Consider the following 221,472-nt stretch of genomic DNA (forward strand, 5'->3'; position numbering starts at 1 on the left):
AAAATTAATGAATGAGGCTTTTGACTTGGCATTAATAGAACAAAATATTAAAAATGGTGTTATTGCTGATGCTATTTCTAGTGTTGTACAAAATAAATTTGTTAATTTAGAATGTGAATTAATTCAGGCTATTTATGATTATTGTTTAGCAGATGGTCAATATGAAGTAATTCCATTTCGTAGTTATACAGCTGAAAATGCTGATGATGCAAATAAAGCATTCTTTACATTAAATGAAACATTGATTGAATTAACAAATCAAATTAGTAATTTATATTTTGGTTTGCCAACCGATAAAATGTTTATGGTTTTAGGTCGTAGAGCCTATTTAGGATTAACACCTGCGTATTTAAAAGTAATTGGTTCACAAGCTCAATTAAAAGCAATGGTTAATGGTGAATTATATGAAAATACTGCAATGGGTATTCCTGTATCTAAAAGTTTTCATTTAGAAAAAACATATACAAAAGGACAAGTTAACCGTGATAAAGGTTATAATTTTACTAATGTAAATGGTTTAATTATTAATAAACAAGTATGAGCTTATCCAATTAATATGGATACTATTCAACAAGTTTTAGATAATGATACTGCTAACCCTAAATGAATTGGTAAAGTACAATATGCAACACCAACAATTTTATATCCAAAAACATGTAAAATTATTTTAGAAAAAGCGCCAACCCAAGATGAAATTAATACTGCCAAAAGTAATCTAAATAAAACTTTTAGAGTGCCCGTTGATTATGTAATTCCATCATCAAATAAAATTGATATTAGTGGGATTAATAAATTAGATAAACCAACTATTCACGTTACAGACCCAACACAAACAACAGCAGAACAATTAAAACCACAATTTAAAGCTGTCGTTTTAAAAGCAGTTAAAGCCATAGATAGTTCTTTAACTGAGAATGATTATGATTACTTTATTGAAAGTAAAGGTGAAGATTGACCAATTAATATTACAAATGATAAAACTGTTGAAGTTCAAATTCAAGGTAAAAATAACGCTAGTGGTCAAACAAATCCGATTGATGTAGTAATTAAAAATTCTTAATAAACAATGAATTTACTAATATTACGAGTTTTAACTTTATTAGTAACTAATTTAGAAAATAAACCTTTAATAAGTAAATTTGTAAATTTAATTAATAGAGTTAATAAAGTTCAAAATAAAATATTAAAGCCAATTAATTATATTACTGATAAATATAATAAAATTACAAGTAAAGTTGAAGATATTTATCAGTGATTAAATCCATTTACTTATTTAGATTTAATTAAAAAAGGTCATAAAAAAGAAATTCAACAAATATTAAGTCAATTAGAAAAAGATAATAATATTAAAAATAGAAAACAATTTAAAAATGAAAATTATCTAAATACTAATTGACAACCTTTAAATAGTAGTTGACTTGATAGTGGAATGTTTAATATAACTAATAAATTAACTTTAACAGGTAATTTAACTATTTTAATATATACAAAAACAGCAAAACATCCGAAATTTTATGGACCTTATGTTTATCCTAGTGTTCCAGTTGAAATATGAAAATTATTAAGTAATGCTGTATCTAATGCAGGAACTTTATTTTGGCGTTATTGATTAAGAAAATGATTACCTAGTCATTTAAAAAATTATATTAAAAAACGATTACCACAAGCATTAAAAGAAAAATACCCCAAAGGAACTACTAAATTAACATTACCAACAGTTCAAAAATTAAATCAAATTAAAAAGTTTATTAATAATTTAAAAATTGGACATTTTAATTTTAATTTTGCTGGTGAAATTAATAATAAAAAATGATATAGTGAACGCCGAAGTGATGTTAAAAATATTAAGAATTTATATAAAACACCAGTTAAAAATAAATTTTATCAGGTTAATAAATCTATTAAAGCAATTAATAAAACCAAAAGAAAGGTTAATAGTTATAAACCAAATAATTTAAAAAATAAATATCGTAATCAATTAAGGGGTGTTTTATATGGAAAATAATTTAAGTAATTTGTTATTTATAACAGTTGAAGATGTTAAAGCAAGTAAACTTTGACAACCTATTAATGATCGTAAACAATCTGCTTATAATGATAATTTAATTTATAATGCTATTTTAAAAACTAGTTTATGAATGGATAGATTATCAGGTGGAACAATTTCAGATAAAATTAATAAAAAAGATTTGTTTCCTTGAGTAAAAAAAGATAATACTGGTTTAATTGAATATGATAAATGATTAAGTTATATTCAATCTGCTTGTTTATTAGCAGTTATAAATTGATATTTACCAAAAGGAGTTAATGATTTAACTGGTAGTGCTTCATTTTCACAAGGTGGAGTTGCTTATTCACAAACTAATGACCCAGAAGCAAATGAAAATATTACTCGTGATGTTAAAAATGCTTTAAAATTAGCAGGTGAAATTATTGATATTATATCTAGTAAAACAGTATCTAGACCTTATAATTATAGTTTAGATAATTATGCTCATCCATGAGAAGAAGAATATAAGCATATTAGTAAAAAAACTTTTTATCCAACATTATTATTTTGATTAAAAGAACGATTACAAACTGATAATTCAATAAATATTACTTATCCTACTATTAATGATTTTTCTAAAATTGATTATAATGAGTGTATTAAATTAATAGTTCCCTTTGATAATAATACGATTTATTATGAAAATAATGTCTGAAAAGCAAAACAAAGTAGTGGTACTGATATAAAAATTGATAATAAAACTATCATTAAAAATGATAATGATGAGATTGAAGTTTCAGATTTAAAACAAGATAAATTAATAAGTGGTACAAATATTAAAACTATTAATGGTAATTCATTATTGGGGAATGGTGATATATCTATTAATACTGGTAATGATTGAGAATTAATTAATTATCCAGAAGCAAACGAAAAATTAACATTTAAAATTCCAGATTATGATTTAATAAAATATTACTATAAAATATCAATTTCAATAACAGATTATGCATCTGCTAATAAATTTGTAACATATTATTTTGAAACAATATCACAAAAATCAATATTTTCATTTTTAGCAGATAATTCTTATAAAAGAATAACAATTAAGCAAGATGGCTCAATTTCAAATGATACAAATAATATTGTTATTAAAGATTTAACAATTAAAAGAAAATTAATTTAGAAAGGATTTTTAATTAATGAAACAAAATAAAACAACTTGATTAAAGGGTGCCTTACCTTGAAATTGATTTAAAAAAGACCCTATTCCAACTTATAATTGAAATCATAAAGATATTAGAGAATGAGAAAGAAAATATAAAATTCGTAGTTGAGTAGTTAGTTTTTATACATTGATATTTTTAGCATTAAATTGTTGATTAGAATATGGCATGATTAATGCAATAAAAGATAATATTAATTGATATAATTATGGACAATATTGAGGTAATGGAATTGCTATTTTACTAACACCTTTATTTACATATGGAATTCAAGGTATATTTGTTGCTAGTAGTAAACCAAAAGTAGATATGAAAATTGATATTCCACGATTAAAAATATCTAAAATGGGATTAGTATTTACAATTTTACCTTTAATTACTTTAATAATTTCTTTAATTATTATTTGAATTGATAAATCAAAATGAAAAAAAGACCATTTAAGACATTGTTTGAACTGCCGTATTAATCCGCGTGTTATTCAACCAAGAATATCAAAACAATGAAATAATTTGGATGGTATAACAGAAGAAATATTTAAAAATATGCAAGATGAATATACTAAAAAACAAGAAGAAAATAACAAAGAATTAAATTTAAAATAAACTATATATAGGGGCGGTTGATATTTTTGGGTGGTTATATAGTTTAATTTATAAATTATTTTGTTCTGAAAGAATGGATGGCCACTGTTTGAGTAAGGATAAGAAAGGAAATAAAGAAATGGAAATTAGTAATGAAATAGTAATTGCTTTACTTGTATTAGCGGGTGCTGGTGGAATGGGTAGTCTTGGTATTCTTGGATTATCTGCTAAAAAAATTAAAAAATATAAAGCAGAAATTAGAGAATTAAGAACTGCTGTTATTGCTCACGAAAAACATTTACGAGGACCTGATTATGCAACAGAATTAGCATTAAAAACAGGTCAAATTAAAAATGTTAAAAAACAAGTTAAAGTAAATGACAAAAAACAAGCACAAAAAGATGCTATTAAAAAACTAACAAATAGTATTTAAAAAAAATAACCTTAATTGGTTATTTTTTATTTTCTAATATTAAGTCTAAATTTTTAACTTTACAAATAACTAAATTATTTTTTCCATAATTATTTTTATAATATTCTCAGTATTCAGTTGAATTAATATCTACATCTTGTTTATCAATCCCAATTATATATTCACCACGAGGGTTTTTACAAGGGCGATTACCTTGTTCAGATCGATAACATAAAATATAATTATTCATATTCTTTATTTCCTTTATAATGTGTTATATAAAAGTTAATAAGATATTCAATTCGTTGCGAATAAGTAAAGTTATTAAATTCATTTCAAACTTTTTCTTCATTTTTATTTAAGTAAATATTAACATTACGAATTTGACAAGAATAATACTTTCCTGTTTTTTGATTATATGAATGTTTCATAATATTAACTTTCATAATTAGCAATAATAATTGCATCTCGTAAATGATTACTTATTTTTTCATTATTATAAAATCAACCTTTACCATATTGATAAGTTAAATTAGTATCTTTATCAAATTTTCATATACAACTATCATTATATTTACTTAAATTTTCCATATTTTTAACAACTGATTTAGTATTTTTTGGTGATACTCAATTAATAAAATATTTATAAACAGATAATGCTCCTAATAATCTTAATAAATCATCTCTATCTTTACTAGCATTAGCAGATGTATATAAACAATCTTCAATATTAATTTTTTCTTCATAATCAAACAATTTATCATTAATAAATTCATATTGTTCTTTTCAATTTTTATTTGTAAATTCTAATTTTTCAATTAATTTATTATCTTCATAAATAACAATAGCAGTAGTACCTGTTCCTGATGGGTCAATACCTATTTTTATCAAGTGGCTCATTCCTCATCGTTGTTATTATTAATTGTTGGCACTACATTTGATATATCTTCTTCTTTAACTAAATTATTATCTGTCACTTCTTCACTTGATATATTTTCATTACTAATTTGACCCTTATTTATGCTTATATTGCTATCATTATCAATATAAATCTTTTCATCATTAGTTGTAATAACTGCCTGATCTGATTTATAAGCTTGTTGTAATTCAACAGACATAATACCTCATTTTCTTAATAAAGATGTTAATACTGTTTTTAATGCCATTTCATCAAAACTAGCAATATAAAATGATTTATTTTTAGCATAAGTTTTAGAATATTTCATAAAATGATTTTCCATTTGTTCTTTGGTCATATATAAAGTTTTTCCAAAACCATTAACCATTTTAAAGTATGCTACATAACCAATAATTGGTAATTTTTCTCTTTCATCTTCATTTTGAATTCAATTAAAACTAGTTCCTTTTAAACGATCATAATTTACTAATTCATTTTCTCTAACATCTGATACTGACATATCTAAATATTGACCACTTCTTTGTGCTAATTGAATATAACCTTTATAACCTATTTGAAATTGAGCTTGATTAATTCATTCTTGGATTTCGCGACCGTTAATAATTCTTGTTATTTTAGTATTATATGGAACTACATAAGCATAACCAAATTGTTTTTCCATTGGTAAATTTAATAAAACTCCTTGATAACAAGCAGTCATAATTGTTTTTGGATCTGCTTTTTGTAATAATTCATTACTATTTGATATTGCAACTATATTACTTTTAAATCTTGCAATTTCATTTTCATTAGAAAATTTACTTTTTATTCATTCTGTTGCTTTATCTGTTCTTAAAAATTCAACAATATTTGCCATATTATTTTTCTCCTTTATTTATTTTAAAATTAATACCTTTAACCCCAATTAAATTAATATCTTTATTACTATCTCACTGATCTTTAATTTCATTTTTAACAATTTGTTCATCAACAACTAAATAATTTTTAATAAGATTAATAAGTTCTAATTTATCAGCATTTTGTAAAAAATCATCATTAATACCAATAACCTCAATATCTTTAATTAATAATTTTTCTTTCCGAAAATTACTAGTAATAATTTTTAATTCTTGCTCTTTTTTTGCTACACTTTTAATTTCTAAAAATTGTTCTTTTTTATGAGTTTCAATAATTTCATTTTGTTTTTGAAATTGAATATTAATAACATTATTTTTTAAAGAATCATGATTATTCTTAATATTATTTTCTAAATTCAAAATATCTTTTCTAATAAAATTTAATTCATCTTTAAAAGATTTTATTAATTCTAATGGTTCTCTAAAAATATAATCAATTTTTGAAACTACTAATTTTAAATCTTTTAGTGATTGTGATTTATATTCTCCATTTATTAATCAAGCTTGTTGTCGATATATAAATTCTGCTAATTCTTGTCCATTTTCATCAATTCATTTTTTAATTGTTAATGCTTTTAAACTTAATTCTTTAAAATTATTTCCTTTTAAATAAAATGGATACGTAATATTTTTAACTTCATTATTTAATTTTAAATCTGCCATAATTAAATTTCCTCTAATTCCATTTCATTAATTAAATTATCAATATATTCATAAGCACTTTCTTCTGAATGACATTCTTCTAATGCCATATTAAATAAATCTTCTTCAGTATAAACATAACCATTTTCATCTTTTCACATACTAATTTACCTCGTTCTTTGCTATTAATATTTCTATTAATTTTCTTCCTTTTTGTTCTTTAATATCAAAATAAGTTATTTCTTGATTTAATAAATGTGCTTCTTCATTTTTAATTAAATTAATATCATCATTAATATTTTCTTTTTGCCCTGTTTTATTATCAAATATATTAATACAAAAATCATTGTACATATATATTGATATTAGATTTTTGATTGTCATATTTACCTCCTATTTTTAACTCGCTGGCACTCACTCCAAAGTGAAAGTGCCAAAGCGAGAGTTAGTTATATAATTAAGTATTTATCTATTTATTTACTACGCCATCCGCTTCACTGCGGGTGAGCGGTGGCGGTATGTTTTATTGTTTAATGTTTAATAATCGACAGTTGTTTTTATAAGATAATGCCAGAGAATTCTCTCTCTTCATCCGCACCATTTCAGGTCAAAGCGTTCAGTTTTTAAAATAAATTCACTTGCACATTGAAGAGCCTAATGCTGACTTTGTGGTTTTTAAAACCTCTGTCATCCTCTAATGGGATAATATCTATCGCAAATTTATTTATAAAGTGGCCATCTCAATATTTATTGTCGTTTGATGTTGACCCCGCACTTATCACGACTATCGCTTGTTAAAGCGTCTATTATTTACGGACTGATTACCGCTGGGCTAGACCGCCTATGTGGAAAAAAACACTTAGTTATTTAAAATAACTGTTCCACCCTGCATTAAGTTGTTTTATAAAATCAAAGTTTAAAAGAACCAGTTTTATCATCAAAGATAATTTTTGAATTTTCTAGTTTTTGATAAAACTGTTTTTGTGTTTTATCTTTTATTTTATTTAATAAATATTTATGTTTTTCACAAGTTCATAAAACTTTATTTGATAAAAATTCTTCGGTAATGAATGATACTGCTTTATAACAATCATTAACATCACATATTTTTTGTTGTTTAATTATCATTACCTCCTTTTAGGGATTTTTTATTTCAAATAAAAAAACAACCCTAACAAGAGTTGTTTTTTGGAGCTTCATCGTACATTATACGTCACGTATTATGTAAATCTAAGCTCCAAATTTATCTCTTGTTATTTTAATAATAACACTTTTTAAAAGAAGTGCAACTATTTTTTTAAAAAAATAAATTATTTTTAAATTTACCCTATTTTTGGCATATTTAAACACACTGAAAAATAATTTATTAAATTACTTCAAATAAACTTATCTAAAATTCTCTAAAAATACTTCTTTTGAAGTTCTTCAATTAAGAACGGGCCTTAATTTTTCATTTATAATATCGACTACTAAATCTATTTCTTGTTGCGTAACAAGATTAAAATCTGTCCCCCTACCATATCGTTTTCTAAATTCACGGTTTAGTCTTTCAATTAATGGTTTTTGATTAGGCGAAGCAGGGTCACAAAAATAAACATTAGAACCAGTAATCTTTTCCATTTCTTCAAACTTACTAAATTCTTTTCCTCTATCGGTTATTATTCCTTTAATTTTTCCAACTAAACCATTAATTCTAACTATATGTTTAAGTTTTTCTAAAACTTCATTAGCAGTATGTTCTTCTAATTTCATAGCAAAGTATTTTTTACTTGATTTCTCTGTCAAAACTAAACAACTAGATTGATGTTCTTTTCCAACTACGGTATCCATTTCAAATCAACCAACATCTGTTTCTTTATTTTCAATATCTCATATTGATTTAAATCTTTCATCTAATTTCCCACGATTATCAGGTCTTTTCTTTGTTCTATTTCTTCTACCACCATTTAATAAATTTTTCTTTAACAAACCCAAAAGACCTAAAAAAATTCATTTATAAAATGTTTTAAGACAGGCAGGAAATTTGATACCAAATTTTATTAAAAATCGCTGAATAATTTCTGCTGGTGAATCACCCAAAATATTAAATCGTAAATTTAAAAATTCTTGTTGTTCTTCTGTAAATGTAGGTATTTTTTTAATACACTTTTGTCGTTTTTTATAATAATCATCATGTGCCTCACGGGCATTATAATCTTCTATATTTGTAAATCTATTAATTTCTCTTTTAACAGTATTAATATCTCTTCCTGTTTGTCTTGATATTTCAGATAAATTAAGTGTGCCATTTTTCTTTTTGCAACTATCAGATAAAAATAAATCCTTAAAAAATCTTCGTTCATCATATTTTACATGTGTATAATCTTTCATTACTCTATATTTCCTCCAATTCTTTTATAAAAATAGTTATACATTAAATTTATAAAAAAGATAAATTTTCACATTTTTTTAAATTAAAATTATTGACAAATATATTATTAATTATATAATTATATTGTAACAAGCTCCAATTTATCTCTATATGCTTGTATACTAAAATAAAAAGTAAAGTAATTTACTTTTTTTTATTTTGATGTAAAATATAAATAATAAAAAGAACCGCGATGGTTCTTTCATAGTTTTTATTTACTCTTTTATTTAATCATATTCATTAAATAATAGCAATTTTAATATGCAAAAAGGAGTAAAAAATGAAAGAATTTAATCCAAATAAAGCAAGTTTGGCAACTTTTTATCGTAAAATAGAGCAATTTTGAGAAAATAAATCACCCAATAAACCATATACTTTGAATGATTTAACCAATGAATTCAATCTTTCTAACAGATGAAAGCACGAAACTTACAAGAGCGAAAAGATAGTTCCTTTACTTGAAAAACAAGTTGATAGAATTGAAAGTGAAATAATTAACTTTATGATGAAATCACCTGATGGTGCTAAATTATATTGACAACGAGCATTTAATTATAAATATTCACTGCAAGAAAAACAGTTAGAACAAGAATTAAACTTAAATAATCAACAACCAATAATTGTTAATTTACAAACGGATATTAGAGATATTAAAAAAGAAAGTGATAATAATGCTTAATCATTTTACTTATTTGTTAGAAACTCCTTATTGATTATTACAAAATAGTAGTATTGGTAATAAATATCCCTTTGCTAAAAAATATGAGTTAGTTAATGAAATTAATCAAATTGGAACACGATATAGTGGTAAGACTATTTCAAATATTAAAATGTTTGGTGAATTATTAAAAATTAGTTTATTAATTAAAGAACCAATTTGTATCATTGCTAGTATGTATTGAAGTAAGGATTTAAAAGATAGTGTATTTCAAAATATCTGAAATATGTTAGATGAAAATCATATTCCTTATACTATTAACTTATCAAATTTTACTTTTACTTTATCAAATGGTAGCAAAATATATTGTAAAGGTTTACATTCACCAAGCCGGAAAGAAAAATTAAAAGCTTTTGCTGATTTGAATAAATATAAATTAGTAATTGATTGAAGAGAAGAATGTGACCAATTTCAACAAAAAGATTTAAGTGATTTAGAATTTGCTATTCGTGGGTATCAAAATAAAATAACAATTAATACATGTAACCCTGAAAGTTTAAAAAGATATATTGTTGGTTATTGTAATGAATTAATGCCTTTTAATGAAGAAATAATGCGTAGTAAATATGAACAAATTAACTATATTGAAAAATGAAATATGAAGATTATTATTCATTATTCTAGTTGAAGACTTAATTATGAATTACCACAAGATAAGGTTAATGAACAATTAAGATTAGAACAATTAGATATTGAAAGAGCAAGAGTATGAAGTTGAGGATTGCCTGGTAATACTAGTGGGTCAATCTTTGCAAGATATCTTGATATTATGCAAGCAACAGATATTATTCAACCAACTAAGTTATTAGGTGGTGTTGACTTAGCAAACTCTACTAGTCCAAAAGGACATACAACAGCAGCGAGTTTTTGAATATATAATTCATTTGATAAAAAAGCCTATAAAGTTGCTGAATATACACACTCAAATGCTACTCAACAATTTAAGGGACCATTAGAACAAGTAAAAGATATATTAGATTTTTACAACAATCAATTAAATCAATATTTTAATTTAATCCAGCAAGGTATATCAATTAATGTTGATGATAGTGCTTATGCAACATTAGAAAGTTTAAATAGAGAAAAATATAATTATTCTTTTGGTCAATATATGCATTTTAAACCAGCACAAAAGCAGAAGTTTAAAATAAAACATCGTATTGAAGCATTTACCATGTTAATAAATACTAATCAATTAAAATGATTATGAGAAAAATGTCCTGTAAGTAAAACCCAATATGAATTAATTCAATGAGAAGATAAACCTGATGTAAGAGAAGAACGAATGTTAGACTTATATGATGATACATTTGATAGTGATTTTTATGCTTTACACTTTGAATTAATACCAATGGTTAAACATAATAGTTCAGCAGATTATAAATTATGACAACAAAGGGAGTGAATAACTTAATGAAAAAAGATATTTATGTAATACATGATGAACGTGTAATAAATGCAAAAAGACCATATATGTCTGTTTGTGGACAAGTTAAAAAAAGACTTTGTCAAGAATTAAAAAAAGATAATATCGCAATATGTAAATTAAATTTATATAACGAATATATTAAGAAATATCAAAAAGTTAAAGTATGTGTACAAGTTTTAGCAAATGAACCTAGTTTATTAACAGTAAATATTATTAATTATGCACTTATTTTAAAATTAAAGGAGCAAAATAACAATGAATAATACTTTTCCTAGTTTACCAAACTTAAATGATATTAATAGTGTTTTAAAATTTTATAATTATGATTGAACTATTAATTTAGCCAATATTATTGCTCGTCATCAAATGCGATTAATAAATGGTAAAGATATTTTATTTAAATCTCATCGTAAAGACATTTTAGAAAAATTAAACTGATGATATGAAACTTATAAAATAAAAGAAAAATTAGATAAAAATGAATTAACAGCAAGTTTAATGGGTAAAACTATCTTTGGTTTATTAGAGACTAATGACGGCAATATTGATTTATGAATTAACCCTTTTAACTTTACATCACGAGTAAGTAAAATAAATGAAATTGAACAAGGTGCTGATATTTGATTAAATTATCATCAATCAGACAGTGGTTTTATTTTAAATTTAATTTGTACCAAAGATAAAATAGTTATTAAAGGTTGACCTAAAAATAATGAAGTAGTTGTTGGACAAAGTAAAACACAATTTAATCGTGGAATATCAATTTTCATATCTACTTTTGGTTTACTACTAGCAACAAATATACCTTGAATTCCATATGTAAAATGAACCTAATCCATTATTCTATCAACATCAACTACATTAAACACACGACCTACAATGGCAAATTGTTATAAATTACAATTTGATTTAGAAGATAGTTTTAATATTAAATCAAAAGAAAGATGAGCAAATCGTACTCATTGATATGGAATATTAGATGATGATTTAATGACTGCTTATAACAAAGGTAATAAAAAAGTATTACAAGATGCTTTTGATGATATTTTTATTCAATCAGGTCAATCAGCAGTTGATGGTCAATTATCCCAATCTTTACAAGTAGTACAAGGTACACCAACCTTAGAAACATATACCGAAGACCAAAAAGCTATTATTGAACAAGTATACTTAGCATGTCATTTTTCTAGTCCTTTTGGTGATAAATCAGATAATGACCAAAATAAAACACAGTCATTATTAACTAAAACAAAAGACTTAGAAAAACAAGCATATTTACAAGCATATCGTAAGCAATATTATACAAAAGTGTTTGATACCGTTTTAAAATATTACGGTTTATGAGATGGTACTGGTGAAAGACCTTATGGTTTTGATTTTGTTAGTGCTAGTTTAGTAGATCAAATGCGACAAAATGAATTAATTACTGCTAGATTAGATAATGGCACAATGGAACCAATAAGAGCAATTACTGAATATGAAAATATTGATGAATTAGAAGCAGCAAAATATTTAGAAAAAATAGAAGCATGACAAGATAAAATGCAAGCCAAAGAAATAGAACATAATAATAAATTAATGGAATATGATGAAACTGGTAATAATCAAAATGCCTTACAAGGTAGAACAGAAATTAAGGAGAATTAAAAAATGAGTAGAATTAACCCAGGGGTTATCGAAGAATTACGAAGACAAGCCCATGATACTTTAATAGATATTAGAGAAAACATAAAAGACAATCGCCATTGAATGGTATTTCCTTTTAATGTTTATAGTTCATATATTCCTGATACTGAAACAGGTTGAAAACCTAATAATGCTAAACCAAGTGATTATGGTAGTTATTCACGCATATTTGATAATATGGAAAGTACTATTGCACAATGACAAGATAGTTTAAAAATAGTGCAAAAATATAAAGGTGAAGAAATTAATATATTAACGATTGATGATTTTAATAAACAACCAATTAATTCAACTATATGAGTAAATAATGAAACACCTTTTGCGATAAAATTAAAAGATGAAAATAATAATGTTTATTGAAAATTAATTGATGGTGAAAACATTTATGATATTAATAGAATGCTAGAATACTTAAAGCAATATAAATTAAGTTATTTTATGAATAATGATAATAAAGCAGATAACTTTTATACAAAAGAAGTTAAAGTTGGTAAATATTGAGATGCTTATATGATTGATGATAGAAGTTCAATTCAATTTGGTGAAGCCAAATTTGAACAAGTATTTACACAACAATCAACTGAAAGAAAATATACTTTATTAATTTTAGATGAAGATGCAGATAAATTAAATATTAATGATTATTATAATTTTTATACTGTATTTAATGACCGTGGTTTAAATATTGGTGGTGGTGATATTAATTCTGCACCCCAAGATAGACAATGATTATATCCATCAAATGTTATTAATTATTATTCACCTTATGATGGTAGTTTTTTATGACAAGAAATTACCTTTTCAAGTATTAATGACAAAATTAGTAATAGTGGTTTGGCAGTACGACAATTTATTCAAACATCAGCACCAGGTGAAGGTTATTGTTTTCCTAAAATAACTTATGATGAAAAACTAAATAAAGGTATTGTTGAATTAGATGAAGTTTTATTAAAAGACCCAGGTGTTAGAGCAATGGCAGTTAAATTTTATGGTAATCCTATCTTTTTTGATATGCCTGTTATTGGTCGACCAATTATTAAAGGTGAATTTAATAAAAAAGTTATGAATTCAAGAGATTTATTAATGTATAACATGTATCCTGCCCCACCTGATAAAATAAATACTTATGCATCACCCGAAGTAAGTTGATATAACATTCAAGGGATACAACCAACTATTATTACTGGATATAAAGATTGAAAAGAACATATTCAATCAATGTCTGATTTTTGAATTGAAAAAAATAATGAGGGTATGGTAATAACAGATAAAGCAAGTTCAACAGCAACCAATCCGACTGTTGGAACAACTATTAAGGAAGAAAATTCAAATTCTAAACCTTATTGGTCTAAAAGTTGAATGATTACTCCACCAAATCAAGTAAAAGTAAATAGTGGAACTGTTAATAATATTATTAGTACCCAAGCGTCATCATATTTTAGAAGAAAAGATGAATTTGGTAATACTATTGGAAGTGTTCAAATTGAATATAATAAAATGGGTTCGTGTAATGTTTGAGACATTTTAAATATGAATAATTTTATTAATCGCCAAATTACCGTATTACCTTTAAACTATACGCAAAAATTAGTCTTTAATCCTTTTACTATACCTGCTATTGGAAAGTTTTTAAACTTTGTTTCTTTTGGTATTCCTTGGGACTGAATTGGAAATTTAACAATTACCCAAGATGATAAATGACCTAATTTTCCATGACTTAATGGTTTTATGAGTGCTAATGTTTATAGTTTTTATAACGATGCCTTTTGAGGTGATAAGTCTGCTGGTAAAGGTTATTTACCATTTGAAATATTTAGAGAACAAGGAAATGATAAAATTGGTGCTATCTTTGGAGCAAATGCCACTAGTTTAGGTTTTACTACTTTATTAACTGATAAAATACAAGGCAATGTTTTAGAAAAAGATGGCAAACCAACTGAACGAATAACTTATTCAACTTATAATTTAAAACAATTAAACCCCAAAACTAATCGTATATATTTAATTAATGAAGAAACCAAAGCAGTTGATGCACAAACATCAGTTAGTGATAGTGAAAAAGATAATGATTGTGAATTCTTACAAACACCTGATGGTACAAATTGTAGTTATATAATTGATATGTTTTCAATACAAGCATTATATAAAGGTAATTTTGAAATTATCTTTTATGCTGATAATCCATATACAAATAATGAAGAAGATTATTTACGATTATCAGTATGAAGTTTTAGAGGTAAAACAAAAAGTGTCTTAAATAATTATTTACGAGATATGACAACTAATTATAAAACTAGTTTTCTATTACCACATGATTATGAAATACCAACATTTAATTACCCACAATATGTCTTGCCACCAGTGCCATATAACTATCAACCTTATACCAAAGATATTTTGCCTTCCGATGTAGTATTACCATTATTAACTAAAATTATAGCACCAGCACAATGTAGAAAAGTTAACACCACATTATACCCTGATGTTAATTTATTCTCTAATGAATTTAATTCTGCTTATTATGAAATAGAAATTGATTTAAAACAAATTGACCCAACAATTCAAAGTATTAGTAAATTTCAAGATGCTTATAAAACTGTTGAAATAAGTAATTTAGGTAATTTACAAGTTGAATGTGGACCACCAAATATAGAAAATTTTATTCCTAATAGAAATGTTAATATTACTTTTGGCGGCGTTTCTGGATGTACTAATAAAAATTCATTGTCTAGTATAAAATTACTAAAAAGTGGTCGTTCACAAACTGATAAAGTTAATTTTGATAATACAATAACTTTATATACTGATAATATCAGAGTAAATGATGTTCAAACATTTTTTACTGCATATACTAATGGATTACCAAGTTATGATGATTATTTTAGCAAATATGTATCAAAAAATGAATTAACTATTAGAGTTTCTTTTACACTTAAATCAACAAAATTATTTAATAGTGATAAAGATGAAATTAAAAAAACAGAATTACAGGCATATTATACAAATGATATGAAATTAAAAATTAGATTTATAAAATTAATTCATGCAGAATTAATTTTAGGGGCAGATAGTTATTTAAGTTTTGGTAATGATAAAGTTATTGTATTAGATGTTGATAATCCTAATGTTTTAGGTATTAGAAATAAAAGTGATAATCCAGTTAAAATTACAATAAAACCAAGATAAAAATAAAAAGAGATTTAATATCTCTTTTTAGTTCTTACTTAACTTTTATATTGCCATCTTTATCAACTTCTAAATTTTCTAAATTAGGAGGTTCTTGTGTATCTAAATTTCAACGATAAACTGATTTAAAATATGAACCATCATCAGCATATAAAGTATTATTTGTATTAATAATTCCTTCTTTAATTAATAAAGTATAATAACGAAATCTTGGCGGTTTAAAAATAAGACTATATTTAGCATAATTATCTATTTTTTTTTCATTATCTATATCATTTAAAAATTTAGCGATTCTTCATTCCTTATTTTTATCACCACGTCATACTACATAATATCATTTATTATCAACATTATTAAATGGTTTTTCTTGTGGTGCTGTTCATTCTAAATTGTCTTTAATTTCTTGGTTATTTGTTTTAATTTTGTTTTCTTTTTTTAATTGTGCTAATTCTTCGGGTGTATATTCATGTTGTGGTGTATTACAAGCAACTAAACTGGTTGTACTGGTTCCTATTAAAGTGATTGTTCCTAAAAGACTTAATATTTTTTTCATTTATTTTAAATCTTAACTATTTTTCAACATCTAAAAAAACAGTTGCTTCGCCAGTATAAATTGTTGAGTCACTTGAAAATACTGTAATCCTTTTTTCATTATTATTGTATAAATCATCAATAATATTTTTAATTCCTATCTTAGTTATATCTAATTGAGGATTTTTATCTTTTAAAAAATCTTTAATTTGTTGTTCGGTTAGTAATCCTTTTTCATTATTAATTTTAACTGTTCCTAAAATAGGATTTGAAATAATTTTAGATAATTCATTTATTTTATTTAAATTGTTATTTTCTAAATCTATAATTTTTATTCTATAAACATGAATAGTGTTATTTAAATCTTTTCAATTAAACCTAACAAAATTATCAGTACTACTAAAATCAATAACTGATGCTGGTTTAAAGCTTAGTAATTTAATCGATATAGCATTATTATTATTATTTTTATTATTTACAAAGTAAATATTTTTATCATTTATATAATATTTATTATTTCTATTATCAAAACCTAAAAATCTAATATAACTTTCATTTTCATTAACTCCATATATTTTTTCAATAATTGATTTACGTTTACCATTTTCTATAATTTGATAGAAAACACTAACACCACTATCAGTTTCTGTATTATGTTCTTCTTTTTGATAAGGACTAGCGGCAATTGTTGTTGGTACAGCAGTTCCACTAATAGTTAATACACTTAATAAACTAAGTAATTTTTTCATACTTGTTTTTCTCCTTTTATTAATCTTGAAACTTTTTATCAAGATCTAACTGCATTATATATATATATATATATGTATACAAGCAAAATTATGAATTATGTAATAATTTTATTCTTAAAAATAATGCTTATTACGCGTTTTAATGACTAAATTAGTAATCAAATATATTAAGTTTAGTTATAATATATAAAAAGTATTGTATTAGTAAAATATTAGTATATAATTAAATTATAGGTTTAATCTTTTTCCATAAAAAAGAGTTTATGCTGACTTGTTAATCGGACAAGAATAAAAAAAGAGAGGTTTATAAAATGGCACTTACAAAAGAACAATTAATCGAACAAGGTTTAAGTGAAGAGATTGCTGAAAATATCTTAAATCAGTTTAATAATGAAGCAAAGCAAATTAGAGAAAGTGTGCAAAAACGCGAAGATGTTATATCAAAAGAAGACTTTATTAAATTATCTAATGAATTAGATGAATTAAAAGCTTTTAAAGATGTTCCATCTACTAAAATTGAAGATATTAAAACTAATTTAGATAAAGTTAGTGGTAATTCTTTAAGTGAAAAAATGCAAACTTTAAAAGAATTAAAACCTGATTTGTTTGTACAAGAACAACCATCAGTTTCACCTGGTAATTTAATTAAAGAAATGATTGAAAAATCAACTGAAAATAAAAATAATGAAATTGAAACCATTAAAGAAAAAGGAGCATATACTCCTGATGAAATTAAAAAGTTAACTGATTATACACTTAAAAACCTTAGATAATAAGGGAGTGAAATATTATGGCAACAATCAATTTGCCACAAGTACCTTTTACATTACAAGGTAATACAACAGGTCAAAAAGCCTATGTTGATATGGTTAATGCTTTATTGCGTGGACCTTTATATAATGAATATGCAAGTATTATGCAGTATGCTACTGCAACCGCAGAACAAGTTGCTTGATTACCTAATGCAGGACAAGCATTATATAATTTAACACATCGTGTGGTATGACAAGATGATTATTCATTACCAAATGGTGGGACAACGCAAACAATGGGATTAACAAGAATTCCAGTTCCGATTGATAAAAGATTTAATTTAAAATTAATGAATGAGGCTTTTGACTTGGCATTAATAGAACAAAATATTAAAAATGGTGTTATTGCTGATGCTATTTCTAGTGTTGTACAAAATAAATTTGTTAATTTAGAATGTGAATTAATTCAGGCTATTTATGATTATTGTTTAGCAGATGGTCAATATGAAGTAATTCCATTTCGTAGTTATACAGCTGAAAATGCTGATGATGCAAATAAAGCATTCTTTACATTAAATGAAACATTGATTGAATTAACAAATCAAATTAGTAATTTATATTTTGGTTTGCCAACCGATAAAATGTTTATGGTTTTAGGTCGTAGAGCCTATTTAGGATTAACACCTGCGTATTTAAAAGTAATTGGTTCACAAGCTCAATTAAAAGCAATGGTTAATGGTGAATTATATGAAAATACTGCAATGGGTATTCCTGTATCTAAAAGTTTTCATTTAGAAAAAACATATACAAAAGGACAAGTTAACCGTGATAAAGGTTATAATTTTACTAATGTAAATGGTTTAATTATTAATAAACAAGTATGAGCTTATCCAATTAATATGGATACTATTCAACAAGTTTTAGATAATGATACTGCTAACCCTAAATGAATTGGTAAAGTACAATATGCAACACCAACAATTTTATATCCAAAAACATGTAAAATTATTTTAGAAAAAGCGCCAACCCAAGATGAAATTAATACTGCCAAAAGTAATCTAAATAAAACTTTTAGAGTGCCCGTTGATTATGTAATTCCATCATCAAATAAAATTGATATTAGTGGGATTAATAAATTAGATAAACCAACTATTCACGTTACAGACCCAACACAAACAACAGCAGAACAATTAAAACCACAATTTAAAGCTGTCGTTTTAAAAGCAGTTAAAGCCATAGATAGTTCTTTAACTGAGAATGATTATGATTACTTTATTGAAAGTAAAGGTGAAGATTGACCAATTAATATTACAAATGATAAAACTGTTGAAGTTCAAATTCAAGGTAAAAATAACGCTAGTGGTCAAACAAATCCGATTGATGTAGTAATTAAAAATTCTTAATAAACAATGAATTTACTAATATTACGAGTTTTAACTTTATTAGTAACTAATTTAGAAAATAAACCTTTAATAAGTAAATTTGTAAATTTAATTAATAGAGTTAATAAAGTTCAAAATAAAATATTAAAGCCAATTAATTATATTACTGATAAATATAATAAAATTACAAGTAAAGTTGAAGATATTTATCAGTGATTAAATCCATTTACTTATTTAGATTTAATTAAAAAAGGTCATAAAAAAGAAATTCAACAAATATTAAGTCAATTAGAAAAAGATAATAATATTAAAAATAGAAAACAATTTAAAAATGAAAATTATCTAAATACTAATTGACAACCTTTAAATAGTAGTTGACTTGATAGTGGAATGTTTAATATAACTAATAAATTAACTTTAACAGGTAATTTAACTATTTTAATATATACAAAAACAGCAAAACATCCGAAATTTTATGGACCTTATGTTTATCCTAGTGTTCCAGTTGAAATATGAAAATTATTAAGTAATGCTGTATCTAATGCAGGAACTTTATTTTGGCGTTATTGATTAAGAAAATGATTACCTAGTCATTTAAAAAATTATATTAAAAAACGATTACCACAAGCATTAAAAGAAAAATACCCCAAAGGAACTACTAAATTAACATTACCAACAGTTCAAAAATTAAATCAAATTAAAAAGTTTATTAATAATTTAAAAATTGGACATTTTAATTTTAATTTTGCTGGTGAAATTAATAATAAAAAATGATATAGTGAACGCCGAAGTGATGTTAAAAATATTAAGAATTTATATAAAACACCAGTTAAAAATAAATTTTATCAGGTTAATAAATCTATTAAAGCAATTAATAAAACCAAAAGAAAGGTTAATAGTTATAAACCAAATAATTTAAAAAATAAATATCGTAATCAATTAAGGGGTGTTTTATATGGAAAATAATTTAAGTAATTTGTTATTTATAACAGTTGAAGATGTTAAAGCAAGTAAACTTTGACAACCTATTAATGATCGTAAACAATCTGCTTATAATGATAATTTAATTTATAATGCTATTTTAAAAACTAGTTTATGAATGGATAGATTATCAGGTGGAACAATTTCAGATAAAATTAATAAAAAAGATTTGTTTCCTTGAGTAAAAAAAGATAATACTGGTTTAATTGAATATGATAAATGATTAAGTTATATTCAATCTGCTTGTTTATTAGCAGTTATAAATTGATATTTACCAAAAGGAGTTAATGATTTAACTGGTAGTGCTTCATTTTCACAAGGTGGAGTTGCTTATTCACAAACTAATGACCCAGAAGCAAATGAAAATATTACTCGTGATGTTAAAAATGCTTTAAAATTAGCAGGTGAAATTATTGATATTATATCTAGTAAAACAGTATCTAGACCTTATAATTATAGTTTAGATAATTATGCTCATCCATGAGAAGAAGAATATAAGCATATTAGTAAAAAAACTTTTTATCCAACATTATTATTTTGATTAAAAGAACGATTACAAACTGATAATTCAATAAATATTACTTATCCTACTATTAATGATTTTTCTAAAATTGATTATAATGAGTGTATTAAATTAATAGTTCCCTTTGATAATAATACGATTTATTATGAAAATAATGTCTGAAAAGCAAAACAAAGTAGTGGTACTGATATAAAAATTGATAATAAAACTATCATTAAAAATGATAATGATGAGATTGAAGTTTCAGATTTAAAACAAGATAAATTAATAAGTGGTACAAATATTAAAACTATTAATGGTAATTCATTATTGGGGAATGGTGATATATCTATTAATACTGGTAATGATTGAGAATTAATTAATTATCCAGAAGCAAACGAAAAATTAACATTTAAAATTCCAGATTATGATTTAATAAAATATTACTATAAAATATCAATTTCAATAACAGATTATGCATCTGCTAATAAATTTGTAACATATTATTTTGAAACAATATCACAAAAATCAATATTTTCATTTTTAGCAGATAATTCTTATAAAAGAATAACAATTAAGCAAGATGGCTCAATTTCAAATGATACAAATAATATTGTTATTAAAGATTTAACAATTAAAAGAAAATTAATTTAGAAAGGATTTTTAATTAATGAAACAAAATAAAACAACTTGATTAAAGGGTGCCTTACCTTGAAATTGATTTAAAAAAGACCCTATTCCAACTTATAATTGAAATCATAAAGATATTAGAGAATGAGAAAGAAAATATAAAATTCGTAGTTGAGTAGTTAGTTTTTATACATTGATATTTTTAGCATTAAATTGTTGATTAGAATATGGCATGATTAATGCAATAAAAGATAATATTAATTGATATAATTATGGACAATATTGAGGTAATGGAATTGCTATTTTACTAACACCTTTATTTACATTTCTCAGAAAGGTACTATACCTAATTTATTTTTAAATTCTTGTACTAAAACAGGTTTAACATCATCTTTAATTTGTGTTTTACTTTGTCCAACAACTACTTCATTATTTTTAGGTCAACCTTTAATAACTATTTTATCTTTGGTACAAATTAAATTTAAAATAAAACCACTGTCTGATTGATGATAATTTAATCAAATATCAGCACCTTGTTCAATTTCATTTATTTTACTTACTCGTGATGTAAAGTTAAAAGGGTTAATTCATAAATCAATATTGCCGTCATTAGTCTCTAATAAACCAAAGATAGTTTTACCCATTAAACTTGCTGTTAATTCATTTTTATCTAATTTTTCTTTTATTTTATAAGTTTCATATCATCAGTTTAATTTTTCTAAAATGTCTTTACGATGAGATTTAAATAAAATATCTTTACCATTTATTAATCGCATTTGATGACGAGCAATAATATTGGCTAAATTAATAGTTCAATCATAATTATAAAATTTTAAAACACTATTAATATCATTTAAGTTTGGTAAACTAGGAAAAGTATTATTCATTGTTATTTTGCTCCTTTAATTTTAAAATAAGTGCATAATTAATAATATTTACTGTTAATAAACTAGGTTCATTTGCTAAAACTTGTACACATACTTTAACTTTTTGATATTTCTTAATATATTCGTTATATAAATTTAATTTACATATTGCGATATTATCTTTTTTTAATTCTTGACAAAGTCTTTTTTTAACTTGTCCACAAACAGACATATATGGTCTTTTTGCATTAATTACTCTTTCATCGTGTATTACATAAATATCTTTTTTCATTAAGTTATTCACTCCCTTTGTTGTCATAATTTATAATCTGCTGAACTATTATGTTTAACCATATTAACTAATTCAAAGTGTAAAGCATAAAAATCACTATCAAATGTATCATCATATAAATCTAACATTCTCTCTTCTCTAGCATCTGGTTTATCTTCTCATTGAATTAATTCATATTGTGTTTTACTTACAGGACATTTTTCTCATAATCATTTTAATTGATTAGTATTAATTAACATTGTAAATGCTTCTACACGATGCTTTATTTTAAATTTCTGCTTTTGCGCTGGTTTAAAATGCATGTATTGACAAAGTATAATTATATTTCTCTCGGTTTAAACTTTCTAATGTTGCATAAGCACTATCATCAACATTAATTGATATACCTTGTTGTATTAAATTAAAATATTGATTTAATTGATTATTATAAAACTCCAATATATCTTTTACTTGTTCTAATGGTCCTTTAAATTGTTGAGTAGCATTTGAGTGTGTGTATTCAGCAACTTTATAGGCTTTTTTATCAAATGAATTATATATTCAAAAACTCGCTGCTGTTGTATGCCCTTTGGGGACTAGTAGAGTTTGCTAAGTCAACACCACCTAATAACTTTAGTTGGTTGAATAATATCTGTTGCTTGCATAATATCAAGATATCTTGCAAAGATTGACCCACTAGTATTACCAGGCAATCCTCAACTTCATACTCTTGCTCTTTCAATATCTAATTGTTCTAATCTTAATTGTTCATTAACCTTATCTTGTGGTAATTCATAATTAAGTCTTCAACTAGAATAATGAATAATAATCTTCATATTTCATTTTTCAATATAGTTAATTTGTTCATATTTACTACGCATTATTTCTTCATTAAAAGGCATTAATTCATTACAATAACCAACAATATATCTTTTTAAACTTTCAGGGTTACATGTATTAATTGTTATTTTATTTTGATACCCACGAATAGCAAATTCTAAATCACTTAAATCTTTTTGTTGAAATTGGTCACATTCTTCTCTTCAATCAATTACTAATTTATATTTATTCAAATCAGCAAAAGCTTTTAATTTTTCTTTCCGGCTTGGTGAATGTAAACCTTTACAATATATTTTGCTACCATTTGATAAAGTAAAAGTAAAATTTGATAAGTTAATAGTATAAGGAATATGATTTTCATCTAACATATTTCTTTAATTTTGTCGAAAACTCTTGATGAAATAAAAAAAATCATCAATATGACAATTTGAAAACTAATTTTGTGTAAGATTATGATTTTGCTTTAAATTTTTTAAACGTTAAAATATAATACCGTTGATTGTTGGTTTGGTGTTAAACCTTTGTGTTGGTATTTTCATTTTCAGAGCTTTAAATAATTTTGAATATTAGTGAAACCCAAACCATGATAATGAATTAAGGCTTCTTTAAGACTGGATTGTAATTTACTAATCTTATTTAACTTTTGATAACTAGTATCAGGGTTTGTACTAGTTTTGGTGGAATATAGAGTAGAATTTGTTTGTTTTGCTACTAATAAATATAGTGGTTGCATATCAGAAATAATTATTGATTTTTCTTTAATTAGTTGCTTATTCATATTTTCAATAATCCATTGTTTTTGTAATCTTTTGGTATTGGTGGATTGAACAAAAATATTATTATTGCTATCAACTGCCATTTGAATACAGCATTTGGTATCAGTTGAAAATGGATCGAGATGAGTTTTTCGTTTATCAAATTTATCTTTAAAATTGCCTTTATGAATTTCTTTAATAAATGTTTCATCCATTTGGATTTGACCATTTAATTTTTTAAATTTTAACTGTGTATTTTCTAATTGTTTTGATTGCATTAATTTTTGTCGATTATATCAAGCGGTTTTTGGGGTTGTTTTAATAAAACGAGAAATTATTTTACTAGATTGTCCTAACAATGAAATTTGAATTAATAAATTTCACTGTTCATAATTTAAATGACTTCAATAAGTAAAATGATGACGAAATGCATCAAAACTAGCACGACATTTTTTACATAAATATTTTTGTTTTCCTTCGGAATTATGACCATTTTTAACACAATGAAAAGATTTGCAATTAGGACATATAATGCCTTTATCTCTAAATTTTTGATCAATTTCATTTAAACGTTTTTGTTTTTTAATTAAGTCTGCTTGTTGTTTTATTTTTTCATAAAATTCTAAAAATTGATCATCTGTTAAGCTATTTATTAATTCTGTAATTATTTTTTTCATCATTTATTTACCTCCATATATTAAAAATATACCTAATTTTAGGTATATTTTATAAATATCAAGAGTTTTCGACAAAATTAAAGACATATTTCAGATATTTTGAAATACACTATCTTTTAAATCCTTACTTCAATACATACTAGCAATGATACAAATTGGTTCTTTAATTAATAAACTAATTTTTAATAATTCACCAAACATTTTAATATTTGAAATAGTCTTACCACTATATCGTGTTCCAATTTGATTAATTTCATTAACTAACTCATATTTTTTAGCAAAGGGATATTTATTACCAATACTACTATTTTGTAATAATCAATAAGGAGTTTCTAACAAATAAGTAAAATGATTAAGCATTATTATCACTTTCTTTTTTAATATCTCTAATATCCGTTTGTAAATTAACAATTATTGGTTGTTGATTATTTAAGTTTAATTCTTGTTCTAACTGTTTTTCTTGCAGTGAATATTTATAATTAAATGCTCGTTGTCAATATAATTTAGCACCATCAGGTGATTTCATCATAAAGTTAATTATTTCACTTTCAATTCTATCAACTTGTTTTTCAAGTAAAGGAACTATCTTTTCGCTCTTGTAAGTTTCGTGCTTTCATCTGTTAGAAAGATTGAATTCATTGGTTAAATCATTCAAAGTATATGGTTTATTGGGTGATTTATTTTCTCAAAATTGCTCTATTTTACGATAAAAAGTTGCCAAACTTGCTTTATTTGGATTAAATTCTTTCATTTTTTACTCCTTTTTGCATATTAAAATTGCTATTATTTAAACAATATGATTAAATAAAAGAGTAAACAATACTATAAAAATGTAACAAAAGAACCAACTCGGCTCTTTTTTTATTATCTATATTTTACATCAAAATAAAAAAAGCAAATTACTTTACTTTTTATTTTAGTATACAAGCATATAGAGATAAATTGGAGCTTGTTACAATACAATTATATAATTAATAATATATTTGTCAATAATTTTAATTTAAAAAAATGTGAAAATTTATCTTTTTTATAAATTTAATGTATAACTATTTTTATAAAAGAATTGGAGGAAATATAGAGTAATGAAAGATTATACACATGTAAAATATGATGAACGAAGATTTTTTAAGGATTTATTTTTATCTGATAGTTGCAAAAAGAAAAATGGCACACTTAATTTATCTGAAATATCAAGACAAACAGGAAGAGATATTAATACTGTTAAAAGAGAAATTAATAGATTTACAAATATAGAAGATTATAATGCCCGTGAGGCACATGATGATTATTATAAAAAACGACAAAAGTGTATTAAAAAAATACCTACATTTACAGAAGAACAACAAGAATTTTTAAATTTACGATTTAATATTTTGGGTGATTCACCAGCAGAAATTATTCAGCGATTTTTAATAAAATTTGGTATCAAATTTCCTGCCTGTCTTAAAACATTTTATAAATGAATTTTTTTAGGTCTTTTGGGTTTGTTAAAGAAAAATTTATTAAATGGTGGTAGAAGAAATAGAACAAAGAAAAGACCTGATAATCGTGGGAAATTAGATGAAAGATTTAAATCAATATGAGATATTGAAAATAAAGAAACAGATGTTGGTTGATTTGAAATGGATACCGTAGTTGGAAAAGAACATCAATCTAGTTGTTTAGTTTTGACAGAGAAATCAAGTAAAAAATACTTTGCTATGAAATTAGAAGAACATACTGCTAATGAAGTTTTAGAAAAACTTAAATATATAGTTAGAATTAATGGTTTAGTTGGAAAAATTAAAGGAATAATAACCGATAGAGGAAAAGAATTTAGTAAGTTTGAAGAAATGGAAAAGATTACTGGTTCTAATGTTTATTTTTGTGACCCTGCTTCGCCTAATCAAAAACCATTAATTGAAAGACTAAACCGTGAATTTAGAAAACGATATGGTAGGGGGACAGATTTTAATCTTGTTACGCAACAAGAAATAGATTTAGTAGTCGATATTATAAATGAAAAATTAAGGCCCGTTCTTAATTGAAGAACTTCAAAAGAAGTATTTTTAGAGAATTTTAGATAAGTTTATTTGAAGTAATTTAATAAATTATTTTTCAGTGTGTTTAAATATGCCAAAAATAGGGTAAATTTAAAAATAATTTATTTTTTTAAAAAAATAGTTGCACTTCTTTTAAAAAGTGTTATTATTAAAATAACAAGAGATAAATTTGGAGCTTAGATTTACATAATACGTGACGTATAATGTACGATGAAGCTCCAAAAAACAACTCTTGTTAGGGTTGTTTTTTTATTTGAAATAAAAAATCCCTAAAAGGAGGTAATGATAATTAAACAACAAAAAATATGTGATGTTAATGATTGTTATAAAGCAGTATCATTCATTACCGAAGAATTTTTATCAAATAAAGTTTTATGAACTTGTGAAAAACATAAATATTTATTAAATAAAATAAAAGATAAAACACAAAAACAGTTTTATCAAAAACTAGAAAATTCAAAAATTATCTTTGATGATAAAACTGGTTCTTTTAAACTTTGATTTTATAAAACAACTTAATGCAGGGTGGAACAGTTATTTTAAATAACTAAGTGTTTTTTTCCACATAGGCGGTCTAGCCCAGCGGTAATCAGTCCGTAAATAATAGACGCTTTAACAAGCGATAGTCGTGATAAGTGCGGGGTCAACATCAAACGACAATAAATATTGAGATGGCCACTTTATAAATAAATTTGCGATAGATATTATCCCATTAGAGGATGACAGAGGTTTTAAAAACCACAAAGTCAGCATTAGGCTCTTCAATGTGCAAGTGAATTTATTTTAAAAACTGAACGCTTTGACCTGAAATGGTGCGGATGAAGAGAGAGAATTCTCTGGCATTATCTTATAAAAACAACTGTCGATTATTAAACATTAAACAATAAAACATACCGCCACCGCTCACCCGCAGTGAAGCGGATGGCGTAGTAAATAAATAGATAAATACTTAATTATATAACTAACTCTCGCTTTGGCACTTTCACTTTGGAGTGAGTGCCAGCGAGTTAAAAATAGGAGGTAAATATGACAATCAAAAATCTAATATCAATATATATGTACAATGATTTTTGTATTAATATATTTGATAATAAAACAGGGCAAAAAGAAAATATTAATGATGATATTAATTTAATTAAAAATGAAGAAGCACATTTATTAAATCAAGAAATAACTTATTTTGATATTAAAGAACAAAAAGGAAGAAAATTAATAGAAATATTAATAGCAAAGAACGAGGTAAATTAGTATGTGAAAAGATGAAAATGGTTATGTTTATACTGAAGAAGATTTATTTAATATGGCATTAGAAGAATGTCATTCAGAAGAAAGTGCTTATGAATATATTGATAATTTAATTAATGAAATGGAATTAGAGGAAATTTAATTATGGCAGATTTAAAATTAAATAATGAAGTTAAAAATATTACGTATCCATTTTATTTAAAAGGAAATAATTTTAAAGAATTAAGTTTAAAAGCATTAACAATTAAAAAATGAATTGATGAAAATGGACAAGAATTAGCAGAATTTATATATCGACAACAAGCTTGATTAATAAATGGAGAATATAAATCACAATCACTAAAAGATTTAAAATTAGTAGTTTCAAAAATTGATTATATTTTTAGAGAACCATTAGAATTAATAAAATCTTTTAAAGATGAATTAAATTTTATTAGAAAAGATATTTTGAATTTAGAAAATAATATTAAGAATAATCATGATTCTTTAAAAAATAATGTTATTAATATTCAATTTCAAAAACAAAATGAAATTATTGAAACTCATAAAAAAGAACAATTTTTAGAAATTAAAAGTGTAGCAAAAAAAGAGCAAGAATTAAAAATTATTACTAGTAATTTTCGGAAAGAAAAATTATTAATTAAAGATATTGAGGTTATTGGTATTAATGATGATTTTTTACAAAATGCTGATAAATTAGAACTTATTAATCTTATTAAAAATTATTTAGTTGTTGATGAACAAATTGTTAAAAATGAAATTAAAGATCAGTGAGATAGTAATAAAGATATTAATTTAATTGGGGTTAAAGGTATTAATTTTAAAATAAATAAAGGAGAAAAATAATATGGCAAATATTGTTGAATTTTTAAGAACAGATAAAGCAACAGAATGAATAAAAAGTAAATTTTCTAATGAAAATGAAATTGCAAGATTTAAAAGTAATATAGTTGCAATATCAAATAGTAATGAATTATTACAAAAAGCAGATCCAAAAACAATTATGACTGCTTGTTATCAAGGAGTTTTATTAAATTTACCAATGGAAAAACAATTTGGTTATGCTTATGTAGTTCCATATAATACTAAAATAACAAGAATTATTAACGGTCGCGAAATCCAAGAATGAATTAATCAAGCTCAATTTCAAATAGGTTATAAAGGTTATATTCAATTAGCACAAAGAAGTGGTCAATATTTAGATATGTCAGTATCAGATGTTAGAGAAAATGAATTAGTAAATTATGATCGTTTAAAAGGAACTAGTTTTAATTGAATTCAAAATGAAGATGAAAGAGAAAAATTACCAATTATTGGTTATGTAGCATACTTTAAAATGGTTAATGGTTTTGGAAAAACTTTATATATGACCAAAGAACAAATGGAAAATCATTTTATGAAATATTCTAAAACTTATGCTAAAAATAAATCATTTTATATTGCTAGTTTTGATGAAATGGCATTAAAAACAGTATTAACATCTTTATTAAGAAAATGAGGTATTATGTCTGTTGAATTACAACAAGCTTATAAATCAGATCAGGCAGTTATTACAACTAATGATGAAAAGATTTATATTGATAATGATAGCAATATAAGCATAAATAAGGGTCAAATTAGTAATGAAAATATATCAAGTGAAGAAGTGACAGATAATAATTTAGTTAAAGAAGAAGATATATCAAATGTAGTGCCAACAATTAATAATAACAACGATGAGGAATGAGCCACTTGATAAAAATAGGTATTGACCCATCAGGAACAGGTACTACTGCTATTGTTATTTATGAAGATAATAAATTAATTGAAAAATTAGAATTTACAAATAAAAATTGAAAAGAACAATATGAATTTATTAATGATAAATTGTTTGATTATGAAGAAAAAATTAATATTGAAGATTGTTTATATACATCTGCTAATGCTAGTAAAGATAGAGATGATTTATTAAGATTATTAGGAGCATTATCTGTTTATAAATATTTTATTAATTGAGTATCACCAAAAAATACTAAATCAGTTGTTAAAAATATGGAAAATTTAAGTAAATATAATGATAGTTGTATATGAAAATTTGATAAAGATACTAATTTAACTTATCAATATGGTAAAGGTTGATTTTATAATAATGAAAAAATAAGTAATCATTTACGAGATGCAATTATTATTGCTAATTATGAAAGTTAATATTATGAAACATTCATATAATCAAAAAACAGGAAAGTATTATTCTTGTCAAATTCGTAATGTTAATATTTACTTAAATAAAAATGAAGAAAAAGTTTGAAATGAATTTAATAACTTTACTTATTCGCAACGAATTGAATATCTTATTAACTTTTATATAACACATTATAAAGGAAATAAAGAATATGAATAATTATATTTTATGTTATCGATCTGAACAAGGTAATCGCCCTTGTAAAAACCCTCGTGGTGAATATATAATTGGGATTGATAAACAAGATGTAGATATTAATTCAACTGAATACTGAGAATATTATAAAAATAATTATGGAAAAAATAATTTAGTTATTTGTAAAGTTAAAAATTTAGACTTAATATTAGAAAATAAAAAATAACCAATTAAGGTTATTTTTTTTAAATACTATTTGTTAGTTTTTTAATAGCATCTTTTTGTGCTTGTTTTTTGTCATTTACTTTAACTTGTTTTTTAACATTTTTAATTTGACCTGTTTTTAATGCTAATTCTGTTGCATAATCAGGTCCTCGTAAATGTTTTTCGTGAGCAATAACAGCAGTTCTTAATTCTCTAATTTCTGCTTTATATTTTTTAATTTTTTTAGCAGATAATCCAAGAATACCAAGACTACCCATTCCACCAGCACCCGCTAATACAAGTAAAGCAATTACTATTTCATTACTAATTTCCATTTCTTTATTTCCTTTCTTATCCTTACTCAAACAGTGGCCATCCATTCTTTCAGAACAAAATAATTTATAAATTAAACTATATAACCACCCAAAAATATCAACCGCCCCTATATATAGTTTATTTTAAATTTAATTCTTTGTTATTTTCTTCTTGTTTTTTAGTATATTCATCTTGCATATTTTTAAATATTTCTTCTGTTATACCATCCAAATTATTTCATTGTTTTGATATTCTTGGTTGAATAACACGCGGATTAATACGGCAGTTCAAACAATGTCTTAAATGGTCTTTTTTTCATTTTGATTTATCAATTCAAATAATAATTAAAGAAATTATTAAAGTAATTAAAGGTAAAATTGTAAATACTAATCCCATTTTAGATATTTTTAATCGTGGAATATCAATTTTCATATCTACTTTTGGTTTACTACTAGCAACAAATATACCTTGAATTCCATATGTAAATAAAGGTGTTAGTAAAATAGCAATTCCATTACCTCAATATTGTCCATAATTATATCAATTAATATTATCTTTTATTGCATTAATCATGCCATATTCTAATCAACAATTTAATGCTAAAAATATCAATGTATAAAAACTAACTACTCAACTACGAATTTTATATTTTCTTTCTCATTCTCTAATATCTTTATGATTTCAATTATAAGTTGGAATAGGGTCTTTTTTAAATCAATTTCAAGGTAAGGCACCCTTTAATCAAGTTGTTTTATTTTGTTTCATTAATTAAAAATCCTTTCTAAATTAATTTTCTTTTAATTGTTAAATCTTTAATAACAATATTATTTGTATCATTTGAAATTGAGCCATCTTGCTTAATTGTTATTCTTTTATAAGAATTATCTGCTAAAAATGAAAATATTGATTTTTGCTTTAATTTTGTCGAAAACTCTTGATATTTATAAAATATACCTAAAATTAGGTATATTTTTAATATATGGAGGTAAATAAATGATGAAAAAAATAATTACAGAATTAATAAATAGCTTAACAGATGATCAATTTTTAGAATTTTATGAAAAAATAAAACAACAAGCAGACTTAATTAAAAAACAAAAACGTTTAAATGAAATTGATCAAAAATTTAGAGATAAAGGCATTATATGTCCTAATTGCAAATCTTTTCATTGTGTTAAAAATGGTCATAATTCCGAAGGAAAACAAAAATATTTATGTAAAAAATGTCGTGCTAGTTTTGATGCATTTCGTCATCATTTTACTTATTGAAGTCATTTAAATTATGAACAGTGAAATTTATTAATTCAAATTTCATTGTTAGGACAATCTAGTAAAATAATTTCTCGTTTTATTAAAACAACCCCAAAAACCGCTTGATATAATCGACAAAAATTAATGCAATCAAAACAATTAGAAAATACACAGTTAAAATTTAAAAAATTAAATGGTCAAATCCAAATGGATGAAACATTTATTAAAGAAATTCATAAAGGCAATTTTAAAGATAAATTTGATAAACGAAAAACTCATCTCGATCCATTTTCAACTGATACCAAATGCTGTATTCAAATGGCAGTTGATAGCAATAATAATATTTTTGTTCAATCCACCAATACCAAAAGATTACAAAAACAATGGATTATTGAAAATATGAATAAGCAACTAATTAAAGAAAAATCAATAATTATTTCTGATATGCAACCACTATATTTATTAGTAGCAAAACAAACAAATTCTACTCTATATTCCACCAAAACTAGTACAAACCCTGATACTAGTTATCAAAAGTTAAATAAGATTAGTAAATTACAATCCAGTCTTAAAGAAGCCTTAATTCATTATCATGGTTTGGGTTTCACTAATATTCAAAATTATTTAAAGCTCTGAAAATGAAAATACCAACACAAAGGTTTAACACCAAACCAACAATCAACGGTATTATATTTTAACGTTTAAAAAATTTAAAGCAAAATCATAATCTTACACAAAATTAGTTTTCAAATTGTCATATTGATGATTTTTTTTATTTCATCAAGAGTTTTCGACAAAATTAAAGGATTTTTGTGATATTGTTTCAAAATAATATGTTACAAATTTATTAGCAGATGCATAATCTGTTATTGAAATTGATATTTTATAGTAATATTTTATTAAATCATAATCTGGAATTTTAAATGTTAATTTTTCGTTTGCTTCTGGATAATTAATTAATTCTCAATCATTACCAGTATTAATAGATATATCACCATTCCCCAATAATGAATTACCATTAATAGTTTTAATATTTTCACCCGATATTAATTTATCTTGTTTTAAATCTGAAACTTCAATCCCATCATTATCATTTTTGATGATAGTTTTATTATCAATTTTTATATCAGTACCACTACTTTGTTTTGCTTTTCAGACATTATTTTCATAATAAATCGTATTATTATCAAAGGGAACTATTAATTTAATACACTCATTATAATCAATTTTAGAAAAATCATTAATAGTAGGATAAGTAATATTTATTGAATTATCAGTTTGTAATCGTTCTTTTAATCAAAATAATAATGTTGGATAAAAAGTTTTTTTACTAATATGCTTATATTCTTCTTCTCATGGATGAGCATAATTATCTAAACTATAATTATAAGGTCTAGATACTGTTTTACTAGATATAATATCAATAATTTCACCTGCTAATTTTAAAGCATTTTTAACATCACGAGTAATATTTTCATTTGCTTCTGGGTCATTAGTTTGTGAATAAGCAACTCCACCTTGTGAAAATGAAGCACTACCAGTTAAATCATTAACTCCTTTTGGTAAATATCAATTTATAACTGCTAATAAACAAGCAGATTGAATATAACTTAATCATTTATCATATTCAATTAAACCAGTATTATCTTTTTTTACTCAAGGAAACAAATCTTTTTTATTAATTTTATCTGAAATTGTTCCACCTGATAATCTATCCATTCATAAACTAGTTTTTAAAATAGCATTATAAATTAAATTATCATTATAAGCAGATTGTTTACGATCATTAATAGGTTGTCAAAGTTTACTTGCTTTAACATCTTCAACTGTTATAAATAACAAATTACTTAAATTATTTTCCATATAAAACACCCCTTAATTGATTACGATATTTATTTTTTAAATTATTTGGTTTATAACTATTAACCTTTCTTTTGGTTTTATTAATTGCTTTAATAGATTTATTAACCTGATAAAATTTATTTTTAACTGGTGTTTTATATAAATTCTTAATATTTTTAACATCACTTCGGCGTTCTCGATATCATTTTTTATTATTAATTTCACCAGCAAAATTAAAATTAAAATGTCCAATCTTTAAATTATTAATAAACTTTTTAATTTGTTGTAATTTTTGAACTGTTGGTAATGTTAATTTAGTAGTTCCTTTGGGATATTTTTCTTTTAATGCTTGTGGTAATCGTTTTTTAATATAATTTCTTAAATGACTAGGTAATCATTTTCTTAATCAATAACGCCAAAATAAAGTCCCTGCATTAGAAACAGCATTACTTAATAATTTTCATATTTCAACTGGAACACTAGGATAAACATATGGACCATAAAATTTTGGATGTTTTGCTGTTTTTGTATATATTAAAATAGTTAAATTACCTGTTAAAGTTAATTTATTAGTTATATTAAACATTCCACTATCAAGTCAACTACTATTTAAAGGTTGTCAATTAGTATTTAGATAATTTTCATTTTTAAATTGTTTTCTATTTTTAATATTATTATCTTTTTCTAATTGACTTAATATTTGTTGAATTTCTTTTTTATGACCTTTTTTAATTAAATCTAAATAAGTAAATGGATTTAATCACTGATAAATATCTTCAACTTTACTTGTAATTTTATTATATTTATCAGTAATATAATTAATTGGCTTTAATATTTTATTTTGAACTTTATTAACTCTATTAATTAAATTTACAAATTTACTTATTAAAGGTTTATTTTCTAAATTAGTTACTAATAAAGTTAAAACTCGTAATATTAGTAAATTCATTGTTTATTAAGAATTTTTAATTACTACATCAATCGGATTTGTTTGACCACTAGCGTTATTTTTACCTTGAATTTGAACTTCAACAGTTTTATCATTTGTAATATTAATTGGTCAATCTTCACCTTTACTTTCAATAAAGTAATCAAAATCATTTTCTGTTAAAAAATTATTTACCGCTTTTACTGATTTTAAAACAACATCTTTAAATTGTGGTTTTAATTGTTCTGCTGTTGTTTGAGTTGGATCGTCAACATGAATAGTTGGTTTATCTAATTTATTAATTTTACTAATATCAATTTTACTTGATGATGGAATTACATAATCAACTGGCACTCTAAATGTTTTATTTAGATTACTTTTAGCAGTATTAATTTCATCTTGTGTTGGTTGTTTTTCTAAAATAATTTTACATGTTTTTGGATATAAAATAGTTGGTGTTGCATATTGTACTTTACCAATTCATTTAGGGTTAGCAGTATCATTATCTAAAACTTGTTGAATACTATCCATATTAATTGGATATGCTCATACTTGTTTATTAATAATTAAACCATTTACATTAGTAAAATTATAACCTTTATCTCGATTAACTTGTCCTTTTGTATATGTTTTTTCTAAATGAAAACTTTTTGATACAGGAATACCCATTGCTGTATTTTCATATAATTCACCATTAACCATTGCTTTTAATTGGGCTTGTGAACCAATTACTTTTAAATAAGCAGGTGTTAATCCTAAATAGGCTCTTCGTCCTAAAACCATAAACATTTTATCGGTTGGCAAACCAAAGTATAAATTACTAATTTGATTTGTTAATTCAATCAAAGTTTCATTTAATGTAAAGAATGCTTTATTGGCATCATCTGCATTTTCAGCTGTATAACTACGAAATGGAATTACTTCATATTGACCATCTGCTAAACAATAATCATAAATAGCCTGAATTAATTCACATTCTAAATTAACAAATTTATTTTGTACAACACTAGAAATAGCATCAGCAATAACACCATTTTTAATATTTTGTTCTATTAATGCTAAATCAAAAGCCTCATTCATTAATTTTAAATTAAATCTTTTATCAATAGGAACTGGAATTCTTGTTAATCCCATTGTTTGAGTTGTCCCACCATTTGGCAATGAATAATCATCTTGTCATACCACACGATGAGTTAAATTATATAATGCTTGACCAGCATTAGGTAATCAAGCAACTTGTTCTGCTGTTGCAGTAGCATACTGCATAATACTTGCATATTCGTTATATAAAGGTCCACGCAATAAAGCATTAACCATATCAACATATGCTTTTTGGTCTGTTGTATTACCTTGTAATGTAAAAGGTACTTGTGGCAAGTTAATTGTTGCCATAATATTTCACTCCCTTATTATCTAAGGTTTTTAAGTGTATAATCAGTTAATTTTTTAATTTCATCAGGAGTATATGCTCCTTTTTCTTTAATAATTTCAATTTCATCATTTTTATTTTCAGTAGATTTTTCAATCATATCTTTAATAAAATTAGTTGGTGAAACTGATAGTTGTTCTTCAACAAACAAATCAGGTTTTAATTCTTTTAAAGTTTGCATTTTTTCAGATAAAGAATTACCACTAACTTTATCTAAATTAGTTTTAATATCTTCAATTTTAGTAGATGGAACATCTTTAAATGCTTTTAATTCATCTAATTCATTAGATAATTTAATAAAGTCTTCTTTTGAGATAACATCTTCGCGTTTTTGCACACTTTCTCTAATTTGCTTTGCTTCATTATTAAACTGATTTAAGATATTTTCTGCAATCTCTTCACTTAAACCTTGTTCGATTAATTGTTCTTTTGTAAGTGCCATTTTATAAACCTCTCTTTTTTTATTCTTGTCCGATTAACAAGTCAGCATAAACTCTTTTTTACGGAAAAAGATTAAACCTGTAAATTAATTATATATCAATAGTTTATAAATACAATATATTTTGTATATATAAATACTAAACTTAATATCTTTGTTTGCTAATTTAGACCTTAAAACGCGTAATAAGAGGTATTTAACAAGATAAAATTTTAAATAATTAGTTAATTTTGATTGCATATATATATATATATATATATACTGAAAGTAGATCTTGATAAAAAGTTTCAAGATTAAGAAAAGGAGAAATACAAGTAATGAAAAAATTACTAAGTTTATTAAGTGTATTAACAATTAGTGGAACTGCTGTACCAACAACAATTGCCGCTAGTCCTTATCAAAATCATGAACAAAAAAGTAATGACGTATTTGAAAAATGATATAAATTTTTAGAGCATGATGAATTAAAATTAAAATTATCATCAGATACTGCTTTTAAAATTATTTATCAATTTGAACCAGATAGCAAAGCAGATTTTTTAAGTCAAACTATGGTATTAATATCTAATTTACCAAAATCAGATCATAGCGGAGCTGGCGGTTCTATAAATAAAGAAGATATAAAAATAATGGCAAATTTCATTTGAGAACATTTTTCTCAATTTCATGAAATTTGAAAAAATTTAAAACAAGAACAATCAATTATTATTAAAACAAATACTATTGGATATTGAGATAGTGAAAGTCCAAATAATAGTATTTATCTTAATTAAAGAAAGAAGGTTATAAATATGAAAAAATTAATAAGTATTTTAGGAGCAGTTACAATCACAAGTAGTGCTATACCAACTGTAATTGCTGCTGCACCATATCAATCAGAAGAAAAAGTATTAAAACGTAATAAAAGATGAGGCGAAGTTCAATGAATTCAAATTGCACAACAATGACGTAATGCTGAACTAGCATATCAAAGAGCGGGTGAAGATTTTCAAAGAAATCAAAATCATACAGCCTTTAGTCAAGCTCAACAACGTTTCTTACAAGCTCAACAATCATTTAATAATTCAAAAAATGAATGACAACAGGGTTTAACACAATGAGTAAATCAACTGGCACAAGAACGTAATCAACAATGATGAAATAATATTAAATCAGAACAAGCAACTCAATCTGAAATACAGTGAGTTACTAATAAAACAATGGCCTTAGCATTAAAATTAGGTACAAGTAATGTAAATAAAAATAAAATAGGTGAAATTATTCGAAAAAAAAATAATTGTAATTCTGAAGTATCAAAAGCAGCTATAAATGGTGCTGTTGGTGGAGCAGTTGGAGGTGCGATTACATCATCTCCTTCAGCCGTAACTGTTGGAGCTTCTTCAGCAGTTGCAGGGGCTCTTGCAGGAAGTGTTATTCCAGGTATTGGTACTATAGCTGGTGCTATTTTTGGAGGTATAGTTGGATTTTTTGGAACTATTTTTGGTGGAGCTGCTTCTGGAGCAGCAGTAGGTGCAATTAGTGGAGCTGCCGGCGCTGCAGCTGCTGAATGTTCATAAAAATAAAAAATTAGATTTATAAAAATAAATAGAAATAAATTATTTATTTCTATTTTTAATTAAATTAACAAATTTTTCAAAAAATAGGAGAAATAAATATGAAAAAAATATTAAGTATAATAGGTACAATATCATTAATTGGAACAAGTACAACAAGTTTAGTTGCTTGTAATAAACCACAAGAATATACAAAAGAGCAATTAGAACAATTAAAAAAAGAAAACCAAATAAATACAACAAATGAAACTATTAAAAACAATTTAGAATGAATAGCACCACAAGAAAAACCATTTAATGAGGTTGATAATAAATGATATTATGTCGTATGGCGTGGTGACAAAAATGATAAATGAAAAATTGTTAAATTTAAGCATTCTGATTACTTACATAATACTAAATATATTGAAAATAATATAAGTTTAAAAATAGGAAAAAGGGGGGTAAGTGAAAGTATATCAATTTTTCCATATGATTTAGTTGTTTTTAAACCAGCTTTTTATTACTATTGATTAGAAGATAATGGCACTTATTTTAAATCAGTTTATCGTTGAAGTGGTGAAGAACATAAATTACCTAATTTAAATATTGATGAAGATGGTAATGTAAAAGTTAAAGAATAATATAAAAAGAGATTTTTAAAAATCTCTTTTTTATTTTTATCTTGGTTTAAATGTAATTTTAACAGCACTATTACTATTATTTCTAATACCCAATACATTTGGATTATTAATATCTAATGTAATATCTTTATCATTACCAAAATATTTTGGTTTTCTATAAGCATCCATATAATAAAACTGTAAAAGTGGCAATATTACTTTTGTAAATCTAATTTTTAATTTCATATTATTTGTATAATACGCCTGTAAATATGTTTCCCTGATTTTATTATTAACTCCATATTTAGGTAAAAATGTTGTTTGTAATAAAAATTTTACACTATTAATAGTTGATGTTTCATATATGGTGGAATACCCTTTAAAAGGTAACCCATTAGTATAAGCAGTAGTATATATTGTTTTGGTATCATTTATTTTTATATTATCAGTATATAAACTTATTGTATTATCAAAATTAATTTTATCAGTTTGTGATAAACCAATGTTTTTTAAAGTTATATTTTTTAATGAAAATAAATTATTGCTACAATCATCAGTTCCGCCAAATATATTAATATTTCTATTAGGAATAAAATTTTCTATATTTGATAATCCACATTCAACTTGTAAATTACTTAGATTACTTATTTCAATAGTTTTATAAGCATCTTGGAATTTACTTATACTTTGAATTGTTGGGTCAATTTGTTTTAAATCAATTTCAGTTTCATAATAACCTGTATATTCTTCTGTATCATCAAATATATTAACCATAAACATAGTTGCTATTTGAGTATCAGTTATTTTACATTGTGGTTGCGCAGTAATTTTTGTTAATAATGGTAGTACTACATCGGAAGGCATAATATCTTTTGTATAAGTTTTATAGTTGTATGGAACTGGGGGTAATACATACTCAGGATAATTAAATGTCGGTATTTCATAGTCATGTGGTAATAAGAAACTAGTTTTATAATTAGTTGTCATATCACGTAAATAATTATTTAACACACTTTTTGTTTTACCACGAAAACTTCATACTGATAAGCGTAAATAATCTTCTTCATTATTAGTATATGGGTTATCAGCATAAAAGATAATTTCAAAATTACCTTTATATAATGCTTGAATTGAAAACATATCAATTATATAACTACAATTTGTACCATCTGGTGTTTGTAAGAATTCGCAATCAGTATCTTTTTCACTATCACTAACTGGTGTTTGAGCATCTACTGCTCTTACTAATTCATTAATTAAATATATACGATTAGTTTTGGGGTTTAATTGTTTTAAATTATAAGTTGAATAAGTTATTCGTTCAGTTGCTTTACCATCCTTAGTTAAAACAGTACCTTTGCATTTATCAGTTAATAAAGTTGTAAAACCTAAACTAGTAGCATTAGCACCAAAAATAGCACCAACTTTATCATTACCTTGTTGTCTAAATATTTCAAAGGGTAAGTAACCTTTACCTTTTGAGTTTTCAGACCAAAAAGCATCATTATAAAAACTATAAACATTAGAACTCATAAAACCATTAAGAAATTGAAAATTAGGTCAAGTTTTTTCATCTTGGTTAATTACTCATCCTCATGGAATACCAAAGGAAATAAAGTTTAAGAATTTACCAACTCCGCCTGGGATAGTAAAAGGATTAAAAACTAACTTTTGCGTATAGTTTAAAGGTAATACGGTAATTTGGCGATTAATAAAATTATTCATATTTAAAATATCTCAAACATTACATTTACCCATTTTATTATATTCAATTTGAACTTGTCCGACAGTATTACCAAATTCATCTTTTCTTCTAAAATATGATGATGCTTGGGTACTAATTATATTATTAACATTTTCATTATTTACTTTTATTTTGTTTGGTGGAGTAATCATTCAATTTTTAGACCAATAAAATTTAGAGTCATTATCTTCTTTATGAATAGTTGTCCCAACCGTAGGATTAGTTGCTGTTGAACTAGCTTTATCAGTTATTACAATACCCCCACTATTTTTTTGATTTCAAAAGTCGTATCTACTTTCCATATCTTTTTTTCAATCTTCATAACCCGTTATAATTGTTGGTTGAATACCTTGAATGTTATATCAACTTACTTCTGGAGCAGCATAAGTATTTACTTTGTCAGGTGGGGCAGGATACATGTTATACATTAATAAATCACGGGAATTCATAACTTTTTGATTAAATTGACCTTTAATAATTGGCCGACCAATAACTGGCATATCAAAAAAGATAGGATTACCATAAAATTTAACTGCCATTGCTCTAACCCCTGGGTCTTTTAATAAAACTTCATCTAATTCAATAGTGTATGTATTTGTTTTTTCATTATAAGTTATTTTAGGAAAACAATAACCCTCGCCCGGGGCGCTGGTCTGAATAAATTGTCTTACTGATAAACCACTATTACTAATTTTGTCATTAATACTTGAAAAGGTAATTTCTTGTCATAAAAAACTACCATCATAAGGTGAATAATAATTAATAACATTTGATGGATATAATCATTGTCTATCTTGTGGTGCAGAATTAATATCACCACCACCAATATTTAAACCACGATCATTAAATACAGTATAAAAATTATAATAATCATTAATATTTAATTTATTTACATCTTCATCTAAAATTAATAAAGTATATTGTCTTTCAGTTGATTGTTGAGTAAATACTTGTTCAAATTTAGCCTCACCAAATTGAATTGAACTTCTATCATCAATCATATAAGCATCTCAATATTTACCAACCTTAACTTCTTTTGTATAAAAATTATCGGCTTTATTATCATTATTAATAAAATAACTTAATTTATATTGATTTAAGTATGCCAGCATTCTATTAATATCATAAATATTTTCACCATCAATTAATTTTCAATAAATATTATTATTTTCATCTTTTAATTTTATAGCAAAAGGTGTTTCATTATTTGCTCATATTGTTGAATTAACTGGTTGTTTATTAAAATCATCAACTGTTAAAATATTAATTTCTTCACCTTTATATTTTTGGACTATTTTTAAACTATCTTGTCATTGCGCAATAGTACTTTCCATATTATCAAATATTCGTGAATAACTACCATAATCACTGGGTTTAGCATTATTTGGTTTTCATCCCGTTTCTGTATCAGGAATATATGAACTATAAACATTAAACGGAAAGACCATTCAATGACGATTATCTTTTATGTTTTCTCTGATATCTATTAAAGTATCATGGGCTTGTCTTCGTAATTCTTCGATAACCCCTGAGTTAATTCTACTCATTTTTTAATTCTCCTTAATTTCTGTTCTACCTTGTACGGCATTTTGATTATTACCAGTTTCATCATATTCTAGTAATTTATTATTATGTTCTATTTCTTTGACTTGCATTTTATCTTGTCATGCTTCTACTTTTTCAAAATATTTGGTTGCTTCTAATTCATCAATATTATCATATTCAGTAATTGCTCTTATTGGTTCCATTGTGCCATTATCTAATCTAGCAGTAATTAGTTCATTTTGTCGCATTTGGTCAACTAAACTAGCACTAACAAAATCAAAACCATATTCTCGTTCACCAACACCATCTCATAAACCATAATATTTTAAAACAGTATCAAACATTTTAGTATAGTATTGCTTACGATATGCTTGTAAATATGCTTGTTTTTCTAAGTCTTTTGTTTTAGTTAATAATGACTGTGTTTTATTTTGGTCATTATCTGATTTATCACCAAAAGGACTAGAAAAATGACATGCTAAGTATACTTGTTCAATAATTGCTTTTTGGTCTTCAGTATATGTTTCTAATGTTGGTGTACCTTGTACTACTTGTAAAGATTGAGATAATTGACCATCTACGGCTGATTGACCTGATTGAATAAAAATATCATCAAAAGCATCTTGTAATACTTTTTTATTACCTTTGTTATAAGCAGTCATTAAATCATCATCTAATATTCCATATCAATGAGTACGATTTGCTCATCTTTCTTTTGATTTAATATTAAAACTATCTTCTAAATCAAATTGTAATTTATAACAATTTGCCATTGTAGGTAATGGGTTTAATGTAGTTGATGTTGATAAAAATAACGGATTAGGTTCATTAATCATTTCTCAAAAAGGAACTACGCCTAATTTATTTTTAAATTCTTGTACTAAAACAGGTTTAACATCATCTTTAATTTGTGTTTTACTTTGTCCAACAACTACTTCATTATTTTTAGGTCAACCTTTAATAACTATTTTATCTTTGGTACAAATTAAATTTAAAATAAAACCACTATCTGATTGATGATAATTTAATCAAATATCAGCACCTTGTTCAATTTCGTTTATTTTACTTACACGAGATGTAAAGTTAAAAGGATTAATTCATAAATCAATATTGCCATCTGATGTTTCTAATAAACCAAAAATAGTTTTGCCCATTAAACTTGCTGTTAATTCATTTTTATCTAATTTTTCTTTTATTTTATAAGTTTCATATCATCAATTTAATTTTTCTAAAATGTCTTTACGATGAGACTTAAATAAAATATCTTTACCATTAACTAATCGCATTTGATGACGAGCAATAATATTGGCTAAATTAATAGTTCAATCATAATTATAAAATTTTAAAACACTATTAATATCATTTAAGTTTGGTAAACTAGGAAAAGTATTATTCATTGTTATTTTGCTCCTTTAATTTTAAAATAAGTGCATAATTAATAATATTTACTGTTAATAAACTAGGTTCATTTGCTAAAACTTGTACACATACTTTAACTTTTTGATATTTCTTAATATATTCGTTATATAAATTTAATTTACATATTGCGATATTATCTTTTTTTAATTCTTGACAAAGTCTTTTTTTAACTTGTCCACAAACAGACATATATGGTCTTTTTGCATTAATTACTCTTTCATCGTGTATTACATAAATATCTTTTTTCATTAAGTTATTCACTCCCTTTGTTGTCATAATTTATAATCTGCTGAACTATTATGTTTAACCATATTAACTAATTCAAAGTGTAAAGCATAAAAATCACTATCAAATGTATCATCATATAAATCTAACATTCTCTCTTCTCTAGCATCTGGTTTATCTTCTCATTGAATTAATTCATATTGTGTTTTACTTACAGGACATTTTTCTCATAATCATTTTAATTGATTAGTATTAATTAACATTGTAAATGCTTCTACACGATGCTTTATTTTAAATTTCTGCTTTTGCGCTGGTTTAAAATGCATGTATTGACCAAAAGTATAATTGTATTTCTCTCGGTTTAAACTTTCTAATGTTGCATAAGCACTATCATCAACATTAATTGATATACCTTGTTGTATTAAATTAAAATATTGATTTAATTGATTATTATAAAACTCCAATATATCTTTTACTTGTTCTAATGGTCCTTTAAATTGTTGAGTAGCATTTGAGTGTGTGTATTCAGCAACTTTATAGGCTTTTTTATCAAATGAATTATATATTCAAAAACTCGCTGCTGTTGTATGTCCCTTAGGACTAGTAGAGTTTGCTAAGTCAACACCACCTAATAACTTAGTTGGTTGAATAATATCTGTTGCTTGCATAATATCAAGATATCTTGCAAAGATTGACCCACTAGTATTACCAGGCAATCCTCAACTTCATACTCTTGCTCTTTCAATATCTAATTGTTCTAATCTTAATTGTTCATTAACCTTATCTTGTGGTAATTCATAATTAAGTCTTCAACTAGAATAATGAATAATAATCTTCATATTTCATTTTTCAATATAGTTAATTTGTTCATATTTACTACGCATTATTTCTTCATTAAAAGGCATTAATTCATTACAATAACCAACAATATATCTTTTTAAACTTTCAGGGTTACATGTATTAATTGTTATTTTATTTTGATACCCACGAATAGCAAATTCTAAATCACTTAAATCTTTTTGTTGAAATTGGTCACATTCTTCTCTTCAATCAATTACTAATTTATATTTATTCAAATCAGCAAAAGCTTTTAATTTTTCTTTCCGGCTTGGTGAATGTAAACCTTTACAATATATTTTGCTACCATTTGATAAAGTAAAAGTAAAATTTGATAAGTTAATAGTATAAGGAATATGATTTTCATCTAACATATTTCTTTAATTTTGTCGAAAACTCTTGATGAAATAAAAAAAATCATCAATATGACAATTTGAAAACTAATTTTGTGTAAGATTATGATTTTGCTTTAAATTTTTTAAACGTTAAAATATAATACCGTTGATTGTTGGTTTGGTGTTAAACCTTTGTGTTGGTATTTTCATTTTCAGAGCTTTAAATAATTTTGAATATTAGTGAAACCCAAACCATGATAATGAATTAAGGCTTCTTTAAGACTGGATTGTAATTTACTAATCTTATTTAACTTTTGATAACTAGTATCAGGGTTTGTACTAGTTTTGGTGGAATATAGAGTAGAATTTGTTTGTTTTGCTACTAATAAATATAGTGGTTGCATATCAGAAATAATTATTGATTTTTCTTTAATTAGTTGCTTATTCATATTTTCAATAATCCATTGTTTTTGTAATCTTTTGGTATTGGTGGATTGAACAAAAATATTATTATTGCTATCAACTGCCATTTGAATACAGCATTTGGTATCAGTTGAAAATGGATCGAGATGAGTTTTTCGTTTATCAAATTTATCTTTAAAATTGCCTTTATGAATTTCTTTAATAAATGTTTCATCCATTTGGATTTGACCATTTAATTTTTTAAATTTTAACTGTGTATTTTCTAATTGTTTTGATTGCATTAATTTTTGTCGATTATATCAAGCGGTTTTTGGGGTTGTTTTAATAAAACGAGAAATTATTTTACTAGATTGTCCTAACAATGAAATTTGAATTAATAAATTTCACTGTTCATAATTTAAATGACTTCAATAAGTAAAATGATGACGAAATGCATCAAAACTAGCACGACATTTTTTACATAAATATTTTTGTTTTCCTTCGGAATTATGACCATTTTTAACACAATGAAAAGATTTGCAATTAGGACATATAATGCCTTTATCTCTAAATTTTTGATCAATTTCATTTAAACGTTTTTGTTTTTTAATTAAGTCTGCTTGTTGTTTTATTTTTTCATAAAATTCTAAAAATTGATCATCTGTTAAGCTATTTATTAATTCTGTAATTATTTTTTTCATCATTTATTTACCTCCATATATTAAAAATATACCTAATTTTAGGTATATTTTATAAATATCAAGAGTTTTCGACAAAATTAAAGACATATTTCAGATATTTTGAAATACACTATCTTTTAAATCCTTACTTCAATACATACTAGCAATGATACAAATTGGTTCTTTAATTAATAAACTAATTTTTAATAATTCACCAAACATTTTAATATTTGAAATAGTCTTACCACTATATCGTGTTCCAATTTGATTAATTTCATTAACTAACTCATATTTTTTAGCAAAGGGATATTTATTACCAATACTACTATTTTGTAATAATCAATAAGGAGTTTCTAACAAATAAGTAAAATGATTAAGCATTATTATCACTTTCTTTTTTAATATCTCTAATATCCGTTTGTAAATTAACAATTATTGGTTGTTGATTATTTAAGTTTAATTCTTGTTCTAACTGTTTTTCTTGCAGTGAATATTTATAATTAAATGCTCGTTGTCAATATAATTTAGCACCATCAGGTGATTTCATCATAAAGTTAATTATTTCACTTTCAATTCTATCAACTTGTTTTTCAAGTAAAGGAACTATCTTTTCGCTCTTGTAAGTTTCGTGCTTTCATCTGTTAGAAAGATTGAATTCATTGGTTAAATCATTCAAAGTATATGGTTTATTGGGTGATTTATTTTCTCAAAATTGCTCTATTTTACGATAAAAAGTTGCCAAACTTGCTTTATTTGGATTAAATTCTTTCATTTTTTACTCCTTTTTGCATATTAAAATTGCTATTATTTAAACAATATGATTAAATAAAAGAGTAAACAATACTATAAAAATGTAACAAAAGAACCAACTCGGCTCTTTTTTTATTATCTATATTTTACATCAAAATAAAAAAAGCAAATTACTTTACTTTTTATTTTAGTATACAAGCATATAGAGATAAATTGGAGCTTGTTACAATACAATTATATAATTAATAATATATTTGTCAATAATTTTAATTTAAAAAAATGTGAAAATTTATCTTTTTTATAAATTTAATGTATAACTATTTTTATAAAAGAATTGGAGGAAATATAGAGTAATGAAAGATTATACACATGTAAAATATGATGAACGAAGATTTTTTAAGGATTTATTTTTATCTGATAGTTGCAAAAAGAAAAATGGCACACTTAATTTATCTGAAATATCAAGACAAACAGGAAGAGATATTAATACTGTTAAAAGAGAAATTAATAGATTTACAAATATAGAAGATTATAATGCCCGTGAGGCACATGATGATTATTATAAAAAACGACAAAAGTGTATTAAAAAAATACCTACATTTACAGAAGAACAACAAGAATTTTTAAATTTACGATTTAATATTTTGGGTGATTCACCAGCAGAAATTATTCAGCGATTTTTAATAAAATTTGGTATCAAATTTCCTGCCTGTCTTAAAACATTTTATAAATGAATTTTTTTAGGTCTTTTGGGTTTGTTAAAGAAAAATTTATTAAATGGTGGTAGAAGAAATAGAACAAAGAAAAGACCTGATAATCGTGGGAAATTAGATGAAAGATTTAAATCAATATGAGATATTGAAAATAAAGAAACAGATGTTGGTTGATTTGAAATGGATACCGTAGTTGGAAAAGAACATCAATCTAGTTGTTTAGTTTTGACAGAGAAATCAAGTAAAAAATACTTTGCTATGAAATTAGAAGAACATACTGCTAATGAAGTTTTAGAAAAACTTAAATATATAGTTAGAATTAATGGTTTAGTTGGAAAAATTAAAGGAATAATAACCGATAGAGGAAAAGAATTTAGTAAGTTTGAAGAAATGGAAAAGATTACTGGTTCTAATGTTTATTTTTGTGACCCTGCTTCGCCTAATCAAAAACCATTAATTGAAAGACTAAACCGTGAATTTAGAAAACGATATGGTAGGGGGACAGATTTTAATCTTGTTACGCAACAAGAAATAGATTTAGTAGTCGATATTATAAATGAAAAATTAAGGCCCGTTCTTAATTGAAGAACTTCAAAAGAAGTATTTTTAGAGAATTTTAGATAAGTTTATTTGAAGTAATTTAATAAATTATTTTTCAGTGTGTTTAAATATGCCAAAAATAGGGTAAATTTAAAAATAATTTATTTTTTTAAAAAAATAGTTGCACTTCTTTTAAAAAGTGTTATTATTAAAATAACAAGAGATAAATTTGGAGCTTAGATTTACATAATACGTGACCAAAGAACAAATGGAAAATCATTTTATGAAATATTCTAAAACTTATGCTAAAAATAAATCATTTTATATTGCTAGTTTTGATGAAATGGCATTAAAAACAGTATTAACATCTTTATTAAGAAAATGAGGTATTATGTCAGTTGAATTACAACAAGCATATAAATCAGATCAGGCAGTTATTACAACTAATGATGAAAAGATTTATATTGATAATGATAGCAATATAAGCATAAATAAGGGTCAAATTAGTAATGAAAATATATCAAGTGAAGAAGTGACAGATAATAATTTAGTTAAAGAAGAAGATATATCAAATGTAGTGCCAACAATTAATAATAACAACGATGAGGAATGAGCCACTTGATAAAAATAGGTATTGACCCATCAGGAACTGGTACTACTGCTATTGTTATATATGAAAATAATAAATTAATTAAACAAAATGAATTTACTAGTAAATATTGAAAAGAACATTATAAATTTATTGATGAATTTATAGATGAATATTTATATTCAGATTATTATGTAAAAAATAAAGGTGAACTTTTTCCAAAAGGATTAAATATTGAAGATTGTTTATATACATCTGCTAATGCTAGTAAAGATAGAGATGATTTATTAAGATTACTGGGTGCGATTGAAAATACTTGAGTTAGTTATAATTGGGTATCACCTAAACATACTAAATCAGTTGTTAAAAATATGGAAAATTTAAGTAAATATAATGATAGTTGTATATGAAAATTTGATAAAGATACTAATTTAACTTATCAATATGGTAAAGGTTGAAAATATAATAATGATAAAATAAGTAATCATTTACGAGATGCCATTATTATTGCTAATTATGAAAGTTAATATTATGAAACATTCATATAATCAAAAAACTGGAAAATATTATTCTTGCAAAATTAGGAATGTTAATATTTACTTAAATAAAAACGAAGAAAAAGTTTGAAATGAATTAAATTTTAATACTTATTCTCAAAAAATAGAATACCTTATTAACTTTTATATAACACATTATAAAGGAAATAAAGAATATGAATAATTATATTTTATGTTATCGATCTGAACAAGGTAATCGCCCTTGTAAAAACCCTCGTGGTGAATATATAATTGGGATTGATAAACAAGATGTAGATATTAATTCAACTGAATACTGAGAATATTATAAAAATAATTATGGAAAAAATAATTTAGTTATTTGTAAAGTTAAAAATTTAGACTTAATATTAGAAAATAAAAAATAACCAATTAAGGTTATTTTTTTTAAATACTATTTGTTAGTTTTTTAATAGCATCTTTTTGTGCTTGTTTTTTGTCATTTACTTTAACTTGTTTTTTAACATTTTTAATTTGACCTGTTTTTAATGCTAATTCTGTTGCATAATCAGGTCCTCGTAAATGTTTTTCGTGAGCAATAACAGCAGTTCTTAATTCTCTAATTTCTGCTTTATATTTTTTAATTTTTTTAGCAGATAATCCAAGAATACCAAGACTACCCATTCCACCAGCACCCGCTAATACAAGTAAAGCAATTACTATTTCATTACTAATTTCCATTTCTTTATTTCCTTTCTTATCCTTACTCAAACAGTGGCCATCCATTCTTTCAGAACAAAATAATTTATAAATTAAACTATATAACCACCCAAAAATATCAACCGCCCCTATATATAGTTTATTTTAAATTTAATTCTTTGTTATTTTCTTCTTGTTTTTTAGTATATTCATCTTGCATATTTTTAAATATTTCTTCTGTTATACCATCCAAATTATTTCATTGTTTTGATATTCTTGGTTGAATAACACGCGGATTAATACGGCAGTTCAAACAATGTCTTAAATGGTCTTTTTTTCATTTTGATTTATCAATTCAAATAATAATTAAAGAAATTATTAAAGTAATTAAAGGTAAAATTGTAAATACTAATCCCATTTTAGATATTTTTAATCGTGGAATATCAATTTTCATATCTACTTTTGGTTTACTACTAGCAACAAATATACCTTGAATTCCATATGTAAATAAAGGTGTTAGTAAAATAGCAATTCCATTACCTCAATATTGTCCATAATTATATCAATTAATATTATCTTTTATTGCATTAATCATGCCATATTCTAATCAACAATTTAATGCTAAAAATATCAATGTATAAAAACTAACTACTCAACTACGAATTTTATATTTTCTTTCTCATTCTCTAATATCTTTATGATTTCAATTATAAGTTGGAATAGGGTCTTTTTTAAATCAATTTCAAGGTAAGGCACCCTTTAATCAAGTTGTTTTATTTTGTTTCATTAATTAAAAATCCTTTCTAAATTAATTTTCTTTTAATTGTTAAATCTTTAATAACAATATTATTTGTATCATTTGAAATTGAGCCATCTTGCTTAATTGTTATTCTTTTATAAGAATTATCTGCTAAAAATGAAAATATTGATTTTTGTGATATTGTTTCAAAATAATATGTTACAAATTTATTAGCAGATGCATAATCTGTTATTGAAATTGATATTTTATAGTAATATTTTATTAAATCATAATCTGGAATTTTAAATGTTAATTTTTCGTTTGCTTCTGGATAATTAATTAATTCTCAATCATTACCAGTATTAATAGATATATCACCATTCCCCAATAATGAATTACCATTAATAGTTTTAATATTTGTACCACTTATTAATTTATCTTGTTTTAAATCTGAAACTTCAATCTCATCATTATCATTTTTAATGATAGTTTTATTATCAATTTTTATATCAGTACCACTACTTTGTTTTGCTTTTCAGACATTATTTTCATAATAAATCGTATTATTATCAAAGGGAACTATTAATTTAATACACTCATTATAATCAATTTTAGAAAAATCATTAATAGTAGGATAAGTAATATTTATTGAATTATCAGTTTGTAATCGTTCTTTTAATCAAAATAATAATGTTGGATAAAAAGTTTTTTTACTAATATGCTTATATTCTTCTTCTCATGGATGAGCATAATTATCTAAACTATAATTATAAGGTCTAGATACTGTTTTACTAGATATAATATCAATAATTTCACCTGCTAATTTTAAAGCATTTTTAACATCACGAGTAATATTTTCATTTGCTTCTGGGTCATTAGTTTGTGAATAAGCAACTCCACCTTGTGAAAATGAAGCACTACCAGTTAAATCATTAACTCCTTTTGGTAAATATCAATTTATAACTGCTAATAAACAAGCAGATTGAATATAACTTAATCATTTATCATATTCAATTAAACCAGTATTATCTTTTTTTACTCAAGGAAACAAATCTTTTTTATTAATTTTATCTGAAATTGTTCCACCTGATAATCTATCCATTCATAAACTAGTTTTTAAAATAGCATTATAAATTAAATTATCATTATAAGCAGATTGTTTACGATCATTAATAGGTTGTCAAAGTTTACTTGCTTTAACATCTTCAACTGTTATAAATAACAAATTACTTAAATTATTTTCCATATAAAACACCCCTTAATTGATTACGATATTTATTTTTTAAATTATTTGGTTTATAACTATTAACCTTTCTTTTGGTTTTATTAATTGCTTTAATAGATTTATTAACCTGATAAAATTTATTTTTAACTGGTGTTTTATATAAATTCTTAATATTTTTAACATCACTTCGGCGTTCTCGATATCATTTTTTATTATTAATTTCACCAGCAAAATTAAAATTAAAATGTCCAATCTTTAAATTATTAATAAACTTTTTAATTTGTTGTAATTTTTGAACTGTTGGTAATGTTAATTTAGTAGTTCCTTTGGGATATTTTTCTTTTAATGCTTGTGGTAATCGTTTTTTAATATAATTTCTTAAATGACTAGGTAACCATTTTCTTAATCAATAACGCCAAAATAAAGTCCCTGCATTAGAAACAGCATTACTTAATAATTTTCAAACTTCAACTGAAACACTAGGATAAACATAAGGTCCATAAAACTTAGGGTGTTTTGCTATTTTTGTATATATTAAAATAGTTAAATTACCTGTTAAAGTTAACTTATTTGTAATATTAAATATACCACTATCAAGTCAACTACTATTTAAAGGTTGTCAATTAGTATTTAGATAATTTTCATTTTTAAATTGTTCTCTATTTTGAATATTATTATCTTTTTCTAATTGACTTAATATTTGTTGTATTTCTTTTTTATGACCTTTTTTAATTAAATCTACATAAGTAAATGGATTTAATCACTGATAAATATCTTCAACTTTATTTGTAATTTTATTATATTTATCAGTAATATAATTAATTGGCTTTAATACTTTATTTTGAACTTGATTAACTCTATTAATTAAATTTACAAATTTACTTATTAAAGGTTTATTTTCTAAATTAGATACTAATAAAGTTAAAACTCGTAAAATTAGTAAGTTCATTGTTTATTAAGAATTTTTAATTACTATATCAATTGGATTTGTTTGACCAGTAGCATTGTTTTTACCCTCAATTTGAACTTCAACAGTTTTATCATTTGTAATATCAATTGGTCAATCTTCACCCTTACTTTCAATAAAGTAATCAAAATCACTTTCAGTTAAAGAACTATCTACGGCTTTAACCGCTTTTAAAATAACAGATTTAAATTGAGGTTTTAACTGTTCTGGTGTTGCTTTTGTTGGGTCTGCAACATGAATGGTTGGTTTATCTAATTTATTAATTCCACTAATATCAATTTTATTTGATGATGGAATTACATAATCAACAGGAACTCTAAATGTTTTATTTAGATTACTTTTAGCAGTATTAATTTCATCTTCTGTTGGTTGTTTTTCTAAAATAATTTTACATGTTTTTGGATATAAAATTGTTGGTGTTGCATATTGTACTTTACCAATTCACTTAGGATTAGCAGTATCGTTATCTAAAACTTGTTGAATAGTATCCATATTAATTGGATATGCTCATACTTGTTTATTAATAATTAAACCATTTACATTAGTAAAATTATAACCTTTATCACGGTTAACTTGTCCTTTTGTATATGTTTTTTCTAAATGAAAACTTTTTGATACTGGAATTCCCATTGCAGTATTTTCATATAATTCACCATTCACCATTGCTTTTAATTGAGCTTGTGAACCAATTACTTTTAAATACGCTGGTGTTAATCCTAAATAGGCTCTACGACCTAAAACCATAAACATTTTATCGGTTGGCAAACCAAAATATAAATTACTAATTTGATTTGTTAATTCAATCAATGTTTCATTTAATGTAAAGAATGCTTTATTTGCATCATCAGCATTTTCAGCTGTATAACTACGAAATGGAATTACTTCATATTGACCATCTGCTAAGCAATAATCATAAATAGCCTGAATTAATTCACATTCTAAATTAACAAATTTATTCTGTACAACACTAGAAATAGCATCAGCAATAACACCATTTTTAATATTTTGTTCTATTAATGCCAAGTCAAAAGCCTCATTCATTAATTTTAAATTAAATCTCTTATCAATCGGAACTGGAATTCTTGTTAATCCCATTGTTTGCGTTGTCCCACCATTTGGTAATGAATAATCATCTTGTCATACCACACGATGTGTTAAATTATATAATGCTTGTCCTGCATTAGGTAATCAAGCAACTTGTTCTGCGGTTGTAGTAGCATACTGCATAATACTTGCATATTCATTATATAAAGGTCCACGCAATAAAGCATTAACCATATCAACATAGGCTTTTTGACCTGTTGTATTACCTTCTAATGTAAAAGGTACTTGTGGCAAATTAATTGTTGCCATAATTTCACTCCCTTATTATCTAAGGTTTTTAAGTGTATAATCAGTTAACTTTTTAATTTCATCAGGAGTATATGCTCCTTTTTCTTTAATGGTTTCAATTTCATCATTTTTATTTTCAACCGATTTTTCAATCATATCTTTAATAAAATTAGTTGGTGAAACTGATAGTTGTTCTTCAACAAACAAATCAGGTTTTAATTCTTTTAAAGTTTGCATTTTTTCGCTTAAAGAATTACCACTAACTTTATCTAAATTAGTTTTAATATCTTCAATTTTAGTAGATGGAACATCTTTAAAAGCTTTTAATTCATCTAATTCATTAGATAATTTAATAAAGTCTTCTTTTGATATAACATCTTCGCGTTTTTGCACACTTTCTCTAATTTGCTTTGCTTCATTATTAAACTGATTTAAGATATTTTCAGCAATCTCTTCACTTAAACCTTGTTCGATTAATTGTTCTTTTGTAAGTGCCATTTTATAAACCTCTCTTTTTTTATTCTTGTCCGATTAACAAGTCAGCATAAACTCTTTTTTATGGAAAAAGATTAAACCTATAATTTAATTATATACTAATATTTTACTAATACAATACTTTTTATATATTATAACTAAACTTAATATATTTGATTACTAATTTAGTCATTAAAACGCGTAATAAGCATTATTTTTAAGAATAAAATTATTACATAATTCATAATTTTGCTTGTATACATATATATATATATATATAATGCAGTTAGATCTTGATAAAAAGTTTCAAGATAAGAAAAGGAGAAATACAAGTATGAAAAAATTACTTAGTTTATTAAGTGTATTAACTATTAGCGGAACTGCTGTCCCAACAACAATTGCCGCTAGTAATTATAATCAAAGATATCAAGCAGTAATTAAAACTAATGGTGCTGATTTGCCAACAGAACAACAAATTAAAGATAAATTAAAAGAACTAAATCCTAGCATAGATATAAATAAAATTAATATTACAAATATTAAAGAGTCAAGCGCAACATTAAATTCGAGTGATAAAACTTTTAATTATGGTGAACCACTACAAGTTTTATATTCAATTGATAAATCTGTTTTATCAGATAATTTAAATTCAGAAACTGATAACGGTGTTAATGTTTTCTATTCTATAGAAAAAAATGGTAAATATAAATCAATAATTGAAAAAATATATGGAATTAAAGAAAAATATATTAGATTTTTAGGCATTGATAGTAAAGACAATAAATATTTTGTAAATAATGAAAATGTTTACTTTGTAAAAAATAATACTAATAATGCTATATTAATTAATTGACTAAATTTTAGTCAATCAGCAATTATTGAATTTAGTAGTACTGATATTTTTGTTAGGTTTGGTTGAAAAGATTTAAATAACATTATTAACGTTCATAGAATAAAAATTATAGATTTAGAAAATAACAATTTAAATAAAATAAATGAATTATCTAAAATTATTTCAAATCCTATTTTAGGAACAGTTAAAATTAATAATGAAAAAGGATTACTAACCGAACAACAAATTAAAGATTTTTTAAAAGATAAAAATCCTCAATTAGATATAACTAAGATAGGAATTAAAAATATTATTGATGATTTATACAATAATAATGAAAAAAGGATTACAGTATTTTCAAGTGACTCAACAATTTATACTGGCGAAGCAACTGTTTTTTTAGATGTTGAAAAATAGTTAAGATTTAAAATAAATGAAAAAAATATTAAGTCTTTTAGGAACAATCACTTTAATAGGAACCAGTACAACCAGTTTAGTTGCTTGTAATACACCACAACATGAATATACACCCGAAGAATTAGCACAATTAAAAAAAGAAAACAAAATTAAAACAAATAACCAAGAAATTAAAGACAATTTAGAATGAACAGCACCACAAGAAAAACCATTTAATACTGTTGATAATAAATGATATTATGTAGTATGACGTGGTAATAAAAATAATGATTGAAGAATTATTAAATTTCAAAATATTAATAATTTAGAAGAAGGAAAAAAATACAATATTGATAAATTAAATGATGATACATTAGATATGTACTACATAAAAGGTGAAACAAATCAATTATTAACTGTCTATGATAGTAAAAGAAAATTAATAATACCTTGGAATAATAAATTTGAAAATGGTGCTTTCCCGCCATTAAAAAACTGAATTAAATCAGTTTATCGTTGAAATTTAACTACACAAAAACCTGATTTAATTATTGATAATGATGGTAATGTAAAAGTTAATGGAGAATAAAAAAGAGATTAAATCTCTTTTTTTCTTTTACCTTACCTTGGTTTAATTGTAATTTGAATAGGACTAGTAGTATTATTTCTAATACCCAATACATTTTGATTATTAATATCTATTGTTATATCTTTATCATTACCCATTTTTTGAATATTTGGATAAGGCGGTTTATAACTTTCACGATTAAAAAGTAAATACGGTTTTATTACTTTTGAAAATCTAATTTTTAATTTCACATCATTAGTATAGTATGCTTGTAAATAAGTTTCTGTAAGTTTGATATTATTGTCATCACTAAATGATGATGTTTTAATAGCAAAATACATTTGTTCATCGTAATATTCGGAATTTTGACTATAATGATAAAAATTTCATATTGAAGTAATACTATCAGTTTTTTTATTGGTATATCCAATAGAAAATGTTTGAATATCATTTAGTTTGATATTATCAGTATATAAAGTTATTGTATTTTCAAAGTTAATTTTATTAGATTGTGATTGACCCTCGTTTTTAAAAACAAAATTATTTAATTGTCCTAAAACATAATCACAGCCTGTTGTTCCATTTAAAATATTTGTACTTCTATCAAAAATAAAATTTTCTATATTTGGTAGTCCACATTCAACTTGTAAATTACCTAAATTACTTATTTCAATAGTTTTATAAGCATCTTGAAATTTACTGATACTTTGAATTGTTGGGTCAATTTGTTTTAAATCAATTTCAGTTTCATAATAACCTTGATTAAATTCATCAGAAAATAAATTAAAATAATTAATTGTTCCAATTTTATACATATTGTTAGTACATTGTGCTGGTGCTGTAATTTTAGTTTTTAATGGTATCACTACATCAGAAGGCATAATATCTTTTGTATATTCTGGATAATTATATGGTATTGGTGGTAATACATATTGTGGGTAATTAAATGTTGGTATTTCATAATCATGAGGTAATAAGAAACTAGTTTTATAATTAGTTGTCATATCGCGTAAATAATTATTTAATACACTTTTTGTTTTACCACGAAAACTCCATACTGATAATCGTAAATAATCTTCTTCATTATTTGTATATGGGTTATCAGCATAAAAGATAATTTCAAAATTACCTTTATATAATGCTTGTATTGAAAACATATCAATAATATAACTACAATTTGTTCCATCAGGTGTTTGTAATAATTCGCAATCATTATCTTTTTCACTATCACTAACTGGTGTTTGTGCATCTACTGCTCTTACTAATTCATTAATTAAATATATACGATTAGTTTTGGGGTTTAATTGTTTTAAATTATAAGTTGAATAAGTTATTCGTTCAGTTGGTTTGCCATCTTTTTCTAAAACATTGCCTTGTATTTTATCAGTTAATAAAGTAGTAAAACCTAAACTAGTGGCATTTGCTCCAAAGATAGCACCAACTTTATCATTACCTTGTTCTCTAAATATTTCAAATGGTAAATAACCTTTACCTTTTGAGTTATCAGATCAAAATGCATCATTATAGAAACTATAAACACTAGAACTCATAAAGCCATTTAATCATTGGAAATTGGGTCAAGTTTTTTCATCTTGGTTAATTACTCAACCTCAGGGAATACCAAATGAAATAAAGTTTAAAAACTTACCAACTCCACCCGGGATAGTAAAAGGGTTAAAAACTAATTTTTGCGTATAGTTTAAAGGTAGTACTGTTATTTGGCGATTAATAAAATTATTCATATTTAAAATATCTCAAACATTACATTTACCCATTTTATTATATTCAATTTGAACACTTCCAACAGTATTACCAAATTCATCTTTTCTTCTAAAATATGATGATGCTTGGGTACTAATTATATTATTAACATCTTCATTATTTACTTTTATTTTATCTGGTGGAGTAATCATTCAATTTTTAGACCAATAAAATTTAGAGTTATTATCTTCTTTATGAATAGTTGTGCCAACCGTAGGATTAGTTGCTGTTGAACCTGCTTTATCAGTTATAACAATACCTTCACTATTTTTTTGTTTTCAAAAGTCGTATCTACTTTCCATATCTTTTTTTCAATCTTCATAACCAGTTATCATTGTTGGTTGAATACCTTGAATGTTATATCAACTTACTTCGGGTGATGCATAAGTATTTATTTTATCAGGTGGGGCAGGATACATGTTATACATTAATAAATCTCGTGAATTCATAACTTTTTTATTAAATTCACCTTTAATAATTGGTCGACCAATAACAGGCATATCAAAAAAGATAGGGTTACCATAAAATTTAACTGCCATTGCTCTAACCCCTGGGTCTTTTAATAAAATATCATCTAATTCAACAATACCTTTATTTAACTTTTCATCATAAGTTATTTTAGGAAAACAATAACCTTCACCCGGAGCACTAGTTTGAATAAATTGTCGCACTGATAAACCACTATTACTAATTTTGTCATTAATACTTGAAAAAGTAATTTCTTGTCATAAGAAATCGCCATCTTCTACTGAATAATAATTAATAACATTTGAGGGATATAATCATTGTCTATCTTGGGGAGCAGAATTAATATCACCACCACCAATATTTAAACCACGGTCATTGAATACAGTATAAAAATTATAATAATCATTAATATTTAATTTAGTAATATCTTCATCTAAAATTAATAAAGTATATTGTCTTTCAGTTGATTGTTGAGTAAATACTTGCTCAAATTTGGCATCACCAAATTTAATAGAACTTACATCATCAACCATATAAGCATCTCAATATTTACCAACTTTGACTTCTTTTGTATAAAAATTATCGGCTTTATTATCATTAATAAAATAACTTAATTTATATTGATTTAAATATTCTATCATTCTATTAACATCATGAATATTTTCACCATCAATTAATTTTCAATAAACATTATTATTTTCATCTTTTAATTTTATAGCGAAAGGTGTTTCATTATTTGCTCATATTGTTGAGTTAACTGGTTGATTTTTAAAGTCATCAATAGTTAAGATATTAATTTCTTCACCTTTATATTTTTGAACTATTTTTAAACTATCTTGTCATTGAGCAATCGTACTTTCCATATTATCAAATATGCGTGAATAACTCCCATAATCACTTGGTTTAGCATTATTAGGCTTTCAACCTGTTTCTGTATCAGGTATATATGAACTATAAACATTAAAAGGAAATACTATTCAATGTCTATGTTCTTTTATACTTTCTCTTATATCTATTGCAGTAGCACCGGCTCCCGTTCTTAATCATTGCATGGCTGCTGGACTAATTTTTTGCATTTGTTAATTCTCCTTAATTTCTGTTCTACCTTGTAAGGCATTTTGATTATTACCAGTTTCATCATATTCTAGTAATTTATTATTATGTTCTATTTCTTTGACTTGCATTTTATCTTGTCATGCCTCTACTTTTTCAAAATATTTAGTTGCTTCTAATTCATCAATATTATCATATTCAGTAATTGCTCTTATTGGTTCCATTGTGCCATTATCTAATCTAGCAGTAATTAATTCATTTTGGCGCATTTGGTCAACTAAACTTGCACTAATAAAATCAAAGCCATAAGGTCGTTCACCGACACCATCTCATAAACCATAATATTTTAAAACTGTATCAAATATCTTAGTATAATATTGCTTACGATATGCTTGTAAATATGCTTGTTTTTCTAAATCTTTTGTTTTAGTTAATAATGACTGTGTTTTATTTTGGTCATTATCTGATTTATCACCAAAAGGACTAGAAAAATGACAGGCTAAATATACTTGTTCAATAATTGATTTTTGGTCTTCAGTATATGTTTCTAAGGTTGGTGTACCTTGTACTACTTGTAAAGATTGTGATAATTGGCCATCTACTGCTGATTGACCTGATTGAATAAAAATATCATCAAAAGCATCTTGTAATACTTTTTTATTACCTTTGTTATAAGCAGTCATTAAATCATCATCTAATATTCCATATCAATGAGTACGATTTGCTCATCTTTCTTTTGATTTAATATTAAAACTATCTTCTAAATCAAATTGTAATTTATAACAATTTGCCATAGTAGGCCATGGGTTTAATGTAGTTGATGTAGATAAAAATAAGGGGTTAGGTTCATTAATCATTTCTCAAAAAGGAACTATGCCTAATTTATTTTTAAATTCTTGTACTAAAACAGGTTTAACATCATCTTTAATTTGTGTTTTACTTTGTCCAACAACTACTTCATTATTTTTAGGTCAACCTTTTATAACTATTTTATCTTTGGTACAAATTAAATTTAAAATAAAACCACTATCTGATTGATGATAATTTAATCAAATATCAGCACCTTGTTCAATTTCGTTTATTTTACTTACACGAGATGTAAAGTTAAAAGGATTAATTCATAAATCAATATTGCCATCTGATGTTTCTAATAAACCAAAAATAGTTTTGCCCATTAAACTTGCTGTTAATTCATTTTTATCTAATTTTTCTTTTATTTTATAAGTTTCATATCATCAATTTAATTTTTCTAAAATGTCTTTACGATGAGACTTAAATAAAATATCTTTACCATTAACTAATCGCATTTGATGATGAGCAATAATATTGGCTAAATTAATAGTTCAATCATAATTATAAAATTTTAAAACACTATTAATATCATTTAAGTTTGGTAAACTATGGAAAGTATTATTCATTGTTATTTTGCTCCTTTAATTTTAAAATAAGTGCATAATTAATAATATTTACTGTTAATAAATTTGGTTCATTTGCTAAAACTTGTACACATACTTTAACTTTTTGATATTTATTAATATATTCGTTATATAAATTTAAATTACATATTGCGATATTATCTTTATTTAATTCTTGACAAAGTCTTTTTTTAACTTGTCCACAAACAGACATATATGGTCTTTTTGCATTTATTACACGTTCATCATGTATTACATAAATATCTTTTTTCATTAAGTTATTCACTCCCTTTGTTGTCATAATTTATAATCTGCTGAACTATTATGTTTAACCATTGGTACTAATTCAAAGTGTAAAGCATAAAAATCACTATCAAATGTATCATCATATAAATCTAACATTCGTTCTTCTCTAGCATCAGGTTTATCTTCTCATTGAATTAATTCATATTGGGTTTTACTTACAGGACATTTTTCTCATAATCATTTTAATTGATTAGTATTTATTAACATAGTAAATGCTTCAATACGGTGTCGTATTTTAAATTTCTGCTTTTGTGCTGGTTTAAAATGCATGTATTGACCAAAAGTATAATTGTATTTCTCTCGGTTTAAACTTTCTAATGTTGCATAAGCACTATCATCAACATTAATTGATATACCTTGCTGAATTAAATTAAAATATTGATTTAATTGATTGTTGTAAAACTCTAAAATATCTTTAACTTGTTCTAATGGTCCTTTAAATTGCTGTATAGCATTTGAATGAGTATATTCTGCTACTTTATAGGCTTTTTTATCAAATGAATTATATATTCAAAAACTCGCTGCTGTTGTATGTCCCTTAGGACTAGTAGAGTTTGCTAAGTCAACACCACCTAATAACTTAGTTGGTTGAATAATATCTGTTGCTTGCATAATATCAAGATATCTTGCAAAGATTGAACCACTAGTATTACCTGGTAAACCTCAACTCCAAACTCTTGCTCTTTCAATATCTAACTTCTCTAATCTTAATTGTTCATTAACTTTATCTTGTGGTAATTCATAATTAAGTCTTCAACTAGAATAATGAATAATAATCTTCATATTTCATTTTTCAATATATTTTATTTGTTCATATTTACTACGCATTATTTCTTCATCAAAAGACATTAATTCATTACAATAACCAACAATATATCGTTTTAAACTCTCAGGATTACATGTATTAATTGTTATTTTATTTTGATAACCACGAATAGCAAACTCTAAATCACTTAAATCTTTTTGTTGAAATTGGTCACATTCTTCTCTTCAATCAATAACTAATTTATATTTATTCAAATCAGCAAAAGCTTTTAATTTTTCTTTACGACTTGGTGAATGTAAACCTTTACAATATATTTTGCTACCATTTGATAAAGTAAAAGTAAAATTTGATAAATTAATAGTATAAGGAATATGATTTTCATCTAACATATTTCATATATTTTGAAATACACTATCTTTTAAATCTTTACTTCAATACATACTAGCAATGATACAAATTGGTTCTTTAATTAATAAACTAATTTTTAATAATTCACCAAACATTTTAATATTTGAAATAGTCTTACCACTATATCGTGTTCCAATTTGATTAATTTCATTAACCAACTCATATTTTTTAGCAAATGGATATTTATTACCAATACTACTATTTTGCAATAACCAATAAGGAGTTTCTAACAAATAAGTAAAATGATTAAGCATTATTATCACTTTCTTTTTTAATATCTCTAATATCAGTTTGTAAATTAACAATTATTGGTTGTTGATTATTTAAGTTTAATTCTTGTTCTAACTGTTTTTCTTGCAGTGAATATTTATAATTAAATGCTCGTTGTCAATATAATTTAGCACCATCAGGTGATTTCATCATAAATTTAATTATTTCACTTTCAATTCTATCAACTTGTTTTTCAAGTAAAGGAACTATCTTTTCGCTCGCATAAGTATCATATCTTCACTTGCGAGAAAGATTGAATTCATTGGTTAAATCATTCAAAGTATATGGTTTATTAGGTGATTTATTTTCTCAAAATTGCTCTATTTTACGATAAAAAGTCGCCAAACTTGCTGTTTTTGGATTAAATTCTTTCATTTTTTACTCCTTTTTGCATATTAAAATTGCTATTATTTAATGAATATGATTAAATAAAAGAGTAATAAAACCTATAAAACTGTATCAATATATCAAAGAACTTAATATAATATTTGTTCTTTTTTTATTATTTATATTTTACATCAAAATAAAAAAAAAAGTAAATTACTTTACTTTTTATTTTAGTATACAAGCATATAGAGATAAATTGGAGCTTGTTACAATATAATTATATAATTAATAATATATTTGTCAATAATTTCTTTAATTTTGTCGAAAACTCTTGATGAAATAAAAAAAATCATCAATATGACAATTTGAAAACTAATTTTGTGTAAGATTATGATTTTGCTTTAAATTTTTTAAACGTTAAAATATAATACCGTTGATTGTTGGTTTGGTGTTAAACCTTTGTGTTGGTATTTTCATTTTCAGAGCTTTAAATAATTTTGAATATTAGTGAAACCCAAACCATGATAATGAATTAAGGCTTCTTTAAGACTGGATTGTAATTTACTAATCTTATTTAACTTTTGATAACTAGTATCAGGGTTTGTACTAGTTTTGGTGGAATATAGAGTAGAATTTGTTTGTTTTGCTACTAATAAATATAGTGGTTGCATATCAGAAATAATTATTGATTTTTCTTTAATTAGTTGCTTATTCATATTTTCAATAATCCATTGTTTTTGTAATCTTTTGGTATTGGTGGATTGAACAAAAATATTATTATTGCTATCAACCGCCATTTGAATACAGCATTTGGTATCAGTTGAAAATGGATCGAGATGAGTTTTTCGTTTATCAAATTTATCTTTAAAATTGCCTTTATGAATTTCTTTAATAAATGTTTCATCCATTTGGATTTGACCATTTAATTTTTTAAATTTTAACTGTGTATTTTCTAATTGTTTTGATTGCATTAATTTTTGTCGATTATATCAAGCGGTTTTTGGGGTTGTTTTAATAAAACGAGAAATTATTTTACTAGATTGTCCTAACAATGAAATTTGAATTAATAAATTTCACTGTTCATAATTTAAATGACTTCAATAAGTAAAATGATGACGAAATGCATCAAAACTAGCACGACATTTTTTACATAAATATTTTTGTTTTCCTTCGGAATTATGACCATTTTTAACACAATGAAAAGATTTGCAATTAGGACATATAATGCCTTTATCTCTAAATTTTTGATCAATTTCATTTAAACGTTTTTGTTTTTTAATTAAGTCTGCTTGTTGTTTTATTTTTTCATAAAATTCTAAAAATTGATCATCTGTTAAGCTATTTATTAATTCTGTAATTATTTTTTTCATCATTTATTTACCTCTATATATTAAAAATATACCTAATTTTAGGTATATTTTATAAATATCAAGAGTTTTCGACAAAATTAAAGAATAATTTTAATTTAAAAAAATGTGAAAATTTATCTTTTTTATAAATTTAATGTATAACTATTTTTATAAAAGAATTGGAGGAAATATAGAGTAATGAAAGATTATACACATGTAAAATATGATGAACGAAGATTTTTTAAGGATTTATTTTTATCTGATAGTTGCAAAAAGAAAAATGGCACACTTAATTTATCTGAAATATCAAGACAAACAGGAAGAGATATTAATACTGTTAAAAGAGAAATTAATAGATTTACAAATATAGAAGATTATAATGCCCGTGAGGCACATGATGATTATTATAAAAAACGACAAAAGTGTATTAAAAAAATACCTACATTTACAGAAGAACAACAATAATTTTTAAATTTACGATTTAATATTTTGGGTGATTCACCAGCAGAAATTATTCAGCGATTTTTAATAAAATTCGGTATCAAATTTCCTGCCTGTCTTAAAACATTTTATAAATGAATTTTTTTAGGTCTTTTGGGTTTGTTAAAGAAAAATTTATTAAATGGTGGTAGAATAAATAGAAAAAAGAAAAGACCTGATAATCGTGGGAAATTAGATGAAAGATTTAAATCAATATGAGATATTGAAAATAAAGAAACAGATGTTGGTTGATTTGAAATGGATACCATAGTTGGAAAAGAGCATCAATCTAGTAATTTGGTTTTAGTTGAACAAAATAGTAAAAGTTATTTTGTTATGAAATTAAAAAATCATACTGCTAATGAAGTTGTGGAAAAGTTTAAAGATATTGTTATAAGTAATAATTTATTTGGGAAAATTAAAGGAATAATAACTGATAGAGGAAAAGAATTTAGTAAATGAAGAGAATTAGAAATATTTGCTGAAACACAAGTTTATTTTTGTGACCCCGGTAAACCACAACAAAAACCATTAATTGAATATATGAATTCTGAACTTAGACAATGATTTCCTAAGGGAACTGATTTTAATAATGTTAGTCAACAAAAAATAAATTGAGTAGTTAATGTTATAAATGATAAATTAAGGCCTGTTCTTAATTGAAAAACAGCAAAAGAGGTATTTTCAGATAATTTTAAATAGGTTTATTTGAAGTAATTTAATAAATTATTTTTTAGTGTGCTTAATTTTCCTTAAAATAAAATAAAAACTATAAATATTTTGATTTTTAAAAATTTATAATTGATTTTTTATGATTTTTATTGTATTATTTGACTAATAAGATTTGTTGCACTTCATTTTACATAATTCCCAAGATGAAAAAAAGAAAAGGAGTATCAATATGTTGAAAAAAATTGGAATTCTAACATCTGGAGGCGATTCGCAAGGTATGAATGCTGCAATTGCGGGAGTAATTAAAACAGCACACGCAAAAGGCTTAGAAACTTATATTATTCGAGATGGTTATTTAGGCTTGGTCAATAATTGAATTGAACTTGTCGATAATAATTTTGCGGATAGTATTATGCGATTAGGTGGTACTGTTATTGGGAGCGCACGGTTACCAGAGTTTAAAGAACCAGCAGTACGGGAAAAAGCTGTTGCTAATTTAAAACAACAAGGAATTGAAGCATTAGTTGTTATTGGTGGGGATGGTAGTTATCAAGGTGCACAACGTTTAACAGAAATGGGTATTAATTGTGTTGCTTTACCAGGTACGATTGATAATGACATTACTTCGTCAGATTACACGATTGGGTTTGATACAGCAATTAATATTGTTGTTGAAGCAATTGATCGTTTACGTGACACAATGCAATCACATAATCGTTGTGCAATTGTTGAAGTAATGGGTCATGCTTGTGGTGATATTGCCTTATATGCTGGAATTGCTGGGGGTGCTGATTTAATCTCAATTAATGAAGCAGCTTTAAAAGCTGATGAAATTGCTAATCGTGTTGCGGCACTACACAAAGCTCAAAAACGTAGTGTTGTTGTTGTTGTTAGTGAGATGATTTATCCTGACGTTCATGAATTAGCAAAATTAGTGGAACAGAAAAGTGGTTATGTAACACGTGCCACAGTCTTAGGACATACTCAACGGGGGGGAATTCCAACCGCAATGGAACGTTATCGTGCTTTTCAAATGGCTCAATTTGCTGTTGAACAAATTATTGCTGGACGTGGTGGTTTAGCAATTGGAAATCAAGGTGATCAAATTGTGGCACGACCAATTATGGAAGCATTAAGTATCCCGCGTTATTCACGCAAAAAAATCTGAGCACAATTTGATGAATTAAATCAGAATATTTATCAAAAATCATAATTTTGCGATAAAATAAGGTGGTAAGATATTTTTTAGAAGGAGATTGTCAAAAGAATGGATAACTTTAATATTAATGAGAAAATAAAACGAACAAAGATTATTACAACAATAGGACCAAGTACGCATTCAGCGGGGGCGATTGAAGAATTGTTCAAAGTGGGGATGAATACGATTCGGTTAAACTTTTCACATGGAGATCATGAAGAACAAGGGGCACGAATTGTTTGAGCAAAAGAAGTTAGTGCAAAAATTGGAAAACCAATTTCAGTTTTATTAGATACGAAAGGACCAGAAATTCGTGTTGGAATAGTGAAAGATGGAAAACAAGAAATTCTTGCTGGAGCAACTGTCACGATTTATTCATTACCAAATGAATATCAAACCCGTGAGGGAACGGGAACTGAAATGACAGTTTCTTATGATATGTCCCAAGATTTAAAAGTTGGGGATGTGGTGTTAGTTGATGATGGGAAATTACAATTAAATGTTATTGCAATTAAACTAGGCTTAATTGAAACAAAAGCATTTAATCATCACATTGTTAAAACAAATAAAAGAATTAATTTACCAGGGGTTGATTTTACCCTACCGTTTTTAGCCGAAAAAGATATTAATGATATTAAATTTGGAGTGGAACAAGGAATTGATTATATTGCTGCTTCATTTGTTAATACAGCAGCAAATATCAAAGAAATTCGAAAACTATTAAAAGAATGTAGTGTGGAGCACATTCAAATTATTGCGAAGATTGAATCACAAATTGGAATTAATAATATTGATGAAATTATTGCTGCTGCAGACGGAATTATGGTGGCACGGGGAGACTTAGGATTAGAGATTCCTTATTATGATGTTCCATATTGAGAAAAAATCATTATTCGTAAATGTCGTGAAGCAGGAAAAATTGTAATTGTAGCAACACAAATGTTAGAAACAATGACAGAAAACCCTTCGCCAACAAGAGCGGAAGTAACTGATGTTTACTTTGCAACAGAATTAGGGTCTGATGCAACGATGTTATCAGGAGAATCAGCAAATGGTGACTATCCCTTTATTACTGTTGGCACAATGGCTTTAATTAATAAACGTGCTGAACATGAGTTTTATTCAAAATTATACTATGATAAACAATTAGAAGATGCGACCCGTTCAACATCTGGACCACGAGCTGAAATTGCTAAAAAATTAGCAAATAAAGCTAAAGATGGTAAATATGAATATGCAGTGGTTGTTTCAAATACGGGCGAACTATTGAAAACAATTTCAAAATTCCGTCCCAATGTTATAATTTTAGGAGTTACTCCAATTCCAGCGTTATATACCGCTTTTGGAGTATGACATTCAATTTTTATGAACAAAGTTGATAATTATGATGAGTTTAAAACTAATGATCAAGCAATTTGCGAAGTTGCAAAAAAATGAGGAGCAAAAGTTGGTTCAACAATCTTATTTGCTCGTAATGAAGAAATTAAAGAAATTACAATTAAATAAATTAAACAAGTTGACCATAGTTTAACGACACTTCTTTTTCCAGCAAGTTAAGGATGATGGAAGCTTAACAAAAGAATAGTTAAATTACTAGCAACAATAATGTTTACGTTTAAGCACTTTTCGTTATTAAGTGTGAAAGATAAATTAGGTTTAAACCTAATTTAATTAGGATGGTACCGTGAAAAACTCGCTCCTAGTGTTATTAAGGAATAATATTGGGAGCGAGTTTTTCTTTTAGAAAGGAAGATACAAAATGATTAAAATTACTTTACCTGATGGTCAGGTGCGTGAATTAGCAGAACCACAAACAATTCAAGCAATTGCAACTAGTATTGCACCAAGTTTGGGGAAAGCAGCCTTAGGAGGAGTCTTTGCTAACAAAGTTTGTCATTTAGATTATTTGATAACAACCGATGGCACATTAGAAATTATTACGGATAAATCACCGTTAGCATTATCAATGATTAATTATACCGCAGGGTTAATAACTGCAAAAGCAATTACTAATTTATATCCAACGGTTCGTATTGCACAAATTGCTTACCAAGATGATACTTTTTTCGTTGATATTGATGTTGAACCACATCTAAAAGAAACTGATATTAGTGCTATTGAAGCAGAAATAACAAAATTAATTAATAATAATATTACAATTAATTCTGTTTGTGGGTCAGGAGCAGATGCAAAAAAATGATATCAAAATAATGAATACTTCTTAGCAACAATGAGTGACCAAGCGGTTGCTGAACAATGTGCTTACTTTGTGGCTGAACAATTATATTTATCAAATAATTATCCCGTTGTTCCGCCTAAAAATATTAAAGTTTTTAAATTATGAGCCTTAGCTGGAGCATATTGAAAAGATGATGCTAAAAATAAAATGTTGCAACGAATTACTGGTGGTGCTCATTTTTCTCGTGAACTATTTGAACAATTAATGCTTACTTATCAAGAACGAAAAGAGCGTGATCATCGTAAAATTGGCAAAGACCTTGAAATTTTTACTTTTGATCAGTTAGTTGGACCAGGGTTACCAATTTGATTACCAAATGGTATGGTTTTAAAAAAAGTGTTACAAGAATATATTCGGGAAAAAGAATGAGAATATGATTTTATTGAAGTTGATACTCCTGTTATTGGGACAAGTGAAATGTATAAGATTTCTGGGCACTGAGATCATTATCAGGAAAATATGTTTGCGCCAATGTCACAAGATAATGAAATTAGTGTTTTACGACCAATGGCTTGTCCCCATCATATTGCTGTTTATAATTATAAACAACGTAGTTATCGTGATTTGCCCCTTCGAATTGCCGAACATGCCATTTTACACCGTTATGAAACATCGGGGAGTTTAACAGGACTAGAACGGGTGCGAATGATGCAATTAACTGATTCACATATTTTTCTTCGTCATGACCAGTTAAAAGAAGAATTTAAACGTTGTTTTAAGTTAATTAGTGAAGTTTTAACAACTTTAAATATTAGTGTTGATTATTATTCGTTATCATTACGAGACCCAGCTAATAAGGAAAAATATTATGATGATGATCAAATGTGAAATCATGCTGAGCAAATGTTACAAGAAGCTTTAGATGATTTAAAAACCCCATATGTTCGAATGGTTGGTGAAGCGGCTTTTTATGGTCCAAAATTAGATGTTCAAATTAAAACAGCTTTAAACCATGAAATTACTGTTTCAACATTGCAATTTGATTTTTTACTACCCCAAAAATTTAAGTTAAGTTATATTGACTCAAATGGGGAAAAAGCAATGCCAGTAATGTTACATCGTGGTTTAATTGGTACTTATGAACGTTTCATTGCAATTTTATTAGAACAATCAAAAGGGGTCTTGCCATTTTGACTAGCACCAAAACAAATTGTTTTAATGCCTGTTAATAATCAACATCATTTAGCATACGCTGAAGAACTACACCAACAATTTAAAAAACTAAAATTACGAACAAGTATTGATGATCGCGATGAACGGTTAAGTTATAAAATTCGTGAAGCACAAGTAGCAAAAATCCCATATCAAATTGTTATTGGTGATCAAGAACGTGATCAAAAATTAATTACATATCGGATTTATGGTCAAGAAGAACAAACAACTGTTAGTTTTGATAAATTTATTGTTTTGATTAATGACCAACTTATTAATAAAAAGTAAGAAAAAAATTTTTTTGGAACGGATTGAACTTTCCGTTTTTTTTGTTATAACAAAAACTGTGATAAACTAAAAGTAGAAAAGCTTGGAATTAGCAACTATTTACTCTTTATAATCATTTAAAATAATAAAATTTAGAGAAAGGAAACCAAAATAATGGATGCAAAACCAATTATTATGTTGGCTTGTTCCGCCGGGATGAGTACATCAATTTTGGTCCAACGAATGGAAGAAGCAGCGAAAAAGCTAGATTGTGAGATAACTGTTTTAGCAATTCCAACCATTGAGGCAATTCATCGTTGGCAAGAATCTAGCATTTTATTATTAGGACCACAAGTTCGTTATGAATTAGATCGTTTTAACAAAACAATTAAATATTAAATTCCGGTTTTTGTAATTGATCAAATGGATTATGGGATGGGTGATGGTGACAAAGTCTTATCTTTTGCGTTACAAAAATTAAATTTATAATTTGAGAAAGGAGATGATTTAATTATGGGAGAATCAGTGAGGACAAAACCAAATAAATTGTATTGAAGTAAAATGCATAATGGTTTTGATGGTGATAACATTGTTTTTTTGCCTAATGCTGTGAATGCCCTTGAAGCGTTAAAATCTGTTAATGGGGTAATTTGAAATGCTTCCTTAATGGTGATGACGTTATATATTGTTTTTCTAATTGGTTATTTATTAGGAAAACGTCGTGGTCAAGACCCAGCAATTATGGATGGAATTGTTTATTTTGCCACTTTTATTGTCGCGGGAGCAGGGATTGGTGGTTGAGAATTTGCGCATAAATTTATGGGAGCAGAAGGGTTGTTTTCTGGCATTATTATTGCCTTTTTAAGTGCGGAATTATTTATTTTTCTACAACGCAATAATCGGTTAGCAATTAGGATGCCAAAAAATGTTCCCCCCGCCGTTGGTCATGTTTTTGCAAAATTATTACCAATGATTATTACAACTTTTTTATTTGGGATCGTATCACAGTTATTAATTTGAGCACCAATTGAATATACGGTGATTGATCAATTTAATGCACAATTTACTAAACAATCTGATTTTGCAGGAATTTTTCGAAATACGGAAGGGGAAATGTTTCAACTATTAAATGGAACTTTAGAACCTTTAACTGATGCTCAAATTGCATTAGTGAAAAAGATTGAATATTTAACAATGACTGCTGATTCAATGTGAGGACAATTTGGACCATTGAATGACATTGCAACAAATTCAGAATATAGTGCTTTTAATTTAAATTTTAAAGCATTAACATTAGTTACTTTAATTTATAAATTTTTTACATATCCTTTTATGAACGCTGCGTCTAATCCCGATGTGGGACTAGGATTTGCCTTATTATATATTTTATTTGTATCATTCTTTTGGTTCTTTGGTTTACATGGGACAAACATTATGAATGGAATTTTTGCCCCAGTTTGGTTATATGCAACAGTACAAAATTCAATTGCTTTTAAAGCTAGTCAAAGTTTACCATTTATTTTTTCACAAGGATTTTTTGATGGCTTTATCTTTTTAGGGGGATGAGGAATGTCCTTAGGGTTATTACTTATTACTCTAATTATGGGGCGTGATAAACAAGCACGAACTATCTCAAAAAGTTCAATTGCGCCAGGAATCTTTAACATTAATGAACTAGTAACCTTTGCGTATCCCTTAATCTTAAACCCAGTAATGGCTATTCCAGCAATTATTGGGCCATGTTTAATTGTGATTTGAACATGATTTTGAATTTCAACAGGGGTCGTGCCAGGCGCAGCATTATTAATTCCGTGAGTGGCGCCGGTAGGAGTTGGTGCTTTCATTACAACGGGAAGTTGGAAGGGAATTATTTTAGCCCTCTCAAATTTAATTTTAATGGCTGTCCTTTACATTCCGTTTATTTTAATTGCAAATAAAATTGCCAAAAATAATGATACTGCTGTTTCTCTTAATTATTTAGGTCGAATTCAATTCTTGTTTACGGGTCGTAATTATGCTGAACCACAAGCAAAAGCATTGCGTTTGCAACAACGTGCGGAATTAAAACAGAGTCCGAATCTCCAAGATCGTCGTGTTTTAAAAGAACGTTATCATAAGGAATGAAAAACTTTACATAATGAATTAGTAGTAAAATATCGTCAAGCACGAAAAGATAAAAAAAATGCAAAACAATTAGCAAAAAAGAATCGTAAAATAAAGAAAACATAACTGGAGGTGTCAAGTAACGGATGGGAATTTGAAAAACAGCCGCTAATACGAATAGTTTAGATCGAAAATATTATAATAATTTTGACGAAGTTCACCGTCTTTGTGAGGGACATTATACTTTTGATGTCTTTGAAGCAATTGACCCACTATTTAAAAAAATTGTTACATTATCATTATTAACGATGCGCGAAAAACTACCGTTAGATAACTTAAAGCAAGATCTTATGTTACACGATAAAAGTACTGGCCAAAGTTATTAATGTAACGAATATGTCCGTAACAAAATCTATAGTTTACAAACAAAAGTTGACCAAGATACTTATTGAACAATTTTTCGGTTTGAAAAAATCAAACCAAACCGCACGCGAGTTACATATTTACAACGAATTCAAAAAGAACAAACAATTGGTGGGGCGGTCCGATTTCTAGGAAAGCGAACTTTTTTAAAAAATATTCGGCAAAAAGGGGCTCAAATTAAACTTTATTTATCACAACAAAAATAAGGTTATTTTAAAGCAGATAATTGCATGGGCTTAATTTTTATGATAAGGTTAAAATAATATAAAAAGGAACAATGGTGAAATGATGCAAGTTAATCTTTTTGAAATTGATTATTTACAATTATGTTTTTCTGATTTAGGTTCAGAATATTGTTATGATGCTAATAACGAAGATATTATTTTATATAAAGATGAAGTTCAAGTTGATAAATTACGAATTAATTATCAGCAAGTGAAGTTAGATAAAGAATGAGAGTCTTTTAAACTAAAAATTATTGATACAGCAGCAGCTAGTAAGGTTTATCAAGCATGTCAAAATTTGAATTTTAAGATAGCAAATAAAATTAAAGTTTTTTGTAAGCTAAAACCACAAGGTAAAATGATTAGCCGTTGTGTTGCAAGTATTAGTCAAGTTTCAGCATCTGATCGAGTTTCTTTTGATGGAATTATGTAAAATGAAGTGCAACAAATCTTATTAGTCAAATAATACAATAAAAATCATAAAAAATCAATTATAAATTTTTAAAAATCAAAATATTTATAGTTTTTATTTTATTTTAAGGAAAATTAAGCACACTAAAAAATAATTTATTAAATTACTTCAAATAAACCTATTTAAAATTATCTGAAAATACCTCTTTTGCTGTTTTTCAATTAAGAACAGGCCTTAATTTATCATTTATAACATTAACTACTCAATTTATTTTTTGTTGACTAACATTATTAAAATCAGTTCCCTCAGGAAATCATTGTCTAAGTTCATAATTCATATATTCAATTAATGGTTTTTGTTGTGGTTTACCAGGGTCACAAAAATAAACTTGTGTTTCAGCAAATATTTCTAATTCTCTTCATTTACTAAATTCTTTTCCTCTATCAGTTATTATTCCTTTAATTTTCCCAAATAAATTATTACTTATAACAATATCTTTAAACTTTTCCACAACTTCATTAGCAGTATGATTTTTTAATTTCATAACAAAATAACTTTTACTATTTTGTTCAACTAAAACCAAATTACTAGATTGATGCTCTTTTCCAACTATGGTATCCATTTCAAATCAACCAACATCAGTCTCTTTATTCTCAATATCTCATATTGATTTAAAATTAATTAATTTACCACGATTATCAAATTTTCCTTTTGTTTTATATTTTTTACCACGATGACGTAAATTCTGTTTTAAAAAACCATAAAAACCCAAACGAATTCATTTATACAATGTTTTAACACAAACAGGAAATTTAATACCAAACTTTAGAAAATAACGATGAATAAGTTGTGATGGAGAATCACGATAAACATTAAATCTTATATTAATAAAATTTAATTGTTCTTCTGTAAACTTATATCTTTTATTATTCTTTTTTCTTTTCTCATAATACATTTTATCTGACTTATAAGCACTATATTCATCAATAGTTTTAAAACGCTTAATTTCTCGCAAAATAGTACTACGATTTCTGTTCAAACATTTAGCAATTTGTGAAATATTTATTTCACCATTCTTTTTTAAAAATAATTTTGATAATAATAATTTTTCCAATTTAACCCTATCAATAAAACTTAAATGACTATACATAACATTTATATACCTTTCATTAATTTATAAATTTAATATTAAAATTATTTAATACATTATTGATATATGATAAAATCAATTATAGCATTCAAGTAATTTTAATAAAGGAGAAGTAAAATATGAAAAAGTTACTAAGTATTTTAGGAATAATCGGATTAACAGCAACAAGTACAACAACATTAATTAGTTGTGAAAAACCAAATAATAATGAAAACGGGGGGGTAATAAACCTACACCAGAACCACAACAACTACCAGAAAATAGCAAATGAACTAATATTCCTAGAACACAGGCACCTAATAAAGAATTTTTAACTGCTACTAATAAATGATATTTTTATATAAATAAATATGAAAATAATTATATAACGACAAAATTTTATTTTGATAATAATTTTATTAATAATCAAAACACTTGATGACAACACTTAAAAAATGATTCATATTTTATTTGAAACTATAATTTAGTATATCGTTGAAATAAAAACAATGAACCACAAATACCAGAAATTAATAAAGACACAGGACTAATAATTGATTGAAAAGAATAAAAGGACTAACAAGTCCTTTTTTAAATTAATCGAACAAACTTCATAAAGATAATTAATAGGAATATATTTGTTATTGTATTATATAATGCTGGACTAAATTTTCATACCTCAAATGTTTGACTAAAAAAACTATATATTGTTTGAAATATTTTACCAACACCGCTTGCTAATTCGTTTACTTGTTTAACAACGGGAATATTATTTACAATTCAAATTGCAGCATTTTTTATATGACACGCTAAATTATATCAACTACAACTTTCATATTGGGCTTGTCATCATTGTCCATCAGGAAACAACCCGCCATTATTTATTTCTTGTCAGTTATAAATTCCAAAATTAAAATCATAATAACGGTACATATCATTTTCTTTTTGGGCTTGTAATTCAAAAACATTATAACCGATTTTTTGTTCTTCAATTTTTTTGTATTTTAAACCGTATTTATCTTTTAAAGCACCTTCAAAAATATAACCTTCATTTTGATTAATATTATAATTATTTGCAACTGAAAAATCATAATTAAATACATTACCATAATTAGTATTATAAAAACGATTTTTAAATGCTGAATACAATTTAATGTCTAATTGATTGTATTTATCAGAAAAATAAAAATAACGAGGATAAATTTTAAAACCATTATTTGCTAATAAACCATATTTTTTATTATATCCTTGTACATAAGTATCATTTTCTAAATCAAAAATGGTACGTAAATAATCTTTATAAAAATTTTGGGAAACCGTAAACATACTATTTAATAGTTTTTCAAATTGATTTTTATTAGTATTAGTTTCATCAATTAAAACATCTCTAAAATTAATCAATTTTAAACCAAAAAAATTAATTAAAACAGTATCATACTGTAAATTATCAATATAACCACTTTCAATAAAATTACTACGATTTTGAAAAACAGGTACCAAAGCATGGGTAAAAAAGGCTTTTAAAAATTTATTAATATCAATTTGACCTTTCATCTGTTCAAAAACCATTTTACCAATATTAGGAGAATTACCTTGATAATAATTATAAGTTTCAGCACTAAAATTAAAAGTATCTTCTTTTTCTTTTATGAAAGAAAATAAAAAACCTAAATCATCAGTATACCAATAACTATTTGCATTATTACCATCCCAATATTGTTTAAAATGTGTTAATTCTAAACTACCAGCAATAATATTTTTATTTTCATCAATTGTTAAAATCATCCGATAAATTGATTTTCTAGTTAAAATAACATCAGGTTTTCAATCTAATTTTTCCATATTATTAATAATTTCAAAATCAAAAATTATTCTTTCACTACCCAAATTTGGGTCATCATAGTTTGGATTACCACCTTGCTGAATTCGGATATTTTCTTGTACAATAACATCAATATATTTAAGCAAAAAAGAACGAACATTTTGATAATATTCAGTATATCATTTTAATTTGCCATCATTATCAACAACGGGTAATTCTGGTTCACCGTTTCCATCTCAACGATATACTAAATTATAGTTTCAAATAAAATCTGAATCATTTTTTAAGTGTTGTCATAACAAATTTTGATTTTTAATAAAATTATTATCAAAATAAAATTTTGTAAGCAAATATTGACCATTTCTTTTTTCTCCATAAAAATATCATTTATTAGTAGCAGTTAAAAATTCTTTATTAGGTGCCTGTGTTCTAGGAATTTGTATTCAAAACTCATTAATCATTTTAACTAATTGTAAATTATCAATACCTCTTTCTAATTTATTAATAACTTCCACAGTATTAAAATACTTAGCAAAAGAATAAGAAAAATTAGTTAATTCTTTTAAAAATTGTTTTTTATCAACATCATAGAATTTATCAATATTATATTGTTTAGCATAAGTATCTCAATTTTTATATAAATCCATAAACTCATCACTAGGCTTATCAAATGAAATTCCCGTTGAATAACTATTCTTTAAAAAGTCTAAATATCATTTATCATTATAAGTTAATGTTTGTGATGTTTTTAGAGTTGGATTAATAAAGTAATTTGTTTCAGACCAGTTTTCAAAAAAACTACTGCGTAAAAACATTGTATTAATAAAATCAGTTTCATTCATTCCCGTTGTTTGTTAATTAACAGTATAATTCTGCTGATTTAAGGGTTTAAATGCTGTTAAAGTAATAAATGGAATAATTAAACCTAAAATACCTAAAATAGATATGGCAAATAAAGATAATGATTTTTTCATATTTATAATTCAACCCCTAACTATACAATGTTTTTGAAACAATAAACCCAACAATATATAAACTTGATATTGTTAACATTAATGGATGACTAAACAAAATTGCCATTTTACCAAACAAAGAAAGTAAAAAAGTATCTGAGTTATATAAATCCATAATGATATTTTTTGCTGATGTTAATTGATTTATAATCACCGTAATAAAACTAGTACCAAAAATAGCAATTGCAGCAACTAATAAAACTAATCTAATCATTAATCTGTTTCCTTTCACCGACCATTTTTATTAGCCTTATGTGCTTTTTTAACACCACGTACTGTTGAAGCATACAATTTTGATGTACTGTTTTTAACAGTTGAACCTAATTCGTTATATTGCGTTCTTGTTCCGTGAATTGCATAAATAGACAACTTAACAACCATAAAAAAGATAATAAAATAAGCAATAGTTGTATTTGTCATTGGTAATTTAGTATTTCAAATTACATCAAAAATAAACAAAAATACATCAAAAATAAAACTAAAAATCTTATCTCAATTATTACTTTCTGATAATAAATTAATCATCTTTATCACTTCCTTTTTCTTTTTTAGGTTTTAAATTTTTTTTCAAAATATCAATATCAAACAATGCTAAACGCTCTTTAACACTTAATTTAGTAATTTCTGACCAATAATATTCTTTATAATTAACTATTTCATCATTTTTTAAATCACGAACAAACTTTAATCATTTACTATCATATTTCTGTGCAAATTCTAATGGAATAATTATTTTAAAAAACCGAATTCCTAACCCAACATCCGACTTATGTTTTGCTCGTTTACCTTCGGCTGTTCGTTCTACTGATTTTGTTTTTCAAATTTCATAATCTGTAATATCTTGAAAAATACCAATTCGCATAATAAAGAAACGATTAAAAAAATTAAATCCTTTTTTAGCAATAGGTTTTTTAAATGAAATTGGAATAATAATACCACTTGCTAATTGTCGAATATTATTTAAAATCATACCCTCACGCTGAGCAGTAAATAAAGCACGATTACCAAAATGTCTTGCTAATACAATTCACGGAATTTTACCACTATGAACTTTTTTCTCATCGTGGGGACTAGTTCCATCAATATATAAATAACTTTCATCAAATAAAATAACACTATCATCTGGGGGAACTGGTTTTGTTCTATCTGTAAAATCTAAATTTTTAAATGTTAAAACTTTAACTTTATCATCTTCTAACGGATAATTACTATAAATCTTATCTGTTAATAGTTTCATAGTTTGTGATAAATAAGTTAAAAGTAAAGTTTTTCCCGTCCCTAACTTACCAATAATTACTGATAACGGATTATCTCAAACAAAATTTACTAACCGAAAAGCACTCAACTGATAAAATATGTTTTTTCAAACTCATCAGACAAAATAAACACATTGCAAAGCAAACAATAATCAAAATACTAAACCGGTATAATTTAATGAAATTATTCAAAGTAATAAATAAATTAAACTAAACAAAATCATTGAACCACTAATATAACAATAATTTTTTACGAAAAATATAAATTTTTTCATTACTTAAAATACCCAACTATTTTAAAAACCATTCACAATAAAAACCACGTTAAAAATAAAATCACAATTCAAATACCAATCATAAGAGTTAAATATTCATTTTGAGTTAAATTTCAAGTTGTAATAATTTCAACATTCGTTTTATCTATAAACAAAAATACATAAATAAAAAACTCTTTTAATTTTTCTCAATCATTTTGCATATTTAAAAACTCCACATTTTCTGAATAAGTTTAAAAAACATCCCCAAAAATAAAACGATAAATAATACAAATGATATGACATATAAAAATTCAGGAGCATTTGAACCAATAATATAACTAACAAATTGAACTCAATAATCATATAAACCCATTAATTTAAGTCCTTCAAATCATTAATTAATTTATCTACTTTTTCATCACTTCAATTTGTTAAATTATTGTTAGTTGTTTTTACTTTTTGAGGTTCACCAGGAAATATTGCTTTTTTCATTTGTGTAAAATAATTTTATTTGTATTGATTATACAAATTGATTAGTTCTGCCCCAGTTAAATATTTTCACACATGACGTTTTAAATTTTCATCATATTTTACAATACGATAAGAATTATCATAAATCAAACCGATTGCTACTTGTTCTGAGTGTTTTTCACTCGGATAAATAAATTTATTACTCAACCAAAAACCAATATGACGATTATGATTAGGTAAATTTATAAAAATTGCTTTTTCTGTTTCAAAAACTATCAACTCTTTACGAATAAAATAATTTTCTATATTTTGATTTTTCTTAACAAAATTACTCAATTTTATCAACTCCTAACTAAATATTTATTTAATAAACAATGTTATTAACAATGTTAAATATATAAAATAATAAAAATTGACACACTGAAAAATACTATTTAATTTTTAATAATAGTCTTTAATTTTGTCGAAAACTCTTGATATTTATAAAATATACCTAAAATTAGGTATATTTTTAATATATAGAGGTAAATAAATGATGAAAAAAATAATTACAGAATTAATAAATAGCTTAACAGATGATCAATTTTTAGAATTTTATGAAAAAATAAAACAACAAGCAGACTTAATTAAAAAACAAAAACGTTTAAATGAAATTGATCAAAAATTTAGAGATAAAGGCATTATATGTCCTAATTGCAAATCTTTTCATTGTGTTAAAAATGGTCATAATTCCGAAGGAAAACAAAAATATTTATGTAAAAAATGTCGTGCTAGTTTTGATGCATTTCGTCATCATTTTACTTATTGAAGTCATTTAAATTATGAACAGTGAAATTTATTAATTCAAATTTCATTGTTAGGACAATCTAGTAAAATAATTTCTCGTTTTATTAAAACAACCCCAAAAACCGCTTGATATAATCGACAAAAATTAATGCAATCAAAACAATTAGAAAATACACAGTTAAAATTTAAAAAATTAAATGGTCAAATCCAAATGGATGAAACATTTATTAAAGAAATTCATAAAGGCAATTTTAAAGATAAATTTGATAAACGAAAAACTCATCTCGATCCATTTTCAACTGATACCAAATGCTGTATTCAAATGGCAGTTGATAGCAATAATAATATTTTTGTTCAATCCACCAATACCAAAAGATTACAAAAACAATGGATTATTGAAAATATGAATAAGCAACTAATTAAAGAAAAATCAATAATTATTTCTGATATGCAACCACTATATTTATTAGTAGCAAAACAAACAAATTCTACTCTATATTCCACCAAAACTAGTACAAACCCTGATACTAGTTATCAAAAGTTAAATAAGATTAGTAAATTACAATCCAGTCTTAAAGAAGCCTTAATTCATTATCATGGTTTGGGTTTCACTAATATTCAAAATTATTTAAAGCTCTGAAAATGAAAATACCAACACAAAGGTTTAACACCAAACCAACAATCAACGGTATTATATTTTAACGTTTAAAAAATTTAAAGCAAAATCATAATCTTACACAAAATTAGTTTTCAAATTGTCATATTGATGATTTTTTTTATTTCATCAAGAGTTTTCGACAAAATTAAAGATAATAGTCTTTAATTTTGTCGAAAACTCTTGATATTTATAAAATATACCTAAAATTAGGTATATTTTTAATATATGGAGGTAAATAAATGATGAAAAAAATAATTACAGAATTAATAAATAGCTTAACAGATGATCAATTTTTAGAATTTTATGAAAAAATAAAACAACAAGCAGACTTAATTAAAAAACAAAAACGTTTAAATGAAATTGATCAAAAATTTAGAGATAAAGGCATTATATGTCCTAATTGCAAATCTTTTCATTGTGTTAAAAATGGTCATAATTCCGAAGGAAAACAAAAATATTTATGTAAAAAATGTCGTGCTAGTTTTGATGCATTTCGTCATCATTTTACTTATTGAAGTCATTTAAATTATGAACAGTGAAATTTATTAATTCAAATTTCATTGTTAGGACAATCTAGTAAAATAATTTCTCGTTTTATTAAAACAACCCCAAAAACCGCTTGATATAATCGACAAAAATTAATGCAATCAAAACAATTAGAAAATACACAGTTAAAATTTAAAAAATTAAATGGTCAAATCCAAATGGATGAAACATTTATTAAAGAAATTCATAAAGGCAATTTTAAAGATAAATTTGATAAACGAAAAACTCATCTCGATCCATTTTCAACTGATACCAAATGCTGTATTCAAATGGCAGTTGATAGCAATAATAATATTTTTGTTCAATCCACCAATACCAAAAGATTACAAAAACAATGGATTATTGAAAATATGAATAAGCAACTAATTAAAGAAAAATCAATAATTATTTCTGATATGCAACCACTATATTTATTAGTAGCAAAACAAACAAATTCTACTCTATATTCCACCAAAACTAGTACAAACCCTGATACTAGTTATCAAAAGTTAAATAAGATTAGTAAATTACAATCCAGTCTTAAAGAAGCCTTAATTCATTATCATGGTTTGGGTTTCACTAATATTCAAAATTATTTAAAGCTCTGAAAATGAAAATACCAACACAAAGGTTTAACACCAAACCAACAATCAACGGTATTATATTTTAACGTTTAAAAAATTTAAAGCAAAATCATAATCTTACACAAAATTAGTTTTCAAATTGTCATATTGATGATTTTTTTTATTTCATCAAGAGTTTTCGACAAAATTAAAGATAATAGTCTTTAATTTTGTCGAAAACTCTTGATATTTATAAAATATACCTAAAATTAGGTATATTTTTAATATATGGAGGTAAATAAATGATGAAAAAAATAATTACAGAATTAATAAATAGCTTAACAGATGATCAATTTTTAGAATTTTATGAAAAAATAAAACAACAAGCAGACTTAATTAAAAAACAAAAACGTTTAAATGAAATTGATCAAAAATTTAGAGATAAAGGCATTATATGTCCTAATTGCAAATCTTTTCATTGTGTTAAAAATGGTCATAATTCCGAAGGAAAACAAAAATATTTATGTAAAAAATGTCGTGCTAGTTTTGATGCATTTCGTCATCATTTTACTTATTGAAGTCATTTAAATTATGAACAGTGAAATTTATTAATTCAAATTTCATTGTTAGGACAATCTAGTAAAATAATTTCTCGTTTTATTAAAACAACCCCAAAAACCGCTTGATATAATCGACAAAAATTAATGCAATCAAAACAATTAGAAAATACACAGTTAAAATTTAAAAAATTAAATGGTCAAATCCAAATGGATGAAACATTTATTAAAGAAATTCATAAAGGCAATTTTAAAGATAAATTTGATAAACGAAAAACTCATCTCGATCCATTTTCAACTGATACCAAATGCTGTATTCAAATGGCAGTTGATAGCAATAATAATATTTTTGTTCAATCCACCAATACCAAAAGATTACAAAAACAATGGATTATTGAAAATATGAATAAGCAACTAATTAAAGAAAAATCAATAATTATTTCTGATATGCAACCACTATATTTATTAGTAGCAAAACAAACAAATTCTACTCTATATTCCACCAAAACTAGTACAAACCCTGATACTAGTTATCAAAAGTTAAATAAGATTAGTAAATTACAATCCAGTCTTAAAGAAGCCTTAATTCATTATCATGGTTTGGGTTTCACTAATATTCAAAATTATTTAAAGCTCTGAAAATGAAAATACCAACACAAAGGTTTAACACCAAACCAACAATCAACGGTATTATATTTTAACGTTTAAAAAATTTAAAGCAAAATCATAATCTTACACAAAATTAGTTTTCAAATTGTCATATTGATGATTTTTTTTATTTCATCAAGAGTTTTCGACAAAATTAAAGTCCTTATCTAATTTTTCTTGTTCTTTTTTCTTATTTGCTTTAATTTGGCGAATTTTTTGATAAATTGATAAACCAATTCATGCAAAAATACCTAATATAATAACAACACTAAAAATTGTCGTTAATCAAACTGGCATAACTTATTCCTCCTAAAAATCTAATTTTCGCGGCACGCTTCGCGTGTTCGCTACGCTCAAAATAAACTATATTGAATAAATTACCGCTAATAAATTACGCGGATAATTTATTCATCTTCTTTTTCATTATTAATTACAATATTATTTACCGTATTAATAACATTATCTTTTCCATACTTAGTTACTAAGGACCGTAAAATAAAATAATGTTTTCTTTCCATTAAAAAATCAACTCCTTTCTGAGTTGATTTGTTGCACTTCACTTACACGATGCCATAACGGCATGCTATTTCCAACTACAACAGTTGTAATGGCAAAAAAACTTAATATTTTTTTCATAAGATAAAACCTTCCCTTTGTACATTATAAAAATAAATACTTTTTTATTTTAATGAAAAAAAAAACAAGTAAAACTTGTCTTTTATTGAAATAAAATTCTTGTTAATTAAATTCCTAAATCGGGATAACTTGGTATTTTTGGTTGTTTTTCTTCTGGGTCATTTACCACAACTGCTTCTGTTGTTAACAATAATGCACTAACACTACCAGCGTGTTGTAAGGCATATCTTGTTACTTTAACGGGATCAACAATTCCAGCTGTAATCATGTCTTCTCAGACATTTGTTGCAGCATTATAACCAACATTATTAGGTTGGTCTTTTAATTTATTAATAATGATTGAACCATCAACCCCTGCATTATCAGCAATTTGACGAACTGGTTCTTCAATTGCTCGTAAGACAATATTTAATCCTAATTTTTCCTCTTCATTTAATTTCAAATTAGTTAATTTATGTCCAACTTGAACTAAAGCAGTTCCCCCACCAGCAACAATTCCTTCTTCAACTGCGGCTTTTGTTGAATTTAATGCATCTTCAATTCGAAGTTTTTTCTCTTTCATTTCCGTTTCGGTTGGTGCCCCAACTTTAATAATTCCAACCCCGCCTGCTAATTTTGCTAAACGTTTTTGTAACTTTTCTTGTTCAAATGATGAAGTTGCACTTTTAATTTGACCACGAATAAACTCTTTTCGTGCTTCTAAATCAGCTTTTTTGCAACCGCCTTCAATAATTGTTGTTGTATCTTTTGAAACAATTACTTTTTTTGCTGTTCCCAAATCATCTAAAGTTAATGTTTTAAAATCCATTCCCAATTCACCATTAACAAATTTTGCCTTAGTTAAAATAGCAATGTCTTCTAATAAGTTTTTACGATTATCACCAAATTCTGGTGCTTTAACAACAGCAATATTAAATGCTCCACGCATTTTATTTAGTAATAATGTTGGTAGAACATCACCATCAACATCATCGGCAATAATTAATAATGGTCGTCCTTCTTCAACAATTTTTTCTAAAATTGGTAAAATTTCTTTCATGTTACTAATTTTTTTATCAGTAATTAAAATATAAGGATTTTCAAATTCTGTTAACATTTTTTCACTATCAGTTACCATATATTGTGATAAATAACCTTTATCAAACTGTAATCCTTCGGTGATACTTAATTCAGTATCAATTGTTTTTGACTCCTCAATTGTAATAACACCATCATTACCAACTTTTTCCATAATTTCAGCAATTAAATTACCAATTTCTGGATCTTTTGAACTAACACTAGCAACTTGAGCAATTTCTGCTTTAGTCTTAATTTGTTTTGCTGATTGTTGTAATAATTCCACAATTGCTTTAACTGTTTTTTCAATTCCATTTCGAATTGCTACCGCATTAGCTCCAGCAGTAATATTTTTTAATCCTTCTTTAACAATTGCTTGTGTTAAAACAATTGCTGTTGTTGTCCCATCACCAGCTACATCATTTGTTTTATTTGCTACTTCAGCAACTAATTTTGCTCCCATATTTTCAAAATGATTACTTAATTCAATCTCTTTTGAAATAGTAACACCATCATTTGTAATTAATGGTGAACCATATTCTTTTTCTAATAAAACATATTTTCCTTTTGGTCCTAATGTTACTTTAACAGCATCAGTTAATTTATTAATTCCGTTAATTAACATCATTCTTGCATCTTCTGAAAATTTAATTGATTTTGCCATAATTTGATTCCCCCTTTAAAGTCTATTATTTAATAATAGCTAAAACATCTTCGACAGAAATTAAAACTAATTTTCTATTATCATATTCAACTTCGGTTCCAGCATATTCACGATAAAGAACTTTATTATTAATTTTTCCTTCAAATGCTTGTTCTTTTTCAACTTCGGTACTAATTGCAATTATTTTTCCGATATGACTTTTGCTTTTCTCATCTTCTTGTAAATAAATTCCATTAATAAAAGTTTCCTCTTTTTCTTCTTTTGCTAAGACAATATTTTTGCCTAATGGTTTTATCATCAAAAATCCCTCCTTATTTATAATTTTAGCAAATGGCATATGTAACTGCCAATAATATATTTAACAAATTTTATTAATAAATGCAAGTGTTTTTGTCTTAGAAACAGAAAAAAACAAACTGTAGTTTGTTTTTTTATTTTAAATAATTATTTAAATTTGTAGAATAAACGATGAAATAGGACAAAAAAATCGACCCTTATTGGGTTGATTTTTTTTATTTAAAAATTAACTCTAAAAATTAAATATATTGGTTCTACAATTATTTAATTTTACAATTACATATTTTTAGTGGAAGGTTCCCAAACTCGGCATTTTGTCAGTAAAGAAACCAATAGAACTGTTAACTTGTTTTTTTTCATTAAAATAAAAAAGTATTTATTTTTATAATGTACAAAGGGAAGGTTTTATCTTATGAAAAAAATATTAAGTTTTTTTGCCATTACAACTGTTGTAGTTGGAAATAGCATGCCGTTATTAGCTTGTCGCCATAAAAATGACAGTAATAATGACAACAATGATATTCCTGAAAAACTTCGTAGTATGATTAATACAACAGGGTTGCTAACAAAAATTTCCTTATTAGCACGTTATGAAAATTTAAATTTTAACCCAAGTGAACTTGTGCGAAGTTTATATGCTCCAGCAGCATATTGAAAATCAATTCCAAGTATTTATACTTACAATAATCAAAAAATTAATTTATCAAAATTAATTCAAGATTTTAACAACAATTAAAATAAAATGATTGCCCACACAAAAAATGCTGATCCGAAGTCAACGCGTGAACAATTATTACCACAAGGCATCGTGTAAGTGAAGTGCAACAAATCAACTCAGAAAGGAGTTGATTTTTTAATGGAAAGAAAACATTATTTTATTTTACGGTCCTTAGTAACTAAGTATGGAAAAGATAATGTTATTAATACGGTAAATAATATTGTAATTAATAATGAAAAAGAAGATGAATAAATTATCCGCGTAATTTATTAGCGGTAATTTATTCAATATAGTTTATTTTGAGCGTAGCGAACACGCGAAGCGTGCCGCGAAAATTAGATTTTTAGGAGGAATAAGTTATGCCAGTTTGATTAACGACAATTTTTAGTGTTGTTATTATATTAGGTATTTTTGCATGAATTGGTTTATCAATTTATCAAAAAATTCGCCAAATTCTAGGAAAGAAAAAAGATAAAAAAGAAATTGAAAATAAGGAGGATAAGAAATAATGTTAGGTATGTATTTAACAACAGCAATTAATTTTTTAGCAGTTGGTGATAAACCTACTATTTCAGATGGAATGGGTTCTATTTGAAGTGGTTTAGGGCAAGCAATGATGGAAGTTAAAGAAGCAATTTATGCTGTATTACCACAATTAATGACCTTTTTAGGTGATGCGTGAATTATTTTAATTCCATTTGGTATTTTTGTTATCATTAAGATTTTAAACTTTTTCCGTGTTATGGTTAAAGGATTTTAATATTTATTATTACTGATCATATATCTTAGCTATGGCACACTAGCTTTTATGTGAGTTGATTAAATAATTTTGTTGTTTATTTTTGTATTACACACTGTCTATAAGTTATTATTGAAATTATTAGTAATGAAATAATTGTTTTAAAGTAGGATTTAATAAAAATAAGAATATTTTTATTAAGGGTCATATTAATAGTAGTTTTGGAATATAAATTTTTATAATATTCTTTATAAATATATCTACTTTCTTTTTAAAATTTGTAGGCAGTGTGTAGTGCAAAAATATCAATTTAATTATAAATGATTAATTTTATATTTTAATAACTATTATCTTTAATTTTGTCGAAAACTCTTGATATTTATAAAATATACCTAAAATTAGGTATATTTTTAATATATAGAGGTAAATAAATGATGAAAAAAATAATTACAGAATTAATAAATAGCTTAACAGATGATCAATTTTTAGAATTTTATGAAAAAATAAAACAACAAGCAGACTTAATTAAAAAACAAAAACGTTTAAATGAAATTGATCAAAAATTTAGAGATAAAGGCATTATATGTCCTAATTGCAAATCTTTTCATTGTGTTAAAAATGGTCATAATTCCGAAGGAAAACAAAAATATTTATGTAAAAAATGTCGTGCTAGTTTTGATGCATTTCGTCATCATTTTACTTATTGAAGTCATTTAAATTATGAACAGTGAAATTTATTAATTCAAATTTCATTGTTAGGACAATCTAGTAAAATAATTTCTCGTTTTATTAAAACAACCCCAAAAACCGCTTGATATAATCGACAAAAATTAATGCAATCAAAACAATTAGAAAATACACAGTTAAAATTTAAAAAATTAAATGGTCAAATCCAAATGGATGAAACATTTATTAAAGAAATTCATAAAGGCAATTTTAAAGATAAATTTGATAAACGAAAAACTCATCTCGATCCATTTTCAACTGATACCAAATGCTGTATTCAAATGGCAGTTGATAGCAATAATAATATTTTTGTTCAATCCACCAATACCAAAAGATTACAAAAACAATGGATTATTGAAAATATGAATAAGCAACTAATTAAAGAAAAATCAATAATTATTTCTGATATGCAACCACTATATTTATTAGTAGCAAAACAAACAAATTCTACTCTATATTCCACCAAAACTAGTACAAACCCTGATACTAGTTATCAAAAGTTAAATAAGATTAGTAAATTACAATCCAGTCTTAAAGAAGCCTTAATTCATTATCATGGTTTGGGTTTCACTAATATTCAAAATTATTTAAAGCTCTGAAAATGAAAATACCAACACAAAGGTTTAACACCAAACCAACAATCAACGGTATTATATTTTAACGTTTAAAAAATTTAAAGCAAAATCATAATCTTACACAAAATTAGTTTTCAAATTGTCATATTGATGATTTTTTTTATTTCATCAAGAGTTTTCGACAAAATTAAAGATTTTAATATTAAATTTATAAATTAATGAAAGGTATATAAATGTTATGTATAGTCATTTAAGTTTTATTGATGAGGTTAAATTGGAAAAATTATTATTATCAAAATTATTTTTAAAAAAGAATGGTGAAATAAATATTGCACAGATTGCTAAATGTTTGAACAGAAATAGTAGTACTATTTTGCGAGAAATTAAGCGTTTTAAAACTATTGATGAATATAGTGCTTATAAGTCAGATAAAATGTATTATGAGAAAAGAAAAAAGAATAATAAAAGATATAAGTTTACAGAAGAACAATTAAATTTTATTAATATAAGATTTAATGTTTATCGTGATTCTCCATCACAACTTATTCATCGTTATTTTCTAAAGTTTGGTATCAAATTTCCTGCCTGTCTTAAAACATTTTATAAATGAATTCGTTTGGGTTTTTATGGTTTTTTAAAACAGAATTTACGTCATCGTGGTAAAAAATTTAAAACAAAAAAGAGAAAAGATGATCGTGGTAAATTAATTAATTTTAAATCAATATGAGATATTGAGAATAAAGAGACTGATGTTGGTTGATTTGAAATGGATACCGTAGTTGGAAAAGAGCATCAATCTAGTAATTTCGTTTTAGTTGAACAAAATAGTAAAAGTTATTTTGTTATGAAATTAAAAAATCATACTGCTAATGAAGTTGTGGAAAAGTTTAAAGATATTGTTATAAGTAATAATTTATTTGGGAAAATTAAAGGAATAATAACTGATGGAGGAAAAGAATTTAGTAAATGAAGAGAATTAGAAATATTTGCTGAAACACAAGTTTATTTTTGTGACCCTGGTAAACCACAACAAAAACCATTAATTGAATATATGAATTCTGAACTTAGACAATGATTTCCTAAGGGAACTGATTTTAATAATGTTAGTCAACAAAAAATAAATTGAGTAGTTAATGTTATAAATGATAAATTAAGGCCTGTTCTTAATTGAAAAACAGCAAAAGAGGTATTTTCAGATAATTTTAAATAGGTTTATTTGAAGTAATTTAATAAATTATTTTTTAGTATGCTTAATTTTCCTTAAAATAAAATAAAAATTATAAATATTTTGATTTTTAAAAATTTATAATTGATTTTTTATGATTTTTATTGTATTATTTGACTAATAAGATTTGTTGCACTTCATTTTACATAATCCCCAACCTTAAAAAACATTTATTTCCTAGGAAAAATCACCCCAAATGCAACTACCATTCAAAGTTTTAATACTATTATTAACAAATATGTTATTGGTATGACAATTATTAATCCTGGTGAAAATGATCCGTTATATCCAAATTATCAACAATTATCATCGTGGTTTATTTAAAAAGATAATCAATATCAAACCAAATCCTGAATTATGATAAAATAATACCAGAAAGGAAAGATAACGATGTCAAATAAAGTATTAGTAATTTATGGAACTGTTAGTCCTAATGATAAATCATATTCAAAAGCGTTAGCAGCTCGTTTTATTAAACATTATCAAGCATTAAATGCAAATGATGAAACTATTCATTTAGATTTAAATAATACCGCAATGGCTTTAAAAACATTAACGCGTGATAACTTTGATAGTTATTTTAATGCCGAAGATGCCGATGTTTATATTAACCAATTAAAAGAAGTACAAAAGGTTATTGTTGTTTGTCCAATGAATAACTTTAATGTTTCTGGGTTAATGAAAAATTATTTAGATCATGTCTTAGTTGCTAACAAAACATTTTCATATAAATATTCAAAAAAAGGGAATTCGATTGGATTACTACCACATTTAAAAGTTCAAATCTTAACAACCCAGGGAGCACCTTTTGGATGATATCCATGAGGAAACCATACTGAATATTTAAAAGGAACTTGAGAATTCGTGGGAGCAACAGTTAATAAACCAATTTTAGTAGCGGGAACAAAAGTACCTCCAACAAGTTCATTAGCACCAGATGAATTAATTGATCAATATGATGAAGAAATTCAAAAAGTTGTTAAAACATTTTAAATAAAATAACATAATAAAAAACTCAATTTTAAATTGAGTTTTTTATTTTATCGCAAATTAATTAAATATTTTATCTCAAAGGCTACGTTTTTAATTTTTAATTTTATCTAAATCAGCCTTCACTTTATTAAGTTCTTTTGTTTTATTTTGTAAATCATATTCCAACTTATTTTTTTCTTCAATCGTTTTATTTAATTCGTTTTGCGTTGCTTCTTTTTCTTGTGTCATCTTTGTTAACGCTGTTGTCAGCGCTGTTACTTTTTTCTCTAACTCGGCTGTCTTTTGATTTGCTTGATCTAATTTAGCTTTTAAATCATTTATTATTGTATTTAAATCATTTAATGCTTTCTCATGATTCTTTATTAACTCTTCATTTTTACCTTGTAACTGTTTTAGTTCTTCTTTGAATTTATCAACTTCCGCCGTTTTATCCGTTAGATTTTTTTCTAAATTGGTTTTTTCTTGTTCTAAATTAGATAATTGTGCTTTAACAGCTGTTAATTCTTTAAGACAATCACCACAATCTAACTAGTAGTAATGCAAATAATAAATATGGAGTTAATTGTTATTTTAATAAAAACTAATTATTGTGCTCATACTGATGTGATATTATTTGGAACAATCCCAATTAAATTAATTACAACACCATTCCCGTTATCATATGATGGAATATTTCAAATATATCATTGGGCAATTATAATTGCAGCAACAATGCCAGCAACAGCAGCAATTTCGGGGATGGCACCTAATAAGGAAGCAATAACACCACCAACTGAACCTAAATCATTTTGAATGGTTGTTGTTAAACTATGATTTAAATACAAATGTGAATAAACGAAGTAATAATCTCATTCATCAATACCATCTTTTAAATTTTTAATAATTCCTGATGTATTATTTAATTTATTATTTTGATAGAATGTTTGATTTTGCAATACTTGTTTTTTAAGTTGACCAATATTTTTTTCAATGTTATTATATTTACTATGAATATTTGATGAATTTGACAATACTAAATATATCATCTCCCGGTAAAAATATTTATACATATTTCCTTTAATTTTGTCGAAAACTCTTGATGAAATAAAAAAAATCATCAATATGACAATTTGAAAACTAATTTTGTGTAAGATTATGATTTTGCTTTAAATTTTTTAAACGTTAAAATATAATACCGTTGATTGTTGGTTTGGTGTTAAACCTTTGTGTTGGTATTTTCATTTTCAGAGCTTTAAATAATTTTGAATATTAGTGAAACCCAAACCATGATAATGAATTAAGGCTTCTTTAAGACTGGATTGTAATTTACTAATCTTATTTAACTTTTGATAACTAGTATCAGGGTTTGTACTAGTTTTGGTGGAATATAGAGTAGAATTTGTTTGTTTTGCTACTAATAAATATAGTGGTTGCATATCAGAAATAATTATTGATTTTTCTTTAATTAGTTGCTTATTCATATTTTCAATAATCCATTGTTTTTGTAATCTTTTGGTATTGGTGGATTGAACAAAAATATTATTATTGCTATCAACTGCCATTTGAATACAGCATTTGGTATCAGTTGAAAATGGATCGAGATGAGTTTTTCGTTTATCAAATTTATCTTTAAAATTGCCTTTATGAATTTCTTTAATAAATGTTTCATCCATTTGGATTTGACCATTTAATTTTTTAAATTTTAACTGTGTATTTTCTAATTGTTTTGATTGCATTAATTTTTGTCGATTATATCAAGCGGTTTTTGGGGTTGTTTTAATAAAACGAGAAATTATTTTACTAGATTGTCCTAACAATGAAATTTGAATTAATAAATTTCACTGTTCATAATTTAAATGACTTCAATAAGTAAAATGATGACGAAATGCATCAAAACTAGCACGACATTTTTTACATAAATATTTTTGTTTTCCTTCGGAATTATGACCATTTTTAACACAATGAAAAGATTTGCAATTAGGACATATAATGCCTTTATCTCTAAATTTTTGATCAATTTCATTTAAACGTTTTTGTTTTTTAATTAAGTCTGCTTGTTGTTTTATTTTTTCATAAAATTCTAAAAATTGATCATCTGTTAAGCTATTTATTAATTCTGTAATTATTTTTTTCATCATTTATTTACCTCTATATATTAAAAATATACCTAATTTTAGGTATATTTTATAAATATCAAGAGTTTTCGACAAAATTAAAGCATATTTCCACAAATATTATTTACAGTTTCATTATATTCTTTTCTATTATGGTAACAATGTCTTTAATTATAATTTTCTAAATATCAACTTTGTTTTAAACTTTTAAAAAAATAACGTAAATAATTTGCAAAAAAGAAGAGGGGTAAGAACAAAGAGTTCTTTGTTCTTACTTTGAAATTTGGTATAATTATGTTAACTAAAAGGTGATAAAATGCAAAATAACAAATTTAATTATTACAATTGAGCAAACAATAAGTGAGCAAAGAAATGACGAATGTCGAATGAGGTTAAACAACGATTATTTACCCTGAAGGGAAAAATTCATTTTGTCCCATTGTGAAAACCAGCAGAAATAACAGTTGATCTTGATAATCATCAGTTAATTGTTCCAAAAAATTTAGCATTTTTAATGCAAAAATATCAATTACCACAAACATCGTATTATCTTTTTAAATATCATAATATTAATAATCTAATGTTAGAATGTAATTATATTATTAGTAATTATTCAACTATTATTGAAGCTAAAATTGATCAAAAGGTTATTTCCTTACAATGATCATTATCATATGGTGCTTATTTCTTTAAGAAAATTACCAATTATATTTTAGATCAAGATACCATTTTAGAAACATATCGTGCAACAAAAACCCGAAAACAACGATTGCTATTTCGTCATAAAAACCAACATGCTTTTAACAAAACAAAATGAAAGGAAGAATAAACTTTAATGAAAATGCGCTTAGACCAATTATTAGTTAATCATAATTTAGCACCTTCACGTGAAAAGGCAAAAGCAATGATTTTAGCTAATAATGTTTTAGTTAATAATGTTCCAGCTTTAAAAGCTGGTGAATTAGTCGATGTTGATAGTCTTATTACCTTACGAGGAGAACCATTAAAGTATGTTTCTCGTGCTGGTGAAAAATTAGCAAAGGGATTAGAAGCCTTTCAAATCAACGTTGATAATCTGATTTGTCTTGATATTGGTTCATCAACTGGTGGTTTTACTGATTGTTTATTACAAAATAATGCAAAAAAAGTTTATGCTGTTGATGTTGGTACTAATCAATTAGCATGAAAATTACGAAATAATCCCCAAGTAGTCTCGTTGGAAAAAACTAACTTTCGTTATGTTACAAAACAATTATTTGAACCCGATCAAATTGAATTTGCTTGTTGTGATGTTTCTTTTATTTCGTTAGATAAAATTATTCCACCGTTAAAAGATATTTTATTATTAGATCATTATGCCTTTTTCTTAATTAAACCCCAATTTGAAAGTACAAGAGAAACAGTTCATAAGGGAAAAATAAATAGTAAGGAAGCTCATCAAAGGGTCATTGAAAAAGTAATTAATTTAGCTCTCACAAACGGTTTTAGTATTATTAACCTAGATTATTCACCAATCTTAGGTAATAAGAAAAAAAATATTGAATTTATTTGTTTATTACAACGAACAACAACTCCGGTTAATCATTTGTCTGATTGCAAAATTATGGAAATTGTTGAAAATGCTTGAAATTCTTTACTATCTTAATTAACTTTTAGGATATAATATTATCGGAACAAGAATGGAGGGTCAGAATTTATGGCTAAAGGAACAATGAGTGGCGATGTCGCAACATTAATTGCATCAAATTATCTTAAAGTTGGTGATACATTAACATTCAAAGCAGACACTGTTAAATGAAAGGACTTTGAATTAACAAATCTTAAGAAAGAATATAAAGTTATTTCCTCAATTCCCAGCATTGATACTAGTGTTTGTTTATTACAAACAAAACAATTTAATGAAACAATTCTTAATAAATATCCCGCTGTCCAATTAATAACAATTTCCCGTGATTTACCATTTGCCTTACAACGGGCATGTGAATCATTTGTTAATCCCGAACATATTTTATTATCAGATACAAACTATCGTGAGTTTGGTCACAAAACAAAGTTATACTTTGAATTTAATAATTTACTAGCCCGTAGTGTGATAGTACTTGATCAAAATAACCAAGTTATTTATCTCCAAATAGTATCACCAGTTAGTTCTGAACCAAATTATCAAGACACTTATCATTTCTTAGATACTTTGGTAAAATAATAGGTACCCCTTAAAAATGGGTAACTATTATTTTAAATTAAAACTTTCCAAATTATTTCATTAAGAAAATAATTATCATTATTATTAAAAAAATAACATTGTTAATTTTTTCTAAAAAATATATACTATTTGTTGTATTAACCCTAATTATAATTTTTATCATCCATCATAATATGGAAAATTTATCCATTAACAGATATTTTTTTGATAAGAGAGGTGTTTATTACAAGTATTTTATGAAAGGAGAACACAAAAACCATGGCTTTCGAAAATAACAATACAAACGAAACTAAAAATAGATTAGCGATGCCAGACAGTGTCTTCATTGGTTGTGAACAACATGCTAATGACTGCCCAAAATGTGCGGCAATGCAAGAATCACAAAAGTCAATTTTAACATGTCAAATGTGTGAACAACCGGTTTTTTTCTGTCGCTCAAAACCTTGTGAGTATAAATTGCATTGTACCAATCCAGAATGTATTAAATCAAAACATAACTTTGTTTTTATTGGTAAAAACAGTACTAAAACAAAAAGGTATCAAGATCAACAGTTTCAAAAATAAAGTTTTAAAAATAAATAATTAATGACTAAATAATATCAAAACCATAACCTTCTTTTTTAGTAAAGAGGGTTTTTATTATGACAAAATAGATTAATTCTAAACAAAATAATAAAAATATTGGAAAAATTTTAAAAAATAAAGAAAAAAGTCTTGCAAAAAAAAAAAAAAAAATATTATTAAAACAGATAGTTAAAATAGAAAGCACAACAAGACGGATATTAAATTATTGTTATAGCATTATATTTTATTAAGTAATACTAACAACCTTGAAAAATTAGATAACCATACTAAAACCTTAATTTGAGGGGGAGTAATTGCAGTTAGTATTATTTTTATTGTTGTTTTTTTTATCAATTCATTTTTTTACTGACAAAATAAGAATAATCAACGCCACACACAACGATTAGGGGTAACGCGTGAGCGTGGTGTTTTATTTGAAATTAGACGAAATATTTTCTTAATTCTAACTTCATTATTTGCAATTTCCTTAGATGTTGGTATTTTCACTATTATTAAGATAAATGTGTAATTTTTAACTATTAACAAAACTAATAAAACACAAAATTACTTTTTAACAGAAAGAGAGGAAACGTAATGCAATATTTGCAAAAATTAGGAAAAGCGCTTCAATTTCCAATTGTTGTGTTGCCCGTTGCCGCATTGTTACTAAGGTTAGTGGGGGTAATGAACGATGTATCAATCAACCCTGACCTATCCCAAACCGGACCATTATCAGCAATTTGATACATTGGCTCGATTTTTCAGGCAGTTGGAAACGCAGCAATTAGTAACTTAGCGCCATTATTTGCAATTGGATTATGATTTGGAATGGCCAAAGACTTTCGTGGGGAAGCCTGCTTTGGTGGCATTTTTTGGATGAGCTGTAATTGAAGGATTAATGGGAATTGTTCCCCAATGATATTACAATAACGCATTATTAGGACACACCCCAATTGGTAATTTCCAAGATAATCAATTTTGAGCAATACCACATTCACAAATTTTATATGTCTTTGATTTTAGCGTCGGAGACACAATCAAAGGTTATGGTGCCAAATATAACATTAGTATGGGGGTCTTTGGTGGAATTTTAGCAGGATGTCTTGTTGCTTTAATTTACAATAAATATTCAAATGTAAAATTACCAGCAGCATTAGGATTTTTCTCAGGACGTCGTTTTGTCCCAATGGTGACTGCTGCTTACTTCTCTTGGTTGGAACATTTGCTTTAGCAGCAATTTGACCTTGATTTCAATTAGGATTACAGTATCTAGGTTATGGTTTAGGAGCAATCCCACCATTAGGAGCATTCTTCTATGGGATTTTTAACCGGTTATTGTTACCATTTGGTTTACACCAAGTATTGAACACTTATTTATGGTTCCAACAACCAATTATTGGTCATTTAATGAACTACCAAGGAACGAACTTATGACAAGTTGTTAATGGGGTTTTACAATGAGCTGATTATTCAATTAGTAAAGATGGTGTTTTAACAATTAACGGTTGAACTTCAACTGGTGTTATTACAACAATGAACGGAGATATTACTGCCTTTTTAGGTAAATTATATGCTGATGCTAAATTTGGTTTAGCCGGGGGGAGTGGGATGTTCCAAGCAGGATTCTTCCCAATGATGATGTTTGGATTACCAGCTGCCTGTGCCGCAATGATTTTATCAATTAAAGATAAAACTCGTCGTGCTGAATATGCTGGGATTCTAGGATCAGCTGCTGGAGTATCATTCTTAACAGGAATTACAGAACCAATTGAATTCTCATTTGTTTTCTTAGCACCAATATTATTAGGATTACATGCTTTACTAACTGGGGTCTTTGCCGCATTAACAGTTGGATTTGGAATTAGGGTTGGATTTGGCTTTTCAGCTGGATTCATCGATTGAGCTGTTTCAATGAAAACATCATGAGATATGGCCGCAATTTCATCAAACTTACAATCAGGAGTTTATAAAGTATTAGGAAATCCATTAATGATTATTCCAATCGGAGTCCTTGAAGGAGCGGCATACTTCTTTAGTTTTAAATACATTATTAAAAAAATGAATTTATCTACACCTGGTCGTGAAGACGAAGCCGCTATGATTGCAAAATCATTAGGAAAAAGTGTTGAAAAACACGCGAAGAAAAAAGCATTGCAAGAACAACAAACAGCAAACGTTACAGTTGTAACAACAAGTGGCAATGTTAATGTTCTTTTGCAAACCAATGGTGCTAATAAACGAATTGACATTCAAAAAGATCCAGACGGACCATTAAAATTAGCACAAGTTATTTATGATGCAATTGGCCATGACAATTTAGTTAAAGTTGACAACTGTATGACCAGATTACGATTAACCGTTGAAGACGACACTAAAATTAATCAACAACCAATTAAAGAGGCTGGGGTCGCCGGAATGGTTTTAGTTTCAAAAACAAAAGGAATCCAAATCATTATTGGCTTAAATGTTGAAGCGGTTGCAACAAAACTATCAGAAATTTCTGGTAAATAACTTTAATTTAATATTTCTTAAGAAAAATGTTTATCTTTGATAAACATTTTTTAGTTCCAAGCAAAAAACAAAGGATTATCATCCCTTAATTTTAGTTTTTTAAGATATGTAAATTGTAAATGCCAAATCATAAAAAGTTAACTATTAATTTAGTTAACTTTTTTAAGTTAATTATAGGAGGTTGAAATTATGCAAACAAAGCAATATTTAATTTTGCGGTCATTAGTGAAAAAGTATGGTAAAGATATTGTTATTAATACTGTCAATAAGATTGTAAAAGATATTGAAATTAAAAAGTAAAAGAATAAATTATTCCGCGTAATTTATTAGCGGATAATTTATTCAATAATGTTTTTTAAGTGGAGCAAAGCGACAACGAGCGGAGCGAGTTTGCAAATTTCAATTTTTTAATTTATTGAAAGGAGATATATTATGCCAGTTTGATTAACGACAATATTTAGTGTTGTTATTATATTAGGTATTTTTGCGTGAATTGGTTTATCAATTTATCAGAAAATTCGCCAAATTCGAGGTAAGAAAAAAGATAAAAAAGAAATTGAAAACAAGGAGGATAAAAAATAATGTTAGGGATGTATTTAACAACAGCAATTAATTTTTTAGCAGCAGATACGCCACCTACTATTTCAGATGGAATGGGTTCTATTTGAAGTGGATTAGGGCAAGCGATGATGAAAGTTAAAGAAGCAATTTATGCTGTATTACCACAATTAATGACTTTTTTAGGTGATGCGTGAATTATTTTAATTCCATTTGGTATTTTTGTTATTGTTAAAATATTAAACTTTTTCCGTGTTATGGTCAAAGGATTTTAGTAATAAGAAACTAAGGCACACTAGTTTATTTATTTTTTATTAATTTATTTTGTATAACTATTATTTTAAAACTTAATAGTATTTTTCAGTGTGCCAATTTTTATTATTTTTATATTTAACAATGTTTATTAAACAATAGATAAACAATATTTTAACATTATTTATAACATTGTTAATTAAAAAAAATGTTTATTAAGGAGTTGATAAAATTGAGTAATTTTGTTAAGAAAAATCAAAATATAGAGAATTATTTTATTCGTAAAGAATTCATAGTTTTTCAGACTGATAAAGCTTCATTTATAAATTTACCTAATCATAATCGCCATATTGGTTTTTGATTAAGTAATAAATTTATTTATCCGAGTGAAAAACATTCAGAACAAGTAGCAATTGGTTTGATTTATGATAATTCTTATCCTATTGTAAAATATGATGAAAATTTAAAACGTCATATTTGAAAGTATTTAACTGGAACAGAATTAATTAATTTGTATAATCAATATAAACAAAATTATTTTAATCGTATGCACAAAGCATTATTTTCAAATGAACCTAAAAAAGTAAAAGTAAATAATAACAATAATAATTTAACAAATTGAAGTGTTGAAAAAGAGCAAGAATTAATTAATGATTTAGAAAGTTTAAATTAAATGAGTTTATATGACTATTGAGTTCAATTTGTTAGTTATATTTTTGGTTCAAATGCCCCTGAATTTTTATATGTTATATCGTTTGTATTATTTATCGTTTTATTTTTTGGGATGTTTTTTAAACTTATTCAAAAAATGTGGAGTTTTTAAAAATGCAAAATGATTGAGAAAAATTAAAAGAGTTTTTTATTCATGTCTTTTTGTTTATAAATAAAACAAATGTTGAAAGTATTACAACTTGGACTTTGACACAGAATGAATATTTAACTTTGATGGTTGGTGTTTGAATTGTTATTTTATTTTTAACTTGGTTTTTGTTATGAATGATTTTTAAAATAGTTGGGTATTTTAAATAATGAAAAAGTTTGTATTTTTCTTAAAAAATTATTGTTATATTAGTAGTTCAATGATTTTGTTTAGTTTAATTGATTTGTTATTTTGAATAATTTCATTAAATTATACTGGTTTAGTATTTTGATTATTATTTGCTTTGCAATGTGTTTATTTTGTATGATGAGTTTGAAAAAACATATTTTATCAGTTAAATGCTTTTCGGTTAGTAAGTTTTGTTTGAGATAATCCGTTATCAGTTATTATTGGTAAATTAGGAACCGGAAAAACTTTACTTTTAACTTATTTATCACAAACTATGAAATTATTAACAGATAAAATTTATAGTAATTATCCGTTAGAAGATGAGAAAGTTAAAGTTTTAACATTTAAAAATTTAGATTTTACAGATAGAACAAAACCAGTTCCCCCTGATGATAGTGTTATTTTATTTGATGAAAGTTATTTATATATTGATGGAACTAGTCCTCACGATGAGAAAAAAGTCCATAGTGGTAAAATTCCGTGAATTGTTTTAGCAAGACATTTTGGTAATCGTGCTTTGTTTACAGCACAGCGTGAGGGTATGATTTGAAATAATATCCGACAATTAGCAAGTGGTATTATTATTCCAATTTCACTTAAAAAACCGATTGCTAAAAAAGGATTTAATTTTTTTAATCGTTTCTTTATTATGCGAATTGGTATTTTTCAAGATATTACGGATTATGAAATTTGAAAAACAAAATCAGTAGAACGAACAGCAGAAGGTAAACGAGTAAAACATAAGTCAGATGTTGGTTTAGGAATTCGGTTTTTTAAAATAATTATTCCGTTAGAATTTGCACAGAAATATGATAGTCAATGATTAAAGTTTGTTCGTGATTTAAAAAATGATGAAATAATTAATAACAAAGAATACTATTGGTCAGAAATTACTAAATTGAGTGTTAAAGAGCGGTTAGAATTGTTTGATATTGATATTTTGAAAAAGAATTTAAAACCTAAAAAAGAAAAAGGAAGTGATAAAAATGATTAATTTGTTGTCAGAAAGTAGTAATTGAGATAAGATTTTTATTTTTATTTTTGATGTTTTTTTGTTTATTTTTGATGTAATTTGAAATACTAAATTACCAATGACAAATACAACAATTGCTTATTTTATTATTTTTTTTATGGTTGTTAAGTTATCAATTTATGCAATTCACGGCACAAGAACACAATATAACGAATTAGGTTCAATAGTACAAACGGGGGTATCAAATATTTATTCTGCGACTGCTCGTGGAGTTTCAGATACTAAACAAGGTATGCAAAAACATATTACAGAGCGTAAACAGTTTAAAATTAATCGTAATAAACAACAATTATCAAGTTTAGCAAAACAAGCAAAAACAAGAGAACAAGGATATCGGAGAGTGCATAAATAATGATTAGACTAGTTTTATTGGTTGCGGCAATTGCTATATTTGGTACTGGTTTTATTACAGTTATTATTAATCAATTAACATCAGCAAAAAATATTATTATGGATTTATATAACTCAGATACTTTTTTACTTTCTTTATTTGGTAAGATGGCAATTTTGTTTAGTCATCCGTTAATGTTAACAATATCAAGTTTATATATTGTTGGGTTTATTGTTTCAAAAACATTATATAGTTAGGAGTTATTTATGAAAAAATTATTTTCTTTATTTTCAATAGGACTTTTAGGGCTTTTAGGTTTAATTATTCCTTTTATTACTTTAACAGCATTTAAACCGTTAAATCAACAAAATTATACTGTTAATCAACAAACAACAGGAATGAATGAAACTGATTTTATTAATACAATGTTTTTACGCAGTAGTTTTTTTGAAAATTGGTCTGAAACCAATTATTTTATTAATCCAACTTTAAAAACATCGCAATCATTAACTTATAATGATAAATGATATTTAGATTTTTTAAAGGATAGTTATTCAACGGGGATTTCATTTGATAAACCCAGTAATGAATTTATGGATTTATACAAAAATTGAGATAGTTATGTTAAACAATATAACATTGATAAATTTTATGATGTTGATAAAAAACAATTTCTAAAAGAATTAACAAATTTTTCTTATTCTTTTGCTAAGTATTTTAATACTGTTGAAATAATTAATAAATTAGAAAAAAGTATTGACAATTTGCAACAAGTTAATTTAAAATTTCAGAATTGAAAATGATATTCAGGAGATGAATTGAACCATGGACCAACTAATAAATGATATATATTAATATCTAAATCAACTAATTCAACTGATGCAGTATATGCAATAGATTTAATTCATTTTACAACAAGTACAAGTATTAAAACAACATATCCATTTTTAAAGTCAATATACAGATGAGAAAATACAAGTATTCCAACTGATAAACAAGTTCCTGAAATAGATAATCAAGGTAATCTTCTTTTTTATACTGATAATGATTATCAAAAGGTTCGTTCTTTTTTATTAAAGTATATTGATGTAATTGTTCAAGAAAATATTAGAATACAGCAAGGTGGTAATCCTGATTATGATGATTCAAATTTAGGCAGTCAAAGAATAATCTTTGATTTTGAAATTATTAATAATATGGAAAAATTGGACTGAAAACCTAGTATTATTTTAACTAGAAAATCAATTTATCGAATGATTTTAACGATTGATGAACATAAAAATATTGTTGCTGGTAGTTTATAATTAACACATCTTAAACAATATTGGGATGGTAATAATGCAAATAGTTATCGATATACTGATGATTTAGGTTTTTTGTTTACTTTTATGAAAGAAAAAGATAGTATCTTTAATTTTAGTGTTGAAACATATAATTATAATCAAGATAATACTCCTAATACTGGTAAAGATATTTTTGAACAGATGAAAGGCCAAATTGATATTAATAAGTTTTTAAAAGCATTTTTTGCTCATGCTTTAGTTCCAGTATTCCAAAATCGTAGTAATTTTATTGAAAGTGGTTATATTGATAATTTAGAATATAATACTGTTTTAATTAATTTTTTTGGTTTGAAATTAGTTAATTTTAGAGATGTTTTAATTGATGAAAATAATACGAATAAAAATCAATTTGAAAAATTGTTAAATAGTATGTTTACAGTTTCGCAAAACTTTTATAAAGATTATTTACGAACAATTTTTGACTTAGAAAACAATACTTATGTGCAAGGTTATAATAAAAAATATGGTTTATTAGCAAATAATGGTTTTAAGATTTATCCTCGTTATTTTTATTTTTCTGATAAATATAAGCAACTAGATATTAAATTGTATTCAGCATTTAAAAAACGATTTTATAACATTAACTATGGTAATGTATTTAATTATGATTTTTCTGTTGCAAATGATTATAATATTAATCAAAATGAAGGTTATATTTTTGAAGGTGCTTTAAAAGATAAATATGGTTTAAAATATAAAAAGATTGAAGAACAAAAAATTGGTTATAATGTTTTTGAATTACAAGCACAAAAAGAAAATGATATGTATCGTTATTATGATTTTAATTTTGGTATTTATAACTGACAAGAAATAAATAATGGTGGATTATTTCCTGATGGGCAATGATGACAAGCACAATATGAAAGTTGTAGTTGATATAATTTAGCGTGTCATATTAGAAATGCGGCAATTTGAATTGTAAATAATATTCCTGGTGTTAAGCAAGTGAATGAATTAGCAAGCGGAGTTGGTAAAATATTTCAAACAATATATAGTTTTTTTAATCAAACATTCGAAGTATGAAAATTTAGTCCAGCATTATATAACACAATAACAAATATATTCCTATTAATTATTTTTATGAAATTTGTTCGATTAATATAAAAAAGGACTTATAGGTCCTTTTATTCTTTTCAATCAGTAATTTTACCTGTTTTATTATCAATTATTGGTAGAGCTGGTTTATTTAGTTCTTCTCATCTGTATATTGACTTTAAAAGTGGATATGTTGTTTTAATACTTGTACTTGTTGTAAAATGAATTAAATCTATTGCATATACTGCATCAGTTGAATTAGTTGATTTAGATATTAATATATATCATTTATTAGTTGGTCCATGGTTCAATTCATCTCCTGAATATCATTTTCAATTACTTCCAATTGGTGGTTCTTGTGGTTGTTGTGGTTCAGGTGTAGGTTTCGGTTTATTACCCCCTCCGTTTTCATTGTTATTTGGTTTTTCACAACTAATTAATGTTGTTGTACTTGTTGCTGTTAATCCGATTGCTCCTAAAATGCTAAGTCATTTTTTCACTTTAATTTTGTCGAAAACTCTTGATATTTATAAAATATACCTAAAATTAGGTATATTTTTAATATATAGAGGTAAATAAATGATGAAAAAAATAATTACAGAATTAATAAATAGCTTAACAGATGATCAATTTTTAGAATTTTATGAAAAAATAAAACAACAAGCAGACTTAATTAAAAAACAAAAACGTTTAAATGAAATTGATCAAAAATTTAGAGATAAAGGCATTATATGTCCTAATTGCAAATCTTTTCATTGTGTTAAAAATGGTCATAATTCCGAAGGAAAACAAAAATATTTATGTAAAAAATGTCGTGCTAGTTTTGATGCATTTCGTCATCATTTTACTTATTGAAGTCATTTAAATTATGAACAGTGAAATTTATTAATTCAAATTTCATTGTTAGGACAATCTAGTAAAATAATTTCTCGTTTTATTAAAACAACCCCAAAAACCGCTTGATATAATCGACAAAAATTAATGCAATCAAAACAATTAGAAAATACACAGTTAAAATTTAAAAAATTAAATGGTCAAATCCAAATGGATGAAACATTTATTAAAGAAATTCATAAAGGCAATTTTAAAGATAAATTTGATAAACGAAAAACTCATCTCGATCCATTTTCAACTGATACCAAATGCTGTATTCAAATGGCAGTTGATAGCAATAATAATATTTTTGTTCAATCCACCAATACCAAAAGATTACAAAAACAATGGATTATTGAAAATATGAATAAGCAACTAATTAAAGAAAAATCAATAATTATTTCTGATATGCAACCACTATATTTATTAGTAGCAAAACAAACAAATTCTACTCTATATTCCACCAAAACTAGTACAAACCCCGATACTAGTTATCAAAAGTTAAATAAGATTAGTAAATTACAATCCAGTCTTAAAGAAGCCTTAATTCATTATCATGGTTTGGGTTTCACTAATATTCAAAATTATTTAAAGCTCTGAAAATGAAAATACCAACACAAAGGTTTAACACCAAACCAACAATCAACGGTATTATATTTTAACGTTTAAAAAATTTAAAGCAAAATCATAATCTTACACAAAATTAGTTTTCAAATTGTCATATTGATGATTTTTTTTATTTCATCAAGAGTTTTCGACAAAATTAAAGTTTTTTCATATATTTAACTCCTTACTTAAAATGCTATAATTATTTTAAGTAAATTATAACATATTTTAATATTTTAGGAGGTAAAGTGTGAAAAAATATGAAAGATTAGATATTAATGAAAGAGTAAATTTGGAAAAATTAAAAAACAATGAATTATTTAAAAAGAAAAATGGAACAATTAATATTCGAAAAATTGCTAAGCAAATGAATAGAGATTATAGAACTATTTGGCAAGAATTAAATATGTTTGATAATATTGGTGATTATAATGCTGCAAAAGCACAAAAAATACATGATAAAAACAAAAAACAATGTCGTAAATATTCAATGTTAAATTCACAAGAATTAAGTCATTTTTCTAATGAATATAATAATTTTGGTCGTTCGCCACAAAATATTATTATGTCGTATGAATTACAATATAATGTAAAATTTAGTGTATGTTTTAAAACAATGTATAAATATATTAGATTAGGTTATTTTAATTTATCAAAAAATAATTTGTATTTTAAAAATAAAAAGCGAAAAACTAAAAATGGTGAAAAAAATGATAATCGTGGTGTATTGCTTAATATTAGAGATTATAAGCAATTTTTAAATGATTATGGAGATGATTTAAGTTTTAGTGGAATTTGAGAAATGGATACCCTTGATTGTGGTAATTTTCATTTGTTAGTTTTAGTAAATCGGAAATCTAAAATAGTTTTTTATGATATTTTATTTACTAAAAAAGCAAGTATTGTGTTAATGGTTTTAATGAAAATGATTAGACAAATTGGTATTAATAAATTTAGTTGTATTTTAACAGATAGAGGAAAAGAATTTTATAAATGAAAACTAATAGAAAAATATTTAAAAATAAGAGTTTATTTTTGTGACCCTGGAAAACCAAAACAAAAAGCATTAGTTGAAAGGATAAATAGAGATATAAGGCGTTGGTTTTTACGAAATGAGCCTATAATTAATATTCGCAGTAGATTAAAATCTGTTTTAGATATATTAAATACTACAATAAGACCTTGTTTAGGGGATTTTACATCAAAACAATATTTTAAAAAAATATTTGTTCATTAATTAGTTAATGTATATAATAAAAATAATAAAATCTATTAATTATTTTTGTGTTTAACAAATTTTTTTCAGCATTTTAATAATATAATTAGATTTTAGTAAAGGAGAAAAAATATATGTATGATAAAAATAACAAAATTATTGTAAAAATAACAAATATTACTCCCTATGGTGCTTTTTGTCGAGCAGAAAAGGCTGATGGTTTAATCCATATTAGTGAAGTTTCAGATTATTTTGTTAAAGATATTAAATATTTTTTTGATATTGGTGATGAAATTGAAGTTGAGGTGCTTGATTTTAATATAGTTAAAAAACATCTTAAATTAAGTTATAAAAATTGTCACCCTGAATTATTAAAAAATGATGATAAAGAAATTCAGGAAATAAAAACAGCATTCCAAAACTTAAATAAAAGACAAAATAAAACAGACAATATTGAAAATATTAGTAAAACAAACGAAAATAAATAAATTAATAAAAATATAAAAAAGTAAAAAATAGTTTTATTACTACTTTTTACTTTTTTACTTTAATTTTGTCGAAAACTCTTGATGAAATAAAAAAAATCATCAATATGACAATTTGAAAACTAATTTTGTGTAAGATTATGATTTTGCTTTAAATTTTTTAAACGTTAAAATATAATACCGTTGATTGTTGGTTTGGTGTTAAACCTTTGTGTTGGTATTTTCATTTTCAGAGCTTTAAATAATTTTGAACATTAGTGAAACCCAAACCATGATAATGAATTAAGGCTTCTTTAAGACTGGATTGTAATTTACTAATCTTATTTAACTTTTGATAACTAGTATCAGGGTTTGTACTAGTTTTGGTGGAATATAGAGTAGAATTTGTTTGTTTTGCTACTAATAAATATAGTGGTTGCATATCAGAAATAATTATTGATTTTTCTTTAATTAGTTGCTTATTCATATTTTCAATAATCCATTGTTTTTGTAATCTTTTGGTATTGGTGGATTGAACAAAAATATTATTATTGCTATCAACTGCCATTTGAATACAGCATTTGGTATCAGTTGAAAATGGATCGAGATGAGTTTTTCGTTTATCAAATTTATCTTTAAAATTGCCTTTATGAATTTCTTTAATAAATGTTTCATCCATTTGGATTTGACCATTTAATTTTTTAAATTTTAACTGTGTATTTTCTAATTGTTTTGATTGCATTAATTTTTGTCGATTATATCAAGCGGTTTTTGGGGTTGTTTTAATAAAACGAGAAATTATTTTACTAGATTGTCCTAACAATGAAATTTGAATTAATAAATTTCACTGTTCATAATTTAAATGACTTCAATAAGTAAAATGATGACGAAATGCATCAAAACTAGCACGACATTTTTTACATAAATATTTTTGTTTTCCTTCGGAATTATGACCATTTTTAACACAATGAAAAGATTTGCAATTAGGACATATAATGCCTTTATCTCTAAATTTTTGATCAATTTCATTTAAACGTTTTTGTTTTTTAATTAAGTCTGCTTGTTGTTTTATTTTTTCATAAAATTCTAAAAATTGATCATCTGTTAAGCTATTTATTAATTCTGTAATTATTTTTTTCATCATTTATTTACCTCTATATATTAAAAATATACCTAATTTTAGGTATATTTTATAAATATCAAGAGTTTTCGACAAAATTAAAGATTGGTTTTAATATTTTATTTTGAACTTGATTAACTCTATTAATTAAATTTACAAATTTACTTATTAAAGGTTTATTTTCTAAATTAGATACTAATAAAGTTAAAACGCGTAATATTAGTAAATTCATTGTTTATTAAGAATTTTTAATTACAACATCAATGGGGTTTGTTTGACCAGTAGCATTGTTTTTACCTTCAATTTGAACTTCAACAGTTTTGTCATTTTTAATATTAATTTGTCAATCTTCACCCTTAGCTTCAATAAAGTAATCATAATCATTTTCTGTTAAAAAATTATTTACCGCTTTTACTGATTTTAAAACAACATCTTTAAATTGTGGTTTTAATTGTTCTGCTGTTGTTTGAGTTGGATCGTCAACATGAATAGTTGGTTTATCTAATTTATTAATCCCACTAATATCAATTTTATTTGATGATGGAATTACATAATCAACAGGAACTCTAAATGTTTTATTAAGATTACTTTTAGCAGTATTAATTTCATCTTGGGTTGGCGCTTTTTCTAAAATAATTTTACATGTTTTTGGATATAAAATTGTTGGTGTTGCATATTGTACTTTACCAATTCATTTAGGGTTAGCAGTATCATTATCTAAAACTTGTTGAATAGTATCCATATTAATTGGATAAGCTCATACTTGTTTATTAATAATTAAACCATTTACATTAGTAAAATTATAACCTTTATCACGGTTAACTTGTCCTTTTGTATATGTTTTTTCTAAATGAAAACTTTTAGATACAGGAATACCCATTGCGGTATTTTCATATAATTCACCATTAACCATTGCTTTTAATTGGGCTTGTGAACCAATTACTTTTAAATACGCAGGTGTTAATCCTAAATAGGCTCTACGACCTAAAACCATAAACATTTTATCAGTTGGCAATCCAAAATATAAATTACTAATTTGATTTGTTAATTCAATCAAAGTTTCATTTAATGTAAAGAATGCCTTATTTGCATCATCAGCATTTTCTGCTGTATAACTACGAAATGGAATTACTTCATATTGACCATCTGCTAAACAATAATCATAAATAGCCTGAATTAATTCACATTCTAAATTAACAAATTTATTTTGTACAACACTAGAAATAGCATCAGCAATAACACCATTTTTAATATTTTGTTCTATTAATGCTAAGTCAAAAGCCTCATTCATTAATTTTAAATTAAATCTCTTATCAATCGGAACTGGAATTCTTGTTAATCCCATTGTTTGAGTTGCCCCACCATTTGGTAATGAATAATCATCTTGTCATACCACACGATGAGTTAAATTATATAGTGCTTGTCCTGCATTAGGTAATCAAGCAACTTGTTCTGCGGTTGCAGTAGCATACTGCATAATACTTGCATATTCATTATATAAAGGTCCACGCAATAAAGCATTAACCATATCAACATAGGCTTTTTGACCTGTTGTGTTACCTTGTAATGTAAAAGGTACTTGTGGCAAATTAATTGTTGCCATAATTTCACTCCCTTATTATCTAAGGTTTTTAAGTGTATAATCAGTTAATTTTTTAATTTCTTCAGGAGTATATGCTCCTTTTTCTTTAATAGTTTCAATTTCATCATTTTTATTTTCAACCGATTTTTCAATCATTTCTTTAATTAAATTAGTTGGTGAAACTGATGGTTGTTCTTCAACAAACAAATCAGGTTTTAATTCTTTTAAAGTTTGCATTTTTTCAATTAAAGAATTACCACTAACTTTATCTAAATTAGTTTTAATATCTTCAATTTTAGTAGGTGGAATATCTTTAAAAGCTTTTAATTCATCTAATTCATTAGCAACTTTTAAATACTCTTCTTTTGAAATAGTATCTTTTCGTTTTTGTATTCCCTCAATAATTTGTTTTGTTTCATTATGAAATTCATTTAAAATATTATCAGCTATTTCTTCACTTAAACCTTGTTCGATTAATTGTTCTTTTGTAAGTGCCATTTTATAAACTCCTCTTTTTTTATTCTTGTTCGAATAACAAGTCAGCATAAGTCTTTTTAAGGCGGAAAGCATAAACCGTAAATTACTTTTTTGTTAAAAGGATAAACCGTTATAAGTATTTTACACTATTATTTTATTAATACAATACTTTTTATAAATAAAAAAAATCACTAAACTTAACTTATTTTATTGCTAATTTATCCCTTAAAACGCGTAATAAGAGATATTTTCTAAGATAAAATTTTTAAAATAATTCCTAATTTTGCTTGCTTATATATATATATATATATATAATTCGGGTAAATCTTGATAAAAAGTTTCAAGATTAAGAAAAGGAGAAATACAAGTAATGAAAAAATTACTAAGTTTATTAAGTGTATTAACAATTAGCGGAACAGCTGTCCCAACAACAATTGCCGCTAGTCCTTATCAAGATCAAGAAAAATTATTAAAACGTAATAAAAGATGGGGCGAAGTTCAATGAATTCAAATTGCACAACAATGACGCAATGCTGAACTAGAATATCAAAGAGCTGGGGAAGAATTTCAAAGAACACAAAATCATACAGCCTTTAGTAAAGCTCAACAACATTTTTTACAAGCTCAACAATCATTTAATAATTCAAAAAATGAATGACAACAAGGATTAAAACAGTGAGCAAATGAAATTACACAAGAACGCAATCAACAATGATGAAATAATATTAAATCAGAACAAGCAACTCAATCGGAAATACAGTGAGTTACTAATAAAACGGTGGCTTTAGCATTAAAATTAGGTACAAATAATGTAAATAAAAATAAAATAGTTGAAATTTATTCGAAAAAAAAATAACTGTAATTCTGAAGTATCAAAAGCAGCTATAAATGGTGCTGTTGGTGGAGCAGTTGGAGGTGCGATTACATCATCTCCTTCAGACGTAACTGCTGAAGAAGCTTCAGCAGTTGCAAGGGCTCTTGCAGGAAGTGTTATTCCAGGTATTGGTACTATAGTTGGAGAGGTATAGTTGGATTTTTTGGGACTATTTTTGGTGGAGCTGCTTCTGGGGCAGCAGTAGGTGCAATTAGTGGTGCTGCCGGTGCTGCAGCAGTAGAATGTTAAAATTAAAAAGTAATTAAATGGAAATAAAACTTATTTCCATTTTTAATTAAATTACCAAAAAATAGAAAGGTACATAAAAATGAAAAAAATATTAAGTATTTTAGGAACAATAACTTTAATTGGAACAAGCACAACAAGTTTAGTTGCTTGTAATACACCACAAGAATATACAACCAAAGAATTAGCAAAATTAAAAGAAAAGAATAAAATAAATACTGCTAATCAAGAAATCAGAGACAACTTAGAATGAATAGCAAAACAGGAAAAACCATTTAGTGAGGTAGTAGATAATAAATGGTACTACATAATATATAAAGATAATTCTAATAATATAAAATTATCAAAAAGATTAAATAATAATCGATATACTAATATTGCTTTACCCTGGTCTCCATTATGAATAAAAGTTTATCGTTGAAATTTAGATACACAAGAACCTGATTTAATTATTGATGATAAAGGTAATTTAAAAGTTAAAGGTGAATAAAAAAAGAGATTTAATATCTCTTTTTTTATCTTGGTGTAATTGTAATTTTAACTGGGTTATCACTATTATTTATCATACCTAATAAACCCAAAGAATTTAAGTCTATTGTTATATTTTTGTCATTACCAAAATAAGGTCAATATCCAGCACCACCTAAAAATCTTAATTCTGGTTTTAATTTTTTTGAAAATCTAATTTTTAATTTTAAATCATTAGTATAATATCCTTGTAAATATGTTTCTTTAACTTTATCACCATCAGTGCTATATAACTTAGAAATTTGCAATAGAAATTGAAAAACCCCACTATTTTTTTCAGTCCAATAAACACTGTGATAATTATTAGTTCCTAAATCATCAGCGATACCTGTGTTAAAAATTTGAGGTTCATTAGTAATATTTTTTGTATATAAAGTTATTATATTATCAAAATTAATAATAGTATTTTGAGATAATCCCTCTTTTTTTAAAACAGCATTTGATAATAGTCCTAGACTATTATTGCAATTATTTTCACCTGCAGACAAATTAACATCTCTATCATAAATAAATCGCTTTATATCAGGTTTAAAACATCTAACTTGTAAATTATTAAGATTACTTATTTCTATTGTTTTATAAGAACTAATAAATTTATCAATACTTTGAATTGTTGGATCAATTTGTCTTAAATCAATTTCAGTTTCATAATAAGCATCATATAAATTATCTAAAAATAAATTACCACTATTAATACAATGTGGATTTACAATAATTTTTGTTTTTAATGCTTGTCCTGTTTTAGCATCTCAAATATCTTTTGTATAAGGTTGATAGTTATATGGTACTGGTGGGAGAACATATTCAGGGTAATTAAACGTTGGTATTTCATAGTTATGTGGTAATAAGAAACTAGTTTTATAATTAGTTGTCATATCGCGTAAATAATTATTTAAAGTACTTTTTGTTTTACCTCTGAAACTCCATACTGATAAGCGTAAATAATCTTCTTCATTATTAGTATATGGGTTATCAGCATAAAAGATAATTTCAAAATTACCTTTATATAATGCTTGGATTGAAAACATATCAATTATATAACTACAATTTGTTCCATCAGGTGTTTGTAAGAATTCGCAATCACTATCTTTTTCACTATCACTAACTGGTGTTTGAGCATCTACTGCTCTTACTAATTCATTAATTAAATATATGCGATTAGTTTTAGGATTTAATTGTTTTAAATTATAAGTTGAATAAGTTATTCGTTCTGTTGGTTTACCATCTTTTTTTAAAACATTACCTTGTATTTTATCAGTTAATAAAGTTGTAAACCCTAAACTAGTAGCATTTGCTCCAAAAATAGCACCGACTTTATCATTCCCTTGTTCTCTAAATATTTCAAATGGTAAATAACCTTTGCCTTTTGATTTTTCAGACCAAAAGGCATCATTATAGAAACTATAAATATTAGCACTCATAAAGCCATTAAGTCATTGAAAATTAGGTCAAGTTTTTTCATCTTGGTTAATTACTCATCCTCAGGGAATACCAAATGAAATAAAATTTAAGAATTTACCAACTCCGCCTGGGATAGTAAAAGGATTAAATACTAACTTTTGTGTATAGTTTAAAGGTAATACGGTAATTTGACGATTAATAAAATTATTCATATTTAAAATATCTCAAACATTACATATACCCATTTTATTATATTAAATTTGAACTTGTCCAACTGTATTACCAAATTCATCTTTTCTTCTAAAATATGATGATGATTGGGTACTAATTATATTATTAACATCTTCATTATTTACTTTTATTTTATCTGGTGGAGTAATCATTCAATTTTTAGACCAATAAAATTTAGAGTCATTATCTTCTTTATGAATAGTTGTCCCAACCGTAGGATTAGTTGCTGTTGAACTTGCTTTATCAGTTATAACAATACCTTCACTATTTTTTTGATTTCAAAAGTCGTATCTACTTTCCATATCTTTTTTTCAATCTTCATAACCATTTATCATTGTTGGTTGAATACCTTGAATGTTATATCAACTTACTTCGGGTGATGCATAAGTATTTATTTTATCAGGTGGTGCAGGAAACATGTTATACATTAATAAATCACGGGAATTCATTACTTTTTTATTAAATTCACCTTTAATAATTGGTCTACCAATAACAGGCATATCAAAAAATATTGGATTACCATAAAATTTAACTGCCATTGCTCTAACCCCCGGGTCTTTTAATAAAATCTCATCTAATTCAACAATACCTTTATTTAGTTTTTCATCATAAGTTATTTTAGGAAAACAATAACCCTCACCCGGGGCACTTGTTTGTATAAATTGTCGTACTGATAAACCACTATTACTAATTTTGTCATTAATACTTGAAAATGTAATTTCTTGTCATAAAAAACTACCATCATAAGGTGAATAATAATTAATAACATTAGATGGATATAATCATTGTCTATCTTGTGGAGAAGAATTAATATCACCACCACCAATATTTAATCCACGGTCATTAAATACAGTATAAAAATTATAATAATCATTAATATTTAAGTTTTCAGCATCTTCATCTAAAATTAATAAAGTATATTGTCTTTCTGTTGATTGTTGGGTAAATACTTGTTCAAATTTAGCTTCACCAAATTGAATAGAACTTCTATCATCAATCATATAAGCATCTCAATATTTACCAACTTTAACTTCTTTGGTATAAAAATTATCGGCTTTATTATCATTATTAATAAAATAACTTAATTTATATTGATTTGAGTATTCTAACATTTTATTAATATCATAAATATTTTCACCATCAATTAATTTTCAATAAATATTATTATTTTCATCTTTTAATTTTATCGCAAAAGGTGTTTCATTATTTACTCATATAGTTGAGTTAATTGGTTGTTTATTAAAATCATCAATCGTTAAAATATTAATTTCTTCACCTTTATATTTTTGGACTATTTTTAAACTATCTTGTCATTGAGCTATAGTACTTTCCATATTATCAAATATTCTTGAATAACTACCATAATCACTAGGTTTAGCATTATTAGGTTTTCAACCTGTTTCAGTATCAGGTATATATGAGCTATAAACATTAAAAGGAAATACCATTCAATGTCTATTATCTCGGATGTCTTCTCTTATATCCATTAAAGTATCGTGGGCTTGTCTTCTTAATTCTTAGATAACCCCTAAGTTAATTCTACTCATTTTTTAATTCCCCTTAATTTCTGTTCTACCTTGTACTGCATTTTGATTATTACCAGTTTCATCATATTCCATTAATTTATTATTATGTTCTATTTCTTTGGCTTGAATTTTATCTTGTCATGCTTCTACTTTTTCAAAATATTTAGTTGCTTCTAATTCATCAATATTATCATATTCAGTAATTGCTCTTATTGGTTCCAATGTGCCATTATCTAATCTAGCAGTAATTAATTCATTTTGTCGCATTTGGTCAACTAAACTAGCACTAATAAAATCAAAACCATATTCTCGTTCACCAACACCATCTCATAAACCATAATATTTTAAAACAGTATCAAACATTTTAGTATAGTATTGCTTACGATATGCTTGTAAATATGCTTGTTTTTCTAAGTCTTTTGTTTTAGTTAATAATGACTGTGTTTTATTTTGGTCATTATCTGATTTATCACCAAAAGGACTAGAAAAATGACATGCTAAGTATACTTGTTCAATAATAGCTTTTTGGTCTTCGGTATATGTTTCTAAGGTTGGTGTACCTTGTACTACTTGTAAAGATTGGGATAATTGACCATCAACTGCTGATTGACCTGATTGAATAAAAATATCATCAAAAGCATCTTGTAATACTTTTTTATTACCCTTGTTATAAGCAGTCATTAAATCATCATCTAATATTCCATATCAATGCGTACGATTTGCTCATCTTTCTTTTGATTTAATATTAAAACTATCTTCTAAATCAAATTGTAATTTATAACAATTTGCCATTGTAGGTCATGTGTTTAATGTAGTTGATGTTGATAAGAATAATGGATTAGGTTCATTTATCATTTCTCAGAAAGGTACTATACCTAATTTATTTTTAAATTCTTGTACTAAAACAGGTTTAACATTATCTTTAATTTCTGTTTTACTTTGCCCAACAACTACCTCATTATTTTTGGGTCAACCTTTAATAATTATTTTATCTTTGGTACAAATTAAATTTAAAATAAAACCACTATCTGATTGATGATAATTTAATCAAATATCAGCACCTTGTTCAATTTCATTTATTTTACTTACACGAGATGTAAAGTTAAAAGGGTTAATTCATAAATCAATATTTCCATCTGATGTTTCTAATAAACCAAAAATAGTTTTGCCCATTAAACTTGCTGTTAATTCATTTTTATCTAATTTTTCTTTTATTTTATAAGTTTCATATCATCAATTTAATTTTTCTAAAATATCTTTACGATGCGACTTAAATAAAATATCTTTACCATTTATTAATCGCATTTGATGGCGAGCAATAATATTGGCTAAATTAATAGTTCAATCATAATTATAAAATTTTAAAACACTATTAATATCATTTAAGTTTGGTAAACTAGGAAAAGTATTATTCATTGTTATTTTGCTCCTTTAATTTTAAAATAAGTGCATAATTAATAATATTTACTGTTAATAAACTAGGTTCATTTGCTAAAACTTGTACACATACTTTAACTTTTTGATATTTCTTAATATATTCGTTATATAAATTTAATTTACATATTGCGATATTATCTTTTTTTAATTCTTAACAAAGTCTTTTTTTAACTTGTCCACAAACAGACATATATGGTCTTTTTGCATTAATTACACGCTCATCATGTATTACATAAATATCTTTTTTCATTAAGTTATTCACTCCCTTTGTTGTCATAATTTATAATCTGCTGAACTATTATGTTTAACCATATTAACTAATTCAAAGTGTAAAGCATAAAAATCACTATCAAATGTATCATCATATAAATCTAACATTCTCTCTTCTCTGGCATCTGGTTTATCTTCTCATTGAATTAATTCATATTGGGTTTTACTTACAGGACATTTTTCTCATAATCATTTTAATTGATTAGTATTTATTAACATTGTAAATGCTTCAATACGATGTCTTATTTTAAATTTCTGCTTTTGTGCTGGTTTAAAATTCATGTATTGACCAAAAGTATAATTATATTTCTCTCGGTTTAAACTTTCTAATGTTGCATAAGCACTATCATCAACATTAATTGATATTCCTTGTTGTATTAAATTAAAGTATTGGTTTAATTGATTGTTGTAAAACTCTAAAATATCTTTAACCTGTTCTAATGGTCCTTTAAATTGTTGCGTAGCATTTGAGTGTGCATATTCTGCTACTTTATAGGCTTTTTTATCAAATGAATTATATATTCAAAAACTCGCTGCTGTTGTATGCCCTTTGGGGCTAGTAGAGTTTGCTAAGTCAACACCACCTAATAATTTAGTTGGTTGAATAATATCTGTTGCTTGCATAATATCAATATATCTTGCAAAAATTGAACCACTAGTATTACCAGGCAATCCTCAACTCCATACTCTTGCTCTTTCAATATCTAATTGTTCTAATCTTAATTGTTCATTAACTTTATTTTGTGGTAATTCATAATTAAGTCTTCAACTAGAATAATGAATAATAATTTTCATATTTCATTTTTCGATATAATTAATTTGTTCATATTTACTACGCATTATTTCTTCATTAAAAGGCATTAATTCATTACAATAACCAACAATATATCTTTTTAAGCTTTCGGGGTTACATGTATTAATTGTTATTTTATTTTGATAACCACGAATAGCAAATTCTAAATCACTTAAATCTTTTTGTTGAAATTGATCACATTCTTCTATTCAATCAATAACTAATTTATATTTATTTAAATCAGCAAAAGCTTTTAATTTTTCTTTTCGACTTGGTGAATGTAAACCTTTACAATATATTTTGCTACCATTTGATAAAGTAAAAGTAAAATTTGATAAATTAATAGTATAAGGAATATTATTTTCATCTAACATATTTCATATATTTTGAAATACACTATCTTTTAAATCTTTACTCCAATACATACTAGCAATGATACAAATTGGTTCTTTAATCAATAAACTAATTTTTAATAATTCACCAAAAATTTTAATATTTGAAATAGTCTTACCACTATATCGTGTTCCAATTTGATTAATTTCATTAACTAACTCATATTTCTTAGCAAAGGGATATTTATTACCAATACTACTATTTTGTAATAATCAATAAGGAGTTTCTAACAAATAAGTAAAATGATTAAGCATTATTATCACTTTCTTTTTTAATATCTCTAATATCAGTTTGTAAATTAACAATTATTGGTTGCTGATTATTTAAGTTTAATTCTTTTTCAAGTTCTTTTTCTTGCAGTGAATATTTATAATTAAATGCACGCTGTCAATATAATTTAGCACCATCAGGTGTTTTCATCATAAAATTAATTATTTCACTTTCAATTCTATCAACTTGTTTTTCAAGTAAAGGAACTATCTTTTCGCTCTTGTAATTTTCGTGCTTTCATCTGTTAGAAAGATTGAATTCATTGGTTAAATCATTCAAAGTATATGGTTTATTGGGTGATTTATTTTCTCAAAATTGCTCTATTTTACGATAAAAAGTTGCCAAACTTGCTTTATTTGGATTAAATTCTTTCATTTTTTACTCCTTTTTGCATACTAAAATTGCTATTATTTAATGAATATGATTAAATAAAAGAGTAAATAAAAACTATGAAAGAACCATCGCGGTTCTTTTTATTATTTATATTTTACATCAAAATAAAAAAAAGTAAATTACTTCTTTAATTTTGTCGAAAACTCTTGATGAAATAAAAAAAATCATCAATATGACAATTTGAAAACTAATTTTGTGTAAGATTATGATTTTGCTTTAAATTTTTTAAACGTTAAAATATAATACCGTTGATTGTTGGTTTGGTGTTAAACCTTTGTGTTGGTATTTTCATTTTCAGAGCTTTAAATAATTTTGAATATTAGTGAAACCCAAACCATGATAATGAATTAAGGCTTCTTTAAGACTGGATTGTAATTTACTAATCTTATTTAACTTTTGATAACTAGTATCAGGGTTTGTACTAGTTTTGGTGGAATATAGAGTAGAATTTGTTTGTTTTGCTACTAATAAATATAGTGGTTGCATATCAGAAATAATTATTGATTTTTCTTTAATTAGTTGCTTATTCATATTTTCAATAATCCATTGTTTTTGTAATCTTTTGGTATTGGTGGATTGAACAAAAATATTATTATTGCTATCAACTGCCATTTGAATACAGCATTTGGTATCAGTTGAAAATGGATCGAGATGAGTTTTTCGTTTATCAAATTTATCTTTAAAATTGCCTTTATGAATTTCTTTAATAAATGTTTCATCCATTTGGATTTGACCATTTAATTTTTTAAATTTTAACTGTGTATTTTCTAATTGTTTTGATTGCATTAATTTTTGTCGATTATATCAAGCGGTTTTTGGGGTTGTTTTAATAAAACGAGAAATTATTTTACTAGATTGTCCTAACAATGAAATTTGAATTAATAAATTTCACTGTTCATAATTTAAATGACTTCAATAAGTAAAATGATGACGAAATGCATCAAAACTAGCACGACATTTTTTACATAAATATTTTTGTTTTCCTTCGGAATTATGACCATTTTTAACACAATGAAAAGATTTGCAATTAGGACATATAATGCCTTTATCTCTAAATTTTTGATCAATTTCATTTAAACGTTTTTGTTTTTTAATTAAGTCTGCTTGTTGTTTTATTTTTTCATAAAATTCTAAAAATTGATCATCTGTTAAGCTATTTATTAATTCTGTAATTATTTTTTTCATCATTTATTTACCTCTATATATTAAAAATATACCTAATTTTAGGTATATTTTATAAATATCAAGAGTTTTCGACAAAATTAAAGAATTACTTTACTTTTTATTTTAGTATACAAGCATATAGAGATAAATTGGAGCTTGTTACAATATAATTATATAATTAATAATATATTTGTCAATAATTTTAATTTAAAAAAATGTGAAAATTTATCTTTTTTATAAATTTAATGTATAACTATTTTTATAAAAGAATTGGAGGAAATATAGAGTAATGAAAGATTATACACATGTAAAATATGATGAACGAAGATTTTTTAAGGATTTATTTTTATCTGATAGTTGCAAAAAGAAAAATGGCACACTTAATTTATCTGAAATATCAAGACAAACAGGAAGAGATATTAATACTGTTAAAAGAGAAATTAATAGATTTACAAATATAGAAGATTATAATGCCCGTGAGGCACATGATTATTATTATAAAAAACGACAAAAGTGTATTAAAAAAATACCTACATTTACAGAAGAACAACAAGAATTTTTAAATTTACGATTTAATATTTTGGGTGATTCACCAGCAGAAATTATTCAGCGATTTTTAATAAAATTTGGTATCAAATTTCCTGCCTGTCTTAAAACATTTTATAAATGAATTTTTTTAGGTCTTTTGGGTTTGTTAAAGAAAAATTTATTAAATGGTGGTAGAAGAAATAGAACAAAGAAAAGACCTGATAATCGTGGGAAATTAGATGAAAGATTTAAATCAATATGAGATATTGAAAATAAAGAAACAGATGTTGGTTGATTTGAAATGGATACCGTAGTTGGAAAAGAACATCAATCTAGTTGTTTAGTTTTTACAGAGAAATCAAGTAAAAAATACTTTGCTATGAAATTAGAAGAACATACTGCTAATGAAGTTTTAGAAAAACTTAAACATATAGTTAGAATTAATGGTTTAGTTGGAAAAATTAAAGGAATAATAACCGATAGAGGAAAAGAATTTAGTAAGTTTGAAGAAATGGAAAAGATTACTGGTTCTAATGTTTATTTTTGTGACCCTGCTTCGCCTAATCAAAAACCATTAATTGAAAGACTAAACCGTGAATTTAGAAAACGATATGGTAGGGGGACAGATTTTAATCTTGTTACGCAACAAGAAATAGATTTAGTAGTCGATATTATAAATGAAAAATTAAGGCCCGTTCTTAATTGAAGAACTTCAAAAGAAGTATTTTTAGAGAATTTTAGATAAGTTTATTTGAAGTAATTTAATAAATTATTTTTCAGTGTGTTTAAATATGCCAAAAATAGGGTAAATTTAAAAATAATTTATTTTTTTAAAAAAATAGTTGCACTTCTTTTAAAAAGTGTTATTATTAAAATAACAAGAGATAAATTTGGAGCTTAGATTTACATAATACGTTATATGGAACTACATAAGCATAACCAAATTTTTTTTCCATTGGTAAACCTAATAATGTTCCTTGATAACACGCAGTCATAATTGTTTTTGGGTCTGCTTTTTGTAATAATTCATTATTATTTGATATTGCAACTATATTACTTTTAAATCTTCTAATTTCATTTTCATCTGAAAAATTACTTTTTATTCAATCAGTTGCTACATCTGTTCTTAAAAAATCAACAATATTTGCCATATTATTTTTCTCCTTTATTTATTTTAAAATTAATACCTTTAATACCAATTAATTTAGTATCTGTATTTGTATCTCATTGTGCTTTAATTGTGTTTTTAAATAACTTCTCATCAACAATTAAATATTTAATTAATTGCTTTAATTCATATTGATTAGCATTTTCTAAAAAATCATTATCAATTCCAATTACTTCAATATCTTTAACTAATAATTTTTCTTTAATTATATTAATACCAACTTTTTTTAATTGTTTTGGATCAAGTGATTTATCAATTTGTTCAATTTTTTCCATTACACGAACTTGTTCATCTTGAATTTGATCCATATCAAGACCCATATCTTCACTTAAATTATTAGCTTCTTCAATTAATGCTTGTTTTTTTAATTCTTCTTCTTTAAATAATTATTTTTGTTTTTGGATTCGTGCTTGTGTCATATTATTTTTAATTTCAATTTTATGATTTTGTAAATAATTTTCAAATGTAATAATATTAGTACGAATTCGATTTAATTCATCTTTAAAATTTTTAATTAATTGTAGTGGTTCGCGAAATAATATATCAACTTTATCCATCGCTGATGGCATATCTTTTAAATGGATATTTTCATAATTAGTAGCATTTCAAAGATTACGATGTCGCATAATAAAATCTGCAAATTCCTGCCCGTTTTCATCAATTCAATTTTTAATAGGTAACGCTAGCATTGATAAATTTTCAAAATCTGATCCTTTTATTGAAAATTGATATATTACATTTTTAACAGTATTCTTAACAGTATCACTCATTATTCTTCCGCCTCTTTACTTTCTAATTTGTCATAATCGGAATTATTTTTTAAAACATAAGTATATTCATTAATATCTATTCATTCCATACAAGATGGACAATAATTATCATCATATAAAGTTTTACACTCATCGCATTGATATCAACTATCAAAATTTTCTTTATATAATTGTTGTTGATTATATTCTCTACTTTTGCTTGAATAAGTAATTTCTCTATTTGCTGTTAATAGCAAATCAATTTTACGGTCTTTTTCAATAAGTTCACTTTCATATTTATTTATTAAATCTTCTAATGTTCTTAATGATAAAGCACTATTACATAATTTAATTTCTTGTTTTATTTTTATAATTAATTTCTTAACTGTTTCTTCCATTGTTTTTCTCCTTTAATGTTTATATTTATTAACTATATTTTGATAATGTTTTTCACAAGCATATGTTCTTAATATTCTATTATCAAAACCTTTTTTATCAATTGTATATGATACTTTTTCTTTACAATTTGAATGTGGGCATTTCATAATTATTTTTTCTCCTTACTAGTTAATTTCTCATATTTTGAATTATCTTTTAATTTAATTATTTTATCTCAACAATAATCAGCAACATTAAAATCTTCTTTAAATAATTGTTTTGTTTTTAAATTATTAATTTCTTTATCTTTTTCATCAATTTTATCTCTTAAAAAATCAGATGTCATTTGTTCATTTGTAATTGCACTACTAATTTCATTTTCATAAAATATTTTAAATTCTTCAATTAATTCTAAAATTTGATAGGGTGGAACTGGAAATGATGTTTCCGAATAATATATTGTTATTTCATCTATTAATTCTTTAAATGTTTTCATTATCTTCTTCCTTTCTTGATAATTTATCTTCAATATGTAACGCTGCTGTTTTAGCATATTGTGAAACAAAACTATATTTTTTAGTTAGTAATTCAATTTCTTTATCTTTTTCAGCAAGTTCATTTTCATATGCTTGTAAGATATCAATTGTTTCTTCCAATTCTGTATCTGTAATTTCAAAATCTAAATATGTATACTCATTTTCATTAAGAAAATTTAATTTTTCTTCAAATCATTTAATTAATTCTTTAACTGTTTTTGTCATTTTCATTCTCCTTTACTAAATTTAAAAATATATATTTTAATACACTTGGTACTATTGAATTACCTAATTGTTTTTGAATTTGACTTTTGCTATTAACACTTAACATTTTTTCTAAATCATTTAATGTATAACCCATTAATAAAGTCATTTCATCTGTTGTTAAATAACGATATTTATCATTTAATATAACTTTGGTTCTATCTGCTTTTGTAGTTAAAGTAGGATATAATTTTTCATCAGCATTTGGACAATAATCTCAACTATTACGTGTACCATTTAATCGAATAAAACCATTATGGAAAGTTGTTCCTTTTGGAATTTCTTTATTACCTGGAATAGTTCAATTTACAATATCTTTAAATTGATATTCTAATAGTTTTTGAGTTGGTCAAGGGAATTTTCATATTCAATTTTCATTTAATTTACTTATAATAAATATTCTTTTGCGTTTTTGTGGTATTCCATAATCTTTTGCATTTAATATTTTATAATCTGTTTCATATCCAAGATTATTAAGATATTCACAATATTTTTGAATATTCTTAAAGTTTTTTTCACTTAATACATTATCAACATTTTCGTTAATAATTCATTTAGGTTTATAAAATTTAATGATTTTTAATGTATCTCATAATAAACTCGACCTAGTAACACTATCTTTATCCATTCCTTTTAAAAAACCTGCTTTTGATATATCTTGACAAGGTCAACCACCAATAATAATGTCAATTTTTTCCTTTGTAAGATTTGCTACATCAATTTTAGTAATATCATTTAAGTTTGGTGTTTTGTAATCATTATAGATTGCTCGATATGATTGTTCTGCATAATTATCAATTTCACTAAATCATATAGTTTTATGTGGAATATTTGCAAGTTCTAATGCTCTACGAGTAGTGCCAATATCTGCAAATAATTCTATTATTTTAAACATAAATTACTCAATTTTATCAACTTTTTCATTATCTTCATTTCCAATATAATTATTTTTAGGTTTGTCAAAATATAAATGAGTTAAATTATCTATTTCTTCGGGTGTTAATTTTTTATTTTCAACTTCAATTTCATAACGATCCATAATTGTTAAACCATAATCTTTATAACAATCTGGGTAATTATCAAACATTTCATTTAATAAATCTTTTAAATTCATCATTATTATTCAACTCCTTGTCATTTAATATTTTCATTTTCTAAATCAATAATAGTTGTTCTAAAAGAAGAGTTTTCTTCCGCTGTAATTTTTGCTTCTTCTAATGTATAAAAAAATAAAGTATTTGTTGTATATTTAGTATTAATTACTAATAAGTATCTTTTATTCATAATTTATCACCTCGTAATCTGCTTATTCATCTTCTAAATAATCACTAATTAAACCTTTAACTTCATTAATTTGATATCATTTCAAATTCAAGTAAAAATTTGTTGGCAACAAAACATTGCCCACCCATCGCTCTTCATTACCAAATTTAAGATATAAATTTAATTCTAAATTTTCATTATCACTATCAATTTGTGCATAAATAATATCTTTATTACTAATTTTTAATGCTTTATTATTAATTCATTTTTCATTTAAGTAATCACCAATACAATATGACATTTTTAATTCCTCCTAATTCTGTTTACCTAATGCTCAATGTTCATCAGTCATATCTTCAAATGAGACTGCATAACTTTTAAGCATTAATTGATTTAATTTATTAATAGTTTTTTTATTTAACTTTTTCATATAAACCTCCTATAATTTTGGTAATTTTTGGTAAATTAACTAAAATTTTCTACAATTTGTAGGTGTTTGTAGTTGTAAGTACCTCCTCATCAAGTCCCCTCTAGTAGATTAATTAAGAAATACTTGCCCAGTTCTTAAAAGTTAATCAACCCCTACGCACACGATTTTATTTTTATTCTTGTTAATTAAAAGTTATGAATACAGCATTATCTGTTTATCTTAATCAAAATCATTAATTACAAAATCGCAAAAAACAAGTTAACAGTTCTAGTGGTTTCTTTACTGACAAAATGTCATGTTGGGGAACCTTCCACTAAAAATATATAATTGTAAATTAAATAATTGTAGAACCAATATATTTAATTTTTAAAGTTAATTTTTAAATAAAAAAATCAACTCTTTAATAAGAGTTGATTTTTCCTACTTCATCCTTTATTCTAAATTTTATAAAAAATAAGAAAAAGGCAGGGAGAAAACAGAATGAAAAAATGACTATTATTTTTAACAAGCAGTTTATTAGCACCTACAACTACCAGTTGTTTTATCAAAGAAAATATTGTTACAAAAAAATAAGATTGCAATTAACATCCAACCAATTGAAAAATACAATAAAAATTTAGCAAGTGAAGGTGAGGAAATTAAATGATTAATTTCAACAAAATGAATGGATTTAACTGCCCATACTGGCATAAAATCATTAGCTGTCTTTAAATATCTTTACAAAGCTGTTGAATTACCTAATTTATCTGCCGGAATTGGAATGTTTACGCATGCAAAAGGTAAACATAGTTTACAATATATGACCAATAATTGATAAGAAAATTGATTATCAAATTATTTTAATATTATTGAAGAAAGAGAAACAATTGGTTCAGCTACATTATATGCTTGAATTGGGGGAAAAGTTGAAACAATGACAAACAAAAAATTAAAACATTTAATGATGCGAATTCATTTTTATGGTTCTGGAAATTATGCTGCCACTGGTAGTAGACCATGGGGGAGAATATTTTCTGGTGATATCTTAAACATTATATGATGATAAAAAAATAAAAGTTGAAGTTAACTTCAACTTTTATTTTCGGTTTTTTTGATAATTATAAACTGATGTTAAAACACAACTTTGTGGTGCGTATCTGGTTAATGCTTTAACCATCTTATTCACACTTCCTGTGATAATGTAATTTTTTCGTTTTGTTTTTAAACCACGCATTAAACTTTTTCGAGCATATGTTGCTGTTTTCATTACTTTTACTGTTGAATGATATTTTGCCTCTTTTTGATTACTGCTTCGATTTCAAAAATCTGTTTTCAACGGACCTGGACACAAGGTAATTACCCGAACAGGGGATTTTGTTTTCTTTAACTCAGTATTAATTGCAACCCCCAAACTTCAGACATAAGCTTTTGAAGCATAATAACTGGCAAAAACAGGAGCAGGAGTAAAGGCTGCTAAACTACCAATATTTAACACACGACCCTTATTTTGATCAATAAAACGCTGCACAAATAATTTTGTTAAAATATGTAACGCCTTGATGTTTAAATCAACCATATTCATTTCTTGTTCTAGACTTGATTCATTAAAATAACCTCATACCCCATAACCAGCATTATTAATTAACAACGTAACATTTTCTGCTTTTACATCAGCAAACAACTGATAAGGATTATCTAAATTACTTAAATCATAATTTATCATTTTGATTCCTTGGTCGGGGTACTTTTCATACAAAATAGCAAGAGATGTTGTATCACGAGCAACAGCAATAACATTATAACCAAGTTTTAATAACTCTTCACAATAACAATATCCCAAACCTTTACTAGCTCCTGTTACAACCGCTCATTCTGAATTATTTATTATTTTTTTAGCCATTTTGATTTTGGTCACTTTCTAATTTTGGTTTTTTAATCACGGTCATATCAAATAATGCTTTTCGATTTAAGTAAATGTAATTTCCAGCTGCTAATAATGATAAAACTGTTGCTAAATACATTGGAATCATAATAATTTGATTTACTCACCCAAATTCATCTCATTGTCCCGTTTTTAAACTTTGCCCACCAAACATACGAAAACCAATAAAGAATAAGATTATCATTCCAAACATTTCAACTGCTGCTCGAACACGCCCTAATTGATTAGCTGCCATTATTACTTTTTGTGACGCTAAAATTTGACGAACAACATCAATTACAAAGTCACGAGCAATTAAAACCACTGTCATTCAAACAGGAATAATATTTGCACAAGCAAAAACAATTAAAACAGTATTTGTTAATAATTTATCGGCAATTGAATCAAAAAACTTTCCAAAAGTAGTAACTTGATTATAACGACGAGCAATATAACCATCTAATAAATCAGTTAAACTAGCAACAATAAATAATATTCCAGCAATTAAATAACTAATTGGTAACGAATAGGTCACATTAGGTCCATTAATTGTTAACCATTGGTCTCAACCATGATATAGTGATGTTCCTGGAAACGGAACAATTACCATGAGCACAATAATAATTGGTATTAAAAAAATTCGAATTAATGTAATACGATTAGCTCAATTCATTTTAAGTCCTCTTTTCTAACGATATTCTTTCTCTGACAATTTAATATTACTTACATATTATATTATATAAATGTATAATATTAAAGAAAGTTTTTGAGGTAAACAATGAAAATTACACAAAAATTAATTCAATTATTACAACAAAAACAATTAACAATCGCAGCATATGAATCAATAACGGGTGGTCTTTTTAGTCATCTTTTAACAAATATTCCTAATTCTAGTCAAGTTTTCATATGAAGTATTGTTACTTATACCAATGATGTTAAAGTTAACATTGGTCATGTCTCAGCAGCGATTATCACTCAATATGGGGTTGTCTCAAAACAAACCGCAGAAGCAATGGCAATTGCTTGTCAAAACCAATTTAACAGCGATCTTGCTGTTAGTTTTACTGGTAATGCTGGTCCTGGTAAATTAGAAAAATTACCAATTGGAACCATCTTTGCCACAACTGTCTATCAAAATCAACCAACGACAGTTGAATTATCATTAAATCCAACTTGACCACGAGAAAAAATAAAACTTATTGCCGCTGAAACAATTATTAACCATCTTTTACAAATTATTTTAAAATAAAAAAGGAATCATTAATTAAAATAGATAAAACTAAGTAGGAAGGAGCGTTACAAATGGAAGAAGATAATAAAACAAATTCTGATAATGCCAAGACTATTGATCAAGATGAAATCTTACAAAATGTAATGAAAGAAATTGAAAAAGCATATGGTAAAGGTGCCATTATGAAATTGGGAGATAAAAGTAACTTAACCATTGAAGCAATTTCAACAGGTAGTTTATTACTTGATGAAGCAATTGGTGTTGGTGGATATCCAAAAGGACGAATTATTGAGATTTTTGGACCAGAATCATCTGGAAAAACAACATTATCATTACATGCCATTGCTGAAACACAAAAAAAGGGGGGAAGAGGGGCTTTTATTGATGCCGAACATGCTTTAGATCCAAATTATGCAAAAAATTAGGTGTTAACATTGATGAATTAATTATTGCCCAACCTGATTCTGGTGAACAAGCATTAGATATTCTAGAAACCCTTGTTAAATCAAATGCAATTGATTTATTTGTGATTGATTCAGTTGCAGCATTAGTTCCAAAAGTAGAATTAGATGGGGAAATGAGTGATGTTACCATTGGGGCACAAGCTCGTCTAATGAGTAAAGCGTTACGAAAATTAAATGGTGTAATTAATAAAACAAATTCCAGTGTTATTTTTATTAATCAAATTCGTGAAAAGATTGGCGTTTTCTTTGGAAGTCCCGAAACAACAGCCGGTGGTCGTGCCTTACGATTTTATGTTTCCGTTCGCTTAGATGTTCGCCGAACAGAAACGTTAACTACCGCTGGGATCGCCACTGCGAATAAAGTTAAAATTAAAGTTGTAAAAAATAAAGTTTCACAACCCTTTAAAACAGCAATCGTTGATATTAACTATAATGAAGGAATTGATAAATATTATGAATTAATTGATTTAGCAGTGAAATATGATATTTTAGAAAAAACAGGAGTATGATATGCTTATCAAAATAATAAATTAGGACAAGGCCGCGAACAAGTAAAAGAATATCTTAAAATGAATCCACCTGTTTTTGATGAAATTTATCACCAAATTATAAATAATTTTACAATTAAAACTGAACAAAATTAGATAATAACATATTTTTCAAATAAACAATTGTATTTCTAACTTTAATTTTGTCGAAAACTCTTGATGAAATAAAAAAAATCATCAATATGACAATTTGAAAACTAATTTTGTGTAAGATTATGATTTTGCTTTAAATTTTTTAAACGTTAAAATATAATACCGTTGATTGTTGGTTTGGTGTTAAACCTTTGTGTTGGTATTTTCATTTTCAGAGCTTTAAATAATTTTGAATATTAGTGAAACCCAAACCATGATAATGAATTAAGGCTTCTTTAAGACTGGATTGTAATTTACTAATCTTATTTAACTTTTGATAACTAGTATCAGGGTTTGTACTAGTTTTGGTGGAATATAGAGTAGAATTTGTTTGTTTTGCTACTAATAAATATAGTGGTTGCATATCAGAAATAATTATTGATTTTTCTTTAATTAGTTGCTTATTCATATTTTCAATAATCCATTGTTTTTGTAATCTTTTGGTATTGGTGGATTGAACAAAAATATTATTATTGCTATCAACTGCCATTTGAATACAGCATTTGGTATCAGTTGAAAATGGATCGAGATGAGTTTTTCGTTTATCAAATTTATCTTTAAAATTGCCTTTATGAATTTCTTTAATAAATGTTTCATCCATTTGGATTTGACCATTTAATTTTTTAAATTTTAACTGTGTATTTTCTAATTGTTTTGATTGCATTAATTTTTGTCGATTATATCAAGCGGTTTTTGGGGTTGTTTTAATAAAACGAGAAATTATTTTACTAGATTGTCCTAACAATGAAATTTGAATTAATAAATTTCACTGTTCATAATTTAAATGACTTCAATAAGTAAAATGATGACGAAATGCATCAAAACTAGCACGACATTTTTTACATAAATATTTTTGTTTTCCTTCGGAATTATGACCATTTTTAACACAATGAAAAGATTTGCAATTAGGACATATAATGCCTTTATCTCTAAATTTTTGATCAATTTCATTTAAACGTTTTTGTTTTTTAATTAAGTCTGCTTGTTGTTTTATTTTTTCATAAAATTCTAAAAATTGATCATCTGTTAAGCTATTTATTAATTCTGTAATTATTTTTTTCATCATTTATTTACCTCCATATATTAAAAATATACCTAATTTTAGGTATATTTTATAAATATCAAGAGTTTTCGACAAAATTAAAGATTTCTAATAAAAATATTAATAAATTAAGCAGATAAAATTCTGCTGATAGGAGGGCACAAGTAATGAAGAAATTACTAGCTATTTTAGGCCCAGCTATAATTGCTGCATCTGCTGCAAGTGTAGTTAATATTAATCCTTATCAGAACAATGAAGAACTATCTAATAAAATAATAAATGCTGAACAATAAGGAACCCAAAATTTTGCTATGGTATTTGAGACAGGAAAATATAATGATGGTACCGGAAAACCTTTAACACAAACACATGATGAAACAAAAGTTTTAACAGATTTTGTTAACGAAATGCGAAACTTTGTACATAAAAATAATGTTGTATCTTTTGATAAAGTAAATATTGAATCACAATTTTATCAAACAGGTTTTCCTGGTAAAAGAACTGGCGGTGTTGGTAGTGCCCCTTCTCTTATTAAGAAGTTGGCCTTTGCTAAAAACATTGAATTTTTAAGCCAAAAAGTCACAATTGAAAAAATTGATAATTATGGAAATTATAGTTGAGAAGTATTAGTATCAGCTGAAATTGATGGTGAAAAATATTCAAATATAGACTTTAACACATATGAAGTGAAACAATATTTTAATGCTTATCAAATTTTAGGTGGTTTTGAAAATAAAATAATAGTTGACTATAAATCTGATGCAAAAGATATTAATTATTATGATCGAGAATTTAAATCAAATATTACTTTAGAAAACCTAGGATTTTATTGATACGCACATCAAATCTTGGATTCATTCAATAAAACAAACCATAATAAACTTGTTTTAGATTACATTAATAAAGAAACTATTAGCACTATTCCACAAGTTAAAGCAATTGGAGTTCATCAAGCAGAACGTGATGGCGAAGATCATTTTTTCAAACCTGCTAGCGAAGTTAATAGCGGTCATTCTCCAAATGATAAAATATTAGACGAATATTTTTATGTTTTAATAACATCAGATTATTCTCAAGGGATTTATAAATTATTAGTTAAAAATCTGACTTTATAAAGTAATAAGTTAATTTCTACATATTATTTTTATGTGTTGTTTTTAATTTAGTTGAGTTACATAAATTTATTAAAATGATCAGTTAAATAATTTGGTCATAAATTAAAATTAAAAAAACAAACTATTTTAAATAGTTTGTTTTTTTAATTTTAATAATTTTCAACAATCGTAAAACGTTGGTGTAAATATTGTGGTTTAATAATTTCACTTGCTAATGCTTTCGCCCCACTAATATAACTTGCAAAACTATCACCACTAGCATTATATAAAGCATCATCACTAGTTTTAGTTTGATATAACCCTCGTGGTGGAATATCTTCAAAATCCAAGGCTGGTGATAAATATGACTATGTGACACTACTATTTTGCAATAATTTTAATACTTCATAATGACCATAAACAGCAGGTTTTCAAGCTGCTAATTCAGCAGGAAAATCATTCACAGGAATATCAATTAACCTTGTATGCTCATTTGTTCACAATGAACCAGCGCCACCACTTCAAACAATTCGTTGCTGATTTTCACTTGCAATTGTAATCATATTTTTTGCAATTAGAACTAATTCTTCAACACGATGTGCCCCAACAGTTGAAACTAAAACATCTTGGCCATGGGCTTGGGCTTTAAGATTATCAAAATCACTCGCATTTCCGGTGAATTCCGTAATGATAACGTTGTTATTATTAATAAGCTCATTAATAAGTTTTTGACCCAGTTTTCCCTGAGCACCAACTAATAAAATTTTCATAAACTCCTCCCTTAGAAGATATCTTAACATATTTTATTATTATAAAAGGACAAAAGTAACACAAGTAAAACTGGCAAATATTAGAAGCTACTTGTAATAACTTTGTTAAGTTATATGATATTATTATAAATAAAATAATTAACAATTAGGAAGGAAACAACAATGAATCCGAAATTTAAACCTTTATTTGAACCATTTACCTTTCCAAACGGAGTAACCATTAATAACCGCATTGTAATGAGTCCAATGACCACTTTTTCTGGTTTTGAAAACGGCAAATATACCCTTGATGAATTAAATTATTATCAAGCCCGTGCGAAAGATTTAGGAATGGTCATTGCTGGGTGTAGTTATGTTAATCGTAATGGTAAAGCTTTTATTGGTCAACCAGCAATTGATGATGATAAATATATTCCAAATTTAGCAAAATTAGCTAATATTATCCATCAAGAAAATAGTATTGCTATTATGCAAATTCACCACGGTGGGCGCCAATGTCCAGCCGCAACGCTTCTTGAGCAACAACCATTATCTGCTAGTGCGATTAAATCGTTACGACCAACAGCAATTGAACCACGAGCAATGACGAATGAAGAAATTAATACAATTATTGCGGATTTTGGAGCAGCTACGTTACGAGCAATTAAAGCTGGATTTGATGGGGTTGAGATCCATGGTGCTAATACTTATTTGATCCAGCAATTTTTTTCACCCCATTCAAACCAACGAACTGATCAATGAGGTGCTGACTTAACAAAACGAATGGCATTTCCACTAGCAATTGTTGCAAAAGTTAGTGATATTATTAAAACTCATGCAACAAAGCCATTTATTTTAGGTTATCGAATTTCACCAGAAGAAATTGAAGAACCAGGCATCACGTTAGAAGATACTTATCAATTAATGGATCAGTTAATTAAATTCCCTTTAGACTACATTCACATTTCATTATCATATTTATGACGAAAAATTATGCGTAATAAAGAAAATCCTACTCCAACAATCACTAGCATTTTACAGGGTTATCAAGGTAAAATTCCTTTGATTGGAGTTGGAGGTGTTTGTACCCCAGAAGATGCTTTAAAAGGGCTAGAAAGCGGGTTATCATTAGTTGCAATTGGCCGTCAATTAATTATTGAACCCCAATGGCTAACAAAAGTAGCAACAAGTGCCGAACAAACGATTAATACTGTGCTTGACTTAGCAAGCATTAAGGAATTGACCATTCCCCAACCTTTAATTGACCTTTTTGTTGAAGATGGTCAAAATTGAAAAATTAATATGATTAATATACCAAAATAATTCATAAAAAATTAAGAATTATCATTTTTTAAAAAAGTTCTTTAATTTTGTCGAAAACTCTTGATGAAATAAAAAAAATCATCAATATGACAATTTGAAAACTAATTTTGTGTAAGATTATGATTTTGCTTTAAATTTTTTAAACGTTAAAATATAATACCGTTGATTGTTGGTTTGGTGTTAAACCTTTGTGTTGGTATTTTCATTTTCAGAGCTTTAAATAATTTTGAATATTAGTGAAACCCAAACCATGATAATGAATTAAGGCTTCTTTAAGACTGGATTGTAATTTACTAATCTTATTTAACTTTTGATAACTAGTATCAGGGTTTGTACTAGTTTTGGTGGAATATAGAGTAGAATTTGTTTGTTTTGCTACTAATAAATATAGTGGTTGCATATCAGAAATAATTATTGATTTTTCTTTAATTAGTTGCTTATTCATATTTTCAATAATCCATTGTTTTTGTAATCTTTTGGTATTGGTGGATTGAACAAAAATATTATTATTGCTATCAACTGCCATTTGAATACAGCATTTGGTATCAGTTGAAAATGGATCGAGATGAGTTTTTCGTTTATCAAATTTATCTTTAAAATTGCCTTTATGAATTTCTTTAATAAATGTTTCATCCATTTGGATTTGACCATTTAATTTTTTAAATTTTAACTGTGTATTTTCTAATTGTTTTGATTGCATTAATTTTTGTCGATTATATCAAGCGGTTTTTGGGGTTGTTTTAATAAAACGAGAAATTATTTTACTAGATTGTCCTAACAATGAAATTTGAATTAATAAATTTCACTGTTCATAATTTAAATGACTTCAATAAGTAAAATGATGACGAAATGCATCAAAACTAGCACGACATTTTTTACATAAATATTTTTGTTTTCCTTCGGAATTATGACCATTTTTAACACAATGAAAAGATTTGCAATTAGGACATATAATGCCTTTATCTCTAAATTTTTGATCAATTTCATTTAAACGTTTTTGTTTTTTAATTAAGTCTGCTTGTTGTTTTATTTTTTCATAAAATTCTAAAAATTGATCATCTGTTAAGCTATTTATTAATTCTGTAATTATTTTTTTCATCATTTATTTACCTCTATATATTAAAAATATACCTAATTTTAGGTATATTTTATAAATATCAAGAGTTTTCGACAAAATTAAAGAAAAAGTTTAATCTTTTTTATTATTTTTTACATAAAATTATTCTTTAATTTTGTCGAAAACTCTTGATGAAATAAAAAAAATCATCAATATGACAATTTGAAAACTAATTTTGTGTAAGATTATGATTTTGCTTTAAATTTTTTAAACGTTAAAATATAATACCGTTGATTGTTGGTTTGGTGTTAAACCTTTGTGTTGGTATTTTCATTTTCAGAGCTTTAAATAATTTTGAATATTAGTGAAACCCAAACCATGATAATGAATTAAGGCTTCTTTAAGACTGGATTGTAATTTACTAATCTTATTTAACTTTTGATAACTAGTATCAGGGTTTGTACTAGTTTTGGTGGAATATAGAGTAGAATTTGTTTGTTTTGCTACTAATAAATATAGTGGTTGCATATCAGAAATAATTATTGATTTTTCTTTAATTAGTTGCTTATTCATATTTTCAATAATCCATTGTTTTTGTAATCTTTTGGTATTGGTGGATTGAACAAAAATATTATTATTGCTATCAACTGCCATTTGAATACAGCATTTGGTATCAGTTGAAAATGGATCGAGATGAGTTTTTCGTTTATCAAATTTATCTTTAAAATTGCCTTTATGAATTTCTTTAATAAATGTTTCATCCATTTGGATTTGACCATTTAATTTTTTAAATTTTAACTGTGTATTTTCTAATTGTTTTGATTGCATTAATTTTTGTCGATTATATCAAGCGGTTTTTGGGGTTGTTTTAATAAAACGAGAAATTATTTTACTAGATTGTCCTAACAATGAAATTTGAATTAATAAATTTCACTGTTCATAATTTAAATGACTTCAATAAGTAAAATGATGACGAAATGCATCAAAACTAGCACGACATTTTTTACATAAATATTTTTGTTTTCCTTCGGAATTATGACCATTTTTAACACAATGAAAAGATTTGCAATTAGGACATATAATGCCTTTATCTCTAAATTTTTGATCAATTTCATTTAAACGTTTTTGTTTTTTAATTAAGTCTGCTTGTTGTTTTATTTTTTCATAAAATTCTAAAAATTGATCATCTGTTAAGCTATTTATTAATTCTGTAATTATTTTTTTCATCATTTATTTACCTCTATATATTAAAAATATACCTAATTTTAGGTATATTTTATAAATATCAAGAGTTTTCGACAAAATTAAAGAAATTATTTGTTAAATTAAAAAATACTTGCAAAAATTTTGCAAATAAAATATAATATTTACGTAGTTAAACAAGTTACATAAAGACTAATTAGTTATTAATATAGTCCAATCTTAATAATTAATTATTTTTTTAATTATATGTTTCCCTTGTAAAAGACTACAAAACTATGCGGTAATTTCAATTAATACACTTTATAATTGTATAATCATTTAACGGTCCAAAATGTTGCTTTTATTCGTAAAAGTAGTTTGTTTATAAAATTATCAAAATAATAAAATATAATTGAAATTATTGCAGAAAAATCTATATGTTGCCTTTGAGCGCTTTACTTTAGTTAAAGCGCTTTTTTATAGTAAAATTAAAGAGATAAGTTTATAATTATTTTAAAGAACATTAACTAAGAAGGGGATTCATAAATGCAAGATGGATTAGAAAAACAATTAGAGCATAATTTAAAAGGGTCAGAACAAGCAATGTTTGATGCATTACTAAAAAGTTATTATTTGGATGATGATCAATTAGATTACTTGCATAAATATTACCGCCCAATTTTTACTTTTGCTAATGATGAAGATTGTATTTGTTTAAGTAAACAAAAATATGAAACTTGTTGTAAACCAAAAGTATTAAATTCACAAAAGAAATGGGAAGAATATATTTCAATTTTACAAGCAGTAGGGGACCCAACATTAAAAGAAGCGTATCTTCAACAAGAAACAACCCATTATCAACGTGTTTTGCAAGAATGTGCAAACCAAACTTGTATTTTACAAGACTGCAACAATAAAGTCGCTGAACACCACCTTTATCCACTTAATACAAGTAAAAATTGCTATTTTTTAGATCGTTATCATTCAAAACACTTTTTTAAAAACATTAAAACACCGTTTTTAGACATAACAGGCGAAGGCCAAGTGCCTTATGCATTTAATGTTTTTTGTCAAAACCATCTTAATGAATATCTAGTACAAGAAAAAGAGCTTTCACCTCAATTAGCAGCTCTCTTAATAAATATTAATGATAACTTAATTGATCACCAAGAAGTATATCAAACTTATTTAGCCTTTTATCACCATTTAAGTGTTGCGGAACAAGTTATTTTAACTCTTAAATTACGACGAATTATGAAATTACATTTAATTTATGAGTTAGAATTATATCGTTTAATTAATGATCTTGATAATAAAAATCGTAATTATGTAGTTAAAAAAATCATCTTACCAAAAGAAATTCATACTCTTACTTGAAATGATATTTTATTAGTACAACTAACCCCAATTACCTTCCAAGCGATTAACTCACCTAATAATCCATTTTTACCAAATAAAATCTTATATAGTCGGTTAGTTAACCATGACAAAAATGGCGGGGTTCATTTTATTTATCATAAAAATAATCGCATTTTTAATACTTATTTTACTGAATGAGAAGAAAAAATTAAAAATGAAAAACAATGACAAAATTTTATCTCTAGTCTTATTATTAATCAAGGAACCCATTTTTTAATTGATAAAAAATACTATGATAAATTAAACCAAAAAACAAAAGAATTAATTAATATTTATTATTATAATCGGTTTGAACAACCACGAAATTCAGCGGAAGAATTAATGTTACAAACCTTTATTAATAATTTTAATAATGGAATTAATATTTTAAAATAGAAGGTGGATGACAATGACAACATTAGGATGAATTATAATTAGTATTTTTCTTGTTTTATTAATTATTTTTATTAGTTTTTTTATATGGTTTTATCGTAAAAAACAACATTTGTTCTATGAAATTTATAAACAGTTAGAAGTAGATAATCAAGAATACATTAACAATAACCTTGCAATGTTACAATTACAAGAAATTGACGTTAAATTTAAATTACAACCTGGTGAAAAAGGATTTAGTAATACCCCAGTTACAATTTATCTTCATCGGCAATCACCAAAAGTTTCTTATCAACCACAATCAAAATATCAAATTCCTTTTGATAATGGAATCACTGTTGGTTATGGTTATGGCAAAAAAATCAAGCTAATTGAACAAGTTCCCTTTCAAACAGGTCATCTTTTCCTTACTAACCAACGAATATTAATTATTAATAATGAAATTATAACAATATGAGATTTAAACAAGATTGATAATATCGAATTAAGCATTTTTCGCATCAATAATACTTTATTACAAGGGTTTTATCTATATATCGAACAAAAACGTTTTATGATTATTGTAAAGGGTTTTGAAATCCCATATTCAATATATAAGATGTGAAAAAATAATGAATAGTTATTGAATTGGAATCATTTTATTTGGAAGTATTTTAGGATTGGCAATTATTATTGTTTTAATTCTAGCATTATTTCAACAACAAAAAATCAAACAATTTAAGCAAAAAAACCAAGTATTACAAAATGATATTGATAATAATCTTTCATTTTTAAATAATTCATTAACTGAAATTACAATTAGCTATGAATTACCTAAAAATGAAAGATGTTATTATCATGCAAAAGTTACGAGCTATGAAATTATAAAGAAAAAAGAACTTAATCAAAACGCATATTATTTAAGACCAGCAGTTGACCTGCAATATCATATTGAAAATCTTCCAGGCTATCTGAATCTTACTTCCGCCACCGGAAGTGAAACAATTAGTGGTGATATTTATATTACTAACTATCGATTAGTAATTACGGCAAAACAACAAAAGTTAATAATTTGATTAAAAGATATTAATTTTGCTTTACCTAGTGTTTTTAATCTTAATGGCTTATATCAAATTGGTTTTTTTATTAGTACAAATGAAAAAATTTATCGTTTTATTACAAATGATGTTAAAATATCAATGACAATTTTTAAAGTATGACAACAGAAGGGGATATAACAAATGACAATACATATTATTTTAATTTTTAGTTTAATTCTAATTCTTGCATTATACACCTTTCATATTTTATTTTTTTTTACATTATCAAAAACAAAAGGAAAACAACCAGTTTAACAAAGAATACCGCTGAAAACAAATGTTAATTTTTATTTTTGTGACAATTTATTTTGTTTTAACACCAATTAATGTGTTTATTATTATTAATTATATTTTGTTAATGACCTTAACAAACATTCCTAATATTTTAGTTTATTTATATGTTATTATTGCAATTTGTAATTACGTTTTAATTCTTAGCTATTTAATTATTCAAACGTTAGTTAATAATAGTTTGTGAATTAAAGTTAATGATCACACAATCTTCTTTTTAGATGAAGCAATTGCCTTAACACAAATTATTGGGATTGATATTAATGGTTTTTTTAATAAAGTGCTTTATACGCTTGATGGTGAAACGGAAAAAAAGGTAATTATTGGTAAAAAAACATTTCAATTTCTTGAACAAATTAATATTACAAATTAAAAGAGATTACCTGTCGGGAAAACAAGTAATCTCTTTTTTTCTTTTTGGAAAACAAGAATAATTATATTGGCGAAAATAAGGGTTTATATTTTAAATTATTTTATGGTAACTTATATAAAAAGAAAAGATAAGAGATAACCTAAAGGGGAGAGATGGTATTGTAATAATAAACCCTTAAAAATATAATTATTCTGTTTACTTTAGAGATTTAGGAAAAATATTTTTCCTTACTCATAGTATACTATTAATCTAAAAATAATACAATATTTTTCTTTAATTTTGTCGAAAACTCTTGATGAAATAAAAAAAATCATCAATATGACAATTTGAAAACTAATTTTGTGTAAGATTATGATTTTGCTTTAAATTTTTTAAACGTTAAAATATAATACCGTTGATTGTTGGTTTGGTGTTAAACCTTTGTGTTGGTATTTTCATTTTCAGAGCTTTAAATAATTTTGAATATTAGTGAAACCCAAACCATGATAATGAATTAAGGCTTCTTTAAGACTGGATTGTAATTTACTAATCTTATTTAACTTTTGATAACTAGTATCAGGGTTTGTACTAGTTTTGGTGGAATATAGAGTAGAATTTGTTTGTTTTGCTACTAATAAATATAGTGGTTGCATATCAGAAATAATTATTGATTTTTCTTTAATTAGTTGCTTATTCATATTTTCAATAATCCATTGTTTTTGTAATCTTTTGGTATTGGTGGATTGAACAAAAATATTATTATTGCTATCAACTGCCATTTGAATACAGCATTTGGTATCAGTTGAAAATGGATCGAGATGAGTTTTTCGTTTATCAAATTTATCTTTAAAATTGCCTTTATGAATTTCTTTAATAAATGTTTCATCCATTTGGATTTGACCATTTAATTTTTTAAATTTTAACTGTGTATTTTCTAATTGTTTTGATTGCATTAATTTTTGTCGATTATATCAAGCGGTTTTTGGGGTTGTTTTAATAAAACGAGAAATTATTTTACTAGATTGTCCTAACAATGAAATTTGAATTAATAAATTTCACTGTTCATAATTTAAATGACTTCAATAAGTAAAATGATGACGAAATGCATCAAAACTAGCACGACATTTTTTACATAAATATTTTTGTTTTCCTTCGGAATTATGACCATTTTTAACACAATGAAAAGATTTGCAATTAGGACATATAATGCCTTTATCTCTAAATTTTTGATCAATTTCATTTAAACGTTTTTGTTTTTTAATTAAGTCTGCTTGTTGTTTTATTTTTTCATAAAATTCTAAAAATTGATCATCTGTTAAGCTATTTATTAATTCTGTAATTATTTTTTTCATCATTTATTTACCTCTATATATTAAAAATATACCTAATTTTAGGTATATTTTATAAATATCAAGAGTTTTCGACAAAATTAAAGATATTTTTTTATTTTTTAATAAAATAAAATATTTTTCCAAAATAAATTTTTATTATTTTTTGGTGTAAAAAGTAAATTTAAGTCAAAAGGGGGGTATTTTACCAAAATTATTTTTATTCCATTAAAAAATAACCTTTAATTTTGTCGAAAACTCTTGATGAAATAAAAAAAATCATCAATATGACAATTTGAAAACTAATTTTGTGTAAGATTATGATTTTGCTTTAAATTTTTTAAACGTTAAAATATAATACCGTTGATTGTTGGTTTGGTGTTAAACCTTTGTGTTGGTATTTTCATTTTCAGAGCTTTAAATAATTTTGAATATTAGTGAAACCCAAACCATGATAATGAATTAAGGCTTCTTTAAGACTGGATTGTAATTTACTAATCTTATTTAACTTTTGATAACTAGTATCAGGGTTTGTACTAGTTTTGGTGGAATATAGAGTATAATTTGTTTGTTTTGCTACTAATAAATATAGTGGTTGCATATCAGAAATAATTATTGATTTTTCTTTAATTAGTTGCTTATTCATATTTTCAATAATCCATTGTTTTTGTAATCTTTTGGTATTGGTGGATTGAACAAAAATATTATTATTGCTATCAACTGCCATTTGAATACAGCATTTGGTATCAGTTGAAAATGGATCGAGATGAGTTTTTCGTTTATCAAATTTATCTTTAAAATTGCCTTTATGAATTTCTTTAATAAATGTTTCATCCATTTGGATTTGACCATTTAATTTTTTAAATTTTAACTGTGTATTTTCTAATTGTTTTGATTGCATTAATTTTTGTCGATTATATCAAGCGGTTTTTGGGGTTGTTTTAATAAAACGAGAAATTATTTTACTAGATTGTCCTAACAATGAAATTTGAATTAATAAATTTCACTGTTCATAATTTAAATGACTTCAATAAGTAAAATGATGACGAAATGCATCAAAACTAGCACGACATTTTTTACATAAATATTTTTGTTTTCCTTCGGAATTATGACCATTTTTAACACAATGAAAAGATTTGCAATTAGGACATATAATGCCTTTATCTCTAAATTTTTGATCAATTTCATTTAAACGTTTTTGTTTTTTAATTAAGTCTGCTTGTTGTTTTATTTTTTCATAAAATTCTAAAAATTGATCATCTGTTAAGCTATTTATTAATTCTGTAATTATTTTTTTCATCATTTATTTACCTCTATATATTAAAAATATACCTAATTTTAGGTATATTTTATAAATATCAAGAGTTTTCGACAAAATTAAAGAAAATAACTACCATTTGTATCTGTAACAATTTTTCAACCACCAACAGAATTTACAACAAATTTATTATTTATTTCATTAAAATTATTAAATAATACTTTAATTAAAATATCAATATCATTTTCGTTAATACTTCCACCCCAACCACTATGATCTTCTCTATAAAAATCAATAATTTCTTTTTTAACCATATGTGAAAATTTTTGATAATTATTATAATATTGATAATAAATTTGACTTATTTTCTTTCATTTAGATAAATTAATTCCTATTTTTAATTGATCGTGGAAAACTTTATAATATTTCTCAATTTCATTATATTGACTATGTGGTTTATTTCTAATTAATTGTGAACTAGAATCATTTAATCATCAAATTAATGAGGTAGTACCAACAATGATTAATCCTATTAAAACTGATAATCCTAATGTTTCGGGAGCTAATGTTGCACTAACTGTTGTTTCAGCGCCAATGATTTCTTCTTCTCCAGCAGTGGTTAGCATTGCTGTTTCACCTGATGACAATAACGGTGCTAGTTCCGCTGCTTGGGCGGTTTCTGCTGTTGTTTCAAGCGGTGGCGAAACTAAATTATATCTAAAATAATTAGCAATTGTTTTTAAACCATTGATTGGTGATAACCCTGTTGTTTTGGAAACAGCAGCCAACCCAGCAGTAGAAATTAAACTTGAAGTAATAATTTCCTTTGCTCCAAGTTCATAGTTAGCATTTACAGGTGGCATTACATTAGCCGTTATTTTTGCTTTATCAGGAATGATGCCAGCCCTAATTGCTGCTGTACCAATCCGTTGTAATGTTTCTTTAAAACTTCTTTTTTCATTTTCAGATAAGGGTTCAAAATTTATTTTATTTAATTTTTTCTGTTTTTCTACATTAATATTTATTTCTGGAATTTGTATATGATTTATCATTAAGGTATGATTAATTCTAAAATAAACTTGAATCACTGATGTATAAATAGAATTTTCAGAGGGGGCAATTATTCAAATAAAAGTTCCACTATCATCAATTCTTATGAAATGAGCAACTACTTGTGTTATATCTAGGTTGGGGTTTTCTTCTGCAATTCGTTGCAAAATAGTTTCTCGTTTCTCATTCGGCAATACTCCTAAATTAGTATTTTTAATAACCGTACATAAAGGAATTAACAAAACATTAGCTAAATCTTGCTGTGATAAAAAATCACATAAATTAGATCTAATAGAAAAACGGACATTTTGTTCTCCAAAATACATTTGACTATTTTCTCTAACGCTAATTGTTCATAATTGCGTACCATCTTCATTAAATCTAGTAAAATTAATTTGAATTTGTGTTGTATCTAGGTTAGGGTTTTGTTCTGAAATTCGTTCTAAAATAGTTGCTTGATCATTATTTGATAATATTCCTAAATTAACACTAGCAATTACATTTGAAATATTAATTCGAGAAGGGCCTGGATTTGAATGTCAATATAATGGTAGTGGGGTTATTTGTCTTTTTATTCGATTTGGTTTTTCTAATTTATTTTTTTCAAAATGGATTTTACTATTTTTTAAATTTTTAACTTGTTCGTTTTTATCAGAATTTATTATAATAACGGTTGATACTGAATTTCCGATAATTATCATTGTTCCTAAAATGGTGAATATCTTTTTCATTGTTTTACCATATTTCTCCTTTACTTTTATTTAATTTTTAATAATTTCATTTTTTTATTTTTACAAAAACAAAAAATGAAAATAATATTATATTTTCATTAATACAGGTTATTAATCTTTGATATAATTAATATTTTTTAAAATTTATTAACATATCATAAAAATAACCTAAATCTAGTTTGATTTAGTTAATACATTTTACCATAAGATTGATATTTTAAAACTAATTTTTAACTTTAATTTTGTCGAAAACTCTTGATGAAATAAAAAAAATCATCAATATGACAATTTGAAAACTAATTTTGTGTAAGATTATGATTTTGCTTTAAATTTTTTAAACGTTAAAATATAATACCGTTGATTGTTGGTTTGGTGTTAAACCTTTGTGTTGGTATTTTCATTTTCAGAGCTTTAAATAATTTTGAATATTAGTGAAACCCAAACCATGATAATGAATTAAGGCTTCTTTAAGACTGGATTGTAATTTACTAATCTTATTTAACTTTTGATAACTAGTATCAGGGTTTGTACTAGTTTTGGTGGAATATAGAGTAGAATTTGTTTGTTTTGCTACTAATAAATATAGTGGTTGCATATCAGAAATAATTATTGATTTTTCTTTAATTAGTTGCTTATTCATATTTTCAATAATCCATTGTTTTTGTAATCTTTTGGTATTGGTGGATTGAACAAAAATATTATTATTGCTATCAACTGCCATTTGAATACAGCATTTGGTATCAGTTGAAAATGGATCGAGATGAGTTTTTCGTTTATCAAATTTATCTTTAAAATTGCCTTTATGAATTTCTTTAATAAATGTTTCATCCATTTGGATTTGACCATTTAATTTTTTAAATTTTAACTGTGTATTTTCTAATTGTTTTGATTGCATTAATTTTTGTCGATTATATCAAGCGGTTTTTGGGGTTGTTTTAATAAAACGAGAAATTATTTTACTAGATTGTCCTAACAATGAAATTTGAATTAATAAATTTCACTGTTCATAATTTAAATGACTTCAATAAGTAAAATGATGACGAAATGCATCAAAACTAGCACGACATTTTTTACATAAATATTTTTGTTTTCCTTCGGAATTATGACCATTTTTAACACAATGAAAAGATTTGCAATTAGGACATATAATGCCTTTATCTCTAAATTTTTGATCAATTTCATTTAAACGTTTTTGTTTTTTAATTAAGTCTGCTTGTTGTTTTATTTTTTCATAAAATTCTAAAAATTGATCATCTGTTAAGCTATTTATTAATTCTGTAATTATTTTTTTCATCATTTATTTACCTCTATATATTAAAAATATACCTAATTTTAGGTATATTTTATAAATATCAAGAGTTTTCGACAAAATTAAAGAAAATAACTACCATTTGTATCTGTAACAATTTTTCAACCACCAACAGAATTTACAACAAATTTATTATTTATTTCATTAAAATTATTAAATAATACTTTAATTAAAATATCAATATCATTTTCGTTAATACTTCCACCCCAACCACTATGATCTTCTCTATAAAAATCAATAATTTCTTTTTTAACCATATGTGAAAATTTTTGATAATTATTATAATATTGATAATAAATTTGACTTATTTTCTTTCATTTAGATAAATTAATTCCTATTTTTAATTGATCGTGGAAAACTTTATAATATTTCTCAATTTCATTATATTGACTATGTGGTTTATTTCTAATTAATTGTGAACTAGAATCATTTAATCATCAAATTAATGAGGTAGTACCAACAATGATTAATCCTATTAAAACTGATAATCCTAATGTTTCGGGAGCTAATGTTGCACTAACTGTTGTTTCAGCGCCAATGATTTCTTCTTCTCCAGCAGTGGTTAGCATTGCTGTTTCACCTGATGACAATAACGGTGCTAGTTCCGCTGCTTGGGCGGTTTCTGCTGTTGTTTCAAGCGGTGGCGAAACTAAATTATATCTAAAATAATTAGCAATTGTTTTTAAACCATTGATTGGTGATAACCCTGTTGTTTTGGAAACAGCAGCCAACCCAGCAGTAGAAATTAAACTTGAAGTAATAATTTCCTTTGCTCCAAGTTCATAGTTAGCATTTACAGGTGGCATTACATTAGCCGTTATTTTTGCTTTATCAGGAATGATGCCAGCCCTAATTGCTGCTGTACCAATCCGTTGTAATGTTTCTTTAAAACTTCTTTTTTCATTTTCAGATAAGGGTTCAAAATTTATTTTATTTAATTTTTTCTGTTTTTCTACATTAATATTTATTTCTGGAATTTGTATATGATTTATCATTAAGGTATGATTAATTCTAAAATAAACTTGAATCACTGATGTATAAATAGAATTTTCAGAGGGGGCAATTATTCAAATAAAAGTTCCACTATCATCAATTCTTATGAAATGAGCAACTACTTGTGTTATATCTAGGTTGGGGTTTTCTTCTGCAATTCGTTGCAAAATAGTTTCTCGTTTCTCATTCGGCAATACTCCTAAATTAGTATTTTTAATAACCGTACATAAAGGAATTAACAAAACATTAGCTAAATCTTGCTGTGATAAAAAATCACATAAATTAGATCTAATAGAAAAACGGACATTTTGTTCTCCAAAATACATTTGACTATTTTCTCTAACGCTAATTGTTCATAATTGCGTACCATCTTCATTAAATCTAGTAAAATTAATTTGAATTTGTGTTGTATCTAGGTTAGGGTTTTGTTCTGAAATTCGTTCTAAAATAGTTGCTTGATCATTATTTGATAATATTCCTAAATTAACACTAGCAATTACATTTGAAATATTAATTCGAGAAGGGCCTGGATTTGAATGTCAATATAATGGTAGTGGGGTTATTTGTCTTTTTATTCGATTTGGTTTTTCTAATTTATTTTTTTCAAAATGGATTTTACTATTTTTTAAATTTTTAACTTGTTCGTTTTTATCAGAATTTATTATAATAACGGTTGATACTGAATTTCCGATAATTATCATTGTTCCTAAAATGGTGAATATCTTTTTCATTGTTTTACCATATTTCTCCTTTACTTTTATTTAATTTTTAATAATTTCATTTTTTTATTTTTACAAAAACAAAAAATGAAAATAATATTATATTTTCATTAATACAGGTTATTAATCTTTGATATAATTAATATTTTTTAAAATTTATTAACATATCATAAAAATAACCTAAATCTAGTTTGATTTAGTTAATACATTTTACCATAAGATTGATATTTTAAAACTAATTTTTAACTTTAATTTTGTCGAAAACTCTTGATGAAATAAAAAAAATCATCAATATGACAATTTGAAAACTAATTTTGTGTAAGATTATGATTTTGCTTTAAATTTTTTAAACGTTAAAATATAATACCGTTGATTGTTGGTTTGGTGTTAAACCTTTGTGTTGGTATTTTCATTTTCAGAGCTTTAAATAATTTTGAATATTAGTGAAACCCAAACCATGATAATGAATTAAGGCTTCTTTAAGACTGGATTGTAATTTACTAATCTTATTTAACTTTTGATAACTAGTATCAGGGTTTGTACTAGTTTTGGTGGAATATAGAGTAGAATTTGTTTGTTTTGCTACTAATAAATATAGTGGTTGCATATCAGAAATAATTATTGATTTTTCTTTAATTAGTTGCTTATTCATATTTTCAATAATCCATTGTTTTTGTAATCTTTTGGTATTGGTGGATTGAACAAAAATATTATTATTGCTATCAACTGCCATTTGAATACAGCATTTGGTATCAGTTGAAAATGGATCGAGATGAGTTTTTCGTTTATCAAATTTATCTTTAAAATTGCCTTTATGAATTTCTTTAATAAATGTTTCATCCATTTGGATTTGACCATTTAATTTTTTAAATTTTAACTGTGTATTTTCTAATTGTTTTGATTGCATTAATTTTTGTCGATTATATCAAGCGGTTTTTGGGGTTGTTTTAATAAAACGAGAAATTATTTTACTAGATTGTCCTAACAATGAAATTTGAATTAATAAATTTCACTGTTCATAATTTAAATGACTTCAATAAGTAAAATGATGACGAAATGCATCAAAACTAGCACGACATTTTTTACATAAATATTTTTGTTTTCCTTCGGAATTATGACCATTTTTAACACAATGAAAAGATTTGCAATTAGGACATATAATGCCTTTATCTCTAAATTTTTGATCAATTTCATTTAAACGTTTTTGTTTTTTAATTAAGTCTGCTTGTTGTTTTATTTTTTCATAAAATTCTAAAAATTGATCATCTGTTAAGCTATTTATTAATTCTGTAATTATTTTTTTCATCATTTATTTACCTCTATATATTAAAAATATACCTAATTTTAGGTATATTTTATAAATATCAAGAGTTTTCGACAAAATTAAAGATTTTTAATTTCTTATTTTATATAACATATTATTTTTTTTCAAAACTAGTGCGATCAAATCATTTTCCTAATCCTAATCCTTGGTCTGTCAAATAAAACGTACCTGCTGGTGCCATTTCTTGACCTGGTGGTTGTAAAACTAAAATTTTAATCATCCCAGTTCCCGTTTGAACATAAATGCCTTCTTCATCACTATTAATAACTTCTCCCGGAAAAAAGATTTTCATAACCATCACAAATGTTTCATCTGGAAATAGTACTCGAGCCTTGCTAATATATCACTTTTTGTCATCTAAAAGGGTATATGCTTTTGGTGTTGTGTTAATAAATGTTACGACTTCTTGATCAGGTTTAGTTCAATCGATTTTGTTATTTTTCATTTTAAAAGTTCTCCTATTTTTAAGTTATTATACACGTTTACGCAATATTAACAAAATCCTTTTTCCTATTTTAAATGGTACTGTTTTAAGTTATAATAATGATAACAATAAAGAGAGTAGGGGAGTTTACAATGGGAGTACCAACATTTTGTCCAATTCACATGAAAATTCATGAATGTCCAGAAAACAGTAATAAAGCTATTTCAAGTGCAAATGAAACAAAAATTAAAGCAAAGATGGCTCGAATGCTAAATCCAACAACTACCACTGAGTCAGAAAAAACACAACAGGCGGAAAAAGGCACAATTCAATATATTTTAGAAAATGCGAAAAAAAATAATAGTACTATTAAAAATAAATTGGGCATTGAAAGTGAAGAGGGGAGAAGTGTTGGTATTGATGAAAACGACATTAAAGCTAAAATGGCACGTTTACGTGCTTCTGTTAATGGGACACAAAGTACAACAAATTCTGAATCCACTTCCCCCACTCCCAATCAACAAGGATCTGGTTTACAAGAAATAATTGACCATGCTTATCGTGTTAATCGTGGAATTGAACGGATTAAAAGTCCAGAAGAAGAAAAATTAACAGCAGCAACAATAACCAATAATAGTAGGACAAAAACAGCTAAAAATGGTTCTAAGAAAACTATTTCTACTACCAAAAAACCGAAACCAAAAACTACTAATGCTAATTCCACCAATAAAACAAATAATAAAACTGTTGTCTTAACAACTGATGAAATTGAAGATTTAATTGAAAAAGCAGTTATTAAGGCAATGGCAAAAGAAAAAGATAATAAAAAGAAAAGGGGTTCTTAACAGATTAAATTACTGTACTCCCCTTTTCTTTTTATTATTTATTTTATAACTTTTATTTTTCTGATTTCATTATTTCTGTTAAGATTTGTTCTGTTTCTCAGTTTCATCATTTTGAAGCTAACATAGTTGTAATCTTATTAGCACTAAAGCGATATTTAATTACCTTGGCTGGATTACCACCAACAATAGCATCATAAGGGGGGATATCTTTTGTTACAACGCTACCAGCCCCAATTACAGCACCAGTGCCAATGTTAATCTCTATTTATTCGTTCTACTAATGCTTTTTGTTTTGGTTTACCAGGGTCACAAAAATAAACTCTTATTTTAAAATGTTTTTTTATTGTTTTTCATCTATAAAATTCTTTTCCTCTATCTGTCAAAATACAACTAAATTTGCTAACACCAATTTGTTTAATCATTTTCATTAAAACCATTAACACGATACTTGCTTTTTTAGTAAATAAAATATCATAAAAAACTATTTTAGATTTCCTATTTACTAAAACTAATAAATGAAAATTACCACAATCAAGGGTATCCATTTCTCAAATTCCACTAAAACTTAAATCATCTCCATAATCATTTAAAAATTCCTTTAATCTCTAATATTAAGCAATACACCACGATTATCATTTTTTTCACCATTTTTAGTTTTTCGCTTTTTATTTTTAAAATACAAATTATTTTTTGATAAATTAAAATAACCTAATCTAATATATTTATACATTGTTTTAAAACATACACCAAATTTTATATTATATTGTAATTCATACGACATAATAATATTTTGTGGTGAACGACCAAAATTATTATATTCATTAGAAAAATAACTTAATTCTTGTGAATTTAACATTGAATATTTACGACATTGTTTTTTCTTTTTATCATGTATTTTTTGTGCTTTTACAGCATTATAATCATTAATATTATCAAACATATTTAATTCTTCTCAAATAACAGAATAAGACCTATTCATTTGTTTAGCAATTTTTCGAATATTAATTGTTCCATTTTTCTTTTTAAATAATTCATTATCTTTTAATTTTTCTAAATTTACTCTTTCATTAATATCTAATCTTTCATATTTTTCTTTAATTTTGTCGAAAACTCTTGATATTTATAAAATATACCTAAAATTAGGTATATTTTTAATATATAGAGGTAAATAAATGATGAAAAAAATAATTACAGAATTAATAAATAGCTTAACAGATGATCAATTTTTAGAATTTTATGAAAAAATAAAACAACAAGCAGACTTAATTAAAAAACAAAAACGTTTAAATGAAATTGATCAAAAATTTAGAGATAAAGGCATTATATGTCCTAATTGCAAATCTTTTCATTGTGTTAAAAATGGTCATAATTCCGAAGGAAAACAAAAATATTTATGTAAAAAATGTCGTGCTAGTTTTGATGCATTTCGTCATCATTTTACTTATTGAAGTCATTTAAATTATGAACAGTGAAATTTATTAATTCAAATTTCATTGTTAGGACAATCTAGTAAAATAATTTCTCGTTTTATTAAAACAACCCCAAAAACCGCTTGATATAATCGACAAAAATTAATGCAATCAAAACAATTAGAAAATACACAGTTAAAATTTAAAAAATTAAATGGTCAAATCCAAATGGATGAAACATTTATTAAAGAAATTCATAAAGGCAATTTTAAAGATAAATTTGATAAACGAAAAACTCATCTCGATCCATTTTCAACTGATACCAAATGCTGTATTCAAATGGCAGTTGATAGCAATAATAATATTTTTGTTCAATCCACCAATACCAAAAGATTACAAAAACAATGGATTATTGAAAATATGAATAAGCAACTAATTAAAGAAAAATCAATAATTATTTCTGATATGCAACCACTATATTTATTAGTAGCAAAACAAACAAATTATACTCTATATTCCACCAAAACTAGTACAAACCCTGATACTAGTTATCAAAAGTTAAATAAGATTAGTAAATTACAATCCAGTCTTAAAGAAGCCTTAATTCATTATCATGGTTTGGGTTTCACTAATATTCAAAATTATTTAAAGCTCTGAAAATGAAAATACCAACACAAAGGTTTAACACCAAACCAACAATCAACGGTATTATATTTTAACGTTTAAAAAATTTAAAGCAAAATCATAATCTTACACAAAATTAGTTTTCAAATTGTCATATTGATGATTTTTTTTATTTCATCAAGAGTTTTCGACAAAATTAAAGACTATTATTAAAAATTAAATAGTATTTTTCAGTGTGTCAATTTTTATTATTTTATATATTTAACATTGTTAATAATATTGTTTATTAAACATTAAATAAACAATATATAGCATTATGTATAACATTGTTAATAATCAGTGTTTTTATCAATAAGTAAACAATATATAAACATTAAATATAACATTGTTTATTAAATAAATATTTAGTTAGGAGTTGATAAAATTGAGTAATTTTGTTAAGAAAAATCAAAATATAGAAAATTATTTTATTCGTAAAGAGTTGATAGTTTTTGAAACAGAAAAAGCAAGTTTTATAAATTTACCTAATCATAATCGTCATATTGGTTTTTGGTTGAGTAATAAATTTATTTATCCGAGTGAAAAACACTCAGAACAAGTAGCAATCGGTTTGATTTATGATAATTCTTATCCTATTGTAAAATATGATGAAAATTTAAAACAACATGATTGAAAATATTTAACTTGAGCAGAACTAATCAATTTGTATAATCAATACAAATAAAATTATTTTACACAAATGAAAAAAGCAATATTTCCTGGTGAACCTCAAAAAGTAAAAACAACTAACAATAATTTAACAAATTGAAGTGATGAAAAAGTAGATAAATTAATTAATGACTTGAAGGACTTAAATTAATGAGTTTATATGATTATTGAGTTCAATTTGTTAGTTATATTATTGGTTCAAATGCTCCTGAATTTTTATATGTCATATCATTTGTATTATTTATCGTTTTATTTTTGGGGATGTTTTTTAAACTTATTCAGAAAATGTGGAGTTTTTAAATATGCAAAATGATTGAGAAAAATTAAAAGAGTTTTTTATTTATGTATTTTTGTTTATAGATAAAACGAATGTTGAAATTATTACAACTTGAAATTTAACTCAAAATGAATATTTAACTCTTATGATTGGTATTTGAATTGTGATTTTATTTTTAACGTGGTTTTTATTGTGAATGGTTTTTAAAATAGTTGGGTATTTTAAGTAATGAAAAAATTTATATTTTTATTAAAAAATTATTGTTATATTAGTGGTTCAATGATTTTGTTTAGTTTAATTGATTTATTACTTTGAATAATTTCATTAAATTATACTGGTTTAGTATTCTGATTATTGTTTGCTTTGCAATGTGTTTATTTTGTCTGATGAGTTTGAAAAAACATATTTTATCAGTTGAGTGCTTTTCGTTTAGTTAATTTTGTTTGAGATAATCCGTTATCAGTAATTATTGGTAAGTTAGGGACGGGAAAAACTTTACTTTTAACTTATTTATCACAAACTATGAAACTATTAACAGATAAGATTTATAGTAATTATCCGTTAGAAGATGATAAAGTTAAAGTTTTAACATTTAAAAATTTAGATTTTACAGATAGAACAAAACCAGTTCCCCCAGATGATGGTGTTATTTTATTTGATGAAAGTTATTTATATATTGATGTAACTAGTCCCCACGATTAGAAAAAAGTTCATAGTGGTAAAATTCCGTGAATTGTATTAGCAAGACATTTTGGTAATCGTGCTTTATTTACAGCTCAGCGTGAGGGTATGATTTGAAATAATATTCGAAAATTAGCGAGCGGTATTATTATTCCAATTTCATTGAAAAAACCTATTGCTAAAAAGGGATTTAATTTTTTTAATCGTTTCTTTATTATGCGAATTGGTATTTTTCAAGATATTACAGATTATGAAATTTGAAAAACAAAATCAGTAGAACGAACAGCCGAAGGTAAACGAGCAAAACATAAGTCGGATGTTGGGTTAGGAATTCGGTTTTTTAAAATAATTATTCCATTAGAATTTGCACAGAAATATGATAGTCAATGATTAAAGTTTGTTCGTGATTTAAAAAATGATGAAATAGTTAATTATAAAGAATATTATTGGTCAGAAATTACTAAATTAAGTGTTAAAGAACGTTTAGCATTGTTTGATATTGATATTTTGAAAAAGAATTTAAAACCTAAAAAAGAAAAAGGAAGTGGTAAAGATGATTAATTTATTATCAGAAAGCAGTAATTGAGATAAGATTTTTAGTTTTATTTTTGATGTATTTTTGTTTATTTTTGATGTAATTTGAAATACTAAATTACCGATGACAAATACAACAATTGCTTATTTTATTATCTTTTTTATGGTTGTTAAGTTGTCTATTTATGCAATTCACGGAACAAGAACGCAATATAACGAATTAGGTTCAACTGTTAAAAACAGTACATCAAAATTGTATGCTTCAACAGTACGTGGTGTTAAAAAAGCACATAAGGCTAATAAAAATGGTCGGTGAAAGGAAACAGATTAATGATTAGATTAGTTTTATTAGTTGCTGCAATTGCTATTTTTGGTACTAGTTTTATTACGGTGATTATAAATCAATTAACATCAGCAAAAAATATCATTATGGATTTATATAACTCAGATACTTTTTTACTTTCTTTGTTTGGTAAAATGGCAATTTTGTTTAGTCATCCATTAATGTTAACAATATCAAGTTTATATATTGTTGGGTTTATTGTTTCAAAAACATTGTATAGTTAGGGGTTGAATTATAAATATGAAAAAATCATTATCTTTATTTGCCATATCTATTTTAGGTATTTTAGGTTTAATTATTCCATTTATTACTTTAACAGCATTTAAACCCTTAAATCAGCAGAATTATACTGTTAATTAACAAACAATGGGAATGAATGAAACTGATTTTATTAATACAATGTTTTTACGCAGTAGTTTTTTTGAAAACTGGTCTGAAACAAATTACTTTATTAATCCAACTCTAAAAACATCACAAACATTAACTTATAATGATAAATGATATTTAGACTTTTTAAAGGATAGTTATTCAACGGGAATTTCATTTGATAAGCCTAGTGATGAGTTTATGGATTTATATAAAAATTGAGATACTTATGCTAAACAATATAATATTGATAAATTTTATGATGTTGATAAAAAACAATTTTTAAAAGAATTAACTAATTTTTCTTATTCTTTTGCTAAGTATTTTAATACTGTGGAAGTTATTAATAAATTAGAAAGAGGTATTGATAATTTACAATTAGTTAAAATGATTAATGAGTTTTGAATACAAATTCCTAGAACACAGGCACCTAATAAAGAATTTTTAACTGCTACTAATAAATGATATTTTTATGGAGAAAAAAGAAATGGTCAATATTTGCTTACAAAATTTTATTTTGATAATAATTTTATTAAAAATCAAAACACTTGATGACAACACTTAAAAAATGATTCAGATTTTATTTGAAACTATAATTTAGTATATCGTTGAGATGGAAACGGTGAACCAGAATTACCCGTTGTTGATAATGATGGCAAATTAAAATGATATACTGAATATCTTTAATTTTGTCGAAAACTCTTGATATTTATAAAATATACCTAAAATTAGGTATATTTTTAATATATGGAGGTAAATAAATGATGAAAAAAATAATTACAGAATTAATAAATAGCTTAACAGATGATCAATTTTTAGAATTTTATGAAAAAATAAAACAACAAGCAGACTTAATTAAAAAACAAAAACGTTTAAATGAAATTGATCAAAAATTTAGAGATAAAGGCATTATATGTCCTAATTGCAAATCTTTTCATTGTGTTAAAAATGGTCATAATTCCGAAGGAAAACAAAAATATTTATGTAAAAAATGTCGTGCTAGTTTTGATGCATTTCGTCATCATTTTACTTATTGAAGTCATTTAAATTATGAACAGTGAAATTTATTAATTCAAATTTCATTGTTAGGACAATCTAGTAAAATAATTTCTCGTTTTATTAAAACAACCCCAAAAACCGCTTGATATAATCGACAAAAATTAATGCAATCAAAACAATTAGAAAATACACAGTTAAAATTTAAAAAATTAAATGGTCAAATCCAAATGGATGAAACATTTATTAAAGAAATTCATAAAGGCAATTTTAAAGATAAATTTGATAAACGAAAAACTCATCTCGATCCATTTTCAACTGATACCAAATGCTGTATTCAAATGGCAGTTGATAGCAATAATAATATTTTTGTTCAATCCACCAATACCAAAAGATTACAAAAACAATGGATTATTGAAAATATGAATAAGCAACTAATTAAAGAAAAATCAATAATTATTTCTGATATGCAACCACTATATTTATTAGTAGCAAAACAAACAAATTCTACTCTATATTCCACCAAAACTAGTACAAACCCTGATACTAGTTATCAAAAGTTAAATAAGATTAGTAAATTACAATCCAGTCTTAAAGAAGCCTTAATTCATTATCATGGTTTGGGTTTCACTAATATTCAAAATTATTTAAAGCTCTGAAAATGAAAATACCAACACAAAGGTTTAACACCAAACCAACAATCAACGGTATTATATTTTAACGTTTAAAAAATTTAAAGCAAAATCATAATCTTACACAAAATTAGTTTTCAAATTGTCATATTGATGATTTTTTTTATTTCATCAAGAGTTTTCGACAAAATTAAAGATAAATATTATAACTTAAAAGTATAAGAATTATAAATTAATTCTTATACTTTTAATATTGCAAAATCTGGATTTGGAATAAGTTTATAGGTCCCCAAACTTTTATGCTAACTTTGCTTTTAATTAATTTACTTTTTTTAAAAAATAGGTATAATTTTAATTGAAAGAAATTATTGATAAAAATAATTGCTCAGAGAAATAGTGGTCGGTGGAAACTATTACCCTTAAAAATTTAATAGATTTTGACAAAATAAAGCGCATTAACTAAAAGATAATGAAATAGGATGGCACCGCGATTTTTCGTTCCTAAGAAATCTTTTAGTTTTTTATTTAGAGAGGAAAGAAAGTTATGAATATTCAAAAACCACGGGGAACCGAAGACATCTATTATAAAAAAGCTAGTGAATTAAGTGCATTAGAATTAATTTTACGAGATATTGTGATGCAGTATAATTATCATGAAATTAGAACACCAATCTTTGAAGCAAAGGATTTATTTGTTCGTGCTGTTGGCAATGAAACTGATATTGTGACTAAAGAAATGTTTGAATTATTAGATAAAAAAGAACGTGAATTTGTGTTGCGCCCAGAAGCAACCGCGCCTGTGATTCGTAGTATTTTAGAAGATAAATTATATGGGAAATATGAATTACCATTAAAATTGTTTTATCTTGGGAGTATGTTTCGTTATGAACGACCACAACATGGGCGATTACGACAATTTAATCAGTTTGGTGTTGAAGTTGTTGGGGTAAAAAATTACTTATTAGATGTTGAAGTAATCTTACTTGGTTATAATCTTTTAAAAGCGCTTGGTTTATCAAATCTTACTTTAAAATTAAATTACTTAGCAGTTGGGGCAGAACGGACAAAATACATTGCAGTTTTAAAAACGTTTTTAAAAACACAAGATTTATGTGCTGATTGTGCTATTCGGGTGGAAAAAAATCCATTGCGAGTATTAGATTGTAAAATTGATAATAAAAAATTTGATCAAGCTCCCAAAATTTATGATTATTTAACAGAAAGTGATCAAACCGAATTTAATAATTTACAAAATATTTTAACAAAATTAGCAATTCCATTTGTATTAGATCATAAATTAGTCCGAGGGTTAGATTATTATACGTCACTTGTCTTTGAAGTTGTTGTTGATAAACAAGAACGAGAATTAACGTTATTAGGCGGGGGCCGATATGACCAATTAGTAAATAGTTTTGAACCTAGTTTAGATTATCCAGCAGTTGGTTTTGCGCTAGGATTAGAACGATTATTATTAACGTTAGCAGAAAATGAAATTAAGTTAGCAGATGAACCTTATTTAGATGTTTATTTAATTTGTTTATCTGATCATACCCGTTATTTTGCATCACCATTGTTATTACTATTACGCGGAAGTGGTTTTCGTGCTGATTGTGATTATTTATCACGTAGTGTTAAAGCACAGTTTAAATCATTAGAACGGTTAAAAGCAAAGAATGCAATTATTATTGGTGATGAAGAATTGAAAAAGAATGTTGTTAAAATTAAAAACCAAACAACTGGTAAAGAGCAAGAAGTTAAGTTTGAAAAAATTATTACATTTTTAAGTAAGGAGAATAAATAATGAAGAGAACACACACCTGTGGGGAATTAACATTAAAGAATGTTAAAACAAAAGTTGTTTTAGAAGGATGAGTGGCGAAAAATCGCCGTATGGGAGGCATTATTTTTTTAGATTTACGTGATCGGGAAGGTATTACTCAAATTGTGGTTGAACCGAAACATCCTCAGTATGAGATGATAAACAGTATTCGTAATGAATTTGTTATTCGTGTTGAAGGAGTTGTTGTTGAACGAAAAAATAAGAACTCAAAGTTAAAAACAGGTGAAATTGAAATTAGTGTAACAACAGTAACAATTTTATCAAAAGCACAAACGACCCCTTTAATTATTAATGATGTTACTGATGCTTTAGAAGATGTCCGAATGAAATATCGTTACTTAGATTTACGCCGCCCAGTAATGCAACAAAAAATTATGTTACGAAATCATTTAATAAATATAATTAGCCAGTTTTTACAAGAACAAAAATTTATTGATATTGAAACACCAATTTTAAATAAATCAACCCCAGAAGGAGCGCGTGATTTTTTAGTGCCATCACGACAAAGTTTACATAATTTTTATGCCTTACCACAATCACCACAGTTATTTAAACAATTGTTAATGTTAGCTGGCTTTGATAAGTACTTTCAAATTGCAAAATGCTTTCGTGATGAAGACTTACGAAGTGATCGCCAACCAGAATTTACCCAATTAGATTTGGAAATGAGTTTTGTTGAACGAGAAGATATTTTTGTGTTGGTTGAAGCACTATTTAAAGTTGTGATGGATGAAGTAATGAACGTTAAAATTAAAACGCCATTTATGCAAATGAATTATGATGATGCAATTGAAAAATATGGAACAGATAAACCAGATATGCGTTATGATTTACAATTGTTTGATGCAACAACTATTTTTGCTCAAACAACTTTTAGTATTTTTGCTAACGCCTTACAAAATAATCTTAGTTTAAAAGGGATTTTTATTCCACATTTAGTAACAAAAAAACAAGTAGAGGAATTAACTCGCATTGTGCAACAGAATAAAGCAAAAGGATTAGCATGAGTTAAACAAGAAAATAATGTATGAGAAGGGTCAATTGCAAAATTTATTAGTGATGCTGAAAAAACAGCATTATTAAAAATTAGTAATAATCAAACGGGAACGTTCTTTTTTGTTAGTGATGAAAAAAGTGTTACTTGCCAAGCATTAGGAGCGGTTCGGGTTGAATTGGCAAAGATGTTTGCTTTAATTCCACCGAATGAATATCATTTCTTATGAATTGTTAATTGGCCATTGTATGAATGATCGGATGAAACAAATCGTTATGAAGCAGCTCATCACCCTTTTACAGCACCAACAACAGAATATTTAAATAATTTTGAACAAAATTTAGCAACTGCCCGTGCTAATGCTTATGATTTAGTCTTAAATGGTTATGAAATTGGTGGGGGAAGTATTCGAATTCATCAAAGTGAGATTCAACAAAAAATGTTTCAATCATTACAATTAAGTGCTAAAGAAATTGAAAGTAAATTTGGATGATTCTTAAATGCTTTTAATTATGGCGTACCACCACATGGGGGGATTGCCTTTGGTCTTGATCGATTAGCAATGATTTTAACAAATAGTGATTCAATTCGTGATGTAATTGCTTTTCCGAAGAATGCTTCGGGAAGTGATCCAATGACAGAAGCACCAAATTCAGTTGATTCAAAACAATTAGATGAATTAGGAATTAAGTTAAAATAGAAAGATTTAAGATAAAGAAGGAATTAAAATGTCAACGTATGAGGAAATGTTGTTAATAACAAATAACAGCATATATCAGTTTGCACCAAATGTGATAGCTAAACTTGGTAATTTAACAAAGAATAGTTATCGTAAAAAAATTAAGTTTAAAGAAGAACTTTATTTTTTTGAGTATTTTGACCAAAAGATTATTTTTTATAAAATGAATGACTTAACAATAACAAAAATTAAGCAAATTTCATTGCCACAAGCATTAATAATAAAGTGTGTTAATTTTTCACAATCAACAACAGAAGAACTTTTGGTATATTATTTGTATCAAAAAAAAGACCAAGCAGGAATTTATTTAGCTTATTATAATTTATCGACAAATCAACAAACCGTTATTTTTGATGAGAAATTACAACTTAATGAAATTTTTGCTAGTTGCTCATTATTTGAAAGTGAATATTTAGTGGTTACTTTTCCAGAAGATAATACTAAAAAATTAATTCGGTTCCATAATTACCAATGAGATATTATTGCTTCGTTTCGAGATGATGAAACTAAAAATGTGCTAATGATGGTTATTAATAACTATTTATATATTGCAATCGATTTGGTTTTATATCGGATGACAAACTCTTTAAAACCAACATTAGTTGTTGAAACGCTTTTTGAAAAGCAGAGCATTATCGGTTTAACGGCTAGTCCGACATGGGATAATAACCATTATTTTTATTTACTTTTAAATGATGGTAGTTTATATCGTAATAATATTTTAACTAATGATTTAACATTAATAACAAAGCTTACTGTTAATAATAATGTTGTTTTAACTGTTCAGTTAATTACCTTTTGGAAGAGCAATCTTCTTATTGCTGGCCAACAAACACAAGGTGATTTAAAAACTGATATTTTATTTTTTATTACACAAAATAAAAATATTACTATTCAAAAATTAGAAACCAACCTTAATATTACCGAAATATGAGGATAATGTTCTATTTTTTTGTCTTTTGAGATGAAATATGAAGATAATATTTAACTAATATCTTAAAATATGTTAAAATATTATAGGAATTATAGGGTAATTAATAGAATATAAAAGGAGGAGTTTCAAATGCCGTGATGAGCAGGACTTATTATAGGAATTGGTTGTTTAGTTATTGGTGGGGTATTAGGATTTTTAATTACAAAAAAAATTGTACAAAAACAATTACGTGATAATCCTCCAATTACTGAAAAACAAATTCGGGCAATGTATATGCAAATGGGAAGAAAACCTTCTGAAGCAGACATTAAAAAAGTAATGAATTCAATGAAACGAGCTAAATAATTTTGTTGAAGAACTTTATTAATTTTTTGCAAATGTAATCTTAAACATCAATTAATAAAACAAATCTTTGTAATAAGAGATTATAAATTTTATTAATTGATGTTTTTTAATTTTGCAAAAGTTATTGTAAAAATTATTTTCATAATAAAAGATATATAATAGTTGTAATAGTTGATGGTTAGGGATTAAACAAAACAAAAGGAGAGAAAGGAATAGTTATGAAAAAAAATTTAAGTTTAGTAGGTGTATTAATAATTAGTGGGACAAGTATGCCAACGTTTATTACCGTTAGCAAATATGAAAAACAAAATAATGGTACTAATACAAAAAATTATACTATTTAATGGTAATGATGAACGTATTAAAACTGATGAAGAGGATAATTTTAGTTATTTTGAGCTTTTGTTAAAACCAGAAACTTTTGAAAATTTAGCACGCACTTATTATTCAAATAAGAACGATAAACTGTTATTTAGTAACGCTTTTCTAGAATTTGCTAAAAAAATATAACCGGAATATACGGGAATTCGCCCGACTATGCTCTTGGGGAAGCTATATGAGATCATTGAAATGAAATTATTGAGGTATATAAGAACAGTTCTAAAGACAAAAGAATAAAAATTAATTATAGATTATATACTTCTGTGATTTCTATGAATATTGATCATTTTAATGTTTCCATTGCCCCTAATGACACAATATTATATCCAAATTCATATGTTAAAAAATTAAATGATGATTTTAAAAGTGATTTAATAAAGTGAGAAAAAGTTGATCTAGGAATCATTGGATATTGAAATTATAAAAAAAGAAGAACTTTTGAGTCTTAGTGAAGGTTTTTATTAAAATTAAAAATAAAAGATAATTCTAAAATTTATTCAATAGGAAATATAAAAAATGATTTTATTTTTAATACTAAAGTTAATTTGAAAAAAATCAATGATATTCTTGTTAATGATCCAAAAGTACAATTATGATTATATAATTTAAAAGATTGAAAAAAGAGAATAAAACGTGAAATTATAGAAGATGTTCCTAAACTTTCTGAGGCTCAAAAGAATATATGAAGAGATAACGTTGCAGAACAAATGAAAAGCTATATTAGAGATTGAGGTTATATTTTAAATCTAATAGAAATTGATTTAAAAATAGAAAAATTAAATAATTCAATAAATAATTTAAAGTAGTACTACAACAAAAGTTGCTAGTCAAATAACTAAATATATTCCTCATTTTGGGGAAATTTTAAGTGAAGTATTTGGAGTAATGTCTGTTTTGTGTCAAGTTTAAAAAGATTTAGTTTACTTAGGTTTATCGTTTACAATTTGTTATACAGAGTAATAAGTATAGTTTGATATTAAATAAAATAAATGTTTAGTATAAATGCATTTTTTAAAAATACTGATTAGAACTCAGTCTTTTTAAATGATAAAAATAGTTTTAATTACGGGGTATTTTTTTCAAGTTAAAATTGTAGTATAATATATAAGTAAAAACATATGGGGGTTTTAATAATGGGGGATATGAAAAAAGTCATTGATTATTGAGATGATTATGATCCAAATGAATTTGATCCAGCAAAACGTCTAACTTCAATTGTTAAAACAAATGCTGATGAAATTCGTTTGGAACGAAACATTGTTAACAATGTTGAGACCACGGATGACTATGAAACATTTTCATATTATAATAATAAATTTAATGTTAATCAAAACCAGGATGATGAGGTTTTTAATGAAAGTGGTAGTTATGATGAATTAGCAACCGATGAGGAACTTGAAAGTTTATCAAATCGATCAGAAAAAATAGTTGAAATTGATCAATCAGAAGAACTAAATGATTTAGATGAATTAAATTTAAATAATGAAAACCGTTTTGTCCCTCTTGACGAAAACGATACCCTTGAACCAGTTTTAAATGTTAACCAAATTTATGATCGTTGACAAAAATCAAAAACTAATTTGGTTACACGAAAATTAGATGTTCTTCGTAATCGAGTACAAAAGCCGCGTGTTGAAGGCCGTCGAAAATATAGTTTTCTTGTTCCTGAGACATTAGAAGAATTACTTAATAAACCAGCAAAAGTTGTGTTGGATGCAACACCTCGTGCTGGTGGGGATGAAATTTATTCGGAAAAAAAATACTTTAATAATGCTGATTTATTGTTAAAAGTGCAAGGAGAAGATGCTGTTAAACCAAAAGGTAATGATTTAGGAACTAATCCAAATCATGAAAATTTAACTTTTACAGAAGAAAATATCACAACTATTCTTGATGAAAATGCAATAAATCATAATCCTGCGTTGAGTGATATCTTAAAGAATGCAAAGAAAAACATTGCAATTAGTAAAGAAGAAGCAATTTTTATTGATGAAAATGATGTTTTAGACCCTGACCATTTAAGTTATGAACAACGATTACGATTATTAAAATTAGCAGCTGATCCAAATAATGATGAACGAAAAAAACGGTTACAAATGAAGCTAAACAACGGTAGTTTAAGTTCATTATCAGAAATTGTTAAAAAGCGACTACAAAGAATTAATGCAGGTGAAATTGAATTAACCGAAGAAAAAAACCAAAAGTAAAGCTGATGGGCAAAATAACCCTTGATCGCCTAGACAAATCAGTTTTTATTTTATGAAAAAAACTAATTTTTATTAATAGACTCTATTAATGTTGTTATTTTCAAGTTATAATAGGATAAATGAGTACAAGCAAAGGATGATTGAAATGATGTTAGGAAATAGTGAAATTGCCTTTATTTTAATTGGATTTTTTGTTGCAATTAATATTATTGTGATAATTTTTTTAATTGTTTCTTATCGAAATATTTTAGTACCAATTCCAAATTTAAATAATACTCCTAGTCAAACAATGACATCTTTAGAAGTAATTGATCGTTATTTAACCAAAAAGAAAATTAGTGGGTTAAAAGTAGTACGAAAACCACATCAAGTGTTAATTACTAATTCTTATAAAAAGAAAACGTTTTATATTAATGATTTACAATTATTTAATCAGTCTTATTTTTTATCAGGGATGGGGTTAGATTATGTTTTAGGACGTACTTTTTTTGCTACACAGTTACACTTAAAAAATCGTCATATACGAACAATGAATTTTTTATTATATGTGGCACCGCCATTATTATTGTTTTTATTTTTAATATTATCAATTCTTATTATTATTTTTTATGTTTTAATAAAAGTGGATCCAAGTTTACTAGATTTTAATTTTTTTTATTTCATTGAACATTATGGCATTTTAAATTCAATCTTAATTTTTATTATTGCAGTTTATTTAATTTTATTAGGTTTTAATGGCCATTTTAAACAAAACTTAGAAAATTTGTATGAAACAGAAATGCGTCCATTTGTTAAGAAAGAATTTCCCGAATTATATGATGATTGAATTATTGCTCGTAGTTATGCTCGTGGAATTCAATTTACCTATTTATTTGGTTATAATTTTATTTTTAAACGGATTTATAAATATACTGGTCCATTTGGTTTATAAGAAGAGGGTAGGGGAGTTTTGTTATGAAAGTTATTTTTCATATTGATATGAATAGTTTTTTTTGCTAGTTGTCACCAAGCATTAGATCCCCAGCGGGAATTAAAACCATTAGTGGTATCTTCACCCTCACGAAGAGCGATTGTGACAACAGCAAATTATGCGGCACGAAAATTAGATTAGGAATTAATAGTCCAATGCCCCTTTATAAGGCAAAAGAAATTTATCCTAATTTAGAAGTTGTTAATCATGATTTTGGGTTATATGTTGAATTTGCCCAAAAATTATTTGATTTTATTAGTTCGCATTATACTAATCAAATTGAAGTTGCTTCAATTGATGAATGTTATATTGATGTAACAGATATTTATTTAAAGTATGGTTCAGCAATGCAATTAGCAGTTGACATGCAACAAAATGTTTTTCAACAGTTAAGGTTATCAAATAGTATTGGTATCTCATATAATAAATCTTTAGCAAAAATTGCTAGTGATTTAAAAAAACCAATGGGAATTACGTTAATTCGTCCAGAAGATGTTCCAAATCTTGTTCATCCGTTACCGGTTAATATAAACTATTTGGAATTGGTCAACAAACAACAAAACGGTTAAATGCGCTTGGAATTATGACAATTAAAGATTTAGCAGAGTTTCCTGATTTTGCCTTATTAGAGACAATCTTGGGTAAACCGGCAAGTAGGTTTGTAGAACGAGCAAAGGGTGGGGGAAGTGATGAATTATTATTGGAGCATAATCAGTTAAAACAAATTGGCAATGAAACAACGGTAGAATATTATTTGGTTAACTTTGAAGAAATTAAAAATAAAATTTATTTATTAGCAAAGCATGTAAGTCAACGTGCACAAAAAAGAACAATGGTTGGTATGTTGTTTATGTTACTTTAAAAAATAGTAATCGAAAACGTTTTACCAAGCAGCAAAGAATCCAAAACTATACTAATCTGCTAGATGAGATTTATTCAACCGCTATTTAGATTGTTTGACCAATTTTGAACAGGTGAACCAATTCGATTAATTGGGGTTGGGTTACGAGGAATTATTAGTAAATATGATATTAAAGAGCAAATTTCTCTTGATGCATTACCTAACTTGCAAGTTGAAAGTTCAACAGTTAAGTTAATTAAAGAAATTAATAAAAAATATCGCAAAGATATTTTATTAACTGGTCAAAAATTAGAGGAATTAAAGTATGTTTTACAGGCACAAACAAAATATATTCAAGCAGATCAACGAATTTTAGATGAAACACAAAGGTAAGGAACAAGGATAATTAGTAAGAAAGCTATGATAATTCCACCAACCAGTAAGAAAAACCCTAAAATTAGTGGTTTCTATTTAATTAAAAATTATATTACTAATCCAAATATTGAAATTGGTGATTATACTTATTATCATTGTGATCAAGAACAAGAAGCAATTGAATTTCAAAATAAAAACATTTTATATCATTTTCCATATTTAAATGATCAAATTATTATTGGGAAGTTTTGTTCAATTGCTAAAAATGTTAAATTTCTAATGAATGGTGCTAATCATAATTACCAGAATTTTTTAAGTTATCCATTAGCATTTTTAACTGATGATCAAAATTTAATTACAACGCTTCGGGAAAATACCCCACAAAAAGGAAATACAGTTATTGGTTATGATGTTTGAATTGGCTATAATGCCATTATTTTACCTGGTATTAAAGGCGATAATTTGGGCCAAATGAACCTTTGATTAATATTCGTAGTAGATTAAAAAATGTTTTATATATATTAAATACAACAATACGACCTTGTTTAGGGAATTTTACATCAAGACAACATTTTAAAAAAATATTTGTTCATTAATTAGTTAATGTATATAATAAAAATAATAAAATCTATTAATTATTTTTGTGTTTAACAAATTATTTTCAGCACTTTAATAATATAATTAGAGGTTTAGTAAAGGAGAAAAAAATATTATGTATGATAAAAATAACAAAATTATTGTAAAAATAACAAATATTACTCCCTATGGTGCTTTTTGTAGAGCAGGAAAGGCTGATGGTTTAATCCATATTAGTGAAGTTTCAGATTATTTTGTTAAAGATATTAAAGATTTTTTTGATATTGGTGATGAAATTGAAGTTGAGGTGCTTGATTTTAATACAGTTAGAAAACATCTTAAATTAAGTTATAAAAATTGTCACCCTGAATTATTAAAAAATGATGATAAAGAAATTCAGGAAATAAAAACAGCATTCCAAAACTTAAATAAAAAACAAGATAAAACAGACAGTTTACAATAATATAAAAGTTAATATATGTTTCAATAACTAACTTTTTTTGTTATTAATTTCTTCTCTATTAATAATTAAATAAGAATACTTCATGTCTTTTGTGAGATAAGGTGGTTCTTCATAAAATTTCATTTCAAACTTAATTAACATTGTCCCTTCTTTTAAGGGTTCTCTTCCATTAAATTCAACAAAAAAGATTTTTCCTTCTTGTAAATCGTCTTTAGTTGCAGTAGTTACTTTATCTGCTGTTAAAATTCTGCCAATGACTAAATTAGAATCAATGGCTCATTCAGGACTAATTGAACTTTTTAAAATATTAGCAATTCATTCTTCATTATTTAAATAATAATTTCATTTTTGTTTAATTAATTTTACATCTAATTTTTGATTTATGTCCTGTTTACTATAATAATGAAAGGTCATATTAAAATTACTTGTTTGATTAAGTGCTATTTCTATTTCAGAAACATCAAGTTGAATTTTTTGCAGTTTTTCAAGTTTAAATCCAACAGGAACGGTTCCTGTTAAACGACCAATACCATTAATTTTGGCAAAAAAAGTTCCTCCTGTATGGAAATCTTCTTTAGTTGCAATAGTTACTTTATCCGCTGTTAAAATTTTACTCATTTCAAAATCAGTAACATCATATCTTATTTCTCGACCAATCACATCGCTGATTATTCGTTTATAAGCATAATAGAAATTTTCTACATTAATTTAGTTACTAATGTATTACATAGTATTTTCATAATAATAAATACTCCTATTATTAACAGCAATGTATTGTCAGAAACCTTCATCAATTTCATCTTAAGCTAAAGAAATACCATTAAAATTTTTTACTGCCTTTTCTTCCTCATTTTTATTTTCTTCGTTATTTTTATCCTTCTTATCAATAACATTATCTTTACAAGCGGTAACACCGCTTGTCCCTACACCAGTTAAAGTTACTACACTTAAAATATTTAATAGTTTTTTCATATATGTTATTTTCCTTTCTAAATAATTTATATAGTACGTGTGAAATATTTTTCAATATAATGTATTTAAAACAAAAATTATAAAAAATCAATAATTAGATTGTTCTATAATCTATGTTTTTAATTCTAACAAAAAGAAAAATATATATAAAAAGAATTCAATAAATATGTTTTATCAAATAATTTGCAAATTATTTGATAAAACATACAAAAAATTATTTTTTTTAGAACAATATTTTAATTTAACCTTGAAAAACTTAATTTAGTTTAATCATCATTTAATTGTCTCAGCATCTTTAATTCTTTTTCCCATTATATTGTATTTTATCTTGCTTGCATTTACAATCTAGAAAAACAAAAAACAGGTTTAAGTTATAATAAACTTAAACCTGTTTTAATTATTAAGCATCTTCTTTATAATATTTATTTCATGAAGCAATATCATCACTATCTTCTTTTTTAGTTCCTTCTAATGCTGCTTCACTTTCGCGATCAAGATTTTTTTCTTCAACAGTTTCTTTAGTGCGGTCAACAATGAAATCATTTTCTGGTGCAGTTCGATTTTGTAATGATGAAATCTGCATTCTCATTCGTGACATTGTTAGATTATTATATTTAAATTCAATAATTCATTGAATTGGCAATGTTAATGGATCAATTTTTTCCGAATTACGAATCAACATTAATAACATATTAATGAACTTTCCAAAACCTTCTTCACCAACTCAATGATCCATTTCTAATGGATCATGTACTAATTGGTTTTTAACTAAATTATAATTTGAAGCATGTACTTCAGTAATTCTTTCAGCTCACTCTGATTCCGAAATTAAATAAAAGTTAGTTAATAAACTACAATTAAATAAATGTTGTTGATTTTTAAATAATGAAAAATTAAATTTATCAACAATAATGGCACTAATACTAATTGTTAGACCTGACAAATCAATTACATCATTCATTCAACGAAAAATTGCTTGAACATAACGAAGAATAAATTTTAATTTTCCCGATGAATAAAGAACTGTTTTTCAACTTTCATAATCAAATTGATATTCTGCATCATGACGGACCTTGCGAATGTTTTCATCAGGTTCTAAGTCCAAGAACTCTTCAGCTGATAAAATTATCATATCTTTTTTCATATGACTACTCCCCTATAAAGATAACCTATCTATTTAATTTAACTTACTAATGAATTATACCATAAACTTAGGAATAAAACCATCTGTTAACCGATAAAGTTTTAGATGGTTGGAATAAAGTAAGTGTTTGTTCAATAGACATAAATTTAATGCTTTTATACCAAAAAGCATTAACAAGACTTTGTCTTTTTAAGTTACTCTAATTAAACTATGAATATTTATAATCTGCAACAGCAAAAATGCAAATTATCAAAATTTGCTTTAAATTATTATCTAATTAGTTTTTTGAAGTAAGGATTTTTCGTATCAATTTTGTAATTCCTCTATCTTTTGATTTTAAGATTGGAACTGAACCTTGTTTTGGTTCATAATCATAATTTTCATTTGTGGGATGCAATCACATATTTTGACGATAATATTCTGTTGCTTCTTTAACTTCATCAATATGTTCTTTAATAATGAGTTGAATTGGATCCCATTGATTAACCTTTGCCATTCGCATCGATAACATATTACGAAAGACAATCTCACTATATGCTTTTGCCCCGTAGGATTTTAATGCTTTAACATTATGGGAAATTTGTGATTCAGTTTGACACCCAATATAATACTCATTCTTATAATTTCTAATACCATTAGTATTTGTAGTCACATATTGAATTAATTTTTTAACTTTGTCTTTTTTGTCTTTTAAAAATGGATATACTTCTTGCATTTCTTTTGTTAAAAATGGTTTTAAATAATCTAAGATATAATCAATTTCTCCTTTTCGAATAAAAGCAGATAAATCTTGATAAATTGCTTTTTTCTGTTTTTCTTCTATTGTTAGCACTTTTTTTGATTCATTACTTAATCGACGAAAATTAAAGCAACGACGAACTTTAGTCATTAAATGAAACTCATCTAAGATATAGTCTGATTTAAAATATTCTGCTATTTTTTTAATCCATTCAGCGCCACCACCCATTACTATTAATTGTTTATCTGTTAGGTCATAATTATTGTTAATAAATTCCTTTAATAATTGACGATATTCTTTCATTTTAAGATTTACATTTTTTGACATCACTGTTAATAATCGCTTATTTTGTAAAAAATGTCGTTTCTTACTAGATTTTTGTCAATCAATTCCAGTATGTAAATATGCCAAACGAACCATATTCTTATCAATCTTTTTATATTTTTTAAAAATTTTAGTAAAAGTATCATCTAATCCCAAATAAATGTATTTATTGTCGGACTTTATTTTATTATGAAGGACAGTATGTTTAAAGTTTTCATTAATTTCCGCCAAATCAACGCTCCGAAAAATATTTGAAACAGTCATCGGAGTAATTTTTGAATCTTTATATTTATCAATGATGTCTTGGTAACGTTTCCCAGAATCCAATTCCTTAAGAACTTTTATATACAAGTCAAAATGAATTCGCTGATATGGTTTTCGCCCCATTTCAGCGTCTAACAAAAAAACGAATCGATTACTACCATGTTTACCATCCTCGTTCAATTTATTTGGATCATAATGTTTAAATAATGTTCGTTGATAAGTAACGTGTCCTCATTCTGTAATTGTTGTTATTTTTCTTTTGCCATAAAGTTTATACTTGTTATATCCACCCGAATATTTATCCCGCAGTTTTTGATCTCATTCTTCATAGTAACATTTTATTTCATTGCACATTCGCTTACTAAAAGCATCTTTAATTTTAGCTAGATCGTCAATTTGCTTAGTTACCATATTAAAACTGCTATTTTCTGACAGTAAAAAATCATTAAAATTAATATCACTCATTTTGTATGCCTCATTCTGATTTTGATTAGTTTTTAATAATTGATACGATTCTTTACATATATTATACCATGAGAAAAGAAAAACTGGATTTCAGGTTCCAGTTCTAATCATAGATATGTAAGACTTCACTTCTTGTCATTAATGTAAATCATTTACTAACATAAAAATCTTTTCACTTTTTAGTTAGTTTTACTTCATCTAACCGAAGTTCTTTTTCAATATTAGACTTTAATTTGCCTTCATTATTAAAATAAAATGTAACATAATGTTTATCATTATCTACTATTTTAAATTCAATACTTGTAATAATTCCATTATCTTCATAAATCGTAAACGGAATAATTGCTGCATTTAATTCAGCCAACAGTTGGCATAAGATATCTTGATCAGGTGTTAACTTAAAATCTGATAAGTAATATTCACCAGATTTGACTTCTTTATCATTCTTATAAAAATTAACTGAATCATTAAAAAATTGTTGTATTCTAATTCATTCATCATAACAGAGCCGAAGCCGGAACCAGAACTACCACCAGAAAATAGTAGTTGAAAAATAGTTAATAATAAATATATTCCGAGAGATAACGGATGATATATTGTGATTTATCAACAATTTGATATATTACGAATAGATAAAATTGATAGTACAAAACAATGGGGTACTGAGGGAGCAATGGGAAAATCATTAGATATTCTTTATCATTGAACAAAAACAAATGAACCTGAAACACCAGAAATAAATTCTAAAACAGGTAAGTTTAAATGATATGATGAATATTAAGAAAATGTTCGTACTTTTTTGCTTAAATATATTGATGTTATTGTACAAGAAAATATCCGAATTCAGCAAGGTGGAAATCCAAACTATGATGATCCGAATTTGGGCAGTGAAAGAATAATTTTTGATTTTGAAATTATCAATAATTTAGATAAGTCTGATACTGGTACAATTTTAACTAAAAAATCAATTTATCGAATGATTTTAACAATTGATGAAAAGAAAAATATTATTGCTGGTAGTTTATAATTAACACATTTTAAACAATATTGGGATGGTAATAATGCAAATAGTTATCGGTATACTGATGATTTAGGTTTTTTGTTTACTTTTATGAAAGAAAAAGAAGATACTTTTAATTTTAGTGCTGAAACATATAATTATAATCAAGGTAATACTCCCAATACTGGTAAAATTGTTTTTGAACAGATGAAAGGTCAAATTGATATTAATAAATTTTTAAAAGCTTTTTTTGCGCATGCTTTGGTACCTGTATTTTAAAATCGCAGTAATTTTATTGAAAGTGGATATATTGATAATTTACAATACAACACTGTTTTAATTAATTTTTTTGGTTTAAAATTGATTAATTTTAGAGATGTTTTAATTGATGAAACTAATACTAATAAAAATCAATTTGAAAAACTATTAAATAGTATGTTCACGGTTTCGCAAAACTTTTATAAAGATTATTTACGCACCATTTTTGATTTAGAAAATAATACTTATGTGCAAGGATATAATAAAAAATATGGTTTATTAGCAAATAATGGTTTTAAAATTTACCCACGATATTTTTATTTTTCTGATAAATACAAGCAATTAGATATTAAATTGTATTCAGCATTTAAAAATCGGTTTTATAATACAAATTATGGTAATGTATTTAATTATGATTTTTCAGTTGCAAATAATTATAATATTAATCAAAATGAAGGTTATATTTTTGAAGGTGTTTTAAAAGATAAATATGGTTTAAAATATAAAAAAATTGAAGAACAAAAAATTGGTTATAATGTTTTTGAATTACAAGCCCAAAAAGAAAATGATATGTACCGTTATTATGATTTTAATTTTGGGATTTACAACTGACAAGAAATAAACAACGGTGGATTATTCCCTGATGGGCAATGATGACAAGCCCAATATGAAAGTTGTAGTTGATATAATTTAGCGTGTCATATAAAAAATGCCGCAATTTGAGTTGTAAATAATATTCCCGGTGTTAAACAAGTAAATGAATTAGCAAGCGGTGTTGGTAAAATATTTCAAACAATATATAGTTTTTTTAATCGAACATTTGAGGTATGAAAATTTAGTCCAGCATTATATAGTACAATAACAAATATATTTTTATTAATTATCTTTATGAAATTTGTTCGATTAATATAAAAAGGACTTATTAGTCCTTTTGTTCTTTTCAATCAGTAATTTTAACTGTTTTAGAATCTATTTCTGGTGTTTCAGGTTCATTTGTTTTTGTTCAATTATAAAGAATATCTAATGATTTTCCCATTGCTCCCTCAGTACCCCATTGTTTTGTACTATCAATTTTATCTATTTGTCATATATCAAATTGTTGATAAATCACAATATATCATCCGTTATCTCTCGGAATATATTTATTATTAATTTTTTCTCAATCTTGAAACTTTAAATTAACTTGTTGCAAATTATCAACACTTTTTTCTAATTTGTTTATAATTTCAACTGTATTAAAATACTTTGCAAAAGAATAAGAAAAATTAGTTAATTCTTTTAAAAATTGTTTTTTATCAACATCATAGAACTTATAAATATTATATTGTTTAGCATAAATATCTCAATTTTTATATAAATCCATAAACTCATCACTAGGCTTATCAAATGAAATTCCGGTAGAATAACTATCTTTTAAAAAATCTAAGTATCATTTATCATTATAAGTTAATGATTGTGAAGTTTTTAAATTTGGATTAATAAAGTAATTTGTTTCTGACCAATTTTCAAAAAAACTACTACGTAAAAACATTGTATTAATAAAGTCTGTTTCATTTATTCCTGTTGCTTGCTGTTCAATGTTATAAGTTTGTTGGTTCGAAGGTTTAAATGCCGTTAAAGTAATAAATGGAATAATTAAACCTAAAATACCTAAAATAGATATGGCAAATAAAGATAATGATTTTTTCATATTTATAATTCAACCCCTAACTATACAATGTTTTTGAAACAATAAACCCAACAATATATAAACTTGAAATTGTTAACATTAATGGGTGAGAAAATAAGATTGCCATTTTTCCAAACAACGAAAGTAACCAGGTATCTGAATTATATAAGTCCATAATAATATTTTTTGCTGATGTTAATTGATTTATAATAACTGTTATAAAACCAGTACCAAAAATAGCAATTGCAGCAACTAATAAAACTAATCTAATCATTATTTATTCACTATTCTATATCCTTGTTCTCTTGATTTTGCTTGTTTTGCTAAACTTGATAATTGTTGTTTATCACGATTAATTTTAAACTGTTTACGCTCTTTAATATGTTTTTGTATACCTTGCTTAGTATCTGATACTCCACGAGCTGTTGTTGAATATATTTGTGATGTACTATTTTGAACAGTTGAACCTAACTCATTATATTGTGTAGAAGTACCATGTATTGCATAAATTGATAATTTAATAACCATAAAAAAGATTATAAAATAAGCAATCGTTGTATTTGTCATTGGTAATTTAGTATTTCAAATCACATCAAAAATAAATAAAAATATATCAAAAATAAAACTAAAAATCTTATCTCAATTACTATTATTTTCAGTTAATAAATTAATCATCTTTACCACTTCCTTTTTCTTTTTTAGGTTTTAAATTCTTTTTCAAAATATCAATATCTAATAAATCTAAACGTTCTTTTATTGTTAAATCTTTAAGTTGAGTTCAATAGTATTCTTTAGTAACTGGAACATCATCATTTTTTAAATCACGAACAAATGATAATCATTTACTTTCATACTTTTGAGCGATTTCTAATGGAATAATTATTTTAAAAAACCGAATTCCTAATCCAACATCCGACTTATGTTTTGCTCGTTTACCTTCGGCTGTTAGTTCTACTGATTTTGTTTTTCAAATTTCATAATCAGTAATATCTTGGAAAATACCAATTCGCATAATAAAGAAACGATTAAAAAAATTTAATCCTTTTTAGCAGTAGGTTTTTTCAGTGAAATTGGAATAATAATACCACTTGCTAATTTCCGAATATTGTTTCAAAGCATACCTTCGCGTTGAGTTGTAAATAAAGCACGATTACCAAAATGTCTTGCTAATACAATTCACGGAATTTTACCACTATGAACTTTTTTCTCATCGTGGGGACTAGTTCCATCAATATATAAATAACTTTCATCAAATAAAATAACACTATCATCTGGGGGAACTGGTTTTGTTATATCTGTAAAATCTAAATTTTTAAACGTTAGAACTTTAACTTTGTCATCTTCTAATGGATAGTTACTATAAATTTTATCCGTTAATAATTTCATTGTTTCTGACAAATAAGTTAAAAGTAATGTTTTACCAGTTCCTAACTTACCAATAATTACCGATAACGGATTATCTCAAACAAAATTTACTAAACGAAAAGCATTTAACTGATAAAAAATATTTTTCCATAATCATCAAACAAAATAAACACACTGCAAAGCAAATAATAATCAGAATACTAAACCAGTATAATTTAATGAAATTATTCAAAGTAATAAATCAATTAAACTAAACAAAAGCATCGAGCCACTGATATAACAATAATTTTTTAAGAAAAATATAAACTTTTTCATTATTTAAAACAACAATCATAAGAGTTAAATATTCATTTTGAGTCAAATTCCAAGTTGTAATACTTTCAACGTTAGATTTGTCAATAAACAAAAATACATGAATAAAAAACTCTTTTAATTTTTCTCAATCATTTTGCATTTTTAAAAGCTTCACATTTTTTGAATGATTTTAAAAAACATACCAAAAAATAAAATGATAAATAACACAAACGATATAACATATAAAAATTCAGGTGCATTTGAGCCAATAATATAACTAACAAATTGAACTCAATAATTATATAAACTCATTATCTAATTCTTCTAAATCGCGAATTAATTGTTCTACTTTTTCATCATTTCAATTTATTAAATTATTATTGTTATTTGTTTTTACTTTTTTAGGTTCATTTTGAAATAATGTTTTATGCATACGCGTAAAATAGTTTTGTTTATATTGATTATACAAATTGATTAGTTCTGCTCCAGTTAAAAATTTTCAATCATGTTGTTTCAAATTTTCATCATATTTCAAAATAGGATAAGAATTATCATAAATCAAACTAATAGCTACTTGATAAGAATGTTTTTCACTAAAGTAAACAAACTTATTACTTAATCAAAAACCAATATGTTTATTGTGATTAGGCAAATTTATAAATGAAGCTTTATCAGTTTGAAAAAATATAAATTCTCTTCGAATAAAATAATTTTCTAAATTAATATTCTTCTTATAAAAACTCATAAAAACACCTTACTTTCACACATATAACTCATTTTTTCTAGTATCAATACTTGCAAATCATTTACTTTCAATTATTTTGCGAAAAGATTGAAAACCATTAAAATTTATAAATCACTCAATATTGATTACTTTAATAATATTAAACAGATTTGGACTTTTATTATAATTTGGTTTCTGATACATTACTCAAATCAACTCGCTTTCTATTACACTGCTAACTTAAAATATAAACTACCAATAAATTTTCTATTCAAAATAGAATGACAAATTTGACATTTACGCTTAATAAAAAATATTCAAATTCCTAACATAATTAATCACACCACTTATCCAAATCCAATAGTGTAATATGTTTACTATTATTTGAGAGAAATTTATCAATAAATTCTAATGCTTTATTTCGTTGTTCTACAGTATCAAAAATAAAGAAATTTGCTAAACGGTTTCCAATCATAAATATAATTGCTTTATTATTGTCAAATGTAGTGTGTTGTTTTATTATTGTTTTTTGTTGGGATTGGAATTGGTGGATGACAATTATATTTATATTTGCATCAAAGAACACAACCAGTTATTTTTAATTTAAATCAAATTACAAAAATTAACAGTCCAGCAATGATTAATACAAAAAATGTTTATCAAGTTGAAGAAAGTGAAATTAAAGATAGTTTAAAATATTTAATTCTTCAAGAAGTTATTAGTTATTCACGCGGAGCAACTTTTCTTGATTATGATTATCACCTTTTTTCTGATAATAAGGATGCTGTTTTTCAACCGGTTAATTTAGCAACAAGTACAGTTAAAATTTGAGTAATGATTTCAGCAACACCTAATAATAAGTTTCTAGTAAATAATACAAATTATTTGGCAGTAACATTGCCAATGTTAGGTGAAAAAAAATTAAGTATTGCTGAAATTAAAACATTAGATGGTCCAGAATTATTGGCCGTGCCAAAGCCTAGTCGTGTAGTAGAAAGTGATATTAGAAATGTTTATGATTCTGTTATTCCACAAGCGGTTAAAAGAATTAATGACAAAGTACAGTTAAATGTTGATTATAGTTATTATATTTATCGTAATGAAAATGAGGAACGATATCAACCCGTTAATTTAACTAGCAATAGGGTTGATATTTGAATTGTTATTACAGCACAATCAACAAGTAAATTAATTACGGGATATAGTAATTTAATTCAAGTTACTTTACAAAATCATAAACAATTTATTAGTTTTGATAAGGGGGTGTATGCGTTTGCTTTTGGACCGGATGGTGTTGTCTATGTTGCTAGTGGTAATACAATTTATCAGGAGGATATGAAGGGTGGCGGTCGTACTATATTTACTTATTTGTCTCCGAGTTATACAATATTGGCATTCGTTGTTGACTCTTATGCTAATGTTATTCTTGTCCCATCACCCCCCGATACTCCACAAAAGGTTTGAATTATAGGTCTAGATATGAAGAGTAAGAAGACTTTATTCTCTAGGGGTCTATCAAATATTGCACTTGATCACAAGGTGCTTGCTACTGGGTTGGATGGTGCTATCTATGTTGTTAGTGGTAATACGGTTTATAAGTGGTTTATACACGGAGGATTTGGTCACGCTATGCTTGTTAGTTTTCCTAAGAAAATATCTGCATTGGTTGTTGGACCCGATGGTTTTTTATATGCCCTTACTAATAAAACTAATATTTGAAAAATAGCAATTTACAGAGTAAATAATGGATAAATCTAATTATTTTGATAATAAAAATAATAATTATCTTGACTAAATTATATAAAAAACATATAATTATCCTTGGAAAATGTTAAAGTAGCTAATGTTCACCCGTGCCCTTTAGTGTGGTTAATAGGTTTTACAAGATTAAATTAGATTTGTAACGATTAATTATTAATCGTTTAATAAATAATTCTTGTTAATTAAAGCGCTACTTTTGAGCGTTTTTTTTTAATTAATTACAATGGAGGGATTGGATGAGTCAACCTACTAAAAACAATAAGAATATTGATCAAGTGAATTATGATATTAGAGCACGAGAAGTTTTAATTATTATGGATGATGGTAATAAAATTGGACCATTAGGACGTAATGAAGCAATTTGTTTTGCGGAAGAAAAAGGCTTTGATTTATTACTAGTATCAACAGTTTCAGATCCACCAGTAGCAAAGCTAGTTGATTATGGAAAATATAAATATGAGCAAAAAAAGAAAGAAAAAGAAAATAAGAAAAATCAACATATAACTGAAAATAAAGAGATACGATTACGTACTGGAATTGGTGATCATGATTTAGAATTTAAAACAAAAAAAGTACGTGAATTTTTAAAGGATGGTAATCGTGTTAAGATTTCATTAAAGTTTCGTGGTCGTGAAGTTGCGCGCCCCGAATTTGGAAAAAAAACATTAGATAACTTCTTTAGTCGTATTGAAGAATTTGCAAAAGTGGAAAAAGAACCCCAATTAAATGGTTTGTTTTTAGATATGTATGTTGTGCCAAAAAAATAATTAATTAAAATAAGAATAGGAGGAAAATTTATGCCAAAAATGAAAACAAAGAAATCTTTAGCAAAACGAGTAAAAGTAACTGGAACCGGAAAATGAAAGATTGCCCATGCTTATACTTCACATTTAGCTCAAAATAAATCAACAAAACAAAAACGGCACTTACGTAAAGCTGGCGTAATGGATCATACTGATCAAAGTAGATTAAAACAATTATTACAAGATTAATTTAAACAAGAAGGGAGTATTAAAAAATGGCAAGAGTTAAAGGCGGACCAACAACAAGAAAACGTCGTAAAAAAATTATTAAACAAGCAAAAGGATATTTTGGGACAAAATCAACCCATTACAAAAAAGCAAAAGAACAAGTAATGAAATCATTGGCATATGCCTTTCGTGATCGTAAACAACGTAAAAGGGATTTTCGTTCATTATGAATTCAGAGAATTAATGCCGCTGTGCGTGAACATGATATGTCATATTCACAATTTATGAATGGATTAAATAAAGCTAATGTCGAAATTAATCGTAATATGTTATCGGAATTAGCAATTCATAATCCTACTGAATTTAAAATGTTAGTGGATGAATCAAAAAAAGCGTTAAAAAATTAACAAAACTATTTTTAAAAAGTAGTTTTTTTTTGACAATTTATTCTTAGTTGCTAATTATTACAATTAAGCATAAAATATTAATATATTTAAGGGGAAAACACAAAATATGGCAACAAAGTTATCATTAAAAGAACAAGTTGAAATTTTACCATCAAAACCAGGGTGTTATTTATTTTTTAATAGTTATAATCAAGTGTTATATGTTGGAAAAGCAAAAAATTTACTTAGCCGGGTTAGTTCATACTTTAATAAGGTTTATAATTACAAAACAACACGGTTGGTGCAAGAAATCACGCGGTTAGAAACAATTATTACTAAAACAGAAAAAGAAGCGTTAATTTTAGAACATAATTTAATTAAACAATATAAACCAAAATATAATATTTTATTAAATGATGATAAACATTATCCATACATTGTAATTACTAAGGAACAAGATTCCCAATATTTATATGTTCGTAATGTTCATAAAAAATATGCTCGTTGTTATGGTCCGTTTCCAGAAGGAAGTCATGCTCGGGAGATTATTAAAGTTTTAGAACGATTATATCCGTTGCGGCGTTGTAAAGGAAACCTTGGTAAACCCTGCTTATATTATCATATTAACCAATGTTCTGGCGCTTGTTTTAAAACCGTGTCAAAAGAATATTATACAGCAATGATCAAAAAGGTTCATGCTTTTTTTAAAGGAAATTTTAACGAGACAAAAGAGTTGTTAGAAAAACGAATGTTACAAGCAGCAAATAATTTACAATTTGAAGAGGCCCAAAAGCTAAAATTATTAATTCGTAATTTAGATTGGACTTTATCATCCCAAACAGTTGAAATGTTAAATCAAAATTATGATTTAGATGTAATTAGTTTATACCAAATTGAGCATAATTTAGTATTAACAACTTTGTTTTATCGGGCTGGAAAATTAAGTTATAAAGATTATGAATATTATCAAGTCACAATTGAAGATGATTTTCAAGAACTTTATCGGTTATATTTGCAAAATATTTATCAAAAGAATATTTTACCGACTAAAATTATTGTTAATAAAGCGATTGCTTTACCAGAATTAAATTTATTATTTGATAATCGTGTTTTTCATCCCCAAACCCGAGCAGAAGAAACAATTATGAAACTAGCAACTGACAATAGTTATGAATCTTATTTACAAACGCAATCAACAGCACAGCGTCAGCTAAATAATGTTGAAGTTTTACAAGAATTACAAAATCTTTTACATTTAAATGAATTACCTTATTTAATTGAAATGATTGATATTGCAAATATTAATGATGAATTTGTTACTGGTGGGGTAATCGTTTATAAAAATGGGCGACCATCACGAAATGATTATCGTAAATATAATCTGGCAATTGCGCAACAAGATGATGCCCATCGAATTGCGGCTGTTGTTGCTCGCCGTTATCAAAAAGCGCTTGAAACTGACCAGCCATTACCAAACTTAATTATGATGGATGGGGGAATTCAACAAGTTAACGCTTGTTTAAATGAATTAAAAAAATTAAATTTAATAATCCCTGTTATTGGGTTAGTTAAAAACAATCAACATAAAACTGACCACCTTCTTAACTTAGCAAAAGAAAAGGTCTATATTGATAAAACCAGTCGCTTATTTTTATTTTTAACAAAAATGCAAGACGATGTTCATCATTTTGCAATTAGTAGTTTTCGCCGTCGGCAAACAAAGGCGTTAACAACAAGTATTTTAGAAGTAGTTCCGGGGTTAGGGGCACAACGGATTAAGGCTTTAAATCTTCATTTTGATAGTATTGGGGCAATGCAAAAGGCAAGTGGTGAAGAATTATATCAAGTTTTACGTAATTGAAAACTTGTTGAAAATTTGCGAAAGTTTCTGGAAAATTTTAGCGGATAAAGTTTTTTTAGTTATAATTATAATGGACAAAGTTAAATATATAAAAAGGAGTAAAGAATATTATGCATAGAGTCCAAAGAAAAGACTTATTATTAGAATATCTATGCCAAAAACCTTTCCACGAAATGAATCATGTTCTTGAGTATGTTGCAAAATTCGATATTTCTGCGACAACCGCACGTCGTGATTTAAAAGAACTTGAAAATGAAAGTATTATTACAATGTCTTATGGTGGGATTAATTTTTTAGGGGTTCACAATAAGTTGTGCAGTATTGATGTTCGTGCAAGTAGCATTAACTTTGATAAAAAAATGATTATTGCGAAAAAACTTTTAAATCTTTTAGAAAAAAATGATGTTATATTTGTTGGTGCTGGGTCAACTTGTGAAGTTTTTGTAACTTTAATTGATAAACCAGTTAAAATTGTTACTAATTCATTTCGAATTTTACAATTGGCAAAAGACAATTCTAATGTTCAATATAATGTTTTAATTGGTGGTAAATTACGAGAAAAATCACAAGCGTTTTATGGCTCACTTTGTGAAGAAAGTTTATCATTAATTCAATTTTCAAAGGTTATTTTTTCGGCAAATAAAATTGATCAAACGGGCGCAGTTTATAAAAGTAACTAAGAAGAGGCTCGGGTTGAATTAGCAGCCTTAGCACTAGTACAAACAAAAATTCTATTGGCAGATAGTACTAAATTTGATAAGCTGGGGTTTTTTAAATTTTATGAAACAAAAGATGTTTCGTATTTAGTAACCGATAAACCAGAAGTTGCTAAACAATATGATTTAAATTTTAGTATTATTTAAGACTTTGTCTTAGGACAAAGTTTTTTCTTTGCAAGGAAAAAGGTTTTGTGACTGGTAATTTTGTGCTTGAAAGGAGGTTAAAATGGAATTAAATAATGTCTAGTATGTATGTAACCAAATTGAAAAGTTTGAATTTGAAGAATTATTCACCGTTCTAGCAAAAATTGAAGCAGTTGTAAAGGACCGAACAGACGGCGTCGATTAGGAAAATATTTTCAATAAACTCTCAAATTTTTTTCATTCCAAGTTTATTATAATCACAATTGAAAGTTGAGGAATTAAAACATGGAATGATTGGGTGGGGAACATGCAATTGAGAACTAATATTCTTGAGAAGTTAGAAGAAATTATTAACCGTAATGATGATACTGTTAATGGTATCATTGCACAAACTATTTTAAATTTTGCTAAAGTACCAAACGAAACTTTTATTATTAATGATGTTGCAGAAACATCACATACAAGTGTCTCATCGGTAACGAAGTTTTGTAATATGCTAGGTTTTACTGGTTGAAAAGAATTTTATATTTTCTTTCGTTATGAATTAGATAATTTGAGAAAACTTAATCAATTACACCGTATTAACCCTTTAGAAAACACAATTAAGGATTTAGTAACAAATCACACTGTTATGATGACAAAACTATTAAATGAAAATTTAGAATCAATTTTAGAATTAAAAACAATGTTAAAAACAACCAATAAAATTTATTTAATTGGTGAACACACACATTTAGATTTATTAATTAATTTTTATCATCAATTATTAGGACTTGGGTTTGACACAAGTATGACAACCCATGATTTTATTGCCAAAAAGTTTTTAGAAAAACTAACCAAAGATGATCTTGTCCTTTGAATTATTATTGATACTAACCAAACGTATTTATTTAATGTTTTAAAACATAGTGATAAGACATTACCTTGTGATAATATTAAATTTATTTTAAAAGAAAATTCACCGATTTTAGAGACAAATTTAACAACAAGAGGGCCAATCATTATTAATGATCGCCGCAAAATGTATACCCACCAAATAATTTATAATCATTTATTTATTATCTTTAATGCAATTCTGACAATGCTTAATTAAAAAATACCCAGACAATTAATCTGAGTATTTTTTATTTTTCTTTATTATGATCAGTATCTCAATCTTCTAAAACCATATGTTTAATAAAACGTTGCATTCATAGTTTAGGATTTGGCCCTGTTTCTAAATTACCAATTTCACCAGTTTCAAAACCAACATAATTACCATTTTTAACATAAATATAAGTTGGTGTTCCATTTAATCCTAATGATTCAGCGGTAATGCTTTTATCAATTTCACCGTTAATTTTATGGGCATTACGTTCTTGCGTTACAATTCAATCCGCAATGTTTTTTGCTCATTTTTGTTGTCAAACGTTATTGTAATCTTTAACATCACTTGTAACAATTAAACGGGTTTTTTTAATTTTTGCTTGTTCTTCAGCACTAATATGGTAACTATTTAAAGCATATTGTGAACCACGTTTTCCTGTTAAGTAATCATCATATTTTTGATTGCCATGCCCATTAGTATATAAATCAGCAATTGTTGTGTCGTGGGTATTTTGACAGTGAATACAATTTTGTGCTGATACCATAAAAATAAAGTTTTCCTTGTTCTTAACCCCGTCCATAAATTGGGTGTAATATACCATATTTTTATCTGAACAAGCAATTACAGTCGTTGCGATTGTTGATACAATTGTTAGGGCTGCCATTGTGCTTAGCAGTTTTCTCATTTTTATTCCTCCTAAGAATTAGTTATAATGTTGTCTATTTATAACTATACATTATTTTTTTAATTTTTGACATAAAATAGCTTTAATTTTGTCGAAAACTCTTGATGAAATAAAAAAAATCATCAATATGACAATTTGAAAACTAATTTTGTGTAAGATTATGATTTTGCTTTAAATTTTTTAAACGTTAAAATATAATACCGTTGATTGTTGGTTTGGTGTTAAACCTTTGTGTTGGTATTTTCATTTTCAGAGCTTTAAATAATTTTGAATATTAGTGAAACCCAAACCATGATAATGAATTAAGGCTTCTTTAAGACTGGATTGTAATTTACTAATCTTATTTAACTTTTGATAACTAGTATCAGGGTTTGTACTAGTTTTGGTGGAATATAGAGTAGAATTTGTTTGTTTTGCTACTAATAAATATAGTGGTTGCATATCAGAAATAATTATTGATTTTTCTTTAATTAGTTGCTTATTCATATTTTCAATAATCCATTGTTTTTGTAATCTTTTGGTATTGGTGGATTGAACAAAAATATTATTATTGCTATCAACTGCCATTTGAATACAGCATTTGGTATCAGTTGAAAATGGATCGAGATGAGTTTTTCGTTTATCAAATTTATCTTTAAAATTGCCTTTATGAATTTCTTTAATAAATGTTTCATCCATTTGGATTTGACCATTTAATTTTTTAAATTTTAACTGTGTATTTTCTAATTGTTTTGATTGCATTAATTTTTGTCGATTATATCAAGCGGTTTTTGGGGTTGTTTTAATAAAACGAGAAATTATTTTACTAGATTGTCCTAACAATGAAATTTGAATTAATAAATTTCACTGTTCATAATTTAAATGACTTCAATAAGTAAAATGATGACGAAATGCATCAAAACTAGCACGACATTTTTTACATAAATATTTTTGTTTTCCTTCGGAATTATGACCATTTTTAACACAATGAAAAGATTTGCAATTAGGACATATAATGCCTTTATCTCTAAATTTTTGATCAATTTCATTTAAACGTTTTTGTTTTTTAATTAAGTCTGCTTGTTGTTTTATTTTTTCATAAAATTCTAAAAATTGATCATCTGTTAAGCTATTTATTAATTCTGTAATTATTTTTTTCATCATTTATTTACCTCTATATATTAAAAATATACCTAATTTTAGGTATATTTTATAAATATCAAGAGTTTTCGACAAAATTAAAGTAAAATAGTTAAATATTTTGTTCGATTGCGGGTAGAAAATTATGGTGAAAAGGATATAATATATATAATATATAAATACCATAAAAACTTATAAAGGGGTGTAAAACTGATGATGGATACGGCTACCGCGCTTGCTGTATTGCTTCCAATAATGATTATTTTGTTAATTTTTTCAAGTTTTTTTCTGCATCAGAAACAGCAATTAAGTCAATTAATGTGATCCGTTTGAAACAAATAGCGAAAAATAATGTTAGCAAGCGTAAAAACAAGACCACAAATAAAAATATTCGAAAAGCAAAACGTGTTTATAAATTAGTAAAAGATTATGATCGAACTTTAGCAACAATTTTGATTTCTAACACGTTAATTAATACTGCTTTAGCAACGATTGGAACCTTGTTTTTTGCAACTTTAATTAGCAATGCGGAAACAGCAACTTGAATTTCAACGATTGTAATTGGTTTTACGGTGTTAATTTTTGGTGAATTAGTGTCCAAAACAATTGCTAAGAGTTTTCCCGAAAAGTTTTCAATTTTTTCAGCTTACATTTTATGAATTTGAAAAATTTTATTTTATCCATTTATATGGATGTTAATTTTACGAAAACGAAAAGATGGTGTTTCAACAACAGAAAATGAATTATTAGAATTGATTTCAACGATTGAATCAGAAGGGGTTCTAGAAAAGAACGAAAAGGAGTTAATTGAATCAGCAATTACCTTTGATGATAAAACAATTGGTTCAATTATGCGACCAAAAGAAAAAGTTAAAGCAATTTATACTAATACAACATGACGCGAACTACAACGGATTTATAAAGAAGAACGTTTTACAAGAATGCCAGTTTTAGCCCCGGACACAGAAAAAGTAATTGGAATTTTAAACATTAAAGATGTTTTTATTGCTGTTATTGATCATCAAGAAGTTGAAATTAAAAAGTTAGTTTCAGAACCAATCTTTTTTTCCCGTTATTTAAAATTAGATGATGCCTTAGAACTGTTTCAACAAGAACAGTTACATATGGCAATTGTTAGTACTAATGCGGATAGTAATGGTTTTCTTGGCGTTGTTACAATGGAAGATATTTTAGAAGAACTTGTGGGAGAAATTTATGATGAAGATGATGAAACTGGGCAAGTGGAATTATGTAAAATGAAGTGCAACAAATCTTATTAGTCAAATAATACAATAAAAATCATAAAAAATCAATTATAAATTTTTAAAAATCAAAATATTTATAGTTTTTATTTTATTTTAAGGAAAATTAAGCACACTAAAAAATAATTTATTAAATTACTTCAAATAAACCTATTTAAAATTATCTGAAAATACCTCTTTTGCTGTTTTTCAATTAAGAACAGGCCTTAATTTATCATTTATAACATTAACTACTCAATTTATTTTTTGTTGACTAACATTATTAAAATCAGTTCCCTTAGGAAATCATTGTCTAAGTTCAGAATTCATATATTCAATTAATGGTTTTTGTTGTGGTTTACCGGGGTCACAAAAATAAACTTGTGTTTCAGCAAATATTTCTAATTCTCTTCATTTACTAAATTCTTTTCCTCTATCAGTTATTATTCCTTTAATTTTCCCAAATAAATTATTACTTATAACAATATCTTTAAACTTTTCCACAACTTCATTAGCAGTATGATTTTTTAATTTCATAACAAAATAACTTTTACTATTTTGTTCAACTAAAACCAAATTACTAGATTGATGCTCTTTTCCAACTATGGTATCCATTTCAAATCAACCAACAGCAGTCTCTTTATTCTCAATATCTCATATTGATTTAAAATTAATTAATTTACCACTATTATCAAATTTTCCTTTTGTTTTATATTTTTTACCACGATGACGTAAATTCTGTTTTAAAAAACCATAAAAACCCAAACGAATTCATTTATACAATGTTTTAACACAAACAGGAAATTTAATACCAAACTTTAGAAAATAACGATGAATAAGTTGTGATGGAGAATCACGATAAACATTAAATCTTATATTAATAAAATTTAATTGTTCTTCTGTAAACTTATATCTTTTATTATTCTTTTTTCTTTTCTCATAATACATTTTATCTGACTTATAAGCACTATATTCATCAATAGTTTTAAAACGCTTAATTTCTCGCAAAATAGTACTACGATTTCTGTTCAAACATTTAGCAATCTGTGCAATATTTATTTCACCATTCTTTTTTAAAAATAATTTTGATAATAATAATTTTTCCAATTTAACCTTATCAATAAAACTTAAATGACTATACATAACATTTATATACCTTTCATTAATTTATAAATTTAATATTAAAATTATTTAATACATTATTGATATATGATAAAATCAATTATGGCATTCAAGTAATTTTAATAAAGGAGAAGTAAAATATGAAAAAGTTACTAAGTATTTTAGGAGTAATCTGATTAACAGCAACAAGTACAACAACATTAATTAGTTGTGAAAAACCAAATAATAATGAAAACGGGGGGGGGGTAATAAACCTACACCAGAACCACAACAACTACCAGAAAATAGCAAATGAACTAATATTCCTAGAACACAGGCGCCTAATAAAGAATTTTTAACTGCTACTAATAAATGATATTTTTATATAAATAAATACTTTAATTTTGTCGAAAACTCTTGATGAAATAAAAAAAATCATCAATATGACAATTTGAAAACTAATTTTGTGTAAGATTATGATTTTGCTTTAAATTTTTTAAACGTTAAAATATAATACCGTTGATTGTTGGTTTGGTGTTAAACCTTTGTGTTGGTATTTTCATTTTCAGAGCTTTAAATAATTTTGAATATTAGTGAAACCCAAACCATGATAATGAATTAAGGCTTCTTTAAGACTGGATTGTAATTTACTAATCTTATTTAACTTTTGATAACTAGTATCAGGGTTTGTACTAGTTTTGGTGGAATATAGAGTAGAATTTGTTTGTTTTGCTACTAATAAATATAGTGGTTGCATATCAGAAATAATTATTGATTTTTCTTTAATTAGTTGCTTATTCATATTTTCAATAATCCATTGTTTTTGTAATCTTTTGGTATTGGTGGATTGAACAAAAATATTATTATTGCTATCAACTGCCATTTGAATACAGCATTTGGTATCAGTTGAAAATGGATCGAGATGAGTTTTTCGTTTATCAAATTTATCTTTAAAATTGCCTTTATGAATTTCTTTAATAAATGTTTCATCCATTTGGATTTGACCATTTAATTTTTTAAATTTTAACTGTGTATTTTCTAATTGTTTTGATTGCATTAATTTTTGTCGATTATATCAAGCGGTTTTTGGGGTTGTTTTAATAAAACGAGAAATTATTTTACTAGATTGTCCTAACAATGAAATTTGAATTAATAAATTTCACTGTTCATAATTTAAATGACTTCAATAAGTAAAATGATGACGAAATGCATCAAAACTAGCACGACATTTTTTACATAAATATTTTTGTTTTCCTTCGGAATTATGACCATTTTTAACACAATGAAAAGATTTGCAATTAGGACATATAATGCCTTTATCTCTAAATTTTTGATCAATTTCATTTAAACGTTTTTGTTTTTTAATTAAGTCTGCTTGTTGTTTTATTTTTTCATAAAATTCTAAAAATTGATCATCTGTTAAGCTATTTATTAATTCTGTAATTATTTTTTTCATCATTTATTTACCTCCATATATTAAAAATATACCTAATTTTAGGTATATTTTATAAATATCAAGAGTTTTCGACAAAATTAAAGAATAAATATGAAAATAATTATATAACGACAAAATTTTATTTTGATAATAATTTTATTAATAATCAAAACACTTGATGACAACACTTAAAAAATGATTCAGATTTTATTTGAAACTATAATTTAGTATATCGTTGAAATAAAAACAATGAACCACAAATACCAGAAATTAATAAAGACACAGGACTAATAATTGATTGAAAAGAATAAAAGGACTAACAAGTCCTTTTTTAAATTAATCGAACAAACTTCATAAAGATAATTAATAGGAATATATTTGTTATTGTATTATATAATGCTGGACTAAATTTTCATACCTCAAATGTTTGACTAAAAAAACTATATATTGTTTGAAATATTTTACCAACACCGCTTGCTAATTCGTTTACTTGTTTAACACCGGGAATATTATTTACAATTCAAATTGCAGCATTTTTTATATGACACGCTAAATTATATCAACTACAACTTTCATATTGGGCTTGTCATCATTGTCCATCAGGAAACAACCCGCCATTATTTATTTCTTGTCAGTTGTAAATCCCAAAATTAAAATCATAATAACGGTACATATCATTTTCTTTTTGGGCTTGTAATTCAAAAACATTATAACCGATTTTTTGTTCTTCAATTTTTTTGTATTTTAAACCGTATTTATCTTTTAAAGCACCTTCAAAAACATAACCTTCATTTTGATTAATATTATAATTATTTGCAACTGAAAAATCATAATTAAATACATTACCATAATTTGTATTATAAAACCGATTTTTAAATGCTGAATACAATTTAATGTCTAATTGATTGTATTTATCAGAAAAATAAAAATAACGAGGATAAATTTTAAAACCATTATTTGCTAATAAACCATATTTTTTATTATATTCTTGTACATAAGTATCATTTTCTAAATCAAAAATGGTACGTAAATAATCTTTATAAAAATTTTGGGAAACCGTAAACATACTATTTAATAGTTTTTCAAATTGATTTTTATTAGTATTAGTTTCATCAATTAAAACATCTCTAAAATTAATCAATTTTAAACCAAAAAAATCTTTAATTTTGTCGAAAACTCTTGATGAAATAAAAAAAATCATCAATATGACAATTTGAAAACTAATTTTGTGTAAGATTATGATTTTGCTTTAAATTTTTTAAACGTTAAAATATAATACCGTTGATTGTTGGTTTGGTGTTAAACCTTTGTGTTGGTATTTTCATTTTCAGAGCTTTAAATAATTTTGAATATTAGTGAAACCCAAACCATGATAATGAATTAAGGCTTCTTTAAGACTGGATTGTAATTTACTAATCTTATTTAACTTTTGATAACTAGTATCAGGGTTTGTACTAGTTTTGGTGGAATATAGAGTAGAATTTGTTTGTTTTGCTACTAATAAATATAGTGGTTGCATATCAGAAATAATTATTGATTTTTCTTTAATTAGTTGCTTATTCATATTTTCAATAATCCATTGTTTTTGTAATCTTTTGGTATTGGTGGATTGAACAAAAATATTATTATTGCTATCAACTGCCATTTGAATACAGCATTTGGTATCAGTTGAAAATGGATCGAGATGAGTTTTTCGTTTATCAAATTTATCTTTAAAATTGCCTTTATGAATTTCTTTAATAAATGTTTCATCCATTTGGATTTGACCATTTAATTTTTTAAATTTTAACTGTGTATTTTCTAATTGTTTTGATTGCATTAATTTTTGTCGATTATATCAAGCGGTTTTTGGGGTTGTTTTAATAAAACGAGAAATTATTTTACTAGATTGTCCTAACAATGAAATTTGAATTAATAAATTTCACTGTTCATAATTTAAATGACTTCAATAAGTAAAATGATGACGAAATGCATCAAAACTAGCACGACATTTTTTACATAAATATTTTTGTTTTCCTTCGGAATTATGACCATTTTTAACACAATGAAAAGATTTGCAATTAGGACATATAATGCCTTTATCTCTAAATTTTTGATCAATTTCATTTAAACGTTTTTGTTTTTTAATTAAGTCTGCTTGTTGTTTTATTTTTTCATAAAATTCTAAAAATTGATCATCTGTTAAGCTATTTATTAATTATGTAATTATTTTTTTCATCATTTATTTACCTCTATATATTAAAAATATACCTAATTTTAGGTATATTTTATAAATATCAAGAGTTTTCGACAAAATTAAAGACAACGGGTAATTCTGGTTCACCGTTTCCATCTCAACGATATACTAAATTATAGTTTCAAATAAAATCTGAATCATTTTTTAAGTGTTGTCATCAAGTGTTTTGATTTTTAATAAAATTATTATCAAAATAAAATTTTGTAAGCAAATATTGACCATTTCTTTTTTCTCCATAAAAATATCATTTATTATTAGCAGTTAAAAATTCTTTATTAGGTGCCTGTGTTCTAGGAATTTGTATTCAAAACTCATTAATCATTTTAACTAATTGTAAATTATCAATACCTCTTTCTAATTTATTAATAACTTCCACAGTATTAAAATACTTAGCAAAAGAATAAGAAAAATTAGTTAATTCTTTTAAAAATTGTTTTTTATCAACATCATAGAATTTATCAATATTATATTGTTAGCATAAGTATCTCAATTTTTATATAAATCCATAAACCCATCACCAGGCTTATCAAATGAAATTCCCGTTGAATAACTACCCTTTAAAAAGTCTAAATATCATTTATCATTATAAGTTAATGTTTGTGATGTTTTTAGAGTTGGATTAATAAAGTAATTTGTTTCAGACCAGTTTTCAAAAAAACTACTGCGTAAAAACATTGTATTAATAAAATCAGTTTCATTCATTCCCATTGTTTGTTAATTAACAGTATAATTCTGCTGATTTAAGGGTTTAAATGCTGTTAAAGTAATAAAAGTAATCACTAAACCTAAAATACCTAAAATAGATATGGCAAATAAAGATAATGATTTTTTCATATTTATAATTCAACCCCTAACTATATAATGTTTTTGAAACAATAAACCCAACAATATATAAACTTGATATTGTTAACATTAACGGATGACTAAACAAAATTGCCATCTTACCAAATAAAGAAAGTAAAAAAGTATCTGAGTTATATAAATCCATAATAATATTTTTTGCTGATGTTAATTGATTAATAATAACTGTAATAAAACCAGTACCAAATATAGCAATTGCCGCAACCAATAAAACTAGTCTAATCATTATTTATGCACTCTCCGATATCCTTGTTCTCTTGTTTTTGCTTGTTTTGCTAAACTTGATAATTGTTGTTTATTACGATTAATTTTAAACTGTTTACGCTCTGTAATATGTTTTTGCATACCTTGTTTAGTATCTGAAACTCCACGAGCAGTCGCAGAATAAATATTTGATACCCCCGTTTGTACTATTGAACCTAATTCGTTATATTGTGTTCTTGTGCCGTGAATTGCATAAATTGATAACTTAACAACCATAAAAAAAATAATAAAATAAGCAATTGTTGTATTTGTCATTGGTAATTTAGTATTTCAAATTACATCAAAAATAAACAAAAAAACATCAAAAATAAAACTAAAAATCTTATCTCAATTACTACTTTCTGACAACAAATTAATCATTTTTATCACTTCCTTTTTCTTTTTTAGGTTTTAAATTCTTTTTCAAAATATCAATATCAAACAATTCTAACCGCTCTTTAACACTCAATTTAGTAATTTCTGACCAATAGTATTCTTTGTTATTAATTATTTCATCATTTTTTAAATCACGAACAAACTTTAATCATTGACTATCATATTTCTGTGCAAATTCTAACGGAATAATTATTTTAAAAAACCGAATTCCTAAACCAACATCTGACTTATGTTTTACTCGTTTACCTTCTGCTGTTCGTTCTACTGATTTTGTTTTTCAAATTTCATAATCCGTAATATCTTGAAAAATACCAATTCGCATAATAAAGAAACGATTAAAAAAATTAAATCCTTTTTTAGCAATCGGTTTTTTAAGTGAAATTGGAATAATAATACCACTTGCTAATTGTCGGATATTATTTCAAATCATACCCTCACGCTGTGCTGTAAACAAAGCACGATTACCAAAATGTCTTGCTAAAACAATTCACGGAATTTTACCACTACGGACTTTTTTCTCATCGTGAGGACTAGTTCCATCAATATATAAATAACTTTCATCAAATAAAATAACACTATCATCAGGGGGAACTGGTTTTGTTCTATCTGTAAAATCTAAATTTTTAAATGTTAAAACTTTAACTTTCTCATCTTCTAACGGATAATTACTATAAATTTTATCTGTTAATAATTTCATAGTTTGTGATAAATAAGTTAAAAGTAAAGTTTTTCCGGTTCCTAATTTACCAATAATAACTGATAACGGATTATCTCAAACAAAACTTACTAACCGAAAAGCATTTAACTGATAAAATATGTTTTTTCAAACTCATCATACAAAATAAACACATTGCAAAGCAAATAATAATCAAAATACTAAACCAGTATAATTTAATGAAATTATTCAAAATAACAAATCAATTAAACTAAACAAAATCATTGAACTACTAATATAACAATAATTTTTTAAGAAAAATACAAACTTTTTCATTATTTAAAATACCCAACTATTTTAAAAATCATTCATAACAAAAACCAAGTTAAAAATAAAATAACAATTCAAACACCAACCATCAAAGTTAAATATTCATTCTGTGTCAAAGTCCAAGTTGTAATACTTTCAACATTTGTTTTATTTATAAACAAAAAGACATGAATAAAAAACTCTTTTAATTTTTCTCAATCATTTTGCATTTTTAAAAACTCCACATTTTTTGAATAAGTTTAAAAAACATCCCCAAAAATAAAACGATAAATAATACAAACGATATAACATATAAAAATTCAGGGGCATTTGAACCAAAAATATAACTAACAAATTGAACTCAATAGTCATATAAACTCATTTAATTTAAACTTTCTAAATCATTAATTAATTCTTGCTCTTTTTCAACACTTCAATTTGTTAAATTATTATTGTTATTATTTACTTTTACTTTTTTAGGTTCATTTGAAAATAATGCTTTGTGCATACGATTAAAATAATTTTGTTTATATTGATTATACAAATTAATTAATTCTGTTCCAGTTAAATACTTTCAAATATGACGTTTTAAATTTTCATCATATTTTACAATAGGATAAGAATTATCATAAATCAAACCGATTGCTACTTGTTCTGAGTGTTTTTCACTCGGATAAATAAATTTATTACTCAACCAAAAACCAATATGACGATTATGATTAGGTAAATTTATAAAACTTGCTTTTTCTGTTTCAAAAACTATCAACTCTTTACGAATAAAATAATTTTCTATATTTTGATTTTTCTTAACAAAATTACTCAATTTTATCAACTCCTAACTAAATATTTATTTAATAAACAATGTTATATTTAATGTTTATATATTGTTTACTTATTGATAAAAACACTGATTATTAACAATGTTATAAATAATGCTATATATTGTTTATTTAATGTTTAATAAACAATGTTATTAACAATGTTAAATATATAAAATAATAAAAATTGACACACTGAAAAATACTATTTAATTTTTAATAATAGTCTTTAATTTTGTCGAAAACTCTTGATATTTATAAAATATACCTAAAATTAGGTATATTTTTAATATATAGAGGTAAATAAATGATGAAAAAAATAATTACAGAATTAATAAATAGCTTAACAGATGATCAATTTTTAGAATTTTATGAAAAAATAAAACAACAAGCAGACTTAATTAAAAAACAAAAACGTTTAAATGAAATTGATCAAAAATTTAGAGATAAAGGCATTATATGTCCTAATTGCAAATCTTTTCATTGTGTTAAAAATGGTCATAATTCCGAAGGAAAACAAAAATATTTATGTAAAAAATGTCGTGCTAGTTTTGATGCATTTCGTCATCATTTTACTTATTGAAGTCATTTAAATTATGAACAGTGAAATTTATTAATTCAAATTTCATTGTTAGGACAATCTAGTAAAATAATTTCTCGTTTTATTAAAACAACCCCAAAAACCGCTTGATATAATCGACAAAAATTAATGCAATCAAAACAATTAGAAAATACACAGTTAAAATTTAAAAAATTAAATGGTCAAATCCAAATGGATGAAACATTTATTAAAGAAATTCATAAAGGCAATTTTAAAGATAAATTTGATAAACGAAAAACTCATCTCGATCCATTTTCAACTGATACCAAATGCTGTATTCAAATGGCGGTTGATAGCAATAATAATATTTTTGTTCAATCCACCAATACCAAAAGATTACAAAAACAATGGATTATTGAAAATATGAATAAGCAACTAATTAAAGAAAAATCAATAATTATTTCTGATATGCAACCACTATATTTATTAGTAGCAAAACAAACAAATTCTACTCTATATTCCACCAAAACTAGTACAAACCCTGATACTAGTTATCAAAAGTTAAATAAGATTAGTAAATTACAATCCAGTCTTAAAGAAGCCTTAATTCATTATCATGATTTGGGTTTCACTAATATTCAAAATTATTTAAAGCTCTGAAAATGAAAATACCAACACAAAGGTTTAACACCAAACCAACAATCAACGGTATTATATTTTAACGTTTAAAAAATTTAAAGCAAAATCATAATCTTACACAAAATTAGTTTTCAAATTGTCATATTGATGATTTTTTTTATTTCATCAAGAGTTTTCGACAAAATTAAAGATAATAGTTATTAAAATATAAAATTAATCATTTATAATTAAATTGATATTTTTGCACTACATACTGCCTACAAATTTTAAAAAGAAAGTAGATATATTTATAAAGAATATTATAAAAATTTATATTCCAAAACTACTATTAATATGACCCCTAATAAAAATATTCTTATTTTTATTAAATCCTACTTTAAAACAATTATTTCATTACTAATAATTTCAATAATAACTTATAGACAGTGTGTAATACAAAAATAAACAACAAAATTATTTAATCAACTCACATAAAAGCTAGTGTGCCATAGCTAAGATATATGATCAATAATAATAAATATTAAAATCCTTTAACCATAACACGGAAAAAGTTTAAAATCTTAATGATAACAAAAATACCAAATGGAATTAAAATAATTCACGCATCACCTAAAAAGGTCATTAATTGTGGTAATACAGCATAAATTGCTTCTTTAACTTTCATCATAGCTTGTCCTAAACCACTTCAAATAGAACCCATTCCATCTGAAATAGTAGGCTTATCACCAACTGCTAAAAAATTAATTGCTGTTGTTAAATACATACATAACACTATTTATTTTCCTCCTTATTTTTAATTTCTTTTTTATCTTTTTTCTTTCCTTGAATTTGACGAATTTTTTGATAAATTGATAAACCAATTCAAGCAAAAATACCTAATATAATAACAACACTAAAAATTGTCGTTAATCAAACTGGCATAACTTATTCCTCCTAAAAATCTAATTTTCGCGGCACGCTTCGCGTGTTCGCTACGCTCAAAATAAACTATATTGAATAAATTACCGCTAATAAATTACGCGGATAATTTATTCATCTTCTTTTTCATTATTAATTACAATATTATTTACCGTATTAATAACATTATCTTTTCCATACTTAGTTACTAAGGACCGTAAAATAAAATAATGTTTTCTTTCCATTAAAAAATCAACTCCTTTCTGAGTTGATTTGTTGCACTTCACCTACACGATGCCAATTTTAAATGGAATTCGAACAGGACAATGATTAGAAGCTTTAATCTTGGCTTTTTCTGTTGCAGTTGGTTTGACTCCTGAGTTATTGCCAGTAATTGTTGCGGTAAATTTAACGCGGGGAAGTAAAAACTTAGCAAAAGAAAAAGTTGTTATTAAACAACTTGATGCTGTGCAAAACTTAGGGGCAATTGATATCTTGTGTACCGATAAGACAGGAACTTTAACCGAAGATAAAATTGAATTACAAAATTATTATAATATTAATAAAATTAATGACCCAAAGGTTTTATCATATGGTTATTTGAACAGTTATTTTCAATTAGGAATGAAAAACCAAATTGATGAAGCTATTATTGGATATCAAAAAGTTAACTATACAAAGAAATTAGCATCAAATTACCAGTTATTAGATGAATTACCATTTGATTTTATGCGTCGTCGTGTTTCGGTTTTATTAACGGAAAAACCAGAAACAGAACAAATAATTATTACGAAAGGTGCTGCGGGTGCTACGGAAGAAATGCTAGATCTTTGCTATCAATATGAAGTTGATCAAAAAGTTTTCCCGCTTGATAAAACAGCAAAATTAAAAATTATTGAAAACTTGTTGTTATTAAATCAACAAGGGGTTCGTTTAATTGCCATTGCTTATAAACCAATTAACAAAAATCAAATAAGTTTAGAAGATGAAAATAACTTAATTTTTCTTGGTTTTTTATCATTTACTGATGTTATCAAAAAAGATGTCCAATGTACTTTAAAATTAATTAATAAATATGGTGTCACAATGAAAATTTTAACAGGTGATGCACCGCAAACAACATTAACTGTTTGTAATAAAATTAATTTAAAATCACGCGGTGTTTTGGTTGGTGAAGAAGTTGAAAATATGACACCTGAACAATTAGCGGTTGCTGTTGAAAACCATGATATTTTTGCAAAATTAACGCCGTTACAAAAAGCGCGGATTATTGAAGCGTTACAAAGAAATAAACATAAAGTTGGTTATATGGGTGATGGGATTAATGGTGCCTTAGCATTACGAAAAAGTGATGTTGCAATTTCTGTTAATAATGCCACTGATATTGCCAAAGAGGCATCGGATATTATTTTATTAGAAAAGTCATTATTAGTCTTAGAACAAGGAATAATTGAAGGACGGAGCATTTTTGCTAATATTATTAAATATTTAAAAGTAACAGTTGCTGCTAATTTTGGATTAATGTTAAGTTTATTAATTGCTTCAGCCTGATTATCATTTGCCCCAATGGCGCCAATTCAGATTTTATTTCAAAACTTATTATTTGATTTTTCACAAGTTGCTGTTGTGTTTGATAATGTTAATCCTGAATATATTAAAAAACCACGGAGTTGAGATACAAAAGGAATTTTATCCTTTACCTTATGAAATGTCCCATCAGTTACCTTAATGAGTATTTTAAACTTTGTTGTAATGGGAATTATGTTAACGTCGTTAGCTTTAACATGAAGTGTTGATACAAGTCAAGGCAATAATGCCCAATTAATTTCGCAGTTTCAAACAACAATGTTTACGGAGGGGGCCGTTATTACATATGCTAATGATTTTCTTTATGCGTACTGATAAATTAGCATTTTGAAAAGATCGTCCACCCTTACAGTTAGTTCTACCGATTTTATTTATTTTAATGCTAGTGTTTGCCTTGCCGTATATTCCTAATGTTCATATGTGATTGCAATTATCACCGCCACCACCAATTTGATATGCTTTTTTAGGGGGTGGAGTGCTATTGTTTGCCCTTTTAAGTGTTGTTTTAAAAGCTGGCTATCGTAAAGTTTATCATTGTTGATTATAATTTCAAACAGGAAAATCCCGCTTTTTTGGTTAAAAATAACTAGAAAAAGAGGTGTTTTTTATGTGGTATCCTTTTGTAAAACAAGAACAAAGTGATGATTGTGGTTATGCTTGTTTAACAATGTTAATTGAGTATTATTATCACCAAAAATTAACAATTAATGAAATAAAACATCATTTTCAAAATTATCAAGGAGCGTTAAGTGTTTATAGTTTAAGTCAAATTGCAAATGAATATAACTTAGTTTTAACCGCTTTTGAAATTAATAAACAAGAATTATTAACCTTAAATTTTGAACAACCCTTAATTGCTTATGTTTTAAATGAAACTGGTTATTATCATTATGTTGTTATTTATCATCGTCGGGGAAACCGCTTTTTTGTTGCTGATCCTAGTGCTGAGAAAGGACGATGAGTTTTAATTAATGATTTTATGATGAAATTTCAAGCAGTAATTATTTTCACGAAGAAAAGAAAAAAGTTTACTTATAAAACAAAAACCTTTTATTTAATTTTTCTTTTTTTAAAAGAACAAACGGGATTTTTATGCTGAACTGTGTTTTTTAGTGTTGTTGTAAATTTTTTAATATTATTTGGTAAAAGTTTTATTAAAGTTTATTTTGATCGGTTAACAACAACTTTTCATCAAGAAGTAGTGATTTTCTTTGTAATTTTTTTAATTATTTATTGTTTTCGAGTTCTTTTTAGCTATTTTTTTCAAAAAATTCTTGCACAGTTTCAACAAAAAATAACAAAACGAATATATTATTATTTTAGCAACTTTTTTAGGAACAACTTTTCCACAACTGCTTTTTAGTTTTCTAATGTTAATTATTGGGGTTATTTTTTTACTTAATTTAAATGCTTTAATTTTAGCAATTGTTTTATTAGAAAATGTTATTATTTTTTTCTATCATTTTTATTTTTACAAATTAATAAGTTTTGATACCACCGATGGTATCAACAGGGATTAAATTTTGAAAATGTTACTTTAGAGTTATATCAAAGTTTTAAATTTCAGAAGAGTCGTCATTTGGAAGGATATTTTAATTATCAATGAACAAAAAAACTTACAACTTTTTTAATAGAAACTTATGGTCTTCAAAAAAATAATATTATTCAAAGGTTGATTTTAGCCTTTATTTCACAGCTTGCTACCTTTTTAATTTTCTATTTAGCAGTTAGTTTTATTACAAAACAAGGTTTAACAATTGGTAATTTAATGTTTTATAGTGCCTTAACTAGTTTTATTAATGATTTTACAACGCAATTGTCTGGGTTAATTGTTGAAAAAGGAAAATTAGAAAAGGCTTTTCAACAAACAGTATGTTTATTATTTCCAGAACAAAAACAAAAACAAAAGCAGTTAACTTTACCAGCAATCAAATCTTTTACCATTACAGACTTAAATTATCTTCTTAATGATACTTTTATTTTAAAAAAAATAACATTAACTTTACAAAATCATTACTTCCCCACCTGAAACTGGTCGTAATTTTGCTAAGATTTCTAACAAAGTTGTCTTCCCAGAGCCACTACGTCCTTTAATAAAAAAATGCTTAATGGTCAGTTTGATTTAACGATGTTTAGTGAAGAAGCAATCCGAACAAAAATATTATTGTTTCATCAAAATGATTTTTTATTTACTGATAGTGTTTATGATAACATTATTAATTTTCAGCAGAATTGTAACTATCAAGTTTTAGCATTGTTACAATCGTGTGATGTTTATCTTATTGATGAAGTTTTGAGCAATGTTGATTATGAAAGTAAAATGATTTTATTAAAATTATTATTTACTTTAAAATCTGAACAAATGATTATTTACGCTGGTCATGATCATCTTGTTGAACAATTTTTTGTAAATGTGATTGATTTAACTAAACTTAATTTAATAGGGGCTGATAATTAATAAAAAAGTTATTATTTTAATGTTAACTTGTTGTTGCTTTTTGATTTCTTTTTTTGTTTTACTTGCTTATTATCCCCTTCAACTGTATTATGATGGTTATTTAACAATTTTAAAAAGCAGTACGGAAGAATTAAATTATGTTTTTGTGCCAAAAGAAATATCACGAGTTGAAAAGGCAATTAAAGAAGTTAAATTAGAATATTTTGTTCAAAATTATTGGCAAGAAATGATTGTCCAAATTAAATGAGAGAATAACTACTATTTAATTTTAGACCAAACCGATTTTAATGTTGATTTTTGATATTTACCAGCGAAAATTTATTTGGGCCAACAAACAACATTAGATTATTTACTGAAGATAATCATTTAATTTGTTATAATAAAACAAGAAAGTGTTAGGGGTCAAGATATGGTAATGAAAGATGATTTTGCAATTTATAATGAAACAAAATTTGATATTAAACCATATCAAACTGATTTTATGGCAATTTTTCAGAAAATTAAAACAATATCAAATATTACTGATCCATTGGAATTATCATTGATTATTGTTGATGCAAAAGAACAATTAGCGTTAAATCAAAAATATCGCCAAAAAGATTATGTTGCAGATGTTATTACATTTGCTTTAGAGGAAGAAAATAGTGTTGATTTGTTGCAATTAACAGGATTACGTAGTTTGGGAGATGTTTTTATTTGTTATGAAAAAGCGTTAGAACAAGCACAAACATATAATCATTCAGCGCGCCGTGAATTTGCCTTTTTATTTACTCACGGAATGCTCCATATTTTAGGCTATGATCATCAAACACCAGCTGAAGAAGAAACAATGTTTAATTTACAACGAAAAGTTCTAAATGATTTACAAATTCACCGAATTCCAATAGAATAAGAAGAGGAACAGAAAGGGATAGAAACAATGGCAAAAGGATCACCAGCAAAGAAAAAGATATTTTTTAAACTACGTAACAAGTTTTCAAATGCTTTTCGTGGAATTTATACCGCAATTAAAGAAGAGTCAAGTTTAATCATTCATATTATTGTATCATTGGTTGTGATTGGGTTAGGAATTTGATTACAAAAAATGGTTCCGCATGAGTTTAGTTATGTACAATGAGCAATCTTATTATTAACAATTGGGATTGTAATTGGGTTTGAATTAATTAATACAATGGTTGAAAACTTTGTTGATTTATTATCATTTGAATATAATATTAAAGCTAAAAAAATTAAAGATATTTGTGCAGCAGCAACCTTAATTAATTCAATTTTAGCAATTGCAATTGGACTATTAATTATGTTACCACCACTGGTTGATGTTATTAAATTATATTTAAAAATTAGTTAAAAGGAGTTAGAAAAATGGCAAATTATTTTGAAAAATTAAAATCATTAAGTACAAAAGCGTATGCTCCATATTCCAACTTTCATGTTAGTGCAATTTGTGTTTTAAAAGATGGAACAGAAGTAAATGGTGTTAATATTGAAAATGCTGCTTATTCGGTGGTACTGTGTGCAGAACGAACATGTTTAGCACAAGTTTATACTTTAGGTTATCGAAAAGCAGACATTAAGAAACTCTTTTTATATACCGATAGTAACCAAAAAGGTTCACCATGTGGAATGTGTCGACAATTTTTATGAGAATTAATTGACCATGATGTTCCGCTAGAAATTTATAATAAAAAGGGAGGATCATATGTTGTAACAATTGGTGATTTATTACCATATGGCTTTACAAAAGAGGATTTGCAATAAGATTATGGCGAAAAAATATGATGAAGAATTAGATTTATATGATTTAGCCCGTGGTCGTGAATTAATTACGGACCATAGTTATCGCATCGTTGATGATGAACATTTAAAAGATTATATGAGTAATAATGCCCTTTATATTAAATTATTTTATGCTTTTCATGATAAACGAATTTTATTAACACATCAAACTTGATGAAAGAAAACTAATGATTTAGAAGCATATTGTAAAAAATATATTACTGATTTAACAAAACGATTACGAATTGAGGAAATGGCATTAACCCCAGCTGAATTAGAACAAAAATGAGATTTACAAGAATATGACATTCATGGTTATGAAGATGTTCTTTTAAAGGCGATTAGCATTCGGTCATGAGTAAAAAATGATAATAATAAAAAATGAGTGGTGGTCGTACATGGCCTTAATTCACATAAATTTCGGGCAATCTTTTTTGGTTTAATCTATTTACGCCCAGGTTATAATATTCTTGTTTTTGATCAACGAAATCATGGTGAATCAACAACAAAAATAACAACAATGGGATATTATGAAAAACATGATTTAGCAGCCGTTGTTAATTTCTTGCAAACAACGATTGACCCAAAATTAAAAGAACTTAACTTTCATGGCTGGTCAATGGGAACTTTTGTAATTATGGAATATTTAAAATTAGCATTTGTTAAAAACAAGTTAATTAAAAGTACAATTTTAGATTCAACAATTAGTAATTTAAATGCTTTATATCGTTATTATATGTTAAAGATTAAGGTTAATTACTATGAGCATTATTATGCTATTCGGCGTTATGCGATTGATACGCGGGGTTATGATCCTGAACAAATTAATCCTGGCGAAAATTTAGAACAGTTAGCAAAATTACCAGTTTTATATCTATTAAATAAAAAAGACCACGCAACCCCCTATGTAATGGGGCGCGAAGCTTATCAAAACAAACGAAGCTATGAACGCAAAAAAATTAGTAGTCGGGTTGTTTTCAATTGTGATCATGTGCGGGGCATTTATTATAATACGCCACACTATTTAGCAACCATAACAGAATTTATTACTAATGCAAAACGAAAATAGTGATAAATAACTAAAATGTTATTTATCGGTCGCATAAATAAAATAAGGGTTTTGGAAAAAAACTCGGAAATTGAATAAGAATAATAAACCATTTACTAAAATGGTTTTTTTATTTGTAAAACCAAAATTATTAATTGATTCAGAGAAAGGACAGTATCTTAAATATTTACAAAAAAACTATAACAACTTTTTGATACCCTCTTTAAGTTGTTTACACATTTATTAAATATCTTAGAAATCTTTACAAAAGTGTACCTGTTTTTCTTCTAATTTAAGGTGTTGTCCTTTCTCTGTTTCAGTTAATTAATTTGCTAATAAAAAAACTTAATAAAAAGGAAGGAGTAAGTAATGAAAATTAATAAGCAACAACAAATTTGCGATATTGATAACTGCTATAAAGCAATATCATTCATTACCGAAGAATTTGTATCAAATAAAGTTTTATGAACTTGTGAAAAACATAGAAATTTATTGAATAAAGTAAAAGATAAAACACAAAAACAGTTTTATCAAAAACTAGAAAATTCAAAAATTATCTTTGATTATGAAACTGGTTCTTTTAAACTTTGATTTTATAAAACAACTTAATGCAGTGTGGGACGGTTATTTTAAATAACTAAGTGTTTTTATTCCACAGGAGGCGGTCTAGCCCAGCGGTAATCAGTCCGGAAATAATAGACGCTTTAACAAGCGATAGTCGTGATAAGTGCGAGGTCAACATCAAACGACAATAAATATTGAGATGGCCACTTTATAAATAAATTTGCGATAGATATTACTTCTTAGAAGTGACAGCGATTTAAAAACCACAAAGTCAGCATTAGGCTCTTCAAGGTGCAAGTGAATTTATTTTAAAAACTGAACGCTTTGACCTGAAATGGTGCGGATGAAGAGAGAGAATTCTCTGGCATTATCTTATAAAAACAACTGTCGATTATTAAACATTAAACAATAAAACATACCGCCACCGCTCACCCGCAGTGAAGCGGATGGCGTAGTAAATAAATAGATAAATACTTAATTATATAACTAACTCTCGCTTTGGCACTTTCACTTGGGAGTGAGTGCCAGCGAGTTAAAAATAGGAGGTAAATATGACAATCAAAAATCTAATATCAATATATATGTACAATGATTTTTGTATTAATATATTTGATAATAAAACAGGGCAAAAAGAAAATATTAATGATGATATTAATTTAATTAAAAATGAAGAAGCACATTTATTAAATCAAGAAATAAGTTATTTTGATATTAAAGAACAAAAAGGAAGAAAATTAATAGAAATATTAATAGCAAAGAATGAGGTAAATTAATATGTGAAAAGATGAAAATGGTTATGTTTATACCGAAGAAGACTTATTTAATTTAGCATTAGAAGAATGTTATTCAGAAGAAAGTGCTTATGAGTATATTGATAATTTAATTGAAGAAATGGAATTAGAGGAATATAATAATGAATAAATTTATTGGAATTGGTAGAACAACAAAGAATATAGAAATTAAAAAAACACAAAGTGGAAAAGAATATGCCATATTTCAATTAGCAGTAACTCGCCCATATTCAACACAAAAAGAAACTGATTTTATACCTTGTCAAGTTTGAAATAAGCAAGCAATAGTTTTACAAAAATATTGCCAAAAAGGTAGTCAAATTGCAATTAATGGTATTTTACAATCTTTTAAAGATAAAAATAATAAAATACAATGAATAGTTCAAGTATCTAATTATGAATTTTTACATACAAATAATGATTTTAAAAAAGATATATTATTATCAGAAAAACCACAAGAAATAATTGCAGATGAACAAATAAATTATAGTTCAGAAGATATTAAAGAATTATTTGGTGATAATGATGCAATCAAATGAGATTAAACCACTATATATTTATAATGAAGATTTACATAAATATAGTATTTTAATACCAAGTGTAAGTCAAATTGTTAATATTTTAGTGCCAAAAGATTTTTCACAAATTGATGAGAATATTTTAAAATTAGCACAAACTCGTGGAATATGTTTACATAATATGATTGATTGTTGAATAAAAAATAATTTTGATGATGAATTAATTGAATTTATTGATTGTGATATAAAATCTCATCGTGAATTATTTAAAAATTTTACAAAATTATATCAAGAAACTTTTAAAAATATTAAATTTAAACATTATGAAACTGAAAAAACATATTATCATCCTTTATTATGTGGTACAACTGATTTTATTGGCATAACAATAGATAATGAATATATAATATGTGATTGAAAAATTACTAGTTCTAATGAAAAAACAGATATTAAACGCTATATTTGACAATTAAAACTTTATTATTTATTAGAAAAAGATTTTTGTATAGATAGTAAAAAAATATTAATAATAATTATTAATCCAAAATTAAAAATAGTAATTAAAGAAAAAGTTAATATTACTAAACAAGATTTAGAACAAATTAAAGAAGCCATTTTAATATGACAAGAAAGAGAGGAATGAGAAAATGCAACAAGAAACTAAAAAAACATTAATAGCAAGTATTGGTGAAATTCAATCTAATATAAATATTTTTGTTGGTAAAAATGCAAGGAATGATTTTAATAAATATAATTATTTTACTGAAAGTGATTTATATCAAACTTTAAAACCACAATTAAAAGAGCATCATATAACTTATACAATTCAAGCAGTTGGTGAACCAACATTTATTAATAATGATAAAATGGTAAATTATTATTCAAAAGGTTTATTAACACTTTATAAAAATGATGAAAAATTAGAATTAGAAATTATTTTATCAGCACAAAATTCAGATATTGCAAAAGCAGTTGGTAGTGCTTTAACATATGGTGCTCGTTATTGATTGTGTAAGACATTTGGTATAGCAACTGATGAATTAGACCCTGATAGTACTGAAATAAGTAAAGAAAATAGTAATCAAGTTATTAAAGAAACTAATAAGCAACAAATTAATAATTTAAATTCAAATTGAATGAGGGAAGAGCATTTTAATAATATTAAAAATTTTATTACAAATACAAAAATAGAACAAGATATTATTTCAAAAGGTAAAAATTGAATAAAAGAAGAATTAAATGTTGAAAAATTATCACCAGTTATAATTAGAAAACAAAGCGAAGATTTTTATTATCAATTTAAAGAAAGATTTTTAAGATAATGATAAAAATAGGTATTGACCCATCAGGAACAGGTACTACTGCTATTGTTGTTTATGAAGATAGTATTTTATTACATGAGAAAGAATTTATAAATAACGATTGAAAAGACCACTATAAATTTATTGACAATAATTTATCGTTTTACAATTCATTTCGTTTGGATAATAAACAACAATTAGAAGATTTTATTTTTAATATTGAAAATTGCTTATATACAAATGCAAATGGTTCAAAAGATAGAGATGATTTATTAAGATTATTAGGAGCAATTGATAAAGACCGTGATGAAATTATTAATTGGATATCACCTAAATATACTAAATCAGTTGTTAAAAATATGGAAAATTTAAGTAAATATAATGATAGTTCTGTATGAAAATATGAAAAAGATACTAATTTAACTTATGAATATGGTAAAGGTTGAAAATATAATAATGAAAAAATAAGTAATCATATCCGAGATGCCATTATTATTGCTAATTATGAGAGTTAATATTATGAAACATTCATATAATCAAAAAACTGGAAAATATTATTCTTGCAAAATTAGGAATGTTAATATTTACTTAAATAAAAACGAAGAAAAAGTTTGAAATGAATTAAATTTTAGTACTTATTCTCAAAAAATAGAATATCTTATTAACTTTTATATAACACATGATAAAGGAGATAAAGATAATGAATAAATATATTTTATGTTATAGTTCAGAACAAGGTAATCGCCCTTGTAAAACTCCCCTTGGCGAATATATAACTGGTACTGATGTTGAAGATGTAAATATTAATTCAACCTGAGACTGAGAATATTTAATTAAAACATATGGTGAAAAGAATTTAATTATCTTAAAAACAAATAAAAAATAACCAATTAAGGTTATTTTTTTAAATACTATTTGTTAGTTGTCTAATAGCATCTTTTTGTTGTTGTTTTTTATCGTTTACTTTAACTTGTTTTTTTACATTTTTAATTTGACCTGTTTTTAATGCTAATTCTGTTGCATAATCAGGTCCTCGTAAATGTTTTTCGTGAGCAATAACAGCAGTTCTTAATTCTCTAATTTCTGCTTTATATTTTTTAATTTTTTTAGCAGATAATCCAAGAATACCAAGACTACCCATTCCACCAGCACCCGCTAATACAAGTAAAGCAATTACTATTTCATTACTAATTTCCATTTCTTTATTTCCTTTCTTATCCTTACTCAAACAGTGGCCATCCATTCTTTCAGAACAAAATAATTTATAAATTAAACTATATAACCACCCAAAAATATCAACCGCCCCTATATATAGTTTATTTTAAATTTAATTCTTTGTTATTTTCTTCTTGTTTTTTAGTATATTCATCTTGCATATTTTTAAATATTTCTTCTGTTATACCATCTAAATTATTTCATTGTTTTGCTATTCGTGGTTGAATAACACGAGAATTAATCCGACAATCTAAACAATGTCTTAAATGGTCTTTTTTTCATTTTGATTTATCAATTCAAATAATAATTAAAGAAATTATTAAAGTAATTAAAGGTAAAATTGTAAATACTAATCCCATTTTAGATATTTTTAATCGTGGAATATCAATTTTCATATCTACTTTGGGTTTACTACTAGCAACAAATATACCCTGAATTCCGTGTGTAAATAAAGGTGTTAATAAAATAGCAATTCCATTACCTCAATATTGACCATAATTATATCAATTAATATTATCTTTTATTGCATTGATCATGCCATATTCTAATCAACAATTTAATGCTAAAAATATCAATGTATAAAAACTAACTACTCAACTACGAATTTTATATTTTCTTTCTCATTCTCTAATATCTTTATGGGTTCAATTATAAGTCGGAATAGGGTCTTTTTTAAATCAATTTCAAGGTAGGGCACCCTTTAATCAAGTTGTTTTATTTTGTTTCATTAATTAAAAATCCTTTCTAAATTAATTTTCTTTTAATTGTTAAATCTTTAATAGAAATATTATTTGTATCATTTGAAATTGAGCCATCTTGCTTAATTGTTATTCTTTTATAAGAATTATCTGCTAAAAATGAAAATATTGATTTTTGTGATATTGTTTCAAAATAATATGTTACAAATTTATTAGCAGATGCATAATCTGTTATTGAAATTGATATTTTATAGTAATATTTTGTTAAATTATAATCTGGAATTTTAAATGTTAATTTTTCGTTTGCTTCTGGATAATTAATTAATTCTCAACTATCACCACTAATAGAAATATTACCACTCCCTAATAATGAATTACCATTAATAGTTTTAATGTTTGTTCCACTTATTAATTTATCTTGTTTAGCATCTGATACCATTAATTGTTGTTGTTCATTTTTAATAATAGTTTTATTGTCAATTGGTGTTTCTACACTTGAACCTTGTTTTGCTTTTCAAACATTATTTTCATAATAAATAGTATCATTATCAAACGGAACTATTAATTTAATATACTCGTTATAATCAATTTTAGAAAAGTCATTAATAGTTGGATAAGTAATATTTATTGAATTATCTGTTTGTAATCGTTCTTTTAATCAAAATAATAATGTTGGATAAAAAGTTTTTTTACTAATATGTTTATATTCTTCTTCTCATGGATGAGCATAATTATCTAAACTATAATTATAAGGTCTAGATACTGTTTTACTAGATATAATATCAATTATTTCACCTGCTAATTTTAAAGCATTTTTAACATCACGAGTAATATTTTCATTTGCCTCAGGGTCATTAGTTTGTGAATAAGCAACTCCACCTTGTGAAAATGAAGCACTACCAGTTAAATCATTAACTCCTTTAGGTAAATATCAATTAATAACTGCTAATAAACAAGCAGATTGAATATAACTTAATCATTTATCATATTCAATTAAAACAGTATTATCTTTTTTTACTCATGGAAATAAATCTTTTTTATTTATTTTATCTGAAATTGTCCCACCTGATAATCTATCCATTCATAAACTAGTTTTTAAAATAGCATTATAAATTAAATTATCATTATAAGCAGATTGTTTTCTATCATTAATAGGTTGTCAAAGTTTACTTTCTTTAACATCTTCAACTGTTATAAATAATAAATTACTTAAATTATTTTCCATATAATACACCTCTTAATTGATTACGATATTTATTTTTTAAATTAGATGGTTTATAACTATTAACTCTTGTTTTTGTTTTCTTAATTGTTTTAATAGTTTGATTAGTTTTGTAAAACATATTTTTAACTGGTGTTTTATATAAATTCTTAATATTTTTAACATCACTTCGGCGTTCACGATACCATTTTTTATTATTAATTCCACCAGCAAAATTAAAATTAAAATGCCCAATCTTTAAATTATTAATAAACTTTTTAATTTGTTGTAATTTTTGAACTGTTGGTAATGTTAATTTAGTAGTTCCTTTGGGATATTTTTCTTTTAATGCTTGTGGTAATCGTTTTTTAATATAATTTCTTAAATGACTAGGTAATCATTTTCTTAATCAATAACGCCAAAATAAAGTCCCCGCATTAGATACAGCATTACTTAATAATTTTCAAATTTCAACTGGAACACTAGGATAAACATAAGGTCCATAAAATTTTGGATGTTTTGCTGTTTTTGTATATATTAAAATAGTTAAATTACCTGTTAAAGTTAATTTATTTGTAATATTAAACATACCACTATCAAGTCAACTACTATTTAATGGTTGTCAATTAGTATTTAAATAATTTTCATTTTTAAATTGTTCTCTATTTTTAATATTATTATCCTTTTCTAATTGACTTAATATTTGTTGTATTTCTTTTTTATGACCTTTTTTAATTAAATCTAAATAAGTAAATGGATTTAATCACTGATAAATATCTTCAACTTTACTTGTAATTTTATTATATTTATCAGTAATATAATTAATTGGCTTTAATATTTTATTTTGAACTTTATTAACTCTATTAATTAAATTTACAAATTTACTTATTAAAGGTTTATTTTCTAAATTAGATACTAATAAAGTTAAAACTCGTAATATTAGTAAATTCATTGTTTATTAAGAATTTTTAATTACAACATCAATTGTATTTGTTTGACCAGTAGCGTTGTTTTTACCTTCAATTTGAACTTCAACAGTTTTATCTTTTGTAATATTTATTGGTCAATCTTCACCTTTACTTTCAATAAAATAATCAAAATCATTTTCAGTTAAAGAACTATCTATTGCTTTTACTGCTTTTAAAACAACATTTTTAAATTGTGGTTTTAACTGTTCTTGTGTTGCTTGTGTTGGGTCTGCAACATGAATAGTTGGTTTATCTATTTTAATAATTCCACTGATATTAATTTTACTGGGAGTTGATGATGAGAATACATAATCAACTGGCACTCTAAAAGTTTTATTTAGATTACTTTTAGCAGTATTAATTTCTTCTTGTGTAGGTGCTTTTTCTAAAATAATTTTGCATGTTTTAGGATATAAAATTGTTGGTGTTGCATATTGAACTTTACCAATTCATTTAGGGTTAGCAGTATCATTATCTAAAACTTGTTGAATAGTATCCATATTAATTGGATATGCTCATACTTGTTTATTAATAAGTAAACCATTTACATTAGTAAAATTATAACCTTTATCACGGTTAACTTGTCCTTTTGTATATGTTTTTTCTAAATGAAAACTTTTAGATACTGGAATACCCATTGCGGTATTTTCATATAATTCACCATTAACCATTGCTTTTAATTGGGCTTGTGACCCAATTACTTTTAAATAAGCAGGTGTTAAACCTAAATAGGCTCTTCGACCTAAAACCATAAACATTTTATCAGTTGGCAATCCAAAATATAAATTACTAATTTGATTTGTTAATTCAATCAAAGTTTCATTTAATGTAAAGAATGCTTTATTTGCATCATCAGCATTTTCAGCTGTATAACTACGAAATGGAATTACTTCATATTGACCATCTGCTAAACAATAATCATAAATAGCCTGAATTAATTCACATTCTAAATTAACAAATTTATTTTGTACAACACTAGAAATAGCATCAGCAATAACACCATTTTTAATATTTTGTTCTATTAATGCTAAGTCAAAAGCCTCATTCATTAATTTTAAATTAAATCTCTTATCAATCGGAACTGGAATTCTTGTTAATCCCATTGTTTGAGTTGCCCCACCATTTGGTAATGAATAATCATCTTGTCATACCACACGATGAGTTAAATTATATAGTGCTTGTCCTGCATTAGGTAATCAAGCAACTTGTTCTGCGGTTGCAGTAGCATACTGCATAATACTTGCATATTCATTATATAAAGGTCCACGCAATAAAGCATTAACCATATCAACATAGGCTTTTTGACCTGTTGTGTTACCTTGTAATGTAAAAGGTACTTGTGGCAAGTTAATTGTTGCCATAATATTTCACTCCCTTATTATCTAAGGTTTTTAAGTGTATAATCAGTTAATTTTTTAATTTCATCAGGAGTATATGCTCCTTTTTCTTTAATAGTTTCAATTTCATCATTCTTATTTTCAGTTGATTTTTCAATCATATCTTTAATAAAATTAGTTGGTGAAATTGATTGTTGTTCTTCAACAAACAAATCAGGTTTTAATTCTTTTAAAGTTTGCATTTTTTCAGTTAAAGAATTACCACTAACTTTATCTAAATTAGTTTTAATATCTTCAATTTTAGTAGATGGAATATCTTTAAATGCTTTTAATTCATCTAATTCATTAGATAATTTAATAAAATCTTCTTTTGATATAACATCTTCGCGTTTTTGCACACTTTCTCTAATTTGCTTTGCTTCATTATTAAACTGATTTAAGATATTTTCTGCAATCTCTTCACTTAAACCTTGTTCGATTAATTGTTCTTTTGTAAGTGCCATTTTATAAACCTCTCTTTTTTTATTCTTGTCCGATTAACAAGTCAGCATAAACTCTTTTTTATGGAAAAAGATTAAACCTATAATTTAATTATATACTAATATTTTACTAATACAATACTTTTTATATATTATAACTAAACTTAATATATTTGATTACTAATTTAGTCATTAAAACGCGTAATAAGCATTATTTTTAAGAATAAAATTATTACATAATTCATAATTTTGCTTGTATACATATATATATATATATATAATGCAGTTAGATCTTGATAAAAAGTTTCAAGATAAGAAAAGGAGAAATACAAGTATGAAAAAATTACTTAGTTTATTAAGTGTATTAACTATTAGCGGAACTGCTGTCCCAACAACAATTGCCGCTAGTAATTATAATCAAAGATATCAAGCAGTAATTAAAACTAATGGTGCTGATTTGCCAACAGAACAACAAATTAAAGATAAATTAAAAGAACTAAATCCTAGCATAGATATAAATAAAATTAATATTACAAATATTAAAGAGTCAAGCGCAACATTAAATTCGAGTGATAAAACTTTTAATTATGGTGAACCACTACAAGTTTTATATTCAATTGATAAATCTGTTTTATCAGATAATTTAAATTCAGAAACTGATAACGGTGTTAATGTTTTCTATTCTATAGAAAAAAATGGTAAATATAAATCAATAATTGAAAAAATATATGGAATTAAAGAAAAATATATTAGATTTTTAGGCATTGATAGTAAAGACAATAAATATTTTGTAAATAATGAAAATGTTTACTTTGTAAAAAATAATACTAATAATGCTATATTAATTAATTGACTAAATTTTAGTCAATCAGCAATTATTGAATTTAGTAGTACTGATATTTTTGTTAGGTTTGGTTGAAAAGATTTAAATAACATTATTAACGTTCATAGAATAAAAATTATAGATTTAGAAAATAACAATTTAAATAAAATAAATGAATTATCTAAAATTATTTCAAATCCTATTTTAGGAACAGTTAAAATTAATAATGAAAAAGGATTACTAACCGAACAACAAATTAAAGATTTTTTAAAAGATAAAAATCCTCAATTAGATATAACTAAGATAGGAATTAAAAATATTATTGATGATTTATACAATAATAATGAAAAAAGGATTACAGTATTTTCAAGTGACTCAACAATTTATACTGGCGAAGCAACTGTTTTTTTAGATGTTGAAAAATAGTTAAGATTTAAAATAAATGAAAAAAATATTAAGTCTTTTAGGAACAATCACTTTAATAGGAACCAGTACAACCAGTTTAGTTGCTTGTAATACACCACAACATGAATATACACCCGAAGAATTAGCACAATTAAAAAAAGAAAACAAAATTAAAACAAATAACCAAGAAATTAAAGACAATTTAGAATGAACAGCACCACAAGAAAAACCATTTAATACTGTTGATAATAAATGATATTATGTAGTATGGCGTGGTGATAAAAATAATAATTGAAGAATTGCTAAATTTCAAAATACAGAAAAACAAAGATATAATAAGTTTGATGACCAAGATAAATACTATATTTTTATTGGACAACATAAAACAGAAACTAATTTTGATATTATAATTAGTGAACAACAATCTTCGTATAAAACTATAAAACCCTGGCAAATAGATAATGGAGTTTACTTTAAATCAGTATACCGTTGAAATTTAAATAGTAATATACCTGATTTAATTATTGATGATAAAGGTAATGTAAAAGTTAAAGGTGAATAAAAAAAAGAGATTTTACATCTCTTTTTCTTTTATCTTGGTTTAATTGTAATTTTAATAGGATTATCACTATTATTTACTATATTTAATACACCCAAAGCATTTAAGTCTATTGTTATATCTTTATCATTACCACAATAATCAAATCCAGTATTCAATAATAACTGAGCAAATAATACTTTTGAAAATCTAATTTTTAATTTCATATCATTTGTATAATATATTTGTAAATATGTTTCTTTAATTTTATCTTTATCAGTATCAGATAATTTTGTTATTCTAAGTATAAACATAATATTTCAATTATTTTGTTCAGTTAAATATAAATTTGGATAATATCCACTTGGTAAACCATTAGTATATGCAGTAGAGAATGTTTGAATTTGATTAGTTATATTATCAGTGTACAAAGTTATTGTATTATCAAAATTAACATTATCTTTTTGTTCTAATCCTGTTTTTTGTAAAGTTATATTAGATAATAAGCCACCATTTAAATTACAACCATTAGAACCACCTAAAAGATTAACATTTCTGTCTTTAATAAATCTTTCTATATCAGGTTTCAAACATCTAACTTGTAAATTATTAAGATTACTTATTTCAATAGTTTTATATGAACTAATAAATTTATCTATACTTTGAATTGTTGGGTCAATTTGTCTTAAATCAATTTCAGTTTCATAATAACCATAACTAAAATCATTAGGAAATAAAGTTGGTGAATATTCAATTTTGTTATTTTTACATTGTGCTGGTGCGGTAATTTTGGTTTTTAATGTTTGCCCTGTTTTACCATCTCAGATATCTTTTGTATAAGGTTTATAGTTATAAGGTACTGGTGGGAGAACATATTGTGGGTAATTAAATGTTGGTATTTCATAATCGTGTGGTAATAAGAAACTAGTTTTATAATTAGTTGTCATATCGCGTAAATAATTGTTTAATACGCTTTTTGTTTTACCTCTAAAACTTCATACTGATAATCTTAAATAATCTTCTTCATTATTAGTATATGGATTATCAGCATAAAAGATAATTTCAAAATTACCTTTATATAATGCTTGAATTGAAAACATATCAATTATATAACTACAATTTGTCCCATCTGGTGTTTGTAAGAATTCTAAATCATTATCTTTTTCACTATCACTAACTGGTGTTTGAGCATCAACTGCTTTGGTTTGTTCATTAATTAAATAAACTCGATTAGTTTTAGGATTTAATTGTTTTAGATTATAAGTTGAATAAATTAATTCTTCTGTTGGTTTACCATCGTTAGTTAAAACAGTACCTTTACATTTATCAGTTAATAAAGTTGTAAACCCTAAACTAGTAGCATTTGCTCCAAAGATAGCACCAACTTTATCATTACCTTGTTCTCTAAATATTTCAAATGGTAAATATCCATTACCTTGTGCACTATCACCTCAAAATGCATCATTATAAAAACTATAAATATTAGCACTCATAAAACCATTAAGAAATTGAAAATTAGGTCAAGTTTTTTCATCTTGATTAATTACTCACCCTCATGGAATACCAAACGAAATAAAGTTTAAGAATTTACCAACTCCGCCCGGTATCGTAAAAGGATTAAAAACTAATTTTTGTGTATAGTTTAAAGGCAATACGGTTGTTTGGCGATTAATAAAATTATTCATATTTAAAATATCTCAAACATTAGATGTACCCATTTTATTATATTCAAATTGAACTTGACCAACTGTATTACCAAATTCATCTTTTCTTCTAAAATATGATGAGGCTTGAGTACTAATTATATTATCAACATTACCACTATTTACTTTTACTTTATTTGGTGGTGTTATATTTCAGTTTTTAGACCAATAAAACTTAGAATTATCATCTTCTGTATGAATATTTCTACCAACACTAGAATTAGTTGCTGATGTAGTAGTTGGGTCAGTTATAACAATACCCTCACTATTTTTTTGATTTCAAAAATCATATCTTGCTTCCATACTATCTTTTCAATCTTTAAATCCTGTTATCATTGTTGGTTGTATACCTTGAATGTTATATCAACTTACATCTGGTGATGCATAAGTATTTATTTTATCAGGAGCAGCAGGATACATATTATACATTAGCAAGTCCCTTGAATTCATTACTTTTTTATTAAATTCACCTTTAATAATTGGTCGGCCAATAACTGGCATATCAAAAAAGATAGGATTACCATAAAATTTAACTGCCATTGCTCTAACACCTGGGTCTTTTAATAAAACTTCATCTAATTCAACAATACCTTTATTTAGTTTTTCATCATAAGTTATTTTAGGAAAACAATAACCTTCACCTGGTGCTGATGTTTGAATAAATTGTCGTACTGCCAAACCACTATTACTAATTTTGTCATTAATACTTGAAAAGGTAATTTCTTGTCATAAAAAACTACCATCATAAGGTGAATAATAATTAATAACATTTGATGGATATAATCATTGTCTATCTTGGGGTGCAGAATTAATATCACCACCACCAATATTTAAACCACGATCATTAAATACAGTATAAAAATTATAATAATCATTAATATTTAATTTCTCAGCATCTTCATCTAAAATTAATAAAGTATATTGTCGTTCTGTTGATTGTTGAGTAAATACTTGTTCAAATTTAGCATCGCCAAATTGAATTGAACTTCTATCATCAATCATATAAGAATCTCAATATTTACCAACTTTAACTTCTTTTGTATAAAAGTTATCTGCTTTATTATCATTATTCATAAAATAACTTAATTTATATTGCTTTAAGTATTCTAGCATTCTATTAATATCATAAATGTTTTCACCATCAATTAATTTTCAATAAACATTATTATTTTCATCTTTTAATTTTATCGCAAAAGGTGTTTCATTATTTGCTCATATAGTTGAATTAATTGGTTGTTTATTAAAATCATCAATCGTTAATATATTAATTTCTTCACCTTTATATTTTTGCACTATTTTTAAACTATCTTGTCATTGTGCAATAGTACTTTCCATATTATCAAATATGCGTGAATAACTACCATAATCACTTGGTTTAGCATTATTAGGTTTTCAACCTGTTTCAGTATCAGGAATATATGAACTATAAACATTAAAAGGAAATACCATTCAATGGCGATTGTCTTTTATGTTTTCTCTAATATCTATTAAAGTATCATGGGCTTGTCTTCGTAATTCTTCGATAACCCCTGGGTTAATTCTACTCATTTTTTAATTCTCCTTAATTTCTGTTCTACCTTGTAAGGCATTTTGATTATTACCAGTTTCATCATATTCCATTAATTTATTATTATGTTCTATTTCTTTGGCTTGCATTTTATCTTGTCATGCTTCTATTTTTTCTAAATATTTTGCTGCTTCTAATTCATCAATATTTTCATATTCAGTAATTGCTCTTATTGGTTCCATTGTGCCATTATCTAATCTAGCAGTAATTAATTCATTTTGTCGCATTTGATCTACTAAACTAGCACTAACAAAATCAAAACCATAAGGTCTTTCACCAGTACCATCTCATAAACCGTAATATTTTAAAACGGTATCAAACACTTTTGTATAATATTGCTTACGATATGCTTGTAAATATGCTTGTTTTTCTAAATCTTTGGTTTTAGTTAATAAAGATTGTGTTTTATTTTGGTCATTATCTGATTTATCACCAAAAGGACTAGAAAAATGACATGCTAAATATACTTGTTCAATAATTGCTTTTTGGTCTTCCGTATATGTTTCTAAGGTTGGTGTTCCTTGTACTACTTGTAAAGATTGAGATAATTGACCATCTACGGCTGATTGACCTGATTGAATAAAAATATCATCAAAAGCATCTTGTAATACTTTTTTATTACCTTTGTTATAAGCAGTCATTAAATCATCATCTAATATTCCATATCAATGAGTACGATTTGCTCATCTTTCTTTTGATTTAATATTAAAACTATCTTCTAAATCAAATTGTAATTTATAACAATTTGCCATTGTAGGTAATGGGTTTAATGTAGTTGATGTTGATAAAAATAACGGATTAGGTTCATTAATCATTTCTCAAAAAGGAACTACGCCTAATTTATTTTTAAATTCTTGTACTAAAACAGGTTTAACATCATCTTTAATTTGTGTTTTACTTTGTCCAACAACTACTTCATTATTTTTAGGTCAACCTTTAATAACTATTTTATCTTTGGTACAAATTAAATTTAAAATAAAACCACTATCTGATTGATGATAATTTAATCAAATATCAGCACCTTGTTCAATTTCGTTTATTTTACTTACACGAGATGTAAAGTTAAAAGGATTAATTCATAAATCAATATTGCCATCTGATGTTTCTAATAAACCAAAAATAGTTTTGCCCATTAAACTTGCTGTTAATTCATTTTTATCTAATTTTTCTTTTATTTTATAAGTTTCATATCATCAATTTAATTTTTCTAAAATGTCTTTACGATGAGACTTAAATAAAATATCTTTACCATTAACTAATCGCATTTGATGACGAGCAATAATATTGGCTAAATTAATAGTTCAATCATAATTATAAAATTTTAAAACACTATTAATATCATTTAAGTTTGGTAAACTAGGAAAAGTATTATTCATTGTTATTTTGCTCCTTTAATTTTAAAATAAGTGCATAATTAATAATATTTACTGTTAATAAACTAGGTTCATTTGCTAAAACTTGTACACATACTTTAACTTTTTGATATTTCTTAATATATTCGTTATATAAATTTAATTTACATATTGCGATATTATCTTTTTTTAATTCTTGACAAAGTCTTTTTTTAACTTGTCCACAAACAGACATATATGGTCTTTTTGCATTAATTACTCTTTCATCGTGTATTACATAAATATCTTTTTTCATTAAGTTATTCACTCCCTTTGTTGTCATAATTTATAATCTGCTGAACTATTATGTTTAACCATTGGTATTAATTCAAAGTGTAAAGCATAAAAATCACTATCAAATGTATCATCATATAAGTCTAACATTCGTTCTTCTCTTACATCAGGTTTATCTTCTCATTGAATTAATTCATATTGGGTTTTACTTACAGGACATTTTTCTCATAATCATTTTAATTGATTAGTATTTATTAACATGGTAAATGCTTCAATACGATGCTTTATTTTAAATTTCTGCTTTTGCGCTGGTTTAAAATGCATATATTGACCAAAAGAATAATTATATTTTTCTCTATTTAAACTTTCTAATGTTGCATAAGCACTGTCATCAACATTAATTGATATACCTTGTTGTATTAAATTAAAATATTGATTTAATTGATTGTTATAAAACTCTAAAATATCTTTAACTTGTTCTAATGTTCCTTTAAATTGTTGTGTAGCATTTGAATGTGTATATTCAGCAACTTTATATGCTTTTTTATTAAATGAATTATACAATCAAAAACTAGCAGCAGTAGTATGTCCCTTAGGACTAGTAGAGTTTGCTAAATCAACACCACCTAATAATTTAGTTGGTTGAATAATATCTGTTGCTTGCATAATATCAATATATCTTGCAAAGATTGAACCACTAGTATTACCAGGTAATCCTCAACTCCATACTCTTGCTCTTTCAGGATCTAATTTTTCTAATATAAGTTGCTTTCTTTTAACATCACTATCCAAATAACTATTAAGTCTTCAACTAGAATAATGAATAATAACTGTTTTAGTAAATTTCTCATTCTTTTCATAATAATTTATTTTAAATTTACCTATTTGGTCATAATTTAATCGCATTAATTCTTCATCAAATGGCATTATTTCATTACAATATCCAATAATATATCTTTTTAAACTTTCAGGATTTGATGAATTAATAATAAACTTTCTTTTTGCACCACGAACAGCATAATCTAACTCACTTATGTCTTCTCTTGTTAATTGGTCTGCTTCTTCTCTTCATTCAATCGCAAATTCATATTTTTCTAAATCAGCAAACGCTTTTAATTTTTCTCTTTTAGTAGTTGAATGTAATCCTTTACAAATAATATAAGTACCATTATCTAGAGTAAAAGAATGCTCAGATAAATTAACTTTATAATTAATATTCATAGCATTAAGAGTATTTTGTATATTTTCAAAAACACCTTTTCTAATATCTTTACCCATTTTTTGAACAGCAATAATAAATATTGGTTTATTTACTAATAAAGATATAGCACATGATTTACCAATCGGATTATCTTTAATCATCCATGTTTTAGCACTAAACCGTGATCCAATTTCATTATATTCATCAGCAGGATTATATATTTCTTTTCAAGGAGCATTAGGAACATTTTGCTGATAAAATCATCTTGGTATTTCATCTAAATGTAAAAAATGTTTAAGCATCTTTAATCACCTCATTTATTTTTGGTAATTCTTCTTTATCAAAAGTAATAACTATATTTGAATTATTTATATTTGTATCTTTAACATATTTCTCAACATATATCTTCTTACCCCCGCCATATTGGTCATTTAATAAAGCTAATTCCAATTCTATTTCTAATTGATTTATCGTATCCTTAATAAAATCAACGGTTTTTGTATCAACTTTATTTTTTCAATCATTAAATGGTAGTTTTAAATAATATAAATATGCTCTTTTATTGCTTAATTTGTCCGCTTTTTGCCGTAAAAACTCCTTAGTTTTACGCGAAATAGTCTTAAAAGTTACCATTTTTTACTCCTTTTTGCATATTAAAATTGCTATTATTTAATGAATATGATTAAATAAAAGAGTATATAAAAACTATGAAAGAACTCTCACAAGTTCTTTTTTATTATCTATATTTTACATCAAAATAAAAAAAAGCTTTAATTTTGTCGAAAACTCTTGATGAAATAAAAAAAATCATCAATATGACAATTTGAAAACTAATTTTGTGTAAGATTATGATTTTGCTTTAAATTTTTTAAACGTTAAAATATAATACCGTTGATTGTTGGTTTGGTGTTAAACCTTTGTGTTGGTATTTTCATTTTCAGAGCTTTAAATAATTTTGAATATTAGTGAAACCCAAACCATGATAATGAATTAAGGCTTCTTTAAGACTGGATTGTAATTTACTAATCTTATTTAACTTTTGATAACTAGTATCAGGGTTTGTACTAGTTTTGGTGGAATATAGAGTAGAATTTGTTTGTTTTGCTACTAATAAATATAGTGGTTGCATATCAGAAATAATTATTGATTTTTCTTTAATTAGTTGCTTATTCATATTTTCAATAATCCATTGTTTTTGTAATCTTTTGGTATTGGTGGATTGAACAAAAATATTATTATTGCTATCAACTGCCATTTGAATACAGCATTTGGTATCAGTTGAAAATGGATCGAGATGAGTTTTTCGTTTATCAAATTTATCTTTAAAATTGCCTTTATGAATTTCTTTAATAAATGTTTCATCCATTTGGATTTGACCATTTAATTTTTTA

258 protein-coding genes and 18 pseudogenes are annotated in these 221,472 nt (G+C 25.3%); 139 read left to right on the forward strand and 137 right to left on the reverse strand.

The window, feature by feature from the left end; all coding sequences use genetic code 4:
• From ACOBME_RS00005 to ACOBME_RS00025, 5 genes are all read left to right on the forward strand, one after another.
• Nucleotides 1-1,060 (forward strand): hypothetical protein (locus ACOBME_RS00005; RefSeq protein WP_419333845.1); only part of this gene is annotated, 1,060 nt, incomplete at its 5' end.
• A gap of 6 nt (nt 1,061-1,066) precedes the next feature.
• Nucleotides 1,067-2,005: a hypothetical protein gene (locus tag ACOBME_RS00010; protein WP_419333846.1), complete on the forward strand. Its 939-nt coding sequence runs from the start codon at nt 1,067-1,069 to the stop codon at nt 2,003-2,005.
• Nucleotides 1,995-3,176, forward strand: a complete 1,182-nt coding sequence (locus ACOBME_RS00015; RefSeq protein ID WP_338963396.1) for a hypothetical protein — start codon at nt 1,995-1,997, stop codon at nt 3,174-3,176. Before ACOBME_RS00010 ends, ACOBME_RS00015 begins: the two co-directional genes overlap by 11 nt.
• A gap of 16 nt (nt 3,177-3,192) precedes the next feature.
• Nucleotides 3,193-3,819, forward strand: a complete 627-nt coding sequence (locus tag ACOBME_RS00020) for a hypothetical protein (RefSeq protein ID WP_338963398.1) — start codon at nt 3,193-3,195, stop codon at nt 3,817-3,819.
• A gap of 73 nt (nt 3,820-3,892) precedes the next feature.
• Nucleotides 3,893-4,231 (forward strand): hypothetical protein, encoded by a 339-nt coding sequence (locus ACOBME_RS00025; RefSeq protein ID WP_338963556.1) that lies wholly within the window; start codon nt 3,893-3,895, stop codon nt 4,229-4,231.
• A 19-nt stretch (nt 4,232-4,250) separates the two neighbouring features.
• Here the strand turns inward: ACOBME_RS00025 and ACOBME_RS00030 are convergent, their stop codons facing one another.
• The 9 genes from ACOBME_RS00030 to ACOBME_RS00070 all read right to left on the reverse strand — a co-directional run bounded on the left by ACOBME_RS00030 (nt 4,251) and on the right by ACOBME_RS00070 (nt 9,037).
• On the reverse strand, nt 4,251-4,460 hold the full coding sequence (locus tag ACOBME_RS00030) for a hypothetical protein (protein WP_338963231.1): 210 nt from the start codon (nt 4,458-4,460) through the stop codon (nt 4,251-4,253).
• On the reverse strand, nt 4,453-4,656 hold the full coding sequence (locus tag ACOBME_RS00035) for a hypothetical protein (RefSeq protein ID WP_419333849.1): 204 nt from the start codon (nt 4,654-4,656) through the stop codon (nt 4,453-4,455). The genes ACOBME_RS00030 and ACOBME_RS00035 overlap by 8 nt, the downstream gene beginning before the upstream one ends.
• Nucleotides 4,646-5,110, reverse strand: a complete 465-nt coding sequence (locus ACOBME_RS00040; protein WP_338963404.1) for a hypothetical protein — start codon at nt 5,108-5,110, stop codon at nt 4,646-4,648. Before ACOBME_RS00040 ends, ACOBME_RS00035 begins: the two co-directional genes overlap by 11 nt.
• Nucleotides 5,095-5,985, reverse strand: coding sequence for a recombinase RecT (locus ACOBME_RS00045; RefSeq protein ID WP_338963407.1), 891 nt, complete (start codon nt 5,983-5,985; stop codon nt 5,095-5,097). Before ACOBME_RS00045 ends, ACOBME_RS00040 begins: the two co-directional genes overlap by 16 nt.
• 1 nt (nt 5,986) lies before the next feature.
• Nucleotides 5,987-6,688 (reverse strand): kinetochore Spc7 family protein, encoded by a 702-nt coding sequence (locus ACOBME_RS00050; RefSeq protein WP_338963619.1) that lies wholly within the window; start codon nt 6,686-6,688, stop codon nt 5,987-5,989.
• A gap of 2 nt (nt 6,689-6,690) precedes the next feature.
• The gene (locus ACOBME_RS00055) at nt 6,691-6,828 is read right to left on the reverse strand and encodes a hypothetical protein (protein WP_338963239.1); all 138 of its coding nucleotides are present in this window, start codon (nt 6,826-6,828) and stop codon (nt 6,691-6,693) included.
• A 1-nt stretch (nt 6,829) separates the two neighbouring features.
• Nucleotides 6,830-7,051 (reverse strand): hypothetical protein, encoded by a 222-nt coding sequence (locus tag ACOBME_RS00060; RefSeq protein WP_338963241.1) that lies wholly within the window; start codon nt 7,049-7,051, stop codon nt 6,830-6,832.
• Between the two features lie 507 nt (nt 7,052-7,558).
• A complete protein-coding gene (locus ACOBME_RS00065; RefSeq protein ID WP_338963243.1) occupies nt 7,559-7,795 on the reverse strand; it encodes a hypothetical protein in 237 nt (78 codons plus the stop codon).
• A 258-nt stretch (nt 7,796-8,053) separates the two neighbouring features.
• Entirely contained in the window at nt 8,054-9,037 is a 984-nt protein-coding gene (locus tag ACOBME_RS00070) for an IS30 family transposase (RefSeq protein ID WP_338963245.1), read from the reverse strand.
• Between the two features lie 320 nt (nt 9,038-9,357).
• On the opposite strand from ACOBME_RS00070, the gene ACOBME_RS00075 reads away from it, so the two are divergent.
• From ACOBME_RS00075 to ACOBME_RS00100, 6 genes are read left to right on the forward strand one after another with little or no spacing between them, the layout of a single operon-like run.
• Nucleotides 9,358-9,756, forward strand: a complete 399-nt coding sequence (locus ACOBME_RS00075) for a hypothetical protein (RefSeq protein ID WP_338963249.1) — start codon at nt 9,358-9,360, stop codon at nt 9,754-9,756.
• Nucleotides 9,749-11,209, forward strand: coding sequence for a PBSX family phage terminase large subunit (locus tag ACOBME_RS00080; protein ID WP_419333852.1), 1,461 nt, complete (start codon nt 9,749-9,751; stop codon nt 11,207-11,209). Before ACOBME_RS00075 ends, ACOBME_RS00080 begins: the two co-directional genes overlap by 8 nt.
• Nucleotides 11,209-11,487 (forward strand): hypothetical protein, encoded by a 279-nt coding sequence (locus ACOBME_RS00085; RefSeq protein ID WP_338963373.1) that lies wholly within the window; start codon nt 11,209-11,211, stop codon nt 11,485-11,487. Before ACOBME_RS00080 ends, ACOBME_RS00085 begins: the two co-directional genes overlap by 1 nt.
• Nucleotides 11,480-12,058 carry a hypothetical protein gene (locus ACOBME_RS00090; protein WP_419333854.1) on the forward strand — a complete coding sequence of 193 codons (579 nt, stop codon included), beginning with the start codon at nt 11,480-11,482 and terminating at the stop codon, nt 12,056-12,058. Before ACOBME_RS00085 ends, ACOBME_RS00090 begins: the two co-directional genes overlap by 8 nt.
• A gap of 45 nt (nt 12,059-12,103) precedes the next feature.
• On the forward strand, nt 12,104-12,871 hold the full coding sequence (locus tag ACOBME_RS00095; protein ID WP_419333855.1) for a hypothetical protein: 768 nt from the start codon (nt 12,104-12,106) through the stop codon (nt 12,869-12,871).
• Between the two features lie 3 nt (nt 12,872-12,874).
• The gene (locus tag ACOBME_RS00100; RefSeq protein ID WP_419333857.1) at nt 12,875-16,096 is read left to right on the forward strand and encodes a hypothetical protein; all 3,222 of its coding nucleotides are present in this window, start codon (nt 12,875-12,877) and stop codon (nt 16,094-16,096) included.
• A gap of 34 nt (nt 16,097-16,130) precedes the next feature.
• Here the strand turns inward: ACOBME_RS00100 and ACOBME_RS00105 are convergent, their stop codons facing one another.
• Both ACOBME_RS00105 and ACOBME_RS00110 read right to left on the reverse strand, forming a co-directional pair.
• The gene (locus ACOBME_RS00105; protein WP_419333859.1) at nt 16,131-16,649 is read right to left on the reverse strand and encodes a lipoprotein; all 519 of its coding nucleotides are present in this window, start codon (nt 16,647-16,649) and stop codon (nt 16,131-16,133) included.
• A 16-nt stretch (nt 16,650-16,665) separates the two neighbouring features.
• On the reverse strand, nt 16,666-17,376 hold the full coding sequence (locus ACOBME_RS00110; RefSeq protein ID WP_419333861.1) for a hypothetical protein: 711 nt from the start codon (nt 17,374-17,376) through the stop codon (nt 16,666-16,668).
• Between the two features lie 311 nt (nt 17,377-17,687).
• Between ACOBME_RS00110 and ACOBME_RS00115 the strand changes: the two genes are divergently transcribed.
• The 5 genes from ACOBME_RS00115 to ACOBME_RS00135 are packed head-to-tail and all read left to right on the forward strand — an operon-like array spanning nt 17,688 to nt 21,984.
• A complete protein-coding gene (locus tag ACOBME_RS00115; protein WP_419333862.1) occupies nt 17,688-18,149 on the forward strand; it encodes a hypothetical protein in 462 nt (153 codons plus the stop codon).
• A gap of 17 nt (nt 18,150-18,166) precedes the next feature.
• Nucleotides 18,167-19,531, forward strand: a complete 1,365-nt coding sequence (locus ACOBME_RS00120) for a hypothetical protein (RefSeq protein ID WP_419333864.1) — start codon at nt 18,167-18,169, stop codon at nt 19,529-19,531.
• A 6-nt stretch (nt 19,532-19,537) separates the two neighbouring features.
• Nucleotides 19,538-20,476, forward strand: a complete 939-nt coding sequence (locus ACOBME_RS00125; protein WP_419333846.1) for a hypothetical protein — start codon at nt 19,538-19,540, stop codon at nt 20,474-20,476.
• A complete protein-coding gene (locus ACOBME_RS00130; RefSeq protein WP_338963396.1) occupies nt 20,466-21,647 on the forward strand; it encodes a hypothetical protein in 1,182 nt (393 codons plus the stop codon). Before ACOBME_RS00125 ends, ACOBME_RS00130 begins: the two co-directional genes overlap by 11 nt.
• 16 nt (nt 21,648-21,663) lie before the next feature.
• Nucleotides 21,664-21,984 (forward strand): hypothetical protein, encoded by a 321-nt coding sequence (locus tag ACOBME_RS00135; RefSeq protein ID WP_419333867.1) that lies wholly within the window; start codon nt 21,664-21,666, stop codon nt 21,982-21,984.
• Here the strand turns inward: ACOBME_RS00135 and ACOBME_RS00140 are convergent.
• The 8 genes from ACOBME_RS00140 to ACOBME_RS00175 all read right to left on the reverse strand — a co-directional run bounded on the left by ACOBME_RS00140 (nt 21,944) and on the right by ACOBME_RS00175 (nt 25,783).
• Nucleotides 21,944-22,510: a hypothetical protein gene (locus tag ACOBME_RS00140; protein WP_419333868.1), complete on the reverse strand. Its 567-nt coding sequence runs from the start codon at nt 22,508-22,510 to the stop codon at nt 21,944-21,946. The two genes, ACOBME_RS00135 and ACOBME_RS00140, sit on opposite strands and share 41 nt — an antisense overlap.
• Nucleotides 22,503-22,781 (reverse strand): hypothetical protein, encoded by a 279-nt coding sequence (locus ACOBME_RS00145; RefSeq protein WP_338963373.1) that lies wholly within the window; start codon nt 22,779-22,781, stop codon nt 22,503-22,505. The genes ACOBME_RS00140 and ACOBME_RS00145 overlap by 8 nt, the downstream gene beginning before the upstream one ends.
• Nucleotides 22,781-23,083 (reverse strand): hypothetical protein, encoded by a 303-nt coding sequence (locus ACOBME_RS00150; protein WP_419333870.1) that lies wholly within the window; start codon nt 23,081-23,083, stop codon nt 22,781-22,783. The genes ACOBME_RS00145 and ACOBME_RS00150 overlap by 1 nt, the downstream gene beginning before the upstream one ends.
• Nucleotides 23,073-23,219, reverse strand: coding sequence for a hypothetical protein (locus ACOBME_RS00155; RefSeq protein ID WP_419333872.1), 147 nt, complete (start codon nt 23,217-23,219; stop codon nt 23,073-23,075). The genes ACOBME_RS00150 and ACOBME_RS00155 overlap by 11 nt, the downstream gene beginning before the upstream one ends.
• Nucleotides 23,220-23,356: 137 nt before the next feature.
• Nucleotides 23,357-23,968, reverse strand: a complete 612-nt coding sequence (locus ACOBME_RS00160; RefSeq protein ID WP_419333874.1) for a phage terminase large subunit — start codon at nt 23,966-23,968, stop codon at nt 23,357-23,359.
• 104 nt (nt 23,969-24,072) lie between these two features.
• On the reverse strand, nt 24,073-25,035 hold the full coding sequence (locus ACOBME_RS00165; RefSeq protein ID WP_338963247.1) for an IS1/IS1595 family N-terminal zinc-binding domain-containing protein: 963 nt from the start codon (nt 25,033-25,035) through the stop codon (nt 24,073-24,075).
• Nucleotides 25,036-25,392, reverse strand: coding sequence for a hypothetical protein (locus tag ACOBME_RS00170; RefSeq protein WP_419333877.1), 357 nt, complete (start codon nt 25,390-25,392; stop codon nt 25,036-25,038).
• Nucleotides 25,385-25,783 (reverse strand): hypothetical protein, encoded by a 399-nt coding sequence (locus ACOBME_RS00175; protein WP_338963249.1) that lies wholly within the window; start codon nt 25,781-25,783, stop codon nt 25,385-25,387. Before ACOBME_RS00175 ends, ACOBME_RS00170 begins: the two co-directional genes overlap by 8 nt.
• 331 nt (nt 25,784-26,114) lie before the next feature.
• Between ACOBME_RS00175 and ACOBME_RS00180 the strand changes: the two genes are divergently transcribed.
• The 9 genes from ACOBME_RS00180 (at nt 26,115) to ACOBME_RS00220 (ending at nt 30,901) form a co-directional block, all read left to right on the forward strand.
• On the forward strand, nt 26,115-27,098 hold the full coding sequence (locus tag ACOBME_RS00180; protein ID WP_419333879.1) for an IS30 family transposase: 984 nt from the start codon (nt 26,115-26,117) through the stop codon (nt 27,096-27,098).
• Nucleotides 27,099-27,356: 258 nt separating this feature from the next.
• Nucleotides 27,357-27,593: a hypothetical protein gene (locus ACOBME_RS00185; protein WP_338963243.1), complete on the forward strand. Its 237-nt coding sequence runs from the start codon at nt 27,357-27,359 to the stop codon at nt 27,591-27,593.
• Between the two features lie 507 nt (nt 27,594-28,100).
• Nucleotides 28,101-28,322 carry a hypothetical protein gene (locus ACOBME_RS00190; RefSeq protein ID WP_338963241.1) on the forward strand — a complete coding sequence of 74 codons (222 nt, stop codon included), beginning with the start codon at nt 28,101-28,103 and terminating at the stop codon, nt 28,320-28,322.
• Nucleotide 28,323: 1 nt separating this feature from the next.
• Nucleotides 28,324-28,461 carry a hypothetical protein gene (locus ACOBME_RS00195; RefSeq protein WP_338963239.1) on the forward strand — a complete coding sequence of 46 codons (138 nt, stop codon included), beginning with the start codon at nt 28,324-28,326 and terminating at the stop codon, nt 28,459-28,461.
• Nucleotides 28,462-28,463: 2 nt separating this feature from the next.
• Nucleotides 28,464-29,165: a kinetochore Spc7 family protein gene (locus ACOBME_RS00200; RefSeq protein WP_338963619.1), complete on the forward strand. Its 702-nt coding sequence runs from the start codon at nt 28,464-28,466 to the stop codon at nt 29,163-29,165.
• Between the two features lies 1 nt (nt 29,166).
• A complete protein-coding gene (locus ACOBME_RS00205; protein ID WP_338963407.1) occupies nt 29,167-30,057 on the forward strand; it encodes a recombinase RecT in 891 nt (296 codons plus the stop codon).
• Nucleotides 30,042-30,506, forward strand: coding sequence for a hypothetical protein (locus ACOBME_RS00210; protein WP_338963404.1), 465 nt, complete (start codon nt 30,042-30,044; stop codon nt 30,504-30,506). The genes ACOBME_RS00205 and ACOBME_RS00210 overlap by 16 nt, the downstream gene beginning before the upstream one ends.
• The gene (locus ACOBME_RS00215; protein WP_419333849.1) at nt 30,496-30,699 is read left to right on the forward strand and encodes a hypothetical protein; all 204 of its coding nucleotides are present in this window, start codon (nt 30,496-30,498) and stop codon (nt 30,697-30,699) included. Before ACOBME_RS00210 ends, ACOBME_RS00215 begins: the two co-directional genes overlap by 11 nt.
• Nucleotides 30,692-30,901: a hypothetical protein gene (locus ACOBME_RS00220; RefSeq protein WP_338963231.1), complete on the forward strand. Its 210-nt coding sequence runs from the start codon at nt 30,692-30,694 to the stop codon at nt 30,899-30,901. The genes ACOBME_RS00215 and ACOBME_RS00220 overlap by 8 nt, the downstream gene beginning before the upstream one ends.
• 19 nt (nt 30,902-30,920) lie before the next feature.
• Here the strand turns inward: ACOBME_RS00220 and ACOBME_RS00225 are convergent, their stop codons facing one another.
• Together ACOBME_RS00225 and ACOBME_RS00230 are read right to left on the reverse strand one after the other, a co-directional pair.
• Nucleotides 30,921-31,259, reverse strand: coding sequence for a hypothetical protein (locus tag ACOBME_RS00225; protein ID WP_338963556.1), 339 nt, complete (start codon nt 31,257-31,259; stop codon nt 30,921-30,923).
• 73 nt (nt 31,260-31,332) lie between these two features.
• A complete protein-coding gene (locus ACOBME_RS00230) occupies nt 31,333-31,959 on the reverse strand; it encodes a hypothetical protein (RefSeq protein WP_338963398.1) in 627 nt (208 codons plus the stop codon).
• A gap of 228 nt (nt 31,960-32,187) precedes the next feature.
• Here ACOBME_RS00230 and ACOBME_RS00235 point away from each other — a divergent pair, with 228 nt between their 5' ends.
• Entirely contained in the window at nt 32,188-33,150 is a 963-nt protein-coding gene (locus tag ACOBME_RS00235) for an IS1/IS1595 family N-terminal zinc-binding domain-containing protein (protein ID WP_338963247.1), read from the forward strand.
• A gap of 24 nt (nt 33,151-33,174) precedes the next feature.
• Here ACOBME_RS00235 and ACOBME_RS00240 read toward each other — a convergent pair whose 3' ends face one another.
• Genes ACOBME_RS00240 through ACOBME_RS00255 form a run of 4 tightly spaced genes read right to left on the reverse strand, consistent with a single transcriptional unit; the run spans nt 33,175 to nt 37,086 of the window.
• Nucleotides 33,175-34,308 (reverse strand): hypothetical protein, encoded by a 1,134-nt coding sequence (locus ACOBME_RS00240; protein WP_419333880.1) that lies wholly within the window; start codon nt 34,306-34,308, stop codon nt 33,175-33,177.
• A complete protein-coding gene (locus tag ACOBME_RS00245) occupies nt 34,298-35,236 on the reverse strand; it encodes a hypothetical protein (RefSeq protein ID WP_419333882.1) in 939 nt (312 codons plus the stop codon). The genes ACOBME_RS00240 and ACOBME_RS00245 overlap by 11 nt, the downstream gene beginning before the upstream one ends.
• 6 nt (nt 35,237-35,242) lie before the next feature.
• Nucleotides 35,243-36,607: a hypothetical protein gene (locus tag ACOBME_RS00250; RefSeq protein ID WP_419333883.1), complete on the reverse strand. Its 1,365-nt coding sequence runs from the start codon at nt 36,605-36,607 to the stop codon at nt 35,243-35,245.
• Nucleotides 36,608-36,624: 17 nt separating this feature from the next.
• Nucleotides 36,625-37,086: a hypothetical protein gene (locus ACOBME_RS00255; protein ID WP_419333885.1), complete on the reverse strand. Its 462-nt coding sequence runs from the start codon at nt 37,084-37,086 to the stop codon at nt 36,625-36,627.
• 314 nt (nt 37,087-37,400) lie between these two features.
• Between ACOBME_RS00255 and ACOBME_RS00260 the strand changes: the two genes are divergently transcribed.
• From ACOBME_RS00260 to ACOBME_RS00270, 3 genes are all read left to right on the forward strand, one after another.
• Entirely contained in the window at nt 37,401-37,856 is a 456-nt protein-coding gene (locus ACOBME_RS00260) for a hypothetical protein (protein WP_419333887.1), read from the forward strand.
• 18 nt (nt 37,857-37,874) lie between these two features.
• On the forward strand, nt 37,875-38,639 hold the full coding sequence (locus ACOBME_RS00265) for a lipoprotein (RefSeq protein WP_338963215.1): 765 nt from the start codon (nt 37,875-37,877) through the stop codon (nt 38,637-38,639).
• Nucleotides 38,640-38,737: 98 nt separating this feature from the next.
• On the forward strand, nt 38,738-39,259 hold the full coding sequence (locus ACOBME_RS00270; RefSeq protein ID WP_338963213.1) for a lipoprotein: 522 nt from the start codon (nt 38,738-38,740) through the stop codon (nt 39,257-39,259).
• A 36-nt stretch (nt 39,260-39,295) separates the two neighbouring features.
• Here the strand turns inward: ACOBME_RS00270 and ACOBME_RS00275 are convergent, their stop codons facing one another.
• From ACOBME_RS00275 to ACOBME_RS00305, 7 genes are all read right to left on the reverse strand, one after another.
• Nucleotides 39,296-42,529 (reverse strand): hypothetical protein, encoded by a 3,234-nt coding sequence (locus ACOBME_RS00275; protein WP_419333889.1) that lies wholly within the window; start codon nt 42,527-42,529, stop codon nt 39,296-39,298.
• A gap of 3 nt (nt 42,530-42,532) precedes the next feature.
• Nucleotides 42,533-43,924, reverse strand: a complete 1,392-nt coding sequence (locus ACOBME_RS00280; protein WP_419333891.1) for a hypothetical protein — start codon at nt 43,922-43,924, stop codon at nt 42,533-42,535.
• Nucleotides 43,917-44,195 carry a hypothetical protein gene (locus tag ACOBME_RS00285; RefSeq protein ID WP_338963373.1) on the reverse strand — a complete coding sequence of 93 codons (279 nt, stop codon included), beginning with the start codon at nt 44,193-44,195 and terminating at the stop codon, nt 43,917-43,919. Before ACOBME_RS00285 ends, ACOBME_RS00280 begins: the two co-directional genes overlap by 8 nt.
• The gene (locus ACOBME_RS00290) at nt 44,195-45,382 is read right to left on the reverse strand and encodes a PBSX family phage terminase large subunit (RefSeq protein WP_419333893.1); all 1,188 of its coding nucleotides are present in this window, start codon (nt 45,380-45,382) and stop codon (nt 44,195-44,197) included. Before ACOBME_RS00290 ends, ACOBME_RS00285 begins: the two co-directional genes overlap by 1 nt.
• Nucleotides 45,383-45,486: 104 nt before the next feature.
• Nucleotides 45,487-46,449 (reverse strand): IS1/IS1595 family N-terminal zinc-binding domain-containing protein, encoded by a 963-nt coding sequence (locus ACOBME_RS00295; RefSeq protein WP_338963247.1) that lies wholly within the window; start codon nt 46,447-46,449, stop codon nt 45,487-45,489.
• Nucleotides 46,450-46,806, reverse strand: coding sequence for a hypothetical protein (locus ACOBME_RS00300; RefSeq protein ID WP_419333877.1), 357 nt, complete (start codon nt 46,804-46,806; stop codon nt 46,450-46,452).
• Nucleotides 46,799-47,197 (reverse strand): hypothetical protein, encoded by a 399-nt coding sequence (locus ACOBME_RS00305; RefSeq protein ID WP_338963249.1) that lies wholly within the window; start codon nt 47,195-47,197, stop codon nt 46,799-46,801. The genes ACOBME_RS00300 and ACOBME_RS00305 overlap by 8 nt, the downstream gene beginning before the upstream one ends.
• 331 nt (nt 47,198-47,528) lie before the next feature.
• Between ACOBME_RS00305 and ACOBME_RS00310 the strand changes: the two genes are divergently transcribed.
• The 4 genes from ACOBME_RS00310 (at nt 47,529) to ACOBME_RS00325 (ending at nt 49,939) form a co-directional block, all read left to right on the forward strand.
• Entirely contained in the window at nt 47,529-48,512 is a 984-nt protein-coding gene (locus tag ACOBME_RS00310) for an IS30 family transposase (protein ID WP_419333879.1), read from the forward strand.
• 169 nt (nt 48,513-48,681) lie between these two features.
• Nucleotides 48,682-49,053: a recombinase RecT gene (locus ACOBME_RS00315; RefSeq protein WP_419333895.1), complete on the forward strand. Its 372-nt coding sequence runs from the start codon at nt 48,682-48,684 to the stop codon at nt 49,051-49,053.
• A complete protein-coding gene (locus tag ACOBME_RS00320) occupies nt 49,038-49,544 on the forward strand; it encodes a hypothetical protein (RefSeq protein ID WP_338965641.1) in 507 nt (168 codons plus the stop codon). Before ACOBME_RS00315 ends, ACOBME_RS00320 begins: the two co-directional genes overlap by 16 nt.
• 185 nt (nt 49,545-49,729) lie before the next feature.
• Nucleotides 49,730-49,939 (forward strand): hypothetical protein, encoded by a 210-nt coding sequence (locus ACOBME_RS00325; protein WP_338963231.1) that lies wholly within the window; start codon nt 49,730-49,732, stop codon nt 49,937-49,939.
• Between the two features lie 19 nt (nt 49,940-49,958).
• Here the strand turns inward: ACOBME_RS00325 and ACOBME_RS00330 are convergent, their stop codons facing one another.
• The 6 genes from ACOBME_RS00330 to ACOBME_RS00355 form a co-directional block, all read right to left on the reverse strand.
• Nucleotides 49,959-50,297 (reverse strand): hypothetical protein, encoded by a 339-nt coding sequence (locus ACOBME_RS00330; RefSeq protein ID WP_338963556.1) that lies wholly within the window; start codon nt 50,295-50,297, stop codon nt 49,959-49,961.
• Between the two features lie 73 nt (nt 50,298-50,370).
• Nucleotides 50,371-50,997: a hypothetical protein gene (locus ACOBME_RS00335; protein WP_338963398.1), complete on the reverse strand. Its 627-nt coding sequence runs from the start codon at nt 50,995-50,997 to the stop codon at nt 50,371-50,373.
• A gap of 16 nt (nt 50,998-51,013) precedes the next feature.
• Nucleotides 51,014-52,195 (reverse strand): hypothetical protein, encoded by a 1,182-nt coding sequence (locus ACOBME_RS00340; protein ID WP_338963396.1) that lies wholly within the window; start codon nt 52,193-52,195, stop codon nt 51,014-51,016.
• Entirely contained in the window at nt 52,185-53,123 is a 939-nt protein-coding gene (locus ACOBME_RS00345; protein ID WP_338963614.1) for a hypothetical protein, read from the reverse strand. The genes ACOBME_RS00340 and ACOBME_RS00345 overlap by 11 nt, the downstream gene beginning before the upstream one ends.
• A 6-nt stretch (nt 53,124-53,129) precedes the next feature.
• Nucleotides 53,130-54,494: a hypothetical protein gene (locus ACOBME_RS00350; RefSeq protein WP_338963613.1), complete on the reverse strand. Its 1,365-nt coding sequence runs from the start codon at nt 54,492-54,494 to the stop codon at nt 53,130-53,132.
• Between the two features lie 15 nt (nt 54,495-54,509).
• Complete coding sequence (locus tag ACOBME_RS00355; RefSeq protein WP_338963612.1) at nt 54,510-54,971, reverse strand: hypothetical protein; 462 nt, start codon at nt 54,969-54,971, stop codon at nt 54,510-54,512.
• Between the two features lie 310 nt (nt 54,972-55,281).
• Between ACOBME_RS00355 and ACOBME_RS00360 the strand changes: the two genes are divergently transcribed.
• Both ACOBME_RS00360 and ACOBME_RS00365 read left to right on the forward strand, forming a co-directional pair.
• Entirely contained in the window at nt 55,282-56,196 is a 915-nt protein-coding gene (locus ACOBME_RS00360) for a hypothetical protein (RefSeq protein ID WP_338963611.1), read from the forward strand.
• Nucleotides 56,197-56,212: 16 nt separating this feature from the next.
• Nucleotides 56,213-56,764: a lipoprotein gene (locus ACOBME_RS00365; protein WP_338963610.1), complete on the forward strand. Its 552-nt coding sequence runs from the start codon at nt 56,213-56,215 to the stop codon at nt 56,762-56,764.
• A 32-nt stretch (nt 56,765-56,796) separates the two neighbouring features.
• Here the strand turns inward: ACOBME_RS00365 and ACOBME_RS00370 are convergent, their stop codons facing one another.
• The 6 genes from ACOBME_RS00370 to ACOBME_RS00395 all read right to left on the reverse strand — a co-directional run bounded on the left by ACOBME_RS00370 (nt 56,797) and on the right by ACOBME_RS00395 (nt 64,890).
• Nucleotides 56,797-60,048: a hypothetical protein gene (locus tag ACOBME_RS00370; protein ID WP_419333898.1), complete on the reverse strand. Its 3,252-nt coding sequence runs from the start codon at nt 60,046-60,048 to the stop codon at nt 56,797-56,799.
• 3 nt (nt 60,049-60,051) lie between these two features.
• On the reverse strand, nt 60,052-61,443 hold the full coding sequence (locus ACOBME_RS00375) for a hypothetical protein (protein WP_419333901.1): 1,392 nt from the start codon (nt 61,441-61,443) through the stop codon (nt 60,052-60,054).
• The gene (locus ACOBME_RS00380; RefSeq protein WP_338963607.1) at nt 61,436-61,714 is read right to left on the reverse strand and encodes a hypothetical protein; all 279 of its coding nucleotides are present in this window, start codon (nt 61,712-61,714) and stop codon (nt 61,436-61,438) included. The genes ACOBME_RS00375 and ACOBME_RS00380 overlap by 8 nt, the downstream gene beginning before the upstream one ends.
• Entirely contained in the window at nt 61,714-63,174 is a 1,461-nt protein-coding gene (locus ACOBME_RS00385; RefSeq protein ID WP_338963606.1) for a PBSX family phage terminase large subunit, read from the reverse strand. Before ACOBME_RS00385 ends, ACOBME_RS00380 begins: the two co-directional genes overlap by 1 nt.
• Nucleotides 63,167-63,565: a hypothetical protein gene (locus tag ACOBME_RS00390; RefSeq protein WP_338963605.1), complete on the reverse strand. Its 399-nt coding sequence runs from the start codon at nt 63,563-63,565 to the stop codon at nt 63,167-63,169. Before ACOBME_RS00390 ends, ACOBME_RS00385 begins: the two co-directional genes overlap by 8 nt.
• Nucleotides 63,566-63,927: 362 nt before the next feature.
• Complete coding sequence (locus tag ACOBME_RS00395; protein ID WP_338963247.1) at nt 63,928-64,890, reverse strand: IS1/IS1595 family N-terminal zinc-binding domain-containing protein; 963 nt, start codon at nt 64,888-64,890, stop codon at nt 63,928-63,930.
• Nucleotides 64,891-65,064: 174 nt separating this feature from the next.
• Between ACOBME_RS00395 and ACOBME_RS00400 the strand changes: the two are divergent.
• From ACOBME_RS00400 to ACOBME_RS00435, 8 genes and pseudogenes are all read left to right on the forward strand, one after another.
• Nucleotides 65,065-66,048 (forward strand): annotated as a pseudogene (locus tag ACOBME_RS00400) (IS30 family transposase).
• A gap of 199 nt (nt 66,049-66,247) precedes the next feature.
• Entirely contained in the window at nt 66,248-67,231 is a 984-nt protein-coding gene (gene pfkA, locus ACOBME_RS00405; protein ID WP_419333903.1) for a 6-phosphofructokinase, read from the forward strand.
• 54 nt (nt 67,232-67,285) lie between these two features.
• Nucleotides 67,286-68,722, forward strand: a complete 1,437-nt coding sequence (pyk, locus tag ACOBME_RS00410; RefSeq protein ID WP_419333906.1) for a pyruvate kinase — start codon at nt 67,286-67,288, stop codon at nt 68,720-68,722.
• Nucleotides 68,723-68,975: 253 nt separating this feature from the next.
• Nucleotides 68,976-70,895 (forward strand): threonine--tRNA ligase, encoded by a 1,920-nt coding sequence (thrS, locus tag ACOBME_RS00415; protein WP_338963602.1) that lies wholly within the window; start codon nt 68,976-68,978, stop codon nt 70,893-70,895.
• A gap of 153 nt (nt 70,896-71,048) precedes the next feature.
• A complete protein-coding gene (locus tag ACOBME_RS00420; protein ID WP_338963601.1) occupies nt 71,049-71,273 on the forward strand; it encodes a PTS sugar transporter subunit IIB in 225 nt (74 codons plus the stop codon).
• A 114-nt stretch (nt 71,274-71,387) separates the two neighbouring features.
• A complete protein-coding gene (locus ACOBME_RS00425; RefSeq protein WP_419333911.1) occupies nt 71,388-73,103 on the forward strand; it encodes a PTS transporter subunit EIIC in 1,716 nt (571 codons plus the stop codon).
• A gap of 20 nt (nt 73,104-73,123) precedes the next feature.
• The gene (locus ACOBME_RS00430) at nt 73,124-73,363 is read left to right on the forward strand and encodes a hypothetical protein (protein WP_338963598.1); all 240 of its coding nucleotides are present in this window, start codon (nt 73,124-73,126) and stop codon (nt 73,361-73,363) included.
• A gap of 322 nt (nt 73,364-73,685) precedes the next feature.
• Nucleotides 73,686-74,057 carry a hypothetical protein gene (locus ACOBME_RS00435; RefSeq protein ID WP_338963597.1) on the forward strand — a complete coding sequence of 124 codons (372 nt, stop codon included), beginning with the start codon at nt 73,686-73,688 and terminating at the stop codon, nt 74,055-74,057.
• 157 nt (nt 74,058-74,214) lie between these two features.
• On the opposite strand, the gene ACOBME_RS00440 is transcribed toward ACOBME_RS00435, so the two are convergent.
• On the reverse strand, nt 74,215-75,186 hold the full coding sequence (locus ACOBME_RS00440) for an IS30 family transposase (RefSeq protein ID WP_419333913.1): 972 nt from the start codon (nt 75,184-75,186) through the stop codon (nt 74,215-74,217).
• A 119-nt stretch (nt 75,187-75,305) separates the two neighbouring features.
• On the opposite strand from ACOBME_RS00440, the gene ACOBME_RS00445 reads away from it, so the two are divergent.
• Nucleotides 75,306-75,500, forward strand: a complete 195-nt coding sequence (locus ACOBME_RS00445; protein WP_419333914.1) for a lipoprotein — start codon at nt 75,306-75,308, stop codon at nt 75,498-75,500.
• 256 nt (nt 75,501-75,756) lie between these two features.
• Here ACOBME_RS00445 and ACOBME_RS00450 read toward each other — a convergent pair whose 3' ends face one another.
• From ACOBME_RS00450 to ACOBME_RS00475, 6 genes and pseudogenes are all read right to left on the reverse strand, one after another.
• On the reverse strand, nt 75,757-77,829 hold the full coding sequence (locus ACOBME_RS00450) for a spiroplasma phage ORF1-like family protein (RefSeq protein ID WP_419333915.1): 2,073 nt from the start codon (nt 77,827-77,829) through the stop codon (nt 75,757-75,759).
• Between the two features lie 148 nt (nt 77,830-77,977).
• Nucleotides 77,978-78,214 (reverse strand): hypothetical protein, encoded by a 237-nt coding sequence (locus tag ACOBME_RS00455; protein WP_338963583.1) that lies wholly within the window; start codon nt 78,212-78,214, stop codon nt 77,978-77,980.
• Between the two features lie 50 nt (nt 78,215-78,264).
• Nucleotides 78,265-78,525, reverse strand: a pseudogene (locus ACOBME_RS00460) (hypothetical protein); the annotation flags it as partial.
• A complete protein-coding gene (locus tag ACOBME_RS00465) occupies nt 78,518-79,531 on the reverse strand; it encodes a hypothetical protein (RefSeq protein WP_419333917.1) in 1,014 nt (337 codons plus the stop codon). The pseudogene ACOBME_RS00460 and the gene ACOBME_RS00465, both read right to left, overlap by 8 nt.
• A complete protein-coding gene (locus ACOBME_RS00470) occupies nt 79,531-79,734 on the reverse strand; it encodes a DUF2649 family protein (RefSeq protein ID WP_338963585.1) in 204 nt (67 codons plus the stop codon). The genes ACOBME_RS00465 and ACOBME_RS00470 overlap by 1 nt, the downstream gene beginning before the upstream one ends.
• Nucleotides 79,735-79,885: 151 nt before the next feature.
• Nucleotides 79,886-80,320 (reverse strand): annotated as a pseudogene (locus ACOBME_RS00475) (DUF3627 domain-containing protein).
• 196 nt (nt 80,321-80,516) lie between these two features.
• Between ACOBME_RS00475 and ACOBME_RS00480 the strand changes: the two are divergent.
• The 3 genes from ACOBME_RS00480 to ACOBME_RS00490 all read left to right on the forward strand — a co-directional run bounded on the left by ACOBME_RS00480 (nt 80,517) and on the right by ACOBME_RS00490 (nt 83,781).
• A complete protein-coding gene (locus ACOBME_RS00480; protein WP_338963247.1) occupies nt 80,517-81,479 on the forward strand; it encodes an IS1/IS1595 family N-terminal zinc-binding domain-containing protein in 963 nt (320 codons plus the stop codon).
• Nucleotides 81,480-81,667: 188 nt separating this feature from the next.
• Complete coding sequence (locus ACOBME_RS00485; protein ID WP_338963247.1) at nt 81,668-82,630, forward strand: IS1/IS1595 family N-terminal zinc-binding domain-containing protein; 963 nt, start codon at nt 81,668-81,670, stop codon at nt 82,628-82,630.
• Between the two features lie 188 nt (nt 82,631-82,818).
• Nucleotides 82,819-83,781 (forward strand): IS1/IS1595 family N-terminal zinc-binding domain-containing protein, encoded by a 963-nt coding sequence (locus ACOBME_RS00490; RefSeq protein WP_338963247.1) that lies wholly within the window; start codon nt 82,819-82,821, stop codon nt 83,779-83,781.
• A 24-nt stretch (nt 83,782-83,805) separates the two neighbouring features.
• Here ACOBME_RS00490 and ACOBME_RS00495 read toward each other — a convergent pair whose 3' ends face one another.
• The 4 genes from ACOBME_RS00495 to ACOBME_RS00510 form a co-directional block, all read right to left on the reverse strand.
• Complete coding sequence (locus ACOBME_RS00495; protein WP_338963591.1) at nt 83,806-84,018, reverse strand: hypothetical protein; 213 nt, start codon at nt 84,016-84,018, stop codon at nt 83,806-83,808.
• Between the two features lie 107 nt (nt 84,019-84,125).
• Nucleotides 84,126-84,281, reverse strand: coding sequence for a hypothetical protein (locus tag ACOBME_RS00500; RefSeq protein ID WP_338966611.1), 156 nt, complete (start codon nt 84,279-84,281; stop codon nt 84,126-84,128).
• A gap of 182 nt (nt 84,282-84,463) precedes the next feature.
• Nucleotides 84,464-86,077 carry a chaperonin GroEL gene (groL, locus tag ACOBME_RS00505; protein ID WP_338963590.1) on the reverse strand — a complete coding sequence of 538 codons (1,614 nt, stop codon included), beginning with the start codon at nt 86,075-86,077 and terminating at the stop codon, nt 84,464-84,466.
• 25 nt (nt 86,078-86,102) lie between these two features.
• Nucleotides 86,103-86,375 carry a hypothetical protein gene (locus tag ACOBME_RS00510; protein WP_338963589.1) on the reverse strand — a complete coding sequence of 91 codons (273 nt, stop codon included), beginning with the start codon at nt 86,373-86,375 and terminating at the stop codon, nt 86,103-86,105.
• Between the two features lie 411 nt (nt 86,376-86,786).
• Between ACOBME_RS00510 and ACOBME_RS00515 the strand changes: the two genes are divergently transcribed.
• From ACOBME_RS00515 to ACOBME_RS00545, 7 genes are all read left to right on the forward strand, one after another.
• Entirely contained in the window at nt 86,787-87,110 is a 324-nt protein-coding gene (locus ACOBME_RS00515) for a hypothetical protein (RefSeq protein ID WP_338963588.1), read from the forward strand.
• Between the two features lie 78 nt (nt 87,111-87,188).
• Nucleotides 87,189-87,344 carry a hypothetical protein gene (locus tag ACOBME_RS00520; protein ID WP_338966611.1) on the forward strand — a complete coding sequence of 52 codons (156 nt, stop codon included), beginning with the start codon at nt 87,189-87,191 and terminating at the stop codon, nt 87,342-87,344.
• 107 nt (nt 87,345-87,451) lie between these two features.
• On the forward strand, nt 87,452-87,601 hold the full coding sequence (locus ACOBME_RS00525; RefSeq protein WP_338963587.1) for a hypothetical protein: 150 nt from the start codon (nt 87,452-87,454) through the stop codon (nt 87,599-87,601).
• A complete protein-coding gene (locus tag ACOBME_RS00530; protein ID WP_338963586.1) occupies nt 87,601-87,852 on the forward strand; it encodes a hypothetical protein in 252 nt (83 codons plus the stop codon). The genes ACOBME_RS00525 and ACOBME_RS00530 overlap by 1 nt, the downstream gene beginning before the upstream one ends.
• A 410-nt stretch (nt 87,853-88,262) precedes the next feature.
• On the forward strand, nt 88,263-89,225 hold the full coding sequence (locus tag ACOBME_RS00535; RefSeq protein WP_338963247.1) for an IS1/IS1595 family N-terminal zinc-binding domain-containing protein: 963 nt from the start codon (nt 88,263-88,265) through the stop codon (nt 89,223-89,225).
• A 145-nt stretch (nt 89,226-89,370) separates the two neighbouring features.
• Nucleotides 89,371-90,342: an IS30 family transposase gene (locus ACOBME_RS00540; RefSeq protein ID WP_419333921.1), complete on the forward strand. Its 972-nt coding sequence runs from the start codon at nt 89,371-89,373 to the stop codon at nt 90,340-90,342.
• A 405-nt stretch (nt 90,343-90,747) separates the two neighbouring features.
• Nucleotides 90,748-91,350 (forward strand): FMN-dependent NADH-azoreductase, encoded by a 603-nt coding sequence (locus tag ACOBME_RS00545; RefSeq protein ID WP_338963580.1) that lies wholly within the window; start codon nt 90,748-90,750, stop codon nt 91,348-91,350.
• 90 nt (nt 91,351-91,440) lie between these two features.
• On the opposite strand, the gene ACOBME_RS00550 is transcribed toward ACOBME_RS00545, so the two are convergent.
• The 3 genes from ACOBME_RS00550 to ACOBME_RS00560 all read right to left on the reverse strand — a co-directional run bounded on the left by ACOBME_RS00550 (nt 91,441) and on the right by ACOBME_RS00560 (nt 93,467).
• Nucleotides 91,441-91,578 (reverse strand): hypothetical protein, encoded by a 138-nt coding sequence (locus ACOBME_RS00550; protein WP_338963579.1) that lies wholly within the window; start codon nt 91,576-91,578, stop codon nt 91,441-91,443.
• A 356-nt stretch (nt 91,579-91,934) separates the two neighbouring features.
• Entirely contained in the window at nt 91,935-92,360 is a 426-nt protein-coding gene (locus ACOBME_RS00555; RefSeq protein WP_419333924.1) for a hypothetical protein, read from the reverse strand.
• A gap of 144 nt (nt 92,361-92,504) precedes the next feature.
• The gene (locus tag ACOBME_RS00560) at nt 92,505-93,467 is read right to left on the reverse strand and encodes an IS1/IS1595 family N-terminal zinc-binding domain-containing protein (protein ID WP_338963247.1); all 963 of its coding nucleotides are present in this window, start codon (nt 93,465-93,467) and stop codon (nt 92,505-92,507) included.
• 292 nt (nt 93,468-93,759) lie between these two features.
• Here ACOBME_RS00560 and ACOBME_RS00565 point away from each other — a divergent pair, with 292 nt between their 5' ends.
• The 14 genes and pseudogenes from ACOBME_RS00565 to ACOBME_RS00630 all read left to right on the forward strand — a co-directional run bounded on the left by ACOBME_RS00565 (nt 93,760) and on the right by ACOBME_RS00630 (nt 104,390).
• Nucleotides 93,760-94,272 carry a hypothetical protein gene (locus ACOBME_RS00565; protein WP_338963577.1) on the forward strand — a complete coding sequence of 171 codons (513 nt, stop codon included), beginning with the start codon at nt 93,760-93,762 and terminating at the stop codon, nt 94,270-94,272.
• Nucleotides 94,273-94,278: 6 nt separating this feature from the next.
• Nucleotides 94,279-95,088 (forward strand): TlyA family RNA methyltransferase, encoded by an 810-nt coding sequence (locus ACOBME_RS00570; protein ID WP_419333926.1) that lies wholly within the window; start codon nt 94,279-94,281, stop codon nt 95,086-95,088.
• Between the two features lie 51 nt (nt 95,089-95,139).
• Complete coding sequence (locus tag ACOBME_RS00575) at nt 95,140-95,646, forward strand: redoxin family protein (RefSeq protein WP_338963569.1); 507 nt, start codon at nt 95,140-95,142, stop codon at nt 95,644-95,646.
• Between the two features lie 258 nt (nt 95,647-95,904).
• Complete coding sequence (locus ACOBME_RS00580; RefSeq protein WP_419333929.1) at nt 95,905-96,210, forward strand: hypothetical protein; 306 nt, start codon at nt 95,905-95,907, stop codon at nt 96,208-96,210.
• 844 nt (nt 96,211-97,054) lie between these two features.
• Nucleotides 97,055-97,441 carry a PTS transporter subunit EIIC gene (locus ACOBME_RS00585; protein WP_419333931.1) on the forward strand — a complete coding sequence of 129 codons (387 nt, stop codon included), beginning with the start codon at nt 97,055-97,057 and terminating at the stop codon, nt 97,439-97,441.
• Nucleotides 97,420-98,721 (forward strand): PTS transporter subunit EIIC, encoded by a 1,302-nt coding sequence (locus tag ACOBME_RS00590; protein ID WP_419333932.1) that lies wholly within the window; start codon nt 97,420-97,422, stop codon nt 98,719-98,721. Before ACOBME_RS00585 ends, ACOBME_RS00590 begins: the two co-directional genes overlap by 22 nt.
• Before the next feature lie 432 nt (nt 98,722-99,153).
• Nucleotides 99,154-99,303: a hypothetical protein gene (locus ACOBME_RS00595; RefSeq protein ID WP_004027793.1), complete on the forward strand. Its 150-nt coding sequence runs from the start codon at nt 99,154-99,156 to the stop codon at nt 99,301-99,303.
• Nucleotides 99,303-99,554: a hypothetical protein gene (locus ACOBME_RS00600; RefSeq protein WP_126821078.1), complete on the forward strand. Its 252-nt coding sequence runs from the start codon at nt 99,303-99,305 to the stop codon at nt 99,552-99,554. The genes ACOBME_RS00595 and ACOBME_RS00600 overlap by 1 nt, the downstream gene beginning before the upstream one ends.
• 209 nt (nt 99,555-99,763) lie before the next feature.
• On the forward strand, nt 99,764-100,204 hold the full coding sequence (locus tag ACOBME_RS00605) for a DUF3627 domain-containing protein (RefSeq protein ID WP_338963574.1): 441 nt from the start codon (nt 99,764-99,766) through the stop codon (nt 100,202-100,204).
• Between the two features lie 152 nt (nt 100,205-100,356).
• Nucleotides 100,357-100,560 (forward strand): DUF2649 family protein, encoded by a 204-nt coding sequence (locus ACOBME_RS00610; RefSeq protein ID WP_126821076.1) that lies wholly within the window; start codon nt 100,357-100,359, stop codon nt 100,558-100,560.
• A complete protein-coding gene (locus tag ACOBME_RS00615; protein WP_338963280.1) occupies nt 100,560-101,573 on the forward strand; it encodes a hypothetical protein in 1,014 nt (337 codons plus the stop codon). The genes ACOBME_RS00610 and ACOBME_RS00615 overlap by 1 nt, the downstream gene beginning before the upstream one ends.
• The gene (locus ACOBME_RS00620) at nt 101,566-101,964 is read left to right on the forward strand and encodes a hypothetical protein (RefSeq protein WP_338963575.1); all 399 of its coding nucleotides are present in this window, start codon (nt 101,566-101,568) and stop codon (nt 101,962-101,964) included. The genes ACOBME_RS00615 and ACOBME_RS00620 overlap by 8 nt, the downstream gene beginning before the upstream one ends.
• Nucleotides 101,964-102,200, forward strand: a complete 237-nt coding sequence (locus ACOBME_RS00625) for a hypothetical protein (protein WP_004027616.1) — start codon at nt 101,964-101,966, stop codon at nt 102,198-102,200. Before ACOBME_RS00620 ends, ACOBME_RS00625 begins: the two co-directional genes overlap by 1 nt.
• Before the next feature lie 9 nt (nt 102,201-102,209).
• Nucleotides 102,210-104,390, forward strand: a pseudogene (locus ACOBME_RS00630) (spiroplasma phage ORF1-like family protein).
• Between the two features lie 20 nt (nt 104,391-104,410).
• Here the strand turns inward: ACOBME_RS00630 and ACOBME_RS00635 are convergent.
• Nucleotides 104,411-104,821: a lipoprotein gene (locus tag ACOBME_RS00635; RefSeq protein ID WP_338964903.1), complete on the reverse strand. Its 411-nt coding sequence runs from the start codon at nt 104,819-104,821 to the stop codon at nt 104,411-104,413.
• A gap of 79 nt (nt 104,822-104,900) precedes the next feature.
• On the opposite strand from ACOBME_RS00635, the gene ACOBME_RS00640 reads away from it, so the two are divergent.
• The 3 genes from ACOBME_RS00640 (at nt 104,901) to ACOBME_RS00650 (ending at nt 107,504) form a co-directional block, all read left to right on the forward strand.
• Nucleotides 104,901-105,863 (forward strand): IS1/IS1595 family N-terminal zinc-binding domain-containing protein, encoded by a 963-nt coding sequence (locus tag ACOBME_RS00640; RefSeq protein ID WP_338963247.1) that lies wholly within the window; start codon nt 104,901-104,903, stop codon nt 105,861-105,863.
• A gap of 187 nt (nt 105,864-106,050) precedes the next feature.
• Nucleotides 106,051-107,037 (forward strand): IS30 family transposase, encoded by a 987-nt coding sequence (locus tag ACOBME_RS00645; protein WP_338965371.1) that lies wholly within the window; start codon nt 106,051-106,053, stop codon nt 107,035-107,037.
• A 113-nt stretch (nt 107,038-107,150) separates the two neighbouring features.
• Nucleotides 107,151-107,504: a S1 RNA-binding domain-containing protein gene (locus ACOBME_RS00650; protein ID WP_338964901.1), complete on the forward strand. Its 354-nt coding sequence runs from the start codon at nt 107,151-107,153 to the stop codon at nt 107,502-107,504.
• 157 nt (nt 107,505-107,661) lie between these two features.
• Here ACOBME_RS00650 and ACOBME_RS00655 read toward each other — a convergent pair whose 3' ends face one another.
• The 4 genes from ACOBME_RS00655 to ACOBME_RS00670 are packed head-to-tail and all read right to left on the reverse strand — an operon-like array spanning nt 107,662 to nt 110,680.
• Nucleotides 107,662-108,624 (reverse strand): transposase, encoded by a 963-nt coding sequence (locus ACOBME_RS00655; protein WP_419333939.1) that lies wholly within the window; start codon nt 108,622-108,624, stop codon nt 107,662-107,664.
• 46 nt (nt 108,625-108,670) lie between these two features.
• The gene (locus ACOBME_RS00660) at nt 108,671-108,832 is read right to left on the reverse strand and encodes a hypothetical protein (protein ID WP_419333940.1); all 162 of its coding nucleotides are present in this window, start codon (nt 108,830-108,832) and stop codon (nt 108,671-108,673) included.
• A 6-nt stretch (nt 108,833-108,838) separates the two neighbouring features.
• Nucleotides 108,839-110,203, reverse strand: a complete 1,365-nt coding sequence (locus ACOBME_RS00665; RefSeq protein ID WP_419333942.1) for a hypothetical protein — start codon at nt 110,201-110,203, stop codon at nt 108,839-108,841.
• Nucleotides 110,204-110,218: 15 nt separating this feature from the next.
• A complete protein-coding gene (locus tag ACOBME_RS00670) occupies nt 110,219-110,680 on the reverse strand; it encodes a hypothetical protein (RefSeq protein ID WP_338963548.1) in 462 nt (153 codons plus the stop codon).
• Nucleotides 110,681-111,029: 349 nt separating this feature from the next.
• Between ACOBME_RS00670 and ACOBME_RS00675 the strand changes: the two genes are divergently transcribed.
• Together ACOBME_RS00675 and ACOBME_RS00680 are read left to right on the forward strand one after the other, a co-directional pair.
• Entirely contained in the window at nt 111,030-111,515 is a 486-nt protein-coding gene (locus tag ACOBME_RS00675) for a hypothetical protein (RefSeq protein ID WP_338963546.1), read from the forward strand.
• 346 nt (nt 111,516-111,861) lie between these two features.
• Entirely contained in the window at nt 111,862-112,269 is a 408-nt protein-coding gene (locus ACOBME_RS00680) for a lipoprotein (RefSeq protein WP_338963545.1), read from the forward strand.
• Between the two features lie 25 nt (nt 112,270-112,294).
• Here the strand turns inward: ACOBME_RS00680 and ACOBME_RS00685 are convergent, their stop codons facing one another.
• The 6 genes from ACOBME_RS00685 to ACOBME_RS00710 form a co-directional block, all read right to left on the reverse strand.
• Nucleotides 112,295-113,920 carry a hypothetical protein gene (locus tag ACOBME_RS00685; RefSeq protein WP_419333945.1) on the reverse strand — a complete coding sequence of 542 codons (1,626 nt, stop codon included), beginning with the start codon at nt 113,918-113,920 and terminating at the stop codon, nt 112,295-112,297.
• Nucleotides 113,921-113,962: 42 nt separating this feature from the next.
• Nucleotides 113,963-115,426 carry a hypothetical protein gene (locus tag ACOBME_RS00690; protein ID WP_419333947.1) on the reverse strand — a complete coding sequence of 488 codons (1,464 nt, stop codon included), beginning with the start codon at nt 115,424-115,426 and terminating at the stop codon, nt 113,963-113,965.
• A gap of 63 nt (nt 115,427-115,489) precedes the next feature.
• Entirely contained in the window at nt 115,490-116,881 is a 1,392-nt protein-coding gene (locus tag ACOBME_RS00695) for a hypothetical protein (protein WP_419333949.1), read from the reverse strand.
• 270 nt (nt 116,882-117,151) lie between these two features.
• The gene (locus tag ACOBME_RS00700) at nt 117,152-118,612 is read right to left on the reverse strand and encodes a PBSX family phage terminase large subunit (RefSeq protein WP_338963539.1); all 1,461 of its coding nucleotides are present in this window, start codon (nt 118,610-118,612) and stop codon (nt 117,152-117,154) included.
• A complete protein-coding gene (locus ACOBME_RS00705) occupies nt 118,605-119,003 on the reverse strand; it encodes a hypothetical protein (RefSeq protein ID WP_338966539.1) in 399 nt (132 codons plus the stop codon). Before ACOBME_RS00705 ends, ACOBME_RS00700 begins: the two co-directional genes overlap by 8 nt.
• Nucleotides 119,004-119,246: 243 nt before the next feature.
• Nucleotides 119,247-120,209: an IS1/IS1595 family N-terminal zinc-binding domain-containing protein gene (locus ACOBME_RS00710; protein ID WP_338963247.1), complete on the reverse strand. Its 963-nt coding sequence runs from the start codon at nt 120,207-120,209 to the stop codon at nt 119,247-119,249.
• A 265-nt stretch (nt 120,210-120,474) separates the two neighbouring features.
• Between ACOBME_RS00710 and ACOBME_RS00715 the strand changes: the two genes are divergently transcribed.
• The gene (locus ACOBME_RS00715; protein ID WP_419333951.1) at nt 120,475-121,458 is read left to right on the forward strand and encodes an IS30 family transposase; all 984 of its coding nucleotides are present in this window, start codon (nt 120,475-120,477) and stop codon (nt 121,456-121,458) included.
• Between the two features lie 124 nt (nt 121,459-121,582).
• Here ACOBME_RS00715 and ACOBME_RS00720 read toward each other — a convergent pair whose 3' ends face one another.
• The 11 genes from ACOBME_RS00720 to ACOBME_RS00770 form a co-directional block, all read right to left on the reverse strand.
• Nucleotides 121,583-121,864, reverse strand: coding sequence for a recombinase RecT (locus tag ACOBME_RS00720; RefSeq protein ID WP_338963533.1), 282 nt, complete (start codon nt 121,862-121,864; stop codon nt 121,583-121,585).
• 1 nt (nt 121,865) lies between these two features.
• The gene (locus ACOBME_RS00725; protein ID WP_338963531.1) at nt 121,866-122,201 is read right to left on the reverse strand and encodes a hypothetical protein; all 336 of its coding nucleotides are present in this window, start codon (nt 122,199-122,201) and stop codon (nt 121,866-121,868) included.
• A 66-nt stretch (nt 122,202-122,267) separates the two neighbouring features.
• Nucleotides 122,268-122,651 carry a hypothetical protein gene (locus ACOBME_RS00730; RefSeq protein ID WP_338963529.1) on the reverse strand — a complete coding sequence of 128 codons (384 nt, stop codon included), beginning with the start codon at nt 122,649-122,651 and terminating at the stop codon, nt 122,268-122,270.
• Complete coding sequence (locus tag ACOBME_RS00735) at nt 122,651-123,028, reverse strand: hypothetical protein (RefSeq protein WP_338963527.1); 378 nt, start codon at nt 123,026-123,028, stop codon at nt 122,651-122,653. Before ACOBME_RS00735 ends, ACOBME_RS00730 begins: the two co-directional genes overlap by 1 nt.
• Before the next feature lie 12 nt (nt 123,029-123,040).
• Entirely contained in the window at nt 123,041-123,175 is a 135-nt protein-coding gene (locus ACOBME_RS00740) for a hypothetical protein (protein ID WP_338963525.1), read from the reverse strand.
• A gap of 2 nt (nt 123,176-123,177) precedes the next feature.
• Complete coding sequence (locus ACOBME_RS00745; RefSeq protein WP_338963523.1) at nt 123,178-123,504, reverse strand: hypothetical protein; 327 nt, start codon at nt 123,502-123,504, stop codon at nt 123,178-123,180.
• On the reverse strand, nt 123,491-123,769 hold the full coding sequence (locus tag ACOBME_RS00750) for a hypothetical protein (protein ID WP_338963521.1): 279 nt from the start codon (nt 123,767-123,769) through the stop codon (nt 123,491-123,493). Before ACOBME_RS00750 ends, ACOBME_RS00745 begins: the two co-directional genes overlap by 14 nt.
• On the reverse strand, nt 123,753-124,703 hold the full coding sequence (dcm, locus tag ACOBME_RS00755) for a DNA (cytosine-5-)-methyltransferase (RefSeq protein WP_419333956.1): 951 nt from the start codon (nt 124,701-124,703) through the stop codon (nt 123,753-123,755). The genes ACOBME_RS00750 and dcm overlap by 17 nt, the downstream gene beginning before the upstream one ends.
• A gap of 3 nt (nt 124,704-124,706) precedes the next feature.
• Nucleotides 124,707-124,925, reverse strand: coding sequence for a hypothetical protein (locus ACOBME_RS00760; protein ID WP_338963518.1), 219 nt, complete (start codon nt 124,923-124,925; stop codon nt 124,707-124,709).
• A gap of 2 nt (nt 124,926-124,927) precedes the next feature.
• The gene (locus ACOBME_RS00765; RefSeq protein ID WP_338963515.1) at nt 124,928-125,092 is read right to left on the reverse strand and encodes a hypothetical protein; all 165 of its coding nucleotides are present in this window, start codon (nt 125,090-125,092) and stop codon (nt 124,928-124,930) included.
• 22 nt (nt 125,093-125,114) lie between these two features.
• Entirely contained in the window at nt 125,115-125,372 is a 258-nt protein-coding gene (locus ACOBME_RS00770) for a hypothetical protein (RefSeq protein WP_338963513.1), read from the reverse strand.
• A gap of 685 nt (nt 125,373-126,057) precedes the next feature.
• Between ACOBME_RS00770 and ACOBME_RS00775 the strand changes: the two genes are divergently transcribed.
• Both ACOBME_RS00775 and ACOBME_RS00780 read left to right on the forward strand, forming a co-directional pair.
• Nucleotides 126,058-126,318: a hypothetical protein gene (locus ACOBME_RS00775; protein WP_338963511.1), complete on the forward strand. Its 261-nt coding sequence runs from the start codon at nt 126,058-126,060 to the stop codon at nt 126,316-126,318.
• Nucleotides 126,319-126,414: 96 nt separating this feature from the next.
• Nucleotides 126,415-126,546, forward strand: coding sequence for a hypothetical protein (locus tag ACOBME_RS00780; RefSeq protein ID WP_338963509.1), 132 nt, complete (start codon nt 126,415-126,417; stop codon nt 126,544-126,546).
• A gap of 30 nt (nt 126,547-126,576) precedes the next feature.
• On the opposite strand, the gene ACOBME_RS00785 is transcribed toward ACOBME_RS00780, so the two are convergent.
• Both ACOBME_RS00785 and pgsA read right to left on the reverse strand, forming a co-directional pair.
• A complete protein-coding gene (locus ACOBME_RS00785) occupies nt 126,577-127,380 on the reverse strand; it encodes an SDR family NAD(P)-dependent oxidoreductase (RefSeq protein WP_338963507.1) in 804 nt (267 codons plus the stop codon).
• Nucleotides 127,373-128,074, reverse strand: coding sequence for a CDP-diacylglycerol--glycerol-3-phosphate 3-phosphatidyltransferase (gene pgsA, locus ACOBME_RS00790; RefSeq protein ID WP_338963504.1), 702 nt, complete (start codon nt 128,072-128,074; stop codon nt 127,373-127,375). Before pgsA ends, ACOBME_RS00785 begins: the two co-directional genes overlap by 8 nt.
• Nucleotides 128,075-128,179: 105 nt before the next feature.
• Here pgsA and ACOBME_RS00795 point away from each other — a divergent pair, with 105 nt between their 5' ends.
• Together ACOBME_RS00795 and recA are read left to right on the forward strand one after the other, a co-directional pair.
• Nucleotides 128,180-128,653, forward strand: coding sequence for a CinA family protein (locus tag ACOBME_RS00795; protein ID WP_419333959.1), 474 nt, complete (start codon nt 128,180-128,182; stop codon nt 128,651-128,653).
• 53 nt (nt 128,654-128,706) lie between these two features.
• Nucleotides 128,707-129,743: pseudogene (gene recA / locus ACOBME_RS00800) on the forward strand (recombinase RecA).
• Nucleotides 129,744-129,882: 139 nt separating this feature from the next.
• Here the strand turns inward: recA and ACOBME_RS00805 are convergent.
• On the reverse strand, nt 129,883-130,845 hold the full coding sequence (locus ACOBME_RS00805; protein WP_338963247.1) for an IS1/IS1595 family N-terminal zinc-binding domain-containing protein: 963 nt from the start codon (nt 130,843-130,845) through the stop codon (nt 129,883-129,885).
• Nucleotides 130,846-130,988: 143 nt separating this feature from the next.
• On the opposite strand from ACOBME_RS00805, the gene ACOBME_RS00810 reads away from it, so the two are divergent.
• Together ACOBME_RS00810 and ACOBME_RS00815 are read left to right on the forward strand one after the other, a co-directional pair.
• Complete coding sequence (locus ACOBME_RS00810) at nt 130,989-131,114, forward strand: hypothetical protein (RefSeq protein ID WP_338963497.1); 126 nt, start codon at nt 130,989-130,991, stop codon at nt 131,112-131,114.
• An 18-nt stretch (nt 131,115-131,132) separates the two neighbouring features.
• The gene (locus tag ACOBME_RS00815; protein WP_338963495.1) at nt 131,133-131,936 is read left to right on the forward strand and encodes a hypothetical protein; all 804 of its coding nucleotides are present in this window, start codon (nt 131,133-131,135) and stop codon (nt 131,934-131,936) included.
• 149 nt (nt 131,937-132,085) lie between these two features.
• On the opposite strand, the gene ACOBME_RS00820 is transcribed toward ACOBME_RS00815, so the two are convergent.
• Together ACOBME_RS00820 and ACOBME_RS00825 are read right to left on the reverse strand one after the other, a co-directional pair.
• Nucleotides 132,086-132,265 carry an NAD(P)-dependent oxidoreductase gene (locus ACOBME_RS00820; RefSeq protein ID WP_338963492.1) on the reverse strand — a complete coding sequence of 60 codons (180 nt, stop codon included), beginning with the start codon at nt 132,263-132,265 and terminating at the stop codon, nt 132,086-132,088.
• An 18-nt stretch (nt 132,266-132,283) separates the two neighbouring features.
• Nucleotides 132,284-132,685, reverse strand: coding sequence for a Rossmann-fold NAD(P)-binding domain-containing protein (locus ACOBME_RS00825; RefSeq protein ID WP_419333961.1), 402 nt, complete (start codon nt 132,683-132,685; stop codon nt 132,284-132,286).
• 162 nt (nt 132,686-132,847) lie between these two features.
• Here ACOBME_RS00825 and ACOBME_RS00830 point away from each other — a divergent pair, with 162 nt between their 5' ends.
• Nucleotides 132,848-133,987, forward strand: a complete 1,140-nt coding sequence (locus tag ACOBME_RS00830; RefSeq protein WP_419333963.1) for an NADH-dependent flavin oxidoreductase — start codon at nt 132,848-132,850, stop codon at nt 133,985-133,987.
• Nucleotides 133,988-134,126: 139 nt separating this feature from the next.
• Here ACOBME_RS00830 and ACOBME_RS00835 read toward each other — a convergent pair whose 3' ends face one another.
• Nucleotides 134,127-135,089: an IS1/IS1595 family N-terminal zinc-binding domain-containing protein gene (locus ACOBME_RS00835; RefSeq protein WP_338963247.1), complete on the reverse strand. Its 963-nt coding sequence runs from the start codon at nt 135,087-135,089 to the stop codon at nt 134,127-134,129.
• A gap of 222 nt (nt 135,090-135,311) precedes the next feature.
• Entirely contained in the window at nt 135,312-136,274 is a 963-nt protein-coding gene (locus tag ACOBME_RS00840) for an IS1/IS1595 family N-terminal zinc-binding domain-containing protein (RefSeq protein ID WP_338963247.1), read from the reverse strand.
• Between the two features lie 498 nt (nt 136,275-136,772).
• Here ACOBME_RS00840 and ACOBME_RS00845 point away from each other — a divergent pair, with 498 nt between their 5' ends.
• The 4 genes from ACOBME_RS00845 to ACOBME_RS00860 all read left to right on the forward strand — a co-directional run bounded on the left by ACOBME_RS00845 (nt 136,773) and on the right by ACOBME_RS00860 (nt 139,760).
• Entirely contained in the window at nt 136,773-138,020 is a 1,248-nt protein-coding gene (locus ACOBME_RS00845; RefSeq protein WP_338963488.1) for a hypothetical protein, read from the forward strand.
• 13 nt (nt 138,021-138,033) lie between these two features.
• Nucleotides 138,034-138,636 carry a hypothetical protein gene (locus ACOBME_RS00850; RefSeq protein WP_338963485.1) on the forward strand — a complete coding sequence of 201 codons (603 nt, stop codon included), beginning with the start codon at nt 138,034-138,036 and terminating at the stop codon, nt 138,634-138,636.
• The gene (locus ACOBME_RS00855; RefSeq protein ID WP_338963483.1) at nt 138,629-139,234 is read left to right on the forward strand and encodes a hypothetical protein; all 606 of its coding nucleotides are present in this window, start codon (nt 138,629-138,631) and stop codon (nt 139,232-139,234) included. The genes ACOBME_RS00850 and ACOBME_RS00855 overlap by 8 nt, the downstream gene beginning before the upstream one ends.
• A 139-nt stretch (nt 139,235-139,373) precedes the next feature.
• A complete protein-coding gene (locus tag ACOBME_RS00860; RefSeq protein WP_338963481.1) occupies nt 139,374-139,760 on the forward strand; it encodes a hypothetical protein in 387 nt (128 codons plus the stop codon).
• Between the two features lie 371 nt (nt 139,761-140,131).
• Here the strand turns inward: ACOBME_RS00860 and ACOBME_RS00865 are convergent, their stop codons facing one another.
• From ACOBME_RS00865 to ACOBME_RS00895, 7 genes are all read right to left on the reverse strand, one after another.
• On the reverse strand, nt 140,132-141,094 hold the full coding sequence (locus ACOBME_RS00865) for an IS1/IS1595 family N-terminal zinc-binding domain-containing protein (RefSeq protein ID WP_338963247.1): 963 nt from the start codon (nt 141,092-141,094) through the stop codon (nt 140,132-140,134).
• 313 nt (nt 141,095-141,407) lie between these two features.
• Nucleotides 141,408-142,370 (reverse strand): transposase, encoded by a 963-nt coding sequence (locus tag ACOBME_RS00870; protein WP_419333966.1) that lies wholly within the window; start codon nt 142,368-142,370, stop codon nt 141,408-141,410.
• A 74-nt stretch (nt 142,371-142,444) separates the two neighbouring features.
• Nucleotides 142,445-144,106, reverse strand: a complete 1,662-nt coding sequence (locus tag ACOBME_RS00875; protein WP_419333968.1) for a hypothetical protein — start codon at nt 144,104-144,106, stop codon at nt 142,445-142,447.
• A gap of 334 nt (nt 144,107-144,440) precedes the next feature.
• Nucleotides 144,441-145,403, reverse strand: coding sequence for an IS1/IS1595 family N-terminal zinc-binding domain-containing protein (locus ACOBME_RS00880; protein WP_338963247.1), 963 nt, complete (start codon nt 145,401-145,403; stop codon nt 144,441-144,443).
• A 74-nt stretch (nt 145,404-145,477) separates the two neighbouring features.
• Nucleotides 145,478-147,139: a hypothetical protein gene (locus tag ACOBME_RS00885; RefSeq protein WP_419333968.1), complete on the reverse strand. Its 1,662-nt coding sequence runs from the start codon at nt 147,137-147,139 to the stop codon at nt 145,478-145,480.
• Between the two features lie 334 nt (nt 147,140-147,473).
• The gene (locus ACOBME_RS00890) at nt 147,474-148,436 is read right to left on the reverse strand and encodes an IS1/IS1595 family N-terminal zinc-binding domain-containing protein (protein ID WP_338963247.1); all 963 of its coding nucleotides are present in this window, start codon (nt 148,434-148,436) and stop codon (nt 147,474-147,476) included.
• A gap of 109 nt (nt 148,437-148,545) precedes the next feature.
• Complete coding sequence (locus ACOBME_RS00895; protein ID WP_338963474.1) at nt 148,546-148,896, reverse strand: methionyl-tRNA formyltransferase; 351 nt, start codon at nt 148,894-148,896, stop codon at nt 148,546-148,548.
• 131 nt (nt 148,897-149,027) lie between these two features.
• Here ACOBME_RS00895 and ACOBME_RS00900 point away from each other — a divergent pair, with 131 nt between their 5' ends.
• A complete protein-coding gene (locus tag ACOBME_RS00900) occupies nt 149,028-149,720 on the forward strand; it encodes a hypothetical protein (RefSeq protein ID WP_338963472.1) in 693 nt (230 codons plus the stop codon).
• A gap of 52 nt (nt 149,721-149,772) precedes the next feature.
• Here ACOBME_RS00900 and ACOBME_RS00905 read toward each other — a convergent pair.
• The 3 genes and pseudogenes from ACOBME_RS00905 to ACOBME_RS00915 all read right to left on the reverse strand — a co-directional run.
• Nucleotides 149,773-149,979, reverse strand: a pseudogene (locus ACOBME_RS00905) (LbetaH domain-containing protein); the annotation flags it as partial.
• On the reverse strand, nt 149,975-150,148 hold the full coding sequence (locus tag ACOBME_RS00910; RefSeq protein ID WP_338963469.1) for a hypothetical protein: 174 nt from the start codon (nt 150,146-150,148) through the stop codon (nt 149,975-149,977). The gene ACOBME_RS00910 and the pseudogene ACOBME_RS00905, both read right to left, overlap by 5 nt.
• A gap of 170 nt (nt 150,149-150,318) precedes the next feature.
• On the reverse strand, nt 150,319-150,699 hold the full coding sequence (locus ACOBME_RS00915) for a hypothetical protein (RefSeq protein WP_419333971.1): 381 nt from the start codon (nt 150,697-150,699) through the stop codon (nt 150,319-150,321).
• Between the two features lie 193 nt (nt 150,700-150,892).
• On the opposite strand from ACOBME_RS00915, the gene ACOBME_RS00920 reads away from it, so the two are divergent.
• From ACOBME_RS00920 to ACOBME_RS01025, 22 genes and pseudogenes are all read left to right on the forward strand, one after another.
• Complete coding sequence (locus ACOBME_RS00920) at nt 150,893-151,855, forward strand: transposase (protein WP_419333966.1); 963 nt, start codon at nt 150,893-150,895, stop codon at nt 151,853-151,855.
• A 322-nt stretch (nt 151,856-152,177) separates the two neighbouring features.
• A pseudogene (locus ACOBME_RS00925) lies at nt 152,178-152,612 on the forward strand (DUF3627 domain-containing protein).
• A gap of 151 nt (nt 152,613-152,763) precedes the next feature.
• Nucleotides 152,764-152,967, forward strand: coding sequence for a DUF2649 family protein (locus tag ACOBME_RS00930; RefSeq protein ID WP_338963585.1), 204 nt, complete (start codon nt 152,764-152,766; stop codon nt 152,965-152,967).
• A pseudogene (locus tag ACOBME_RS00935) lies at nt 152,967-153,980 on the forward strand (hypothetical protein). Before ACOBME_RS00930 ends, ACOBME_RS00935 begins: the two are co-directional and overlap by 1 nt.
• Nucleotides 153,973-154,233: pseudogene (locus ACOBME_RS00940) on the forward strand (hypothetical protein); the annotation flags it as partial. The pseudogenes ACOBME_RS00935 and ACOBME_RS00940, both read left to right, overlap by 8 nt.
• A gap of 50 nt (nt 154,234-154,283) precedes the next feature.
• Complete coding sequence (locus tag ACOBME_RS00945) at nt 154,284-154,520, forward strand: hypothetical protein (RefSeq protein ID WP_338963583.1); 237 nt, start codon at nt 154,284-154,286, stop codon at nt 154,518-154,520.
• A gap of 16 nt (nt 154,521-154,536) precedes the next feature.
• Nucleotides 154,537-155,047: pseudogene (locus ACOBME_RS00950) on the forward strand (spiroplasma phage ORF1-like family protein); the annotation flags it as partial.
• A gap of 376 nt (nt 155,048-155,423) precedes the next feature.
• The gene (locus ACOBME_RS00955) at nt 155,424-156,386 is read left to right on the forward strand and encodes an IS1/IS1595 family N-terminal zinc-binding domain-containing protein (protein ID WP_338963247.1); all 963 of its coding nucleotides are present in this window, start codon (nt 155,424-155,426) and stop codon (nt 156,384-156,386) included.
• Between the two features lie 448 nt (nt 156,387-156,834).
• Nucleotides 156,835-158,091, forward strand: coding sequence for a histidine--tRNA ligase (gene hisS / locus ACOBME_RS00960; RefSeq protein ID WP_338963429.1), 1,257 nt, complete (start codon nt 156,835-156,837; stop codon nt 158,089-158,091).
• Nucleotides 158,091-159,824, forward strand: a complete 1,734-nt coding sequence (gene aspS / locus ACOBME_RS00965; protein WP_338963427.1) for an aspartate--tRNA ligase — start codon at nt 158,091-158,093, stop codon at nt 159,822-159,824. Before hisS ends, aspS begins: the two co-directional genes overlap by 1 nt.
• Nucleotides 159,825-159,852: 28 nt before the next feature.
• Nucleotides 159,853-160,803, forward strand: coding sequence for a hypothetical protein (locus ACOBME_RS00970; RefSeq protein WP_338963425.1), 951 nt, complete (start codon nt 159,853-159,855; stop codon nt 160,801-160,803).
• Nucleotides 160,804-160,926: 123 nt separating this feature from the next.
• A complete protein-coding gene (locus ACOBME_RS00975; RefSeq protein ID WP_004028146.1) occupies nt 160,927-161,142 on the forward strand; it encodes a YneF family protein in 216 nt (71 codons plus the stop codon).
• A gap of 218 nt (nt 161,143-161,360) precedes the next feature.
• Nucleotides 161,361-161,486 carry a hypothetical protein gene (locus ACOBME_RS00980; protein ID WP_338963412.1) on the forward strand — a complete coding sequence of 42 codons (126 nt, stop codon included), beginning with the start codon at nt 161,361-161,363 and terminating at the stop codon, nt 161,484-161,486.
• 582 nt (nt 161,487-162,068) lie between these two features.
• On the forward strand, nt 162,069-162,329 hold the full coding sequence (locus tag ACOBME_RS00985) for a hypothetical protein (protein WP_419333976.1): 261 nt from the start codon (nt 162,069-162,071) through the stop codon (nt 162,327-162,329).
• Nucleotides 162,330-162,656: 327 nt separating this feature from the next.
• Nucleotides 162,657-163,730 carry a hypothetical protein gene (locus tag ACOBME_RS00990; protein WP_419333978.1) on the forward strand — a complete coding sequence of 358 codons (1,074 nt, stop codon included), beginning with the start codon at nt 162,657-162,659 and terminating at the stop codon, nt 163,728-163,730.
• A gap of 145 nt (nt 163,731-163,875) precedes the next feature.
• A complete protein-coding gene (locus tag ACOBME_RS00995) occupies nt 163,876-164,661 on the forward strand; it encodes a hypothetical protein (RefSeq protein ID WP_419333979.1) in 786 nt (261 codons plus the stop codon).
• Nucleotides 164,662-164,703: 42 nt separating this feature from the next.
• Complete coding sequence (locus ACOBME_RS01000; RefSeq protein ID WP_419333982.1) at nt 164,704-164,841, forward strand: Y-family DNA polymerase; 138 nt, start codon at nt 164,704-164,706, stop codon at nt 164,839-164,841.
• 14 nt (nt 164,842-164,855) lie between these two features.
• Nucleotides 164,856-165,269, forward strand: a complete 414-nt coding sequence (locus ACOBME_RS01005; protein ID WP_419333985.1) for a Y-family DNA polymerase — start codon at nt 164,856-164,858, stop codon at nt 165,267-165,269.
• Between the two features lie 14 nt (nt 165,270-165,283).
• Nucleotides 165,284-165,562: a hypothetical protein gene (locus ACOBME_RS01010; RefSeq protein WP_338963356.1), complete on the forward strand. Its 279-nt coding sequence runs from the start codon at nt 165,284-165,286 to the stop codon at nt 165,560-165,562.
• 63 nt (nt 165,563-165,625) lie between these two features.
• Complete coding sequence (locus tag ACOBME_RS01015) at nt 165,626-165,934, forward strand: hypothetical protein (protein ID WP_419333987.1); 309 nt, start codon at nt 165,626-165,628, stop codon at nt 165,932-165,934.
• 27 nt (nt 165,935-165,961) lie between these two features.
• Nucleotides 165,962-166,420, forward strand: coding sequence for an LbetaH domain-containing protein (locus tag ACOBME_RS01020; protein ID WP_338963351.1), 459 nt, complete (start codon nt 165,962-165,964; stop codon nt 166,418-166,420).
• 208 nt (nt 166,421-166,628) lie between these two features.
• Entirely contained in the window at nt 166,629-166,955 is a 327-nt protein-coding gene (locus ACOBME_RS01025) for a S1 RNA-binding domain-containing protein (RefSeq protein WP_338963349.1), read from the forward strand.
• A 27-nt stretch (nt 166,956-166,982) separates the two neighbouring features.
• On the opposite strand, the gene ACOBME_RS01030 is transcribed toward ACOBME_RS01025, so the two are convergent.
• From ACOBME_RS01030 to ACOBME_RS01050, 5 genes are all read right to left on the reverse strand, one after another.
• Nucleotides 166,983-167,573 (reverse strand): hypothetical protein, encoded by a 591-nt coding sequence (locus ACOBME_RS01030; protein WP_419333990.1) that lies wholly within the window; start codon nt 167,571-167,573, stop codon nt 166,983-166,985.
• 183 nt (nt 167,574-167,756) lie between these two features.
• A complete protein-coding gene (locus ACOBME_RS01035) occupies nt 167,757-167,927 on the reverse strand; it encodes a lipoprotein (protein WP_338963345.1) in 171 nt (56 codons plus the stop codon).
• A 400-nt stretch (nt 167,928-168,327) separates the two neighbouring features.
• Nucleotides 168,328-169,071: a hypothetical protein gene (locus ACOBME_RS01040; protein ID WP_338963343.1), complete on the reverse strand. Its 744-nt coding sequence runs from the start codon at nt 169,069-169,071 to the stop codon at nt 168,328-168,330.
• Between the two features lie 277 nt (nt 169,072-169,348).
• The gene (locus tag ACOBME_RS01045) at nt 169,349-170,863 is read right to left on the reverse strand and encodes an Mbov_0401 family ICE element transposase-like protein (RefSeq protein ID WP_338963342.1); all 1,515 of its coding nucleotides are present in this window, start codon (nt 170,861-170,863) and stop codon (nt 169,349-169,351) included.
• Between the two features lie 103 nt (nt 170,864-170,966).
• Nucleotides 170,967-171,227 (reverse strand): hypothetical protein, encoded by a 261-nt coding sequence (locus ACOBME_RS01050; protein WP_338963340.1) that lies wholly within the window; start codon nt 171,225-171,227, stop codon nt 170,967-170,969.
• A 354-nt stretch (nt 171,228-171,581) separates the two neighbouring features.
• Between ACOBME_RS01050 and ACOBME_RS01055 the strand changes: the two are divergent.
• A pseudogene (locus ACOBME_RS01055) lies at nt 171,582-173,033 on the forward strand (spiroplasma phage ORF1-like family protein); the annotation flags it as partial.
• 192 nt (nt 173,034-173,225) lie between these two features.
• Here the strand turns inward: ACOBME_RS01055 and ACOBME_RS01060 are convergent.
• The 6 genes and pseudogenes from ACOBME_RS01060 to ACOBME_RS01085 all read right to left on the reverse strand — a co-directional run.
• Nucleotides 173,226-173,811, reverse strand: a pseudogene (locus ACOBME_RS01060) (spiroplasma phage ORF1-like family protein); the annotation flags it as partial.
• 16 nt (nt 173,812-173,827) lie between these two features.
• On the reverse strand, nt 173,828-174,064 hold the full coding sequence (locus ACOBME_RS01065; protein ID WP_004027876.1) for a hypothetical protein: 237 nt from the start codon (nt 174,062-174,064) through the stop codon (nt 173,828-173,830).
• Complete coding sequence (locus ACOBME_RS01070; RefSeq protein ID WP_338963334.1) at nt 174,064-174,465, reverse strand: hypothetical protein; 402 nt, start codon at nt 174,463-174,465, stop codon at nt 174,064-174,066. Before ACOBME_RS01070 ends, ACOBME_RS01065 begins: the two co-directional genes overlap by 1 nt.
• Nucleotides 174,458-175,470, reverse strand: a pseudogene (locus tag ACOBME_RS01075) (hypothetical protein). The gene ACOBME_RS01070 and the pseudogene ACOBME_RS01075 overlap by 8 nt, the downstream one beginning before the upstream one ends.
• Nucleotides 175,406-175,609, reverse strand: coding sequence for a DUF2649 family protein (locus tag ACOBME_RS01080; protein ID WP_338963332.1), 204 nt, complete (start codon nt 175,607-175,609; stop codon nt 175,406-175,408). The pseudogene ACOBME_RS01075 and the gene ACOBME_RS01080 overlap by 65 nt, the downstream one beginning before the upstream one ends.
• Nucleotides 175,610-175,747: 138 nt before the next feature.
• Entirely contained in the window at nt 175,748-176,194 is a 447-nt protein-coding gene (locus tag ACOBME_RS01085) for a DUF3627 domain-containing protein (RefSeq protein ID WP_419333993.1), read from the reverse strand.
• A gap of 501 nt (nt 176,195-176,695) precedes the next feature.
• Between ACOBME_RS01085 and ACOBME_RS01090 the strand changes: the two genes are divergently transcribed.
• The 7 genes and pseudogenes from ACOBME_RS01090 to ACOBME_RS01120 all read left to right on the forward strand — a co-directional run bounded on the left by ACOBME_RS01090 (nt 176,696) and on the right by ACOBME_RS01120 (nt 183,108).
• The gene (locus ACOBME_RS01090) at nt 176,696-177,925 is read left to right on the forward strand and encodes a hypothetical protein (protein WP_419333995.1); all 1,230 of its coding nucleotides are present in this window, start codon (nt 176,696-176,698) and stop codon (nt 177,923-177,925) included.
• 245 nt (nt 177,926-178,170) lie between these two features.
• Nucleotides 178,171-178,701 carry a translation initiation factor IF-3 gene (infC, locus tag ACOBME_RS01095; protein ID WP_338963326.1) on the forward strand — a complete coding sequence of 177 codons (531 nt, stop codon included), beginning with the start codon at nt 178,171-178,173 and terminating at the stop codon, nt 178,699-178,701.
• 30 nt (nt 178,702-178,731) lie between these two features.
• Nucleotides 178,732-178,926: a 50S ribosomal protein L35 gene (gene rpmI, locus ACOBME_RS01100; protein ID WP_040093314.1), complete on the forward strand. Its 195-nt coding sequence runs from the start codon at nt 178,732-178,734 to the stop codon at nt 178,924-178,926.
• A gap of 26 nt (nt 178,927-178,952) precedes the next feature.
• Entirely contained in the window at nt 178,953-179,312 is a 360-nt protein-coding gene (rplT, locus tag ACOBME_RS01105) for a 50S ribosomal protein L20 (RefSeq protein ID WP_040093315.1), read from the forward strand.
• 106 nt (nt 179,313-179,418) lie between these two features.
• Complete coding sequence (gene uvrC, locus ACOBME_RS01110) at nt 179,419-181,200, forward strand: excinuclease ABC subunit UvrC (RefSeq protein ID WP_419333998.1); 1,782 nt, start codon at nt 179,419-179,421, stop codon at nt 181,198-181,200.
• Between the two features lie 62 nt (nt 181,201-181,262).
• Nucleotides 181,263-182,015: pseudogene (locus ACOBME_RS01115) on the forward strand (DeoR/GlpR family DNA-binding transcription regulator).
• Nucleotides 182,016-182,322: 307 nt separating this feature from the next.
• Nucleotides 182,323-183,108, forward strand: a complete 786-nt coding sequence (locus ACOBME_RS01120; RefSeq protein ID WP_338963311.1) for a MurR/RpiR family transcriptional regulator — start codon at nt 182,323-182,325, stop codon at nt 183,106-183,108.
• Nucleotides 183,109-183,139: 31 nt separating this feature from the next.
• Here the strand turns inward: ACOBME_RS01120 and ACOBME_RS01125 are convergent, their stop codons facing one another.
• Entirely contained in the window at nt 183,140-183,787 is a 648-nt protein-coding gene (locus ACOBME_RS01125) for a hypothetical protein (protein ID WP_338963309.1), read from the reverse strand.
• Nucleotides 183,788-183,967: 180 nt separating this feature from the next.
• Nucleotides 183,968-184,930, reverse strand: a complete 963-nt coding sequence (locus ACOBME_RS01130; protein ID WP_338963247.1) for an IS1/IS1595 family N-terminal zinc-binding domain-containing protein — start codon at nt 184,928-184,930, stop codon at nt 183,968-183,970.
• Nucleotides 184,931-185,235: 305 nt separating this feature from the next.
• Between ACOBME_RS01130 and ACOBME_RS01135 the strand changes: the two genes are divergently transcribed.
• Nucleotides 185,236-186,186, forward strand: coding sequence for a hemolysin family protein (locus ACOBME_RS01135; protein ID WP_338963307.1), 951 nt, complete (start codon nt 185,236-185,238; stop codon nt 186,184-186,186).
• Between the two features lie 132 nt (nt 186,187-186,318).
• Here the strand turns inward: ACOBME_RS01135 and ACOBME_RS01140 are convergent, their stop codons facing one another.
• Nucleotides 186,319-187,290, reverse strand: a complete 972-nt coding sequence (locus ACOBME_RS01140; RefSeq protein ID WP_338963305.1) for an IS30 family transposase — start codon at nt 187,288-187,290, stop codon at nt 186,319-186,321.
• 119 nt (nt 187,291-187,409) lie between these two features.
• Here ACOBME_RS01140 and ACOBME_RS01145 point away from each other — a divergent pair, with 119 nt between their 5' ends.
• Entirely contained in the window at nt 187,410-187,607 is a 198-nt protein-coding gene (locus ACOBME_RS01145; RefSeq protein WP_419334001.1) for a lipoprotein, read from the forward strand.
• A gap of 137 nt (nt 187,608-187,744) precedes the next feature.
• Here the strand turns inward: ACOBME_RS01145 and ACOBME_RS01150 are convergent, their stop codons facing one another.
• The 10 genes and pseudogenes from ACOBME_RS01150 to ACOBME_RS01195 all read right to left on the reverse strand — a co-directional run bounded on the left by ACOBME_RS01150 (nt 187,745) and on the right by ACOBME_RS01195 (nt 194,206).
• Nucleotides 187,745-188,707 carry an IS1/IS1595 family N-terminal zinc-binding domain-containing protein gene (locus ACOBME_RS01150; RefSeq protein ID WP_338963247.1) on the reverse strand — a complete coding sequence of 321 codons (963 nt, stop codon included), beginning with the start codon at nt 188,705-188,707 and terminating at the stop codon, nt 187,745-187,747.
• A 307-nt stretch (nt 188,708-189,014) separates the two neighbouring features.
• Nucleotides 189,015-189,842, reverse strand: a pseudogene (locus tag ACOBME_RS01155) (spiroplasma phage ORF1-like family protein); the annotation flags it as partial.
• Between the two features lie 99 nt (nt 189,843-189,941).
• Entirely contained in the window at nt 189,942-190,583 is a 642-nt protein-coding gene (locus ACOBME_RS01160) for a transposase (RefSeq protein ID WP_338963553.1), read from the reverse strand.
• Between the two features lie 84 nt (nt 190,584-190,667).
• Nucleotides 190,668-190,880 (reverse strand): annotated as a pseudogene (locus ACOBME_RS01165) (transposase-like zinc-binding domain-containing protein); the annotation flags it as partial.
• Between the two features lie 363 nt (nt 190,881-191,243).
• A pseudogene (locus ACOBME_RS01170) lies at nt 191,244-191,753 on the reverse strand (spiroplasma phage ORF1-like family protein); the annotation flags it as partial.
• A 16-nt stretch (nt 191,754-191,769) separates the two neighbouring features.
• On the reverse strand, nt 191,770-192,006 hold the full coding sequence (locus ACOBME_RS01175; RefSeq protein WP_004027616.1) for a hypothetical protein: 237 nt from the start codon (nt 192,004-192,006) through the stop codon (nt 191,770-191,772).
• The gene (locus ACOBME_RS01180; protein ID WP_338963282.1) at nt 192,006-192,404 is read right to left on the reverse strand and encodes a hypothetical protein; all 399 of its coding nucleotides are present in this window, start codon (nt 192,402-192,404) and stop codon (nt 192,006-192,008) included. The genes ACOBME_RS01175 and ACOBME_RS01180 overlap by 1 nt, the downstream gene beginning before the upstream one ends.
• Entirely contained in the window at nt 192,397-193,410 is a 1,014-nt protein-coding gene (locus tag ACOBME_RS01185) for a hypothetical protein (RefSeq protein ID WP_419334005.1), read from the reverse strand. Before ACOBME_RS01185 ends, ACOBME_RS01180 begins: the two co-directional genes overlap by 8 nt.
• Nucleotides 193,410-193,613 carry a DUF2649 family protein gene (locus tag ACOBME_RS01190; RefSeq protein WP_126821076.1) on the reverse strand — a complete coding sequence of 68 codons (204 nt, stop codon included), beginning with the start codon at nt 193,611-193,613 and terminating at the stop codon, nt 193,410-193,412. The genes ACOBME_RS01185 and ACOBME_RS01190 overlap by 1 nt, the downstream gene beginning before the upstream one ends.
• Before the next feature lie 152 nt (nt 193,614-193,765).
• A complete protein-coding gene (locus ACOBME_RS01195; RefSeq protein WP_338963272.1) occupies nt 193,766-194,206 on the reverse strand; it encodes a DUF3627 domain-containing protein in 441 nt (146 codons plus the stop codon).
• Nucleotides 194,207-194,508: 302 nt separating this feature from the next.
• Between ACOBME_RS01195 and ACOBME_RS01200 the strand changes: the two genes are divergently transcribed.
• Nucleotides 194,509-195,471, forward strand: a complete 963-nt coding sequence (locus ACOBME_RS01200; RefSeq protein ID WP_419334007.1) for a transposase — start codon at nt 194,509-194,511, stop codon at nt 195,469-195,471.
• A gap of 430 nt (nt 195,472-195,901) precedes the next feature.
• On the opposite strand, the gene ACOBME_RS01205 is transcribed toward ACOBME_RS01200, so the two are convergent.
• From ACOBME_RS01205 to ACOBME_RS01215, 3 genes are all read right to left on the reverse strand, one after another.
• Nucleotides 195,902-196,153 (reverse strand): hypothetical protein, encoded by a 252-nt coding sequence (locus ACOBME_RS01205; RefSeq protein WP_338963270.1) that lies wholly within the window; start codon nt 196,151-196,153, stop codon nt 195,902-195,904.
• Nucleotides 196,153-196,302 carry a hypothetical protein gene (locus tag ACOBME_RS01210; protein WP_338963269.1) on the reverse strand — a complete coding sequence of 50 codons (150 nt, stop codon included), beginning with the start codon at nt 196,300-196,302 and terminating at the stop codon, nt 196,153-196,155. Before ACOBME_RS01210 ends, ACOBME_RS01205 begins: the two co-directional genes overlap by 1 nt.
• 107 nt (nt 196,303-196,409) lie before the next feature.
• Nucleotides 196,410-196,565, reverse strand: coding sequence for a hypothetical protein (locus tag ACOBME_RS01215; protein ID WP_338966611.1), 156 nt, complete (start codon nt 196,563-196,565; stop codon nt 196,410-196,412).
• 7 nt (nt 196,566-196,572) lie between these two features.
• Between ACOBME_RS01215 and ACOBME_RS01220 the strand changes: the two genes are divergently transcribed.
• The 3 genes and pseudogenes from ACOBME_RS01220 to ACOBME_RS01230 form a co-directional block, all read left to right on the forward strand.
• On the forward strand, nt 196,573-198,183 hold the full coding sequence (locus ACOBME_RS01220; RefSeq protein WP_338963267.1) for an HAD-IC family P-type ATPase: 1,611 nt from the start codon (nt 196,573-196,575) through the stop codon (nt 198,181-198,183).
• On the forward strand, nt 198,152-198,412 hold the full coding sequence (locus ACOBME_RS01225; protein ID WP_338963265.1) for a hypothetical protein: 261 nt from the start codon (nt 198,152-198,154) through the stop codon (nt 198,410-198,412). The genes ACOBME_RS01220 and ACOBME_RS01225 overlap by 32 nt, the downstream gene beginning before the upstream one ends.
• Before the next feature lie 60 nt (nt 198,413-198,472).
• A pseudogene (locus ACOBME_RS01230) lies at nt 198,473-199,871 on the forward strand (cysteine peptidase family C39 domain-containing protein); the annotation flags it as partial.
• Here the strand turns inward: ACOBME_RS01230 and ACOBME_RS01235 are convergent.
• Nucleotides 199,868-199,927: a hypothetical protein gene (locus ACOBME_RS01235; protein ID WP_419334027.1), complete on the reverse strand. Its 60-nt coding sequence runs from the start codon at nt 199,925-199,927 to the stop codon at nt 199,868-199,870. The pseudogene ACOBME_RS01230 and the gene ACOBME_RS01235 sit on opposite strands and share 4 nt — an antisense overlap.
• Before the next feature lie 39 nt (nt 199,928-199,966).
• Between ACOBME_RS01235 and ACOBME_RS01240 the strand changes: the two genes are divergently transcribed.
• From ACOBME_RS01240 to ACOBME_RS01310, 15 genes are all read left to right on the forward strand, one after another.
• Nucleotides 199,967-200,323 carry a P-loop NTPase family protein gene (locus ACOBME_RS01240; protein ID WP_419334010.1) on the forward strand — a complete coding sequence of 119 codons (357 nt, stop codon included), beginning with the start codon at nt 199,967-199,969 and terminating at the stop codon, nt 200,321-200,323.
• A gap of 40 nt (nt 200,324-200,363) precedes the next feature.
• Entirely contained in the window at nt 200,364-200,693 is a 330-nt protein-coding gene (locus ACOBME_RS01245; RefSeq protein WP_232332382.1) for a hypothetical protein, read from the forward strand.
• Nucleotides 200,694-200,738: 45 nt separating this feature from the next.
• Nucleotides 200,739-201,215 (forward strand): rRNA maturation RNase YbeY, encoded by a 477-nt coding sequence (ybeY, locus tag ACOBME_RS01250; protein WP_040093790.1) that lies wholly within the window; start codon nt 200,739-200,741, stop codon nt 201,213-201,215.
• A gap of 27 nt (nt 201,216-201,242) precedes the next feature.
• A complete protein-coding gene (locus tag ACOBME_RS01255; protein WP_338963256.1) occupies nt 201,243-201,671 on the forward strand; it encodes a diacylglycerol kinase family protein in 429 nt (142 codons plus the stop codon).
• A gap of 14 nt (nt 201,672-201,685) precedes the next feature.
• A complete protein-coding gene (gene cdd, locus ACOBME_RS01260) occupies nt 201,686-202,081 on the forward strand; it encodes a cytidine deaminase (protein WP_338963254.1) in 396 nt (131 codons plus the stop codon).
• A 4-nt stretch (nt 202,082-202,085) separates the two neighbouring features.
• On the forward strand, nt 202,086-203,168 hold the full coding sequence (locus ACOBME_RS01265; protein WP_338963253.1) for an alpha/beta hydrolase: 1,083 nt from the start codon (nt 202,086-202,088) through the stop codon (nt 203,166-203,168).
• Nucleotides 203,169-203,516: 348 nt separating this feature from the next.
• A complete protein-coding gene (locus ACOBME_RS01270) occupies nt 203,517-203,756 on the forward strand; it encodes a hypothetical protein (protein WP_338966303.1) in 240 nt (79 codons plus the stop codon).
• 506 nt (nt 203,757-204,262) lie between these two features.
• Nucleotides 204,263-204,484 carry a hypothetical protein gene (locus tag ACOBME_RS01275; protein WP_338966301.1) on the forward strand — a complete coding sequence of 74 codons (222 nt, stop codon included), beginning with the start codon at nt 204,263-204,265 and terminating at the stop codon, nt 204,482-204,484.
• A 1-nt stretch (nt 204,485) separates the two neighbouring features.
• Nucleotides 204,486-204,632, forward strand: coding sequence for a hypothetical protein (locus tag ACOBME_RS01280; RefSeq protein ID WP_338966300.1), 147 nt, complete (start codon nt 204,486-204,488; stop codon nt 204,630-204,632).
• Entirely contained in the window at nt 204,625-205,047 is a 423-nt protein-coding gene (locus ACOBME_RS01285; RefSeq protein WP_338966298.1) for a single-stranded DNA-binding protein, read from the forward strand. The genes ACOBME_RS01280 and ACOBME_RS01285 overlap by 8 nt, the downstream gene beginning before the upstream one ends.
• Complete coding sequence (locus ACOBME_RS01290; RefSeq protein ID WP_338966296.1) at nt 205,025-205,684, forward strand: hypothetical protein; 660 nt, start codon at nt 205,025-205,027, stop codon at nt 205,682-205,684. The genes ACOBME_RS01285 and ACOBME_RS01290 overlap by 23 nt, the downstream gene beginning before the upstream one ends.
• A complete protein-coding gene (locus ACOBME_RS01295) occupies nt 205,668-206,342 on the forward strand; it encodes an ERF family protein (RefSeq protein WP_338966293.1) in 675 nt (224 codons plus the stop codon). Before ACOBME_RS01290 ends, ACOBME_RS01295 begins: the two co-directional genes overlap by 17 nt.
• Nucleotides 206,342-206,836, forward strand: coding sequence for a hypothetical protein (locus ACOBME_RS01300; RefSeq protein ID WP_419334016.1), 495 nt, complete (start codon nt 206,342-206,344; stop codon nt 206,834-206,836). Before ACOBME_RS01295 ends, ACOBME_RS01300 begins: the two co-directional genes overlap by 1 nt.
• 4 nt (nt 206,837-206,840) lie before the next feature.
• On the forward strand, nt 206,841-207,029 hold the full coding sequence (locus ACOBME_RS01305) for a hypothetical protein (RefSeq protein WP_338966287.1): 189 nt from the start codon (nt 206,841-206,843) through the stop codon (nt 207,027-207,029).
• Nucleotides 207,022-207,207: a hypothetical protein gene (locus ACOBME_RS01310; protein ID WP_338966284.1), complete on the forward strand. Its 186-nt coding sequence runs from the start codon at nt 207,022-207,024 to the stop codon at nt 207,205-207,207. The genes ACOBME_RS01305 and ACOBME_RS01310 overlap by 8 nt, the downstream gene beginning before the upstream one ends.
• Nucleotides 207,208-207,225: 18 nt before the next feature.
• On the opposite strand, the gene ACOBME_RS01315 is transcribed toward ACOBME_RS01310, so the two are convergent.
• The 6 genes from ACOBME_RS01315 to ACOBME_RS01340 all read right to left on the reverse strand — a co-directional run bounded on the left by ACOBME_RS01315 (nt 207,226) and on the right by ACOBME_RS01340 (nt 212,243).
• Nucleotides 207,226-207,564, reverse strand: a complete 339-nt coding sequence (locus ACOBME_RS01315; protein WP_338966281.1) for a hypothetical protein — start codon at nt 207,562-207,564, stop codon at nt 207,226-207,228.
• A 73-nt stretch (nt 207,565-207,637) separates the two neighbouring features.
• On the reverse strand, nt 207,638-208,264 hold the full coding sequence (locus ACOBME_RS01320; RefSeq protein WP_338966279.1) for a hypothetical protein: 627 nt from the start codon (nt 208,262-208,264) through the stop codon (nt 207,638-207,640).
• A 16-nt stretch (nt 208,265-208,280) separates the two neighbouring features.
• On the reverse strand, nt 208,281-209,459 hold the full coding sequence (locus tag ACOBME_RS01325; protein ID WP_338966276.1) for a hypothetical protein: 1,179 nt from the start codon (nt 209,457-209,459) through the stop codon (nt 208,281-208,283).
• Complete coding sequence (locus ACOBME_RS01330; protein WP_338966273.1) at nt 209,449-210,387, reverse strand: hypothetical protein; 939 nt, start codon at nt 210,385-210,387, stop codon at nt 209,449-209,451. The genes ACOBME_RS01325 and ACOBME_RS01330 overlap by 11 nt, the downstream gene beginning before the upstream one ends.
• Before the next feature lie 6 nt (nt 210,388-210,393).
• Nucleotides 210,394-211,764, reverse strand: a complete 1,371-nt coding sequence (locus ACOBME_RS01335; RefSeq protein WP_338966270.1) for a hypothetical protein — start codon at nt 211,762-211,764, stop codon at nt 210,394-210,396.
• A 17-nt stretch (nt 211,765-211,781) separates the two neighbouring features.
• Entirely contained in the window at nt 211,782-212,243 is a 462-nt protein-coding gene (locus ACOBME_RS01340; RefSeq protein WP_338966267.1) for a hypothetical protein, read from the reverse strand.
• A gap of 310 nt (nt 212,244-212,553) precedes the next feature.
• On the opposite strand from ACOBME_RS01340, the gene ACOBME_RS01345 reads away from it, so the two are divergent.
• Nucleotides 212,554-213,468 carry a hypothetical protein gene (locus ACOBME_RS01345; protein WP_338963611.1) on the forward strand — a complete coding sequence of 305 codons (915 nt, stop codon included), beginning with the start codon at nt 212,554-212,556 and terminating at the stop codon, nt 213,466-213,468.
• A 16-nt stretch (nt 213,469-213,484) separates the two neighbouring features.
• Nucleotides 213,485-214,009: a lipoprotein gene (locus tag ACOBME_RS01350; protein WP_338966265.1), complete on the forward strand. Its 525-nt coding sequence runs from the start codon at nt 213,485-213,487 to the stop codon at nt 214,007-214,009.
• A gap of 29 nt (nt 214,010-214,038) precedes the next feature.
• Here ACOBME_RS01350 and ACOBME_RS01355 read toward each other — a convergent pair whose 3' ends face one another.
• From ACOBME_RS01355 to ACOBME_RS01380, 6 genes are all read right to left on the reverse strand, one after another.
• The gene (locus ACOBME_RS01355) at nt 214,039-217,236 is read right to left on the reverse strand and encodes a hypothetical protein (RefSeq protein ID WP_338966263.1); all 3,198 of its coding nucleotides are present in this window, start codon (nt 217,234-217,236) and stop codon (nt 214,039-214,041) included.
• A gap of 3 nt (nt 217,237-217,239) precedes the next feature.
• Nucleotides 217,240-218,631: a hypothetical protein gene (locus ACOBME_RS01360; RefSeq protein ID WP_338966260.1), complete on the reverse strand. Its 1,392-nt coding sequence runs from the start codon at nt 218,629-218,631 to the stop codon at nt 217,240-217,242.
• Nucleotides 218,624-218,902: a hypothetical protein gene (locus ACOBME_RS01365; RefSeq protein ID WP_338963373.1), complete on the reverse strand. Its 279-nt coding sequence runs from the start codon at nt 218,900-218,902 to the stop codon at nt 218,624-218,626. The genes ACOBME_RS01360 and ACOBME_RS01365 overlap by 8 nt, the downstream gene beginning before the upstream one ends.
• The gene (locus ACOBME_RS01370) at nt 218,902-220,383 is read right to left on the reverse strand and encodes a PBSX family phage terminase large subunit (RefSeq protein WP_338966257.1); all 1,482 of its coding nucleotides are present in this window, start codon (nt 220,381-220,383) and stop codon (nt 218,902-218,904) included. Before ACOBME_RS01370 ends, ACOBME_RS01365 begins: the two co-directional genes overlap by 1 nt.
• A complete protein-coding gene (locus tag ACOBME_RS01375; RefSeq protein WP_338966254.1) occupies nt 220,376-220,714 on the reverse strand; it encodes a hypothetical protein in 339 nt (112 codons plus the stop codon). The genes ACOBME_RS01370 and ACOBME_RS01375 overlap by 8 nt, the downstream gene beginning before the upstream one ends.
• Nucleotides 220,715-220,949: 235 nt before the next feature.
• A partial coding sequence (locus ACOBME_RS01380) for a transposase (protein ID WP_419334024.1) occupies nt 220,950-221,472 on the reverse strand: 523 nt, incomplete at its 5' end.

Origin of the sequence: Spiroplasma endosymbiont of Sarcophaga variegata, assembly GCF_965178695.1 — a bacterium.
Lineage (GTDB): Bacteria > Bacillota_I > Bacilli_A > Mycoplasmatales > Mycoplasmataceae > Spiroplasma > Spiroplasma poulsonii.